This is a genomic window from Stenotrophomonas sp. 1337 (assembly GCF_031455455.1).
GTDB classification, from domain to species: domain Bacteria; phylum Pseudomonadota; class Gammaproteobacteria; order Xanthomonadales; family Xanthomonadaceae; genus Stenotrophomonas; species Stenotrophomonas indicatrix.
In genome coordinates this window covers 112,797-315,816 of sequence record NZ_JAVDSR010000003.1, presented here as the reverse complement: position 1 = coordinate 315,816, position 203,020 = coordinate 112,797, and the positions used below count along the sequence as shown (strand labels likewise).

Sequence of the window (203,020 nt, the reverse complement as noted above, 5' to 3'; positions counted from 1 at the left end):
TCGAAGGTGGGGCGGTGTCGGATTGCGGGGTGTCAGCCGCATGGATGCGGCTGCCAAGCCTACAAGGACGTACTTGCGGCGTCCCCGCAATCCGACACCGCCCCGCCATCCCACGGAATGCCGCTTTGGCTGTTGCTTCGGCCGTTGCCGTTGTTCGGCAGGTGCAGGGCGCCGCCCTGCCGATAAACCCCTTACTTCAGCCGGCGACCGGAACGATCGATGCGGAACCACTCGCCGCCTTCCATCGGCGTATGCCCGTCGCCATCGGGCATGCCGCGGCGGCAGCCGTTGCAGACCTCGGCCACGCCATCCTGGAACGGCCAGGCAAAATCGAACGTGGCCGCAATCACCTGCTCGAAGGCAGCGTTGAAATAACCCACGCGATCGCCGATGCGGCCGCGGAACAGGCCTTCCTGCAGGGGGTCTGCGCCGTTGTCCCAGGCGATCACCGCCTGGCTGCGGCCGCGACGGTCGACGTAGTGGAAACCATCGGCGGTCTGTACCAGCGCCAGGCCATCGCCGTCGTAGGGGAGATCCTGCAGGGTCTCCGCGCTGATCTGCGGCTTGTCATCGACGACCTCGCAGCCGGGCAGCATCCACAACCCGTGCTCTTCGGTCATGACCTTGCAGGCCGGGCCCTGCGCCGACGCCCAGGGGCTGGCCAGCACGCCCAGCAGGGCCAGCCAGCGCGCACGGCGGAGGCTGCCCAGCGCAGAGCCTGCTGGCCGCGCCATCACTTGGCCTCGGCCTTGCGTTCGAAGGTGGCCGGTGCCGGCAGTTCCACCGGTACGCCCTTGTCGTCGCAGGTGCCGGCCTGACACAGGCGATCGCGCAGGGCCGGGGTGGCCTGCACGATCATGTGGTAGATCGCATTCTGCTCCAGGGTGCCGCGGATCGCCTTGCTGCCCGGGCCGCGTGCCCAGATGCCGACGTCCTCGCCACCATGCGATTCGGACTTCATCGGTACCAGCGCTTCCTGCATGTAGTCGGGATGCTCGGTATCGACGTCGTGCAGGTTCGGGCGGCCGTTGGCCGGCTCGAAGCTGCTGGGGTTGTGCGGGTAACGCTTCGGACCGGCCGGTTGCTGGTTGCTGGTGCCGGTATGGCCGGGGCCGTTGGCGTAGCTCAGGGTGGTGTACGGCTGGCCGTTGCCATCCAGCGCGTAGTCGAGCTTGCCGGCACCATCTTCGCCACCCTTGTCCTTCACCTTGCCCAGGATCGGATTGCCGCGGGCCGGGTAGCCGACGAAATTCAGGGTGTGCGAATGATCGGCAGTGACGATGATCAGGGTGTCATCGGCCGAGGTCAGCTCGTTGGCCACGCGCACGGCATCGGACAGGGCCACGGTTTCGGTCAGCGCACGGTAGGCGTTGCCGCTGTGGTTGGCGTGGTCGATGCGCGCGCCTTCGATCATCAGCACGTAGCCTTCCTGATGGCGCGACAGGTTCTTGATCGCCGCAGCGGTCAGCTCGGCCAGGCTCGGCTCACCGGCCGGGTCCTGCGGACGTTCGTACTCGTAGCGCATGTGGTCAGGCTCGAACAGGCCGAGGATCGCCGGAGCGTTGGCGGCGGCCTGCAGCTGCTTGCTGTTCCAGACGTAGGCGCCCTGCGGGTGCGCCTGCTGCCATTCCTGCACCAGGCTGCGGCCGTCCAGGCGCTGGCCGACCTTGTCGTCGTACTCGGGGTCGCGCTCTTCCACGGTGGTGAACTCACCGCGACCACCGCCCAGGGCGACCAGCGGGCCGCGGCCGTAACGCGAGGTCGACAGCAGCTGCTGGGCGATGTCCTTGCAGCCGGCGGCCTTGGCCGCCTCGGTCAGGTCGGTGTCGTTTTCCCAGTTGCGCTCAGGCGAGTGCGCATAGGTCGCGGCCGGCGTGGCGTGGGTCAGGCGCGCGGTGGAGACAACGCCAGTGGCCAGGCCGGCGCTGTCGGCCAGCTGCAGCCAGGTCAGCAGGCCCTTGGACAGGCTGTCGGCGCAGTCGGTGCGGCTGCCGGCACTGACGCCGATCGCACCCATGTGGGTCTTCACGCCGGTGGTGATGGCGGTCATGGTGCCGGCCGAATCCGGGGTCTGCGAGTCGGTGTTATAGGTCTTGCTGAACGCGGTGGCGGGGAAGCGTTCCCACGACAGCAGGTTCTCTTCGCCCGAGCCGCCCTTCTGCTGGCCTTCGTAGATGCGCGAGGCGGCGACGGTGGTCAGGCTCATGCCGTCACCGAGGAACAGGATGACGTTTTTGGCCTTGCCAGCCATCGCGCCGTTCGCCGCTGCCTGCGCAGCGCCGCTGCGGTACCACCACTGCGGGGTTTCACCGGCCGGGTGGGCGACGGGGGCAACGGTGACCTTCAGGCCGGCCGGGGCGGACGCGGGAGCGGTGCTGGCGCAGGCGCCGAGCAGCAGGGTCGTGGCGCAGGCGGCCAACAGGGAGACGGAACGGCGCATGGACGCTGGGATCTCACAAAGTGTAACGGGACGTTCATTATGCCCGGCCTCGCAAGGCACGCCGATGACACACTGATTTGCCACGCGGGCGGTCGTTCTGCGGGCCGCCTTGGGCTATCGTGCCAGCATCCCTTCCTACCCCCTTGGATTGCCTATGAAGCTGGTCTCTGCCTGGCTGCGGATTCCATTCTGGCAGCGCGTGGTCGGTGGCTTCGTGCTCGGTGCGCTGGCCGGCTGGGCGCTTGGCCCAGCTGCTGAAACCTGGTTCGGCCCGCTCGGCGAGCTGTACGTCACGCTGATCAAGATGATCGCGGTGCCGCTGGTGTTCTTCGCGGTCATCAACGCGATCTCTTCGCTGCACGGCCAGAAATCGGTCGCCGCGCTCAGCGGGCGCACGTTCCTGTGGTTCGTGATCACTGCCGCGCTGGCGGTATGCGTGGGTCTGGGCGTGGGTACGGTGCTGCAGCCCGGCGCCGGTGGCCTGCAGCTGTCGATGGCCAGCAACTATGTGCCGCGCGAAGTACCCAGCGTGGTGCAGGTGCTGCTGGATGTGGTGCCATCCAACGTGTTCTACGCGCTGTCGGGTATCGGCACCAAGGTCAACGCCGCCGGCGAGACCGTGCTGGCCGCGGGCCGTGGTTCGATCCTGCCGGTGATCTTCTTCGCTGGCCTGGTCGGCTTTGCCATCGTCAAGCTTGGCGAGAAGGTGACCGAGGCGCGCAAGCTGGTCGGGCAGATGAGCGACATCATGATCCAGGTGACCCGCTTCGTGCTGGAAGTCACCCCGATCGGCACCTTCGGCCTGATTGCCGGCCTGGTCGGCAGCTACGGCTTCGAGAAGCTGCTGCCGCTGGGCCACTTCGTGCTGGCGCTGTACGTGGCCTGCGCGCTGCACATCGTGGTGGTGTACAGCGCGCTGCTGCTGGCGCATGGCCTGAATCCGCTGAAGTTCTTCCGTGGCGCGGCGCCGGGCATGCAGGTGGCCTTCGTCAGTTCCTCCAGCTTCGCGGCGATGCCGGTCGCGCTGCGCTCGATCACCCACAACCTGGGCGTGAACAAGGACTACGGTTCGTTCGCGGTGCCGCTGGGCGCGAGCATCAAGATGGACGGCTGCGGTGCGATCTATCCGGCGCTGTGCGCGGTATTCATCGCCCAGTACAGCGGTGTGCCGCTGACGCCGGAGCAGTACGTGGTGGTGCTGATCGCTTCGGTGCTGGGCAGCTTCGGTACCGCCGGCGTGCCGGGTACGGCGGTGATCATGGCAACGGTGGTGCTGAGTGCGGCCAACCTGCCGCTGGAAACCATCGGTTACCTGTATGCGATCGACCGCATCCTGGACATGATGCGCACGATGACCAACGTGACCGGACAGATGCTGGTGCCGGTGCTGGTGGCCAAGGAAACCGGCCTGCTCGACCAGACGGTGTACGACAACCCGTCCACCAACGTCGGCATCGATGATCCCGACCCGAGTCCGCCGCGCGCCTGAAGCGGCACTGCAACGGGCTGTATCAGTACCTGTAACACTACTGATACAGCCCCGATGGCGCCTTGCGCAGTGGTGTTTCCTGCGCGTTAAGGCGAACGGAATCCGAACGAAGTTGTAACACTGTGGCGTCATGCCGCCGCGGTGTTACCCGTCAAACCCCCGCTGCGACGGACTTCCGGTGTTGGCACGAAAGCTGCTCTCTCCCTGCGCATATGCAACGGGAGAGCGGCATGGACGGCAGCACCACCCTTTTCACTGTTTCTGGCCGGCGGCTTGCGCTGCTGCTGGTGCTGGCCGTTCCGCTGGCGGCTGCGGCTTCGGGTGCCCGTCAAGGGGTGAAGGCGCAGCCGGGTGAGATCGTCCTGCTGCGCGACGTGTCTACGCGCCCGGCCTACCGCATGGCGCCGCCCGGCGTGGCGTTGATCGCCGATCCGAAACCGCAGCATGAGATCGCCGCCGCACTCGGCAGCAGCGGCGCTGCCAGCGGCATGGATGAACTCAGCGATGACGACTACGCCGGCCTCGGCGCTGGCCAGACCGGCAGCGTGCACGCGCACGGCGTCACCACTGTCGAGCGGGTGACGCAGCAGGCCCTGGGCGGAACCCTTGGACGCTCGGGCGAGGGGATGATGAGCGGCAGCAGCCTCAGCGGTGCGATGAGCGGCCCGCTGGGAGCGGTCGGCAATACCACGCGCGGCATCGGCGATACCGTGCGTGGCGCACTGTCGCAGTTCCCGCTGGGCGCTCCGGCGCAGGCGGGTGGCAAGTGAAGCGCGCAGTGCTGCTGGCGGCCTGGCTGGCATTGCCCGCCACAGCGCTGGCCGACGACTACAGCGGGATGCTGGCCTACCTCGACGTAACCCGCATCGACGGTCGCGCGCTGGCCGGTGCCAGTGGTGCCATCACCATCAACCAGGCGGCGGGCGATCTCAACATCCAGGCCAATCTGCATGGCATGGCCAGCGGCGACCGCGCCGACGTGGCCATCGCTGCGCGCCAGCAGCACAGCAACGACGTCGTGCTTTCGGCACCGCTGGAAGCCAGCGCGCACATCGCCGGACAGGCCTTGGCAGGCGCCAGCGGCATTGCATCGATCAACCAGGCCAGCGGCATCGCCAACACGACGCTCAACGTCGTCAGCGCGACGCTGGCCCGGCAAGGAATACGCGAGTCCGATGACACGGCGTTGGCCGCCTCGGACATCGCGTCAGCAGGGGGGCAGGGCGATACCGGTGACGGTGTTGCGGCGGGTATCCGCAGTGTCGGCGTTTCGTCGACGGCACTGCGGGGCTTCGACGGTGTCCTGCAACTCAATCAGATCGCGGGAGCGCGAAACGATACGGCCAATGTTCTGGGCCTGGTCGTGCAGGGCAACCCGTGAGTACCACCCACCCGAACCAATCACCTGATGAGAGAGAGGGCACCATGAAAGCGACTGTCAAAAAGACCGTACTCGCCATGGCAATTGCCACTGCCTCGACCGCTGCTGCGGCCAATGGCTGGGACAACCAGAATGCCAATGCGAACATCAACCACAACCATGTCGTGACCGAAACCCGCAACGACACGCACAACCATACCGACAACGAAGTCCGCAACTGGACCCGCACCAACACCACGGTACGCAACAACACCGACACCTCGAACGTGAGCCGTACCCGTACGGTGAACGTCAACGAGCAGGTGCAGAAGAACAGCAACATCCAGGCCGACGAGCGCAAGGAAAAGAACAACCACGGCGTCGACGTGAACCTGGAGAAGGATCTGCGGCTGAGCTCGGACATCAACTTCTCCGGCGATCCGACCATCACCGGTGACATCGACCTGGATTCGGCAGCCATCGCCGTGATCGACAACCGCCAGTCGATCAGCAACAACCTCACCGGTAACAGCCTGGTCACCAACAGTGCATCGATCGCCGATGATGTCGGTGCGGGTGCCTCCGGCAACCTCGGCTTCAACGTGGTGGCCGGCGACAACAACGCGCAGGACAATGCTGCGTCGCTGTCCGCTGCGGATGCTTCCTTCAGCTTCGGCATGGCCGACGCCGAGGTGTTCGTCAACCAGGCCGGCTTCGGCAACACCACCATGAACTCCGGCGTCACCAACGCCGCCGGCCTCGGTGGCAATGCCTTCGGCGGTGCCTCGGGCAACATCGGCGTGAACATCGCCTCGGGCAACAACAACGAGCAGAAGAACGCGCTCGCAGCCTCGGTGGCAACCAGTGCGATGGCACAGTCGAGCATCAGCTCCAACCAGGTGTCCACCGGCAACACCGTGTCCAACGCCGGCTTCGTGCAGTCCTACACCGATACGGTGCAGGTCGGCCTGAGCGGTCGCGTCGCAGGCGGTACCCTGGCCGTGGGTGCCGGTACCTATCGCGGCACCGGCAATGCCTACCAGATGGCCAACTACTACCTCGATTCGTGGAGTGGCGATCTGCCGCATCCGGGTGGCAATGCGACCGGGCACATCGATCTGGACAACGAGATCCAGAATGCAACGATGAACCCGAACCGGCCGGGAGTGGGTGGCCTGGGCTTCGATACGCGTGAAAGCGGCACCAGCCAGTTCGTCGAGCTGGGCGTGGCCGACCTGTATGCCAGCCTCAGTGGCACGGTCAGCACCACCCGCTGGGTGAACGTCAATGCGACCAACACCTCGGCACTGTCCGGCAGCGCGTTCTCCGGCGCATCCGGCAACATCGGCGTGAACGTGGCATCGGGTACCGGCAACCTGCAGGCCAACAGCCTGGCATTGGCCGTGGCGCAGCCGAGCACCGGCGGTGGGACCGGCGGCGGCGAGTGATCCACGGTGTGACCGCTTTCGCAGCGAACCTGCGTTGAGCGCAACAAGCCCGGCCATCCGCCAATGGCCGGGTTCCCCCGGGGGCCCCTGTCCCTCCTCCCCCTTGGGGCAGGGGCTCCTTCCTTCTCGTGGAGAACGGCATGGCCGGTCATCGCTGGTGGTTGCGTCTGCTGCCCTGCCTGCTGCTGCTGACCAGCGCATGTGGCTGGGCAGGCGAGGTGGTGTTCAGCGGGGTGCTGCCCAATGGCGCGCTGCTGCAGCAGAAGGTGGAAAGCATGCAGGAGCGGCGTTATCGCAACCTGGTGCGGCAGCACACCGACTACAGCTGCGGGGCGGCCGCTCTGGCCACCATCCTGCGTTATGCCTACCACTTGGACACCACCGAGGCGACGGTGATCGAGGGAATGATGGGGGTATCGGATCCACAGCTGGTCAAGGAACGCGGTTTTTCACTGCTGGACATCAAACGCTATGTCGAATCGCTGGGCATGCGTGGACGCGGTTATCGCATCGATGAATCGCGCCTGCGCACGTTGCGGGTTCCTGGACTGGTGCTGATGGATGTACGCGGCTTCCGGCATTTCGTCGTGCTCAAGCAGGTGCGCGACGGGGTGGTGGAAGTGGCCGATCCGATCCTGGGCAACCGCAGCCTGTCACTGGCCGAGTTCAGTGCCGCCTGGCCGTCACGCGCCGTTTTCGTCGTGATCGGCAGCGACTTCGATCGCAATACGGTGCTGCTGCAACCCAGCGAACGGCCCAGTGCCCGCGCGTTGTATGCGCGGCAGGGACCGATCACCGATGCCGAACTGGTCGACTTCGGCTTCAGCCACGCCGACCTGTTCTGAAGGAGGCACGATCATGCAATGCCAACGTGTAGTACTCGCTCTGCTGCTGATGTTGCCGGTGTCGCCGTTGATGGCGGCAGACGGTGCACCGGGGCGAGGCCTGAAGGAAATACCCGATCCCGAACTGAACCTGATGCGCGGCCGCTACACCGTTGGCGGCAACAACGTGGCCTGGTTCGGGGTGACGATGATTTCGCAGTGGCAGGGACCCAACGGTGCAGTGGTGCAGGGCGCGCTGACCCTGGGCATGGATTTCCGCAATGGCGGCACACCCAAGCTGAGCTTCCAGCCAAGCGTGCAGGTTACCGCCGCTGACGCACCGTTGCCGGCAACGGCAGGGCGCAGCATCGACAGTACCGGCCTGGCCAATGCCAGCGGACTGGTGCAGAGCGTGCAGGTGGCCGGCGATGGCAACACCGCACGCAACGTGACCACCCTGACCGTGCGTGACGGCTTGGTGCCGACCGCACTGGGCGATGACGGCAGCCGCATGGCACAGGCACAGCAGGGCGGGGCTACTGCCACCGCCATGCTCGATGGCAACCAGGCGCGCCTGCTGCTGCAGGTTGATGGGCAGAGCCTGGTACAGCAGTGGATCCGCAATGGCAGCGTGGGGCAGGGCATTGCCCTGGCCGGCGATGGACAGACCGCCAGCAACCGGCTGCAGCTGGAGCTGGTACGCAATACCGCGGCCAACAACCTGCCCTTGAGCCAGAACGTGGCCCAGGCGATCGGGATGAACCGCGGCATGGGCCCAGGCCAGTAACACGGCCTGGTCGGGGGGAACCGACGTACAACGCAGGTCACCGACATGCACACTCTCTACCGGCTTACTCCGCTGGCGCTGGCGGCGCTGGCGGCCACTGCCTTCGCCCAGCAGCCTGCGCCCAGTGATGGCGCCGACATGCAGGCATTGATCGCGCAACTGGAACAGCTCAAGGCCAATTACGCACAGGAGGTACGACGCCTGCGCGAACTGGACATGCAGGTGCAGGCGATGCAGGCGCGGCTGAGTGGTCGCGCAGGCCCCGGTGCGACGCCCGCTGCGCCGTTGGCGCCGGCTGCGGCATCCGCGGTACCGCCCAGCAGCGAAGGCTATGCCAGCAGCGCGGCCGAGGCACAGCAGGCCAAGCAGGAGGCCCGGCGCAGCGTGGATGACGTCAAGCAGCAGCAGGCGGCATTGTTCTCGCGCCGGTTCACCATCGAAAACGGCCTCACCTATGCACGCTACGACCGCAAGCAACTCACGCTCAACGGGTTCCTCGCCCTGGATGCGATCTTCCTTGGCAACATCGCGATCGAGAACGTCGAATCCGATTCGTTGACCTACAACCTGGCTGCGCGCTGGGGCGTCAGCCCCAATCTCACCTTGAACATGGACGTGCCGTACCTGGCACGGCGCACGGTCTACCAGAAGGGCGGTGCCGGCGGTGCCGCGGCGGCGATCGCGCAGGAAGAAACCAACGGCAGCGGCATCGGCGATGTCAGCCTGAGTGCCAACTACCGGCTGTTCTCCGAACGCGGCTGGCGCCCGGAGACGGTGCTGACCGGTGGCGTTACCGCACCAACGGGCCGCGCACCCTATGGGCTGGACTGGAAAGTAATCGAGCGCGATGACGATGACTACATCCGCTTCGCGGTGCCGCAGGAACAGCCGACCGGCAACGGCGTGTGGCAGGCCAACCTGGGCGTATCGATGGTGAAGACCGCCGATCCGGCGATCCTGTTCGCCAACGCCGGCTACATCCATTCGTTCCCGCGCGGTTTCAGCGATATCGACAGCAACCCGGATACGGTCAACCCCGGCGATGTGAAACTGGGCGGTTCGGTGTACTTCGGTGCCGGCGTGGCATTCGCGTTCAACGAGCGCACCAGCCTGAGCATTTCCTTCAGCGACAAGATCAGCACGCGCGCCTCGACCCGGTTCAAGGGCGGTGAATGGGTGAAGGTGATCGGCAGCGATGCCAATGCGGCCTCGCTCAATCTCGGCGTGACCTACGCGTTGAACCAGCACACCACGCTGGTGACGCTGCTGGGCATCGGCCTGACCCCGGATGCGCCGGACTTCACCCTGGCATTCAAGGTGCCGTACATGTTGTAAGCGCGGCAGCCCGGCATGGCGCGGCGCTGCACGGCCGCGCTTTGCCGGTGTCGGGTCAGGCCCGGCCGCGCAGGGGCCTGCGTTGTCAGCGCTGCGCCGGCAGCTCCAGATGATGCTTGCGGCACAACCGGTATATCGTGACCCGCGAGATCTGCATGTGCCGCGCACACGCCGACACGTTGTAGCCATGCTGGCGCAGGGCCTGCAGCAGTACATCGCGCTCCACCTGGCCACGCGCATCCTGCAGCAGCGCGCGCCGCGCAGGGGCGTCCGGCTCTGCCAGGTCCAGGTCAGCGGCGTTGATCAGCTCGCCTTCGGCCACGATCGCTGCCCGCTGCACGCGGTTCAACAACTCACGTACGTTGCCGGGCCAGTCGAACCCGCGCATCGCCTGGAGCGCACCAGGGTCGAAACCACGTGCGCGGCCGGCATGACGTTGGCGGAATGCGCGCAGGAAGTGTTCGGCCAGCAGCAGGACATCGGCGCCGCGTTCGCGCAGCGATGGCATCGGCAGGCGCAGCACATTGAGGCGGTAGTACAGATCGCGACGGAAACGCCCGTGGGCGACCGCCTGTTCCAGTTCGACATGGGTGGCCGCCAGCACGCGCACATCCACCCGCAGTGGCTGGTTGCTGCCAACCCGTTCCAGCGTGCCCTCCTGCAGCACCCGCAGCAGACTGGTCTGTGCATCCGCAGGCAGGTCGCCGACCTCATCGAGGAATACTGTGCCGCCATGGGCTGTTTCGAACAGGCCGATGCGACGTTGGGAAGCGCCGGTGAAAGCGCCACGCTCGTGACCGAACAGTTCGGACTGCACCAGGTTGGCGGGAATGGCGCCGCAGTTCACCGCCAGGAAGGGCTTTCCTGCGCGCCCGGACAGCGCATGCAGCGCCTGCGCGGCCAGCTCCTTGCCGGTGCCGGTTTCGCCCGTTACCAGCACCGGCAGCTCGACCGGGGCGAATTTGTGCAGGGCAGTGCGGACGGCCAGCAGGGGGGCGCTGTTGCCGATCAGTGCAGGAAGACCGCCACCGTTGTGGGGCGCGGCAAGTGGCAGGTCATCGCCGTCACACTGGCGCTGCATCGCCGACAGCAGGTCGGGAAGCTCCAGCGGCAGCGAGAACTGATCCTGGCAGGCCCGCAGCAGCGCGCCCCAGGCAGGAGGAGGGCTGCCCAGCCCCGCGGGAAGCACGGCCAACCAGGGCAGGTGATGGTGCTGCTCGACCCACGGCAGCAACAGCTGCGCCGCCTCTGCATCCAGATGGCGAAGATCGACGACGGCGACCAGATGATCACGACCGCGCAGGCCAATGGCCATGGCGGGCGTAGGGCTGACACAGCGCAGTTGCCATCCTGCGGCTGCCAGCGCGCCGCGCTCGGTGGCCGGTGGCTGGCCGAACCAGATCACGCAGCGCGATGGAATCTCCAGGCTTGCCGCCATGCCTTCCCCCAGCATCCGGGCAACGCGGGCGGCTGACAGGTCATCATCGGTGTGCCGCCCCACGCCGGGATGCTGCGGCCACGCGTGGGTGGCCGGTTGCGGCCCAATCAGGCCGTGACATCAATGACCAACGCAGCATGCGTCGGCCAGCGGCCATTGCCGGCCCAATGAGCCAACAAAAAAGGCCTGTGTTAAGTCCCTCCAGCGACTTGGCGGGGCTTGGAACCTCTTTTCTGACAAACAGTTAGCGCCGATAGCGCTCTCTTTCGCATTGGCGCTAGATTCTCCTAGGAGCCACATGGGAGCCACGGCGAGGCAGCTGCTTCGCGCTAGGGCGCGCCATATCTGTGTGGTCCTCCAAGGCTCGCCACCAACGCACTCCATTGCCCAATGGTTCAATACTAATTTATTGGATTTCGTATGGGTTGGACGCCAGCGAGGAGGCGTTGCGGGCCGCCGTCGATGACGTGACCATATTGTCGAGTACATCCAGCGGACGCTAAGGAACGTGAAACCATGGAAGGACAGCCACTGAACTCTCCAATAAGGGGGGGGGGGCGCCGCCGAGTTCGGCTACTACCCAAAGCCCTGCGACATAGACACAAACCGCTTTTCGGTCCGAACGCTCACGGCGGTGATGGGAGATCCCCGCACCGTGAATGGCTGGATCTACCCTGGCCCACAAAGTCATCGAAACGTATCCGGCGGCACGATCCGTACGATGCCGTATCCGTCACGGGTCTTTGGTTTGCCCAAGACCCATGTCCTGACCCTTCATCAAAGCACCAACCCACTCGACCTTGAGTTCGTCGTGTGGTGCCTTGCCTTCTTCCTAGGCATGCCATTGACGACGACCGAGGCCGGCTTCCTCGACGCGGCGCCGACCAAGCCCGGCAAGCTCGTGGACTTCGGTTTGACTCGCCCGGGCGATGAAGGCGATGCCATCGGATTGGCGTTGGGCTTTCTCAATGCCGAACCCGGCGATTCACGGGCCCCCAAGCGCGTCGCGGCCGTCATCCATGCGTTGTTCCTGTCGCAATATCCTCAGAGCCTTCCCTTTGAGGGGTTCCAGTACTTCTACATGGCACTGGATGGGTGCTTCCAGCTCATTTCAGCCAAGGGAGGGATAGAGCGCCCTCGAAGCCACGGTGAGCGCATTCAGTGGATGTGTGCGATGTTCGACATGCCAGTCCCCGATTGGGCCAGGCATGCTACGTCCGTCGCTCTCGGTTGTTCGGAACAACGCCTTCCACGAGGGGCTCTTCTTTGGCGAGCCGCTTGGATTCTCGATCTATGGTGGCAATCAGCCGGCAGCAGATCCTGGCAACACGCCGCTCCAGATGCAGGCGTTAGTCAGCCGGCTCTTGGTCGCAATCCTTGGTAAACCAGAAGCAAGCTACGCCAAGTTCCACGTCAATACGCGTCGGCGTCACGGACTCAACCTCCGTGAGTGAAATGTCGAATTGGAAAGATCGATGACCAGCCGGATCAGGAAGAAATCCATGCCGTCGAAAGCAGAAGAACGAGCTCAAACCACACCGTCCGAAGTAAACAAGAATTCTGGGGATGAGATGACGGATCGCAACGTTCACGTCAAAGACTACTTGCGTTATTACCTTTCGCTGTCCACGTCGCCGGGATTCGCCGTTCTTCTGGATGGCCCCTGGGGGATCGGCAAGACCTTCGTCATCAAGAAATTCCTGGACACGCTGGACAAGGAAACGACGCCGTACATCTATGTCAGCCTCTATGGCATCCGATCGGTCGACGACATCGACGACGCCATCCTTCAAGGCATGTATCCCGTGCTGGCGAACAAGAGCGTTGAACTGGGAGGCCGGGCGCTCAAGTCGATCGGAAAGTATTTCAACGTGGAACTGGATCTGAAAGCGAAGGACTTCCTCAACAAGTCCAAGGCCAACGTCTATGTGTTTGATGATCTGGAGCGATGTGAGATGCCCATCAACGCCGTGATGGGTTACATCAACGTGTTCGTGGAGCACGAGGGCCGCAAGGTCATACTCATTGCGAACGAGAAGGAGATCGACGATCAGTCGAAGTACAAGCGTGTTCGCGAGAAGCTCGTAGGCAAGGTGTTCGAAGTTCAGTCGTCACTCGAGGAGGCACTGCAAGGATTCTTCGTCGCGGTCAAGGACGAGGCCGCGAGACATTTCATCTCCTCCAGTGTTTCCATCATCTCGGAGGTCTACCACCAGTCTGAGATGAACAACCTCAGAGTTCTTCAGCAAACCATCCTGGATTTCGAACGACTCCACATCGTCTTAGAAGAGAGGCATCGGAAGAACGATGAGGCAATGAAGGCCCTGCTGGCTCTCCTGTTCGCGCTCTCATTCGAGGTCAAGGCAGGAAGGCTTGCTCCAGACGACATGAAGAATCGCCGGACCCATCTCTTGTCTTCGTACATGCGGAATAAGCAAGAAGACTACGTTCCCCCCAAGATTATCGCCGTCAACGATCGATATCCTCTTGCGCGGGTCGATGCAGACCTTCTCTCGGACGATACCTTGATCGACCTGATCGTGAGAGGCATCGTTGACCGGCAGAAAATTCGCGATGAGCTGGATGGAAGTTCTTTCTTCTTTACGGCTGAGCGAGAGCCCGCTTGGCGGACCGTATGGAACTCTCATGAACGCACGGAAGAAGAGTTCAATGTGGCGCTCGCCGAGATGACGCGGGCATTCGCCGCGCATGAATACACGGTCCTCGGAGAGGTACGGCATGTTTTCGGCATTCAGCTCCGGCTATCGAGGATCGGTGTGACGGCGGGCAGTCACGCACAGGTCGTTGCCGAGGCGAAGAGCTATGTGGACTACCTGTACGAGCATGGATTGCTCGAGCCCATTGAACCGCACCGGAACCGTTTCGGTGTCGATTTCGATAGCCATGCTGGATTGGGCTACATGGAGGCCTCTTCGGCAGAGTTCAAGGAACTCTCCGACTATCTGAACCAGAAACGCCATGCGGCTGCGGTCGATCTTCGACCCGCCATTGCCAATGATCTCCTCAAGGCGATGTTGGACGACCCCAGCCAGTTCCTCCGCCGGATCTGCTTGACCAATCACGAGGACAATGAGTTCTACAACATCCCGGTCCTGGCCTCTCTGCACGCGCGTGAATTCGTAGACGCATTCCTCGGCCTTCATCCGGAAAAGCAGCGGACGGTGATGTTGGCGCTCAAGATGCGCTATCAAAATGGCATGATCGACCATGATCTGGTGGACGAACGTCTTTGGGCAACCGAGGTCAGAGACCAAATACTGACAGCGAGTGCTGCAATGTCTCCCATTTCAAAAGATCGATTGCAGCGACTTGTTACCTACGGTCTTGATGAAGCACTCGTTTCCACTGAACAATCATAGGCTCCTAGGGCGAGGCATGTTCGCTTCGCCGGAACCCCGATCTCCTTCCATGAAGGCGTCGAGCATGAGCGGAATGAGTGCCGCCGCGCCGACGGATTCGCCGTAGGCCTGCGCGTGCATCGCTGCATAGCGATCCAGCTGCGCCTTCAGGGCCGCCGGACAGACGTTGGAATCAGCCTATTAAATCAATCGTGGCTTCAGGCCGAAGCACCCAGATGCCACAAATAAGCCTTGCGAAAGATAGCTCATTGGTGCGGATTCATGCCGCAGCTCATTCGGGTCTTCCCGCGGTACTCCAGCCACCACGCAGCCATACTGCGGCGAATAGTCAGCCCAGCACCATCCTCAGCCATTGGCGGATCGGTGCATGTCCTACGCCGAAGAGGCCGGAAATGACGAACAACGCGGCGATCAGGACGAAGCGAATGTCGCGCGAGATCAGCGCACGCAGCCGTGCCTTGTCGTTCTTGAAGGCGCAGTAGGGCGCATCCCCTGATCGCGGGGGGCGCGCGAGATCCTTGTGGAGATGGGGAGGTTCATTGGCCGTCGACATGTCCGGTCCCAGCCTCTGGCTTGTCGCTTGCCTTCTTGATCTTGGCGCGCGCTTCCTTCTTGCCCTTGGGACTGCCTTCGTTGGACACCTCGACCTCTGCTTCGTCGGCGGCGGCCAGTTCGTCCAGCAACTGCTGATACTCGTGAAGGTCACGCTTGGCGCCGATCTCGTTGAGCCGGTCTTCAAACCGGTCCGCGAGGGTCGACTGCAGCATCTTCTTTTCATCGAGCTGGGCGAGGACCACGTTGGGGTTGAGGAGCAGGACATAGTGGAACTCCCCACTCGTGCCCTTCTTGCTGCGGATGAAGCCCAGTTCCCGTAGTCGCTTCATGCGGCGGCGCCAGGTGTCGCTGGCCCGCTCGCCGGAGAAGCCTGCTTCTGCCGCAAACATGGTGGGCGACTCGATGACGATGAGAGGGTGGTCGGGGGCGCGCGCCCACAGGCAGAGGAGGGTGTGCCCGGCAGGATTGCCCTTGGACAGCGCGTCGATGGCTTGCATGGCGATGGGAAGCGTTCGCGGAATGGTGGAGTAGCCGTCGTTGGTCTTCCGGTTCCACAGAGGTTCGCGGACGTAGTCCGGGAAGTGCTTCATCATCTGCTCTGCCGCGCGCTCGGCCATCCTGGGGCGCGGGAGCTGGGCTTTCTTCGTCGTCGTCATAGACTGCGTCCTAAGAGGGGCGTGGGCACCATTACACTCCGCCGACGGCCAGATTACTAACCGTGAATGGACGCAATTGGGCCTCAATTGAGGCGAATATATACGCCTGGATTGTGCCGATTGCAATTGGATATCGAGCTCTTAATCTATTCGAGTTCGCTCGATCCCACAGATTGTGTAGAAAAAAATATATATATATCAATATGTTATGGAGATAGTGCGGTGCTCTGCGTACTCGGGTGCTCGGGGTGCTCCATGTGCTCGCGGGCTCCCAGTCGGGGGAAGGTTGCCAGGAAGGGGAAGGGAGGGGCTACGGGCGGCCCACGAACAAGGGCCCCGAAGGGCCCTTGCCGAGATACCGATCACCTCCTTCAGGTGCTCATCGCTAGGACGGGGTATCCGCGGACGAGAGCGCGCTCGCCGCGGTGCGATTGGGGCTGGCGCACCCGCGCCGATCCACCTCAATCGGAGCCGAGCTTTCTTCGCAGAACGGGCGTCAGATCGACGATGCCGGGGGCTGGGAGCGAATCAGCCACCCCCGAAGAGTCGCTGTGCGTGAGCAACGTAGGCCAAGGGACGATTTCGCACGGACAAGGGCCCCTGCATGCTGGTGAGCGCCGTGTATACGGCTCCCGCCAGCGTCAAGCTGGTAGCGGCATAGGACGCGACGGCAGTGGGTGGTGCTATGTAGGCCCCGAGTCCGGCACCGAGGACCGGCACCAGCCCTCCGAGTACCACCTTGCCGAATGAAGGCCGCATGGCTTCCTTGATCTCGGCAATGTCCTGTTCGCATTTTTGGAGAAACGCCGCATTGGCGTCTGCACGATCCTCTGCGGGGAGACGGGCAACCCTCGTGCACTCGACCTCGACCAGTGCTCGAAAGCGCTGAAGCAGATCGCCGTGCTGTTGCTTGAACTTCACCAGTTTGGCAATGCCCACTGGGCCGGACGGTACGGGCAGCAGGCTATGGAGTACGTGATTTCGGACGGACTGCCCATCGGCGGTATTGAAGCGGGTGGGGCCAAGGTCTGGTTGGAAGCAGCGCGCGAAGGCCATCTTGTTTGTTACGGGAGCGGCATCGACCTCGGGAATAGCCCCCAGGCAGGCTGCCAAGTAGGCCATGAAAAGATTGGCCGTGGCGCTTTCGACGCGGAACCAATTCCAACTGGCCGCTTCGGCCAGCCCCTCCTGAACCAGAAACCTCGGAATATCGCCCAACTTCTCCGCATGAATCAGGCTCACCTTGTCGGCATTCATCCAACGCCGGTGCCGGACTTTTGACCTGAGCCAGGACGAACGCCGAAGGCGTTCCTCGACCATTGCGATGAAGCTCTCATCGAATCTGGGCACATGATGCATGTATCGACCGGGTGCGATCGGAACGACCAAGCCATCCGTCAACAGGTCACGCATGAACGGAGTCATCTGCTCAGGGCGACGAAGCTGCTCTCTCGGCACGATGGCGGACATTCGGTCCCAATAGAGAAGCGACTTTGCCGTCCACGCATCATTCGGAAGAGAGATATGCGGAAAGAAGAGCGCATTGGCGCGCATGATCCTGGCCCCTGGTCCTTGTCTTCGACCTCATAAGCCTAGTACGGGTTTCCGCATTTTCAACGGGTGACGATTCCTGAATGGACGTCCAGAAAAAAGGGGCCGACGCGCCCTCGAGATCAGATCAGGCCGCGTTCGGCAAAGGACACCGCTCCGTTGCCTCCGACCACCAGGTGATCCACGATGCGCACGTCGATCAGCTTCAGCGCGTCCTTCACCTGCTGGGTGATCTTCCGATCCTCCGAACTCGGCTTCGGATCGCCGCTGGGGTGGTTGTGGCCAAGCACCACGGCCGCAGCGTTGACCCGCAGTGCGGCCTTGACCACCTCTCGCGTATACACCCGTGCCGAGTCGATTGTGCCGTGAAAAAGTTCTGCGTACTCGATCAGGCGCAGCTTCGTGTCGAGCAACAGCACGGCGAAGACTTCCCGCTCCAAGTCCCCCAACTTGGCGCAGAGGTAGGACTTGGCGCCCGCCTGCGTACCGAACGTTGCGCTGTGGTGCATCGTCTGCTCGACGGCGCAACGCGCGGCCTCCAGGATCTGCTCGGTCGTCGCCCGCTGATAGTGGCCCGCCTCACGTCCACTAGCTTCTTGCGGCCGAGCAGTGGGACGATGTTGCGGTCGATCACATCCTGATAGCCGTGCTGCGTGCTGGGCTTGTTGCGCTTCCTGGAATAGTCCTCCATGAATTTCTTGCACAGCGCCTCTACGGTCGGCGCCTTGCGTGCCTGGGCCTTGTCGCCGCCTGGATCGGCGGCCCGGCGGCCCGGCGGACCTCGGCCGGCCAGTCCTGCGCCATCACGCGGGCTTGCTCGACGGTCAGTTCGCTGAACTGGCCCAAGGCGGGCTTGCGGCGCTCGCCGGCATTCGTTCGGTGCTGGAGCATGAACACGCGGCGCCCGACTGGGGTAATCTTGCGCAGAAAGCCGGGTATGAGCGTATCGTGCAGTTCGATCGGCTGTGCCAGTGGGCGGCTTCCCCACCGCGCTCTTGGTGAGCTTTATCTTGGCCATGCTGACTCCTCGGAACGCTCAGGAATCCAGATGCCAGATGGGAGCCGCCGCGATGGAATTCAGAGCAGGTTTAGGGAAGCACCGGCACCGGATGGACGTGCGCAACTCTTTGATAAACCTGCTGTGTCGAGCTGCGACGCGAACCAGCGAAGCACCGGGCTACAGTCAGCGTGAAACAAAAAAGCCGCTGCAGGGCAGCGGCTTGCCAGGTCACGCGCGGACGGCCTCGACTCAGAGGTCGACCCGGCGGGCCTGCATGAACTTGTTGCCCCAGTAGCCGGTGAGCAGGGTGTCGACGCGGACGTCCTTGCCGGTGCTCGGAGCGTGCAGGAAGCGGCCATCGCCCACATAGATGCCGACGTGGTCGACCCGGCCCTTGCGGCCGAAGAACACCAGATCGCCTGCAGCCAGGGCGGCGCGGTCGTTGATCAGTTCGGCATTGGCGTCATGCGCCATTTCGCGCGAGACGCGCGGCAGCTCGATGCCCAGGGCCGAGCGGAACACGTAACCGACCAGGCCACTGCAGTCGAAGCCGCTGTCCGGATTGCTGCCGCCCCAACGGTACGGGGTGCCGAGCAGGGTCATGGCCCGGCGCAGCAACGACTGTACCTTGCCGTTGTCGGCAGCGTTGCCGACCACGACGCTGCCATTGGCGGCGCTGCTGGTGTCGTAATTGGCGAGGAGGCGGCTGAGGTCACCGGCCACCATGGCCGAGCGGTCCATCAGGGGAATGGTGTCATTGGCGGCCAGGTGCGGCAGCAGGGCGGCCAGGGTGGCGCTGGCGGCGGCATCGGCGCGGCTGCGCTGCGGAGCGGTGGCGTCGGCCTTGGCGGCTGCGCGGGGGGCGGTCTCGGCGGTGGCAGCCGGGGTCGCATCGGTACGGGTGGGAGCGGACTGCGACCAGGCGGGAAGGCTGGTCAGACACAATGCCAGGCCCAGCAGAAGCGGGCGGACACTACGCGAAGAAGCGGCGGTCTGGCCTTGGCACGTCGGGTCGTTTGTCGTCACGCGTCGGTCACAAGGAAAAAAACGATGGGGCATCATGCCCTGTAAAAGCAGTAATAAGTTAAAAATTCCGTTAATAAATCGTTAGTTGTGCCGTGATGATTGTCACAGTTTTAAACATATCGCCTGTTCATTTTAGCGAAGGACGCGTTTCGCCCCTGTGTAGTGGTCCTTCCAATAGGGGCCACTGAGGGAATCCAGGCGGACCGTTCCGCCGGTGCTCGGGGCGTGCACGAATCGACCTTCGCCCACGTAGATACCGACGTGGCTGACACTGCCGCGACTGCCAAAAAAGACCAGATCGCCGGTTGCCAGGCGCTTCGGGTCGATCTTCGGCCCCTGTACCGCCGCCAGGTCGCGTGAGGTCCGCGGCAGCTTCAGGTCCAGCATTTCACGGTAGACGTAAGCGACCAGGCCGCTGCAGTCGAAGCCGGATTCGGGCGTGTTGCCGCCGTAGCGATAGGGCGTGCCGACCAGGCTGATGGCGCGCATCAGCACTGAATTGGCGGCCTCGGGGTTGTCCGGCGTGGTGCTGGGCCAGCTTGCCGCAGGCGGCGGCGGTGCGGAACGGACGGCCTTGCCGCCGCCGCAGGCGGTCAGCAGCAGGGGCAGGGCCAGCAGCAGGGCGGGCGCGAGGAGCCGGCGCGTGCCGGACGAAACTGGCGTGATGTGCATGTTCTCCGGATAATGCGCGACCTTGGATTGGCCGTCATGATGGCGGCGTCCCCGCCGGGCGACAACCCGCCCCAACCCGCCTGCCTCCGGCAGATCCAGACAGAGTTGCGCATGAAGATCGAAAAAGACCGCGTTGTCCGCTTCCACTACACCGTCTCCGAGGCCGGCCAGGAGCCGATCGAATCGTCCAAGGACCGCGGCGAGCCGCTGGCGATCCTGATCGGCCACGGCAACATCATCCCGGGCCTGGAAAACGCCATGATGGACAAGGAAGCCGGCGCGACCTTCGACGTCGACGTCAAGGCGGCCGATGCCTACGGCGAGCGCCGTGATGGCCTGTCCCAGCGCGTGCCGAAGAAGCACTTCGGTACCGCCAAGCTGGTCCCGGGCCAGCAGGTCGTGCTGCAGACCAACTTCGGCCCGCGTGCCGTGACCGTGCAGAAGGTCGGCATGAGCGTGGTCGACGTCGACCTGAACCATCCGATGGCCGGCAAGGACCTGCATTTCGACGTCGAGATCGTCGACGTGCGCGAAGCCGGCAAGGAAGAGCTCGAACACGGCCACGTCCACGGTGACGGTGGTCACCAGCACTGATCGCACCGCGATCGTGATGGCAGCAACGGCCCGCTTCGGCGGGCCGTTGCGTATCTGGAACAGGGCGGGGCCATCCATGGCCCGCAGGCCGGCGGCATAATGACGGACCTGCACGCCGGATGCCCCGTGAACACCGCTTCCCCTTCCCTGCAACCGGTGGCTTCCGGCGAACGCATCGCCGTGCTGGACATACTGCGTGGCTTCGCCCTGCTGGGCATCCTGCTGATGAACATCGAGGCCCTCAGCGGGCCGCTGGACCTGGCCTTTACGGGCATCGACGCGCATTGGCAGGGCATCGACTACTGGGCCGATGCCTTCGTCTATGTGTTCGTGCAGGGAAAATTCTTCACCCTGTTCTCGCTGCTGTTCGGGGCGGGCTTTGCGGTGATGGCCCAGCGCGCCGAGGCGGTGGGTCGCCAGTTCACTCCGTTCTACCTGCGTCGCAGCGCCGGGCTGCTGCTGATCGGCCTGTGCCATGCACTGCTGGTCTGGTCGGGCGACATCCTGGTGCTGTATGCGCTGGCCTCGCTGCCATTGCTGGCCTGCCGTGAGGCACCGCGCAGCTGGCTGCCCTGGATGGGGTTGCTGGTGTATGCGCTGGGTGTTGCGCTGATGCTGCTGGTCGGCGCGATGGTGTCGATGGCCACCCCGCAGGACCTGCAGAAGATGCTGGTCGACGCGCAGCAGGGCATCGACCAGCAACGTCTGGTGTACGGCCAGGGTGACTGGATGCAGGCCAACGTGCAGCGCCTGCATGAGTTCGGCGCGTCGCTGGGTGGCATGTTCATTTCCGGGCCCGAAGTGCTGGGCATGTTCCTGCTGGGGGCCTGGTTCGCCGGCAGCGGCGCATTGACCGCGCCGGAGCGTTTGCCGCGGTTGTATGCCGGCCTGCGCTGGATCGCATTGCCGCTGGGCCTGCTGGCCACCCTGGCAGGTGTGTTGTGGAAGCCGTATCTGGCGCCGGGTGTCTATGACCTGCCGACCACTGCGGCAATGGCACTGGTGGCCGTGGGCGGTGTGCCGATGTGCCTGGGCTACCTGGCCTGGATCGTGCACTGGCGCGCGCGCATGGGCTGGCTGGCGCCGGTCGGTCGGATGGCGTTGACCCACTACCTTGCCCAATCGGTGGTCTGCACGCTGCTGTTCTATCACTACGGGCTGGGATGGTTCGACGTGCTGCCGCGTGCCTGGCAGCTGCTGTTGGCACTGATGCTGTTTGCAGCGCAGGTGATCTTCAGCCATCTGTGGCTGCGCCGTTTCCGCTTTGGTCCAATGGAATGGCTGTGGCGTGCGATGACGTACCGGCAGTGGCCAGCACTGCGCCGTGGGGCCGGGCAGGCGTGATCGATGCCGGCCGCGCGCGTTTCGACCTGCGTGGCTGCATGCCCTCACGTCTGGCCTGCAGCGGGCCATGGCATGCTCGCAGCAGCATGGGTGACGGCGCCAACCCGCTGCCTGCCGATCTTCGTTGCGGGCGCTCGCCCGCCATCTTCCCTGTCGACTCGAGCGATTGCGATGAATACTCCCTCTTATGATTACGATCTGATCGTCCTTGGCGGCGGTTCCGCTGGCCTGGCCGGTGCCATCCGCGCTGCGCAGCATGGCAAGCGGGTTGCCCTGCTGGAGCCGGGTGAACTGGGGGGCACCTGCGTGAATGTCGGGTGCGTGCCGAAGAAGGCGATGTGGCTGGCCGCCGATCTGGCCGAGCGCATCGGCCTGGCCAGCGCGATGGGCTTCGACGTGGCGCCGCGTCCGGCGCTGTCGTGGAAGGAACTGGTGATCCATCGCCAGGCCTACATCAGCAACATCCACACCAGCTATCACAAGCGCCTGGATGAAACCGGCGTGGTGCGCATCCCGGCCCGCGGCCATCTGCTGGATGCGCACACCGTGGCGTGCAGTGATGGCGTGCGTTACAGCGCTGCGCAGATCCTCATCGCCACCGGCGCCCATCCGCAGCGGCCGGACATTCCCGGCGCCGAACTGGGCCTGGTATCCGACGATTTCTTCGACCTGCGTGCGGCACCGGCCGAGGTTGCCATCATCGGCGGCGGCTACATCGCGGTGGAACTTGCCGGGCTGTTGCAGGCACTGGGCAGCAAGGTGAGCCTGCTGGTACGTGGCAGCCGCCTGCTGGAGCGCTTCGACTACGAGCTGACCGCGCAGTTGGCCGAGAACCTTCGCCAGCAGGGCGTGCGCATCCACTTCGATTACCGTCTGCGTGAGTTGAAGCGCGACGGCGAACGCGTGCGCGCGTTCGGCCATGACGGCCCGATCGACAGTGTGTTCGACGCCGTGTTCTTCGCTACCGGCCGGCGCGGCAACAGCAAGGATCTCGGCCTGGAAGCACTGGGCATCGGCATCGGCGAACACCAGCAGGTGGAGGTGGACGCGTGGCAGACCACGGCGGTGCCAAGCGTGCATGCGGTCGGTGACATCGCAGGCAAGGTCGGCCTGACGCCGGTCGCCGTGGCTGCAGCGCGACGCCTGATGGATCGTCTGTTTGGTGGTCGCCCGGATGCGAAGATGGATTACGACAACGTGGCCAGCGTGGTGTTCTCACACCCGCCGCTGGGCGCGGTAGGCATGAGCGAGGAAGATGCACGTGCGCGCTTCGAGCAGGTGACCGTGTACCACAGCCGGTTCCGGCCGATGCTGCAGGCGCTGGCCAACGGCACCCAGCGCAGCCTGTTCAAGATGGTCTGCGCGGGCCCAGAGGAGCGCGTGGTGGGTGTGCACCTGCTCGGCGAAGCGGCCGACGAGATCCTGCAGGGTTTCGCGGTGGCGGTGAAGATGGGTGCGACCAAGGCCCAGTTCGACGACACGGTGGCGATTCACCCGACGTCTGCTGAAGAAGTGGTGTTGATGCGCTGAGCAGACACTCACGGTAGTGCCGGCCGCTGGCCGGCAACCTCGACAGCAACGGCAACGGCAACGGCAACGGCAACAGCAACAGCAACAGCAACAGCAAAAAGCTGGGTTCTTGTGGGATGGCGGGGTGGGTGTCGACCTTGGTCGACACGTAGATCCACGCCATGCGTGGATCAGGAGTTGCAATGAGCATGAACGGACATCGGATCGTTCGCCCGGAAGTGCCATGAGACAATTGAAAGCAATCCGGCTGCTTCCAGCCGCCCATGCGCCCCGTTTTTTTCCTGATGTCCACTTCTTCCCCCCGTATCGCCACCACGTCCCCGCGCATCGCTCTGGGCGGCATCGGCCTGGCTGCGATCGGCGCCATTGCCGCCTCGGGCAAGGCGATCATCGTCAAGCTGGGGCTGCGCCATGGCGTGGACGCGACCACGCTGCTGGCGCTGCGCATGCTGATGGCGCTGCCGCTGTTCGCGCTGATGGCGGTGTGGGCCTCGCGCCGCGCGGCGCCGTTGTCGTGGGCCGACCGCGCACGCGTGCTGTGGCTTGGCTTCACCGGTTACTACCTGTCCAGCCTGCTGGATTTCCAGGGCCTGCAGTACATCAGCGTGACCCTGGAACGGTTGATCCTGTACTTGAACCCGACCCTGGTGCTGCTGATCAACGTGCTGCTGGCGCGGCAGCGGCCGGGTCGGTGGCAGGTCGGCGCGCTGGTGCTCAGCTATCTCGGCGTGCTGATCGCGTTCGGCCATGACCTGCAGCGGGAGGGTGGGCAGATCATCCTCGGCAGCCTGCTGGTGCTGGGCAGTGCGCTCAGCTATGCGCTGTATCTGTTCGGCAGCGGCCAGGTGGTCGCCCGTATCGGCGCGGTGCGTCTGACCGCCTACGCCAGCTGCGTGGCCAGCGTACTGGTGCTGCTGCATTTCACCATTACCCATCCGCTGCCGTTGCTGTGGCAGGCCCCCGCTGCCGTGCAGTGGCTGTCGCTGATCAACGCGACGGTCTGCACCGTGCTGCCGGTGCTGGCGATCATGCTGGCGGTGCAGCGCGTCGGCTCGTCGCTGGCTGCGCAGGTGGGTATGCTGGGCCCGGTTTCCACCATCGTGATGAGCCTATGGCTGCTCGACGAACCGATGGGGCCGGCGCAGATCGCCGGCACCGTGCTGGTCCTGATCGGCGTGCTGCTGGTGACGCGGCTGCGCCGCTGACGCCGGAGCAGGCGCGTGCCCGCATCCTGGCGGTGATCCATGCGATCCCGCCAGGGCAGGTGATGGGCTACGGGCAGGTCGCGATGCGCGCCGGCCTGCCCGGACGCGCCCGGCTGACCGCACGCATCCTCGGCCAGAATGACGATCCCTCGCTACCCTGGCACCGGGTGCTGCGCTCGGATGGGCGCATCGCCATGGCTGAAGGTTCGGCCGGCTGGCGCGAACAATCGCAGCGGCTGCGCGCCGAGGGTGTCATCGTCGAAAACGGCCGGGTGCGGATGCCCGCGACCGACCCGGCGGCGGCGCTGGATGCGGCCGTATGGGGGCCGGGCTGATCGCTGCCTGCGACTGAACGGGCGACCGTCCGCGCTGGTCAAAAAGGGCCGGTGCTGCGGCTATGATGGAGGCCGTTCCATGCCGGTGTCCCCATGTTCCCGCGACTGCCAACCGTCACCAAGGCCCTGTTGATCGCCAACGCGATCCTGTTCCTGCTGCAGCAGCCGTTCCTGCTCGGCATGCAGACCTTCGAGCCGTTCATGCTGCAGCCGCTGCAACAGGGCTTCGATGCGTTCTCGCCGGGCGGCAATTTCCAGCCTTGGCAGCTGCTGACCTACGGCTTCCTGCATGGCAGTTTCTTCCATCTGTTCTTCAACATGCTGGCCGTCTTCATGTTCGGCGCGCCGCTGGAACAGACCTGGGGTGAGAAGCGCTTCCTGACCTACTACCTGGTGTGCGTGGTCGGCGCCGGCCTGTGCCAGTTGCTGGTCGGTACGATGCTCGACAATCCGGCCACGGTGCTGGGTGCGTCCGGTGGTGTGTTCGGCCTGCTGCTGGCCTACGGCATGCTGTTCCCCAACCAGCGGGTGATGCTGCTGTTCCCGCCGATTCCGATGAAGGCGCGTACGTTCGTGATCCTGTTCGGCGTGGGCGAGCTGGTGCTGGGCATGACCGGCTGGCAGCCGGGCGTGGCCCATTTCGCGCACCTGGGCGGCATGCTGTTCGGCTGGCTGCTGATCCGTTACTGGCGTGGCCAACCGCCGTTCAACAAGCGTCGTCCCCCGGGCCCGCCGAAGCGCCCGAACCACCTGCGCAGCGTGAAGTGAGGCGCAGGTGGGTGCCGACCGTTGGTCGGCACACCTTGTCCCACGCAGGTAGATGCCAATCTTGATTGGCACGCCTTGACGCCGGTAGGTGCCAATCTTGATTGGCACGCATTTCATGCATCGGCCAGCACCACCTGCGCCGCGTTGTGCCCGGGCGCGCCGGTGACCCCGCCGCCCGGATGCGTACCCGCACCGCACAGGTACAGGCCGGGCAGGGCGCCGCGATAGCCGGCCTGGCCGACCATCGGCCGCGCCGAGAACAGCTGGTTGGCGCTGAGCGCACCGTGGAAGATGTCGCCACCGATCAGCCCGAACGTCCGTTCCAGATCCAAGGGTGACAGTGCCTGTCGACCAAGCACGCTGTCGGCGAAGCCGGGGGCGAAGTGATCGACGGTGGCGATCATCAGGTCGGCGACGGTATCGCGGTGATCATCCCAGTGTCGGCCATCGGGCAATTCCGGCGCCACGTGCTGGCAGAACAGGCTGGCCACATGCTGCCCGGGTGGCGCCAGCGAATCATCCAGCGTGCTCGGAATCAGCATCTCCACGATCGGCTCGCGCGACCAGCCCTCGCGACGTGCGTCCAGCCAGGCGCGGTCCATGTAATCCAGGCTGGGCGCCATGATGATGCCGGCACTGAGGTGATCGCCGGGGCCGGGCAGGGCACGGAAATCCGGCAGACGCGACAGCGCCACGTTCATCCGGAACGTGCCCGAGCCGCAGCGCCAGTTCGCCATGCGTTCACGGGTGGTGAAGGGAACCTGGGCGGGCTGCAGCAGTTGTTCGTACAGCAGCTTCGGGTTGACGTTGGCCACCACGGCACGTGCGCGCAGGCTTTCGCCGCCGGACAGCGCGACGCCGACCACGCGCCCGTCTTCCACCAGCAGGTGCTGCACGCCGGCATCAACGCGCAGCTCGGCGCCGGCCGCACGCGCGGAGGCGGCGATGGCCTGGCTGATCGCGCCCATGCCACCGATGGCGTGGCCCCAGGCACCTTTGACCCCGTTGCACTGGCCGAACACGTGATGCAGCAGTACGTAGGCGCTGCCTGGCGTGTATGGGCTGGCGTAGTTGCCAACAATGCCATCGAAACCAAACAGGGCTTTGATCGGCTCGCTTTCGAACCAGCGATCCAGGTACTCGGCGGCCGACAGCGTGAACAGGTCCAGCAGTTCCTGGCGCAGTGCAGGGTCGAGTGCGGCCAACTCCCGTCCCAACCGGCCCATCTGCCACAACGCCGGCAACGCACGCCAGCCAGCCATCACCCCGAGGTCGGGCGGCGGACGCAGCGCCCAGTCGCGCAGCACATCGGCAAATACCTCCAGGCGCGCTTCATAGGCGGGCAGCGCCTGCGCATCGCGTTCGGAGAACTTCGCCACCTCGGCGTGGGTGCGGCCAGGTGCGGACAACAGGTAGCGGCCATCAGGCAATGGCAGGAAGTTGTTGGCTGGCCGCGCGACGATGCGCAGCCCGTGCGCATGCAACTGCAGCTCCTCGATCACCTTCGGCTGCAGCAGCGACACCGTGTACGAGGCCACCGAGTTGCGGAAGCCCGGGTGGAACTCCTCGGTGACAGCCGCACCGCCAAGGATGCCGCGACGCTCCAGCACCAGCACCCGTTGCCCTGCGCGCGCCAGATACGCCGCGCACACCAGCCCGTTGTGGCCGCCACCAACGATGATCGTGTCCAACGTCGTCATGCGTTGCGGATCGCCGCTTCGATGGTGGCGATGTCGATCTTCTTCATCGGCATCATCGCGTTGAAGGCGCGCTTGGCCAGGGCCTTGTCCTTGCTGGTCACCGCTTCGATCAGCATGCGCGGGCTGATCTGCCAGGACACGCCCCATCGGTCCTTGCACCAGCCGCATTGGCTTTCCTGGCCACCGTTGCCGACGATGGCATTCCACAGGCGATCGGTCTCGGCCTGGTCCTCGGTGGAAATCTGGAACGAGAACGCTTCGCTGTGCTTGAAGCTCGGGCCACCATTGAGGCCGACGCAGGGAATGCCGCAGACCGTGAATTCGACGGTGAGCACGTCCCCCTGTTTGCCGTCGGGGAAGTCGCCGGGCGCGTGATGCACAGCGGTTACTTCGCTGTCGGGAAAGGTCTTCGCATAGAACGTGGCGGCCTCGAGCGCGCCGTTGTCATACCAGACGCAGATCGTGTTCTTGTGAGCCATGGCGGGGCTCCGCAGTGGACGAAGGCGCAGCGATAGCATGGGCGGTGTTAATGCCGGATCGTGCTGCACTGCGGGAGCTGCCGGCGCCGCGCTACCATGGCCGGACGACACGACAGGGATGATGCGTGAAGATCCTGATTCTGGGTGGATATGGGGTGTTCGGGGGGCGTCTGGTCCGCTTGCTGGCCGACCTGCCGATGCTGGAACTGCTGATCGGTGGCCGCAACCTGGCGGCGGCACAGGCCTTCTGCGCAGGCTATGTGGGGCAATCGACGCTGCGTCCACTGCAGGTCGACCGGCAACGGCTGGCCACGGCCCTGCAGGCCGAGCGACCGGACCTGGTGGTGGATGCCTCCGGTCCTTTCCAGGACTATGGCGAACACCGCTATGGCGCGATCGAAGCCTGCATCGCCGCCGGCATTGATTATCTGGACTTCGCCGACGCGGCAGACTTCGTATTCGGGGTTTCGCAGTACGACGCGCAGGCCAGGGCGGCTGGCATCTACGCACTGTCAGGCGTCAGCAGTTTCCCGGTATTGACCGCGGCAGTGCTGCGCGAGATGGCCACGCACATGGACATCGTCAGCGTGGAAGGCGGCATCGCGCCATCGCCCTATGCCGGCATCGGCCTGAACGTGATGCGTGCGGTGGTCGGCTATGCCGGTGCGCCGGTGAAGCTGCGCCGCAACGGTCGCGATGGGCACGGCATCGGCCTGGCCGAGAGTCGCCGCTTCACCGTCGCGGTGCCGGGGCGGCTGCCGCTGCGCAACCTGCATTTCTCGCTGGTGGATGTGCCCGATCTGCAGGTGCTGCCACCCGAACATCCGACGATGACCGACATCTGGATGGGGGCTGGCCCGGTGCCGGAGATCCTGCATCGCGTGCTCAATCTGCTGGCCAAGGCGCGCCTGCACCTGAAACTGCCATCGCTGGAGCCATGCTCGCGGTTGTTCTATACCGTGTTGAACCTGATGAAGTTCGGCGAGCATCGCGGCGGCATGATCGTGCGCGCCGTGGGCACCCGCGATGGTGCGCGTGTGGAACAGAGCTGGCACCTGTTGGCCGAGGCCGATGACGGCCCGTACATTCCGTCGATGGCGATCGAAGCGGTGATCCGCAAGCAGCTGGCCGGTGATCGGCCGTCACCGGGTGCACGCCCGGCCACGCATGCGCTGGAACTGTCCGACTACGACCGGCTGTTCGACGGACGCACGATCCATACCGGTTTCCGCCGCGACATGCCCGGTGCCAGCCTGTACCAGCGCCTGCTGGGCAGCGCGTACGCGCAGCTGCCGGCCAGCGTGCAGGCGTTGCATGCACCGTCTGCCGCCAAGCGCTGGAGCGGGACGGCATCGGTCGAACGCGGTGGTGGGGTGTTGTCGCGGTTGCTGGGGAACGTGTTCGGTTTTCCGGCAGCGGGCGAGGCGGTGCCGGTCAGCGTGGAGTTCACCGCAGAGGCGGGTGGTGAGCGCTGGACACGGACCTTTGCCGGCCGTCGTTTCTCTTCGTTGCAGACGCAGGGGCAGGGGCGCAACGAAGCGCTGCTGGTCGAACGGTTCGGTGCGGTATCGGTAGCGTTGGCACTTCTGGTCGACAACGGGCGGCTGCAACTGGTGCCGCGACGATGGTCGATCCTGGGCCTGCCGTTGCCGCAGTGGCTGTTGCCCGGGGAGAACAGTTTCGAGGGTGATGAGGATGGGCGCTTCGTCTTCGACGTGGAGATCGGCGCGCCGGTGGTGGGGCGCATCGTGCATTACCGGGGAACGTTGAAGCCCGCGTGATGTCCACCGACGAAAAAGGGCGCCACGAAGGCGCCCTTTCCGTTACCGCTGTTGCATGAACCTCAGCGCCAGACCTTGATCTGCTCGCCGTCGGTGCGCTGCATCGGCTGGCCCGGCTTGCAGCTGAAGCTGGCGCCGAACGCCGGCAGGTTCGACAGCGGGCCGTTGGTGCGCCAGCGGCCCGGTGCACGGATGTCGGCGGTCAGGCGGCGTGCGGCCTCGTTCGGCGACAGCTGCTGCGGCCACAGCGCAGCCCAGGCGCGGAAGAAGCCCTGCTGCTGTGCCGGCTTGGCCTTCGGCTCCTGCGCGGTGTACGCGGCCCAGGCCAGCTCCAGACCGGCGATGTCGGCCAGGTTCTCTTCCTGGGTCAGCGTGCCGTTGACCTTGGCCCCCTTCACGCCGGGGAACTCGTAGGCGCCGTACTGGCTGGCGACACGGGTGCCGAGCAGGGTCCAGGCGGTCTTGTCGGCCGGGGTCCACCAGCTGCGCAGTTCGCCCTTGGCATCGACCAGCGCACCCTTGGCATCGATCGCACGGGTCAGCTCGTGGCCGACCAGGCCGCCGAAGCTGCCGAACTTGTCGGCGGCATCGGCCTTGGCGTTGAACACCGGGCCCTGCAGGATCGCCGCAGTGACGATCAGCCGGTTCTGCGCCAGGTCATAGGCCAGCGACGGCTGCTGCGGCAGCACGTCCCAGCGGCGGTCGGCGTTGCCCTTGCCGATGCGCTTCATTTCCTCGCGGTGGCGCCAGGTGGACGCGATCAGCATGTTGCCGCCGAACGAACCACGGCCCATCGGCTGCACGCTGTAGTCCAGGTCACGCAGCGGGGTGCCGATCTCGATCTTCAGCGCGGCCAGCTTGGCCTGCGCTTCGGTCTTGGCCTCGGCGCTCATCCAGCTGTTGTTCTTGACCGCTTCGATCTGCACTTCACGCACCTTGTCGACGATCCAGGCCGCCTGGCGGCGGTCTTCGGCGGACAGGTAACGGGCTGCGTATTCGCGGCCGACCATCGGGCCAGCGGCCACGTTGATCGCGTCCAGCACGCTTTCCCAGCGCTGCGGCGGCAGGGTTTCACCACGCAGCACGCGGCCACGGAACTCGAACTCCGCATCGCGGTACGCCTTGGACAGGTACGGCGCCATCGAGTCGCCCACGCGCCAGCGCAGGTAGGCCTTCCACTGGTCCGGCTTGAGCTTGGTGACCATGCCGTCGAGCTGCTTGAACAGCGCCGGATCGGCCAGCGACACCAGGTCATCGTTGACGCCCTGCGCCTTCAGGAACGCGTCCAGCTGCAGGTTGCGGTAGCGGCTGTTGAGGTCCTTGGTGGAGATCGGCGCGTAGTTGTTGAACGGGTTGTTGATGCCCGCCAGCGACTGCGCGTTGCGGGCCAGTTCGGTTTCCAGCGCGATCACCGCCTGTGACTCGGCGTCCAGCTTGGCCGCCGGGGTGCCGGTCAGTGCGAGGATCTGCTTGACGTAGTTGCGATAGCGGCCCATCAACGCGACGGTGTCGGCGTCGGTGCGGGTATAGAAGGCCGGATCAGGCAGGCCCATGCCGCCCTGCATGAAGTAACCGATGTGGCGGTCCAGCGCCTTCAGGTCCACGTCCGGACCGAAGTTGAAGGCCACCGGGATGCCGACCTGGTGCAGCGCGGCGATCGAGGCCGGGACATCCTTGGCCTTCTTGATCGCGTTGATGCGGGTCAGCAGCGGTGCGATCGGGTTGGAGCCGTCGGCTTCCACGGCCGCTTCGTCCAGGCCGCTGGCCCAGAAGTCGCCCAGCAGCTTCTGCACGTTGCCCTGCGGCGCCTTCATCGAGGCGTCCAGCAGTTCATGCTGTTGCTGCCGGCTGCGGTCGACCAGCTGGCCCAGTGCGGTGGCGGCGCCGGTCTGCGGCACCGGGTTGGCCTTCAGCCAGCCTGCGTTGGTGGCGTCGTAGAAATCGCTGCACTGCGCACTGACGGCCGGGGCGCGTGCGGCCTTCTTCTTGGCGGCGAACGCATCGTGGGTCGGAACCAGGGTCGCCAGGCTGATGCCCAGGGCGATGGCAAGCGGACGGAAGTTGGGCATGTAGAACGAATCCGTGATGGATTGAGGGCGGGCGAACTATAGCAAGCCGCGCATGGGCACGGGATGCACGCCTCATGGTGCATCCGCCGGGCATGGCCCGGCGCTACCGGGCGGGTGGCATGGGCAGGGGATGCACACCTCATGGTGGCTCCTTTGTGCCATGCGCCGACCAAGGTCGGCCTCTACCAGCGGCGTGGGCGAGCGCCGGCGCCAGTAGAGCCACGCCATGCGTGGCTGCGACCACCGCGCGGAAAAACAAAGGCCCGGGAAATCCCGGGCCTCTGCAGGCAAGCCGTGGCCTCAGCCGTGGCTTACCAGATCACCACCTGCGAGTCGCCGGTGCGCGACATCGGCGTGCCCGGCTTGCACTGGAAGGCCGCGGTGAAGGTCGGCAGGTTCGACGGCGCACCGACGGCACGGAACTGCGCCGGCGCGTGCGGGTCGGTTGCCAGGCGGACCTTGGCGTTCTCCGGGGTGTACTTGGTGCGCCACACGGTGGCCCAGTTGAAGAAGAAGCGCTGATCGCGGGTGAAGCCATCGATCTTCGCGTCTTCCTTGCCGGCCGACGCCTTCTGCAATGCGTCGTAGGCGGTGGCCAGGCCACCCAGGTCGGCGATGTTCTCGCCCAGGGTCAGATGGCCGTTCACGGCCTGGCCGTCGACCTTGTACTGGTCGAACTGCTTGACCAGCTTGCCGGTCAGGCCAGCGAAATTCTTCGAGTCGGCTTCGGTCCACCAGTTCTCGAAGTTGCCGGTCGGCCCGAAGCGGCTGCCCTGGTCGTCGTAACCGTGGGTCATTTCGTGGCCGATGACCGCACCGATACCGCCGTAGTTCAGCGCGTCGTCCGCCTTGGCATCGAAGAACGGCGGCTGCAGGATGGCGGCCGGGAACACGATCTCGTTCTGCAGCGGGTTGTAGTAGGCGTTGACCGTCTGCGGGGTCATGCCCCACTCGGTCTTGTCCACCGGCTTGCCGATCTTGGCCAGGTTGTACTGGTAGTTGAACGCGGTGGCCGCGCGCACGTTGCCCAGGTAGCTGTCACGGTTGGTCTGCAGGCCCGACCAGTCACGCCACTTGTCCGGGTAACCGATCTTCGGAGTGAAGGTTTCCCACTTGGCGATGGCCTTGGCCTTGGTCTCTTCGCTCATCCAGGACAGGCCCTGGATACGTTCCTTCAGCGAAGCGGCCAGGTTCTTCACCAGCTCTTCCATCTTCGCCTTGGCTTCCGGCGAGAAGGCGACCTTCACGTACAGCTGGCCGAAGGCTTCGCCGGCATCGCTCTCGATGGTGCCCAGCACACGCTTCCAGCGCGGCTTCTGTTCCTTCTGGCCATTGAGGGTCTTGCCGTAGAACTCGTAGTTTTCCTGCACGAACGCATCAGCCAGGTACGGCGAGGCGCCGTCCACGGTGTGGAAGCGCAGGTAGGCACGCCACACCGACGGATCGGTATCGCCCAGCGCCTTGCTCACTTCCTGGTGGAAGGCCGGGATGGCCAGCGAGAACTTCTCCGGCGCGGCCACGTTCTGCGACTTGAAGAACTCGGTCCAGCTGAAGTTCGGGGTCAGCGCATCGGCCTCGGCCAGGCTGACCGGGTGGTAGTACAGCGAGACATCGCGCGACAGCTCAACGCTGGACTTGGACGCCTTGGCCAGGCGGGTCTCGAACTTGACGACTTCTTCAGCCTGCTTTGCGGCATCGGCAGCGGCCACGCCGGACAGCTCCAGCACCTTGGCCACGTGGGCCTGGTAAGCCTTCAGCTTGTCGGCCTTGGACGCATCGGTATAGAAGGTCTTGTCCGGCAGGCCCAGGCCGCCCTGGCTGGCGTAGGCCATGTTCACGGCCGAGTTCTTGAAGTCGGCTTCGGCGCCGAAGCCGAACAGCACGTTCTCGCCCTTGGCAGCGCTGGTGCGCAGGTAGTTGGCGATGGCGGCCTTGTCCTGCAGGCCGTCGATCGCGGCCAGGTCGGCCTTCAGCGGCTCGATGCCCTGGGCGTTGACCTTGGCTTCGTCCATGCCGGTGGCCCACAGGTCGCCGACGATCTTCTCGATGCCGGCCGGGTTCTTGACCTGCGCGACCTGCTCGGCCAGCTGGTGCTGCACGGCCACCGAACGCTCGTCGAGGATGGTGAAGGCGCCCCAGCTGGTGCGGTCGCCCGGAATCTCGTTGGCGGCCAGCCACTTGCCGTTGACGTAGTCGCCGAAGGCGGTGCAGGCGTCAAGGTTGCTGTCCAGATCGCTGGCCTGGAAGGCGTTGTAGGCCGGCAGCTTGCTCTCGTCGAGCTTGTAGGTGGTGGCGGCGTCGGTCGCGGCCGGCGTGGAGGCGGTGGCATCCTTTGCCGGGGTTTCGTTCTTGCCGCAGCCGACCAGCGCGGCCGAAACGGCCAGGGTCAGCAGCACGATCTTGGGAGTACGGGTCACTTGAATGGCCTCCAGGCCGAGTGAGTCAGGGAAGGGCCGGGGGAACGGCCGTGGGCCGAACGATACGCCGCCGGCCCACACTGCAAGGGTGTCGAAGGTCATGGCCAGGCGCAAGGGGGCCTTGCCGGCACCGGAAAAGACAGACCCGGCAAAAGCCGGGTCTGTCGGGGTACTGCATGTGTTGCTGGATCAGAACTTGTAGGTAGCGCCCATGTACATGTAACGGCCGATGTTGTCGTACATCGCCGAACCGACGTCGGAGCCGAAGTAGTTCACCGGCGGATCCTTGTCGAAGGCGTTGTCCACGCCCAGGTAGACGTCGATCTTGTCGCCCGGGAAGCGGTAGCCGAACTGGAAGTTGTGGTAGACGTACGAACCGTTGCGGATCGGGCTGCTCTGGCCCGGGTTGGCCTGGTAGCTCTTGGGCTGCACGCGCAGGTTGCTGCTCACGTAGTTCAGGTCCCACGACGCGCGCCACTGACCCAGCGAGTACTTGGTCTGCAGCGAACCGCGCCAGCGCGGGTCGGTCACCCAGGTGACGTTCTCGTCGTACTCGTTCGGGAAGTCCTGGAAGGCCCATTCACGCGACTGCAGCAGGCGGGTACCGACCAGGCGGATCACCGTGTCGCCCTCGGCGAGCTTGAAGCGGTAGTCCATTTCCAGATCGACGCCGACGCGACGCGAGCGCGCCAGGTTTTCGTTCAGTGCAACCCAACGGCTGATCGAGTGTTCCGGGAAGGTGCGGCCACCCGCATCGGTCTTGCCACCGACCGGTGCGCGCTCGATGAAGCCGCAGAAGCTGTTGTTGATGCCTCCCGGAGAATCCACGCAGCGGGTGGCATTGGTCTGTGCGGTCACTGCACCGATGGCATCCTTCAGGCTGATCCACCAGTAGTCCACCGACATGCCGAAGCCCTGCAGGAAATCAGGCTGCCAGACCAGGCCATAGGTGAAGCTGCGCGCGCGCTCCGGCTTCAGGTTCGGGTTGCCGCCGCTGACACCCGGGCGGGTTGCGGTGTAGGTATCGACCCAACCCACCGGCACGCCCAGCGCCGAGCAGTTGGCCTGGCGCAGGGCCGGATCAGCTGCCGTATTGGGGCGATTGGAATTGGTGGCCAGGTAGTTGCAGGGATCGTTGACGGTGGCGAAGTTCTCGCTCTGCGGGTTGTACAGTTCGCCGATGCTCGGCGCACGCACCGCCTGCGACAGGGTGCCGCGGGCACGCAGGGACGGAATGATGGTCCAGTCCAGGCCGACCTTCCAGGTGGTGGTCTTGCCGATGCTGCTGTAGTCGGACCAGCGACCGGCAGCGTCCATGGTCAGGTTGTAGATGCCCGGGATGTCGGCCAGCAACGGCACGGTGGCTTCGACGAACGCTTCGCGCACGTCGTACTTGCCCATCCGGTTGGGGATCGCGTTGAGGAAGGTCAGGCCCTGCGCTGCCAGCGGATCGGTGATTTCGCGGCTCTTCTCGCGGCGGTATTCCACGCCACCGGCCACGCCGACGTCACCTGCCGGCAGGCTGAACAGCGAGGCGTTGGCCAGCGAGGCGCTGAACACCGACTGCTGCAGGCGCGAATAGTTGAACGAATCGACGTTCATCCAGTCGCGTGCCGCCTGGGTCACCGCGCCATTGCCGAACACCGAGAACGGCACGCAGCCTTCGCGGGCGAACTGCGAGTACACGCGGTTGCCGTTGTTGGGGTTGGTGGCGTTCGGGTTCAGCGTGGTGCGGCAGACGATCTGGCCGGTGGACGGATCGACCACGGTGTCCAGGCCTGCCTGCCAACGCTCGTTGATGCGGTTGTTGAGGTTCCAGCGCTTGACTTCGCTCTGGCCCCAGTTGCCGTACACGTCGTAGGTCCAGTTCTCGGTCAGGTTGCCTTCCACGCCGAGCACGAAGCGCTGGGTGTTGCGCTCCACGTGCTCGCCACGCTGGCCGGCATCGACGTTGAAGCGGCTCAGGGTCAACTGGCTGGCGCCGTTGGCGGCCATCAGCGCGCGCAGCTGCGGCGAAACGTAGGCATTGTCGCGCTGGATGCGCAGGGTCTGGTCGAACGACGGCTGGGCCAGGAAGTCCGAGACGGTCTCGGTGTACTTGCCTTCGAAGTACAGGCGGTGGTTGTCGGTCAGGTCGAAGTTGACGACCGCATTGACGCTCTTGCGGTCGAAGCCGGGCTGCAGATCGGCGACCGAATTGAGGTCGGCGAAGTCGCAGTTGACGCAGCTGGTGGTGCTCGGCATCACCCCGTCATAGCGCTGCGGGCGGTAGGTGCCATCCGGATTGAACTGGTAGCGGTTGCCCCAGGTCGCCTTGTTGGTGGGCGAGAACGCACCCAGCGTGAAGGTGCCGCCGAAGGAGATCGAGTGATTGCCACCCGGGCCGCTGAGCACGGTCTGCGGATTGCTTTCGCTGGAGGGCTTGGTCGGGTCGTAGTTGGGGTTCGGCACCGACACCAGGAATTCATTGCCGATCGCGCGGTCGCTGCGGACGAAGCGGTCCTGCTTGCTGTATTCCAGTGCGATCGCGGCGTTGCCGCGGCCGTTGGCGAAATCGGTGCCGGCCGAGGCACTGATGAAGGAGCGGTTGAAGCCGCCTTCACTGGCCATGCCGGTCTGGCCACGCACTTCGGCGCCATCGAACGACTTCTTCATGATGAAGTTGACGACACCGGCCACGGCATCGGCACCGTACACAGCCGAGGCGCCACCGGTGATGACTTCAACGCGCTCGATCCACTCGACCGGAATCGTGTTGACGTCGACTGCCGAGGAGCCGGAGGTCGCGCCGACATGGCGGCGACCATTGACCAGCACCAGCGTACGCGAGGTGCCCATGCCGCGCAGGTCCATCAGGCCCACACCGGCGGTGCCGATGAAGCGCGTGGAATTGCCCAGCGTATAGGTCGGGCTCAGCGCCGGCATGCGCGCCATCAGGTCGCCGATGTTGTTGGCGCCGGTGGCACGGATTTCTTCGGCCGTGATGGCGGTGACCGGCGAGGGGGTCACGAAGCCGGTACGCGCGATGCGCGAGCCGGTCACGCTGACGCGGTCCAGGTCGATCGGGTTGTTGCCGGAGCTGGCTTCCTGGGCCAGGGCCGGGGCTGCGGCAGCCATCATCAGGCCGGCGAGCAGGGCGTTGGTCAGCGGGTGGCGACCAGGCGTGCGGTGGTGCGTCATGTGGTGAATCCCCCTAGTGGATGAAGATCGTCCGCATCCCTGCGGTTGTTACGGTCATGTTCATGGTTTGTCCTGACCTTTATCGAACCTAACACGCGCTTAACGGGAAATGCATGGTTTCGTCACACTTTGTCACTCGGAATGTCAACGGCGTACATGAAATTGCAACAAATACAGATGCTTAGTCTCATTTGTGATGTGCCGAATCTGGCGGCACGGGCCGTATATGAATGGCCTGTTAAGTCGTACTTTGCGCAAAAAGGTGTCTCGCCAGGACATCGCTTGCCTCCTGCGTGGCGACGGGGGAGTGGTGGGCGGTGAGCGCATTCAGGAGCCATTTGTGTGCCGCGGGGCGTGCTGTCAGCGCTGGCGGTGATCGGCGGTCACGGTGCGCCGCCCGCTTGCCGCAGGCAAAAGAAAAGGGCGGCCGGAGCCGCCCTTTTCATGTGCTGCAATGCTGCGATCAGAACTTGTAGGACACGCGCGCGAAGAACGTGCGGCCGTACCAGTCGTACTGGGATGCGTACAACGGCGTGTTGCCATAACGGGTGCCGGCGGTGTTGGAGATCAGGTCCGGCTCCTTGTCGAACAGGTTGCGCACGCCGACCATGATGTTCCAGTCATCCATGTCGTAGCCGACAGAGACGCTGTGGCGGAACTGCCAGCCGGCCTTGATGTCGCGGGTCGCGTTCTGGTAGCCGGAATAGGTGAAGTTCCGGTCCAGGTCCTTGTTCTGGGTGCTGCTGACGTACGTGCCCTGCCAGTTGAACGTCCAGTCACCCCGTTCCAGGCTGACGCTGGCCAGGCCGACGGTCTTCGGCCGGCCGATGTAGCCGACCTGGTCGGAGGTGGTGATACCACTGTCAGAAGCCGAGTCGAACAGCTGGTACGTATCTTCGATGGTGTAGGTGACCTGCGCTTCAGCGGAAATCTTGCCGAAGGAGAAGTCGTTGTCGTAGTTGACCTGGAGGTCGTAGCCGCGGGTGCGCTCGCGGTTGATATTCACGTATTTGTTGTAGATCGTGGTGATGTTGTTCGGCGCCGACGCGTTGGTCGGGCTGTTGCGCACAATCTGGTCACAGAATGCGTTGGGGAACACCGCCGAGCCGTAGCAGCCGAACACGATGTCGTACTCGTCGAGCTGAGTGATTTCACCGCGCACGTCATAGTCGAAGTAATCCAGCGCCACGTTGAGGTTGGCGAAGGTCGGGCTCCAGACCAGGCCGAGGGTCTTGGCCTTGGACGTTTCCGGCTGCAGGTTGTTCTTGCCGCCGCCACCGGAATAGATGGTGGCGCTACTGCCGCCGCCGCCGGTATAGGTGTCCGGAATGCCGGCCGCTCCGCAGTTTGCACGGATGAAGGTGTTGTTGCTGTCGCCCCACTGGATGCAGGGGTCGATCTGGGTCTGCGGCAGGAAGCCGGTCTGATCGCCCAGGTACAGCTCGTACAGGCCCGGCGCACGGAACGAGGTACCCATGGTGCCGCGCACGCGCAGTGACGGGATGATCTGCCAGTTCACGCCGGTCTTCCAGACGTGATCCGAGCCCGGCACCGAGTCGTATTCGAACACGCGGCCGGACAGGTTGACCGACAACGATTCAATGCCCGGGATGCCCTTCAGCAGCGGTACGTCGACTTCGGCGAACGCTTCCTTGACCTTGTCGGTGCCACGGGTCGGGCCGGCAGAGGTGGAATTCCAGGAGCGGTCCGCGAGTGCGAAATCCGACGGCGTGTCATCGATCTTGTACCTGCGGAACTCGACACCGAATGCCGAGGCGACATCGCCGGCGGGCAGGGTGAACAGGTTGCCGCTGAAGATCGCGTTGGCACTGGTCTGATCGTAAGTGGTCTTGCCGGTGTGGTACTGGCCCACGGCGGCAATCAGCTCATTCATGCGGGTGCCGTTGAGGAAGCCCGGATCGAAGTAGTTCACCGGCATGTCGTCGTCGGTATAGACGAGGTCGCCGGCGCGGTCGACATCGATCGACAGCGCGCCGTACTTGCCGGTGGAGCGGCTGAAGCCAGCGTTGACTTCCCAGGTCCAGCTGTCGGTCGACTTGAACTGGCCATCGAACTTGGTGGTGCCGTAGAAGTAGTCGACCGTGATCTTCTGGTCACTCGGGAACGGCATGATGACCTGGAAGTAGTCATCGGCCGCCTCGCTGTAGACCGTTGGGTAGAACTGGCGCCAACTGTGCGCCTTGGTCTCACGGCGGTTGTACAGGAACTGCGTCTTCCAGTTGAAACTGTCGAAGCTGAAGTCAGTGGCGGCGTACAGCGAGGCACGCTCACGCTGATTGATCACTTCCTGGTCGTGGTAGAACGGGAAGTTCAGGACATCCTGGTAGTACGCGGTGCCGCCGTTGGCGTAGGTCGGAGTCGGGCGCGGGCGCGGACGATAGCCCGGGAACGGGCCCACCGTGCTGCCATCGGGCGAGGGCACGTAGCGGATTGCCGGGTTGTTGTAGTTGATGATGGTATTGGCGTACAGGTTGCCGGTGCTGCAGCCTGCCAGGTTGCTGCCGGCCAGGATCGAGCGATCCTCACGGTCGATCCGCTTGCCGTCAGTGCCCCAGACCATGTCTTCGGCGCAGCGGAAGTAATCGCGATCACCCACGGTCAGTGCGTTCAGACGGTCCCACTGCGCAGCCGCCACGACACTGCCCTTGTCGAAGTTCCAGCCGTTGGCGATCGAGGCAGAGAACTGCTCGCCGCCACCATGCTGCGGCACGCTCATGGAGTAGGTCATCTCCGGACGGTCGATGCTCTTCTTGGTGATCAGGTTGACCACGCCGGCAAGCGCATCGGAGCCGTAGATGGAGGAGGAGCCGTCCTTGACGATTTCCAGCCGCTGCAGGATGGCCTGCGGAATGACGTTCAGATCGAACGCGGCGACCTGGCCACGGGTACCGGCCGGGCCGGGACGCTGGCCGTCGAGCAGGATCAGCGTGCGGTTCGCGCCCAGACCACGCAGCGAGACCGTCTGCACACCGGTGCCGCCTTCGACGACGAAGCCGCCGAACTGGTTGTTCATCTGCGTGGAGCCTGCCGCGATCGAAGACGTCTGCAGGAAGTCGGCGGTATCGAACTGACCGGCAGAGATCGCCTTGTCGATCGAGATGACCTGCACCGGCGACGTGGTCTCGTACTCCGGACGCTTGATCAGCGAACCGGTGACGACGACGGTGTCAAGTTCGGTGGCGCGCTTGGATGCGGGGGTGGTACTTGACGAAGCAGCTTCCTGCTGTGGTGTTTCCTGGGCAAAGGCAGGAGCGACATGTAGACAGGCCAGAACCGCCAAGGTCAGCGGGACGCGGCTCGGCTTGGAGAGGCGAATGACGTTGCGCATTTCGGTAATTTCCCTATTTGTTACGCTTCGGTTAACGGAGTGTATGTTTGCCGTAAAGTAAATGCAAGATGAACGAAGCGCGCCTGTAATGCTTTGATGTTTAAGGGAAATTCACCTTGTGGATGCGAAACGCCCCCGCTGGCGGATGCCAGGCGGGGGCGCTCAGCGACACGATCTAGGGGTCAGAGGCCGCCCGGGCCGCAATCCTTCTTCAGGAAGCCTTCGATGAGGCCCAGCGTTTCCCGCTGCTGGCGTGGGTACCACGGCATGCTGTGCTGCTGGTCGGCAATCAGGTGGTACTGCGCAGGCACCTTGTCCTTCACCGCTTCGTAGAAGCCCTGGGCGTGGAAGGAGGGTGTACGCACATCGCGGTCACCCACGAACAGCATCACCGGAATGTTGGCGCTGGCGGTGTTGCGCATCGGATCCATGCCCTTGACCGTCTGCCCTTGCAGGATGCGCTGCAGGCGGTTGTCGCTCCAGCTGGTGCCCAAGCGTGCGAGATCGGTGACCGGAGCGCCGGCAATCGCGCACTGATACGGGCTGCCTGGGCGAACGGTGGCTGCGGCAGCAGCGAAGCCGCCGTAGGAGTAGCCGAAGATCGCGATGCGGTCCTTCGCAGCGAAACCCTGCGACACCAGCCACGCCGCACCGTCATCATTGTCGTCGGACATCTTCTGGCCCCATTCGCGGTCGCCGGCAATCCACAGGTCCCGGCCCAGGCCAGAGGAGCCACGGTACTGCGGGCGAAGCACGGCATATCCGCGAGACGTCAGCAGCGCGACCCAGCCGGAGGCATCCCATTGCACGTAGTCACGCGCCCAAGGGCCGCCGTGTGGATGGACAATGGCCGGCGCCGCGGCATCGCCTTCCTTCCAGCCCGCAGGGAGATCCAGGATGGCAGGAATGACCCGTCCGTCGCGTGCCTTGTAGTTCACCCAGCGTTGTTCGCCCACCGTGCCCTTGCTGATCCACGGACGCTCGCTGCCCAGGCTCACCACCTTTTTCCGATCCAGCAGCAGGAAATGGGAGGGCGGTGCATCCGGACCGGTAGCGCGGAACAGGATCCTCGAGAAATCATCGTTGTAGCGGCTGATCTCGATCTGCCTTCCCGGCGCAGCTTGCTTCAGCGTGTCCTGGATCGATTTCAGCGTCGGGTCGACGTAGACCGTCTGTTGCGAAGGGCCATCGATGGTGAATCCGACCACTTGATTGAAGGTGCTCGGCTGGGTGCTGAAGACAAGGCTTGCGATGGAGAAGTTTGGATTGGCCAGCACCGGTTCGGGATCGAACTTCTGCGCCTTGGCGTCGTACAGATGTGCCTGCACCTTGTCCGAGAAGAGGTCGGTCAGGACGTAGTACTTGCCGGTGGCATCGTCCACACCAGCCAACTCGACCGTATGCCGGTTGGACAGGCGTGTCAGCAGCGGCTTCTGCAGTACGAACTGCCCGGAGCTCGGATCAAGGATCTGAATCTGCTGGTCGTAATCGCCGCTGACCGGTTCGATCTGGCTCTTGGCGAGCACCTTGCCGCTGCGCGGGTCGAACAACGCAGGCTGGGCGCGGGTGCCGCCGCGGAACAGCAGTTCGGTTTCCTTGGTCTTGAGGTTGTACAGGTAGTAATTGGCGGTCAGCGTTATCTCGCTGAGCTGGCGGATGATGACCCGGTCCGGATCCAGCGGCAGCATGTTGACCAGCGATGCGCTGCCACCCAGTTCCAGGCAGCGCTGGGTCTGTTCGCTCACGCCCAGCTTGCGCGTGTTGTCGGCGAATGCTTCGTTGAAAGTCTTCTGGCTCTGGTCGGTCAGGTAGGTCTTGACCACGAATGTCTTGGTCGCACCCGATACGCTGCCCTCGCCGCACCCGCCAAGCTGCCCGGTCCACTCCTGGCGGCCGACCGCCAGGATCTGGTCGGACTTGAGAGCGCCCACGGCAATGAACTTCATCCGGTCGCCCGAGGGCGTAACCACCTTCGGGGCGCCTCCCATTGCGTCGGTATCCCAGCTGGCCAGCGCAGTTTCTTCCGGGTTGCCCGGAGAGGGGATCAACGCGACCAGATGCTTGCCGTCCGGACTCATCGAGACCGACTGCAACGCTGGCATGCGTGCCAGGTCTTCGATCGGGATGGGAGCGGCGTGTGCCGTGGCGCCGGCCAGGGCCATGGAGAGGGCACCGCATAGGGTGCGAGCGGAAATCACGTGCATGTCTTGTCCTTTTGCTGCGCGTTGATCGGCTGAAGCTGACTGGATTGTGAACAAGGTCGAAAGGTAGCAGATCGATGACCTTCCTTGGCAGTGCCAGCGCCGCTCCCCCTCCCTTGCCGAACCGGTGCCACCCAAAGCAGAAGACCCCGCCGGAGCGGGGTCTTCTGCTGTACGGGAACGCGCTGACGGATCAGTTGTTGCCGAACTCGTACTTGGCCTGCACGTAGATGGCACGGCCATAAGCGTTGTACAGGTAGTTGTTGTACGGCTGGCCGCTGGTGCCGGCGAAGCTGTACCGCTGGTTGTCAGGCATCTTGTTGAACACGTTGTTGACCATCAGCGACAGGGTCAGGTTGTCCATCGCCCGATAGTTCACGCTCAGGTTGTAGGTGGTGTACGAACCCCACTTGCCGGCCTTGTAGCCGGAGCTGTGGACGTAGTCGTAGCCATTGCCCAGGTAGGCCATGTAGTTCGGCGTCTTGCCGATGTAGTTGGCATACAGGGTGGTGGTCCACTTGTCCTTGGCCCAGCCGATCGAACCGTCGGCGCGCACCTTGGCGTACGAGTCGTACACCCACATCGCATACGGGTCGCGCAGCAGGTCCAGGTACTCATCGCCCGGCTGCGGTTGCAGTTCGCGCTTGAGCATGTCGGTGTAGTTGCCGGAGAACTGCAGCGAACCGAAGCGGCCGATGTCCTGTACGTACTTGAAGCTGGCCGTCAGCGCCTGCAGGTTCTGGCTGGCTACGTTCATCTTCGGCGTATAGATCTCATCGAGTACGCCGGAGGCGTCGCGGGTGATCCAGTCGCTGACGTTCTGGCAGCTGGCCGAGGTGTTGTTGGTCTGGCCGTTGCGGCAGTAATACTCGGCCAGCAGCAACTGGTCGGAACTGAGGGTGTTGACCTCGTTCTTGATCTTCCAGTTGTAGTAGTCCACCGACACCGACAGGTTGTTGATGGGCGCCCACACGATGCCGGCGTTCCAGACATCGGCGGTGATCGGCTCCAGGTCCGGGTTGCCGGATTGGGTGCCGAACACCGACACGCTGTCATACGGGCAGCCGGTGGTGTTGGCCGGGTCGTAGCCCAGCTGGCCGCAACGGTAGTAGTCGGTGGAGCCGTTGGCGTAGTAGCCGCTGACACCCTGGAAGGCATCGGACAGGGTGGGCGCGCGGAACGCGGTGCCGTACTTGCCACGGAACAGCAGGCTGTCGATCGGCCGGAATTCCAGGCCGACGCTGTAGGTCGCCTTGTCGATGGTGTTGCCACCGATCTTGAAGGCGTCGTAGCGGCCGGAGCCGGTCACCGTCAGTGATTCCAGCAACGGCATGCGCAGTTCGCTGGTCACCGCGTAGCTGCTGCGATGGCCGGCGCCGGAAACCGCGGTGGTACCCCACACGCTGCCATCCACCAGGCGGGTATCGGGCGTGTAATCCCAGCCTTCGCTGCCGCCTTCAACCACCACTGCGAAGCCGGCGTCGCCGCCGGGCAGCTTGAACAGCGAACCATTGGTGACCTGCGCACGCAGCAGGTTCTGCCAGGTGCGGCTCTGGCTGTAGGTGTAGCCGGTGAAGCTCTGGAAATCACCGCTCGGCAGTGGCGAGTAGAACGCTTCCCAGTCCGGGCTGTAGATGTTGTACCCGGTGCTGGTGGTGCCCAGCACCGGCCCCAGCACACGCTGCTCGAAGTAGTCGTTGATCGGATCGTTCCAGCGCACGAAGTTGCGCTCGGTCAACTTGTATTCGCCGCGGGTGAAGCTGGCACTGTAGTCCCAGCTGCCGGCCGTGCCGCGGCCGCCGAGCGTGACCTGGTAAGCCTTGTTGCGATCGGTGTTCATGATGTCGCGATAGCCGCCGGCGCCGATGTCCTCCGGCGCGAACACGCGCTGCAGGTTCATGTACTGGCCGCTGTCCTGATCGTAGAAGCGGCCCCAGCCGGAGGAGGTGCCCCACCAGGTGTAGTTCGAGCCTGTGGCGTACTTCACTTCTTCCAGGCTGTAGAGCGCGTCGCCGAACAACTGGAAGTTGTCGTTCACATCGAAGGTCATCGAGCTGTAGATCTGCCCGCTTTCCTTGCCGTTCTTGATGGTCTTGTAGCCGGTGCCATAGACCGAACCGCAGGCCTGGCCGGTCGGCCGGGTGCCGAGCACGGTGGTGCCGTCGAACTGGCCCGCCACGTTGGCGCACAGGTTCGGGTCCATCATGGCGTAGCGGTTGCTGTTGGCCGGCAGCAGTACCAGGAAGTCGTTGGAGACGTACTGGGGGCTGTAGCCGTCGGGATTGTTGACCTTGGTCAGGTCACGCTGGTAGCCCCAGATCGGGCTGGTTTTTTCGTACTGCACGTTGGCCAGCGCATGGAATCGATCGTCGACACCGTTGAAGCCGCGCGCCGCACTGACGCGTACGCTGTTGCCGCCGCCTTCGGAGTAGGCACCGCCACGGACATTGAGCACACCGCCATCCATGCGCTCCTTGAGGATGATGTTGACCACGCCGGCGATCGCATCCGAACCGTACAGCGAAGACTGGCCGCCGGGCAGGATCTCGATGCGCTCGACGATGTCAATCGGAATGCCGCTGATGTTGTTGAAACTGTCGCTGCCGTTGTACAGCGCCGGATACGAGAGCATCGGGCGGCCGTTGATCAGGTACTTGGTGTAGCCGGGGCTGAGCCCGAACATGCCAGCGGCCTCGGCACCCTGCGTGAACGAAGCGGAGGTCTGCCCGCCCTGCAGGCCGCCGGTCGACAGCGAGGACTGCTGCAGGACGTCGGCGACGCTGGTGAAGCCGCGGGTCTGGATGTCCTCGGCGGTGACGGTCAGGACCGGCGTGTGGTTCTCGATCTGCGTCTGCGGGATCAGTGAACCGGTGACGGTGACGCGGTCAAGCTGGGTCGGGCCGGTGTCCTGCGCGTGGGCTGCGCCGGAGGCGAGCAGGGTGCCGATCAGGGCAAGGGTCAGGGGGTGACGCGAAGGCGTGGAGCGATGGCGAGACATGATGGATCCCCGTAATGAGCGATGTCGTCTGGCTGATGTCCTCCCTGACATCTTCATGATGTGTTCAGTTGCAATCCATTCAGCAGGACCGTAACACGACGTTCACGTTGTCAGAACGGTCCCGTCACACGGATGTGCTGCTCATCGGAAGAAAAGTCCTTTGAAATCAGTGCGTAAACGCGATTGTCTGGGAATGTTTCAAAATGTTGCGTTGCGGAACAAAATCGATCGAAGTCGATGTTTCGTATGTAGATCAAGGGCTTGCCGCCTTCGCGGATGCTTTTCTCATTATTTAATTTATGAGACTGATTTTGATCTTCCGTCTCAATTGACGGGCATGAAAAAGGCCCCGCCGAAGCGGGGCCTCCCGGGCAGTGCGGGCGCGGCGCTTACTTTCCGCCGAACTCGTACTTGGCCTGCACGTACACGGCACGGCCGTAAGGGTTGTAGATGCTGCTGTTGTACGGCGCGCCGATGTTGCCGGCGTAGCTGTGGGCCTGGCCGTCGGGCATCTTGTTGAACACGTTGTTGACCATCATCGACAGCGTCAGGTTGTCCATCGCCTGGTAATTCACGCTCAGGTTGTAGGTGGTGTACGAGCCCCACTTGCCGGCCTCGTAGCCGGACGGGTGCACGTAGTCGTAGCCCTTGCCCAGGTATGCCATGCGGTTGGGCGTCTTGCCGATGTAGTTGAAGTACACGGTGGTGGTCCACTTGTCCTTCGCCCAGCCCACCGCACCGTCGGCACGCACCTTGGCGTACTGGTCGTAGTTCCACATCGCGTACGGGTCGCGCAGCAGGTCCAGGTACTCGTCGCCCGGCTGCGGCTGCAGTTCGCGCTTGATCATGTTGGTGTAGTTGCTGGAGAACTGCAGCGCACCGAAGCGGCCGATGTCCTGCATGTACTTGAAGCTGGCCGTGACCGCCTGCAGGTTCTGGCTGGCGATGTTCATCTTCGGCGTGTAGATCTGCTCCAGCTTGCCGGTGCCATCGCGGGTGATCCAGTCGCTCACGTTCTGGCAGCTGGCCGAGGTGTTGTTGGTCTGGCCGTTGCGGCAGTAGTACTCGGCCAGCAGCAACTGGTCGGAACTGAGGGTGTTGACCTCGTTCTTGATCTTCCAGTTGTAGTAGTCCACCGACAGCGAGAGGTTGTTGATGGGCGCCCACACGATGCCGGCGTTCCAGACGTCGGCGGTGATCGCTTCCAGCTCGGGGTTGCCGGACTGCTCACCGAACACTGATTCGTTGGCATACGGGCAGCCAACCGTGTCGCTCGGGTTGAAGCCGAGCTGGCCACAGCGGTAGTAGTCGACCGAGCCGTTGGCGTAGTACCCGCTGCGGCCCTGGAAGGCATCGGACAGGCTGGGCGCGCGGAAGGCGGTGCCGTACTTGCCGCGGAACAGCAGGCTTTCAATGGGACGGAATTCCACACCGATGCTGTAGGTCGATTTGTCGACGGTCTTGTCGGCGATCTTGAATGCGTCGTAGCGACCCGAGGCGGTCACGGTCAACGACTCCAGCAACGGCATGCGCAGTTCGCTGGTCAGCGCGTAGTTGCTGCGATGGCCGGCGCCGGCCACCGACGTGGTGCCCCAGACGCTGCCATCAAGCAGGCGCTGGTCGGGGGTATAGGACCAGCCTTCGCTGCCCGCTTCGGCCACCACTGCAAGGCCCGCATTGCCACCGGGCAGCTTGAACAGCGAACCATTGGTGATCTGCGCGCGTCCCAGGTTCTGCCAGGTGCGGCTCTTGTTGTAGGTGAAGCCGGTGAAGGTCTGGAAATCGCCGGCCGGCAGCGGCGAATAGAACGCGCCCCAGTTCGGGTTGTAGATGTTGTAGCCGTCGTCGGTGACGCCCAGCACCGGACCCAGCACGCGGTCTTCGAAGTAGCTGTCGATCTCATTGGCCCAGCGCGCGAAGCTGCGCTCGGTCAGCTTGTACTCGCCACGGCTGAAGCTGGCGCTGTAATCCCAGTTGCCGACGTTGCCGCGCCCGCCCAGAGTGATCTGGTAGGCCTTGTTGCGATCGGTGCTCATGGTGTCGCGGTAGCCGGCCGGGCTGATGTCCTCCGGCGCGAACGCGCGCTGCAGGTTCATGTATTCGCCACTGGCCTGGTCGACGAACGCACCGAAGCCGACATCGCTGCCCCAGAAGGCGTAGCCCGAACCCGAGTTGTACTGCACTTCTTCCAGGCTGTAGAGCGCGTCTGCGAACAGCTGGAAGTTGTCGTTGACGTCAAAGGACATCGACGAATAGATCTGGCTGCTCTCCTTGCCGTTCTTCAGCGTCTTGTAGCCGGCACTGAAGGGTGAACCGCAGGATTCGCCGGTGGCACGGGTGCCCAGCACGGTGGTGCCGCCGAACTGGCCGGCCACGTTGGCGCAGCGGCTCGGGTCCATCATCACGTAGGCGTTCTGCTGGTCCGGCAGGTAGACCAGGAAGTCGTTGGTCGGAACCTGCGGCGTATAGCCCCGGGTGTTGTTCTGCTTGGTCAGGTCGCGCTGGTAACCCCAGATCGGGCTGCTCTTCTCGTACTGCACGTTGACCAGTGCGTGGAAGCGATCATCAAAAGCGTTGAAGCCATGCGCGCCGCTGACGCGGAAATCGTTGCCGCCACCCTCGGTGTAGGCGCCGCCGCGCACGTTCAGCACGCCGCCGTCCATGCGGTCCTTGAGGATGATGTTGACCACGCCGGCGATCGCGTCCGAGCCGTACAGCGATGACTGGCCGCCGGGCAGGATCTCGATGCGCTCGACGATGTCGATCGGGATGCCGCTGAGGTTGTTGAAGGTGTCGCTGCCGTTGTAGAGGGCGGGGTAGGACAGCATCGGCCGTCCATTGATCAGGTACTTGGTGTAGCTCGGGCTGAGGCCGAACATGCCCGAGGCTTCGGCGCCCTGGGTGAACGACGCGGAGGTCTGGCCGCCCTGCAGGCCGCCGGTGGTCAACGAGTTCTGCTGCAGCACCTCGGCAACGCTGGTGAAGCCACGGGTCTGGATGTCCTCAGCGGTGACGGTCAGGACCGGCGTGTGGTTCTCGATCTGCGTCTGCGGGATCAGTGAGCCGGTGACGGTCACGCGTCCAAGATCGGTGGGAGTGTTGTCCTGGGCGAGCGCGATCGCGCTGCTGCTGGCCAGGATCAGGCCGCTGAGGACGGCGCGGGTGAGCGGGTGACGCGGGAAGCCATTGCGAGACATGCGGTACTCCGTGTGGTCGTGAGAAACGCGTTTTCCCTTTCCTGGGAACTCATGGATGGTTCAGCAGCCGGTGGACGCAGAAAGGCGGCGTTTTTCGAACGTAACACACGCTTAACTTGTTTTTCGCGGGCTTGTCGCGCTCTCGCAATGGCTCGTTCGGAGTTAATAAAAATTTCTTTAAAAACAATTGATTGCAATATTGGTACGAATTTGCCGAGTTTGGCTTAATGAATATCCAGTAAATGTCCGGATATTTAACAATCGAGATGTTCCCGCGGCGATCGCCGCACATGCCTCGCCAAAAAAAAGGCCCCGCCGAAGCGGGGCCTGGTCCGGAATAAAACCCGGAAATCGACGGGATTACTTGCCGAAGTCGTACTTGGCCTGCACGTACACGGTGCGGCCGTAGACGTTGTACAGGTAGTTGTTGAACGGCGTGCCGGAGGTGCCCTGGTAGCTGTGAGCCTGCTGCTCGGGCATCTTGTTGAACACGTTGTTGACCATCAGCGACAGGGTCAGGTCATCCTGCACGCGGTAGTTCACGCTCAGGTTGTAAGTGGTGTACGAAGCCCACTTGCCTGCCTTGTAACCCGACGCACCATGGGTGTACTCGTAGCCGTTCAGGCCCGCCAGGTAGTTCGGGGTGTGGCCGATGTAGTTCGCGTACAGCGTGGTGGTCCACTTGTCCAGCGACCAGGCCACCGACGCGTCGGAACGGACCTTGGCGTAGCTGTCGTAGTTCCACATCGACTTCGGGTTGCCCAGCAGGTCCTGGAAGTCCTCGCCCGGCTGCGCCTGCACTTCACGCTTCAGCATGTTGGTGTAGTTGCCCGAGAACTGCAGCGAACCGAAGCGGCCGATGTCCTGCAGGTACTTGAAGCCGACGGTCACGGCCTGCAGGTTCTGGCGGGCCACGTTCATCTTCGGGGTGTACAGCGAGCTCAGGTTGCCGGCCGAATCGCGCACGACCCAGTCAGCCACGTTCTGGCAGGTGGCCGAGGAGCCGTTCGGCAGGCCGTTGCGGCAGTAGTACTCGGCCAGCAGCAGCTGGTCGGTGCTGGCCGTATCGACTTCGTTCTCGATCTTCCAGTTGTAGTAGTCGGCCGAGATCGACAGGTTCGCCATCGGCGCCCAGACGATGCCCGCGTTCCAGACGTCGGCAGTGATCGGCTCCAGGTCCGGGTTGCCGGCACGCTCGGAGTAGACCGAAACGCTGTCCGCGTAGCGGCAGGCGTCGGTGTTGCCCGGCACGTAGCCCAGCTCACCGCAACGGTAGTAGTCGGTGGAGTTGGCAGCGTAATAGCCGCTGCGGCCCTGGAACGCGTCGGGCAGGGTCGGCGCGCGGAAGGCGGTGCCGTACTTGCCGCGGAACAGCAGGCTTTCGATCGGACGGAACTCGACACCCACGCTGTAGGTGGCCTTGTCGACGGTGTTGTCGGCGATCTTGAAGGCGTCATAGCGACCGGAAGCGGTCACCGTCAGCGACTCCAGCAGCGGCATGCGCAGCTCGCTGGTCACCGCGTAGTTGCTGCGATGACCGTTGCCGGCAACAGCCGACGAGCCCCACACGTCGCCGTCCAGCAGGCGCTGGTCGGGGCTGTAGTCCCAACCTTCGCTGCCGCCTTCGACGACCACGGCCAGGCCGGCATCACCGCCCGGCAGCGAGAACAGCGAGCCGTTGGTGACCTGCGCGCGTGCCAGGTTCTGCCAGGTGCGGCTGTGGTTGGTGGTGTAACCGGTGAAGCCAGCGAAATCTTCCGGCGAGATCGGCGAGTAGAACGCGCCCCAGTTGGTGTTGTAGATGCCGAAGCCATCCTGGGTGCCCAGCTGCGGGCCCAGCACCTTGTCGGCGAAGTAGCTGTTGATGGCATTGCCGAAGCGCTGGAACTTGCTCTCATCCAGGCGGTATTCGCCACGGGTGAAGCTCAGGCTGTAGTCCCAGTTGCCGACCGCACCCTTGCCGCCCAGGGTGACCTGGTAGGCACGGCTCTTGTCGTTGTTCAGGATGCCCTTGTAGCCTTCGCCACCGATGTCTTCCGGAGCGAACGCGCGCTGCAGGTTGACCAGCTTGCCGGAGGCCTGGTCATAGAAGCCACCCATGGTGCTCTTGGTGCCCCACCAGAGGTAGTTCGAGCCCGAGGTGTATTCGGTCTTTTCCTTGCTGTACAGCACGTCGGCGAACAGCTGGAAGTTGTCGTTCACGTCGAAGGTCATCGACGAGTAGAACTGGCCGCTGTCCTTGCCGTTCTTCAGGGTCTTGTAGCCGGCGCCGAAGACCGAGCCGCAGGACTGGCCCGTCGGGCGGTTCGCCAGCACGGTGGTGCCGTCGAACTGGCCGGCAACGTTGGCGCAGTTGCTCGGGTCCATCATGTACAGCGCATTGGTCTTGGCGTCGATGACGGCGAAGTCGTTCGACGGCAGCTGCGCGGTGTAGCCGTTCGCGTTGTTCTGCTTGGTCAGGTCACGCTGGTAGCCCCAGATCGGGTTGCTGCTTTCGATCTGCACGTTGACCAGTGCATTGAAGCGGTCGTCCAGCGCCGAGAAGCCGTGTGCACCGCTGACGCGGAAGCTGTTGCCACCGCCTTCGGTGGAGGTGCCGCCACGCACGGACAGGCTGCCGCCTTCCATGTGGTCCTTCAGGATGATGTTGACCACGCCGGCGATCGCATCCGAACCGTACAGGGAGGACTGGCCACCCGGCAGGACTTCGATGCGCTCGACGATGTCGATCGGAATGCCGCTGATGTTGTTGAACGCGTCGCCGCCGTTGTACAGCGCCGGGTAGGACATCATCGGGCGGCCGTTGATCAGGTACTTGGTGTAACCCGGATTCAGGCCGAACATGCCAGCGGCTTCAGCGCCCTGGGTGAACGAAGCGGAGGTCTGGCCACCCTGGATGCCGCCGGTGGTCAGCGAGGACTGCTGCAGCACCTCGGCGACGCTGTTGAAGCCGCGCGACTGGATGGCTTCAGCGCTGATGGTCATGACCGGGGTCTGGGTCTCGACCTGGGTCTGCGGGATCAGCGAGCCGGTGACGGTGATCTTGTCCAGATTGGTGGCCTTGTCCTGGGCCATTGCCGGCGAGGCGGCAACCAGGGCGGAGATCAAGGCGACAGCGAGGGTGTTGCGACGTGCAGAATTGCGAAGGTCTTTCATGTAGTTCCGTTCAGAGAGCAAATACGAGTACGGCACTGCGCATGCGCCATCGTGCGTGCCGTAGATCCAGCAACGCAGCCCAAAACCAGTGCTTAGCGAACGTAACATGAACTTAACAATCTGTGCACGAATCTGTAGCAATCCTGAATTTCAGTCAGCGTACGTCCAGCTAGTATGATGTTGGGTTCTTCTTGTCGATTCACCCGGAGCCCGCAGTGAACAGTTCTTCCCGTCGTCCGCATGCCAGCCAGGTGCAGAAGGGACTGGCGCCGCATGCGCGCATCCGCAACGTGATCGCGGTGGGCTCGGGAAAGGGTGGCGTGGGCAAGTCGACCACGGCGGTCAACCTGGCCGTCGCACTGCAGCAGCTGGGGGCGCGCGTAGGCGTGCTTGATGCCGATATCTACGGCCCCAGCGTGCCGGCGATGCTCGGCCTGTCCGGTCGCCCGGAAAGCCCGGACAACAAGAGCATCGAGCCGATGCGGGCCTTCGGCGTGGACACCATGTCGATCGGTTATCTGGTCGAGGATGAAACGCCGCTGATCATGCGCGCACCGCGCGCGACGGCTGCGTTGACCCAGCTGTTCGAAGACACGCTGTGGGACGACCTGGACTACCTGCTGATCGATCTGCCGCCGGGCACCGGCGACATCCAGCTGACCCTGGTGCAGAAGATCCCGCTGGCCGGCGCGGTGATCGTCACCACGCCGCAGGACATCGCTACGTTGGATGCGAAGAAGGCGCTGAAGATGTTCGAGAAGGTCGAGGTGCCGGTGCTGGGCGTGGTCGAAAACATGGCCGTGCATACCTGCAGCAACTGCGGGCATGTGGAGCACCTGTTCGGCGAGGGTGGTGGCGAGCGCATGGCGGCGCAGTACGGCGTGCCGCTGCTGGGGTCGCTGCCGCTGCAGATCGGCATCCGCGAGCAGGGCGATGCCGGTACCCCGATCACCGCCGCGCAGCCGGAATCGGCGGCGGCCCAGGCCTACCACCGTGCCGCCCAGCGTCTGGTCGAGGAAGTGGGCAAGCGCCCGCGCGCTTCGATCCCGATCCTGTCCTCGCTGCTGTAAGGGCCGCTGGGGGCTGCGGCGGCGACGCCCGGCCCCCTGCTAGAATCCTCGCGCCCCCTCGCACCCAGGACAGAGCATGAGCATCAAGAGTGACCGTTGGATCCGCCGGATGTCCGAACAGCACGGCATGATCGAGCCGTATGAGGCCGGGCAGGTCAAGCAGGCCAACGGCGAGCGCATCGTCAGCTACGGCACTTCCAGCTACGGCTACGACGTGCGCTGCTCGCGCGAGTTCAAGGTGTTCACCAACATCAACTCGACGATCGTGGACCCCAAGCATTTCGATCCGGGCAGCTTCGTCGATATCGTCGGTGACGAGTGCATCATTCCGCCGAACAGCTTCGCGCTGGCGCGCACGGTCGAGTATTTCCGCATTCCGCGCGACACCCTGGTGGTGTGCCTGGGCAAGAGCACCTATGCGCGCTGCGGCATCATCGTCAACGTGACCCCGCTGGAGCCGGAGTGGGAAGGCCACGTGACCCTGGAATTCAGCAACACCACGCCGCTGCCGGCGCGCATCTACGCCAATGAAGGCGTGGCGCAGATGCTGTTCTTCCAGTCCGATGAAGTGTGCGAGACCTCGTACAAGGATCGCGGCGGCAAGTACCAGGGCCAGACCGGCGTGACCCTGCCGCGCACCTGACAGCTTGCGTCAGCGCGTATCGGTAGCGCCGGGCCATGCCCGGCGTTGCCGTTTTTGTGGGTCCGCGCACTGCGTTCGCCGGGCATTGCCCGGCGCTACCTTATTTGCCGCGACCGAACAGGATCGCGATGCCTACGGCCACCAGGCCGAGCGGCCACCAGGTCAACAGCAGGCGCGACAGGTTCAGGTTGGTCCAGCCCAGGTTGCTGGCCAGCATGAACAGGCCGATCAGGATCAGCAGGATGGCGGCGACGATATTGAATCGCATCGGGTCGGCACTGGCTCAGGAATGGGCTGGATATCCTAGCCGTTCCTTCCAGTAGGCGACATGCTGGTCCAGCGCGGCCGGCTCATAGCGGTGCGCCGGGCCACTGCCCCAGACCGGTCCCGGCCACGCCGGATCGCCGTCGTGGCGGCCGATCACGTGGAAATGCAGCTGGCGCACGATGTTGCCCAGCGCGCCGATGTTGATCTTCTCCACCCCGTCCGAACCGTGCAGGGCCTTGCAGGCGCGGTTGAGCTCGGTGCGCAGCTTGTCCTGCTGCTCGCCGTCCAGCTCGATCCACTCGGTCACCCCGGCCAGACGCGGCACCAGGACCAGCCAGGGGAATCGTTCGTCGTTCATCAGTCGCACTTGCGACAACGGGCCTTCGGCCACCAGCACGCTATCGGTGGCCAGGCGTGAATCGAGTTCGAAATCGCTCATCCAAGATGCTCCGAGAAGAAGTCCAGGGTGCGTTGCAGCGCCAGGGCGGCGCTGTCTGGATCATACGCATGTCCGACCTCGCGGTTGAAGGCATGATCGGCCGGATACACGTAGGTCGCCATCTGCGGCAGCTTCTCACGGTGCGCCTGGATCGCCTCCGGCGGGATGCTCTTGTCCTGCGCGCCGAAGTGGAACATCACCGGGGCCTTCGGCGTCTCGTCCAGGAACTGCACGTTGCGCGCGCCGTAGTAGCTCACCGAGGGCAGGCCCAGGCGCAGCGCGGACAGCAGGGCGACGCTGCCACCCCAGCAGTAGCCGACCGTGCCGACCTTGCCGTGCGGGGCCAGCCGGGTTGCCGCGGCGCGGACCACTTCCAGTGCCTTTTCCATGCCCAGCGCGGTGACCCGTTCCAGCCCATCCTTCACGCCCTCGGGGCTGTAGGGCAGGGCATCCGGGTCGGCCTCGGGGCCGTCGACCAGGTCGAAGAACGACGGCGCCAACACGGCGTAGCCCTGGGCCGCGAACCGTTCGGCGACGCCGCGGATATGCGGGTTGGCGCCGAAGATCTCCTGCACCACCACCAGCGCGCCGCGGGGTTTGCCCTCGGGCAGTGCCTGCCAGGCGCGGACCGGGCCGTAATGCGTATCCAGGGTGATCCATTCGGACATCGGGGGTACCTCGTTGCAGGGGCCAGGCCTGCATTGTCGGTGCTGGACGGGTTAGCGCGATGTCAGCGGCTGTGCAGGATCGGGCGGCTGGGTGTTCAGGGGCGGGCGCATGGTCGCCATGTCAGTTGAGTGGGCTCCGGATTTTCTGACTGCAGAATCGGCTGCCTCTGATGATGATTTCATTAAAGCATCCGGTGGAATGGAAAAGGTCAACGAATATGATTTTGGCTGGCTTTTATGGGGCGGTGGCGCCGCCGGGAGGCGCAGGGGCTGTTTCAGGTCGGTGTTCCATATTTTCTTCGGATCATGGATGGGAACGATTTTGATGAATACCAAACGGATTATTGGGGGAGTTTGGATGGCTGCTCTCGCACTGGCGTCTGCTTCAGCGCACGCGAGTGACAGGTCCTATACGGATCATGAGCTGGCGTCACGTGATGGAAAGAAGTGGATAACAAGGACTGCTGCTCTGACCGACTTCGATGGAGGTCAGGTTGTTGTCGAGTTGCGGTTGTTCGAAGATGGCAAGGGCGGGCTTGTCTATCGCTATGACGATCAAACCGAGGCTACCAAGCTCTATCATCAGGCTTCGTGTGAGGAAACCGGTGCTGAAGTCAGGCGCGGTGATACGATTCTTGGAGGTGAGTCTGTGGCCGCGTGGTCATGCACGGGGGTTGCTGACAAGCAGGCGGAGTCAGAGAAATCGACGGAGAGAACGGATGCCCCGCGAGCGGCCTATTACGTGCATGCTTTGGCGCCCAGCGGCAGCGCGCCTTTGGGGGTCAACTTCCACTCGGTAGGAATTGCCCGTTATCAAAGTTCCATTGCAGGGGGGGGCAATGGCAATGTCTCGATTGACAATGGTCGTTGTACTGCATCTGCTGTCGATCATCATACCGGCCCATTTGTTGGCAACTACGAGCTCAAGGTGGTTTGTATTGGCACTCAGCGAGGACGGCTCAATACCTCCATGTCAGCATGTATTCCGAGGGTATGTTCGACAGATGTCGGGGCCGTGGACGTGATTTAAGGTGTCCTGCGGGAGTTGACGGAGGCATTTCAAGGGTTGGGAGGGCCGGGGGGAAGGGGCGATTCAGTTCCGCCCACCAAGACCATCCGCCAACCCCGGTATACTGGCGCCCTTTCAGGCCCCGGCCCCCAGGTCCCCCTGCCATGCCGGCAGGGGCCCAGGCCCCCAGAGTCCCGCGATTCCATGTCCCAGCTGAACCCCAAAGTCGGCTTCGTCAGCCTTGGCTGCCCGAAGGCCCTCGTCGATTCCGAGCGCATCCTCACCCAGCTGCGGTCGGAAGGCTACGACATCGTCCCGTCCTACGATTCGGCCGATGTGGTGGTGGTCAACACCTGTGGCTTCATCGATTCGGCGGTGACCGAATCGCTGGATGCCATCGGCGAGGCGATGAACCAGAACGGCAAGGTCATCGTCACCGGCTGCCTGGGCAAGCGCCCGGAGCAGATCCGCGAGGCGTACCCGAACGTGCTGGCGGTGTCCGGGCCGCAGGATTACCAGAGCGTGATGGAAGCGGTGCATGCGGCGCTGCCGCCCAAGCACGACCCGTTCGTGGATCTGGTGCCGGACTACGGCATCAAGCTGACCCCGCGCCACTACGCATACCTGAAGATTTCCGAAGGCTGCAACCACCACTGCAGCTTCTGCATCATTCCGTCGATGCGCGGCAAGCTGGTCTCGCGTCCCGTGGACGAGGTGCTGCGCGAAGCCGAGCGCCTGGTGCGCGGCGGTGTGCGCGAACTGCTGGTGGTTTCGCAGGACACCTCTGCCTACGGCGTGGATGTGAAGTACGCCGAGAAGATGTGGCGCGACAAGGCCTACCAGACCCGCCTGAAGGCACTGTGCGAAGGCCTGTCCGAACTGGATGCGTGGGTGCGCATGCACTACGTCTATCCGTATCCGCACGTCGATGACGTGGTGCCGCTGATGGCCGAGAACCGGATCCTGCCGTACCTGGACATCCCGTTCCAGCACGCCAGCCCGCGCATCCTGCGCCTGATGAAGCGCCCCGGCGCGGTCGAGAAGACCCTGGAGCGGGTGCAGAACTGGCGCCGCATCGCACCAGACATCACCGTGCGTTCGACCTTCATCGTCGGTTTCCCGGGCGAGACCGAGGCCGAGTTCGAAGAGCTGCTGTCCTTCCTGGACGAAGCGCAGCTGGACCGCGTCGGTGCGTTCGCCTACTCGCCGGTGGAGGGCGCTACGGCCAACAACCTGCCGGACCCGGTGCCGGAAGAAGTGAAGCAGGAACGACTGGCGCGCTTCATGGAGAAGCAGGCGCAGATTTCGGCTTCGCGTCTGGAAGCCAAGATCGGCACGGTGCAGCAATGCCTGGTCGATGCCATCGAAGGCGATATCGCGGTGGCCCGTTCCAAGGCCGATGCGCCGGAGATCGACGGCCTGGTGCATATCCAGAACGCAGACCAGGTGGCGTTGCGCGTGGGTGAGTTCGTCGACGTGGAAATCACCGAGAGCGACGAGCACGATCTCTACGGCGACGCACTGCCGCCGACCACGCGCCCGGCATTCGACCTCAAGGTGCTGTGACCGGGGCGGAGGCTGCTGATGGCGGCCCCCGCCGCTTCGTGCCGCCGCTGCGTGCGGCGGTGGACAGGGCTGCGTTCGATCATCCGCTGTTTGCCGGTATCGCCGGGTTCGGTGATCTGCTGACGGCAGCGGACTGGCCACGCGTGGTCGATCTGGACGCGCGCCTGGCGCTGCCGGGCAAGCGCGTTGTTGAACAGGATGCGGCGTTGCTGGCCGACGGCCTGCACTACGAAACGCGCATTGCCGAAGGGCGCATCGCAACCCGCGCGGGCAACTGGCACGACCTGTTCAACGCCCTGGTCTGGGCACGCTACCTGCCGATCAAGTGCGCACTCAACGCGCAGCAATGCCGGCACATCGAGGGCATGGCCGCAGGACAGCGCAACCGCGCGCAGGCCGCGCTGACCCAGTTCGATGAAACCGGCGTGGTGGTGCGCGTGTGCGATCCGGCGTTGCTTGCAGCCTGGGATGCTCACCAGTGGCGCGTGCTGTTCGAGCCGATCCATTGGCAGTCAGGACGGATCGCCATCGCCGCGGTATTCGGTCATGCCTTGATGGAACAGGCGCTGCTGCCGGGCCGGCTGCTGGTCGGCAAATGCGTGGTGCTGCAGGGCGATGACGATGCGGGCTGCATCGACACGGTCGCGCGCGCCATCGAGGAGGGCAGGGTGCTGCTCGATCCCTTGGAACTGCGTCCGCTGCCATTGGCGGGTATTCCCGGCTGGCACACCGACCAGGCGCCAGCCTTTTACGCGAACGACGATTACTTCCGTCCGCTGCGCGAAGGGCGCCGCTATCCGCCGCCGCTTCTGTAGAACCGGGCCCATGCCCGGCTGAGCGCCGCTGCCCGCCACAGGCTCAGCCGTTGGCCGCGGTCTCGTACTCCACACCGATCACCGCAAAGGTGTGGTTGCCACTGGGTAGTTCCACTGAAAACTCATCATCCAGGCGCTTCTTCAACAAGGCCCGCGCCAAGGGCGAATCGATGCTGATCCAGCCCAGCCCCGCATCGGTCTCATCCGGCCCGACGATGCGGTAGCGGCTGGTCTGACCGCTGTCCACGTTCTCCAGCTCAACCCACGCACCGAAGAACACCGCTTGCGGATCAGTCGGCGTGGTGTCGACCACGCGCAGCGATTCCAGGCGCTTGGTCAGGTAGCGCACGCGCCGATCGATCTCGCCCAGCTGCTTCTTGCGGTAGGTGTATTCGGCATTCTCCGAGCGATCGCCTTCGGCCGCGGCCGCCGCCAGTGCCTTGACCACCTCGGGTCGACGCACCCGCCACAACTCATCCAGCTCGGCCTTCAAACGTGCATGGCCGGCGGCGGTGATCAGCGCGGTGCTCTTTTCTGCGGGGGGACGCCAACGCGACATGTAATGCGGATTCTCGTGCGGAATGAAACAACTACGGCGCGCCGTCGCCGGCGCGCCGCAAAGGAACTGCCGGGGCTCTCAGCGCTTGCCGCCGAAGATGCCACCGAGGATGCCGCGCACGATCTGGTTGCCCAGCTTGGTGCCTACCGTACGCGTGGTCTGCTTGGCCATCGTCTCGATCATGCCCTGGCGGCGCTTGGTACCGAAAATGGCGTCCTTGATCGACTGCCCGAAACCGCCTTCCTGCGCCTCGTCCTGCTCACGGCTGCGTGCGGCCGGCGCATCGGTTTTCTCGACGGCCTTCTGCGCGCGCTGCGCCAGCAGTTCGGCTGCCGATTCGCGGTTGACGGCAGTGTCGTAGCGCGTGCCGACCGGGCTGCCGGCACGCACCTGCGTACGTTCGGTGTCGGTGACCGGTCCCATGCGGCAGCGGGGTGGCGCGATCATCGTCTGCTGCACCGGCATCGGCACGCCCTTGTCCTGTAGCGTGGAGACCAGCGCTTCGCCGGTACCGAGCTGGCTGAGCACCTTCACCACATCCAGCTTCGGGTTCGGCACGAAGGTCTCGGCGGCGGTCTTCACCGCCTTCTGGTCGCGCGGGGTGAATGCGCGCAGCGCGTGCTGTACACGGTTGCCGAGCTGGCCGAGGATGTTGGCCGGCACGTCGTCCGGGAACTGCGAGCAGAAGTACACGCCCACGCCCTTGGAACGGATCAGCCGCACCACCTGTTCGATGCGCTGTACCAGAGCGGGCGGTGCATCGTCGAACAGCAGGTGCGCTTCGTCGAAAATGAAGACCAGCTTCGGCTTGTCGAGGTCGCCCACTTCGGGCAGCTGCTCGAACAGCTCCGACAACAGCCACAGCAGGAACGTGGAGTACAGCTTGGGCTTGAGCACCAGCTGGTCGGCGGCAAGGATGCCGATGACACCGCGGCCGTCATGGTTGACCCGCATGATGTCGGCCAGTTCCAGCGCCGGTTCGCCGAAGAAATGCTCACCGCCGTCCTGCGCCAGCCGCAGCAGGGCGCGCTGGATGGCGGCCACCGACTGCGCACTGACCAGGCCGTACTCGGTGGAGATGTCCTTGCGCTCCTCTGCCACCAGGCCGAGCAGGGCGCGCAGGTCGTCCATGTCCAGCAGCAGCAGGCCGCGGTCGTCGGCCAGCTTGAACACGATGTCGAGCACGCCGGCCTGGGTGTCGTTCAATTCCAGGATGCGGGCCAGCAGGGTCGGGCCCATCTCGCTCACGGTGGTGCGAACCGGGTGGCCGAGCTTGCCGTACAGGTCCCAGAACACGGTGGGGCTGGCGGCCGGGGCATAGTCGCTCACGCCGATCTCGGCCGCGCGCTTGAGCAGGTTCTCGGCGCCGGTGCCCGGCACGGCCAGGCCGGAGACATCGCCCTTCACATCGGCCAGGAACACCGGTACCCCGATCCGCGAGAAGCCCTCGGCCAGGGTCATCAGGGTCACGGTCTTGCCGGTGCCGGTGGCGCCGGCGACCAGCCCATGGCGGTTGCCGAGTTTCGGCAGCAGGGTGACAGCCACATCGTCGGTGATGCCTTTGCCGAGCAGAATCGGATCCATGGTCCAGCCCTTGTGATGAATGTGCCAATGTTAACCGCCGACGGTGACGGGCCGAAGGTCGGCTTGCCCCGACCTTGGCAGCGCCGCTACTCTGCCTGCCTGTTTCATACACAGTGCCACCAATGCCCGTTCCTGTCCTGATTTCCCGCACCTGGCCGCTGCTGGCCCTGGCTGGCCTGGTTTCCCTGGCACCGGAGGCCCACGCACAGCGGGTTTCGGCCCGGGACAAGGTGAAGGTGGATGCCCTGCAGCAGCGCATGACCGCAGCCGAGAAGCGCTACAGCGATGCCGTTCTGCTGGTGGCCAACGCCGATCCGAAGGGGCGCAACGAGGCCGATGCCGCGCTGGAGGACATGGAAGATGTCATCAGCGAATGCGTGAAGCAGAAGGGCTGCCAGATGAGCAACATGCTGGCGACCTACAAGCGCCTGCTCAAGCACGATGCCGATGCCGCCGCCGATGATGACGTGGCCGATGAAGCCGGCGACCGCCTGGAAGCCGACCCGGACCATGTCGGCCCGCTGGCTGCCGACGTGCCCGAGGCGGCCCGCGCAGCGGCGCTGCTGAACGACAAGCGCCATGCCTTCGACAACATGGTCGAGTACAACCCCGCCGTGCAGGCCGGCATCCGCCGCTGGCTGACCGACATGCGCCCGGCGCTGATGACCACCTACGAGAACTACCAGAACCTGCGTGCGGTGATGTGGCCGGAATGGGAGAAGCGCGGCCTGCCCGAGGCGCTGCTGTTCGGCATCATGGCCAAGGAATCCAACGGCCGTGTACATGCGTCCTCGCGTGCGGGCGCCGCGGGCCTGATGCAGTTCATGCCGGCCACCGGCCGCCGCTTCGGCCTCGGCCCGGACGGTACCGGTTTCGATACCCGCTTCGATGCGCGCAGCGCCGCTGAAGCCAGCGCGACGTACCTCAACGAGCGGATGCGTGAGCTCAACAACAACGTCGAACTGTCGCTGGCCGGCTACAACGGCGGTGAGGGCCGCGCAGCGCGCGTCTACAAGCAGTACCCGGGCCAGAGCTTCTGGGTGGACAGCGTCTACAACCAGTTCCCGGGCGAAACCAAGGACTACGTGCCGATGGTGATCGCCGCGTCCTGGATCTTCCTGCACCCCCAGCAGTACGGCGTGGAGTTCCCGAAGATCAACGCGCAGCCGGCCACCATCCGCCTGGCCCGCTCGACCACGATCTACGAACTGACCATCTGCCTGGGCAGCCATGGCACCCGCGATGGCTACATGCGCGCATTGCGCAACCTCAACCCGCGCTATGAGGCCGATGGCTGGATTCCGGCAGGAACCCTCATCAACGCCACCAACCGCATTGCTGGCCTGTACGCGCGCAACTGCGTCAGCGGCCCGCGTGCCGATCTGGCCCGCACCCTGATCACCGCCGACCTCAATGCCGCGATCGTGCGCCCGAGCGCTGCCAGCTACACCGGCAGCGTGGCCGTGGGCGGGGTGGTGCCGGTGGTCGATCCCAATGCCGCCAGCAGCGTGCCGACCACGCCCGCCGCGCCGGTGGCTGCGCCGCGCCCGGCGCCGGCCCCGCGCGCCAAACCGGCCCGCAGCTACAAGGTCGGCAAGGGTGAGACCCTGGGCCGGATCGCCGCGAAGTTCCAGTGCGATGTGCCGGTGCTGGCCCGCGCCAATGGCCTCAAGGCCCCCGGCTACAGCCTGCGCCACGGCCAGGTGCTGAAGCTGCAGGGCTGCGACAAATAATCTCTCCGCACTCTGGATATCGCATGGACCTCGAAGACACCCGCAACCTGTTCACCAACCTCCGTGAGAACACCGATTGGGACCTGGATGCTCCGCTGCTGTGGGGGTACTTCTTCGTGCACTCCACCGCCGAGCCGCTGCACGCACTGGCCACCCACCTGCAGGCACAGGGTTATGTGCTGGTGGAAGTGTTCGAGCAGGAGCCGGAAGACGATGAGGCTGCATTCCACGTGCTGCATGTGGAGCGCGTGGAAGTGCACGACGAAACCTCGCTGGACAAGCGCAACCAGGAACTGAGCGCGCTGGCCACGCAGATGGGCGTGGAAGACTACGACGGCATGGACGTCGGCCCGGCGCCGACCCTGCAGTAACGCCCGCATCCGGTAGTGCCGGCCGCTGGCCGGCAACGCTCGATGCGTTGGATCAACGGAGATGCCGGCCAGCGGCCGGCACTACCGCAGGATCAGCGCAGCTTGGCCAGTGCCTGGCCCAGCTGTACCGGATGCTCGGCATCCAGGTGCGGGGCGAATTCGGCCACGCCCGGCGGCAGCAGCACGATCACGGTCGAGCCGTAATTGAAGCGCGCCATCTCTTCAAAGCGCTGCAGCGTGATGCCGCGGCCCCGGTAATCCTTGCGGGTGATGCGGTCGCCGTAGTGCGGAATCTCTTCGCCGCTCCACACCGTTTCCACGCCCGACACCAGCAGCGCACCGACCATCACGCTGACCATCGGGCCGAAGCTGGTATCGAAATGGCAGACCAGGCGTTCGTTGCGTGCGAACAGGCCAGGCACGTTGTTCACCGCGGCCGGGCCGACGCTGAACAGGCGACCGGGCACGTGCACGGTTTCGCGCAGGGTGCCGGTCCACGGCATGTGCACACGGTGGTAGTCGCGCGGCGACAGGTAAACCGTGGCATACAGGCCCTCGTTGAACGGCTTGGCGTCCTCGGCGCTGCCCAACAGCTCGGCGGCGGTGAACGACTGCCCCTTGGCCTGGAAGATGCGCCCGGCGTCGATCTTTCCGAGCTGGCTGATGCGGCCGTCCGCCGGCATCACCAGGCTGCGCGGATCGGCATCGGCCACGCGCGCGCCGGGTTTCAGCGCGCGGGTGAAGAACTGGTTGAAGGTCGGGTAGCTGCGCGGGTCCGGATTGGCCGCTTCATCCAGGTTGACGTTGAATTTGCGGGTGACCGTGTCGATCAGCCAGCGCGATACGCGCGGGTTGTCCGAGTACGCCAGCGAACGCGCCATCGAGGACAGCAGGCGGTGGGGCAGGACGTACGTCAGGGCGGTGGTCAGACTCATGGGGCGGATTTCTCGGTCAGCTTCTGCAGGTCGCGGGCGATCGCCGGCGCGTTGAACGGGGGCCGCACCAGGCCGGCGAGCCGGCCCTGCGGATCGAGCACGGCCAGGCTGGCGGAGTGCTCGAGGGTGTAATCCTCGGGATTCTCGTCGAAGTGCTTGCCCGGCACCTTCTGGAAGACGAAGCCCAGCGAGGTGGCAAAGCGCTCCAGCGAGGGGATGTCGGCAGTCGCCGCCAGGGTGTCCTTGTGGAAGCCATGGGCGTACTCGCCCAGGCGCGTGGCGGTGTCGCGCTCCGGGTCGACCGAGACGAACAGCACGCGCGGGCGCAGGCCGTCGGGCAGGGCTTCCCACTGATTCTGCGCCCCGGCCAGCTCGGCCAGGGTGGTCGGGCAGACGTCGGGACAGAACGTGAAGCCGAGGAACACCAGGGTCCAGTGGCCCTTCAGTTCGCCGGGAATCAGGCGCGTGCCGTCGGACTGGGCCAGGTTGTAGTCGGGCAGGGTGCGCGGCTGCGGGTACAGGGTGATCGCTTCGGTGGCCGGCTGCCCGGCCGGCGGCTTCGGCGCGAACACCTGCTGGGCGGCGAGCAGGCCAAGGCCCGCCGCCAGGGCGATCAGCAGGATGATGCCGACGTTGCGATTGAACATGGGATTCCGCCGCAGGAAGTGGCCACCATCATACCGGCTGCGGCTGGATCGTTTCTGCCGCAACGGATGCCGGCGCAGGCGGCAACCCCTATAATCGGGGGCCACTTTGCCCGCAGTACCGCCATGACCGCTGAAACGGCCGCCGAACTCCATACGATCATCGATCTGATCCGCTACGGCACCAGCCGTTTCAATGCTGCGGGCCTGACCTTCGGGCACAGCTACGACAATGCCCTGGACGAGGCCACCCAGCTGGTGCTGCACGGCCTGCACCTGCCGCACGACCTCGGCCCGGCCTACGGCCAGGCGCGCCTGCTGCGCGAAGAGAAGCTGGCGGTGCTGGAGCTGTTCCAGCGCCGCATCGACGAGCGCATCCCGGCCGCCTACCTGACCGGTGAAGCCTGGTTTGCCGGCCTCAGCTTCAAGAGCGACACGCGCGCGCTGGTGCCGCGTTCGCCGATCGCCGAACTGATCGAGTGCGGCTTCGAGCCGTGGCTGGCCGGCCGCGATGTCAACCGCGCGCTGGACCTGTGCACCGGTTCGGGCTGCATCGCCATCGCCATGGGCCACTACTATCCGAACTGGGAAGTGGACGGCGTGGACCTCAGCGATGAGGCGCTGTCACTGGCCGAAGAGAACAAGGAACGCCTGCAGGTGCACAACGTGACCCTGCTGAAGTCGGACCTGTTCAACGGCCTGACCGGTCGCCACTACGACCTGATCGTCACCAACCCGCCGTACGTCACCAACGACGAGACCGACGCCCTGCCGCAGGAATACTCCTACGAGCCGGAGATGGGCCTGCGTGCCGGCGACGACGGCCTGGACCTGGTGCTGAAGATCCTGCGCGACGCGCCGCTGCACCTGAGCGAGGACGGCCTGCTGATCTGTGAAGTGGGCGAATCCGAACAGCACCTGATCAAGCTGCTGCCGGAAGTGGATTTCGCCTGGGTCGAGTTCAAGGTCGGCCAGATGGGCATCTTCGCGGTCGAGTGCCGCGAGCTGATCGCCCACAGCGCGCGCATCACCGAACTGGCGGCGCAGCGCCCGTGAGCTCCAATTCGTTCGGCAAGCTGTTCACCGTCACCACGTTCGGCGAATCGCACGGGCCGGCCATCGGCTGCGTGATCGATGGCTGCCCGCCGGGGCTGGCGCTGGACGCGGCCGAATTCAACCATGACCTGCAGCGTCGCGCCACCGGCAAGAGCCGGCATACGTCGGCGCGGCGCGAGGCCGACGAGGTCGAGATCCTGTCCGGGGTGTACGAGGGCCTGACCACCGGCACTCCGATCGCGCTGCTGATCCGCAACACCGACCAGCGCAGCAAGGACTACAGCAACATCGGCCAGCAGTTCCGTCCGGGGCATGCCGACTACAGCTACTGGCACAAGTACGGTATCCGCGACCCGCGCGGCGGTGGCCGCTCCTCGGCGCGCGAGACCACCATGCGCGTGGCTGCTGGCGTGGTCGCCAAGAAATGGCTGGCCGAGCGTTTCGGCATCACCGTGCGCGGCTACCTGTCGCAGCTGGGCGGGATCACTCCGGCCGGTTTCGACTGGTCGGTAGTCGAGGAGAATCCGTTCTTCTGGCCGCACGCCGCACAGGTGCCCGAGCTGGAGGCGTACATGGATGCGCTGCGCAAGTCCGGCGATTCGGTCGGTGCCTGCGTGGACGTGGTCGCCGACAATGTACCGCCGGGCTGGGGCGAGCCGATCTACGGCAAGCTTGATGGCGAGCTCGCGGCCGCACTGATGAGCATCAACGCGGTGAAGGGCGTGGAGATCGGCGACGGTTTCGCCAGCGCCATGCAGAAGGGCACCGAACACCGTGACCTGCTGACCCCGCAGGGTTTTGCCAGCAACCACGCCGGCGGCATTCTCGGTGGTATCTCCACCGGCCAGCCAGTGGTCGCTTCGATGGTGCTCAAGCCGACCTCCAGCCTGCGCCTGCCCGGTGAATCGCTGGATACGGCCGGCAATGTGGTGGAGGTGGTCACCACCGGCCGCCATGATCCCTGCGTCGGCATCCGCGCCACGCCCATCGCCGAGGCGATGATGGCCCTGGTGCTGATGGACCAGGCGCTGCGCCACCGCGCGCAGTGCGGCGATGTCGGCACCATCACTCCGCGCATTCCCGGCCAGCTTGATGGCTGATACGCGGCCGACGGTATGGGTGAGCCAGCCGCTGATCGACGCGGCCATCGCGCCGCTGCGCGATCGCGTGCAGCTGCGCACCACCGATACCGTCACCGCCTGGTCGCCACAGCAGATCGCCGCGCAGCTGGCCGACGTTGACGGGGCGATCATCACCCTCAACGAGCGCATCGGTGCGACCCAGGTCGCCGATGCCGCGCAGTTGAAGGTGATCGCCAATGTCGGCGTCGGCTACAACAATCTGGATGTCGACGCGCTCAGCGCCGCCGGCATTCTCGCCAGCAACACCCCGGACGTTCTCACCGAGACCACCGCCGATCTCGGCTTTGCGCTGTTGATGGCCACCGCGCGCCGGATCACCGAATCCGAGCGCTGGCTGCGCGAGGGCCAGTGGGGGCAGTGGTCGTTCCAGACCATGCTGGGGGCCGACATCCATGGCAGCACGCTGGGCATCCTCGGCATGGGCCGCATCGGCCAGGGCATCGCCCGTCGCGGCGCGCACGGCTTTGGCATGAAGGTGCTCTACCACAACCGTTCGCGGCTGCCGGCCGATACCGAAGCCGCGCTCGGCGCGACCTACGTGGATCTGGACACGCTGCTGGCGCAGTCCGACCATCTGTTGACCGTGTTGCCATACACCGCCGCCTCGCACCACATCATCGACGCTGCCGCGCTGGTCAAGATGAAGCCGTCTGCCACCCTGGTGAACATCGCCCGCGGCGGCATCGTCGACGAACTGGCGCTGGCCGATGCACTGGCCAACGGTCGCCTGGCGGCGGCCGGCCTGGATGTCTACGAAGACGAACCGAACGTGCGGCCGGAACTGCTGGCCCTGCGCAACATCGTGCTGACCCCGCATATCGGCAGCGCATCGCTGGCCACGCGTACGGCCATGGTGCAGATGGCCGTGGACAATCTGCTGGCCGGGCTGGGCCTGGATGGCAGCCCGTCGCGCATGCCGAGCGCGATCAACGCCGACGCGGCCCTTGCCGCGCGCGCGACCTCGGACAAAAAAAGCGGGAAACGATAGGGAACCTCCGCGCATCCATCCGAGGAGGCTCCCCGAACCCAGCTGTCGTGCGTGAGTTTTCCCCCTTCCCGTTTTCGTGAGAGTTCCCCCATGAGCAATGCACAACGCAGCTTCCACGTCGCCATCGTCGGCGCCACCGGCGCGGTCGGCGAGACCATGCTGGCCATCCTGGCCGAGCGCGATTTCCCGGTCGGCACCCTGAGCCTGCTCGCTTCCGAGCGCTCGGCCGGCGGCGAAGTCGAATACAACGGCAACAAGGTCAGGATCCAGGACCTGGCCACTTTCGACCCGAGTGGCGTGGATATCGCCCTGTTCTCGGCCGGTGGCAGCGTGTCCAAGGAATACGCCCCGAAGTTCGCTGCCGCTGGCGCGGTGGTGATCGACAACTCCTCGGCCTTCCGTTACGACGATGACGTGCCGCTGGTGGTGTCGGAGGTCAATCCGGACCAGGTCGCCAACCGTCCGCGCGGCATCATCGCCAACCCGAACTGCTCGACCATGCAGATGCTGGTCGCGCTGGCACCGCTGCACCGCAAGTACGGCATCGAGCGCATCAACGTGTCCACCTACCAGTCGGTATCCGGCGGTGGCCGTTCGGCACTGGAAGAACTGGGCAAGCAGACCGGCCAGCTGCTGAGCTTCCAGGAAATCGATCCGCAGCGTTTCCCGGTGCAGATCGCCTTCAACCTGATCCCGCACATCGACGACTTCCTGGACAACGGCTTCACCAAGGAAGAGATGAAGCTGGTCTGGGAGACCCGCAAGATCCTGGGCGACGACAGCATCCTCGTGAACCCGACCGCGGTGCGCGTGCCGGTGTTCTATGGCCACTCCGAATCGGTGGCGATCGAAACCCGTGACAAGGTGACCGTCGCCGAAGCGCGCGCGCTGCTGGAACAGTCGCCGGGCATCGAGGTGGTGGATCGTCACGAGGCCGGTGGCTACCCGACGCCGGTCACCCATGCCTCGGGCACCGACGCGGTGTACGTCGGCCGCATCCGCGAGGACCTGTCGCATCCGCGCGGCCTGAACCTGTGGATCGTGTCGGACAACGTGCGCAAGGGCGCAGCCCTCAACGCGGTGCAGCTGGCCGAGCTGGTCGCCGCCGAGAAGCGCTGATCCCCGCTGTTGCCTGACCGGTAGTGCCGGCCGCTGGCCGGCACTAGCGCAGTCCGCCTCCCCGGTGGGTGCGGACCGTGGTCCGCACGCTTTATAGTGTCGCCCATGAATAAACGAGCCAAGGGCGCACGGCGTCCGCTCACCTGTCTTTCCGCCGCGCTGCTGGCCCTGGTCAGCAGTTCGGCCATGGCCCTGGGCCTGGGCGACATCCGGGTCCTGTCCAAGCCGGGACAGCCGTTGCTGGCCGAGATCCCGGTGATCTCGGCCGATCCGTCCGAACTTGAGAACCTGCGCGTCGCGCTCGCTTCGCCGGTCACCTTCGAGCGCGTTGGCCTGCAGCGCCCGGCGGGTCTGGTCAGCGAACTGCAGTTCGAGCTGACCCGCAATGCGCAGGGCAGGGCGGTGGTGCGGGTGACCTCGCAGACGCCAGTGGAAACACCCTCGTTGAGCTTCCTGGTCGAGGCCGACTGGGGCCAGGGCCGGCTGGTGCGTGAGTACTCGGCGCTGGTCGATGCACCGGCCAGTGCACTGGCCGTGGCCGAACCGGAAATCGTCGCGCCGGCCGGCGTGCTGTCGGACACCATCGTCCGTGATGCGCCTGCCGCCGCTGCAACCGCACCCGAGCCGGCACCGGTCACGGCGGCCGCCGCACCTGCTGCACCGCGTCCACGGGCTGCGTCACCTGCGCCAGCACCTGCACCTGCACCAGCGCTCGCTGCAGACGGCAGTGTGACCGTGCAGCGCGGACAGACGCTTTCGCAGATCGCCGGCTCGCTGGCCCGTGGCAATCAGATCAGTCGCGACCGGGCGATGATCGCGCTGTTGCGTGCCAACCCCGAAGCCTTCATCCGTGGCAACGTCAACCTGCTCAAGCAGGGCGCGGTGCTGCGCATGCCGGGCGATACCGCACTGGCCGCGGTGGATGCGGCCGAGGCGGCCGCGCTGGTCCGCGAGCATGCCGCACAGTGGCGGCAGGCACGCACCGTGCCACAGCCGGCTGGCGCCGCGATGCCGGTGGCCAAGGCCGATGGCGCCGCTTCTTCCCCGGCTGCGGCCACCGGGGCACGACTTGAAATCGCTCCGGCGCTGGCATCCGACGCCGCGCACGCGGGCACAACCACCGGCACCAGTGCCGGCAGCGAGGGTGACATGCTGGGCAACGAACAACTGCGCCAGGCCAAGGAGGACATCGCCACCCGCGATGCCGAAATCGGCGATCTGAAGCAGCGCGTGGCGGAGCTGGAGAAGCTCAAGGAGCAGCAGCAGTCACTGATCGCGATGAAGGACAACGACCTGGCCGCCGCGCAGCAGCGTTTGGCCCAGGCGCCCGGTGCGCCCGGCGCTGGCACGCCGTGGTACTGGCTGGGCCTGCCGCTGCTCGTGCTGGTTGCCCTGGGCGCCTGGCTGCTGCGTCGTCGCAAGCCCTCGCCGCTGCCGCCGCTGCGCGAGGAACACGATGCCGCCGGCCTGGCAGCAGCGCTGCCGGCAGGTGCCGCGCTGGATACCCTGACCGAACAGGACGCCGGGGTGAACTTCGCCGCCGATGGCGGACGCCAGGAACCGGCGATGCCGGCCTGGGCTGCCACCGACCATGACGTGCCGGCTGCGGACATCCATGAGGATGCCTCGCCGGCCGAGTGGCGGGCGGGTGAGCTTGATGAAGACGAACGGGTTGAACTGCCTGCTGCGGTGAACGATCTGCCGCGTTGGGACGATCCTGCCGGCGCTGCTGCGGTGGCGCCCATCGAGCCAGCCGAGGTAGCCGTGCCCGAATACGCGCTGCAGGCCGAACAGGAGCCGCAGTTCCGCGGTGTGTTCGATCTGCCGGCCGAACCGCATGAGCATGAGACGGCTGCACCGTTCGACCTGCACGACGACCGTGCTGCCGCCGGGGACGCCGTCGGGTCTGCTGCAGACAATGGCCATGACTGGGCACCGCGTATCGGCCAGGAGCGGCTGGAACTGGCCATCGCCTATCTGGACCTGGGCGACGCGCAGACCGCGCGCACCCTGCTGCAGGAGGTTGCCGAAGGGGGTGACCTGCATTGCCAGGCTCAGGCCCGCGAACTGCTGGCCCGTCTGCCCTGACACCCTTTCGACAAGGACCTGCGATGACCCGCGAACGCCGTCTCGACTACGTTGAATTCGCCTCGAGCGACCCGGCTGCGAGCCGCGCGTTCTTCGAGGTCGTGTTCGGCTGGTCGTTTGTCGATTACGGCAGCGACTACACCGCTTTCGATGATGGCCGCCTGCAGGGAGGCTTCTTCCGTGGCCAACCACAACGTGCCAGCGAAGGCGCGCCACTGCTGGTGCTGTATGCCGACCAGCTGGCGCCGATGGAGGCGGAGGTGCGTGCGGCCGGTGGTCAGATCGTGCGGACCGTGTTCTCTTTCCCTGGCGGCAGCCGTTTCCAGTTCGTCGAGCCCGGTGGCAACGAACTGGCGGTCTGGTCCGAGCGCGACCCGGCCTGAGCGCCGCCCCACCCGCAATATCGAGGTAGCACATGCGTTACGCGCTCGGCGTCGAGTACGACGGCAGCGATTTCAGGGGATGGCAGAACCTGGGCGAGGGCGGACCCAGCGTCCAGGCCAGCCTGGAACAGGCCCTGTCATCGGTGGCCGATACCCCGCTGCAGGTGGTCTGCGCCGGCCGCACCGATGCCGGCGTGCACGGCCAGTGCCAGGTCGTGCACTTCGACACCGACGTGGTGCGTGATCCGCGCGCGTGGATGCTCGGCACCACTACCCGCCTGCCGCGTTCGATCGCCGTGCGCTGGTGCGTGCCGGTGGCCGACGATTTCCATGCCCGTTTCTCCGCCCGCGCACGACGTTATCGCTACCGCCTGCTCAATCGCGAAGTGCGCCCGGCGCTGGGCCGGCAGACCCTGAGCTGGGAGCGGCGCCCGCTCGATGCCGAGCGCATGCACCTGGCCGGGCAGGCCCTGCTGGGCGAGAACGATTTCAGCGCCTTCCGCTCGGTCCAGTGCCAGGCCCTGCATGCCCGGCGAGAGCTGCAGTCGCTGCAGGTCAGCCGCCACGACGACGTCATCGAGGTGGCGGTGCGCGGCAATGCATTCCTTCATCACATGGTCCGCAATATCGTCGGTTCGTTGATACTGGTCGGCAGTGGCGAGCAGCCGGTGGAGTGGATCGCCGAACTGCTGGCCGGGCGCGACCGCACCGTGGCCGGTCCCACCGCTCCTCCGCAGGGACTGGTGTTCCTGGGGCCGCTGTACCCCGACAACTGGCATCTGCCCGCCGAGGTAACGCTATGAGCCGCTCCTACTACCGTACCCGCATCAAGTTCTGTGGCATGACCCGTGCCGGCGACGTGCGCCTGGCCGGCGAGCTGGGCGTGGATGCGGTGGGCTTCATCTTCGCCCGCGAGAGCAGCCGCCGGGTCGCGCCGGCCGAAGCGCGCGCGATGCGCCAGGCGATCGCACCGATGGTCGACGTGGTGGCGCTGTTCCGCAACAACAGCAGGGAAGAAGTGCGCGAGGTGCTGCGTACCGTGCGGCCGACCCTGCTGCAGTTCCATGGCGAGGAAGACGAGAGCTTCTGCCGCAGCTTCAACATGCCTTACCTGAAGGCGATCGCCATGGGCGGGCGCGAGGAGATCAATGCGCGCACCCTGCAGCTGCGCTACCCCAGCGCCGCCGGCTTCCTGTTCGACAGCCATGCGCCGGGCGGCGGCGGCGGTACCGGCGTGGCCTTCGACTGGTCGCGTATCCCCACCGGCCTGCACCGGCCGTTCCTGCTGGCCGGAGGCCTGACGCCGGAGAACGTGCATGACGCCGTGCTGGCGACCCTGCCGTGGGGCGTGGATGTCTCCAGTGGCATCGAACTGGAGCCGGGCATCAAGGACGGCTACAAGATGCGCACGTTCGTGGAAGAGGTCCGGCGCTCCGATTGCGCCGTGCTGGATTGAGACACGGTCACTTCCGAGGTGTCCGGTCTTCACATTTGAGCCTGCACACCCTCTTCACATAGGATGATCCCCAAGCGTGCTGGCCATGAGGGCCGGCACGAGGATCGACGGAGCCGCTGGTGGCGTGCTCCGAACGGGCGCCTGGCGCCCCCGCCCAGGAAGGCAAGCGATGCAGGAATTCCTAACCGTCGTACTCGGTTATCCGACCCTCCCGTACAGCGTAGCGCTGGCGGTGGCGGTTCTGTATTGGGGGATTGCCGCCTTTGGCCTGGTCGATGACGGTTTCGGCGAGGCCGGTGCCGATGGCGCCCTTGAAGGCGATGCCCATCTCAGTGGCCTGTCAGCGCTGCTGGCGCGCTGGGGCCTGGGCGGCGTGCCGCTCATGGTGGTGGTGACGCTGCTGAGCCTGTTCGCCTGGACCCTCACCTACTTCATCCATCTGTACCTGCTGCTGCCGTTGCCCGACCTGCTGCGCTGGTCATTGGGCACCGTCGTGGCGGTGCTCGCACCCCTGCCGGCCGTGCCGGTCACCGCGCTGCTGCTGCGTCCCATCCGCCGCTTCCTGCTGCGCCTGCGCCCGGTGCCGCAGGCCTCGCTGCTGGGCCGGGTCGGCGTGGTCGCTTCGCCGAAGGTCGACGCACGCAGTGGCCATGCCACCGTCGATGACGGCGGTGCCGGCCTGGTCCTGCAGATCCGCAGCGACATCGAACTGCAGCGCGGCGAGCGCATCGTGCTGGTCGAGCACGTGGCTGCACAACACCATTACCGGGTGGTCCGCGCCGACGCGGTCGCCCTCGACTTCCAGGACAACCTGCTTCCGGGCAACAAGGAGAAACATCAATGACGTTGGCATCCGCACTACCTTTCCTGGCCATCGTGGGCACCATCGTGGCCATCCTGCTCGGCGTGGCGGGCCTGTTCAAGGCGTTCTACCGCAAGGTCGACCAGGGCGTGGCCCTGATCGTCAACGACATGAGTTCCACCCCGAAAGTGCATTTCACCGGTGCGCTGATCATTCCCGTGCTGTACCGCGCCGAGCTGATGCGGATCAGCCTGATCACCCTGCAGATCGACCGCCGCGGCAAGGAAGGCCTGATCTGCCGCGACAACATGCGCGCCGACATCGCCGTGGCGTTCTACCTGCGCGTCAACGAGACCCAGGCCGACGTACTGCGCGTGGCCAAGGCGATCGGCGCCGACCGCGCGTCGGACAAGCATGCCGTCGATGAGCTGTTCAACGCCAAGTTCTCCGAAGCACTGAAGACGGTCGGCAAGAAGTTCGATTTCACCGAGCTGTTCGAGAAGCGCCAGGAATTCCGCGACGAGATCATCGCGGTGATCGGCAACGACCTCAATGGGTATGTGCTGGAAGACGTGGCCATCGACTACCTGGAGCAGACCCCGAAGTCGCTGCTGGACCAGTTCAACATCCTCGACGCGCAGGGCATCCGCAAGATCACCGAGCTGACCGCTGCGCAGAACGTGGTGACCAACGAGCTGGAGCAGAACGAGAAGCTGGCCATCACCAAGAAGAACGTCGAAGCCCGCGAAGCGTTGCTGGCCCTTGAACGGCAGCAGGCCGAAGCCGAGGCACGGCAGAAGCGCGAGATCGAGACCATCCGTGCGCGCGAGGAAGCCGAGACCGCCAAGGTGCAGGAAGAGCAGCGCCAGCTGTCCGAGAACGCCCGCATCGAAGCGCAGCAGGTGATCGACATCCGCGAGCAGAACCGCATGCGCGAAGTTGAAGTGGCCGAGCAGAACCGCCAGCGCGCCGTGGCCATCGAAGCCGAGCGCGTCGAGCGCGCACGCCAGCTGGAGCAGGTCACCACCGACCGCGAAGTGCAGCTGCAAGGCGTGGAGCGCGACAAGGTGGTCGAGCAGGGCAAGATGGACGTGGCCAACATCACCCGCGAACGCATCTCCATCGACAAGACCGTGGCGCAGGAAGAAGAGCGCATCAAGGAAGTGCGCGAAGTCTCCGAGGCCGACCGCCAGAAGCAGGTGTTGATCCTGGAAGCCGAGGCGAAGGCGCAGGAATCGCTGGTGCGCGAAGTGAAGGAAGCCCAGGCCCGCGAGACCGCCTCCAAGCATCGCGCGGTGGAGCTGACCACGCTGGCGCAGGCCGAGCACGAAGCCGCCGGCAAGCAGGCCGAGGCCAAGCGCCTGCTGGCCGATGCCTTCCGCGCCGAGCAGGCCGCACCCGGCCTGGCCGAAGCGCAGGTACGCGAAGCGTCGGCGCTGGCCATCGAGAAGGTCGGCATCGCCGAGGCGCGCGTGATCGAAGCCAAGGCCGAAGCGAACCTGAAGCAGGGCAGCAACGAGGCGCGCGTGCTGGCCGAGACGCTGCAGGCACAGGCACAGGGCGAGGAGAAGATGGGCCTGGCCCGCGCCACCGCCACTGAATCGCTGGGCAACGCCGAAGCCGGCGTGGTGCAGAAGAAGCTGCTGGCCGAGGCCGAGGGCCTGGTCCGCAAGTTCGAGGCCATCGCCTCGCTGAGCGACCAGGCGCGCGGCCATGAAGAATTCCGCATGATGCTGGACAACAGCCTGAAGCAGGCGCTGGCCTCGATCGAAGCCGGCAAGGAAGTCTCGCGCGAGAACGCCGGCGTCATCGCCAGCGCGCTGCGCAACGCCGACATCGACCTGGTTGGCGGCGACGGCGGCATGTTCGAGAACCTGATCAAGGCGGTTTCGCTGGGCAAGTCGATCGAAGGCTTCGCCGGCAAGAGTCCGATCGTGCAGGACCTGATGCAGCGCTACCTGGGCGTCAACGTGGCCGACAATGCACCGCGGCAGATCGCCGAGGACGCAGAGACCGTGCCCGTCGCGGCGACCGTCGTGGTCGACAGCGCGCGCTGATCCACCCGGCGATGGCCATCGCCATCGCCCACCCGTGCCGGCCGCATCGACGGCCGGCCGTCCGTGAGCCGGAAACCTGCTGATGTCCGAAACCAAACCGTCCACCGAGTCCGCCGCACCAGAGGCTGCCGGCGATACCGTCGACCAGGCCGTAGCCCGGGGCGGCGCCTATGAAGTCCTGCGGCGCCGTCTCGGCGAGCAGGGCCAGCGCCTGCAGGCCGTTGCCGAGCAGCTGAACCGCCAGCGCCTGGCCGAGTTCGGCGACAGCCGCCTGGAGGTGGTCGGCCGTTTCCGTATCCGCAGCGAGAACAACTGTGTCGGCCGCGACATCGTCCAGGTCGGCCCGGATCGCCTGCTGTTCGGCTACAACGTGTTCATCGGGCTCAAGACCCAGACCCGCATCGAAGATGTGTTCGGTCTGTACCGGCTGGTACAGGGCGCCGATGGCTACGACGTCGCTGCCCTTGAACTGAGGGGCAGTTTCCTCGACCAGCCCGGCTTCGTGCATGACTTCAACGAGCTGTACGCCTACTACAAGCATGCGCGCCTGCTGCAGCTGATCGTGGTGGGCGACAAGCTGCTGGCCTCGTTCCAGATCGGTGAGCGCAGCAGCGACGTGCGCGTGTTCCGCTGGGCGTTGTCACGCGAAGGTGAACTGACCTATCTCGATGCGCGCGGCGAGCGTGACATCGCCTTGCCGCCACCCTTCGATTTCGAATGGACCCGCGCCACGCGCGACCTTGCCGTCAACGGCCGCCATTCGCATCTGAACATCCTCGATACCCTGTTCGTGGAAACCACCGGTGGCGATCTCACCATCAAGGTGGAGAACAACACCGAAACCGGGCAGGGCATCTACAGCGAACCGGTGGAGGACAGCACGCAGTCGCTGGACGATGCCCAGTTCGAGTTCGCCCGGGTCGGCTCGCTGGTGCTGCTGAAAGTGCTGCCCTACCGCGAAACCGAATGGCGCGGACTGATCTACAACACGCTTACCGGCGACATCGTGCGCAACGATGCCATCGTCCAGGCCTGCGTGCAGCTGCCCGAAGACCACGGCATCATCTTCCCCGGCGGCTATTACCTGCAGGGTGGCGAGCACAAGGCGTTCGACGCCTCGATGGATGGCATGCAGTTCAAGCGCAGCATCCGTTCGCCCAACGGCGAGGACGTGCTGTACATCTTCTACGAGCGCGAAGGCGGGCGTTCGGCGCTGTTCGTCTACAACACCATCCAGCGCGTGCTGCAGAACCCCGTGTTCGGCCACGGCTATGCCTTCATGCAGGACGGGCGCATGGTGCTGTTCCATGCCGAAGGCACCGAGCCGACCCGCATCCATCCGATGCAGGTCTGGCAGACGCCCTTCAGCAGCGATGAGTTCGCCGCCAGCCGTCCGCCCGGCAATACCTTCATGGGGCGCATCGGCAACGCCGAGCTGGTTCGCGGCATCTCCAACCTGTTCAACCTGGCGCGCGAGATCGACGGCCAGGATGTATCGGTGCAGCGCTACCAGCGCCTGGTCGCCGACACCCGGCGGCTTTTCGATGCGCATCATTGGCTGGGTGACGAGGCCTGCGATGGCGCCGAGGCCCTGCTGCGGCAGATCAGCGCCACCGGCGAATCGGTGCTGGACGAATACGAAAAGGTGCAGTCGATCCGCCAGCAGTCGGCCCAGGCAATGGCCGAGGCCGAGGCCACGCACAAGGCGCTGCTGGGCCGGCTGCAGCCGGAAAACTGGAACGAGGTGCAGGCCTTCGTCGAAGCGCTCAACGCGATCACCGCACTGCGCGGTCGACTGCTGACCATCCGCGAACTGCGCTACATCGATACCGCGCGCATCGAGGCGATGGCCGCCGAACTTGTGCAGGCGCACGACCGTGTCGGCGCCGCCACCGGTACCTTCCTTGCCGGCGATGCAGCACTGGCCCCCTTGACCGTCCGCATGCAGGCGCTGGACGAAGCCGCACAGCAGGCCGCCAGTGCACGCCAGCTGGATGAGCAGCTGGACGGCCTGCGCGGCATGGCCGGCGATCTGGACATGCTGTCCGAGCTGATGGCCGGACTGAAGGTCGACGATGCGACCGCGCGCACCCGCGTCGTCGAATCCATCTCGCTGCTGTACGGGCGCCTGAACCAGGCGCGCGCACGCGCCGAACAGCGCCGCAAGTCGCTGGGTTCGGCCGAAGCCGTGGCCCAGTTCGCCGCCCAGTTCGCCCTGTTCTCGCAGTCGATCACCAGCGCGCTGGCGATGGCCAGCGACCCTGAGCGGGCCGACGAACAGTTGTCGCGCCTGCTGGTGCAGCTGGAAGAACTGGAAAGCCAGTTCGGCGAGCACGAGCAGTTCCTCGGCGACATCCTGAGCAAGCGCGAAGAGCTGGTCGAAGCCTTCGATACGCACAAGCAGGCCCTGCTGGATGATCGCCAGCGCAAGGCGCGCTCGGTGCTCGATGCCGCCAACCGCATCCTTGATGGCCTCGGAAAGCGTACCGAGCGGTTCGGCACGGCCGACGAGCTCAACGCTTTCTTCGCCGGCGATCCGCTGATCCTCAAGCTGCGTGAACTGGCCGAGCGCCTGCGTGCGCTGCGCGACAACGTCAAGGCAGACGATGTCGAGGCGCGCCTGAAGGGCGTGCGCGACCAGGCCGTGCGCCAGCTGCGCGACCGCAGCGACCTGTACGAGGCCGGCGGCAACGTGGTCCGCCTTGGTCCGCGTCATCGATTCAGCGTGAACACCCAGGCGCTGGACCTGACCCTGCTGCCACGGGGTGAAACCCTTGCCATCCACCTCACCGGCACCGATTTCCTGGAGACCCTGCACGATCCCGAGCTTGATGCGCTCAAGTCGTTCTGGCCGGTGACCCTGGATTCGGAATCGGCAGCGATCTACCGCGGCGAATACCTGGCCGGGTGCCTGTTGCTGGCTGCGGAGGAGGGCCGCGATGGCCTGGACCTGGCCCAGCTGCAGCAGGATGCAGCCGAACCGGAAGCGCTGGGCCAGCGGGTCCGCGCCTTTGCCGCGCCCCGTTACCGCGAGGGCTACGAGCGCGGTATCCATGACCATGACGCCGCCCTGATCCTGCGCGCGCTGTTGCCGCTGCAGCAGGCCGCCGGACCGCTGCGGCATTCGCCCCATGTGCGTGCGTTGGCACTGCTGTTCTGGGCCGCGCGGCAACGCGATGAAGCCGTGGCGCAGTGGCCCGGCCGGCAGGCCGGTGCGGAGGCCATCGCGCGCCTGTTCGGTTCCGATGAGGGGCGCCAGGCCCTGCGTGCGGAAATGGCCAAGGCGCTGCATGACCATGCACTCGCGCATGCACTGCCGTTCGACGCCGCCGCCGCCGATGCAGCAGCGGCATACCTGGGCGAAGAACTGGTGGCCGGCGAGCCGGTGTTCAGCACCAGCCGGCACGCGCAGGCATTGCTGGACGCGCTGTCGCAGCAACTGGAGCAGGCGGGCCAGCGTGATGCGCTTGAACGTGCGCTGCAGCGCTCGCAGGATCCGCTGGCCATGCGTTGGGCATTGGCCGGGCAATGGCTGCGGGCGCTCGCCGGGCTGCCGGCACAGTCGGCGCATGCCGGCTATGTCGAAGAAGCAGCGGCATTGCTGCTGGTGCAGCGACAGCTGCGCACCCGTGCCAGCGATGCACCGCTGCAGGCGGAGGTCAGCGGCCTGCTGGGTGAACACGCCCGCATCCACAACGGCAGCCTGACCGTGTCGCTGGACGATTTCCTGGCACGCCTGCAGCATCACCTGCAGGCGTTCGTACCGGCCTTCCATGCCTATCAGGCGGTGCGCCAGGGCATCATCGGTCGCGAACGCGAAACCCTGCGGCTGTCGGAGTTCAAGGCCCGGCCGTTGTCGTCCTTCGTGCGCAACAAGCTGATCAACGACGTATATCTCGGCGTGATCGGCGACAACCTGGCCAAGCAGATGGGTACCGTTGGCGAGAACAAGCGCAGCGACCTGATGGGCCTGCTGATGATGATCTCGCCGCCCGGTTACGGCAAAACCACGTTGATGGAGTACGTGGCACATCGCCTCGGCCTGGTCTTCATGAAGATCAACGGCCCGGCGCTGGGCCACGAAGTGCGGTCGCTGGATCCGCAGCAGGCACCGGACGCCACCTCGCGGCAGGAGCTGGAAAAGCTCAACCTGGCGCTGGAGATGGGCAACAACACCATGCTGTATGTCGATGACATCCAGCACACGCACCCCGAGTTCCTGCAGAAGTTCATCTCGCTGTGCGATGGCACGCGCCGCATCGAAGGCGTATGGCGCGGCCGTACGCGCACCTACGACATGCGTGGCAAGAAGTTCTGCGTGGTCATGGCCGGCAACCCGTACACCGAATCCGGCGAAGTGTTCAAGATTCCGGACATGCTGGCCAACCGTGCCGACATCTACAACCTGGGCGATGTGCTCGGTGGCATGGAATCTGCCTTCACGCTCAGCTACATCGAGAACAGCCTGACTTCCAACCCGGTATTGGCGCCGCTGGCCACGCGCGAGATGGCCGACCTGTACCTGCTGGTCGACCGTGCGATGGGCAAGGATGTGTCCACCAACGGGCTGAGCCACGCCTACAGCGGCGCCGAGATCAACGAGATCACCGCCACCCTGCAGCGCATGCTGCAGGTCCGCGATGTGGTCTACAAGGTCAACCAGCAGTACATCGCCAGCGCTGCCCAGGATGACCGCTATCGCACCGAGCCGCCCTTCCGCCTGCAGGGCAGCTACCGCAACATGAACAAGCTGGCGGAGAAGATTTCGCCGGTAATGAATGACGACGAGCTGCAGCAGCTGATCTCCGACCACTACCTGGGCGAAGCGCAGCTGCTGACCACCGGTGCCGAAGAGAATCTGCTGAAGCTGGCCGAGCTGCGTGGCGTGCTCGATGAAGAACGCGCGCAACGCTGGGCGCAGATCAAGCGTGATTTCCTGCGCAACAAGGCAATGGGTGCCGGTGACAGTGATGTCGGTGGCCGCGTGGTCGCGCAGCTGGCCGACATCGCCAGTGCGTTGCAGCTGCCACCGCCACCGCCGGCAGAGGTGGCCGTCGCACCGGAGCCTGCGCCATGGCCCGCCCTGCTTGCAGCGCTGCAGCGCCTGGCCGATGCACGTCCGGCCAGCGCGCCGGCTGCCGCCGTACCGCAGGCCGCAGCCACGCCATTGGCCGAAGACCTGCAGGCTGGTCTGGCACCGCTGCTGCAGCTGCTGGTCGCCTCGCAGGAACAGCAGGTGCAGTTGTCGCAGACGTTGGCGGCGTTTGCCGGGTGGGCCCGGCAGCAGGTGACTGCCGATGTGGCCACGACCGACACGCGTCGTCGCCCGCGGGTGCGTCGTGCAGCGACTCCGGAAGAACGTGCGCTGGACGAAGCGCTGATGCGCCACTTCTACGGTGAATCATTGCCGCCGGAAACGGTGGCTGATAACGGCCCACGGCCGCCGCCACTGCCGTGACCTGCGTGCGCTCCCTGCCCGAACCCACGCTTCCGGCGCGCGCCGATGTGGCCACGCTGGCAGCGTACGGCAGCCACTTGCTGCAGGTATTGGCCGAGCCTGCACCGTTGCGGGCCGGCGCGGAAGGCGAGGGACTGGTGGCTGCGCTGGCGCGGATCGCATTGGCGTTGCAGGCCAGCGATCCGGCGCGCCTGCGCCGGCAGGAGAGCTGGTGGGGGCGCCTGCTCGGCCGTGACGTTGAACGCCAGGCACAGGCGCAGGGGCTGCAGGCGCAGCTGGGCGTGCTGGCGCTGCAGGCGCGCGAGCAGGCGCAGGGTCTCGCGCAGCGTGTGCAGCAGCGTGCCCGGGCCATCATCGACAACGATGCGGCTGCCGCCGCGTTGGAGGCCTGGGCCACGTTCGGCGCCGCGCAGCTGGCGACACTGCAGGGAGCTGCGCAGGTCGCGCTGGCCCCACGCGTGGACCATCTGCAGCGGCTTGCCACGCTGCGACGCATCGAAAGCGGGCAGTGGCGGCTGCTGCAGGAGCAGGACGAAGCCCTGCTGCAGCGCTTCGTCCGCATCCACGATGTCCTGCTGCCGGCCTGGCGCCAGGCCGCATTGGCGCGCCAGGCACTGGCGCAGGCTGCACAGGCTGAGCAGGCAGCCACGCTGCAGGCCCAGATCGACGACGAAGTAGCCGCTGCTCAGGCTAGACTGCCCTGAGCCGGCCGCCGCTGCCGCTTATCCACCGCAAGGACACTGCCCGATGACCCAGGACAGCCAGAACTCCGGCACGCTCGTGCCCGCCACCACGCCCGCCCCTGAACTTGATGACAGCACGTTGAAGGCCCTCGGCCTGGTCCGCGACGACCTGCCGCGCATCGCCGAAATCGGCCGCGAGCTGGAAGACCTGCGTCCGGGCAACCTGCAGGTGTTCGGCCGTGAGGCCGCCGCTCGGACAACGGCCTTCTCCAGCCAGCTGCTGGACCAGGTGCGCAACCGTGACCTCGACGCCAATGGCGAGAAGCTCGGCGAAGTGGTGCGCATCGCGCGCGAGCTCAAGCTGGATGGTTTTTCCCAGCGCTCGAAGGTGCCGTTGATCGGTGGCCTCATCGATCGCCTGCGTTCTTCCAAGGGCGAGCTGGTGCAGAAGTTCAGCGATACCAATTCGCAGATCGAACAGCTGCTCGGCGACGTGGGTGCGCAACAGGCGCTGATGGGCAAGCGGGTAAGCGATTTCGACCGCATGCATGACATCGTCCGCGAGGAGCGTCATGCGCTGGGCCTGTATGCCGCCGCCGGCAAGCAGCGCCTGGCCCAGCTGCAGTCCGAGCAGTTGCTGGGTCAGGGCAGCGATGACCCGCAGCAGCGCATCCGCCAGAGCGAGATCGACAATGCGATCCGCCTGATCGAGAAGCGTGTCTCCGACCTGCAGCTGATGCAGCACGCGGCTGACCAGTCGCTGCCGATGATCCGCCTGATCCAGGCCAATGCGCTGCAGCTGATCGAGAAGTTCAACACCGTCCGCGACATCACCATCCCCTCGTGGAAGCGTCAGTTCGCGATCCAGTTGTCGCTGGGCGAACAGAAGAACGCCGCCGAACTGGCCAATGCCATCGACGATGCGACCAATGAGCTGATGCGACGCAATGCCGACCTGATGCGCCAGGCGTCGGTGGACACCGCACGCAGCAACCAGCGCGGGGTGATCGACGTGGCCACGCTGCGCCACGTTCACGATCAGCTGATCGCTACCGTCGAGGAAGTGCGCAGCATCCATCGCGAGGGCATGCAGCAGCGGCAGCAGGCCGAAGTCGAGCTGTCGCGCCTGCGCGAGGACCTGCAGCAGCGCCTGGCGGCGCCGACGGCGTCGTAGCGGTCACCCTACATCCACCAGGCATCTGGCCTGACACCATGCACCCAACCTGCCACGGCTGGGTGCCAGCCGTGCGCGTTCCACCACCGCGCGACGTCTGCGGTGCGACATGCCGTCAATGAGGTTGCAAATGGATATGCCCCTTCTCCGTTCGCGCATGGCCCGCATCGCCGCTGTTCCAGGTTTGCTGCTCGCTCTGGCTGCGTGCGCCGCCGGAGAATCGTCGAGCCCGGCCACTTCGTCGCCAACCATTGCAACGGCGCCCGCCACTGCTTCGACGGCCGCACCCGTGTCTGCATCAGCATCGGCCGACAGCGGGTTGGCCGCGTTGATCCAGGCCAGCGGGGTGAAATGCAGCGACGCCAGCAAGGGCGCTGGCTGCACGGCGGGTGACGTCGACAGCGGTGATTTCTACGACGTCGAGCTTTCCCCGGCCTGTGGCGAACAGGGCTTCTTCGCCGGCGTTGCCGAGGATAAGGGCGTGGACACCCTGGACGCAGTGCCGAGCACCGGCAGCAGGGTTTCGACGACCGCAAGGCTGTCGAAAGGGCAGCTGGTCTGCGTACAGGCCATCGGTCGTGCCGGACAGAATCCGCTCTTCTATTACGTGGTCGCCATTCCCGCCGCAACGGTCGGCAAGTGCAAAGGCAGCGCGTTGTGTGAGACCTATGGTGACAGGCCCATCAGCGGCATGAAGGAAATGGGAAGCGAAGCCTGCCACGTGGCAGGGCCGGGACACTACGCTGGCAACTGCGCGCAGGGCTGGGTCAGTGCTGACGTGCTCGACCTGTTTTCTGACGGGATGTAATCGACGTCAAGCGAGGTTGCCCGCCGTTGCGGCACTTCGTGGCGGCGATCTTCACTTCAGCTGGGCTACCGCCCAATCGGCCAACGCGTCCACGCGCGCATCGACAGGGCCGTCCGGCCGCGCCAGCACCCAGAACCCGCCGGTCGCGGCAAATCCCCACGGTGCCACCAGCCGCCCGGCTGCCAGATCCTCGGCCACCAGTGGCTCAGGCGCGATCGCCGGGCCCAGCCCCGCTACCGCTGCTTCCAGCAGGTAGTACAGGTGTTCGAAGCCGGTGCCGAGCTGCAGCTGGGCCGGGTCCAGCCCGTGCGACTGCGCCCATGCAGGCCACGCCTGCGGGCGCGAACTGGTGTGCAGCAGCGTTTCCCGCAGCAAGGCCGACGGGGGGACATGGCGCAACCGCTGCGCCGCCGGGTGCGAGGGCGCCACCACCACACCCACCCGTTCCGGTGCCAGCTCGCGCACCTGCCAGCCGCGCGGCCATGGTCCCTGTGCCAGCAGCAGCACCGCATCCAGCGTGGCCTGCGCCTCGGTGAAACTGCCATCCAGGGCCGACCACTGCAGGCGCACGCCGGGCAGGGCAGCCTGCAGTGCCGGCAGCCGCGGAATCATCCAGCGCGCCAGCACGCTGCCGCTGCAGCCCAGCACCAGGGCCGGCTCTGCGCTTGGCCGCCGCAGTTCGCGCACGCAGTCTTCAATGCCGCCGAACGCCTCGCTGCAGGCCTGTTGAAGGCGGATGCCGGCGGCGGTCAGGCGCAGTCCGCGGCCGGCGCGCTGGAACAGGGCCAGGCCCAGATGGTCTTCCAGCAGCTTCAGTTGCCGGCTGATCGCGCCATGGGTCACATGCAGCGCCTGGGCCGCGCGGCCAACGCCGCCCAGACGTGCGGTGGCCTCGAACGCCCGCAGGGCATTCAAGGGCGGCAGCAGTGACGTGCTCATGTGAGATTTCCTGACGGGATAGGCCAGATAATATCCATTTTCCGGACACAATCCGTGCGCTAGAGTATCCACCTGTCTGAACGACCGGTCGTCTCCATGCCTGACTCTCCCATCGCCGATTTCCATGCCTTCCCTGACGCCCAGGGCCACTTCGGCCGTTACGGTGGCAGCTTCGTCGCCGAAACCCTGGTAGGCCCGCTGCAGGAACTGGCCCAGGCCTATGACCAGGCCCGCCAGGATCCGGCGTTCCAGCTGGCCTATGACCGCGACCTGGCCCATTACGTGGGCCGGCCGAGCCCGATCTACCATGCTGAACGATTGAGTGACCACGTCGGTGGCGCCCAGATCCTGCTCAAGCGCGAGGACCTGAACCACACCGGCGCGCACAAGATCAACAACACCATCGGCCAGGCGCTGCTGGCGGCGCGGATGGGCAAGAAGCGCATCATCGCCGAGACCGGCGCCGGCCAGCATGGCGTGGCCAGTGCCACCGTCGCGGCGCGGCTGGGCCTGGAGTGCGTGGTGTACATGGGCGCCACCGACATCGAGCGGCAGAAGATCAACGTCTACCGCATGAAACTGCTCGGGGCGACGGTGGTGCCGGTGACCTCCGGCTCGGCCACCCTGAAGGACGCCCTCAACGAAGCGATGCGCGACTGGGTCACCAACGTGCAGGACACCTTCTACATCATCGGCACGGTAGCGGGTCCAGACCCGTACCCGCGCATGGTGCGCGACTTCAACGCCATCGTCGGCCGCGAGGCACGCGAGCAGATGCTGGCCGAGTACGGTCGCCTGCCTGATGCGATCACCGCCTGCGTCGGCGGCGGCAGCAATGCGATCGGCCTGTTCCATGCCTTCCTCAACGACCGCCAGGTCGAGATCGTCGGCGCTGAAGCGGCCGGTGATGGCATCCACACCGGCCGCCACGCAGCTTCCATCGCCGCCGGCCGCCCGGGCGTGCTGCACGGCAACCGCACCTATGTGCTGTGCGACGACGATGGCCAGATCATCGAGACCCATTCGGTGTCGGCCGGCCTGGATTACCCGGGTGTAGGCCCCGAGCATGCGTTCCTGGCCGACAGCGGCCGTGCGCGCTACGTCGGCATCACCGACGAAGAGGCGCTGCAAGCCTTCCATCTGCTGGCCCACACCGAAGGCATCCTGCCGGCGCTGGAGTCCAGCCACGCGCTTGCGCAGGCGATGAAGCTCGCGCGCGGGCGTCCGCGCGACCAGATCGTGCTGTGCAACCTGTCAGGACGTGGCGACAAGGACGTGCATACCATCGCGGCGCGCGAAGGGCTGGTGCTGTGAGCGCACTGATGCGCAGTACGGGCGTGCTGCTGGTGCTGGGCCTGGCCGCGTGCCAACCGCCGGAGCCGCCGGTGCTGGCGCCGGCGGCCAAGGCTGCTGCGCAACCGGCGCAGCCGATGGCGGCCAACGATGACGTCGACCCGATTGCGAGCACGCCCATCGATGATCCACCGGCCTTGGCTGTGGTCTCCAGCGATGACGCGCCCGCCGTGGCGTCGGTGGCGCTGGATCATGCCGGCGAGGTGCTGATCGGCCAGCACATGAGCGACCTGAAGGCCTTCGGGCCGTGGAAGGCAATGGGCGCGGTCGAAGCCATCGGCGGCAGCTGCGAGTACTACGACGGGAAGGGGCTGCCGCCCGGCGTGTCGATGATGACCGACGAAGACCGCGTGGTCCGTTTCGATCTTGGTCCGGGCGAGGACGCCAAGGCGCCGGTCGACCAGCCGGGTCCGTTCGGACTGCGCATCGGCATGACGCGGGCGCAGGCGGTGGCGCAGTTCCCCGGCGCGCCGGTCTCCAGCCCGCATGCCTACGACGGCGATCAGGGCGAGTACCTGACCTGGCAGGATCCGGGTTCCGACCTGGGCATCCGCCTGGAGGTGTTTGAAGGGAAGGTCATCCTGATGTACTGGGGGACCAGCGAAGCGATTGAACTGATTGAAGGATGTGCCTGAGATGCCTGTTTCCCGACTCGATGACTGTTTCCAGCGCCTGCACCAGCAGCAGCGCAAGGCCCTGATCCCCTTCATCACCGCCGGTGATCCCTCGCTGGAAGCCACGGTGCCGGTGATGCACGCGCTGGTCCAGGCCGGTGCCGATGTGATCGAACTGGGCGTGCCGTTCTCCGATCCGATGGCCGACGGCCCGACCATCCAGCGCAGCTCCGAGCGAGCGCTGGCGCGCGGTGCCGGCAACCGCTACGTGCTGCAGGCGGTGGCGCAGTTCCGGCAACAGGACACGCAGACGCCGGTGGTGCTGATGGGCTATCTCAACCCGGTGGAGATCCACGGTTACGTGGCGTTCGCCGAAGCGGCGGTGGCTGCTGGCGTGGACGGCGTGCTGCTGGTCGACCTGCCGCCGGAAGAGGCCGGCGAAGCCCAACAGGCCTTCGACGCTGCAGGCCTTGCGCTGGTTCTGCTGGCATCGCCGACCACCAGCGAGGCACGCGCCGACAAGCTGCTGGCGCTGGCCCGTGGCTATCTGTACTACGTCAGCTTTGCCGGGGTCACCGGCGCCTCGGAACGACTGGACAGCGACGCGGCCAGCGCACGCCTGCAGGCGCTGCGGGCCAGGGCCAGCGTGCCGGTGGTGGCCGGCTTCGGCATCAAGGACGCAGCCAGTGCGGCGGCCATGGCGCGCCAGGCCGACGGCGTGGTGGTCGGCAGCGCACTGGTGGCGGTGCTGGCCGAAGCGACCTCCGCCGAGGATGCGGCGCAGCGCGCCGCAGCGTTCCTGGCTCCGCTGCGGCAGGCATTGGATCAGTAATGGTAGCGCCGGGCCATGCCCGGCGTTGGGGCGCGCAAGAATATCCGCCGGGCATGGCCCGGCGCTACCCGGCACCTAAACGTACGTCCCAGCATGGTTTTTTCCAGCGGGCCCAAGGCTGGGCAGGGGGTGCACGGGCAGGGAAAGCGGAGCTAGACTGTCCGCCTTTGCGGCCCCCGGGCCGCCCTGAACGGAAGTGTCCTCCCGCATGAGTTGGCTCAGCAAGTTGATGCCGTCTGGCATCCGCACCGACAACACCCCCAGCAAGAAGCGCAGCGTCCCCGAGGGCCTGTGGGAAAAGTGCAGCAACTGCGGCAGTGCGTTGTACCGTCCGGAGCTGGAAGAGAATCTGGAGGTCTGCCCGAAGTGCGGCCACCATATGGCCATCCGCGCGCGCGCCCGTCTGGCTGCGCTGTTCGACGCCGACAGCACCACCGAGATCGCTGCCCGCCTGGGGCCGACCGACCTGCTGAAGTTCAAGGACCAGAAGAAGTACAGCGAGCGCATCAAGATCGCGCAGAAGAACACCGGTGAGTACGACGCGCTGATCGCCATGCGCGGCCTGCTCAAGGGCCGTCCCCTGGTGGCCTCGTCCTTCGATTTCGCCTTCATGGGGGGCTCGATGGGCTCGGTGGTCGGCGAGCGCTTCGCCCTTGCCGCCGAGACCGCCGCCGAGATCGGCGCACCCTACGTGTGCTTCTCCGCCAGTGGTGGCGCGCGCATGCAGGAAGGCCTGTTCTCGCTGATGCAGATGGCCAAGACCTCGGCCGCGCTGGGCAAACTGCGTGAAGCCGGACAGCCCTACATTTCGGTGCTGACCCACCCGACCACCGGCGGTGTGTCGGCATCGTTCGCGATGCTGGGCGACATCAACATCGCCGAACCGCGTGCACTGATCGGCTTTGCCGGCCCGCGCGTGATCGAGCAGACCGTGCGCGAGAAGCTGCCGGAAGGGTTTCAGCGTTCGGAGTTCCTGCTCGAGCACGGCGCCATCGACCAGATCTGTGACCGCCGTGAACTGCGCGACCGCCTGGCCGACCTGCTGGCGATGCTGCGGCGTGAGCCGGCACCGGAGGAGGTTTGATGGGGGGCCGCAAGTACTTCGGTACCGACGGCATCCGCGGTCGAGTCGGCCAAGGGGCGATCTCGGCTGATTTCGTGCTGCGCCTGGGCAACGCCCTTGGCCGCGTGCTGGTCGCCCAGCGCGGCCAGGAGGGGCGCCGTCCGATCGTAGTGATCGGCAAGGACACGCGGATCTCCGGCTACATGTTCGAAGCCGCGCTGGAAGCCGGGCTGGTCGCCGCGGGCGCTGACGTGCAGCTGCTCGGCCCGATGCCGACGCCGGCCGTTGCCTTCCTGACCCGTACCCTGGGCGTGGACGCGGGCATCGTCATCAGTGCTTCGCACAATCCGCATTACGACAACGGCATCAAGTTCTTCTCCGCCCAGGGCGAGAAGCTCGACGATGCCACCGAGCTGGCGCTGGAAGCCGCATTGGACGTGCCGTTCACCACGGCCGTTTCGGAAAAGCTCGGCAAGGCCTCGCGTGCACGCGAGGCCGTCGGCCGTTACATCGAGTTCTGCAAGTCCAGCGTGCCGCGCGCGTTCGATCTGCGCGGTGTGCGCCTGGTGCTCGACTGCGCGCATGGCGCCACCTACCAGATCGCGCCGCTGCTGTTCCGCGAACTGGGCGCGGAGGTCATCGGCATCGGTGCCGAACCCAATGGCGTCAACATCAACGACGGCGTCGGGTCGACCCACATCGACAACCTCGCTGCCAAGGTGCGTGAGACCCGCGCCGACCTGGGCATCGCCTTCGACGGTGATGGTGACCGGGTATTGATGGCCGATGACCGCGGCAACCCGGTCGACGGCGATGACCTGGTGTACATCCTGGCGCGCGCATGGCAGGCCGAAGGGCGCCTGCGCGGTCCGGTGGTCGGTACCCTGATGAGCAACTTCGGTCTGGAAAAGGCCCTGGCCGAACTGCAGATTCCGTTCCAGCGCAGCAACGTCGGCGACCGCTACGTGCATCAGGCACTGGTGGAGGGAGGCGGCGTGCTCGGCGGCGAAGCGTCCGGCCATCTGCTGTGCCTGGACCGGGCCACCACCGGCGACGGCATCGTCAGTGCCCTGCAGGTACTGGTGGCGCTGAAGCAGCAGGGAAAGAACCTGCGCGAAGCGCTGCAGCCGTTGTCCAAGGTGCCGCAGAAGACGGTCAACGTGCGCCTTGGCGATGTCTCGGCCAAGGCCACCGTGCAGGCCGAGAGCGTGCAGGCTGCGCTGCTCGAAGCGCAGCAGGCGGTATCCGGTCGCGGGCGCGCCTTCCTGCGTCCCTCCGGCACCGAACCGGTGGTGCGGGTCACGGTCGAGGCCGATGACGCGACGCTGATGCAGGACACCCTGGACCGGCTTTCGGCGGCGGTCAGGACAGCGGCTGCGGCCTGAACCCTGTCGCTGGATCGAACCGACAACATGGCCGCTTGTGCGGCCATGTTGCTGTCTGCCGCAAGCAAGGCATCAGGCGCTGCGCGTCATCTCCGTCTGCCATTTCCAGGTGTCGCGGCACATGTCCGCCAGGCCATGGCGCGCGGTCCAGCCCAGCTCGCGCAGGGCCAGGGACGGGTCGGCAAAACTCACCGCGATGTCGCCAGTACGGCGACCGGTGATCCGGAACGGAATCGGCCGGCCGACGGTCTGCTCGAAGGCCTTGATCAGTTCCAGCACGCTGTGGCCCTGGCCGGTGCCCAGGTTCAGGGTGATGCTGCGGCGCTTGTCGCGCAGGTACTGCAGCGCCAGCACATGGGCCCGCGCCACGTCCTGCACATGGATGTAGTCGCGTACGCCGGTGCCGTCACAGGTCGGATAGTCATCGCCGAATACCTGCACTTCGGGCAGCAGGCCGGCGGCCACCTGGGCGATGTAGGGCATCAGGTTGCTGGGCGTTCCGTGCGGCAGCTCGCCGATCAGCGCGCTTGAATGCGCCCCCACCGGGTTGAAGTAGCGCAGCGTTGCCACATGCAGCGACGTATCGGCGCCGACCAGGTCGGACAGCAGCTGCTCCACCACCAGCTTCGAACGGCCATAGGGCGTCATCGCGCAGGTCGAGGCCGTTTCGGCCACCGGGCAATGGTCCTGGTCGCCGTACACGGTTGCCGACGAGCTGAACACGAACGTGCCCACGCCGGCGTCGCGCATGGCGCCGAGCAGGGCGAGGGTGCCGCTGATGTTGTTGTCGAAGTAGTCCAACGGCATCTGCCGCGATTCGCCCACCGATTTCAGCGCGGCAAAATGCAGTACCGCATCGATCGAATGCTCGCGCAGCACCGCGGTGATCCGCGCACGGTCACGCACGTCGGCCTGTACGAACAGCGGCGCGATGCCGGTGATGTCGCCGATCCGGCCGATCACCCCGGCGTCGCTGTTGCACAGTGAATCGACGACGACCACCGCATGGCCCTGCTGCTGCAGTTCCACGCACGTGTGGGAGCCGATGAATCCAGCGCCGCCGGTAACCAGAACGTTCATTTCCTGTAGTCCTTCCACTCTGTTGGAGCTTCCTTGCCGAAGCTGTGCCAGCCCAGTGCTGGCAGCGCCATCACGGCCCCGGCACCATCTTCTTCTGCCGCGCCTTGAAGCCGTTGAACAGGGGGGCGATCAGCGGGTTGTAGCTCCACGCGATGCGCTTGCGCAGCCAGCTTGCCGGCCGGTTGCGGATGGCGAAGCGGTAGATGCGCTCGGGATCGCCGCCGACCACGTTGCGGCCGAACGGATGGGTGGTATGCAGGTAGCGGAAACCCTGCTCACGCGCCACTTCGATATAGTCCTGGTCGAAATCGCCGTACGGCCAGCACAGGGTGTCCGACACTTCGCCCAGCTTCTCCAGCAGCACTTCCTTTGCCATCGACAGGTCGCCACTGATGCCGGCGCGGCGCTGGGCGCGATCCAGGTCCTGGCGGCGCAGCCAGCGGGTGTGGGTGTGGGTATGGCAATGGATCTCGAACGTGCCCGCCTCGATGGCCGCACGTGCTTCGCTCCAGCGCATCATCACCTCGTCACTGCGGCCCTGCTTGTAGATCAGGTCTTCGCAGGCGCGATGTTCGGGCGTTTCCGGCAGCGTGGCGCCGGCGATGCCGGCATGCGGGCGCATCGGCCCCTCGTGCATCCAGCCGGTCACCACGAACACCACCGCGTGCATGCCGTACTTCTGCAGGATCGGATGGGCGTAGACCCAGTTGTCCAGGTAGCCATCATCGAAGGTGATCACGATCGATTTGCGCGGCACCGGCTTGCCGGCCAGGAAGCCGGCGTACTGGTCCAGCGTCAACGAGGTCCAGCCGGTGCGCGCCAGCCAGGCGATCTGGCTTTCGAAATTCTCCGGCGACACCGTGATCATGCCGGGCGAGTTGCTGACGTGGTGATGCATCAGCACCGGTACGGTTCTGGCATTAGCCATGACCCAGCTCCTTCATCCATTGGTGGTAATAGTGTTCGGTGGCTTCAGCGTGGCCCTCGGGGCTGAAACGCTTGGCGCTGCGGATCCAGTCCCAGCCGGAACGTCCCATCTGCCGGCGACGCTCGGGATCGTCCACCAGCAGCCGCAACGCGCCGGTGAGGGCGCCGCTGTCACCCAGTCGAGTGAGGATGGCATTGCTGCCTTCCACCAGCATTTCAGGCACGCCGCCGACCCGATGCGACACGATCGGCAGGCCGGCCTGGGCCGCTTCCAGGAACACCGTGCCCGATGCTTCCTTGTGTGTGGCCAGGGCGAAGATGTCAAAGCCGGGCATCAGCTGGCTGGCATCGCTGCGGAAGCCCAGCAGATGGACCTGGTGCTGCAGGTCGTGCTCGGCGCACGTGGCCTGCAGGCGCTGCATCACTGCCTGGCCATCGCCGACCACCACCAGATGCAGGCGGGGATTGGCCTTGCACAGCGGCACCATGGCCTGCAGCAGTTCGGCGTGGCCCTTGGGTTCGCGCAGCACGGCCACGCAGCCCACTACGATGTCCTGTTCGTCGAATCCGAGCTCGGCGCGCACGCGTGCGCGCGCCTCCTGCAACGCCTGCCAGGAGGGCTCATGCGTGGCGTCGGTTGGCGCAACCGCCATCGGCGGCACGATGCCGATGTGATCGGCGGGAATGCCACGGTCGGCCAGCAGTTGCTTGACGAAATTGCTCACCGTGATGACCCGGTGCGGCAGGCCGGTGTAGGTCAGCAGCGAATTCACCGGGCTCATCAGGTGGCGCGAGCGCACTACCAGCGGTGTGCCGCCCAGGCGTGCGCCCGCGGCGGCAATCAATGCATCGCGACGGCTGGTGGTGTTGACCACGTCGTAGCGCTCGCGGCGGACCAGCCGTGACACCGACCAGATGCCGCGCAGCAGCCGGGCCAGGCCGCCCATGCGCAGCGTATGCACGGTGAAGCCATCATCGCGCGCGCGCTTTGCCAGGCGCGCGTCCGGCTGGCACAGCAGGGCGACGTCATGGCCGCGCGCGCGCATCACCTGCATGTGGCGGAAAATGTAGATCTCCTGCCCACCCATGCCTTTGGCGGCTTCGGTATGCAGGATGCGCAGCGGACGGTTCATGGTGGATCGGTCCTTGGATTCAGCGGTTGCGGAAGCGCGTCAGCGCTTCCCATGCCGCGCGGATGCTGGCGGCGTCGGGGGTCTGTTGCGGCAGGGGGCGGTAGCGCGCATCGAGCGCGGTGGCGTTGCCGAATTTGTCGAACACGTAGATCGCCTCGCCATTGCGCACCGCACGCTGCGACCAGCTTTCCACCACCAGCGCACGCTTGCCGGTCGGTGCAGCCAGCAGGTCGTGGCCGGTGCTGTAGTCGGTCAATGCGTTCTCGCAGCCCAGGCCGTGGCGCATCAGCGTCGGCACCCAGTCTTCATGCGAACTGACCCGCGCGTCGCGGCCGCCACCCTGGCCGGGCCAATGCAGCACGAAGGGCACCTGCAGCTGGTGGTTGGAGAAGTTGCCGTTGTGGCCCCAGTAGTTGAGTTTGAGGTCGTTGAATTCCTCGGCGTGGTCACCGGTCACCAGCACGATCGTGTCCTGGTCCAGTCCCTGCGCACGCAGGTCATCCAGCAGCGATCCAATCAGGCTGTCGGCGTAATGCACCGCGGTGTGATAACGGTTCAATTCCGGCGTTGGATCGTGCTCGGGGCCGAACTTGAGAAAATCGATGGCATCGGCCATCGGCGTAGCGAGCGGCGGATAGCCGGCCGGCATGTGGTAGGGCGCGTGGGTGGAATCGAGGAACACGAAACCAAACCACGGGCGCTGCGCAGCCTGGCTGGCGCGGATGTCCTTCTGCAGTCCAGCGACGATGGCGGCATCACGGCCGTCGGAGGTCAGTTCGGACGGCCCCTGGTGCAACTGGTCGCGGACATCGGCGAACGCTGTGCGATCGAACTCCGGGCTGTACAGCGGCGCGCTGCCATACAGATGCAGGTCATAGCCCTGCTGTCCCAGCACCTTGAACAACTGCGAGCCGCGCTGCTCGTCGAGCATGCTGGGCCAGTAGCCACCCGGCAGGCCGTACAGCAGCCCGAACAGACCATAGCGGGTGGCGTTGCCGGTGCTGAAATGATGCTCGTACACCCGCGAGGACCGGGCCAGCGCCGAGGCGTTGGGCATGAACTGCGGGGTGAGCACGTCATGGCGCAACGACTCCAGTACCACCATCAGCACGTTCGGCCGCTGGTGGCTCTGGCAGCGAAGGGGCTGCAACGGATAGTTGAGCTGGGCATGGCGCGGATCGGGCAGGCCGACCTGATGCTGGCTGACCACACCGAAGCGGCGCATCGCGCTCTTGGCGGTGATCGGCTGCGCCCATGGCAGGTAGTTCCATTGGCTGATCACCGCGCGTTCGCCGAGCGCGTCGTAGTAGGCAGTGGCGACCTGGCCGCCGCCCATCAGCAGGGCAACCACCGCCCAGGCCTGCAGTACCCGCCGCCGCCGTGGCGCTGCGGGCAGCAGCTTCCAGCACGCCCAGGCCAGCAGGCCCTGCGCGGCGAAAATCGCCGATACCAGAGCCGCCGCCTGCAGCCAGGTCTTCCAGGACAGGCTGACCTGATCCTGCAGGGCGCCGCCGAACACCATGTTGGCAACCATCGCGTTGAGGTGGAAGCGATACAGCGCGAAGACCTTGGCATCCACCAGCAGCAGGCACAGCCACAGGCCCTGGCAGATCACCGCCGAGACGCTCAATGCGCGCGCGCTGCGCGGCCACAGGCCGATGGCCAGCGGCAGCAGGCCAGCCAAGGCACCGAACGCGAGCAGGTGGCCAGGCAGGGCGAACGCCAGATAAGCCAGGCCGAGCGTGCCGCCGGGGTTATCGCGTAGCGGCACGTTGCCCAGCGCGATGAGCGCGGCCAGTACGGCGTTGGCGGCCACGAACAAGGACCACCAGGCCAGCCGGCGCCAGCGTCGGGCAGGGCCGGAAATAACAGCGGCGGTGGCGTCGGGCAGGGCGGCATCCATGGCGGGGCGGGTTCAGGTGGGCAACGGGGCGATTCCCGGCGTGACGAAGTCGTTAAGCCGCGCGCGGGTGGCGCATTGTATCGGTTTGTTTCAGCGTGTCGGTGGCGTGTTCCGATCTATCTGTCACAATGTTCAGATCGGTCGCCATTGCATGGCGGGCCCGTACCGACTCAACGACAAGCTAGGAACCGCTGTGAGCCAGATCCCCACCCTCGACATCACCCGTTTCGACAGTGACCGCGACGCCTTCGTGGCCGAGCTGGGGGCGGCATATCGCCAATGGGGGTTTGCCGGCATCCGCAACCACGGCATTCCGCAGGCCGACATCGATGCGGCCTACGACGTCTTCAAGGCCTTCTTCGCACTGCCGGATGAGACGAAGCGGAAGTACCACGTGGCTGGCAGCGGCGGCGCCCGCGGCTATACCCCGTTCGGTGTGGAGACCGCCAAGGGCTCCAAGCACTTCGACCTGAAGGAGTTCTGGCACATCGGCCGCGAGATCGCCGACGACTCCAAGTACCGGGACGTGATGGCGCCGAACCTGTGGCCGTCCGAGGTCGAGGGCTTCCGCGAGCGTGGTTACGGCCTCTACCAGGCGTTGGACAACCTGGGTTCGCGCGTGCTTTCGGCCCTGGCCCTGCACATCGGCCTGCCGGAGCACTTCTTCGCCGACAAGACCAATTTCGGCAATTCGATCCTGCGCCCGATCCACTACCCGCCGATCACCACCGACGACATTCCCAACGTGCGCGCTGGTGCGCATGGCGACATCAACTTCATCACGCTGCTGGTCGGTGCCAGCGCGGCAGGCCTGGAAGTGCAGTCGCATGACGGGGACTGGGTGCCGTTCACCTCGGACGCGGACACCATCGTGGTCAACATCGGCGACATGCTGCAGCGCCTGACCAACCACGTGTATCCGTCGACCATCCACCGGGTGGTCAATCCCCCGGGTGAGCTGGCCCGTCAGCCGCGCTATTCGGTGCCGTTCTTCCTGCACCCGAACCCGGATTTCCTGATCGACGTGCTGCCTTCGTGCATCACTGAGGAGAACCCGAGCCGGTACCCGGAACCGATCACCGCGCACGGCTTCCTCGAAGAGCGCCTGCGCGAGATCAAGCTGAAGTAACAAAAAGGCCGCCGAAAGGCGGCCTTCTTGTTACGGCTAGCGCCGGGCCATGCCCGGCGAGCGCGGCGGAGGGGTTTCGGCAGGGTTGCACCCTGCACCCGCAGAGGCCAAAGCCAAGGCCAAAGCCAAAGCCAAAGCCAAAGCCAAAGCCAAAGCGGCTCTGGGTTTCTGTGGGTTGGGCGGGGCGGTGTGGGCTGGCAGGACACGCCGTAAACCCATCCCTGGGGGCTCGATGGCGCCTTGCTCGTGTGCGCTGTCCTGCGCACACGGCAAGACCGGGGTTGGGCGTCCTGCCCAACCCGCCCGAGGCATGCCTCGGGCCCATGGCGCCAACGGTCCTGCCAACCCACACCGCCCCGCCCCCGACAATTTCCCGCGGCTGTTGGTAGGTGTCGACCTTGGTCGACACGATCTATCCATTTATCCACGCCATGCGTGGATGAGATCTGTCAGGTCTCGAAGCAGGAAGGGGTTGAAGCTCTGCTTTCGCTTTTGGGGGTCAGATCCCGGCGGCCGCCCGGGATGCTGCCTTTGCCTTTGCTCTTCTTTTTTCTTTCCGTGGCGGGCGGAACCGCCGGAATGTGTCAGGGGGCCGGGTGGGTGGGGCTGCGCAGGGGCGTGAGCCGCATGGATGCGGCGACCGAGCTTACAGGGACGTACTTGCAGCGACCCCTGCGCAGTCCCACCCGCCCGGCCAACCCCGCAAATCCACCCGGGGCTCTCCGCGACCAACCTAAACCCGCCACGAGGGGCTGCGCCGTTGGCTGAAAATCCATGTAACCGCTTACACGGAAACGGTTTTTTGCCGCAGCAGGTATCATGGGCGGCTGAGTTCACACAGGAGCCACCCGCTCATGCGCCGCAAGATCGTCGCTGGAAACTGGAAGCTGCACGGCAGCCGTCAATTCGCCACCGAACTGCTGGGGCAGGTCGCTGCCGGGCTGCCCAAGAGCGGGGTGGAGGTGGTCATCCTGCCGCCGATGCCCTATCTGGGTGAGCTGGTCGAAGACTTCGGCGAGACCGGCCTGGCCTTTGGTGCACAGGACGTCAGCAGCAACGAGAAGGGCGCTTACACCGGTGAGGTCTGTGCGGCCATGCTGCATGAGGTGGGTGCCCGCTATGGTCTGGTCGGCCACTCCGAGCGCCGCCAGTACCACAACGAGAGCAGCGAACTGGTCGCGCGCAAGTTCGCTGCCGCCCTGCATGCCGGCCTGGTGCCGGTACTCTGCGTCGGTGAAACCCTTGAGCAGCGCGAGGCCGGGCGGACCGAGGCGGTCATCGCCAGCCAGCTGGCCCCGGTGCTCGAGCTTGTCGGGGCCGCAGGCTTCGCCAATGCTGTGGTCGCCTACGAGCCGGTCTGGGCGATCGGAACCGGCCGTACCGCAACCAAGGAGCAGGCGCAGCAGGTGCACGCGTTCATTCGTGGCGAAGTCGCGCGCATCGATGCTAGAATTGCTGATTCACTGCCCATTGTTTACGGCGGTAGCGTGAAGCCCGACAATGCCGGGGAACTGTTCGCGCAGCCGGATGTCGATGGTGGGCTGGTTGGTGGTGCCTCCCTGGTGGCCGCCGACTTCCTGGCCATCGCAGAGGCGGCGGCAAACAATTAGTTACGGTTGCCGGCTAGCCGCCGGCACTCTAGTCCGAGGGCGGATTTCCAATGCTGATGTTGATCCTCAATGTCGTCTACGTGCTGGTTGCCGTAGCCATGGTCGCGCTGATCCTGATGCAGCGTGGCTCGGGTGCGGCGGCAGGTTCGGGCTTTGGCGCTGGCGCCTCGGGGACCGTGTTCGGTGCGCGTGGCGCGTCCAACTTCCTGTCCAAGTCGACCAAGTGGCTGGCCGTGGTGTTCTTCGGCATCAGCCTCTTCATGGCCTGGTACGCCGGCCATGGCAACCGCCCGGCCGCCGATCAGGATCTGGGTCTGATGTCCGCCCCGGCGGCCAGCGCTCCGGCCGCTCCGGCGGGCGAATTGCCGGCCGTTCCGAAGGCCGATGCGGTCCCGGCCGCCCCGGTTCCGGCCGCAACTGTGCCGGCTCAGGCGGAATCTTCGGTTTCTGGTGAAGAAAAGCCTTCGGAAGGCTCCCAGAAAGACTGAAGCCGGTTACAATACGCGGCGCATCGGGAAGATAGTCTGATGTGATCGTTTGCCCAGGTGGCGGAATTGGTAGACGCACTACCTTGAGGTGGTAGCGACTTAGGTCGTAGGGGTTCGAGTCCCCTCTTGGGCACCATTTAGTAAGTAAAGCGGGTTGGTCTGGCGCGCAAGGCGCCAGGCAGCTTCCCGTCCACTCCCCCATGCCAAAGCGCCTGCAGGCGCAGCGGCAGAGGCAAGAGAGAATCGCTGTGCTGGCCGAATATTTGCCGTCTCTGCTGTTTCTGATCGTTGCCACCGGTATCGGCATTACGCTGATGCTGGTTGGTCGATTCCTCGGTCCCCGCCGCCCCGATCTGGAAAAGCTGTCGCCGTACGAGTGCGGCTTCGAAGCCTTCGAAGACGCGCGTATGAAGTTCGACGTGCGCTACTACCTGATCGCGATCCAGTTCATCGTCTTCGACCTGGAAATCATCTTCATCGTGCCGTGGACGCAGGTCTTCATGGAGCTTGGCGCGCGTTCGCTCGTCACCATGGGTCTGTTCGTCGGCATGCTGTTCCTCGGTTTCATCTATGTCTGGAAGAAGGGAGCGCTGGAATGGGAGTGATTCAGACTCTCGATGGCCTGATGACCAATCCTGTCCCGGAAGGGCGGGTTGACGACATCCTGCGGCCGGAAGGCGACAACCCGCTGCTGGAAAAGGGCTTTGTCACCACCAGCGTCGATGCGCTGCTGAACTGGGCACGCACCGGCTCGATGTGGCCCATGACCTTCGGTCTGGCCTGCTGTGCGGTCGAAATGATGCACGCAGGTGCAGCGCGCCTGGACCTTGACCGCTACGGTGTGGTGTTCCGCCCGTCGCCGCGCCAGTCCGACGTGATGATCGTCGCCGGCACCCTGGTCAACAAGATGGCCCCGGCGCTGCGCAAGGTCTATGACCAGATGCCCGACCCCAAGTGGGTGATCTCCATGGGCAGCTGCGCCAATGGCGGTGGTTACTACCACTATTCCTATTCTGTGGTGCGCGGCTGTGATCGCGTGGTGCCGGTGGACGTCTACGTCCCGGGCTGCCCGCCGACCGCCGAGGCGCTGGTGTACGGGATCCTGCAGCTGCAGAAGAAGATCTGGCGTACACAGACCATCGCCCGCTGACCCCTTCACCTGACAAGAGCGCGCCAAGCCCCCATGGCAGAGCAAGCATCCTTCATCGACCGACTCTCCGCACGTTTCGCTGGTGCGAAGGTCATCGTGGTCGAACCCCGCGGCGAAGTGACGCTGGAAGTGCCTGCCGCTGAGTGGCACGCCACCGCCCTCGCGCTGCGTGACGAGTTTGGTTTCGAGCAGGCCGTGGACCTCTGCGGCGTCGATTACCTCGGTTATGGCTCCGATGAGTGGGACACCGCCGACGTGTCCTCGCAGGGCTTCAGCCGCGGTGTCGAGGGCAAGGCCCAGGGCCGCTTCGCCTGGGGCGAATTCCCCAGCGAAGAGAGCGCCGACGGTGCCCGTCCGCAGCACATGCCGACCCAGCGCTTCGCCGTGGTCGCACAGCTGCGTTCGTACCAGCACAACCTGATGATGCACCTGCGCTGCTTCGCGCCTGACGAAGCGCTGCCGGTGGTGTCCTCGCTGACCAGCATCTGGCCGGGCCTGAACTGGTTCGAGCGCGAGGCGTTCGATCTGTATGGCGTGATCTTCGAAGGTCACCCGGACCTGCGCCGGATCCTGACCGACTACGGTTTCGTCGGCCATCCGTTCCGCAAGGACTTCCCGCTGATCGGCAACGTCGAAGTCCGCTACGACGAAGAAAAGAAGCGTGTCATCTACGAACCGGTCACCTCGGTGGAGCCGCGCGTCGGCGTGCCGCGCGTGATCCGCGACGACGCCCGCCTGCAGACCGCTGCCGGCGAGCGCTCGCAGGAGGCAGTGAAGTGAGTCACGTACACCAGGCCGGCGAAGCATTCGCCAGCAATGCTGCCGAAAGCCGGCAGGAAATCCGCAACTACACCATGAACTTCGGCCCGCAGCATCCGGCCGCGCATGGTGTGCTGCGCCTGATCCTGGAGATGGACGGCGAGACCATCATGCGTGCCGACCCGCACGTGGGGCTGCTGCACCGGGGCACCGAGAAGCTGGCCGAATCCAAGCCCTTCAACCAGTCGATCGGCTACATGGATCGCCTGGATTACGTGTCGATGATGTGCAACGAGCACGCCTACGTGCGCTCGATCGAGACCCTGATGGGCATCGAGGCGCCGGAGCGCGCGCAGTACATCCGCACGATGTTCGACGAGATCACCCGCATCCTGAACCACTTGATGTGGCTGGGTTCCAACGCGCTCGACCTGGGTGCGATGGCGGTGATGCTGTACGCCTTCCGCGAGCGCGAAGAGCTGATGGACTGCTACGAAGCGGTCTCCGGCGCGCGCATGCACGCGGCGTACTACCGTCCGGGCGGTGTCTACCGCGACCTGCCGGACCACATGCCGAAGTACAAGGAATCGCGCTGGCACAAGGGCAAGGCCCTGAAGAACCTCAATGCCTCGCGCGAAGGTTCGCTGCTGGACTTCCTGGAGAACTTCACCAATGAGTTCCCGGGTCGTGTCGACGAATACGAGACCCTGCTGACCGACAACCGTATCTGGAAGCAGCGTACCGTCGGCATCGGCGTGGTCACCCCGGAGCTGGCCCACCAGTGGGGCATGACCGGCGTGATGCTGCGTGGCTCGGGCGTCGCCTGGGATCTGCGCAAGAAGCGCCCCTATGCGAAGTACGATGCCGTCGATTTCGACATCCCGCTGGGCAAGGAAGGCGATTGCTACGATCGCTACCTGTGCCGCGTTGCCGAAATGCGCGAGTCCAACCGCATCATCAAGCAGTGCGTGGCATGGCTGAAGGCCAACCCCGGCCCGGTCATGGTCAAGAACTTCAAGGTCGCTCCGCCCAAGCGCGAGGACATGAAGGACGACATGGAAGCGCTGATCCATCACTTCAAGCTGTTCAGTGAAGGCTATTGCGTGCCGGCCGGCGAGACCTACGCCGCGGTTGAAGCGCCCAAGGGCGAATTCGGCTGCTACCTGGTTTCCGACGGCGCCAACAAGCCGTTCCGCGTACACCTTCGTGCGCCGGGCTTTGCCCACCTGTCCTCGATCGATTCGATCGTGCGCGGCCACATGCTGGCCGACGTGGTGGCGATGATCGGTACCTACGATCTGGTGTTCGGCGAGGTTGACCGGTAATGCCGTCCGCCACGCCAACGCCCGCTGCAGGCAGCCGGCGCAAGCCGGCGCCGCAGTTTCTGCAATTTCACGTTATGCATTTCGCTGAGGTCGGCCGATGAAGGCGACAGGTAATTTCGAGGCGGCGCGCGACGTCGACCCGATGGTGGTGTTGAGCGACAAAACCCGCGCTCACATCGATCACTGGCTGTCCAAGTTCCCGCCGGACCGCAAGCGCTCTGCCGTGCTGCAGGGTCTGCATGCTGCCCAGGAGCAGAACCAGGGCTGGCTGACCGACGAGCTGATCGCCGGCGTGGCCAGGTACCTGGACCTGCCGCCGGTGTGGGCCTACGAGGTTGCCAGCTTCTACTCGATGTTCGAGACCGAGAAGGTGGGCCGCAACAACGTGGCCATCTGCACGAACATCAGCTGCTGGCTCAATGGCGCCGAAGACATCGTGCGCCATTGCGAGAAGAAGCTGGGCATCAAGAACGGTCAGTCGACCGCTGACGGCCGCGTCTACCTCAAGCGCGAGGAAGAGTGCCTGGCCGGCTGCGCGGGTGCACCGATGATGGTCATCAATGGTCACTACCATGAGCGTCTGACCCTGGAAAAGGTCGACGAGCTTCTGGACGGGCTGGAGTAAGGGCATGGCACATCACCACGAATCCAAGGGTCCGGTCGGCCCCGCGCCGCTGCCGCACCAGGTGGTCTACACCACCCTGCATTACGACACCCCGTGGTCGTACGAAAGCTATCTGAAGACCGGTGGCTACGCTGCCCTGCGCAAGATCCTCGAAGAGAAGATCCCGCCGGAGCAGGTCATCGAGATGGTCAAGGCCTCGGGCCTGCGCGGCCGCGGCGGCGCCGGTTTCCCGACCGGCCTGAAGTGGTCCTTCATGCCCAAGGGCAACGTGCAGAAGTACATCCTCTGCAACTCGGATGAATCCGAGCCGGGCACCTGCAAGGATCGCGACATCCTGCGCTACAACCCGCATTCGGTGGTCGAAGGCATGGCGATTGCCTGCTACGCCACCGGTTCGACCGTGGGCTACAACTACCTGCGCGGTGAATTCCACCACGAGCCGTTCGAGCACTTCGAGCAGGCCCTGGCCGATGCCTATGCAAACGGCTGGCTGGGCAAGAACGTGCTGGGCTCGGGCGTGGATATCGACATCTACGGCGCCCTGGGTGCCGGCGCTTACATCTGCGGCGAAGAAACCGCGCTGATGGAATCGCTGGAAGGCAAGAAGGGCCAGCCGCGCTACAAGCCGCCGTTCCCGGCCAATTTCGGCCTGTATGGCAAGCCGTCGACGATCAACAACACCGAAACCTACGGTTCGGTGCCGGCGATCATCCGCAATGGTCCGGAGTGGTTCAAGGGCCTGAGCCTGACCGCCAATGGCGGCCCGAAGTGCTTCTCGGTGTCCGGCTGCGTGCAGAAGGGCGGCAATTTCGAAGTGCCGCTGGGCACCACCTTCGACGACCTGCTGGAAATGGCCGGCGGCCTCAAGCCGGGTCGCAAGCTCAAGGGCGCGATCCCGGGCGGCGTGTCCATGCCGGTGCTGACCGCGGCCGAGCTGAAGGGCCTGCCGATGGACTACGACACCATCCGTGCGCTGGGCTCCGGCCTGGGCTCCGGTGCGGTCGTGGTGCTGGATGACAGCGTCTGCTGCGTCAAGTTCGCCTGCCGCATCAGCCAGTTCTTCCACAAGGAATCCTGTGGCCAGTGCACCCCGTGCCGCGAAGGTACCGGCTGGATGCACCGCGTGCTGGAGCGCATCGTCGCCGGCAAGGCCACGATGGAAGACCTGCACCAGTTGAAGACCGTGGCCGGCCAGATCGAAGGCCATACCATCTGTGCGTTCGGCGAAGCGGCGGCATGGCCCATCCAGGGCTTCCTGCGCCAGTTCTGGGACGAATTCGAGTACTACATCGTCAACGGTCATTCGATGGTTGACGGCAAGAAGGTGGAGGCAGCCGCTGCATGAGCGCGCAACCCATAAATCCCAGCGTGCCACCGGACCACGTCACCATCGAGATCGATGGCAAGTCGCTGGTCGTGCCCAAGGGTTCGATGATCATCCAGGCCGCCGACAAGGCGGGCATTTCGATTCCGCGCTTCTGCTACCACGAGAAGCTGCCGATCGCTGCCAACTGCCGCATGTGCCTGGTGGATGTGGAAAAGTCGCCGAAGCCGGCACCGGCCTGCGCCACGCCGGTGATGGAAGGCATGAAGGTCGCCACCCGCAGTGAAAAGGCGCTGAAGTTCCAGCGCTCGGTGATGGAGTTCCTGCTGATCAACCACCCGCTGGATTGCCCGATCTGCGATCAGGGCGGCGAGTGCGAGCTGCAGGACGTGTCGCTGGGCTACGGCCGTTCGGTCAGCCGCTTCAACGAGCGCAAGCGCGTGGTGGCCGACGAGGACATGGGCCCGCTGGTCGCCACCGAGATGACCCGCTGCATCCAGTGCACCCGCTGCGTGCGCTTCACCGCCGACGTTGCCGGTACCTATGAACTGGGTGGCATGTACCGCGGTGAAAACCTGCAGATCGGCACCTACGACGGCAAGCCGCTGACCACCGAGCTTTCGGGCAACGTCGTCGACGTGTGCCCGGTCGGCGCGCTGACCAACAAGGTGTTCCAGTTCCGCGCCCGTCCGTGGGAACTGACCGCGCGCGAATCGCTGGGCTACCACGACGCGATGGGCTCGAACCTGTTCCTGCACGTGCGTCGCGGCGAAGTGCTGCGTACCGTGCCGCGCGACAACGAGGCGGTCAACGAGTGCTGGCTGTCCGATCGTGACCGTTATTCGCACCAGGGCCTGTACAGCGAAGACCGTGCGGTCAAGCCGCTGCGCAAGGTCAACGGCGAGTGGAAGGAAGTGAGCTGGGCTGAAGGCCTGGCCGCGGCCGCAGAGATCCTCAAGGCCAACCAGGGCGACAACCTGGGCGTGCTGGTGCACCCGTCGACGTCGAACGAAGAGGGCGCACTGCTGGCCCGCCTGGCCACCGGCCTGGGTTCGGCCAACATCGACCACCGCATCAACAACCGCGACTTCTCCGACGCCGCCACTGCCGAAGTGTTCGGCCTGCCGCTGGCCGAGATCGAAGGCGCGGACCGCATCGTCGTGCTCGGCAGCAACATCCGCCACGAGCTGCCGTTGCTGCACGCCCGCCTGCGCAAGGCGCAGACCCAGAACGGCGCGAAGATCCACGTGGTCAACCCGGTCGACTTCGACTTCGCGTTCAGCGTTGCCGGCAAGCAGATCGTGGCTCCGTCGAAGTTCGCCGATGCGCTGGCCAACGCCGAGCTGCGTTCGGCGGTGCAGGGCGGTACCAATACGGTGCTGATCGTCGGTGGCATCGCCGAGAACCATCCGCAGGCTGCCGCGATCCGCGCCGCTGCGCGTGATTTCGCCGCCGCCACCGGTGCCAAGCTGTGCCGCATCCCGCAGGGCGCCAATGCGATCGGCCTGACCCGCGCCGGCGTACTGCCGGCCGGCAAGGACGTCGCTGCGATGCTGGCCGATCCGCGCAAGGCCTACGTGGTCTACGGCCTGGAACCGGGCCTGGACTTCGCCGATGCTCCGGCCGCGCGCAAGGCGCTGGTCGGCGCACAGGTGGTGGCCTTCAGCCAGTTCGCCTGCGCCTCGACCCGCGACGTTGCCGACGTGATCCTGCCGATCGGTGCGCTGCCGGAAATCGATGCCACCCTGACCAACCTCGATGGTCGCGAGCAGTCGGCGCGTGCCGGCGGCAAGCTGCCGGGCGAGGCCCGCGAGGGCTGGCGCGTGCTGCGTGCACTCGGCGGTGAGCTGGCCGTGGCCGGTTTCGAGTTCATCGACCTGGCCGGCCTGCGCGCCAGCCTGGCACCGGTGAACGTGCAGGTGTCCGCTTCGGCACAGCCGGTGCTGGCGGGCGAGGGCATGGAAGTGGCCTCGACCGCTGCGATCTACCGCACCGATGCGGTGGTCCGTCGCGCCCCGGCGCTGCAGTCGCATCCGCTCAACAACGCCCCGCGCATCGTGCTCAACGCTGACGATGCCGCCCGCCTGCAGCTGCAGGAAGGGCAGATGGCCAAGGTCGGCACCGATGCCGGCAAGGCCACCCTGCCGGTGGTGGTCGACGCCCGCGTCGCTGCGGGTTCGGTCTGGATTGAATCGGGCCACGGCGCAACCGCGCCGCTGGGTGCCGCTCGTGTTTCGGTGGTGGCTGCATGAACGAATTGCTGATTAACGCTGTCGATCCGCTGCACCAATGGCTGCTTGGCCTGGGTGACATCGGCGCGCTGATCTGGATCATCCTGAAGATCCTGGTGATCACCGTTCCGGTGATCGTCTCGGTGGCCTTCTACGTGGTCTGGGAACGCAAGCTGATCGGCTGGATGCACGTCCGCCACGGCCCGATGTACGTGGGCATGGGCATCTTCCAGGCCTTCGCCGACGTCTTCAAGCTGCTGTTCAAGGAAGTCCTGCAGCCCAGCAGCGCCAACAAGGCGATCTTCCTGCTGGCGCCGCTGATCACCCTGGCCCCGGCCTTCGCCGCGTGGTCGGTGGTGCCGTTCGACCATCAGCTGGTGCTGTCCAACGCCAATGCCGGCCTGCTTTACCTGCTGGCGATGACCTCGCTGGGCATCTACGGCATCATCCTCGCCGGTTGGGCCTCCAACTCGAAGTACGCGTTCCTGGGTGCCATGCGCGCCTCGGCGCAGATGATCAGCTACGAAATCGCGATGGGCTTTGCCCTGGTCGGCGTGATGATCGCTTCGGGCAGCCTCAATCTCAGCAACATCGTGATGGCCCAGGCCGGCAGCTCCGGCTTCTTCGACTGGTTCCTGATCCCGCTGTTCCCGCTGTTCGTCGTGTACTGGGTGTCCGGCGTCGCCGAAACCAACCGCGCGCCGTTCGACGTGGTGGAAGGCGAGTCGGAAATCGTCGCCGGCCACATGGTCGAGTACTCCGGCGGTGCGTTCGCCCTGTTCTTCCTGGCCGAATACGCGAACATGATCCTGATCAGCTTCCTGATCTCGATCTTCTTCCTCGGCGGCTGGCTGAGCCCGATCCAGGGCTGGGTCAACCCGGGCGAGATCTCGCCGTTCATCGACTGGATCTGGAAGGGCGGCTGGCCGTGGCTGTTCGTCAAGGTCTTCTTCTTCGCCAGTGCCTACATCTGGTTCCGAGCAAGCTTCCCGCGCTTCCGCTATGACCAGATCATGCGCCTGGGCTGGAAGGTCTTCATCCCGCTGACCATTTTCTGGATCGCGGTTACCGCCGTCATGGTGTTCTTCGGCGTGATTCAAAAGGGCGTCTAAGTGATGAACAGGATTACCCATTACTTCAAGAGCCTGCTGCTGCTCGAACTGCTGGCCGGTCTCTGGCTGACGCTGAAGTACAGCTTCAAGCCGAAGTACACGATGATGTACCCGATGGAGAAGTTCCCGCAGTCGCCGCGCTTCCGTGGCCTGCATGCCCTGCGCCGTTATCCCAACGGTGAAGAGCGCTGCATCGCCTGCAAGCTGTGCGAAGCGGTGTGCCCGGCATTGGCCATCACCATCGATTCGGCCAAGCGCGAGGACGGCACCCGCCGTACCACGCGCTACGACATCGATCTGTTCAAGTGCATCTTCTGCGGCTTCTGTGAGGAAAGCTGCCCGGTGGACTCGATCGTCGAGACCCACATCCTCGAGTACCACTTCGAGAATCGTGGCGAAAACATCGTTACCAAGCCGCAGCTGCTGGCCCTGGGCGACCGTCTCGAATCCGAGATCGCCGAGCGTCGTGCCGCCGATGCCGCTTACCGCTGAGGTCGAGAGATGGATTGGGTAAATATCGCTTTCTGGGTCTTCGCCATCGCGGCAACGGTTTCGGCCGGTGCGGTGATCAGCGTGCGCAACCCCGTGCACGCTGTCCTGTGCCTGGTGCTGACCTTCTTCTCCATCGCCTGCGTGTGGCTGCTGGTCGGCGCCGAGTTCCTCGGCGTGGCACTGGTGCTGGTCTACGTGGGTGCGGTGATGGTGTTGTTCCTGTTCGTGGTGATGATGCTCGACATCGATCCGGACAAGCTGCGTGAAGGCTGGGTGCGCTACCTGCCGGTCGGCCTGATCGTGGCCGTGGCGATGCTGGTGCAGATGCTGATCCTGATCGGCGTGAAGGGCAGGACGGTCAACCCGTTCCCGGCCGACAACGCCGCCGCGCTCGCCGCCGACAGTTCCAACGTCACCTGGCTGGCACGCAGCCTGTTCACCGAGTACCTGCTGCCGTTCGAGTTCGCCGCCGTCATCCTGACCGTGGCCGTGGTCGCCGCGGTGATGCTGACCCTGCGCCGTCGTGAAGGCCTGAAGACGCAGAACCCGTCGCAGCAGACCATGGTCAAGGCACACGACCGCCTGCGCATGGTCAAGATGGACGCCGAACAGCCGCAGATCCACAGCAACAGCACGCCGGCCGCGGGCGACGAGGAGACCAAGGCATGATCTCGATCACTCTGGGCCACATCCTGGCGCTGGGCGCGGTGCTGTTCTGCATCAGCCTCGCCGGCATCTTCCTCAACCGAAAGAACATCATCGTCCTGCTGATGTCCATCGAGTTGATGCTGCTGTCGGTCAACATCAATTTCGTCGGGTTCTCCCGGGAACTGGGGGACACGGCCGGCCAGCTGTTCGTGTTCTTCATCCTGACCGTGGCTGCTGCCGAGGCCGCCATCGGCCTGGCGATCCTGGTGACCCTGTTCCGTACACGCCGCACGATCAATGTCGGCGAAGTCGATTCGTTGAAGGGCTGATCCACAGATGGAAATCACTCTCTCCAAGAGTCTGTTGATCGCAGTGGTGCTTGCACCGCTGTTCGGCAGCATCATCGCCGGCCTGTTCGGTCGCCAGGTCAAGCGCTTCGGTGCGCAGACCATCACGATCCTCGGTGTCGCGGTTGCCTGCGGCCTGTCGATGCACACGCTCTACCAGCTGCTGTGGGGCGGGGCGCAGCCGTTCAACCAGAACCTGTACACGTTCTTCGAAGTCGGCCAGTACTCGGCCCATGTCGGCTTCATGGTCGACAAGCTGACCGCGATGATGATGGTGGTGGTGACCTTCGTGTCGCTGCTGGTCCACATCTACACGATCGGCTACATGCAGGATGATCCGGGTTACCAGCGGTTCTTCAGCTACATCTCGCTGTTCACCTTCTCGATGCTCACCCTGGTGATGAGCAACAACTTCCTGCAGCTGTTCTTCGGCTGGGAAGCAGTGGGCCTGGTGTCGTACCTGCTGATCGGTTTCTGGTTCAAGCGCCCGACCGCGATCTTCGCCAACATGAAGGCGTTCCTGGTCAACCGCGTCGGCGACTTCGGCTTCCTGCTGGGCATCGCCGGCGTGTTGTGGGTGTTCGGTACCCTGGACTACTCGCAGGTGTTCTCGCAGGCCGGCATGCTCGCCGACCCGCGCGCCCAGCTGCAGATCTGGGACGGCACCATGTTCGGCATGCAGCTGCTGAACGAGCCGGTGATCTGGTCGATCGCCACCGTCATCTGCATCGGCCTGTTCATCGGTGCCATGGGCAAGTCGGCCCAGGTTCCGCTGCACGTCTGGCTGCCTGATTCGATGGAAGGCCCGACCCCGATCTCGGCACTGATCCACGCCGCGACGATGGTGACCGCCGGTATCTTCATGGTCACCCGCATGTCGCCGCTGTTCGAGCTGTCGCAGACCGCGTTGAACTTCATCCTGTTCATCGGTGCCACCACCGCGTTCTTCACCGGCCTGATCGGCATCGTGCAGAACGACATCAAGCGCGTCGTCGCGTACTCCACGCTGTCCCAGCTAGGTTACATGACCGTGGCGCTGGGCGTGTCGGCGTACTCCGCTGCCGTGTTCCACCTGATGACCCACGCCTTCTTCAAGGCGCTGCTGTTCCTGGGTGCCGGCTCGGTCATCATCGCGATGCACCACGAGCAGGACATGCGCAAGATGGGCGGCCTGCGCAAGTACATGCCGATCACCTTCATCACCATGTGGATCGGTACCCTGGCCCTGGTCGGTACGCCGTTCTTCTCCGGCTTCTACTCGAAGGACACCATCATCGAGGCCGCCGAGATCCACGCCCACATGCAGGACAGCTGGGTGGCCACCTATGGCTACTGGGCGGTGCTGGGTGGCGTGCTGGTGACCAGCTTCTACAGTTTCCGCCTGCTGTTCCTGACCTTCCACGGCAAGGAACGCTTCCGCGACGCGCACGATGGTCATGGTCATGGTCATGACGACCACCATGCTGCCGATGCACATCATGCCGACGCGCATGACGACCACGGCCATGGCCACGGTCCGCATGAGCCGCATGAAACGCCGTGGGTGGTGACGCTGCCGCTGATCCTGCTGGCCATCCCGTCGATCGCCATCGGTTTCTTCAGCATCGGTCCGATGCTGCACGGCACCGACTGGGCCGGTCACCACGCCCACGCGGCGATCAAGGGCCAGGTCAACACGTTCTTCACCGGCATCGTCGATTTCTACGATCCGGCCAAGAACACCGTGGCCTTCCTGGGCGAGGAGTTCCATGGTCCGGTGGCGTTCGCGCTGCACGGCATGATGCTGCCGCCGTTCTGGCTGACCCTGGCAGGCTTCCTGCTGGCTGCGTTGTTCTACCTGTGGAAGCCGGACCTGTCGGGCAAGGCACGCAAGACCTTCGCCCCGGTGGTGTCCGTGCTGGAAAACAAGTACGGCTTCGACAAGCTGTGGATCGATGGCTTTGCCGGTGGCAGCGTCAAGCTGGGCAAGGTCTCGCGCTGGATCGACAGCAACATCGTCGACGGCGTGGTCAATCTCTCGGCACGTGTTGTGGACGTCGCAGCCAGCGTGCTGCGCCGTACCCAATCCGGTTTCCTCTATCACTACGCCTTCGCGATGATCATCGGCCTGATTGCCCTCCTGGGCGTGCTGATGCATTACCTGCGTTGATGACCTGTACGGAATAAGAAGACGTGTCGAACTGGCCTCTACTCAGTGTCCTCATCTGGCTGCCGATCCTCGGCGGTGCCCTGATCCTTGCGATCCGTGATGCGCAGACCGCCCGCTGGGCGTCGCTGGGCGTCGCGGTGCTGACCTTCGTGGCGAGTCTGTCGCTGCTGGGCGGCTACAACCCGGGCATCGACGCGCTGCAGTTCGTCGAGACCCACGCCTGGATCCCGACCTACAACATCGGCTACAACCTGGGCGTGGACGGCATCGCCGTAGCGCTGATCCTGCTCACCACGCTGGTCAGCGTGCTCGCCCTGATCGGCGCCTGGAGCGCGATCGACAAGCGCGTGAACCAGTACGTCGCCGCCTTCCTGATCCTGGAAGGTGTCACCGTCGGCATCTTCGCCGCCACGGACGCGATGCTGTTCTACGTGTTCTTCGAGGCGATGCTGATCCCGATGTTCCTGATCATCGGTGTCTGGGGTGGCCCGCGTCGCATCTACGCCGCACTGAAGTTCTTCCTCTACACCTTCCTCGGCTCGGTGCTGATGCTGGTGGCGCTGATCTACCTGTACATGAAGGGCGGCAGCTTCCAGCTGGCCGACCTCTACGCACTGCAGCTGTCGGGCAAGGAACAGACCTGGATCTTCTTCGCCTTCCTGATCGCGTTCGCGGTCAAGGTGCCGATGTTCCCGGTGCATACCTGGCTGCCGGACGCGCACGTGGAAGCGCCGACTGCCGGTTCGGTGATCCTGGCCGCCATCGCGCTGAAGATCGGTGGCTACGGCTTCCTGCGCTTCAACCTGCCGATCGTTCCCGATGCCTCGCAGGAATGGGCATGGCTGGTCATCGCGCTGTCGCTGATCGCAGTGATCTACGTCGGCCTGGTCGCCCTGGTGCAGGACGACATGAAGAAGCTGATCGCCTATTCGTCGATCGCGCACATGGGTTTTGTCACCCTGGGTACCTTCATCGCCCTGTGGCTGGTGCGTGAAGCCGGCAACGTCGATGCGGCCCGCCTGGGCCTGCAGGGCGCCATGGTGCAGATGATCTCGCACGGCTTCGTGTCCGGCGCGATGTTCTCCTGCGTCGGCGTGCTGTACGACCGGATGCACAGCCGCCGCATCGCCGATTACGGCGGCGTGGTCAACGTGATGCCGTGGTTCGCCACGTTCGCCATGCTGTTCTTCATGGCCAACGCCGGCCTGCCGGGCACCAGCGGTTTCGTCGGTGAATTCATGGTCATCCTGTCGGCGTTCCAGCGGAACCCGTGGATCGCCCTGGGCGCAGCCACCACCCTGATCATCGGTGCGGCCTACACCCTGTGGCTGTACAAGCGCATCTTCTTCGGTGAGGTGGCCAACAGCCACGTCGCCGAACTGAAGGACATCAACGGCCGCGAATGGCTGGTGCTGGGCGTGTTCGCCATTGGCGTACTGGCCCTGGGCATCTACCCCAAGCCGCTGACCGACCTGATGGAGCCCTCGATCGCAAAGCTGGCGATGCAGATCGCATCCAGCAAGTTGCTGTAATTCCAGGATTTGATGATGACCACCTCGCCGCTGCTGCCACTGACCGCTGCTGACCTGCCACCGCTCGCTCCCGAGCTGGTGCTGATCGGCAGTGCCTTCGCCCTGATGATCCTCGACCTGTTCGTCAGCGAACGGAACAAGATCGTCACCCACCTGTTCTCGGTCGCCGCACTGGCCGTGGTGCTGTTCATGCTGGCCACCGGCGTGGGCGGGCAGGGGGAGGTCTTCCATGGCATGTTCGTGCGCGATACCGCCGCGGACGTGATGAAGACCGGGATCGTGCTGCTCAGCGGCCTGACCCTGATCTACGGCTGGGGCTACCTGCGCGAGCGCAAGCTGTTCCAGGGCGAGATTCCGGTGCTGATCCTGTTCGGCACCGCCGGCATGATGATCCTGGTGTCCGCCGGCAGCCTGCTGATGGTGTACCTGGGCCTGGAACTGCTGGCCCTGTGCTCCTACGCACTGGTTGCCAGCAACCGTGACAACGGCCTGGCCTCGGAAGCGGCGATGAAGTACATCGTGCTCGGTTCGCTGGCCTCGGGCCTGCTGCTGTACGGCATGTCGCTGATCTACGGCGCCACCGGCAGCCTGCACCTGGACGCCATCCAGGCCGCCATCCCGCACTCGGAAGAGCGCGTGCTGCTGGTCACCGGCGCGGTGTTCATGATTGCCGGCGTTGCCTTCAAGCTGGGTGCCGCACCGTTCCACATGTGGCTGCCCGACGTGTACCAGGGTGCCCCGGCGCCGGTCGCGCTGTTCATCAGCTCGGCGCCGAAGCTGGCCGCTTTCGGCATGGCTTACCGCCTGCTGGAAATGGGCGTGGGCCCGCTGTCCACCGAACTGCAGCTGCTGATCGCTGGCCTGGCCGCGGTCTCGCTGGTGATCGGCAACCTGATGGCCATTGCGCAGAGCAATCTCAAGCGCATGCTGGCGTTCTCCACGGTCTCGCATATCGGCTTCCTGCTGATGGGCATCGCCGGCGGCGGTTCGCAGGGCTATGCGGCCGCGCTGTTCTACGCCCTGGCCTACGCGATCATGTCGACTGCTGCTTTCGGCGCGATCATCGCGCTGTCGCGCGCCGGTTTCGAGGCCGAGAACATCGAGGACTTCAAGGGCCTGAACGCCCGCAACCCGTGGATGGCCGGCCTGGTGCTGTGCATCATGGCGTCGCTGGCAGGCATTCCGCCGTTCCTCGGTTTCTGGACCAAGCTGGCCGTGCTCGGCGCTGCCATCAATGGCGGCCTGCTGTGGCTGGCGATCCTGGGCGTGCTGTGTGCCGTGGTCGGCTGCTTCTACTACCTGCGTGTCATCAAGGTCATGTACTTCGATGAGCCGGTGGGCGAGGCCATGCCGCGCAGCAAGGATCGCGTGCTGGGTGTCGTGCTGGGCGTGAACGCACTGGCATTGCTGGCGCTCGGCCTGGCCTGGAACCCGATCATGGTCTGGTGCCAGCAGGCATTTGCGCATCTTGCATAAAAGTTGACACAAAGCTGCGCGATTCGTGTAATATACGCAGCTTGAGTTGTCACTGCAGCGGTTCAGCCAGAACATCGTTGCGGAGCGCCTCCCTCGCCAGAGTGGGGCAGCGGTTCAAACACTTCCGGTGCGGGGTGGAGCAGTCTGGCAGCTCGTCGGGCTCATAACCCGAAGGTCGCAGGTTCAAATCCTGCCCCCGCTACCAACACATCGAATCGGCGCCAACCAATTCGATGAATGAGGAAAAGCTTGCAGGTTTTGAAGTTATCCCTCATAATTCCGCTTCTGATGCGGGGTGGAGCAGTCTGGCAGCTCGTCGGGCTCATAACCCGAAGGTCGCAGGTTCAAATCCTGCCCCCGCTACCAAGTAAAGAATGCGCCTTCGAAGCTCTGCTTCGAGGGCGTTTTTCTTTGCGGCTTCCGCCGATCCGCCGGGCATGGCCCGGCGCTACCATCGCGCGGTCACCCGGTAGCGCCGGGCCATGCCCGGCGAGTGCAGCGGAGGGTTTCAGGACGGCCGCAGCCTTGCACCAGAGCGGTGCAGGGGCTATCATCAGCGGCCTAGAAGTACCCCTGACGGCGGCGCTCCCCATCGGAGATCCACCCGGAAGGAGGGCCGCAGCACGCTTGTTCAGCGCGTTGCAACCGGAATCCAGTCACCGGAGTCTTTCCGGAAAAGGGGCCCAGCGGGCCCTTCGTCGTTTTCGGGGCGTCATGTTTCCATGCTGGCCAAGGCCGGCACCCAACCAAGAGATCAAGGCAGGCTGTGAGCGACAAGGCAACCGACATCGCGAATCTGCTCGCCCCGACCGTTGTGTCGCTGGGCCTGGAGCTGCTGGGCGTTGAGTATCTGCCGGCCCCCGGCGGTGCGACCCTTCGCCTTTACATCGACGTGCCGCTGGCGGAACAGCCGGAGCGCATCATCAATGTGGACGACTGTGAGCGGGTAAGCCGCGAAGTGTCCGCACAGATGGACGTCGAAGACCCGATCAGCGGCAATTACACGCTGGAAGTGTCTTCGCCGGGCGTGGATCGCCCGCTGTTCAACCTGGAGCAGTTCGGTCGTCACCTCGGCGAATCGGCCAAGGTCACCCTGAAGCTGCCGCAGGAAAACCGTCGTCGCCTGCAGGGTCGCATCGAAGCGATCGACGAGGCGCAGGGCAGCATCACCTTCATCGTCGACAACGCCGCACTGGTGGTGTCGGCCGACAACATCGACAAGGCGCGGATCATGCCTGACTGGGTGGCGCTGGGGCTGGCCCCGAGCAAGCCGACCGGTCCGGCACCGAAGCGTCCGAAGCCGAACAAGAATTCTTCTTCCAACGAGCCGGCGGCAAAGAAGCCGCGCGCGGAGTGAGCCAATGAGCAAGGAACTGTTGCTGGTAGTGGACGCGGTCGCCAATGAGAAGGGCGTGCCGCGTGAGGTGATCTTCGATGCCATCGAGGCCGCCCTGGCCTCGGCAGCGAAGAAGCGCTATCCCGACGAGGAAGTGCTGACCCGCGTGGTCATCGATCACAAGGATGGCAACTACGAAACCTTCCGCCGCTGGGAAGTGGTGGCCGACGACGTAGTGATGGAATCGCCGGATCGCCAGATCCGCCTGATGGACGCCATCGACGAAGCCGAAGGCGTGGATGTCGGCGATTACATCGAAGAGCAGATCGAGAACCCCGACTTCGGTCGCATCGCCGCCCAGGCCGCCAAGCAGGTGATCGTGCAGCGTGTGCGCGAAGCCGAGCGCCAGCAGGTGGTCGATGCCTGGGCCGATCGCGTCGGTGAGCTGATCACCGGTGTGGTCAAGCGCGCCGAGCGCGGCAACATCTATGTCGACCTGGGCGGCAACGCCGAAGGCTTCATTCCGAAGGACAAGGGCATTCCGCGTGATGTCCTGCGTGCCGGCGACCGCGTCCGCGGCTACCTGGCCGAAGTGCGTTCGGAGCCGCGTGGCCCGCAGCTGTTCATCAGCCGCGCCGCACCGGAATTCATGATCGAGCTGTTCAAGCTGGAAGTGCCGGAAGTCGGCCAGGGCCTGGTGGAAATCAAGGCCTGCGCCCGCGATCCGGGCGACCGCGCCAAGATCGCCGTGCTCGCCCACGATGCCCGCACCGATCCGATCGGCGCCTGCATCGGCATGCGTGGTTCGCGCGTGCAGGCCGTGTCCAACGAGCTCAATGGCGAGCGCGTGGACATCGTCCTGTGGAACGAGAACCCGGCCAACTTCGTCATCAACGCGATGGCGCCGGCCGAAGTGCAGTCGATCATCGTCGATGAAGACAAGCATTCGATGGACCTGGCCGTTGCTGAAGACCGCCTGGCCCAGGCGATCGGCAAGGGCGGCCAGAACGTGCGCCTGGCCAGCCGCCTGACCGGTTGGCAGCTGAACGTGATGACCCAGGACCAGGTGACCGCCAAGTCGGAAGCCGAGCAGGCTTCGGCTCGCCAGCTGTTCATGGACAAGCTGGAAGTGGACGAGGAAATCGCTGGCATCCTGGTCAGCGAAGGCTTCGGCACGGTCGAGGAAATCGCATATGTACCGGTCGGCGAACTGCTGGCCGTGGAAGGTTTCGACGAAGACATCGTCGAAGAGCTGCGCGCACGTGCCCGCGATGCGCTGCTCAATGAGGCCCTGGCAGTCGAGGAAGGCCTGGAGGACGGCCAGCCGGCGCAGGACCTGCTGTCCCTGAAGGGCATGGACGAAGCCACCGCATATGCGTTGGCCGGCCACGGCGTGCGTACCAGCGAGGACTTGTCCGACCTGGCCGCCGACGAGGTCATGGACTTCGGCATCGAAGGGCTGGACCAGGAGCGCGCCGCGGCGCTGATCCTGGCCGCGCGTGCCGAGGAAATCGCCCGACTGGAACGCGGCGAATGAGCCGGCAATGAACAGGGCCCTGAGCCGATCAGGGCGTAGAATCCGCGCCACCTCCAGATGCGGGGGGGCGCCCACAAGATCATAGGATCCGAATGTCGCAGCAAACCACCATCCGCAAGCTTGCTGAACTGGTCAATACACCGGTCGAAAAACTGCTGGAACAGCTGGCTGGTGCCGGCATGAAGTTCAGCGGTCCCGACCAGGTCGTGACCAGCTCCGAGAAAGTGAAGCTCCTGGGCTTCCTTCGTCGCTCGCATGGCAAGCCCGAGCAGGCCCCGGAAGAGACTGATCAGTCTGCCAAGAAGATCACCCTCAACCGTCGCAAGCAGCAGGAAGTGACGGTCAATTCCGGTCGCAGCAAGACAACCGTGAACGTGGAAGTGCGCCAGAAGCGCACCTACGTCAAGGCCGATGGTGGTCGCGCGATGACCCCGGACGAAGAGCGTGCCGACATCCTGCGCAAGCTGGAAGAGTCGCGCGCACGCAACCTCGCCGAGCAGCAGGCACTGGCCGAGAAGGACCGCCTGCGAGACGAGGAAATCGTCCGCAAGCGCGAGGAAGAGGTCGCTGCCAAGGAGCGTGCCGAGGCCGAGAAGAAGGCGGCCGAGGAAGCTGCGGTCGCCGCCAAGGCTGCCGAAGCCTTGGCTGCCAGCCAGCCCAAGGTGCGCGCGCCGATCGACGAAACCGCGCCGCGCCCGCCGCGTGCTCCGGCTGCAGCCCCGGCTGCTCCGCGTAGTGCGCCGCCGCGCAGCGACGACCGCAACAATCGCAACGCGCCGCGCAACGAGCGTGGCCCGGGTGATCGCTTTGCCGGTCAGATGCACTTGTCCGCCGCCGATCGTGCGCGCCGTGGCAGCAGCAACAACAGCAACAACCGTGGTCGCCCGGGCAGCCGTCCGACGTCCGGCCGTCGCGACATGTCGCGCGGCGGTGGCAATTCCGGCCCGCACGCCTTCGAACGTCCGACCGCACCGGTCGTGCGTGAAGTGGCGATCGGCGACACCATCACCGTAGCCGACCTGGCGCAGAAGCTCGCGCTGAAGGGCGGCGAGGTGGTGAAGGCGCTGTTCAAGATGGGCGTGATGGCCACCATCACCCAGTCCATCGACCACGACACTGCGGCACTGGTCACCGAAGAACTGGGTCACAAGGCGATCCGCGCCAGCGACAACGACGCTGAAGACGCGCTGTTGGCATCGGCTGGCGAGAACCAGGGCGAGGCCGTGCAGCGTCCGCCGGTGGTCACCATCATGGGCCACGTCGATCACGGCAAGACCTCGCTGCTGGATTACATCCGTCGCACCAAGGTCGCCACCGGCGAAGCCGGCGGCATCACCCAGCACATCGGTGCGTACCACGTTGAAACGCCGAAGGGCGTCATCAGCTTCCTGGATACCCCGGGCCACGCCGCGTTCACCTCGATGCGTGCCCGCGGTGCCAAGCTGACCGATATCGTGGTGCTGGTCGTGGCTGCCGATGACGGCGTCATGCCGCAGACCAAGGAAGCGATCCAGCACGCCCGTTCGGCGGGTGTGCCGCTGATCGTGGCGATCAACAAGATCGACAAGTCCGGTGCCGACCCGATGCGGGTCAAGAACGAGCTGCTCTCCGAGCAGGTCGTGGCCGAAGACTTCGGTGGCGACACCCAGATGGTGGAGATCTCGGCCAAGACCGGCCTGGGCATCGACGATCTGCTGGAAGCTGTTTCGGTCCAGGCTGAACTGCTGGAACTGAAGGCGGTCGACGACGGTCGTGCCAACGGCGTGGTCATCGAATCGTCGCTGGACAAGGGCCGTGGCCCGATCGCGACGGTGCTGGTGCAGCAGGGCCGCCTGAAGAAGGGCGATTACCTGGTGTGCGGCATCCAGTACGGCCGCGTGCGTGCGCTGTTCGACGAAACCGGCAAGCAGCCGGAGTTCGCTGGTCCGTCCATCCCGGTGCAGGTCCTGGGCCTGTCCGGCGTGCCGGAAGCCGGTGACGACTTCGTCGTCGTTGACGACGAGCGTCTGGCCAAGGACGTTGCCCAGCAGCGTGAGACCAAGCGCCGCGAATCGCGCCTGGTCGCCACCGCGGGCAGCCGCATGGAAGACATCATGGCGACCCTGGGCAAGGGCGAGGGCCAGCAGGTCCTCAACCTGGTCATCAAGGCCGACGTGCAGGGTTCGGTGCAGGCGTTGAGCCAGGCTCTGGTGGCGCTGTCCAACGACGACATCCGCATCAACGTGATCCACTCCGGCGTGGGCGGTATCACCGAGTCGGATGCCAATTCGGCTGCCGCTTCGAAGGCCACCGTCATCGGCTTCAACGTGCGTGCGGATGCTTCGGCCCGTCGCATCATCGAATCCAACGGCGTGGACCTGCGTTACTTCTCGATCATCTATGACGTGATCGATCAGGTGAAGCAGGTGGCCTCCGGTCTGCTGGGCGTGGAGATCCGCGAAGAGATCATCGGTATCGCCGAGGTCCGCGACGTCTTCCGCAGCTCCAAGCTGGGTGCCGTCGCCGGCAGCATGGTCATCGAGGGCGTGGTCAAGCGCAACAAGCCGATCCGCGTCCTGCGCGACAGCGTGGTGATCTTCGAAGGCGAGCTGGAATCGCTGCGCCGCTTCAAGGAAAACGTCGAGGAAGTCCGCAACGGTACCGAATGCGGTATCGCGGTGAAGGCCTACAACGACGTCAAGCCGGGTGACCAGATCGAGTGCTTCGAGCGTATCGAAGTGCCGCGCACCCTGTAATGCTGTGCGGTGGCCCGACCAACGGTCGGGCCCTACCATGTACATGTAGCGCCCGACCGTTGGTCGGGCGACAACTCAATCAAGAGTCCCTCGTGCCCAAGACTTTCCATCGAACCGACCGTGTCTCCGCCCAGCTGCGCCGTGAACTCGGCACCCTGGTGCACAACGCCGTGCGTGAGCACGGGTTGCCCTCGGTGAGCGTGTCCGACGTGGAAATCACCCGCGACATGGCCCACGCCAAGGTGTTCGTCACCGCGCTGATGCCGGAACGTTCGGTTGAAGCCGTGAAGGGCCTGAAGGAACTGGCCTGGGGCCTGCGCATGGAACTGGCGCGCGCGATGAAGCTGCGGCATGTGCCGGAGCTGCATTTCCACTACGACGACTCGGTCGATCGTGGCGAGCGCATCGACAACCTGTTGCGCGACCTGCCCGATACCGTGGCCGCCGAAAAGCGTCGCGAAGGCGACGAAGAATAACCGCGCGACGCCGGGCATGCCCGGCGTTGTTGCATTCCGGCTGCGCGATGTCTGATGCAGACCGCGCTGCGCGCTCGCTGGGCATGGCCCGGCGCTACCCGTACCTGTCATGACCCGAATTCAGTTCCGCCGCCTGGATGGCATCCTGCTGCTCGACAAGCCGACCGGCATGAGCTCCAACGCCGCGCTGCAGGTCGCCCGTCGCCTGTTCCGTGCAGAGAAGGGCGGCCACACCGGCAGCCTCGACCCGCTGGCCACCGGCCTGTTGCCGCTGTGCTTTGGCGAGGCGACCAAGATTGCCGGCCTGCTGCTGGGCTCGGCCAAGGCCTACGACGCCGAGATCGTGCTGGGCCAGACCACCGATACCGACGACGCCGAGGGCCAGGTGCTGCTCGAACGGCCGGTGCCCGTGATCAGCGCCGAGGCCCTGCAGGCGGCGATCGCGCCGCTGCTTGGCGACATCCTGCAGCGTGCGCCGATCTATTCCGCGCTCAAGCAGGGCGGGGAGCCGCTGTATGTGAAGGCCCGCCGTGGCGACGCCATCGAGGCCCCCGAGCGCCAGGTCAAGGTCCACGCCATCGAGATTCTGGAGCAGCAGCCCGAGCGGCTGCGGCTGCGGGTCACCTGCGGCTCGGGCACCTATATCCGCAGTCTGGCCCGTGACCTGGGTGAAACGCTGGGCTGTGGCGCGCACATCAGCGCCCTGCGGCGCCTGTGGGTGGAACCGTTCCACGAACCGGCGATGGTCACCCTGGAGCAGCTGAGGGCTCTGGTGGAAGCGCAGGATGAGGCCGCCATGGACGCGCTGCTGCTGCCGCTGGCGGCGGGCCTGTCCGAATACCCCCGGGTTGACCTGGACGCCGAGCAGACCCAGCGCTTCTGCGTGGGCCAGCGCCAGCGCGACCTCTCCTGGCCGCGCGGCCTGGTGGCGGTGTTTGGCCCTGGATCGGTGGTGCAGGGCCTGGGCCAGGTCGACGACAGCGGTCTGCTGGCCCCGCAGCGCCGCTTCAACCTCTGAACGAGGAGGCCCGGTTCAGCCCCGGACCTTGTTCCAAAGCCCCCTGGCCGTTACAATTCCGCGGCCGTTTTACGGCAGCCTGCCGAAGGCGGGTTTCATCCATTGTTGGTTCACGGCGAGCCAGGCGGTGCGCGAAAGCGCGTTCCTGCCGGCCACGCATCACAGAGAAAAAAAGACATGTCGATCGACACCCAGAAGGTCATTGAAGACAACAAGCGCAGCTCGGCTGATACCGGCTCCCCGGAAGTCCAGGTCGCACTGCTGACCGCCCGCATCGAACTGCTGACTGGCCACTTCAAGACCCACAAGAAGGATCACCACAGCCGCCGTGGTCTGCTGCAGATGGTCAACCGCCGCCGCAGCCTGCTCGACTACCTGAAGAAGAAGGACGTCGAGCGTTACAAGGCCCTGATCGAGAAGCTTGGCCTGCGTCGCTAAGCAACGAATCCCCCGCGGCGCAGCGATGCGCCGCGGTTTTGTTTTGTAGCACCGCAATACCTTTTTCAGATCGGAACGACCGGTCATCCGTTGGCGGCAAGGGTCGCCCACGGTCCATTCGCAGACAGCATCCCCAAGGACACCCTCCGTGGCAAAAATCACCAAAACCTTCCAGTACGGCAAGCACACCGTCACGCTTGAGACCGGCGAAATCGCCCGCCAGGCCGGTGGCGCCGTCATCGTCAAGTTCGACGACACCGTGCTGCTGGTCTCCGCCGTTGCCGCCAAGAGCGCGCGTGAGGGCCAGGACTTCTTCCCCCTGACCTGTGACTACCAGGAGAAGTTCTACGCCGGTGGCCGTATCCCGGGTGGCTTCTTCAAGCGCGAAGGCCGCGCGACCGAGAAGGAAACCCTGATCTCGCGTCTGATCGATCGTCCGATCCGTCCGCTGTTCCCGGAAGATTACAAGAACGAAGTCCAGATCATCGCCACCGTGATGTCGCTGAACCCGGACATCGACGGTGACATCCCGGCCCTGATCGGTGCCTCGGCTGCGCTGTCGCTGGCCGGCACCCCGTTCAAGGGTCCGATCGCCGCCGCCAAGGTGGGTTACAAGAACGGTGAGTACATCCTCAACCCGACCGTGACCGAACTGAAGGATTCGGAGCTGGAGCTGGTCGTTGCCGGTACCGCCAACGCTGTGCTGATGGTGGAATCCGAAGCCGCGCTGCTGTCCGAAGACGTGATGCTGGGCGCCGTGACCTTCGGTCACCGCGAAATGCAGAAGGTCATCAACGCGATCAACGAACTGACCGTGGAAGCCGGCACCAAGCCGTCGACCTGGGTCGCCCCGGCCAAGAACGACGTGCTGATCAGCGCCCTGCAGGAAGCCATCGGCCCGCGTCTGGGCGAGGCCTTCCAGGTGCGCGACAAGCTGCAGCGCCGCGACGCCATCTCGGCGATCAAGAAGGACGTGGTCGAGTCGCTGGCCGGCCGCGTTGCCGCTGAAGGCTGGAACCCGGCCGAGCTGTCGAAGGAATTCGGCGAGCTGGAATACAGCACCATGCGCAACTCGGTGCTGGACACCAAGGTCCGCATTGACGGCCGTGCGCTGGACACCGTCCGCCCGATCGCAGTGAAGACCGGCATCCTGCCGCGTACCCACGGTTCCTCGCTGTTCACCCGCGGTGAAACGCAGGCCATCGTGACCATCACCCTGGGCACCGCCCGTGATGGCCAGGTCATCGATGCCGTCTCCGGTGAGTACAAAGAGAACTTCCTGTTCCATTACAACTTCCCCCCCTACTCGGTGGGTGAAACCGGCCGCATGATGGGCCCGAAGCGTCGCGAGATCGGCCACGGCCGTCTGGCCAAGCGCGGCGTGCTGGCAGTGATGCCGTCGCTGGAATCCTTCCCGTACACCATCCGCGTCGTCTCGGAAATCACCGAGTCGAACGGTTCCTCGTCGATGGCGTCGGTCTGCGGCTCGTCGCTGGCCCTGATGGACGCCGGCGTGCCGGTGAAGGCTCCGGTGGCGGGTATCGCCATGGGCCTGGTCAAGGAAGGCGATCGCTTCGTCGTCCTGTCCGACATCCTGGGTGACGAAGATCACCTGGGCGACATGGACTTCAAGGTTGCCGGTACCGCTGAGGGCATCTCCGCCCTGCAGATGGACATCAAGATCGAAGGCATCACCGAAGAGATCATGAAGCAGGCTCTGCAGCAGGCTAAGGCTGGCCGTCTGCACATCCTGGGCGAAATGGCCCACGGCCTGACCGCCCCGCGTGAGGAGCTGTCGGACTACGCGCCGCGCCTGCTGACCATCAAGATCCACCCGGACAAGATCCGCGAAGTGATCGGCAAGGGTGGTTCGACCATCCAGGCCATCACCAAGGAAACCGGCACCCAGATCGACATCCAGGATGACGGCACCATCGTCATCGCTTCGGTCAATGCCATCGCTGCCCAGGCCGCCAAGGCCCGCATCGAGCAGATCACCTCGGACGTCGAGCCGGGCCGCATCTACGAAGGCAAGGTCGCCAAGATCATGGACTTCGGTGCGTTCGTCACCATCCTGCCGGGCAAGGACGGCCTGGTCCACGTGTCGCAGATCTCCAGCGACCGCGTCGAGAAGGTCGGCGACGTGCTGAAGGAAGGCGATGTGGTCAAGGTCAAGGTGCTGGAAGTCGACAAGCAGGGCCGTATCCGCCTGTCGATGAAGGCCGTCGAGGAAGGCGAAGGCGCCACCGCCGAGTAATCGACCGCAGGTCGATGACGGTAGGTGTCACCCTTGGTTGACACGCCAGAATGAAAAAGCGGGCTTCGGCCCGCTTTTTCTTTGCCTGTCGTCCGGCGCTGCCGGCGTCGTACCGCGGCGCTATGCTTCACCCATGGACACCCTGCGCCTGCTTGACCTGCAGATCGACCGCCCCGCGCAGCGGGTCAGCCGCGCCGGCGACGTGCTGCCGATCCAGGGGCTGAGCTGGCGCCTGTTCGACGTGCTGCTGGCACACGGCAACGACGTTGTCGACTTCGACACGCTGGCTGCACAGGTGTGGGCACCTGCAGTGGTTGGGGAGGATGCGATCAGCCAGCGGGTCAAGCTGTTGCGGCAGGCGCTGGGTGATGACAGCCGACGCCCGCGCTACATCCGTTCGGTACGCGGGCGCGGCTATCAGTTGTGTGCAGTGCCGACCATCGCACCGCCGGCAGCGGCGGTGCCCATTACCGCGCACCGGAAGAAATGGCCATGGCTTGCAGGTGCCGGTGTCGTCGTTCTTGCCGCTGCCGCCTCGTTCTGGCCGCGCACGCCGGCGGCCGGTGGCCCGCTGCCGTTGCTGCAGCGCGCCGACTATTACGCCAGCATCGGCCAGGCCAGCAACAACGAGCGCGCCATCGCCCTGTACCGGCAGGCATTGCAGGTGGACCCTGATTCCAGTCCGGCGCGCCGCGGCCTGTCACGAGCGTTGTCCGCGCAGGGCTGTCTGTTCAATGGATCGCCCGAGCAGGTCCGGGAAGGGCTGGCGCTGGCCAACATCGAACGTGAACTCGCGCCGCAGGAGGGTGCTGTGTACGCGCTTCGAGGTTATGCCTACGACTGCCTCGGGCAGATGCCGCAGGCCATTTCCCAATACGAGCGGGCGATCGCGCTGGATCCGGACGACGAGCGCACCCGTGCCTCGCTCGCCTACCTGCACCAGGAGCGCGGCCACCTTGCCCTGGCCCTGCGTGCCAATCTTGCATTGACGGCGCCCGAGCGCCTGCGCTTCCGTGATGTGCAGGTGGCGCGCGAACTGGAGCTGCTCGGTTTCACTCACGCGGCCGCGCAGCGCCACGCGCGTAATTTCCAGCTGTATCCGGACAACGTCTTCGCCAACATCGCCTGGCCGCGCAGTCTGTTCGCGGCAGGTGACCCGGGCCGGGCGAGGCAGGCGTTGACCGAGGCGCTGGCACGCGGCACGCCACATCCGCAGTTGCTGCGGCTGCAGGGCGAACTGGCGCTGCTGGCGGGCGATCACGCCGGTGCTGCCGATGCCTTCGAGCGCGGGCGGCAGCTGCGTCCACAGCAATCGCTCGGTCAATCGCTGGCGGCCTTGTACGCGCAGCCCGCGGCATCGCCGGAGTGGGTGGCGTCGCGTCTTGCAATGTTGCAGGCGCAGCGCGGCGACGGGTGGTCCGATGCCGCGCTTGAGCGGGCCCTGCTGCTGCAGGCGCAAGGCGACCCGGAGGCTGCCGTCACCGCGCTGCAACAGGCGGTCGATGATGGCTTCCGCGATGCGGCGTGGTTGCGCTCCACGCCGCTGTTTGCGTCTCTGCACGAAGCGCCCGGCTGGGCGCCGCTGCTGGCGCGCATCGATGCCGATATCGGCCGCCAGCGTGCGCAGGTGCTGGCGGCCGACTGGCGTCCCGCCGGGCTGGCCGACCTCAGCGCAGCGCCGGCAGCAGGAATTCGGTGAGAATGCGGCGCGACTGCGGGTGAGCGATGCTGCGGTTGTAGGCCTGGCTGGTCACCACCGCGACAGCGCGCTGTTGCGGCAGCAGGAACACGTAGTTGCCGCCGTTGCCGGACATCGCCCATACGGTCTGTGGCTGGCCACCGACAGTCAGTTTCAGGCCCCACCATTGATAGCCGTAATCGCTGCCGTCGCCGGCCGTTGCCTGCGGTGACAGCATCGCGGCGACGTAGTCGCGTGGAACCAGCTGGCGCCCCTGCCAACGACCGCCATCAAGCACGAGCTGGCCAAGGCGGGCCAGGTCCCGGCTGCGGTAGCGTGTGCCGCCTCCGCCCATGCCGATGCCCTCCGGGGAACGGTTCCACTGGCTGTGGGTGATGCCCAGTGGTCGTTCCAGTGCATGGGCTGCGTAATTGGCCAGCGGTTGTCCGGTCGCACGTTCCAGTACCGCGCCGAGCACGAAGGAGTTGGCGGTGCAGTAGGCAAACGCGCGACCGTGAGGACTGTCCTCCGGGCGCGCCATCCAGGGCGCGAAGCCCTTCACCGGCAGCGCCAGGGCAAAATCGAGCCAGCGCTCGCCGACGTACATGCGCTCCTCGTGGCCGGCCGAGAACGGGTTCTCGTCGTCGCACTCCCACAGCGTGCTCATCGCCAACAGGTCCTCCACCGTGGTGCCACGCAGGCGGGGGGCCACGTCGTGGTGGGCGACGAAGGCCGGGAAGTAGTCGTACACCTTCGCGCGAACGCCCGGCAGCCGGCCGTCGCCGATCGCTGCGCCGACCAGCAGGGCGGTCACGCTTTTGCTGGCCGAGCGCACGTCGTGCAGGGTCTGCGCATCGGCACCGTTGAAATAGCCCTCGTACACGACCTGTCCATCAACCTGCAGCAGCACGCTGCGGATCTGTTTCAGCTCATCGCTGGCAATGGCCTGCTCCAGCGCGCGCATGCGGCCGGGATCAGGGTGGGCAGGGCCTGCGATGCAGGGGAGGGCGTACAGGCACAGCAGCAGGGTGGACACAGGCAGGGGCGAACGCATGATCGGACTCCATCGAAAGGAGTGCCGATTCGGCCAGAGGGTTGGCTGAAGTGCTGGAAGGACGCCTGAAGAATTCTGAAAGCCTTGTGCCGCAAGGCCTGCAGCGCCCTGCCGTCATTCGTCCGCTTGTTCGTGACCCAGCCACCACACCTGGCCCGGCTGCGGACCCTGCTGCGGGTGCTCACGGTGTTCGATCGCATCGAGCGTGCGCCCGGTGCCTGCCGCAGCCCAGGCTGACATCAGTTTTTCGACCGCAGCGCGGCCCTGTGCGGCAATACCGAGATTGCGCTCGCGCACCCAGCCGTCGTCATCCTCGCGGCTGTCGTCATCGTGCTGGTGCGGTGCCCCATAGCTGCAGCGCAGGCACAGGTGACGTACCGAATGGGTCCAGTCTTCGACCAGGCCGATGCCGGGCAACGTCATTGCGCGCAGCGCGGCGATGTCGTCCGGCGAACCGCATTGCACGAACACGGCGTAGGTCGCCATGTCCGACTGCTGCAGGCGCTGCATGGCATTGAACACCGGTACTTCGCGCTCGCCGTAGGTCCGGCGCCCGGTGGAGGCGCCGTCGTGCAGCACGATGTCGCCGAAGCGGAACCCGCTCTCCGCAAGCGGCACGTTTTCCAGCCGCGCGCGTACCGGATCGAGCCGGCGCATGTACACGGTCTCGCCGCCGGACCACGGATTCAGGCGAACACAGGCAACACCGAAATTGCCGTTGATCGGGCCTTCGCCCTCGGGGAGGGTGATGCCGCAGCGGGTCCATTGCCGGCGCGCCTCGGCCCAGTCGCCGGCGCCGGTGGCGGCAATTCCCGCATTCCACGCGGTCGCCTCATCGACTTCATCGCGCAGCTGCTCGGAGCGGAGATTGTCCTGCAGCGACAACGCCCACTCGCGCAGGTACTTGTGTGCCAGCCCGCGCATGTAGTGCAGGTGGGGGATGTCGGGTGTCCATTCGACGAGCTGGCCGAACAGCATTGCTGCGTCAGCCAGGTCGCCCGCATCAAAGGCCGCATAGGCGCGGGCCTCCAGCGCCTGCAGCTTTTCGAGGGTTTCGTCGTCCAGCAGTTCGCCGTCTGCGTCGTGGTCTGCGGTCATGTCCGTGTGCCAGTGAAGATCCAGCGCCACCTTAGCTCAGGCAGGTCGTGTGTTGTCCTGCAGCGAAGTGCTTTCGACGTTGTGCAGCCACGACCGTGTCAGCTTCCAGCGGCACGCCACTGTCCAGCGGACGACATGCACGGACATCCGCACCACGGGCCGATCTGTTTGCTAACGTGGCGGCGCCTTCGACCCGGGAGTTTCCATGTTCCGCCAGACCTTGGCCGTACTTGCAGTGCTGATCGCCGGCGCCCTGCCCATTGCCGCGCAGGCGCAACCGGCGCAACCGCCGATCTTCGGTGCGTACTATCCCGGCGGCTCCGCCGAGCGCTATCCGGTATCGAGCATCCCGGCCGAACGACTCACCCATCTGTTCTATGCGTTTTCCACCATCGAGGACGGACGCTGTGCGATCGGTGCCGAGGCGCCAGCCAACTTCGCCGCATTGGCCGAGCTCAAGCGCAGGCATCCGCATCTGCGCACGTTGATTTCGATCGGGGGCTGGGGCGCGGGCGGATTCTCCGATGCGGCGCTGACCGAGACCAGCCGCAGGCGCCTGGTCGATTCGTGCATGGCGTTGTTCTTCGAGCGCCATGCCGGCAGCTTCGATGGCGTGGACATCGACTGGGAGTTCCCCGTCAGCGGTGGCCCGAAGGAACTGGCGCACCGCCCGCAGGACCGTGCCAACCTGACCAAGCTTGCGCAGGCCTTCCGGCTGGCGCTGGATGCCCGCGGCAGAAAGGCGGGGCAGCCGATGCTGCTGACCGCCGCGCTGGCCGCTGGCCGTCTGCAGACCGATGGACCATACGACCCCGCCGCCAGCTACGATCTGCCCGCGTTGGCCAAGGTGTTCGATTTCATCAACCTGATGAGCTACGACATGGGCACCGGCTTCTCGTCGGTATCGACGTTCAATGCACCGCTGCATGAAGTGCCTGCCGACCCGCTGGCGCCGGAACTGCGGCGCTGGAACAACGTGGCCGGTGCCGTGCAGTACTACCGCGAGCATGGCGTGCCGGCGGGCAAGCTGGTGCTGGGCGTGCCCTTCTACGGGCGCGGCTTCAAGGTCACCGGCGAGTCGGCGGACGGCCTGTACCAGGCCTACAGCGCGCCGGCCGACGCCGGTGACTGGCGGGTGATCAAGGCGCGCTATCTCGACCAGCCGGGTTGGACGAAGCATTGGCAGCCGCAGGCGCAGAGCCCGTGGCTGTACAACCCGGCGCAGAAGATCTTCATCAGTTACGAGGATCCGCGCTCCATCGGCCTGCGTGCGCAGTTCGCGCGCGAGCAGGGCCTGGCCGGTGTCTTCATGTGGGAGCTGACCGGTGACGATGAGCAGGCCAGCCTGCTCAACGCCATGCTCGCTCCGTGGCAGAAGGCCCGCGTCGGCGACTGACCGGTTCGACATCTCCGGACCGGGGCTGGTACGGCGGTGACGGGCAAACGCTGTGGCCTGAAACCGCACATCGGCGCCATGTACGCAGCGCTAAGCTGCGTGCATGATCATCATCGACCGCCTGGACCATCTGGTGCTTACCGTTGCCGACATCGAGCGCAGCTGCGACTTCTACCAGCGCGTGCTGGGCATGCAGGTCGTGCGCTTCGGCGCCGGCCGCGTCGCCCTGCAGTTCGGCCAGCAGAAGATCAACCTGCACCCGGCCAGCGCGCCGTTGCAGCCCCACGCGCTGCTGCCGACCCGTGGCAGCGCCGATCTGTGCCTGATCACCCCGCTGGGCGTACAGGCGGTGCTGGCCCACCTGCAGGCCCAGCAGGTGACGATTGAAGAAGGACCGGTGCCGCGTACCGGAGCGCTTGGGCCGATCGAGTCGGTGTACTTCCGTGATCCGGATGGGAACCTGATCGAAGTGGCCCGCTACGTGGAAGCCATGTAAACCCGCGTGCTGCGAGCGGGCTTGGTCAGTTCGCCCACACGCTGTTGGGGTCACCGTTGCGGGCCCGCCGCTGGCTCGCATACGCCAAGCGCGCAAAGCCAAACGCCATCGCCAGTGCCATCGCATCGATCCAGAACAACGGCCAGTGGCCGCGTGCGGCGGCCAACCACAGCCAGTCACCGTTGAGGGCGCCGTGCGCCAGCGGCACCAGCGCGGTGCTGATCGCCGCAGCCCACAGCAGTTCGCGCGCCGCCTGTGCCGGGCGGCGCAGGGCTGCCCACAGCGCACAAGCCGCCCAGGTCACGAAGCAGGCCCAGCGGATGCCGTGATCGACCTGGGCAGGCGCTGCCCGCTCCAGCACCAGCGCGGCCACGAAGGTCACCGAGATCGCCACGCACAGGCCGATGCAGACGCCCACCGTGGCCCGCGCCATGTTGACGGCCGCGCGCGACTGCTGCGGCTGACGGCGCTTGCGACGCGACTCGATCCACAGCAGGTTGCCCGAATAGAACAGGAAGGCGCCGCCGAGGCCCAGCAGGAAGTACAGCCAGACCACCACGCCGTTGCCGAACTCGCCGAAATGCAGGGCGTAGGCGGCACTGAGCGTGGCGTGATTGGCATCGCGCTGGCCAGGCAGCTGGCTGGCCAGCACGCGGCCGCTTTCGACATCCAGCGCGACAGCGCCGAGCGGGCCAAGCGTACCGCTGGCCTCGCCGGTGATTTCGATGGTCGCGTTGGCATCACCGCCATTGGCCAGTTTCAGGTAGGCCGGTTCGAAGTTGGCCACGCCCTGCGCGCGGGCCACTTCCAGCGCCCGCGCGTGCAGTTCGCGCAGGCTGCCCGGTGCGGCAGGGATGCCACTGGCTTCGCGCAGCGGCGCGGTATCCATCGCCGTCGGTACCGCCTGCAGCGCCTTGCCGTCGTAGATCAGGGGATCGAGTACCGCCATCTGCATGAACACCAGGCAGAGCAGGGCGCCGGTCACCGCGAACATCAGGTGGAACGGCAGGCTGAGCACGCCGATCACGTTGTGCGCGTCCTGCCACTGCTGCTTGAGATTGCGGCCCGGGCGCAGCGCGAACAGATCGCCCAGCAGCTTGGGCAGGTGGATCACCAGCCCGCTGAGCAGGGCCATGCCGTACAGCAGGCTGACGATGCCCATCACGTAGATCCCGGCCACCGGCAGGCCCAGGCTGTAATGCAGTTCGTTGACCAGCTCGGCCAGCCCGGTCTGCGGTGGCGTCGGACTGCCGCCGGTCTGTCCTGGCCATGCATAGCGCCAGCTGCCGTCTTCGGCCTGCCAGTAGGCCAGCGGCTGCGGATGATCGGCGCCCGGGAAGGTCATGCCGACGTGGCGACGCGCTTCCGCATGCGTGGCCAGCACGTCGTCGAGCAGGTACTGGGCGTCATCCAGGCCGGCCGGCAATGCGGTTGCCGCGCCAGGCGTCTGCCACAGCGGGAGGTCATGGTGGAACAGGGTCAGTGCGCCGGCATAGAACGCCACGAACAGCCCGAAGCCGGCGACCAGGCCGACCCAGGTGTGCAGGGTGGTGAACGTGCGCAGGGTCTGTGAACTGAATTTCATGCGGTCGATCTCATTGCACTGCGCCGGCCAGGCGCAGCAGGCCGAGTACGGCGAAGCCCAGGGCCGCGCAACCGGCCAGGGTCAGCCAGGCGCGCAACGGGCTGCGGAAACTGAAGGCCCACAGCGCGGCCAGCATCCACAACGGGACGAACGCGATCAGGCTCGGCACCAGGGCCTTCTGCCAGGGGCCCGGCGGCAGCCATGCGACCAGGCCGGTCGCCGCAGCGGCAAGGAAGAAGCCGGCGAAGATGCCGGCCAGTGCGCGCGACCACATCAGCGCGGCTCCACATCGGGGCGGTGCCACGCGGCCAGTGCCGGCAGCAGCATGGCGGCCAGCATCCAGGTGCACAGCATCGCCACCAGGCCGGCGGCAAAGCCCAGTTCGGCCATCCACAGCCACAGCGCAGCGACTGCAGCGACCAGGCCGATCTGCCGGCCCAGGCGCCCGGCACGGCGCAGGCGTGGCCAGCGGCAGTGCGGGGAGGCGGCATAGAAGGCCAGCGCGGAGAACATCGCCGACAGCATGCCGAGGCTGCAGAAGCCCAGGGTCGACAGGCCAACGGTGATCATCGGGGGCTCCGGGCCCGGCATATGGCCGGTGAACGCGGGGCACGGGCGGGACCGGCAGGCGCCGGTCGGGGCGGGTGGCGCATTGCAGGATCCTGGGGGGAAGCGGGCAGGCCGGCACGGGGCGGGCTGCGCGGACATGGTAATCATTGCGTTTTCACGCCGCCAGCCAGCGCCATTCAGGCACCGCTTGGGCTTTGTCCGCCGCTGGTTTAAGATCACGGGCAACCACATCCTGGAACCAAGGTGGCCCGCGCACTGCGCCGGCCGAGCGTGCGACATGAGCACTACCACCGCCCACTGTTGACCTGCCCCGAAGGCCCTGCATTCCAGGCGCCCTCGCGGCGCTTTTTTATTGCCCGGACGACAGCCCGGGAGCGCTTTCCAGCCCGCTACGGCGGGCCCCGCATGAAGCCATTGCAATGATCACGATTACCCTTCCCGACGGCAGCCGCCGCGAATTCGAAAACCCCGTCAGCGTCATGGACGTCGCCCAGTCGATCGGCGCCGGCCTGGCCAAGGCCACCATCGCCGGTTCGGTGGATGGCGTGCTGGTCGATGCCAGTGACGTCATCGACCACGATGCGTCCCTGCGCATCATCACCGCCAAGGACGAGGAGGGCGTGGAGATCATCCGCCACTCCAGCGCCCACCTGGTCGGCCACGCGGTCAAGCAGCTCTATCCGGACGTGAAGATGGTGATCGGCCCGGTGATCGCCGAGGGCTTCTACTACGACATCTACTCCGAGCGCCCGTTCACCCCCGAAGACATGGCGGCGATCGAAAAGCGCATGGGCGAGCTGATCGCGCAGGACTACGACGTCATCAAGAAAGTGACGCCGCGCGCGGAAGTCATCGAGATCTTCAAGGCCCGTGGCGAGGACTACAAGCTGCGCCTGATCGAGGACATGTCGCCTGACATCCAGGCGATGGGCATGTACTACCACCAGGAATACGTGGACATGTGCCGTGGTCCGCACGTGCCGAACACGCGCTTCCTGAAGGCCTTCAAGCTGACCCGCATTTCCGGCGCCTATTGGCGCGGCGACGCGCAGAACGAGCAGCTGCAGCGCGTCTACGGCACCGCCTGGGCCGACAAGAAGCAGCTCGATGCGTACATCAAGCGCATCGAAGAAGCGGAGATGCGCGACCACCGTCGCATCGGCAAGCAGCAGGACCTGTTCCACCTGCAGGAAGAGGCCCCGGGCCTGGTGTTCTGGCACCCGAAGGGCTGGGCGCTGTGGCAGGTGGTCGAGCAGTACATGCGCAAGGTGTACCGCAGCACCGGCTACGGCGAAGTGCGCTGCCCGCAGATCCTGGACGTGTCGCTGTGGCAGAAATCGGGCCACTGGGACAACTACCAGGACGCGATGTTCTTCACCGAGTCGGAGAAGCGTACCTACGCGCTCAAGCCGATGAACTGCCCCGGCCACGTGCAGGTGTTCAACCAGGGGCTGCACAGCTACCGCGATCTGCCGATCCGCTACGGTGAGTTTGGCGCCTGCCACCGCAACGAGCCCTCCGGCGCGCTGCACGGCATCCTGCGCGTGCGTGGCTTCACCCAGGACGACGGTCACGTGTTCTGCACCGAAGACCAGGTCGAGGCGGAAGTGACCGCGTTCCACCAGCAGGCGCTGGCGGTGTACCAGCACTTCGGCTTCGAGGAGATCCAGGTCAAGATCGCGCTGCGCCCCGAATCGCGCCTGGGCGATGACGCCACCTGGGACAAGGCAGAGGGCGCGCTGCGCTCGGCGCTGTCCAGCTGCGGGGTGGAATGGCAGGAGCTGCCGGGCGAGGGCGCCTTCTACGGCCCGAAGATCGAGTACCACCTGAAGGACGCCATCGGCCGCACCTGGCAGCTGGGCACCATGCAGGTCGATTTCATGATGCCCGGCCGTCTGGGCGCTGAATACGTGGACGAAAACAGCCAGAAGAAGCATCCGGTGATGCTGCACCGGGCCATCGTCGGCTCGATGGAGCGTTTCCTGGGCATCCTGATCGAGCACCATGCCGGCCAGTTCCCGGCCTGGCTGGCGCCGACCCAGGTGGTAGTGGCCAATATCACCGATGCGCAGGCTGAATACGTCTCTGCGGTGACCAAAAGCCTTGCGGATCAAGGCTTCCGCGTCAGCGCCGATTTGCGTAACGAGAAGATCGGCTATAAGATTCGCGAGCACACGCTGCAGCGCGTGCCGTACCTGCTGGTCATTGGTGACCGCGAGAAGGAAAACGGCGCTGTGGCGGTGCGTACGCGTTCTGGCGAAGATCTCGGCAGCATGAGCCTCCAGGCTTTCACCGAGCGGCTCCAGGCCGAGGGCGCGTAAACAAAGGTCCGGCCCGTGCGCATTGGCGCCCGGGCCGGGTTCGACACCCTTGGGAGATCGCAATATCAGTACCCCTGACAACAAACAGAACCGCAAGAATCAGGAAATCCGTGTGCCGCGCGTCCGCGTGATCGGCAGTGACGGAGAAATGATCGGCGTGTTGACGCGAGACGAAGCGTTGTCCATGGCCGAAGATGAAGGCCTGGACCTGGTCGAGATCCAGCCGCAGGCCGACCCGCCGGTGTGCAAGATCATGGACTTCGGCAAGTTCAAGTTCGAAGCCCAGAAGAAGGCCAGCGAGGCCAAGAAGAAGACCAAGCAGGTCGAGATCAAGGAAGTGAAGTTCCGTCCGGTCACGGACGAGGGCGACTACCAGATCAAGCTGCGCAAGATGCGCGGTTTCCTTGAAGAAGGCGACAAGATCAAGGTCAACATCCGTTTCCGTGGCCGTGAAATGAGCCACCAGGAACTGGGCCGCGAGATGGCTGGCCGGATCGAAGCCGATCTGGGCGAAGACATCGTCATCGAATCCCGTCCGCGCCTGGAAGGGCGTCAGATGGTGATGATGATCGCGCCGAAGAAGAAGACCTGACGCCTGACGGGCTGCCTCGCGGGGCGCCTGGCGGCTGAATGGATGAAGGTGAAGGGACGCCGCTGGCGTCCTTTTGCTTTTCCGGGGCGGGCAGGGCCGGTCTCGGTGTGAAAACGGTGTGGGGGCTGGTTACAGGGCGGATTTGCCTGTATCATGCCCGGCTCGACCCACCCAGGACGGGTCGTACGCCGATCATGGCAGGACGGAAAGAGCGGCCCAGGCCGCCGCCAGATCAGTCAGAAACCAGGGTCATATCCCATCAAGGACATTGCAATGCCCAAGATCAAGACCAACCGGGCAGCGGCCAAGCGTTTCCGCAAGACCGCCTCGGGCAAGTACAAGTGCGGCCACGCCAACCGTAGCCACATCCTCACGAAGAAAGCGACCAAGCGTAAGCGTAACCTGCGTCAGACGAATCACGTCCGCGCAGAAGACGCAGGCCGTCTGGACCGCATGCTTCCCTACCTCTGAGGACTGATACATGGCACGAGTAAAGCGTGGCGTACAGGCGCGTCGCCGCCACAAGAAAATCCTTGATCTGGCGAAGGGCTACTACAACGCCCGTCGCAAGGTCTTCCGCGTCGCCAAGCAGGCGGTCATCAAGGCACAGCAGTACGCCTACATCGGCCGTAAGCAGAAGAAGCGCAACTTCCGTTCGCTGTGGATCACCCGCATCAACGCGGCTGCCCGCATCAACGGCCTGAGCTACAGCCGTTTCATGAACGGCCTGCTGAAGGCTGGCATCACCCTGGACCGCAAGGTTCTGGCTGACATCGCCGTGCACGACGCAGCTGGCTTTGCTGCACTGGCCGAAAAGGCCAAGGGCGCACTGGCGGCATAAGTCCTTCCCGATGCCGTTGCCGTTCACGGAGAACGGTGTCAGGTAGAGGCAATGCATGGGGAAGGGCGCAAGTCCTTCCCCATTCTTTTTTGTGCCGGGCGCAGCCGTGTAGATGGCGGGCGACCGGCAAGCGGTTGCGACGGCGCGGCCCTTCGCGCATCGCGATGGCAGACCGACTGGAGTTCCGGCTACCCATGAGCGACATCCAATCCCTCACTTCCCAGGCGCTGGCCGATGTGGCCGCCGCGCAGAGCCCGGACGCGCTGGAGCAGCTGCGCGTGGCCCTGCTTGGCAAGAGCGGCAGCATCACCTCGCAGCTCAAGCAGCTCGGTGCGCTGCCGGCCGACGAGCGCAAGGCGGCCGGTGAGGCCATCAACCAGGCCCGCGACGCGCTGAGCAGCGCGCTGGGCGAGCGCAAGGCGGTGCTGGAAGATGCTGCGCTCGATGCGCGGCTGGCTGCCGAGGCGATCGACATCACGCTGCCGGGCCGCAGTGGCGAACGCGCCGGCCTGCACCCGATCACACGCACCCTCGAGCGCATCACCGGCATCTTCGGCCGGCTGGGCTACGAGTTGTCCGAAGGGCCGGAGATCGAGGACGACTGGCACAACTTCGAGGCGCTGAACTTCCCGCCGCACCATCCGGCGCGCGCCATGCATGACACCTTCTACTTCGGTGACGGCCGGCTGCTGCGCACGCATACCTCCGGTGTGCAGGTGCGCTACATGGGCGAACACCAGCCGCCGCTGCGCATGATCGCCGCCGGCAAGGTCTACCGCAGCGACAGCGACCAGACCCATTCGCCGATGTTCCACCAGGTCGAAGGCCTGCTGGTCGACGAGCATTCGACCTTCGCCGACCTGAAGGGCACGTTGTCCGAGTTCGTGCGCGCGTTCTTCGAGCGTGATTTCGAGATGCGCTTCCGCCCCAGCTACTTCCCGTTTGTTGAACCCGGCGCGGAAGTGGACATCGCCTGGCAGCAGCCCGATGGCAGCACCCGCTGGCTGGAAGTGCTCGGCTGCGGCATGGTGCATCCGAACGTGCTGCGCAACGTCGGCATCGATCCGGAACGCTACACCGGCTTTGCCTTCGGCATGGGCGTGGAGCGTTTCGCGATGCTGCGCTACGGCGTCAACGACCTGCGCGCGTTCTTCGAAAATGACGTGCGCTTCCTCAAGCAGTTCGCGTAACGCATAAGGTAGCGCCGGGCCATGCCCGGCGGACTCAACAACGCAGGCCCAGGCGCATGCGCCGGGCCCACCAGGGTGAACCCATGAAATTCTCCGAAAACTGGCTGCGCAGCCACGTCCCGACCACTGCCTCGCGCGATGAGCTCAGCGCGGTGCTGACCGCCATCGGCCTGGAAGTGGAAGACGTGACCGCGCTTGGCGATGGCCTGCAGCACGTGGTCGTCGCGCGTATCGTCGAAGCCGAGCGCCATCCCGAAGCCGACCGCCTGCAGGTGTGCAAGGTTGATGCGGGGCAGGCTGAGCTGCTGCAGATCGTCTGTGGTGCGCCGAATGCACGACCGGGCCTGGTCGCGCCGCTGGCGATGGTCGGTGCGCAGATCGGTGAGTTGAAGATCAAGCCGGCCAAGCTCCGCGGCGTCGAATCCAACGGCATGCTGTGTTCGGCCAAGGAGCTGGGCCTGGACAACGATGCCTCCGGTTTGCTGGAACTGCCGGACGACGCGCCGGTCGGCCAGTCCCTGGTGGAGTACCTCGGCCTGCCGGATGCCAGCATCGAGATCAAGCTGACCCCCAACCGCGCCGACTGCTTCAGCATCCGCGGCATCGCCTATGACGTCGCCGCAGCGACGCGCAGCGAGGTACTGGATTTCATCGCAGCGCCGATCGCTGCCCAGAGCAGCCGCGAGCTGGCAATCCAGCTCGATGCCGGTGCCGAAGCGCCGCGGTATCTGGGTCGTGTCATCGAAGGAGTCAACGCTGCGGCGAAGACCCCGTTGTGGATGGCCGAGCGCCTGCGCCGCAGCGGCGTGCGCCCGGTATCGCTGCTGGTCGACATCACCCAGTACGTCATGCTCGAGCTGGGCCAGCCGATGCACGCCTACGATCTCGGCACCCTGCAGGGCACGATCAGTGTGCGTCGTTCGCGCGCAGGCGAAAGCCTTAAGCTGCTGGATGGCCGTGATGCTGCGCTGGACGACAGCTTCCTGGTGGTCACCGACGCCGATCGTGCGGTCGGCCTGGCCGGCCTGATGGGCGGCTTCGATACGCGCGTCACCGATGCCACCACCGCCGTGTTCCTGGAAGCGGCGCACTTCGCGCCGGCCGCGATCATGGGCCGCGGCCGCAAGCTGGGCCTGCACACCGATGCCGGCCACCGCTTCGAGCGTGGCGTCGACCCGGCGCTGCCGCGTACTGCCATCGAATACGCCACCCGCCTGGTGCTGGATCTGGCCGGCGGTACCCCCGCACCGGTTACCGAAGCGGTACGGGAGGCCGACCTGCCGCAGCCGGCGACGATCCTGCTGCGCCGCGCGCGCATCACCCGCGTGCTGGGCATCACCATCGAAGACGCCGAAGTCGAGCGCATCCTGCGCGCGCTGGGCATGGACGTGGTCGCCGCTGGCGAAGGCTGGCAGGTCACCGCGCCGAGCCGCCGCTTCGACGTCGCCATCGAAGAAGACCTGATCGAGGAGCTGGCCCGGATCCACGGTTATGAGCAGATCCCGACCACGCTGCCGGGTGGCGCATCGCGTGTCGCGATGCCGTCCGAGACCCAGCTGGATGCGCTGAGCGTGCGCCGCCAGCTGATCGCACGCGACCTGCAGGAAACCGTCAATTTCGCCTTCGTCGACGATGGCCTGCTGGGCCAGTGGCAGCTGCGCGAGGATCTGGTGCCGCTGGCCAACCCGCTGTCGGCCGAACTGGCGGTGATGCGCCCGTCGCTGCTGCCGGGCCTGGTCGCCACGCTGGGCCGCAACGCCGCCCGCCAGCTCGGCCGGGTGCGCCTGTTCGAACTCGGCCGGGTGTTCGCGCAGCAGGCAGGAGATGGCCAGCCGGCGCCGCTGGAAACCCCGCGCGTGGCCGCTGCGGTCTGCGGTGAAGCGCAGGCTGTGCAGTGGGGCCTGCCGACCCGCAAGGTTGATTTCCATGACCTGAAGGGCGACCTGGAATCGCTGGCCGCGGCCAGTGGCGCGGTCCTGGAGTTCCGCCCATCCTCGCGTGCCTACGGCCATCCGGTGCGTTCGGCCGAGGTGTTCCGCGACGGCCTGGCCATCGGCTGGATCGGCCAGATCCATCCGCGCCTGGCCAAGGCGATGGACATCGACGTGGACGTGTACGCCTTCGAGCTGGATCTGGAAGCGCTGTCGGCCCGTGCGCTGCCGCGCGCCGGTGAACTGTCGCGCTACCCGGCAGTGCGCCGCGACCTGGCCTTCCTGGTGCCTGAACAGGTGGCCTGGAGTGACCTGGCTGCGACCATCCGCCAGGCTGCCGGTCCGCTGCTGCGCGAGCTGAACCTGTTCGATCGCTATGTCGGCCAGGGTGTCGAGCCGGGATTCAAGAGTCTCGCTATGGGCTTGATTTTGCAGGACAAGTCGCGCACTCTGACGGACCGCGACGTGGAAGCGGTAGTGGCCGAGGCGGTCACTGCCATCGAGCGTGAACACCACGCCCGGATCCGCGGCTGAGCGGGCAGCACTCGGGGGTAGCAGGCAATGGCATTGACCAAGGCGGAGATGGCGGAAAAGCTGTTCGACGAAGTCGGTCTGAACAAGCGGGAAGCCAAGGAATTCGTCGACGCGTTCTTCGATGTGCTGCGTGAAGCATTGGAACAGGGACGTCAGGTGAAGCTGTCGGGCTTTGGCAATTTCGACCTGCGGCGCAAGAACCAGCGCCCGGGTCGCAACCCCAAGACCGGCGAGGAAATTCCGATTTCCGCCCGTACGGTGGTTACCTTCCGTCCGGGCCAGAAGCTCAAGGAGAGGGTGGAAGCTTATGCTGGATCCGGGCAGTAACCGCGAACTTCCGCCGATTCCGGCCAAGCGCTACTTCACCATTGGTGAAGTCAGTGAACTGTGCGACGTCAAGCCGCACGTGCTGCGCTACTGGGAAACCGAGTTTCCCAGTCTCGAGCCGGCCAAGCGCCGTGGCAACCGTCGTTACTACCAGCGCCACGACGTGCTGATGGTGCGGCAGATCCGCAGCCTGCTGTACGAACAGGGCTACACCATCGGTGGCGCGCGCCTGCGCCTGGATGGTCCGGATGCGCGCGAGGAATCGGCCTTGAGCAACCAGATCATCAAGCAGGTGCGGATGGAACTGGAAGAAGTGCTGCAACTGCTGCGTCGCTGACCCATTTCCGCCGTAATCCGCTATACTTCACGGCCCGCCGCACTGGCGGGCACATCGCAGCATCAGTCGGGGCGTAGCGCAGCCTGGTAGCGCATCTGCCTGGGGGGCAGAGGGTCGTCGGTTCGAATCCGGCCGTCCCGACCACTGTGATGTAACAGACAAGCCTGCGCAGCGATGCGTGGGCTTTTTTGTTGCGGCGTTGTATCCTGCGCGCACTCGTACTACCGCGGCTGCTGAACCCGGTACTCACGAGAACACGATCATGGAAACGCAAAGGAACCGCGCCTGGAGGCGCTCGCAGTCGCGCCACCACGCTGGCGACCACACGGCAGCACCGTCGATCTTCAAGCCGGAAAAGAACTGGAAGCTGATGTATACGCGCGGCGACAAGCTGCTGCGGGCGCGCCAGCTGGGTTTCACCTATCCAGTCCTCAGCTCGCGGCAACTGCTGGACCAGGAATGTTGAACCTGTTGTTTGTCTGCAGTCGCAACCAGCTGCGCAGCCCCACCGCTGAAGCGATGTGGCAGCGCCGGCCAGGTATCAGTGTGCGCTCGGCAGGCACCAGCCCGCATGCGCGCCGGCCCATCAGCCCAGCGGACATCCGCTGGGCTGATGTCATCTTCGTGATGGAGCCCAAGCACCAGCATCGGCTGCAGGCGAATTTTGCCCGCCTGCTTGAACACACGCCGCTGCACTGCCTGGATATCCCCGACGACTATCGCTGCATGGATCCGGCGCTGATGGCGCTGCTGGAAGCGAAGGTCGCGCCTTACCTCACATCGTCAGTAGCGAAGCGGTAGATCAACTCCGGATCGCCTTCGTCGAGGCCGTGCACGATGCCGCACTGCTGGAAACCAGCGGCTGCCAGCAGCCGCTGCATGTTGGCGTTGGATTGGTTGGTGGAGGTGAAAAGCCTGGCACCTGCGCTGCACGACGTGGCATGCAGAAGCAGCGCGCTGCCGACGCCGTGTCCGCGCAGTGGCGCGGCGACCATCAGCATCTCGATGAAGGCTTCACCGAAGAAGTGCCGGTGCTGGACCCGGTAGCCGGCCAGCGTGCCGTCGAGTTCGGCGACGTGCATGTGGCCGTCCGCCAGCCATTGGCCGATCTGCACGGCACGCCGTGGGTCATCGGCCGCAACGCTGTCCAGGGCGATCAGTGCCGGAAGATCCGTGCACACGGCCGCGCGTATCCGAACTGCTGGAGCCCCCACGTTCATCGCCGACGGCTGCGCAGCAGCAAACCGCTGCCGCTGAGCAGGCAGGCCAGAAGCGTGAGCAGCGACAGCGGCAGGTGGAACTCACCACGACCGGCCGCAGCAAAGCCTGCATGGATGAGGGCTGTGCCGATACCCAGCGCGCCGCACAGCAGTGCGTAGCGGCGCGCAGAGCCCAGGCCGAGCACGACCTGACGGTAACCGTGCAGCAGTACGCCGATGGCAAGCAGATTGAAAAGCAGGAATCCCTGGATGCCGCCGGGCACCTGGAACATCCGCCACTCCTGCCAGAACGCGGCATCGATCTGATGCAGCAGCAAGGACATCATCGTTGCCAGGTACCAGCGTTCCATGCGGTGTTTCCTGCTGCGGGAGCTTCATTCTAGCGATGATGGGCCCGCAGCCATCGCACTCAGTAGACGCGGAATTCGGCGCGGCAGCCGTCGCTGACCCATACACCGCGTCGGTCCCAGCCCCAGTTGCGGTCCTCGGTGCAGGTGGTGACCGATTTCTGCTTGACCAGCCGCACGTCATGACGGACGCGGATGCGGCACTGTTTCTCCTTGTTTTCGTAGGATTCGCAGACCAGGCGCTCGCCATCGCGATCACGGTCACGCCCACGCCCGGGCCAGCGGCCACGCCCGCGCTCTTCGGCGACGAATTCGGCGCGGCAGCCGTCGGTAACCCACAGCATGCCGCGGCGCTGTCCCCAGTTGTCATCTTCAACGCATCGCGTCACCGACAGCTGCCGCGCCAGTCGCGCGCGTCCTTCGAACGGGCACTGCTGGGTCTTGTTGAAGTGCGATTCGCAGGTCGTGCGCGGTGACGATTCGCTGTCGTAATCCTGTGCCGAGACGGTCGTTGCGGCCAGCAGCAGGGCAAGTGCAGAGCCGCCCAAGGGCAGTAGCAGGCGAAGGCTCATTGAAACCTCGGTTTGGGGATGGGACGCAAGAATGGCGCACGTATGGCGCTCTGCGACGACTGCGGGCTGCGCTGGCTCAGGACGGATTTATAAGTGTGCGACGGCGCATGCAGGGCGTTACATCCCGTATCATCCCGGGCACATCCGATTGCATCGGTTTACAGTTTTTTACACGTTCCAGCGCTTTCGGACGCGGCCTTCGGGCATCGCCCGTGGCCGCTGGCGCGGGTGCGGACAAGGATGTGCGGACCACGACGACCACAGGGGGTTGCGTTGATCAGCAGTATCGTCATTCATCGGTCGGCCGGCACAGGCGCGGCCGACGTGCAGGTCCTGGACACGACGTTCAAGGGCAAGCGTGTTTTTGTTGCGTGGGGCCTGCGTGGCCTGGAACTGACCCGCGAAGCCGAGCCGGAAGATACGGTTGCGGCCCGCGATGCCTTGCGGCGGGTTTCCCGCCAGGCCGACGGGCCGCGCAGCAGCGAGATTTTCATTGCCAGCCAATCGGGCGTGGCCATCAGTGTCTACCGGATGCTGACCGAAGCCCGCAGCGGCGACGCCGTGTTCTTCCTGTGCGATTCGCCACCGGTGGTGGAATGGCTGGTTACTTCGCTGGAAGTGCAACCCGAATCGCCTGCGTGACCGGACGCCTGACCGTGCAGTCGAGCCTGCTCGACTGCACCCCGCCGTGGGTTACGCCAACGCTGCGTCCACTGCCGCGCGCGCATGCAGGGTCGTGGTGTCGAACAGCGGCACCGGGCTGTCTTCGGCGCGTACCAGCAGCATGATCTCGGTACAGCCGAGGATGATCGCCTGGGCACCGCGGGCAACGAGGCGTTCAATCACTTCGACGTACACCTGCCGTGATCGCTCGTTGACCACCCCGGCGATCAACTCCTCGTAGATGATCGCGTGCACCTCGCGGCGGTCATCGGCCTCCGGAACCAGTACGTCCAGGCCGAAGCGCTCGCTCAGGCGGCCACGGTAGAAGTCTTCCTCCATGGTGAAGGCGGTGCCGAGCAGGCCGACGCGCTGCAGACCGGCCTGCACGATCGCCGTGGCAGTCGGGTCGGCGATATGCAGCAAGGGCAGCGGGCAGGCCGCCTCGATCTCAGCAACGAGCTTGTGCATGGTGTTGGTGCAGATCAGCAGCAGGTCGGCGCCACCGGCCTGCAGCCGCTGTGCGGCATCGACCATCTCGTTGCCCAGGGCATTCCAGTCGCCGTCGTGCTGCAGCTGCTTGATGCGGGCGAAATCCAGCGACCACATCAGCAGCTGCGCCGAATGCGCGCCGCCCAGCCGCGCGCGTACCTCTTCGTTGATGAGGCGGTAGTACTGCGCCGAACTCTCCCAGCTCATGCCACCGATCAGGCCAAGCGTCTTCATGCGTGTCTCCGTGCCGGGGAAGCGCCATTGCAGCACAACAGGGGCCAGGACGTGCAATTGTGGGTGGACCCGCCGCAGCAGCTGCCGACGGGCCTGATCGGCGTGATAATGGGGTACGACAGGCAGAGGGCAGGGCGATGGGCGAATGCTGTGGCTGCGGCAAGACGCTGGATGTGGCAGCCATGCAGGCGCGCCACCGGCGCGTGCTGTGGATCGTCCTGCTGATCAACCTGGCGACCTTCCTGATGATGGTCGGCGCGTCCTGGTACAGCCATTCGTCCTCGTTGCTCTCCGGTGCGCTGGACAACCTGGGCGATGCGGCCACATACCTGCTGAGCCTGCTGGTGGTGGGGGCCGGCGTGGCGGCCAAGGCGCGGGTTGCGTTGTTCAAGGGCGTGCTGATCCTGGCTGCGGCCGTGGCAGTGGCGGCACAGATCGGATGGCGGCTGGCGCATCCGCAGGTCCCCCTGTTCGAAAGCATGGGCCTGGCCGCGCTGTTGAACCTGGCTGCCAACGGTTTCTGCCTGTGGCTGCTGACGCCGTATCGCAATGATGACGTGAACCTGGCATCGGCCTGGGAATGCGCACGCAACGATATCTTCGAGGGCGTTTCGGTGGTGCTGGCGGCGGGGCTGGTGGCGCTGTTCGGTGCCGGTTGGCCGGACCTGCTGGTCGCCATCGCGCTGCTGGTCGTGTTCCTGCGCTCGGCGCTGCGGGTGCTGCGCATCGCGATGACCGAGCTGCGCGCATCGCGCATTGCCAGCAGCTGAGCCGCAGCAGCTGTAACCGTCGAATCGACCCCGGACTGTACATGGTGGTGGCAGCCGCTGCGCACTATCCTTGCAGGGATTACTACGGTGGATGAAGTGATGGCCCTGCATACCTGGTGGTGGTTCCTGGCGACAGTCTTCGTGCTGTGTGGCACGCCGGGCCCGAACATGCTGCACATCCTGGGGCGCAGCGTCGGCCTCGGCTTCCGTCGCAGCGTGCCGGCCATGGCCGGTTGCCTGCTGGCGATGCTGCTGGTGCTTGCGGCGTCCGCGGCCGGCTTGAGCGCGGTGCTGCGATCATCGCCGATGCTGTTCGATGTGCTGCGCTACCTGGGTGTGGCCTACCTGGCCTGGCTGGGCATCAAGGCGTGGCGGGACAGCTACCGGCAGGCGCCGGTGGTGACAGACGTCGATGCAGCAGCGCTGCCGCCGGTGCACGGTGCCTGGGCAGTGTTCCGTGGTGGCCTGCTGGTGGGGTTGAGCAATCCCAAGCTGCTGCTGTTCGCCGCCGCGTTCCTGCCGCAGTTCGTCGACCCCGCGCGTGGCCAGGCCGTGCAGTACACGGTGCTGGTGGCGACCTTCGCCACCTGCGAACTGTTCTGGTACGTGATGTATGCCGCAGGCGGACATGGGCTGCGCCGTTGGCTGGCAAAGCCATTTGCGCAACGCTGGTTCGAACGCCTGGTCGGCAGCGTGTTCCTCGCTTTCGCAGTGGCGCTGCTGCGCTTCCGGCCGCGCTGAGCGGGTTCGTTTCACGCCGCGCCTGCGACCTGTTCACGCGTGTGGCATCGCGGCGTACCTAACCTGATCCCACCTTCAGTATTCCCGCCAGGGAGAGGATCAACATGATCAAGTGGGCCATCATTTTCGCCATCATCGGCCTGATCGCAGGTGCGCTGGGTTTCGGCGGCATCGCCGGCGCTGCCGTGGGTATCGCCAAGTTCCTGTTCTGGGCCGGCATCATCATTGCCGTTGTGCTGTTCGTGCTTGGCATGACCGTCGCCAAGAAGGTCGCCTAGCCCGGGTGTTCGTGCAGCAGCGCGTTCAATGCGCGCTGCTGTGCGAGAACAGGTTGATGACCAGCACGCCGGCACAGATCAGGCCGATGCCGATCAGCGCCGGAGCGTCCAGGCGCTGCTTGAACACCAGCAGTCCGATCAGCGAAATCAGCACGATGCCGACGCCGGACCAGATCGCATAGGCAATGCCGGTGGGGATCGACTTCATCGTCAGCGACAGCAGGTAGAAGCACACGCCGTAACCGGCAAGCGCGCCCAGCGTGGGACCGAGCCGGGTCATGCCTTCGGATGCCTTGAGCAGGGACGTGGCGATCACCTCCAGCACGATCGCACCGGCCAGGTAGAGATATGGGTTCATCGAATCCTCCTGCTCATGCCGGTTCGCACAGCTTCAGTGCCTCCAGGGCCATGGCCTGGGCATTCTGGCGCTCGTTTTCGTCCAGCGGCCGCCCATAGGCGGTGGCCCAGTAACCATCGGCAACGCAACGCGCGGCGTACAGGCGCGGATCGCTGGCTTCATCCGGGAACTCGGCGAGCATGCCGCGGAGCCACGTGCGCCAGTAGACCAGAAGCGCCGGCTCCAGCATGTTGCCCATGGTGAGCCCGATGTCGTTGATCTGCTCCTGCTGCAGCAGATGCTCGAAATTCACCTGCACATAGGCACGGCTGAAGCCGCCATGGCGGCGCGGGGACTGTCGCAGCACCGCACGCACTCTGTCCTCGAAGTCGGCGATGAGCGAGGTCAGCGTCGCCTCGATCAGGTCCTGCTTGCTGCTGAAGTGATGGAACAGCGCGCCCTTGCTGACACCGGCGGCGTCGGCGACGTCCTGCACGGTGAGGGCCGCCAGCCCATTCTGGCCGAGGGTATGGGCGGTCGCGTGCAGCAGTGCCTGGCGCACGCTGTCGGGCGCCTTGCGGCGGGAGCGGGGAGGGGATTCTGTCATGGGGGGAACGAAACCGACTGGACGGTATGATTGTAGCGCGGGGGCGATGCGCCCGGCGCGCACGATCAGGTCTTGAGCTCACTGCATATAGAACGCGATGCCGGTGCCGAGCTGCAGGTCAGGGCTGTTGCGATTGAGGCCCAGGTCGAACGAGGCGTCCAGCTGCACGTTCGGCCGCAGCATCCAGGTCAGCCCTGCGCCGGCGATGGCCTGGTCGGGTTGCTGGTTGGCGTGGGTGAAACCGGCTTCGAGATAGGTGCCCAGCCGCTCGGTCACGCTCAACGAGAGGCTGGGCGACCAGGTGGTGCTGCGCTGGCCGGCGCCACGCTGATGACTGCCATACAGCGCGCCGCTCCAGCGGTCGTTGAAGCTGTGCTCGACGCTGGCGGCCAGCGCGTACTGGCGGCCGTCGCTGAAGGCTGCATCGCCACGCGCGATCACCCCGCTGGCCAGCAGCGCCCACGCCGTGCGCTCGGTACTGCCGGGACCTGCCCATTTCACTCCGACGGTGCTGTCGCCGGTGCCGCGCTGCTGCGTGCGCGGCATGTCGGGGCCACGTTCTCGCTGACGCTGCCATGGCGTGGACGCCAACTGCAGTTCCCAGCCCGGAGCCAGCCCGGTGCGCAGCAGCAGGTCGCTGGACAGCGTCGTCGTGCGCAGGCCGTCGCGATCACGCTCACGTTGATAGCTGGGCAGGCCCAGTTCGACGGCAAGGCCGCCACGCGGCACCGTGTCGGTGCCGAAGCCGATGCCGGGACGATCGAAGCTGGGAGGTTCCGCGCCCAGCACCGGGGTGCTGGCCAGCGACAGGGCGATCAACAGGGTGTGGCGCATGCGGGTTCCGTCTCGCAGGGGGTCTTCAGCATGCCCGGCGGTACCGTGCGCGCGGCGTGAGCCGCACCGCTCAGTCGCTGATGCGGGCGAAACGCGCCTGCGGGCCGTGCTCGCCGGGCACCTGCTCAATGAACATCGCATAGGGCCGCACCCACAGGCCGCCCTCGCCATACAGAGCGCGGTAGAGAACCATCGGCTGCAGCGTCTCACTGCTGCGGACGATGTCGATCACTTCGTACTCGCCACCCTTGAAGTGGCGGTAGCGGCCAGGTGCCAGCGCGGGCAGCGGGGTCAGGTCGGTCATTGGTGGGCCCGTTACCTGCGTGCCGGCGACGCCGGGGTGGCGCAGTAGGCATCGATGGCTTCGGCGGTGTTGGCCAGGCCCTGCGCCTGTGCCAGTTCCCACGGGCGCTCGCAGCGCTGGCTGCGTTCGCACCACTGATAGCCGGCCGAACCGATGCAACCGTGCGCATCGCGATCGCCACCAACCACGGGTGTGGCGGCGTCATGGGTGACTGGTTTTTCCGGGCTGGCACACGCGGCCAGAGCCAGCAGCGGGATCAGCATCAGGACTTTCATGGGCGCGGCTCCGTGCCGTAAACCGACAGTCTGTTCGGTCCCGGCAGCAGCGGCAAGCATCGCTGGCCGATCCTCAACTCAGCGATGCGCGGACCAGTTCCTCGATCAATACCACGTAGCTGGCGGCGAAATAGAACTTCAGCAGCGTCGAACGCTGCAGTGGAAGCGAGGTGCGCATGTGGAAGGGGCCCCTGTTGATGACGATAGTGTGAAGCGCGGCTGACTTCGTGACAAGGGTCACGGAATGGGTTTCCTAAATGGCCTCAGGGATGTGATGGGGGGCGCTTTCTGAGGCGATGGTGGGGAGTTTTCGGATAAATCCGATAGGTCTTCTCCGGGGCGCTGGCTAGGCTGGTCGGGCATCGGAGATCGGCCTTGCGCCGGTCCCCCGATTTCCCAGAACCGCAGGAGCCCACCATGGTCATCACTGTCCAATGCACCGCCCAGCGCTGGTCCGTCCTGGATCCGCAGACACGCGCGACCGAAGTGTTCAGCACCGGTGCGGCCGCCTTCGATGCCGCTGCCTCTCGGGCCAGCGAGCATCACTGCCGTACCGGCCAGCACAGCACCGTGCGCGTGGAAGCGCTGGGCACCGCGGTCGACGCGCTGCACTTCGGCCGCTGAGCCACCGCAGCCGCAGTCAGTTGCGGTTGGGTTGGTTGAATGGGGGAAAAACCGCCATCGCGGCTCCCTCTGTGCGCAACGCCGGGAATCCCTGATGCTTGCCTCCACCGTATTCACCTGGAGACAAGGGATGGGCAAGGGACTCACTTGGCGCACCGTAGCGTGCGCCGTGTTGCCGATGATGGCTGCCGCTGGCGGCGTGCAGGCGCAGAACTATGGCTACGACGATCGCTACGATGATCGTGGTGGCAATGGCATCGTGCGCTGCGAATCGATCAAGAACCGCAGCAACGAGTGCCGGCTGGAAGGGCGTGCGCGCATGATCCGCCAGTTGTCCGGCTCCCCCTGTGTGGAAGGTGAGACCTGGGGCCAGTCCCGTTACGGTGTCTGGGTTACCCAGGGCTGCCGTGCCGAATTCGTCGGTGAATACCGGCGGCCGGGCGGTGGCGGCGGTGGTTGGGGTGGCGGTGGTGGCAACGGCTGGGGCGGGAGCCAGTGGGGGGGTGGTGGCCAGGTGATTGCCTGCCATTCCAATGACCGGCGCCAGCAGTACTGCGATGCGCAGGTTCGTCGCGGCGTGCGTCTGGTACGACAGGAATCGCGCAGTGCCTGCATCGAAGGCCAGACCTGGGGCTGGGACCGCCGTGGCATCTGGGTCAGCAATGGCTGCAGGGCCCAGTTCCAGGTGAACTGAGCGGCTGTCGCAATCGGCTCAAGATCAGAAAAATCTGATAGCGATCACACTTCTTTCCTCGTATTGTCGACTCCCGGGACGCCTTGCGCGTCCCGGTTCGCACTGGCCATTCCTGTCGCGCCTGGTGCGGTCATTCTCTCGTCGTCGATACGCTGTTCAAGGAGTGAGCAACGCATGTTGATCCGACTGCAATGTGAGCAGCGCCAATGGCGCGTGCTGCACCCGGACAAGCCGGAGCCGATCGAGTTCCGCGATGGCGTCCGTGCCTTCGATTTCGCCGAAACCCTGGCCCGCCTGCATTTCACCGATACCGGCCAGCGCGCCTCGGTGCGGGTGGAGTCCAGCGGTGCGTTTGTCGAGGCGATCAGCTACGGCTGAGCACGCCGCGTGTCGGCACGGTCCGCGCCATCCACGCTTGGCGTGGATCTGCTTTTGCGCCACCAGCAATCTGGTAGATCCACGCCATGCGTGGATGAGGAACCTGGGGAGCCACGCATGGCCTGGCCCCACCAGACCCCTGCAACGCTCTCAGCCCGCCGCGCTCAACGGCGGGTTGCCGGCGGCCAGCTGCGGCCAGCGCTTGAGCAGGGCCGCACGGATGCCGGCCGCATCGATGCCGGCCTCGGCCAGCAGGTCCTCGCGGCTGGCGTGATGCTGGAAGGCATCGGGCAGGCCCAGGTGCAGGATCGGACGCAGCACGTCCTCGGCATTGAGCAGTTCGGCCACGGCCGAACCTGCGCCGCCCGCCACCACGTTGTCTTCGATCGTTACCAGGGCGTCGTGCTGGTTGGCCATGGCCAGCACCAGCTCGCGATCGAGTGGCTTGATGAAACGCATGTTGACCACGCTCAAACCCAGTTCGCGACCCACCTGTTCGGCGGCGGCGACGGTGCTGCCGAACGCGAGCAGGGCGACGCGGTTGCCTTGCAGGCGCAGCTCGCCCTTGCCGATCGGCAGGGTCGACAGATCGCTGCCGGCATCCACGCCGGTACCGCTGCCGCGCGGGTAGCGCACCGCAGCCGGGCCGGGGTGCTGCAGGCCGGTGCTGAGCATCTGCCGGCACTCGGCTTCGTTGGAGGGTGCCATCACCACCATGTTCGGCACGCAGCGCAGGAAGCTGAGGTCGAGGTTGCCGGCGTGGGTTGCACCATCCGGGCCGACGACGCCGGCGCGATCGATCGCGAACAGCACGTCCAGGTCCTGGATGGCCACGTCATGCACCAACTGGTCGTACGCGCGCTGCAGGAAGGTGGAATAGATCGCCACCACCGGCTTGCCGCCCTGGGTGGCCATGCCTGCGGCCAGGGTCACCGCGTGCTGCTCTGCGATGGCCACATCGAAGTAGCGCTGCGGATATTCCCTGCTGAAGCGCACCAGGCCCGAGCCTTCGCGCATTGCCGGAGTGATGCCGTACAGACGCGGCTCGGCTGCGGCGGCGTCACACAACCAGTCGCCAAACACATCGGTATAGGTGGGCTTCTTCGCGCCGGTCTTGGCCACCAGGCCCTTGTCCGGATCGAACGGGCCCACCGCGTGGTAACCGATCTGGTCGCCTTCGGCCGGCTCGTAACCCTTGCCCTTGGTGGTCATCACATGCAGCAGCTTCGGGCCCTTGGAGGCACGCAGCGTCTTCAGCGCGGACAGCAGCGCCGGCAGGTCATGGCCATCGATCGGGCCGGTGTAATGGAAGCCCATTTCCTCGAACATCGTGGACGGCACGAACATGCCCTTCCAGTGTTCTTCCCAGCGCTTCACGAAACGCGCGGGATTGTTCTTCTTGTCGCCGAGGATCTTCTTGCCGCCTTCGCGCAGCGCATTGAGCGTGCGGCTGCCGGTGGCGCGGCCGAGCATCTTGGTCAGCCCGCCCACTGCCTCGGAAATCGACATGTTGTTGTCGTTGAGGATCACCAGCAGGTTCGGTTCCGGTTCCATGCCGCCGGCGTGCATCAGCGCTTCGAACGCCATGCCGGCGGTCATCGCACCGTCGCCGATCACGGCCACGACCTTGCGATCATCACCTTCGGTCTGGCGCGCGATGGCCATGCCCAGTGCCGCCGAGATCGAGGTCGAGGAGTGGCCGACACCGAAGGTGTCGTACTCGCTTTCCTCGCGCTTGGGGAACGGCGCGACGCCATCCTTCTGCTTGACGGTATGGATCTCGTCGCGGCGACCGGTGAGGATCTTGTGCGGATAGGTCTGGTGGCCGACGTCCCAGACCAGCTGGTCAACCGGGGTCTGGTACAGGTAGTGCAGGGCCACGGTGAGCTCGATCACGCCCAGGCCGGCGGCGAAATGGCCACCGCTTTTGCCGACCGATTCGATCAGGTAGGCACGCAGTTCATCGGCGACCGCCGTCAGTTCGGATTCGTCGAACGTGCGCAGGTCATCCGGTGTCTGGATGCGCGCGAGGCGGGGATAGCGGGCAGAGTCGATCATCATGTTCGCACTTGTTCTGAACGCCCATTTTCGCCCTCAAACGGGGGTGGGGCAAGCAAACGCCGCCGCCCGTGACAGGACGGTGAGGGTTGCATTCCCGGATGTTCAGGTGCAGAGCTTGGAACGCTTGGGCAGCTGGGCCCTCAGGAACGCCATCTGGTCGGCCAGGATGTTGCGGTTGGACAGGATCAGGTGCTCGATCCAGCTCGGCCGGTACGGCACCGCCAGCAGCGGCATGCCGGCCTGTTGCGGGGTGCGGTCGCTCTTGCGCGAATTGCAGTGGAAGCAGGCGGTGACTACGTTTTCCCAGGTATCCAGGCCGCCTTTGGACAAGGGCATGACGTGGTCGCGGGTCAGGGTCGGGCGTCCGAACTGCTGTCCACAGTAAAGACAGAGATGGGCATCGCGGGCGAACAGGGCCGGGTTGGTCAGGTTCGGTGTCGGGTCCAGTGCACGGGAGCGGGCATGGCCGCGCGCGGCGATGATCGGGTGCAGGTCCATTCCGCTCTGCATGCCACTGCGACGATTGGTCCCACCGTGGATGTGCAGGCAGGGATCGCCGAGGGTCCAGGCGACGGCATCGCGGGCGTAGAGACAGGCGGCGTCCTGCCAGGTGATCCAGTCCAGGACCCGGCCATGACCATCCAGTGAGAGCAACCGGACCGTGCCGGGTCGATGCAGCGTCGTGGCGTTGGGCGATGCTTCGGCGCCCGGAGCAGAAAACGGAGCTCCGGCTTCGATCAGACCCAAGCGTGTAGTGTCTGTCTCCATCGGGAAAACAGCTTATACCTGAATGTTGACGATTTGTGTATCGCCCGCTGGGCGATACACAAATCGTCAACATTCAGGTCCGCGCATTCTTCCTATCCCCCGCGCCGTCGGCGCGCCCCCCTTAGCAAAGGGGGGCTTTTCTCCAGAGGGATTTCGGTGGTTTCCATCCACGCTTGGCGTGGATCTACCGGGAAATTGTCGAAGGCGGGGTGGGGCCGGTTGCGGGGGCGTGAGCCGCATGGATGCGGCGACCGAGCTTACATGGACGTACTTGCAGCGTCCCCCGCAATTGGACCCACCCCGCCATCCCGCAGGAAACCAGCTGTTGCTGTTGCTCCAGCTGTTGCGGTTGCCGGCCAGCGGCCGGCACTCCCGTGGATGCCGGCTGCGGCCCGGCTCAGGCGCCGAAGCGTTCGTCGTCCATTGCCATCAGCGGTGCGGCGCCCGCCTGGATGGCGGCGGCGTGGCTGAGGGTGCGCGGCAGCACGCGGGCGAAGTAGAAGCGCGCGGTCTCGCGCTTGCCTCGGGCAAATGCCGCACCGTGTGCGCTGGCATCGGCGGCGGCAACGCTGCGGGCCCACCAGTAGGCCAGCACCACATAACCCGAATAGAACAGGTAGTCGTAGCTCGCTGCGCCCAGTTCGTCCGGATTGGCGGCCGAACGCTGCAGCACGTCCATCGTCAGCTTGCCCCACTCGGCGGCCTTGGCGCGCAGCGGGCCGATGAACTCGGCCAGGCTCTCGTTGCCTTCATTCGCCTTGGCGAACGCCTCGATCTCGGCCAGCATCAGTTTCAGGCCAGCGCCCTGGCTGGACGCGGTCTTGCGGCCGATCAGGTCCAGCGCCTGGATGCCGGTGGTGCCTTCATACAAGGTGGTGATGCGGGCATCGCGGGCCAGCTGTTCCATTCCGTGTTCGCGGATGTAGCCGTGGCCGCCGAAGCACTGCAGGGCGTTGTAGGTGTTCTCGATGCCCCATTCGGTCTGGCAGGCCTTCGAGATCGGTGTCAGGAAGCTCACCAGGGTGTCGGCGCGCTCGCGTTCACCGGCATCGTCTGCATGGTGGGCGACGTCGATCAGGGTGGCCGCATGCAGGGCCAGCAGGCGGCTGCCTTCCACCAGCGACTTGATGGTCAGCAGCATGCGACGCACGTCCGGATGCACCAGGATCGGGTCGGCTGGCTTGTCCGGGAACTTGGCGCCGCTGAGCGAACGCGACTGCAGGCGCTCGCGGCTGTACTTCAGCGCGTTCTGGTAGGCGCGCTCGGACAGGCCGATGCCCTGCAGGCCGACACCCAGGCGAGCAGTGTTCATCATGGTGAACATCGCCTGCAGGCCCTTGTGCGGCTGGCCGACCAGGTAGCCCTGGGCGCCATCGAAATTCATCACGCAGGTGACCGAGCCCTTGATGCCCATCTTGTGCTCGATCGAGCCGCAGCGCAGCGCGTTGCGCTCACCGACGTTGCCGTCGCGGTCGACCTTGAACTTCGGGGTGACGAACAGCGAGATGCCCTTGGCGCCCGGGGGAGCATCGGGCAGCTTGGCCAGCACCAGGTGCACGATGTTGCCGGTCAGGTCGTGCTCGCCGGCGGTGATGAAGATCTTGGTGCCGGTGATCGAATAGCTGCCATCGGCGTTCGGCTCGGCCTTGGTCTTGAGCAGGCCCAGGTCGGTGCCGCAATGCGGCTCGGTCAGGCACATGGTGCCGGTCCAGCGGCCTTCGATCAGCGGCTTCAGGAAGGCCTCGTGCTGCCAGGCTTCGCCGTGCTGCTTCAGCGCTTCGATGGCGCCGTGCGACAGCAGCGGGAAGTTGCCCCACGCCAGGTTGGCGGCGTTGATCATTTCATTGAGCGGCACGCCCAGCGTGTGCGGCAGGCCCTGGCCGCCCAGTTCCGGCGCCGCGGTCAGGCCGGTCCAGCCGCCGTCGACGAACTGGTCGTAGGCCTGCTTGAAGCCGGGCGGCGTGGTCACTTCGCCGCTGGCCTGGTCGAGCACGCAGCCGATCTCGTCGCCCACGCTGTTGAGCGGGGCCAGCACGCTGGCGCTGAAGCGGCCGGCTTCTTCCAGCACGGCATCGACGACATCGGCGGTGGCGTCGGTGAAGCCAAGACGGGCGAACAGCGGCTCGACCTTCAGCACATCGTGCAGGCCGAAACGAAGGTCGGAAAGCGGGGCGGTGTAGCTGCTCATCGGTGCGTCTCGATTTGATCAGTAACAGGGGGGGCGGCGCGATGCGTCGCGGCGGAAAGCGGAGATCAGCGCAGCACGCCGGGCAGGCCCGGGGCCTGGTTGAGCGTGCTGCGGCTGTTGATATCGAAGGTGCGCTGCTTCTTTTCCTGCGGCGTGGCCGACACCGTGCCCTTCAGGCTGTAGGCAAGGGTGCGATTGCTGGCCAGTGCGTCGGCGATCACCAGGCGTGCGGCCGGGCTGGGCTTGAAGTTGACGTTGATGACATCGGCAGAGACGCCGCCGATGGAGATGCCCGGCTTGGCCGACAGCGGGCCGGCCTCGGTGTCGCCGATGGTCAGGGCCAGTGCGACGTCGTCGAAACTCATCGGCATCGAACTGTAGTTCTGCAGGCGCAGGGCGACAGTCCAGTCGCCATTGGCCTGCACGGTCAGCTGCTGCAGGCTCGCGGCCGGTTCCGAAACACGCTTGACGATGCCATCGCCGCAAGCGACCAGGGCCAGGGTGCACAGGACGATCAAGACGGTACGGAAGCGGTGGAACATGGGCGCAGGTCCTCTGAAGGCGGTGCGTGGGGTAAGCATACTACGGCGTATGGTGGAAAGGGTCGCCCGCGGCGACCGGCCACAGAGGGTAGCGCGTGAAGATGCACGCGAGGCGTGCGCGATGCCGGATTGCGGACGTTGCGTGCGCCGGTTGGGCAGCGCCTCAGTCGGCGGGCGCGTCGCGCACGGGCGCGTCGTGCACGGGCGCCATCAAACGCAGCGGCGCCAGGTCGTAACCCATCGCTTGCGCCTTCGCCTTGAGCTGGTCGAACAGGGCGCGGTCCATCTCCGGCAGGCGCGCGAGGATCCACAGATACCTGCGGCCGGGTTCACCGACCATCGCCCACTGGTAGTCCGGGTCCAGCGCGATCACCCAGTAGTCGGCCCAGACCAGGGGCACCCAGCTCAGCCAGTCGGGAACGAAGCGTACCTGCAGTTGGCCGGGCTGCCCGGCAACGGGCCGCGCCACACCCTCGGCGACAATCCGCTCGCCATCGGCCTTGCGGCAGGCGTTGGTGACGCTGATCCGGCCATCGCGGCGCAGCCCGTAGTTGGCAGTGATCTCGCCCACGCATTGCTTCTGGAACGACACCGGTAGATGGGCGATCTCGTGCCACTGGCCGGCATAGCGATCGATGTCCAGTTCGCTGACCGCGCGCACGGGCTCGGCAGCGAGTGCCGGTGCGGCGAAAAGCAGCAGGCAGGCGAGCAGGGCAGGGTGCAAGCGCATTGGTCGGCTCCGGGCAGGAGTCTGGAGCGTAGGTTGCGAAGCACGCGGAGGTGTGAATGTTTCGTCAACCCACGTGCCGCATCCGCGCAGGATCGATGCGGCGCGATCCATGTCGTGCGTGGACGGAACGTCACGGACAAAAAAAAGACCTGCATTTCTGCAGGTCTTTGAACATGGTGGCCGAGGACGGAATCGAACCGCCGACACGGGGATTTTCAATCCCCTGCTCTACCAACTGAGCTACTCGGCCATGTAGAAAAAAAAGACCCGCATTTCTGCAGGTCTTCGAAAGTGGTGGCCGAGGACGGAATCGAACCGCCGACACGGGGATTTTCAATCCCCTGCTCTACCAACTGAGCTACTCGGCCACTTGTTTCGTTGCAGCGATGTCGCTGCCGAGGACGCGCATATTACGGACGTAGGACAGGTTCGGCAAGCGTTTTGGAAAAAAACCTTCACATTGGTGTCTGCGGCCAGCGGAAGTACCTGCAAGTGGTTGATCCTGCGTAGAGCCGGCCTGACCGGGAATGCCGGACGCGGAAAACAGCGGCCCGTCGCTGGCGCCAAAGGTGACGGGGCAAGCGATGCAGCGGCGGAGTGGGGAAGGCACCGATGGAACGCTGTTTTCATGGCACCCACGAGGGCAGGGCGCGGCGTACTGTCGCGGTTCCTCTCCCGACGCTGCCCGCAGCAGAGCCATTGGACATGTCCGATTCAACTACCCGCATTGTGCTTGCCTCGCGCCCGCAAGGTGCGCCGGTCGCCGCCAATTTCCGCCTCGAACAGGTGCCGCTGCCGGCATTGGGCCCGGGCCAGGTGCTGCTGCGCAACCGCTACCTGTCGTTGGATCCGTACATGCGCGGACGCATGGACGATGGCCCGTCGTACGCACCGCCGGTGGCAGTGGATGCGGTGATGGAGGGCCAGACCGTGGCCGAGGTGCTGCAGTCGCAGGTGCCTGGCCTGGCGGTGGGCGAGCTGGTGCTGGCCCCCGGCGGCTGGCAGACGCATGCCGTGGTGGCGGGTGATGCGATCAGCCGGCACCTGGATCCGGCCGGGCTGCCGCTGAGCACAGCGTTGGGCGTGTACGGCATGCCGGGGTTCACCGCGTACTCCAGCCTGATCGAAATCGGCAAGCTGCAACCCGGCGAGACCCTGGTGGTGGCCGCTGCCAGTGGACCGGTCGGCGCCACCGTGGCCCAGTTGGCAAAGCTGCAGGGCGCGCGCGTAGTTGCCATCGCCGGCGGTGAGGCCAAGCGTGCCTATCTGGAAACACTGGGCGTGGACGTGGCGCTGGACCATCGCGCCTCTGGTTTTGCCGAACAGCTGCGCGCTGCCGTGCCGGATGGCATCGACGTGTACTTCGAGAACGTGGGTGGCCATGTGCTCGATGCCGTGCTGCCGCTGCTCAATGATTTCGCGCGCATTCCGGTGTGCGGCACCATCGCCACCTACAACGCCCGCGGCGTCGCGCAGCCCGGACCGGATCGGCTGCCTGCGCTGTTCAGCCAGATCCTGCGCCAGCGCCTGACCGTGCGTGGCTTCATCGTGCATGACTTCAAGCATCTGTGGCCGGATTTCGAGCGCGACATGCCGCAGTGGCTGCGCGATGGACGCATCCAGTATCGCGAGGACGTCGTGCAGGGCCTGGAAAATGCACCCGAAGCCTTCTTCGGCCTGCTGCAGGGGCGCAACTTCGGCAAGCTGGTGGTGAAGCTGGATTGAGCGACCGCGTCAGCGACGGGTCATCTTTTCCCGCCGCAGCAGTTCGCGCTTGCGTTCCACGCCCCAGGCATAGCCGGACAGATCTCCGTCGCGCCGCACCACGCGGTGGCAGGGGACCGCCACTGCGAGAGGATTGCTGGCACAGGCGCGGGCTACCGCACGACTGGCACGCGGCGCGCCGATCCGCGCTGCGATGTCGGCGTAGGACGCAGTCTGTCCGTGCGGAATGCGCTGCAGTGCCTGCCATACCCGCTGCTGGAAGGCGGTGCCACGGATATCCAGCGGCAGCGCGGTGCCGCGCGCGGGCTCTTCGACCAGGCCGATGACCTGGGCGATGAGGTGTTCGTAGCCCCGATCGGCACCCACCAGTTCAGCTTGCCGAAAGCGCTGCTGCAGGGAGTACAGCAACGCTTCTGGATCATCGCCCAGCAGGATCGCGACCACGCCGGTGCTGCTGCTTGCCACCAGTACGCTGCCCAGCGTGCTCTGTGCAATCGCGAATCGGATGACCTCGCCGCCGCCACCCGCGCGCCAGCGCTTGGGTGTCATCCCCAACAGGCGGGGTGCATTTTCGTAGAAGCGTCCGCTGGAACCGAATCCCGCCTCGTGGAAGGCATCGGTGATCCGGTCCTGGCGTTGCAGCCCTTCGCGCAGGCGGTCGGCGCGCAGGGCAGTGGCGTACTGCTTCGGGGTCACGCCGGTGGCTTGCTTGAACAGGCGATGCAGGCGGGACGGGCTGCAGCCGGCGATGTCGGCCAGTTCCTGCAGCGACGGTTCGTCAACGCTGGTCTGCAGATGACGGCAGACCCGTTCAATACGGGCATCCAGATCGATATCGGCGGTGCTGTCCATGTCGTGATTCTGGCATGCACCAGGGCAGTGGAAACTCCGTTTCCTGCACCCGCCGGCCGGGTCTGGAAACGGAGTGTCGGCGTGGCCGTGCAGGCGCATGGTTGCGGGCATATCCCAACCCGGAGCACATCCATGCGGCTGCACGAAAAGATCATCCTCATCACCGGCGCCAGCGCCGGCATTGGCCGCGCCAGCGCGCTGCGTTTCGCTGCTGAGGGCGCGCGACTGGTCCTCAATGCGCGGCGCCCACAGCCGCTTCATGAACTGGCTGCGCAGATCCGCGCAAGCGGCGGCGAAGTGGCCGTGCATGCGGGTGACGTGGCCGATGCTGCCACCGCGCAGGTGCTGGTCGATCTGGCCCAACAGTCATTTGGCGGATTGGATGCCGCCATCAACAACGCCGGCATGCTCGGCCCCAGCCTGCCCACCGCAGAGCTCCCTGCCGATGCCTGGCGCGAGGTGGTGGCCACCAACCTGGATGCCGCTTTCCATGCGGCGCGCGCGCAGTTGCCGGCATTGCTGGCACGCGGCGGTGGCTCGCTGGTGTTCGTCGGCACGTTCGTCGGCCACACCGTGGGATTCCCGGGCATGGCGGCCTATGCAGCGAGCAAGGCCGGGCTGATCGGCCTGAGCCAGGTGATCGCCGCCGAGTACGGTGCGCGCGGCGTACGCAGCAACGTGCTGCTGCCCGGTGGCACCGACACCGAAATGGGCCGGCAGGCCGCGCCCACGGGCGATGCGCGTGATTTCGTGCGCTCGCTGCACGCCCTCAAGCGCATGGCTGAGCCGGAAGAGATCGCCAACGCGGCGTTGTTCCTGGCCAGCGATGAAAGCAGTTTCGTCACTGGCAGCGCGATGCGTGTCGAGGGAGGAGTGTCGATTACCCGCACCTGAGCATGCTCACCGGAGTGGCCGGTAGCGGATGCCGCTGCTGGCCATGAACCCCTTCGGATCGAAACCGGCCCAGGCGTCGCCCCAGTCGAAGCGGGCGTGCCCACCTGCCAGCGTCCGCCCCAGTGCCGCGCCGAGCGTGCGCTTCATGAAGGCGACCTCGGCGTCGATGGTCGCCTGGGTCGGCCAGCCCTCCTGCAGCTCTGCACCAGGCAGTTCGACGCCCATCGTCACCATGTCCAGTTGCTGGCCGCGGAAGCACAGGCTGATGCCTGCGCGGGCGCCGCCCAGGCTCAGCCCCTGTAGGCTCAGCCACAGATAGCCTGTGCCGACGTTGCGTTCGCCTTGGATCCACGCGGCAAACGCGATGCGCGCCTGGTCCAGTGACAGCGCGGGGCCGATCCGGGTCGGCAGGTTGCCGATCTGGATGCGTCCATCGGCGGCGTCGATGGTCATTGGCGCTGCTGGCGAAGCGGACTGCGCACGAGAGGGCATGGCATATTCCGATAAACATGATGCTTTCTGATTCTGGGGGTGAGCCGAGTGCGGTCGCAAGGCCGAGGCTGCACACGGTGTTGGCGCCGGACTGACCTGCGGCTCACGCCCCACGCTCTAGCGTAGCCGGGAGCATCGGTCCCCCGCCGATGACGGAGCTTTCGATGAGCGAGCGCGACAAGGACCAGGCTGACCCCAAGCAGGGCGTGCAGGAAAGCCGGCAGGACAAGCAGCAGGATGAAGTGGCCAAGCAGCGTCCCGGCCAGCAGGACCAGAAGGTGCGCGATGCACATTCGCGTGCACCCGCGCGCAAGGACGGCGGGCAGGACCCGGCCTGAGCGGCTGGCCAGAACAGAAAGCCCCGGCAGTGCCGGGGCTTTCTGTTTTTCATATGGTGGAGCCAAGGAGGATCGAACTCCTGACCTCGTCATTGCGAACGACGCGCTCTCCCAGCTGAGCTATGGCCCCATGGGGGTGTTGCATCCCGTGGGCAGCGGAGCTGGCGCCACGTGACGGCCCTAGCATAGCGCTGGCCGGTGCCGGCTGCAAAGGGGCGGGCCGGACACAGCGGCGCAGGTGCTCTGCGCCGCTGCAGGCCTGGCGCAGGGCAGCAGGGCCGCCGCGCGTTGGATCGCGATGTCGGTCGCCGCCGACACACCATGCAGGTGGATGCAGGCGTGGATCATCCCCGGCAGGCGCTCCTGCGTGCAGTCCACACCCGCTTCCCGCAGGTTGGCGGCGTACTGTTCAGCTTCGTCGCGCAGCGGATCGAACTCACAGCTCAGCACCGTGGCCGCCGGCAGGCCACGCAGATCGCGGGCGTGCAGGGGCGAAGCCAGCGCCTGTCGGCGGTCACTGTCGCCGAGGTAGGCCTGCCAGCAGCGCTGCATCAGTTCAGCGCTGAGGTAGTGGCCGTCGGCGAACTCGCGGTAGGAGCCGCTGGCCATGGTGGCATCCAGTGCCGGGTACAGCAGCAGTTGATGCGATGGCAACGGCAGTCCCTGATCGCGCAGCAGCAGGCAGCACGCGGCGGCGAGATTGCCGCCGGCGCTGTCGCCGCCGATGACCAGCCGTGCCGGATCAAGACCCAGCGCGGCGGCATGGGCCTGCAGCCACAGCCACGCATCGGCGACGTCGTGCAGCGGCGTCGGGAACGGATGCTCCGGCGCCAGGCGATAGCCGACGGCAGCGACGACATGGCCGCTGGCATTGGCCAGGGCCCGGCAGGGGCCGTCATAGACCGCCAGCGAGCACTGGAACCAACCACCGCCGTGGGCGAACAACATGGCAGGGCGCAGCTCGGTGCCGTTGGCTGCGGGCGTATACAGGCGCACGACGAGCGCATGGCCGTCGCGCGCGCTGATGACGTGCTCCACGACATGCGATACCACCTCGGTGGCACCCTGCAGCGTGGGCAGCGCCTGCTCGCTCAGTGCGCGCAGTTCGAGCAGATCGTCTGGCAGTGGTTGCGCCGCCACCGCATCCACGAACGATTGCAACGCAGGTTCAAGCGGCATGGTCAGCCTCCTGCAGGAACGGCAGCAGCTGGGCGAGGAAGGCGTCCGGTGCTTCTTCCATGATGAAGTGGCCACAGCCCGGCACGACGCTGCCGCGCAGGTCATCGGCGTGCGGCTGCAGGGTCAGCATCGGCGCGTTGCCGGTGGCGTGCTCGGCGCCGATGGCCAGCACCGGCATCGTCAGCCGGCGTTGTGCGCGGAGCTGGTTCTGGCGGATGGTTTCCGGAATCGCGCGGTACCAGGCAAACCCTGCACGCAACGCGCCGGGGCGGCTGTAGGCGGCGATGTAGGTTTCGCTGGCCACCGCGTCGCGCCGGTACGACCAGCGGTCGAACATGAAGTCCAGGTAGGCACGTTCGCGACCGGTGATGAGGGCCTCGGGCAGATCGGCCACCTGGTTGAACATGAAGTGCCACAGGAAGATGTTGTCGGCCGGCGCGGCGAAGATGCCCGGCTCGGGTGCCAACCCGGGAATCACCGCCTCGGTCACGGCCAGGCGCTGCACCGCCTGCGGCTGGTCGCTGGCCAATGCATAGGCGATCCACATGCCGATGTCATGGCCGACCACCTGATAGCGCTCGTGGCCCAGCGCCTGCATGGTCTGGTGCAGTACTGCGGCGGCGCTGCCGGTGTCGTAGCCGTGCGCAGGGCGATCGGATTCGCCGATGCCGGGCGGGTCGACCGCGATCGCTTCGAAGCCGGCCTCGGCCAGCGCATGCAGCACGTGGCGCCAGGCGTACCAGGTCTGCGGCCAGCCGGGAATCAACAGCACCGGTTGACCGCTGCCGGCGGAGACGCAATGCACGCGCTGGCCGTCGATGCGCAGGTAGTGGTGGCGCAGGGTGTCGTCGCCGGGGGTACCAGCGGTGGAAAAATTCGTCATGGGGATGTTCCTGTGGGGGCTCAGGCGATGCCGAGCATGTGCTGCATCTGGGCGCTGCTGATCGGCGCGCCGGCGAAGTCGTCGAAGATCTTGTCGGTGACCGGGATGATGTGGTCGCGGATGAAGGCGGCACCTTCGCGCGCGCCGGCTTCCTGGTCCTTCAGGCAGCACTCCCATTCCAGCGTTGCCCAGCCGGCGTAGTCGTGCTGCGCCAACTTGGAGAAGATCGACTTGAAATCGACCTGGCCATCGCCCAGCGAGCGGAAGCGGCCCGCGCGTTCGGTCCAGTCGGCGTAGCCACCGTAGATGCCCTGGCGACCATTGGGACGGAACTCCGCATCCTTGACGTGGAACATGCGGATCAGTGGATGGTAGATGTCCAGGAACTGCAGGTAATCCAGCTGCTGCAGCACGAAGTGGCTGGGATCGAACAGGATGCGGCAGCGCTCGTGCTGGCCCACACGCTCGAAGAAGCGTTCGAAGCTGGTGCCATCGTGCAGGTCTTCGCTGGGATGGATTTCGTAGCAGAGGTTGATGCCGTTGTCCCCGCAGGTATCGAGGATCGGCCGCCAGCGGCGTGCCAGCTCATCGAATGCGGCATCGATCAGGCCCGGCGGACGCTGCGGGAAGGGGAACAGGTAGGGCCAGGCGAATGAGCCGGAGAAGGTGCCCATGTCCTGCAGCCCGAGCCGGCGCGAGGCGCGGGCGGCCAGATGCAGCTGCTGCTGTGCCCATTCGCTGCGTGCCTGCGGGTTGCCGCGCAGTGCTTCCGGTGCGAAACCATCGCACAGCTCATCGTAGGCCGGATGCACCGCCACCAGCTGACCCAGGATGTGGGTGGTCAGCTCGCTGACCTGCAGGCCGTGCTCGGCCAGGGTGCCACGCAGGTCATCGCAGTAGTCCTGGCTGTCGGCGGCGGTGGCCAGGTCGAACAGGCGCGCGTCCCATGCCGGAATCTGCAGGGCCTTGAAACCATGACCGGCCGCCCAGGCGGCGATGCCGGACAGGCTGTCGAACGGCGCCTGGTCGCCAGCGAACTGCGCCAGATGCAGGCTGGGGCCTTTGAGGGTTTGCATGTGTTGCTCCAATTGTTTGTCGGTCGACAAAGAATAGGCGCGTGCATCTGGATGGTCAACACCCGCGTTACACTGCGCGCCTCAGAACGGCAGGCAGGCAGATGGCAGGGCGACCGCGCGAATTCGACAGGGACCAGGCATTGCGCAAGGCGATGCTGCTGTTCTGGCAGCACGGCTATGAGGGCACCTCGATGTCGGCCCTGGTCGAAGCGCTTGGCATTGCCTCGGCGCGCATCTACGCCGCGTTCGGCAGCAAGGAGCAGCTGTTCCGCGAAGCGGTGGCGCTGTACGAGGAAGGCGAGGGCGGCTTCGCGCCGCGCGCGCTGGAGCAGGCGTCACTGCGCGATGCGATCGGCAGCATGCTGCGGGATGCCGTGTTGACCTACACCCGTCGCGGTCGTCCGCATGGCTGCCTGGTAGTGTCCTCGGCCAGCAGCGTGTCACCGGATGGCGAGGGCGTGCGCGACTGGCTGGCCAGCCACCGCCGCCAGCGCACGGCGGCGATCATCGCGCGGCTGCAGCAGGCGCAGGCGGCTGGCGAGCTGGCGGCCGATCTATCCGTGCAGGCGCTGGGCGATCATTTCGCCACGGTGCTGCATGGCATCTCGGTGCAGGCGCGAGACGGCATCAGCCGCGAACGCCTGCTGGCGATGGTCGAGGTCGCGCTGGCGCCGTTACCGCAGCACGGCTGAGGCGGGGACTGTGCCGAAAACGGCCTGATCCCCCTGCTGTCTGCCGGCGCAACGAAATTGTAACAATTTGGAGGATAATGGCCGCTTGCGCAGTTTTCCTCCTATTTGCCGCCCGGTCAGCGCAGGCCGCACGGACGCCTCCTCAGAGCTTTCGATGCCTTCCCATTCCGATTCCCGCCGTTCGTCGGGCATGTCGTCCTCCTTCGTTTCCTTCCGTCGCCATCCGCTGGCCCTGGCCTGTGCAGGCCTGGCGCTGGCTGCCAGCTTCGGTGCTGCCGCGCAGGACAGTGCACCGACCCCGACCGGGCTGGACACCATCACCGTGACCGCCGAGCACCGCGAGCAGAACCTGCAGGAAGTGCCGGTGTCGGTAGGCGTGGTGCAGGGCGAGCGCATGCGCGACTTCACCGCCGGCGGCGACGACACCCTGCTGGCGCTGTCCGGCCGCGTGCCGAGCCTGTATGCGGAAACCACCACCGGCCGCATCTTCCCGCGCTTCTACATCCGCGGCCTGGGCAACATCGATTTCTACCTCGGTGCCTCGCAGCCGGTGTCGATCATCCAGGACGACGTCGTGCTGGAGCACGTGGTGCTGAAGTCCAACCCGGTCTATGACGTGGACCAGGTGGAAGTGCTGCGCGGTCCGCAGGGCTCGCTGTTCGGTCGCAACACCACCGCCGGCATCGTCAAGTTCGACACCCTCAAGCCGACCCAGGACTACAGCGGCCGCGTCAGCGCCAGCTATGCCTCCTACAACAGCGTGTCGATCGACGGTGGCTTCGGTGGCCCGATCAACGACATCGCATCGTTCCGCGTGTCGGCGCTGTACCAGCACCGCGACGACTACGTCGACAACACCTACACCGGCCCCAGCGCCGACGGCACGGTCAGCCCGAAGAAGAACGCCATGGGCGGCTTCGACGACCGCAACGTGCGCGCGCAGCTGCTGCTGACCCCGAGCGACCAGTTCTCGATCCTTGCTTCGGCCCACGCCCGCGACTACGAAGGCACCTCGACCCTGTTCCTGCGCAACGCACTGACCAAGGGCTCGAACAAGACCGACGTGCCGCGTGACCAGGTCGCCTACGACGAGGCCGACAACAACCCGCAGGCGTACAAGACCTACGGCGGTTCGGTGAAGGCGCGTTATGACTTCGGCGCGATCGACTTCACCTCGATCACCGCTTACGAGACCACTTCCGGCTACAGCCGCGGTGACACCGACGGCGGCGCTGCGGTCAACTTCCCGGTCAATGGCGTGCCGAACGGCTACGGCCAGTCGATGGGCCAGATCCGTGACCTGGACCAGTGGACCCAGGAGTTCCGCCTGGCCAGCCATGACGACAGCGCCCTGCAGTGGCAGGCCGGTGCGTTCTACTTCAACGGCAGCGACACCACCGACTTCTACCAGCGCGGCTGGTTCCTGAAGGGCGCTGCGCGCAACCCGAACAACTGGGTACGCCTGCGCAACAAGAACACCTCCTGGGCCGGTTTCGGCCAGCTGAGCTACGCCTTCACCGACAAGTTCACCGTCACCGCCGGCCTGCGCCAGACCCGCGATGAGAAGCACACCCGCCTGCTGAAGACGGCCGATACCGCTGCCGGCCTGGTCACCTACAAGGGCCGCACCGACGTCAAGATGACCGACACCACCCCGAGCTGGGATCTGAGCGCGATGTATCAGATCACCCCGGACGTGAGCGTCTATGCGAAGGTCGCCCGCGGCTTCCGTGGTCCGACCATCCAGGGCCGTTCGGCGGTGTTCAATGCCGACTTCACCACCGCCGATTCGGAAACGATCCTGTCGTGGGAAGCGGGCGTGAAGAGCAGCCTGTGGGACAACCGCCTGCGCCTGAACGCCACCGCGTTCACCTACACCGTCAACGACATCCAGCTCAACGGCAACGATTCGGACGGCAACGGCGTGCTGTTCAACGCAGACAAGGCCAAGGCCTACGGCTTCGAAGCGGACATGGAGCTGCGCCCGATCCAGAACCTGACCCTGAGCGCCGGCTTGAGCCTGCTGCACAGCGAGATCAAGGACAAGCGCGTCTACGCGCAGGTCTGCGGCCTGAACGGCCAGGTGGTGTGCACGGTGAACGATCCGACCATCAAGGTCGGTGCCAACACCTTCGCGCAGATCGATGGCAACCCGCTGCCGAACGCACCGAAGTACAACATCAACCTGGCAGCGCGCTACGACTTCCCGGTCAGCGACGCGGCCACGATGTTCGTGTCCACCGACTGGAACAAGCAGGGCTACACCAGCTTCGTGCTGTACGACAGCAAGGAGTTCAACTCCAAGGGTGATTTCGAGGGTGGCCTGAAGATCGGCTATTCGGGCAACTACGGTGCCTACGAAGTGGCGCTGTTCGCGCGCAACATCACCAACGAGAAGAACCTCAAGGGTGTGATCGAGAACTACATGGCCGCGGTCTACAACGAACCGCGCACCGTGGGTGTTTCGTTGAACATGAACTGGTAAGCACTACCGGTTGGAGTATCGAAAACGGCGCTCATCGAGCGCCGTTTTTCGTTGTCCGCCCGGTTCCTCAGACTGCGGGCAACAACGCCTGCAACCGCGGCTCCAGTTCCTGCTGGCGCCAGCCGGCCAGTGCAGCCGGCCACTGCTGATGCTCCAGATAGCTTTCCAGATGCTTGCGTGAGGCCAGCACGCCGTCGGCAAGGCCGAGCTCGCGGCTGCGTTCGGCCACCGCATCCTGCAGCTTCTTCAGCAGCTGCTTGCTGGCATCGCTGGCCTGCATCGCCAACGGCGCATCGGCTTCGTCGGCCAGCGGCGTGTCCAGCGCCTGCCATACCGCAGCGGCCAGCTTGCGCGGCGCCTTCGGGAACTGTTCGAACAGCTTGCTCACTGCAGCGGCATCGGCTGGCGGGGTGCGTGCCAGGGTGGCGGCCAGTTCGTTGTCCAGGATCCAGCTGCGCGGGCGGTCGCTGGCGCGCGCCTGCACGTCGCGCCAACGCAGCAGGCGCAGCAGGCGGCGCTGCGCGGGCGCGTCCAGGAACTGCGCCGAGCGCATGCCCAGGTGGGGCCAGCGGTCTTCGTCATTTGCCACGCTGGCCAGCAGGCGCTCGCCATCGTCGTGCAGCCACTGCTGGCGCCCCAGCGTTTCCAGCTTGGCGGAGATGGCGTCGTGCATCGCGAACAGATGCTCGACGTCGTCGGCGGCGTACTTCAGCTGGGAGTCCGACAACGGCCTGCGCATCCAGTCAGAGCGGGTTTCGCCCTTTTCCAGTGCCACGCCGATGATCTCCTGCACCAGCTTCTGGTAGCCCATGCCAGCACCGATGCCAGCCAGCGCGGCGCCGATCTGGGTGTCGAACAACGGACGCGGCAGCACGCCACAGGTCCACTTGAACGCCACCAGGTCTTCGCTGGCACTGTGCATGACCTTGGTGATGGATTCATCGGCCAGCCACGGCGCCAACGCCTCGGGCATGCCGGGAATCAGCGGGTCGATCAGCAGGATGTCCTCGCCGACGGCCATCTGCACCAGCGCCAGCTGTGGCCAGAAGGTGCGTTCACGGATGAATTCGGTATCCAGGCCGATGCGGGTCGGCCGCTGCTGGCGGTATGTGTCCAGCTCGGCGGGGGTGGTGATCCAGGTTGCCACGTGTCAGGGCCTACTACTCGGGTTTGCTCAGGCAGGGGAGAATAGCCTAACGTCGGTCCGCATCCGTGCCGAAGGAGGCCCTGCTTGCGTTTTCTGCTGTCGCCCGCGCTGTTTACCGCCTTGGCCGTGAGCCTGGCCGGTTGCACGCCGTCGCCCCCTGCGCAGACCGCCGGTGCCACCGCAGCCCAGCCGGCCGATCCCGCACCAGAGGCCGGTCCGGCGCGTGGTACCGGGCGGGGCACGGTGACCATTGCCGGTGACGACGCGGCCGAGGACATCCAGCAGTGGACGCCGCCGCGGGTCGATCGCCAGGGACGTACGCTGACACAGCTGCGCCGGGCTGCCGACCAGGCATTCGCGCGGGGGCATCTGTATGAAGATGGCGATGCGGCCGTGCCCCTGTGGCTGGCAGTGCAGGAGGAGGAACCCGACGATCGGCAGGCGCGCCTGGGCCTGCAACGCGCGAAACAGAAGCTGCAGCAGCAGGCCGATGCGTTGCTGCAGCGGCCATTGCAGCAGCGTGAGGCGCTGGCCGAAGCCGGGCGCCAGGCGCTGGTGCTGCTGACCCTGGCGCCGAAGGACGAGAAGGTGCGCGCGCTGCAGGGGCGGGTCGAGACCGCGCAGCGTGTGGTCGCCTACAACCGCGCGGGCGAAGACGATCTGCGTGCCGACCGTATCGGCGAAGCGGGGGATGGTGCGATTGGCAACTTCCGTGAGGCACTTGCGCTGGACCCGGCGAATCGTCGCGCGCGGCAGGGCCTGGCAGCTGCTGAAAGTGGGCTGATCCGGCGTGCCGAGGATGCCGCGCGTATCCGCGATTTCGCCAGTGCCGGCGCGTGGTTGGCAGAAGCCAGCAAGGTGCGGGACTCGTCACCGACCATCGCCGATGCGTTCGAGCGCATCGAGCAGATCCGTGCAGCGGCACTGGTCCAGCTGCGCGATGGCGGCCTGCATGATCTGACCACCCCGCAGGGGCTGAAGCCTGCGCGCGAGAAGTTGGCCGAAGCGCTGCGCATTGCGTTGCCGGGCGACGCGGTGGTGGCGCAGTTGCGCGAACGCATCGAACTGGCCACCCATTACGGCAGCTTCCGGCCGGGGCAGGTGTTCAGCGATGCGCTGCGTGATGGCGGCCGTGGACCGCAGATGATCGTGGTACCGCATGGTGGATTCCAGATGGGCGCCAGTGATACCGAACCGGGCGCAACCGACGCAGAGCGGCCATCGCACTATGTGCGTTTCGAGCGTGGGTACGCGATGGCGATCACCGAGATCACCGTGGGTGACTTCGAGCGCTATGTGAAGGCGACCAATGCCCGCCCACGTGCGACCCGGCGTGGACATTCGGTGGTCTATGACGAGCGCAGCGGCAATTTCATCCGTCGCAGCGGCGTGGACTGGCGGTCCGACTATGACGGCGGGCGGGCACTGGGCAATTCGCCGGTGATGCACGTGAGCGTTCGTGATGCCGAGAACTACGCGAACTGGCTGTCCGAACAGACCGGTCGCAGCTACCGCCTGCCCAGCGAGGCCGAGTTCGAGTACGCGATGCGTGCCGGCAGCAGTGGCCGCTACCCGTGGGGCGATGCCGGGCTGCCACCGGAAGGCAGTGGCAATTACACCGGCAGCAAGGATGTTTCGCCTTCGGGCAGGCATTGGCACAACGCCTTCGTCGGCTATGGCGATGGTTGGTGGGGACCGGCCCCGGTCGCCAGTTTCCAGGCCAACGCCTTCGGGCTGCATGACATGGGCGGCAATCTGAGCGAGTGGGTGGCCGATTGCTGGCATGCCAGCTATCGGCGCGCGCCGGCTGATGGTGTGGCGTGGTTCAACCCGGGCTGCCGTTCACGGGTGATCCGGGGTGGCAACTGGGCCAACGCGCCGGAGCAGACCCGGGCGGCGTGGCGGCAATCGCAGGATTCGGATACCACCAATGCGCGCATCGGCTTCCGACTGGTGCGAGGGATCTGACGGGCACGACTGGATCGGCGCCGGTTTCACCCGCCGCAGGCAGCGCCGCACTAAGATTGCGCCGTACCCGCCGGCCGGCGGGGTCAGCCGGAAGACCAGCCGATGCGCAACGATCCTTTTTCCCGCTCGCCGCAGCAGCGGCGTGGCCTGTTCGGCAACATCCGCTGGTGGGTGCTGCTGCTGGCCGCCGGCTACGCGGCGTTCTACTGGTTCTCCAACCGTGCGGTCGACCCCTATACCGGCGAGAAGGTGCTGATCGACAGCAGCCTGGACGCCAGCCAGGAGAAGGCGCTGGGCCTGCAGGCCTACCAGCAGATCCTGTCGCAGGAGCGCCCTTTGGGCCCGAATGAACAGGTCTCGCGGGATGTCCGGGCGATTGCCGAGCGACTGATCGCCAAGGTGGACGTGGTCGAAACCGCGCTGGCGCAGGAACACGGGCTGCAGCCGGCACACTTCGCACGCGACTTCGAGTGGGAAGTGAACGTGATTCCGTCCGAACAGGCCAATGCGTTCTGCCTGCCCGGTGGCAAGATGGCGGTCTACACGGGGCTGATTCCGGTGGCGCGTACCCGCGATGCGATGGCGGTGGTGATGGGCCATGAGATCGCCCACGCATTGCTGCGCCATGGTGCACAGCGCATGGCCCAGCAGAAGCTGACCCAGATCGGCCAGGTAGCCGGCGCCGCCAGTGGCATGGATGCGCAGCAGCAGCAGATGATGATGTCGGCGATGGGCTATGGGTATCTGTTGCCGTACGCGCGCAGCCACGAGACGCAGGCCGATGAAGTGGGCCTGATGCTGGCGGCCGCGGCGTGCTTCGACCCGCGCGAGGCGGTGCCGCTGTGGCAGCGCATGGGCCAGGCCGGTGGTGGCCAGTCACCGCCGGAGTTCGCCTCGACCCACCCCAATCCGGGTACCCGTATCCAGAACCTGCAGGCGTTGATGCCGAAGGCACTGGAGTATCGGCAGAAGTTCTGCGAGCAGGCCAGGTAAAGGGTGGTTTGGCAGGGCTGCGCCCTGCACCTGCCGAAGCGGTAGTGCCGGCCGCTGGCCGGCAACCTCAACAGCAAAAGCTGGCTTCCTGTGGGATGGCGGGGTGGGTCCGGTTGCGGGGGACGCCGTGAACCCGTCCATGGGGGCTTGGCAGCCGCATCCATGCGGCTGACACCCCCGCAACCGGACCCACCCCGCCTTCGACAGATTTCGCGATCTGTCGGAACGGCATGGCCTGCCCTTGGTGGGTGTCGACCTTGGTCGACACGGTAGATCTACGCCATGCGTGGATGCATTTCGATCAATTGTCGAAATATTCGATCTCGATGGAGATTCATTCACGCATGGCATGGATGTACCAACCGCCACCGGGAAACTCTCGAAGGCGGGGTGGGTCCGGTTGCGGGGGCGTGAGCGCCATGGGCTCGAGGCATGCCTCGGGCGGGTTGGGCAGGACGCCCAACCCCGGTCTTGCCGTGTGCGCAGGACAGCGCACACGAGCAAGGCGCGACCGAGCTTACATGGACGTACTTGCAGCGTCCCCCGCAACCGGGCCCACCCCGCCATCCCTCAGGAAACCCGCTTCTGCCGTTGCTTCGGCTGTTGCCGTTGCTTCTGCGGGTGCAGGGCGCAGCCCTGCCGAACACCCCTTACTTGACCGCAGTCACTTGTATGTCGATCACGCCGTCGCCGACCCGGGCCTGCAGTGCGTCACCCGGTTGTACCTGCTCGATCCGGCGCACGAGTGCGCCATCCTCTGCACGGGTCACGATGCTGTAGCCACGCGCGACGGTCGCCAGCGGACTGACCGCTTCCAGCGAACGTGCAAGGCCACGCAGGCGCAGCGCATCACGCTGCAGCAGGCGCTGCAGCGCCGCTTGTGGGCGCCCGCCCAACGCGGCAAGGCGGCGTCGCAACGCCTCCATCTGCCGCTGCGGATGATGGCCTCGCAACACTGCAGCAGCGTGGCGCAAACGGGCTGCGCGACGCTCCTGCTGCTGGTTGTGCGCCGCATGCAAGCGACGTCCGAGGTCCAGCTGACGACGGCGCAGCAGATCCAGTCGTGCCTGCGGACTCTGTGCGTTCAAGCGCAGCAGGGCGCGATCAGCGCGCTGCATGGCCTGCTGCATGGCGTGGCGTTGCAGCTGCACCATGCGAGCCGCGTTGCGGCGCAGGCGCAGGGCCAGGTCGCGCTGATCGGGTACCAGCAGTTCCGCGGCCACCGATGGCGTAGGCGCGCGCAGGTCAGCAGCGAAATCGCTGAGACTGAAGTCGGTTTCGTGACCCACCGCCGAGACCACCGGCGTGCCGCTGGCGGCGATTGCGCGGGCCAGCGCTTCATCGTTGAAGGCCCACAGGTCTTCCAGCGAGCCACCACCACGGGTCAGCAGGATCACGTCGTAGCGACCGCTGGCATCGGCGGCCTGCAGCAGGCGGGTGATCTGTGCGGCAGCGGTTGCGCCCTGTACCAGGGTCGGCAGCAGATCCACTTCCAGCAACGGGAAGCGGCGGCCGAGCACGCTCAGCACATCGCGCACGGCGGCACCGGTGGGCGAGGTGATCACCGCCAGGCGCTGCACGTGGGCCGGCATCTGCCGCTTGCGGGCCGGGTCGAACAGTCCCTCGGCTTCCAGCCGCGCCTTCAGTTCCTCGAACGCGCGACGCAGTGCGCCTTCGCCGGCTTCCTCCATGTGGTCCAGCACCATCTGGTACTCGCCACGGGCGTCGTACAGGGTCACCTTGCCGCGCACCAGCACGCGGATGCCCTCGCGCGGAACGAACTTCAGGTACTGCGCCTTCATCCTGAACATCGCAGCGCGCAACTGTGCACGCGCGTCCTTCAGGGTGAAATACAGATGGCCGGACGCCGGCCGCGCCACGCTGCCCAGTTCGGCTTCCACCCAGATTGCCGGGAAGCTGCCTTCCAGCAGGTCGCGCGCCAGGGTGTTGAGCTGGCTGGGGGTGAAGACGTCGTTGTTGCGTGGCTGCATGGTGACGGCGTGGGGCAGATGGAGCAGGGGGCTCAGGATCGCACGTCAGCGCTGGCCGTGCTGGGCCAGTGCCCATTGCACGTGTTCGCGGACTACGGGTGAAGCAGCCTCGGCGCGCGTCTGCAGCGCCGACAGCGTCTCTGCCGTGGTTGGCGCATTGCCCAGCGCCACGGCGATGTTGCGCAGCCAGCGCTCATGGCCACTGCGGCGGATCGGGCTGCCTTCGGTACGGCGCAGGAATTCAGCTTCGTCCCAGGCGAACAACTGGTCCAGGCGTGCGGTGTCCAGGTTGTTGCGGGCGCGGAAGTCAGCTTCGTCGGTGCGCTTGGCGAACTTGTTCCAGGGGCAGACCAGCTGGCAGTCGTCGCAGCCATAGATGCGGTTGCCGATCAGCGGTCGCATCTCCACTGGAATCGCACCGTCATGCTCGATGGTCAGGTAGGAGATGCAGCGGCGCGCATCCAGCCGCTGCGGGGCGGTGATGGCCTGGGTCGGGCAGACGTCGATGCAGCGCGTACAGGTGCCGCAGTGCGCGCTGGCCGGCGTGTCGATCGGCAGCGGCAGGTCGATGTAGATCTCGCCAATGAAGAACCACGAGCCGCCGTGGCGGTCGATCAGGCAGGTGTGCTTGCCGATCCAGCCCAGCCCCGCGTTGCGTGCCAGCGCGCGTTCCAGCACTGGCGCCGAATCGACGAAGACGCGGTAGCCCAGCGGCGCCACTTCATCGTTGATCTGCGTGGCCAGCTTCTGCAGGCGGTTGCGCATCAGCTTGTGGTAATCGCGGCCGAGCGCGTAGCGGGCGACGTAGGCGCGCCCCGGATCGGCCAGGGTCGCCCACGCTTCGGTGTCGTCCCTGTGGCTGTAGTCCATGCCCACCGAGATCACCCGCACGGTGCCGGGAAGCAGCTCTGCCGGGCGCGCGCGCAGGGTGCCGTGGCGTGCCATCCAGTCCATGGTGCCGTACAGGCCCTGGCCCAGCCAGTCGGCCAGGTGCGCCTCGTCCTCGCCCAGTTCGATGCCGGCGATACCACAGCGCTGGAAGCCATGCGCGCGCGCCAGATCGCGGATGCGCTGTACGGCCAGGGCCGGATCGAGGGGGGCAGGGACGGGGGACATGTGCACCAGTATAAAATCCCCGCATGGCCAACCTCGCCGATCTGTTCGATTCCCGTGCCGCACGCACACTCGATGCCCAGGCCTCCGCGCTGGCGGGCGATGGTGGCTGGGGCCTGATGGCCCAGGCGGGCCAGGCGGCCTGGCAGAGCCTGCTGCAGCACTGGCCGCAGGCGCGGCGGATCGGCGTGGTGGTTGGCAGCGGCAACAATGGCGGCGATGGCTATGTGCTGGCCTGTCATGCGCTGCAGGCCGGGCGGCAGGTGCAGCTGATCGCGCTGCCGGGCAGCCCACCTTCCACGGCGTTGGCGCAGCGCGCCGCAGCGGATTTCAGGTCCGCCGGCGGCACCGTCACTGATTTCAACGGCGAACTGGCCCAGGCCGATCTATGGGTCGATGCCCTGTTCGGCCTTGGCTTCTCCCGGGCACCAGAGGGCGCGGCACTGGCCTTGATCGAGGCGCTGAACGCGCAGCAGGCGCCGGTGTTGGCGTTGGACGTACCCAGCGGTGTCGACGCCGACCATGGCTGCGTGCCGGGCGCAGCCGTACGCGCGGCCCTGACAGTGCAGTTCATCGTCGCCCACCGCGGCCTGTACACCGGCGATGCACTGGAATACACCGGGCGCAGGCACCTGGCACCACTGGCGCTGGCCGATGCGGCCTGGCAGGGTGTCGTCGCTGCTGCAGAGTGCTGGACGCAGTCGCGCCTGCCGGATCTGCTGCCGCCGCGCCGTGCCAACAGCCACAAGGGTGAATCCGGCCACGTGCTGTGCGTGGGCGGCAACCATGGCAGCGGCGGTGCCATCGCGATGGCCGCCGAAGCTGCGCTGCGTGCTGGCGCGGGCCTGCTGAGCATCGGCACCCGCCGCGACCATGTCGGCCCGCTGCTGGCGAGGTTGCCTGAAGCGATGACGCACGCGCTGGAAGATGGCTCAGCGCTGCCGGCGTTGCTGGCAAAAGCCAGGGTGGTGGCGATCGGCCCGGGCCTGGGCCAGGACGAATGGGCGCGCGCGCTGTATGCGCGTGTGCTGCAGTCAGGCCTGCCGCTGGTGATCGACGCCGATGCGCTGAACCTGCTGGCGCAGGATGCACATGCGCTGCCCGATGCGATCCTGACCCCGCACCCCGGCGAAGCCGCGCGCCTGCTGGAAACCACCACGGCGACAGTCCAGGCCGATCGCTATGCCAGCGCGCAGGCGCTGGCCGAGCGCTATCACGCAGTGGTGGTGCTGAAGGGGGCGGGCAGCATCGTCGCCGCGCCCGGCCACGCACCGCGACTGATTGCGGCCGGCAACCCGGGAATGGCGGTGGGTGGCATGGGCGACCTGTTGACCGGCATCATCGCCAGCCTGCGCGCGCAGGGCCTGCCTGCGTTCGATGCGGCGGCAGGCGGTGCGCTGCTGCATGCCCTGGCCGGCGATGTCGCCGCCGCCGACGGTGCCCGCGGCCTGCTTCCCACTGATCTGCTGGCGCCCCTGCGGCGGCTGGCCAACCCGGAATGTTCCCGATGACTGAATTCTTCCTTGCCGACAGCAACGCCACCGAACTGCTGGGGCAATGGCTGGCAGCTACCCGCCCGCCGCAGGCGCTGGTCGAGTTGCGCGGCGATCTTGGCGCCGGCAAATCGACCACGGCGCGCGCGCTGTTGCGGGCGCTGGGCGTGCAGGGGGCGATCCGCAGCCCCACCTATACCCTGGTCGAGCGCTATCCGTTGTCCAGTGGCGGCGAGGCCTGGCACATGGACCTGTATCGCATCGGCCAGGCCGGCGAGCTGGATTTCCTCGGGCTGGACGAGGGCAGTGCCGTGCTGTGGCTGGTCGAATGGCCAGAGCGCGGTGCCGGTGCGCTGCCGCCAACCGATCTGGTGGTCGCACTGGAGATTGAAGGTCAGGGGCGTCGCGTGCGTCTCACTGGCATCAGCGACACGGGACGTGAATGGCTGCAGCGGCTCCCCGAAGGTGGCGACTTGCAGGCCCTTTCTGTCGGCTGACGAGAACAAACACCGGCAGGTTACGGATTATTAAGGAAAAAGGTGTTGCATTCCGTTCAGTGCGGTGATTGAATCCTGAGTCATGCGCCCGGGGAATCGACTCATTGCCATCTGTGCCGCCGTCGGACTTGGTCTGGCGAGCGTCAGTGCGTGGGCCGGTGAGGTCCGCCAGGTACTGCTCAATACCGGTGCGACCGGAACCCGCGCGGAAATCGCCCTGGTCGGCAGTGGTGGCTACAAGACCCTGTCGCTGGCCGGCCCGAACCGGCTGGTGGTCGATTTCCCTGATTCCAGCGCGGTGCGCAACCTGAAGATGCCGTCGCCGCAGGGCGTGGTGACTGCGGTGCGCACCGGGCAGCCGGTGCCGGGCACTTTCCGTGTCGTATTCGACCTGGCCGAGACGGTCGCCCCCTTCCGCCCGCAGATGCAGCGCGAAGGCAATGAATCCAAGCTGGTGATCGAGTGGCCGGGCGATGGCCCGGCCGTGGCCGCCGGTCGCCCCGCGCCGACGCCCGCGCCGACGCAACCGCCAGCGGCATCTTCGGCGAGTCCGGCTGCGGTCCCGGGCCCGACCCCGGCACAAACCGCACAGTCCCGTGGTGATGCCGCGCGAGCCACTGCGCTGTTGACCGCGCAGGTCCAGCAGCAGGCCAGTGCCAGCGCAGCGGCACCCGCCGCGCCGACGCCGGCGCCGAGCACCACCCCGGTGCAGATGGCGGCAGCAGGTACCACCGCCAGCAGCACCCCGACGTCGTCGCCGGCAGCCATCCTGGCTGGCCAGGCCACCACTGCAGTTGTGGCCACCCAGCCGAAGCCGGTGCCGACACCTGTTACGCCGACCGAGTCGCCGCGTCCGACCATGCCCAGCGATGCCTCGCGCATCCGCATGCAGCCGGGCATGCGTCACCTGGTGGTGGCGATCGATCCGGGCCATGGCGGCCAGGATCCGGGCGCCATCGGCCCGACCGGCAAGCGCGAGAAGGATGTCACCCTGGCGGTGGCGCGTGAACTGGCTCGCCAGGTCAACGCTACGCCTGGCCTGAAAGCCTTCCTCACCCGCGACAGCGATGTGTTCATCCCGCTGCCGATGCGTGCGCAGAAGGCGCGTGCGAACAAGGCCGACATCTTCATTTCGATCCATGCCGACGCCGCCGAAAACCGCTCGGCCACCGGTTCGTCGGTGTATGTGCTGTCGACCAAGGGCGCGTCTTCGCAGCGTGCACGCTGGCTGGCGGACAAGGAAAACGCCGCCGATCTGGTCGGTGGCGTGCGCCTGCAGCAGACCGAAGGCACGCTGGCCAACGTTCTGCTGGACCTGGCCCAGAGCGGCTACATGAAATCCTCCGAGGACGCAGCCGGGCACGTGCTGGGCGGCCTGAAGCGTATCGGCAACAACCACAAGCCGAACATCGAGCGCGCCAACTTCGCCGTGCTGCGCACTTCGGACATGCCGGCGATGCTGGTGGAAACCGCGTTCATCTCCAACCCGGATGAAGAGCGCCGCCTGATCGACCCGGCCTACCAGCGCAAGGTCGCCGGTGCGGTGCTGGATGGCGTGCACACCTTCTTCAGCCGCCAACCGCCGCCGGGCACGTTGTACGCCGCGCGCGCGCAGGCCGAGATCGACGCTGCAAGCACCGTGGCGGGCGGCAGCAAGTAACCCGCTGGATCGCCCGCGTCCGCTGGAGCCAGGCCACGCCTGGCTGGCTGGCGCCGCGTACGCTGCATCTGACTCTACCTGGCGCCGCTCCGCTATCATCGTGGCATGACGTCTGCCTGCCTTGCCTGCCCATGAACGCGCCCGATCCGCGTCCGATCCGGCCGCTGCCGGAAATCCTGATCAACCAGATTGCCGCCGGTGAAGTGGTCGAACGACCCGCATCGGTGGTCAAGGAACTGGTTGAGAACGCGATCGATGCCGGCGCCAGCCGCGTCGATATCGAGCTGGAAGAAGGCGGTGTGCGCCTGATCCGCATCCGCGACAACGGCAGCGGCATTGCCGCAGAACAGTTGCCGCTGGCGGTTTCGCGGCACGCCACCAGCAAGATCGCCAACCTGGATGAGCTGGAAGCAGTGGCCACGCTGGGTTTCCGTGGCGAAGCGCTGCCGTCGATCGCCTCGGTCAGTCGTTTCACCCTGGCCTCGCGCCGTGCCCATGATGAGCACGGTTCGGCACTGCAGATCGAAGGCGGCAAGATCGGCGAGGTGACCCCGCGCGCGCATGCGCCCGGCACCACGGTGGAAGTGCGCGAGCTGTTCTACAACGTGCCGGCGCGGCGCAAGTTCCTGCGCGCCGAGCGCACCGAACTGGGGCATATCGAAGAGTGGCTGCGTTCGTTGGCGCTGGCCCGTCCCGATGTCGAGCTGCGCGTCTCGCACAACGGCAAGGCCTCGCGTCGCTACAAGCCGGGCGACCTGTATTCGGACGTGCGCCTGGCCGAGACCCTGGGCGAGGACTTCGCCAACCAGGCTGTGCGCGTGGACCACAGCAGTGCCGGCCTGCGCCTGCATGGCTGGATCGCGCAGCCGCATTATTCGCGCGCCAGCACCGACCAGCAGTACCTGTACGTCAACGGACGTTCGGTACGTGACCGCAGTGTCGCCCATGCAGTGAAGATGGCCTACGGCGACGTGCTGTACCACGGCCGCCAGCCAGCGTATGTGCTGTTCCTGGAGCTGGACCCGACGCGCGTTGATGTGAACGTGCATCCGGCCAAGCATGAGGTGCGCTTCCGCGATTCGCGGCTGGTGCATGACTTCGTCTACCGCACCCTGAAGGACGCACTGGCCGACACCCGTGCCGGCATGACCGCGCAGGAGATCGGTGCAGGCGCGGTGCATCCGGCCGAGGGCGCCAGCGCGTCTGCGATGCCGGGGGCCACGGCCTCCAGCTTCGGCTACGTGCGCGGTCCGGCACCGGGTGCGGGACAGGGCGGTGGTGGCTTTTCCGGTTGGCGCCCGCAGCAGCCGCTGGGCCTGCAGGTGGCCGATGCACCCGCCGCCTATGCTGCGTTGTATGCGTCGCCAGCGGGTGCCGAGCGTGGTGCGGCACTGCCGCCGATGCCGATGGAGAACGGATTGCCGGTCACCAGTGCCGACGCCGGCGTACCTCCGCTGGGTTACGCCGTTGCCCAGCTGCATGGCATCTACATCCTGGCCGAGAACGCCGAAGGCCTGATCGTGGTCGACATGCATGCGGCGCACGAACGCATCGGCTACGAGCGGTTGAAGAATGCGCACGATGGCATCGGCCTGCAGTCGCAGCCGTTGCTGGTGCCGATCACCCTGGCGGTGGGCGAGCGCGAGGCCGATACCGCCGAGGCGGAGGCTGATACGCTGGCTGCGCTCGGGTTCGAGATCACCCGTGCCGGACCGGGCGCGCTGCACGTGCGCAGCATCCCGGCGCTGCTGGCCCATGCCGAACCCGAAGGCCTGCTGCGCGATGTGCTGACCGACCTGCGCGAGCACGGCCAGAGCCGTCGCATCGCCACTGCGCGCGATGAGCTGCTGTCGACCATGGCCTGCCATGGCGCGGTGCGTGCGAACCGGCGCCTGACCGTGCCGGAAATGAACGCGCTGCTGCGCGACATGGAAATCACCGAGCGGTCCGGCCAGTGCAACCACGGCCGACCGACCTGGGCCCGTTTTTCGCTGGCGGAGATCGACCGCTGGTTCCTGCGCGGACGTTGAGGGGAGCACCGATGCGATTTTGCCGAATGGGCAGCCTGCTGGCGGCCCTGTTGTTGGTGGCCTGCAGCCCGGCACCCACGCCGGCACCGGCTGCCGTTGAGGATCCGGCCTTCGCCGCACAGCAACAGCAATGGCGGGTGCTGCGCTACCAGGACCTGACCCGGCCCGATGGCTGGACCGCGCTGGTCGGCCTGCACTGGTTGCAGAACCGATCGCACTTCGTCGGCAGCGGCGACACCAGCGGCATCCGCCTGGCGGTGGGGCCGGCCAAGCTGGGCCTGCTGCGCCGTGAAGGCGACCAGTGGTGGTTCACGCCGGAGTCCGGCACGGATGTCACCCTTGATGGACAGCCCGTGCGCGGGCGTGTGCGCATGGATACCGACAAGGATCCGCAGCCGACCCTGCTGGCCTTCGATGGTGGCAAGGGCCAGCTCAGCCTGATCCGTCGCGGCCCGCGCGATGCACTGCGGGTCAAGCATGCCGATGCACCGGCGCGCCGCGATTTCGCCGGCCTGCAGTACTGGCCCGGTGGCCCGCAATGGCAGGTGCAGGCGCGCTTCATCGCGCATCCGCCAGGCAAGACCCTGCCGATCGTGGACATCACTGGCCTGACCACCGAGATGCCCAACGCCGGTGCCGTGGAATTCGATCGCGACGGCCGCAGCTGGCGGCTGGAAGCGATCGGCGAACCGGGGCAGCCGCTGTTCCTGATCTTTGCCGACCGTACCAGTGGCCACGGCAGCTACCCTGCCGGCCGCTATCTGGATACCGATGCGCCCACGGCCGACGGCCACGTGACGATCGACTTCAACCACGCCCACAACCCACCGTGCGCGTTCACCGCCTATGCGACCTGTCCGTTGGCGCCGCCGGAAAACCGCCCGGACCTGCGCGTGGAAGCGGGTGAAAAGACGTATCACCTGCCTGAAGGAGAGGGTTGAACATGTTGATGAAACTGTTGCTGCGCAGTGCCGTTTTTCTCGCTGCCTGCGCCGTCGGTCCGTTGGCCGTCGCGCGCGATGCGCCAGCCGAAGCCACGGCCGGCAAGCCGCCGGTGCCGCTGCTGTGGAAGGTCACCGGGCAGGGAGATGCACGCCTGTACCTGCTGGGTTCCTTCCATCTGTTGAAGCCGCAGGACTATCCACTGTCGACCGAGGTCGAGCAGGCATTCGAAGCCTCGCAGCGTGTGCTGTTCGAAGTGACCCCTGAGGAACTGCAGTCGCCGCAGATGGCCAGCCAGATGGTGCAGGTGGCTACCCGCAAGGACGGCAGCGAACTCAAGCGTGACCTGGATGCGCCGACCTGGCAGAAGCTGCAGGCCTATGCGACGCAGAACAAATTGCCATTGGCGCAGTTGCAGGGCATGAAAGCGTGGTTCGTCGGCCTGACCATCACCGTCGGGCAGATGCAGAAACTGGGCCTGGACCCCGAGCTGGGGCTGGACCGGCACTTCATGCAGCGGGCGCAGAAGGCCGGCAAGAAGACCGCAGGCCTGGAAGACATGTCCAGCCAGATCAACCTGCTTGATGGCATGAGCGTGCAGGAGCAGCGGCAGATGCTGTCCGAGGCGCTGGATGAAGCAGGCAAGGGTGACGCCCAGGCGCAGATGCTGCATGAGGCCTGGCGCCGCGGTGACGATCGCCTGCTGTGGAGCCGGATGGGCGTGGAGATGCGCCAGAAGTATCCGCAGCTGTACCAGCGCATCAATACCGACCGCAACGATGCGTGGGTGCCCAAGCTGCTGCCGTACCTGCAGGCCGGGCAGGGCGGCACGCTGGTGGTGGTGGGCGGCCTGCACCTGCTGGGCAACGACGGCGTGGTCGAGAAGCTGCGGGCGAAGGGGTACAAGGTCGAGCGGGTCTGCAAGGGCTGCAGGAAGTAGAACCACGCCCCGCGTAGAGGCGTTCAAAACAGAACGGCGCGCTCATGGCGCGCCGTTTTCGTATCCGCCGGGGCGGGGGGGCTCAGCGGCGGGTCTTGCCGCCGGTGCCGGTGCCGCCGGTCGGATCGTTCGGCTTGCCGGCCGTACCGGCGCCGGTGCCCGTTCCGGTGCCACCCGGACGCGGGCCACCGAAACCGCTGCCCATGTTGCGCTGGAATTCCTGCCACAGTTCCAGGTTGCGCTCGGTCAGCTGGTTCATCATCGCCCACGGCGTCTGCCCCAGCAGGTTGCCCATCTGCTGGCGGAACTGCTGCTGCTGGTCGAGGAAGACCTGCATGCTGCGCTCCAGGTAGTTGCCCATGAAGCCCTGCAGGGAATCGCCGTAGAAGCGGATCAGCTGGCTCAGCAGCTGGGTGGAGAGCATCGGTTCACCGTCCTGCTCCTGGTCGGCGATGATCTGCAGCAGGACCGATCGGGTCAGGTCGTCGCCGCTCTTGGCGTCGCGGACTTCGAAGTCTTCGCCGTCGAGGATCAGCTGGCGCACGTCCTCGATGGTGATGTAGCTGGAGATCTCGGTGTCGTACAGACGGCGGTTCGGATACTTCTTGATGATGCGGGTCGCAGCCATGAAGCGGTACTCGTCACAGTAGACGCGCAGCATGGCGCAGTGCAGCAGCGGTTGCAACCGCCCCAGCCCCCGCCAGGCTTGGCTTTCCGTCGCCGGAATGTTGCGCAGCAAGGCTTTGCGTGCTGCGCAGCATGACCAACGGCAGGGTGCAGCACGGGCTTTCAGGCCCTGGCGCCGTTTACCAGCCCATGTGATGGCCGCCGTTGATGTCCAGGTTGCTGCCGGTGATCCACGATGCCTCTTCGGCCACCAGGAAGGACACGCCGTAGGCGATTTCTTCCGGCTTGCCCAGGCGCCCGGTGGGGATGTCGGCAATGATCTTGGCGCGCACTTCCTCGGGCACCGCCATCACCATGTCGGTGGCCACGTAACCGGGCGAGATCGTGTTCACGGTGATGCCGAAGCCTGCATTCTCGCGCGCCAGCGAGATGGTGAAGCCATGCATGCCGGCCTTGGCGGCGGCGTAGTTGGCCTGCCCGTACTGGCCCTTCAGGCCGTTGATCGAGCTGATCTGGATGACCCGGCCCCAGCCGCGTCGACGCATGCCCTCGATGACCGGGCGGGTGACGTTGAACACCGAGTTGAGGTTGGTGTTGATCACATCGTGCCACTGCTCCGCGCGCATGCGGTGGAAGGTGGTGTCGCGGGTGATGCCGGCGTTGTTGACCAGGATCTCGACCGGGCCCAGTTCGGCCTCGACCGCGCGGATCAGGCCTTCGGCGCTGGCAGAGTCGGAGACATCGCCCGGGAAGATCGCCACGTGGTAGCCGCGTTCGGTCATCGCCTGCTGCCAGGCGCGGGCCTTGGTCTCATCGCGGTAGTTGGTGGCGACCCGGTGGCCCTGGTCGGCCAGGCGTTGGCAGATGGCGGTACCGATGCCGCCGGTTCCGCCGGTGACCAGTGCGACGCGAGATGTCATGGAAAGCTGTCCGGATGTCAGGTGGAGGAAGGGGGATTCTGCAACATCGGCGCGGAAAGTGCGCCGGCCGGCAGCAGAATGTCCGCGCGCGGCAGCAGGCCGGGGTTGAAGCTGCGCTGCGCGGCGGCCAACAGCGCGTCGCGGTCGTCGATGCCGTCCAGTGCGGTGCCCGGCTGGCCCAGCAGTTCCCACAACCGGCGCAGCACCGGTACCGGCGCGCCGGCATCCACCGGCAGCGCGGCCAGTGACTTGGACAGTTTGTGGCCCGGTGCATCCAGCAGCAGCGGCAGGTGCCAGTAGCGCGGCGTCGGCAGGTCCAGCGCCTGCTGCAGCAGGATCTGCCGGGCGGTGGAATCGAGCAGGTCGGCGCCGCGCACGACTTCGTTCACGCCCTGCGCGGCATCGTCGACGACCACCGCCAACTGGTAGGCCCAGCAGCCGTCGGCGCGGCGCAGTACGAAATCACCGACCTCGGCATGGACATCCTGTTGCTGCGGGCCGCGCAGGCCATCCTCGAACCGCACGATGCTGCCGGGCGGCACGCGGAAGCGGACGGCCGGGTCCGGTCGTGCCTGCCGCGCGACGCAGCGATGGTGGATGCCGCCATTGGCGGCCAGATCGCTCCGACTGCAGTGGCAGACAAATGCGTCGCCATCGGCCAGCAGGCGGTCCAGCGCCGTCTGGTAGGCGTCGCTACGCGCGCTCTGCCAGATCACCGGCCCGTCATGAAGCAGGCCGAAGGCGGCCAGCGCCTGCAGTTGCGCCTGTGCGGCGCCGGCCACCGTGCGGGGTGGATCGACGTCTTCGATGCGCAACCGCCACAGGCCGCCATGGTGGCGCGCAAGCAGCCAGCTGCCGAAGGCGGCAAGCAGCGAGCCGGGATGCAGCAGGCCGGTGGGCGAGGGCGCGAAGCGGCCGCAGGAGAGGGAGGAGGTCATGCAGCTGAATCGTCGGTCAGGTTGGCGCTTGAATTCAAGCTGACTGCACCGCAGATTGACGGATATCGACCCCTTCCGAGCCGGAATTTCCCATGTTCACCCGTATTGCCCTCTTTCTAGCGACCAACCTCGCGGTGCTGATCCTCGCGAGCATCGTGATGTCAATCCTGGGCGTGGACTCCCGTTCGATGAGCGGCCTGCTGGTCATGGCGGCCATCTTCGGTTTTGGTGGTTCGCTCATCTCGCTGCTGCTGTCCAAGTGGATGGCCAAGCGCTCCACCGGTGCGGTGGTGATCACCGAGCCGCGCAACCAGACCGAGCGCTGGCTGCTGGCCACCGTCGAGCGCCAGGCCAAGGCAGCCGGTATCGGCATGCCGGAAGTGGCGGTGTATGACGGCCCGGAGATCAACGCGTTCGCCACCGGTGCCAACCGCAACAACGCGCTGGTGGCGGTGTCCACCGGCCTGCTGCACAACATGAGCGAGGATGAAGCCGAAGCCGTGCTCGGCCACGAGATCGCCCACGTCGCCAATGGAGACATGATCACCATGGCGCTGCTGCAGGGTGTGCTGAACACCTTCGTGATCGTGCTGGCCCGCGTAGTCGGCGGCATCATCGACAGTGCTTTGTCGGGCAACCGCGAAGGCGGCGGCCGTGGCTTTGCGTACTACATCATCGTGTTCGTGCTGGAGATGGTGTTCGGCCTGTTCGCCACGATGATCTCGATGTGGTTCTCGCGCCACCGCGAATTCCGTGCCGATGCCGGCGGTGCATCGCTGGCCGGTCGCCAGAAGATGATCTCGGCGCTGGAGCGGCTGCAGCTCAACCACGGCCAGAGCACCCTGCCGACGCAGATCGCCGCGTTCGGTATTGCCGGGTCGACGGCGAAGAAGCTGTTCATGAGCCACCCGCCGCTGGAAGAGCGCATCGCCGCGCTGCGGGCGTCGACGGTGGCATAAGCCTCCGCTTGTAGAGCAGTGCAGGAACGCCTGGCCTCGCGCCGGGCGTTTTTGTTTGCGCGCCCACGCGTCGGTAGCGCCGGGCCATGCCCGGCGGATCGTTTCCGCGACCGCGGAGGGGCGTCACTTTTCTTTTCGCGCGAAAAGAAAAGTAACCAAAAGAAACGCGCCGCCGGTCGCGAGCCGTCGCTACGCGCCGGTACCCTGCGCTTCTCGGTCCGCCGAGGGACGGCGCGGGAACTCGCTACGCTCAGACACCCGCGCCTCTTCGCCCTCGCCGGACCTGCGGTGCTCGGCTCGCTGTAAGGCGGGCCGGAAGATCAAGATCAACGGCAAGAGCATCCACGCATGGCGTGGATCTACTGGGTGCAGCTGTGGCGTTTGATCTTGGGTCCGCCTTGCAGCGAGCCGAGCATCGCAGGGGAATCAGGGGCGCAGAGGCGCCGATGTCTGAGCGCAGCGAGTTCGGCGCCGTCCCCTGGTTCGCCGAGAAGCGCAGGGGACCGGTGCGTAGCACCGGCTTGCGTACTGGCGGCGTGTTTCTTTGGTTACTTTCTTGATGGCGCACATCCCTGTGCGCCACCCTACGGGCCGGCTCCGCCGTTCCGCGCTGCTCCTGCAGCACGGTGCACGAGCAAAGAAAGTGACAAGCACGATCACTGCGGATACGAAAACGGCACCTTCGCAGGTGCCGTCTCCATGAACCGCTTTACGCGCGAACTCAGAACTTCGCGTCGAACTCGGCAGCGTAACCCGTGTTGACCAGCACCTTCTGCAGCGACTCGGCCACCTTCAGGTTGCCGGCCACGATCTGCTGGGTGTCCGGGCCACGGTTGTCCATGCGGGCCGGGGTCGCGCCCTTGAAGTCGCAGACCTTGCCACCGGCTTCGCGCACCAGCAGCACGCCGGCAGCGATGTCCCAGGCCTTCACGCCGGCCTCGAAGTAGGCGTCGGCGCGGCCACAGGCCACGTAGGCCAGGTCCAGCGCGGCCGAACCCGAGCGGCGGATGTCCTCGGCGTGCACCAGCAGGGCGTCCAGCGACTTCAGCTGCGCACTGGCGCGGGCACGCTCGCGCGGGGCGAAACCGGTGTGGATCATGGTGCCTTCCAGATCCTTGCGGTCGGCCACGCGGATGCGGCGGTCGTTGAGCACGGCGCCGGCACCACGGCTGGCGGTGAACAGTTCATTGCGCAGCGGGTCGAAGATCACCGCGTCGGTCGGCTCGCCGTTCTCGACCAGGGCGATCGACACGCAGTAGTGCGGCACGCCGCGCAGGTAGTTGCTGGTGCCGTCCAGCGGGTCGATGACCCACATGTGGCGACGCTCGCTCTGCACGCCACCTTCTTCACCGAAGATGCCGTACTCGGGGTAAGCGCGCTTGAGTTCCTTGACGATCACCTTTTCCGCGTCCGCATCGACTTCGCTGGCGTAGTCCATGCGGCCCTTCTGGACTACATTCAGTGCCTCGAGCTTGTTGATGTTGCGCAAGAGGACGTTGCCGGCGAGGCGGGCGGCCTTGACCATGACGGTGACGGCGGGTTTCTGCATGGCATGGGCTCCCGGAAGGGCAGAAGAGAAGGGCTGGCGGGGGAAAAGAGCGGGTCCGGCGCAGTGGCCGGCCGCACAGTTTACCATTGGTCTTCGTCCAGCTCGACATTTTCCCTGTTCATGTCCCAGTTTCCTGTCGCCACCCGCCTCCGATTCGTCCTTGTCGGGACCCAACACCCCGGCAACATGGGGGCCGCCGCCCGTGCCCTGAAGACCATGGGCCTGGCCCGCCTGGTCCTGGTGGCGCCGGAGAAGCCGCTTGATGAAGAGGCCTTCCGGCGCTCGGCCGGTGCCGAGGACGTGCTCGGCGACGCGCCGGTGGTGGCCACGCTGGCCGAAGCCGTGGCCGACTGCCGCTTCGTGCTGGGGTGCACCGCACGTGCGCGCCGGGTCCAGCTGGAGGAGTTCCTGCCGGCAGATGCCGCCGCCCGCGCAGTGGCCAAGGCCAGCGAGGGTGCCGAGGTGGCGCTGGTGTTCGGTCGCGAGCGTACCGGCCTGACCAACGAGGAGCTGCAGCTGTGCCATGCCGCCGTGCACATTCCGTCCGACCCGCAGTTCAGCTCGCTCAACCTGGCCGCCGCAGTGCAGGTGCTGGCCTATGAAGTGCGCATGCAGCTGCTGGGCGCACAGCCGGTGGCCGCGACCGAGCCGGACAACCGCGAGCAGGCTGCCAGCCACGATCAGATGGAGAGCTTCTTCGCCCAACTTGGCGAGACTCTGGACGAGATCGATTTCCACAAGGGTCGCGCGCCCGAGTCGGCGATGCGCAAGCTGCGCCGCCTGTTCCTGCGCAGCGAGCCCAGCGAGCAGGAAGTGCGCCTGCTGCGCGGCATCCTGGCCGATACCCAGCGCATGGCGCGGCTGGCGCAGAAGAACGGCAAGGACAGCTGACGACGGTCTCATTTTTTCGGGTAGTCTGTCCGGATACCCCGGGGGGATGATGCTTGTGTCGGGTCTGCGTAGGGCAATGCAGGGGGAACTGCTGCGCCTGACCTTGGCCCTGCTGGCCGGGACGGCGCATGCTGCGCCCGGTTCACAGAAGGGGGCGTTGGGCAGCGATGAGGGGCAACTCGCGATGACGCAGGATCATGCGCTTGGCAGTGTGGACCGGCAGGCTGCCGGACCGGCGCCGGGGGTATCAGGCCGGGCGTCCGCCGGGTTGTCGCGTGTCGTCTGTCTTCGGCGGGTGCAGCGTGCGTTGCAGGGGTTGTTGGGGGCTGCCGGTTTCCGCCGCGTCGATGCGCATGCGCAGCCGTGGCCGGATGATTTGAAACAAGGGTCGACGCGCGTGCGGATGGAAGTGGAATGAAGTTGCTCGGCTCGGGGATGCAGGCCCGGTTCCTGCTTGCGATGGGCGGGGCGATGCTGGTGGTGGTGGCGATCCTGGCCGTGCTGCTGGGGCGGCAGGCTGCGATGCAGGGCGAGGTGAGGTCGCTCAGCAACGGCGTCATCCACGAACTGTTCGACCGCAGCGTGCGCAGCCGTGGCGAGGCCATGGTGCGCGAGCTGTCCGATGCGCTTGCCGGTCCGCTCCACAACAACGACCTGGACCAGGTCGGGGCGCTTGTGCGCAGCATTTCGCGGCAGCCGGTGGTGCGCTACGTACTGGTGTTCGACGACCGCGGGCGGCTGGTCCACGACGGCTCGGCCGGAGTGCCCGGATCCGGGCGGCCGATGACCGATCCGTTGGCGGCCGGGGCGGTTGCCGCGCAGTCGCTGGTGGTGCAGCAGTCGCCCACGGTGCTCGACAACGCGATGCCGATCAGGGTGGGCAAACAACGCATCGGTGGTGTCCGCGTCGGCATGGCGCTGGATGAAGTGCTGCAGCGTGAGCAGGCGGCCAACGCGACCCTCGGTGAGCGGCTGCAGCAGATGGGAAGCCGGCATCTGGGCTGGCTGCTGTTGATGCTTGGCCTGCTGGTGGTGATCGGCGTGGTGGTGATCCTGTACGTACAGCGCACGCTGGTGGCGCCGATCCGCGAGCTGGCCGCGGCCGCCCGGCGCATCGAAGCGGGCGACTACCAGGCGCCGCTGCGGGAAAACACCCGCGACGACGAGGTCGGGGAACTGGTGCGCGGTTTTGCCCGCATGCGTGATGCGATCGCCCGCCACGACCGCGAAGTGCGGCGCATGGCCTACACCGACGCCTTGACCGGGCTCACCAACCGCCTGGCCTTCCGCGAGGCGCTGGACCATCGATTGATGGCCGCACGTGCATCCAATCACCGGTTGGGTCTGCTGTTTGCCGATATCGATGATTTCAAGCGGGTCAATGACACGCTGGGCCATGAGGCCGGCGACGAGGCGTTGCTTCAGTTCGCCCAGCGCATCGGCCGCGCAGTGACCGAGGCCGGCGGCGACGATGCCGTGCTGGCGCGGTTCGGCGGCGACGAATTCGTGATCCTCGTTGGTGATGGCGATGTTGCGGCCAATGCGCGGTTGCTGGCCGAAGTGCTGGTGCGCGAGCTGGGCAAGCCGCTGGTGGTGCAGGGCAGGGAACTGTTCCTGGGCACCTCGATCGGCGTGACCCTGTTCCCCGACGATGCCGCGGATGCGACGACGCTGCTGAAGAACGGCGACATCGCGATGTACCAGGCAAAGATGGCCGGCAAGAACTGCTATCGCTATTACAGCCGGGCCATGGATCACGCGGTCGAGCGGCGCGTGCACATGGAACAGGAACTGCGCGGTGCCTGGGAGCGCGGTGAGCTGCGGCTGGCCTACCAGCCGATCTTCCGCATGCGTGACCGCCGCATGGTCGGTGTCGAAGTGCTGCTGCGCTGGCAGCACCCGACGCTGGGTACGATTCCGCCATCGGTGTTCATCGAGGTGGCCGAGCAGAGTGGCCTGATCGAGATCATCGGTCCGAAGGTGCTGCGTGCTGCCTGCATGGAAGCGGTGCAGTGGCCGCGCGGCGTGGCCGGTGACGAGTTGTTCGTCTCGGTCAATGTGTCGCCACGGCAGCTGCGCGGCGGGGAGCTGCCGGCGTTGGTTGCACAGTGCCTGCAGGAGTCGGGCCTGCCGGCCTCGCGCCTGCACCTGGAGCTGACCGAGACGGCGGTGATCGGCGATGAGATGCTGGCCGCGCAGCTGCTGGACCGCCTGCACCGGGCCGGGGTGAAGGTGTGGCTGGACGACTTCGGTACCGGTTTCTCCGGTCTCAGCCACCTGCGGCAGGTGCCGGTGGACGGGGTCAAGATCGACAAGAGTTTCGTCGCCGACATGCAGCGCGACCCGGACGACCTGGCCCTGACCACGGCGATCATCGCCATGGCCCACGCGCTGGGCATCACGGTGGTGGCTGAGGGCATCGAGCAGGAGGCCCAGTTCGAGCTGCTGGCCCAGCGTGGCTGCGACCTGGGTCAAGGCTACCGGCTGAGCCACCCGGTCACCGCCACCGAAGTGGTGCGGATGATCGAATCGGGCGCGTGAGGCGCTACAGCGGGCGCTTGCTCGGGTCGCCGGGCAGTTCGCGGACCAGCTTGGGGACCAGGTAGCCGGACAGCCGGGCAGTGAGGCCTGCAATCAGGGCCTTGGCCTGGATGTCGTCCACTTCGAAGTGGGCCACGCCCTCGACGCGATCCAACTGGTGCAGGTAATACGGCAGCACGCCGGCGGCGAAGCTGCGTTCGCTCAGGTCCTGCAGCGCCTGCACGCTGTCGTTGACTCCGCGCAGCAGCACCGCCTGGTTCAGCAGCTGGGCGCCGATGCCACGCAGGCGGGCCATCGCCATGTCGACGCTGGCGTCGAATTCATTGGCGTGGTTGGCGTGGACCACGATCGCCAGTGGCCACGGCAGGCTGCCCAGCCAGGCCAGCAGTTCCTCGTCCACGCGCTCGGGCAGCACGATCGGCAGGCGCGTGTGGATGCGCAACCGGCGGATGTGCGGGATCTGGCGCAGCGCATCGGTCAGCTCGGCCAGCTTGTGCGTGGCCAGCGACAGCGGGTCGCCGCCGGACAGGATCACCTCATCGATGTCCGGGTCTGCGGCGATGGCCTCCACGGCCTCCTGCCAGCCCCCCTTGGCTGCGTTCTCGGCGCCATAGTCGAAATGCCGGCGGAAGCAGTAGCGGCAGTTGATGGCACAGCTGCCGGTGGCCACCAGCAGGGCGCGGCCACGGTATTTCTGGATGACCCCGGTGGCCTTCTTGGCCGCGCCGTCGCCCACCGCGTCAAAGCTGAACCCGGGCGCCGGGCGCATCTCCGCGTCGATCGGCAATACCTGCCGCAGCAGCGGATCGTGGGCGTCGCCACGGCGCATGCGGGCGACGAAACCCTCCGGCACGCGCAGCGCAAACTGGGCGATGGCCGCCTCCGATACGCCCAGCGCCGCGGCATCCAGATCCAGCCGGGCCAGCAGCGTCTGCGGGTCGCGCAGGGCCTGCCGCCACAGCTGCTGCCAGCGCGCGGGCGCGCTTGGCGACTGGGTCCGGGGGAAGGCGGAAAGCTGCATGGAGAGGGGGCCTGCGGTTATCATGGACACATAAACAGTTGCCCGCCGGGGTTCCGGTGGGCTTTCCATTCTATCCGGCTCGCCGCACGCGCGGCGGTTTCGCCATTTGAGGAGCTTGAGCATGGCCACTGCGGGCATGAACGATGTCAAGAACGGGATGAAGATCCTGGTCAACAATGAACCGGCCGTCATCTCCGAGACCGAGTTCATCAAGCCGGGCAAGGGCCAGGCCTTCACCCGCGTGCGCTATCGCTTCATCAAGTCGGGCCGCACGGTCGAAATGACCATGAAGGCGACCGACGACGTGGAAGTGGCCGATGTGGTCGATACCAACATGGACTACATGTACAGCGACGGCGAGTACTGGCATTTCATGGACCCGGAGACCTTCGAGCAGGTGCAGGCCGACAAGGCCGGCATGGGCGGCGCCGAGAAGTGGCTGAAGGGCGAGGAGTCCTGCATCGTGACCCTGTTCAACGGTTCGCCGATCTTCGTGCAGCCGCCGAATTTCGTTGAACTGAAGATCACCGAGACCGATCCGGGCGTCCGCGGTGACACCTCGGGCGGCGGCGGCAAGCCGGCCACCCTGGAAACCGGCGCCGTGGTGCGCGTGCCGCTGTTCGTCAACCAGGATGAAATCATCAAGGTCGACACCCGTTCGGGCGAGTACTCCTCGCGCGTCAAGTAATCCGGCGCAGCCGGATTACGGTAGTGCCGGCCGCTGGCCGGGTACGCGCCATCGCATTCGCGCTGGCGCTCCCATGATCTGCTTCGGCAGATCATGGGCCCCGCTTCACGAGTCTCCAGACCCCGCCGCTTCGCGGCAGCCCCTGACTCAGGGGCGTGTCCCCCAGCAGTATCTCGCCGCCCCCCAGCCAGTGAGCCCGCATGAGCGATAGCCCGCACCTCCCCGAAGCCTGCGACCTGCTCATCGAAGCCGGTTATGTCGTTCCGATCGAGCCGCATGCGGTGGTGCTGGAAGACCATGCAGTGGCCATCCGTGGCAGCGAGATCGTGGCCATCCTGCCGCGCGCCGAAGCGCGTGCGCGGTTCCGTGCCACCCAGGTTGTCAGCCGCCCAGAGGCGGCGCTGATGCCGGGCCTGGTCAACGCACATACGCACAACCCGATGACCCTGCTGCGCGGCGTCGCTGACGACCTGCCGCTGATGACCTGGCTGCAGCAGCACATCTGGCCGGTGGAAGCGGCGGTGATCGGTCCCGAATTCGTGGCCGACGGCACCACCCTTGCCATCGCCGAGATGCTGCGTGGCGGCACCACCTGCGCCAACGAGAACTATTTCTTTGGTGACGTGCAGGCTGCCGTCTACAAGAAGCACGGTTTCCGCGCGCTGGTCGGCGCGGTCATCATCGATTTCCCCACCGCCTGGGCCAAGACCGACGACGAGTACTTCGCCAAGGCCGGTGAACTGCATGACCAGTGGCGCACCGACCCGCTGATCGGCACCGCATTCGCGCCGCATGCGCCGTACACGGTCAACGATGCCAATTTCGAGCGGGTGCGGATGCTGTCCGACCAGCTGGACATGCAGGTGCATCTGCATACCCATGAAACCGCGCAGGAAATCACCGATTCGATCAAGCTGCACGGCCAGCGTCCGCTGGCGCGGCTGGATCGCCTCGGCCTGGTCAACGACCGCCTGATCGCGGTGCACATGACCCAGCTGACCGAGGCCGAGATCCACCTGTGCGCCGAGCGCGGCGTCAGCGTGGTGCACTGCCCGGAGTCGAACCTGAAGCTGGCCTCTGGTTTCTGCCCGGCCTGCGCCCTGCAGCGCGCCGGCGTGAACCTGGCCATCGGCACTGACGGCTGCGCCAGCAACAACGACCTGGACATGTTCAGCGAGAACCGCACGGCGGCGATCCTGGCCAAGGCCGTGGCCGACGATGCCACCGCGCTGGACGCGGCGACCACGTTGCGCGCCTCCACCCTGGGCGGCGCCCGCGCTTTGGGCTTCGGCGAGCGCATCGGCTCGATCGAGGTCGGCAAGCAGGCCGACCTGGTCTGTGTTGATCTGTCCGCGCTGGAGACCCAGCCGCTGCACAACGTGCTGTCGCAGCTGGTGTACGCCACCGGCCGCCAGCAGGTCAGCGACGTCTGGATCGCCGGCAAGCCCAAGCTGGTGCAGCGCGAGCTGGTCGGCATGGACCTGCCGGGCATCATCGCCAACGCGCGCCAGTGGCGCGAGCGCATCCGTCATATCCGCGCCTGAGTGCAGGCGCCGCAAGGACAACCGTCATGACTGCCCCCCACGCTTCTTCCAATTTCGATCAGGCCGAGCTGGACAAGTTCGCCGCGCTGGCCAACCGCTGGTGGGACGCCGACGGCCCGCAGAAGCCGCTGCACGCACTGAATCCGGTGCGTCTGCAGTACGTTGCCGACCGCGCGTCGCTGCGTGGCGCACGCGTGCTCGACATCGGCTGCGGTGGCGGGCTGCTGAGTGAAGCGCTGGCCCAGGCCGGTGCCGAAGTGACCGCCATCGACCTGGCGCCGGAGCTGGTCAAGGTTGCGCGTCTGCATGCCCTGGAAAGCGGCGTCAGCGTCGACTACCGGGTGCAGGCCGCCGAGGACCTGGCCGCCGAACAACCGGGCAGCTTCGATGTGGTGACCTGCATGGAAATGCTCGAGCACGTGCCCGATCCGGGCGCGATCATCGAGGCCTGCAAGCGTCTGCTGAAGCCGGGTGGCCATCTGTTCCTGTCCACCATCAACCGCACCGTAGCCGCATTCGCCGTGGCCATCGTCGGTGCCGAGTACGTGGCACGGCTGCTGCCCAAGGGCACCCACCACTACCAGGAATTCATCAAGCCGGCCGAGCTGGCGCGTTGGCTGCGCGAGGCCGACCTGCAGCTGGCCGATGTCAGCGGCATGGCCTATGAGCCGTGGCGCAACCGCGCCCGCCTGAGCAGCCGCACCGACATCAACTACCTGGCCCATGCGGTCAAGGCACCGTGACCGCTGCCGTGTTCCCGCGTGCGGTGCTGTTCGACCTGGACGGTACGCTGCTGGACAGCGCCCCGGATTTCGTCGCCACCCTTGATGCGATGCTGGCCGAGCGCGGTCGCGCACCGATCGATCCGGCGCAGTTGCGGCCAGTGGTGTCCAAGGGTTCACGGGCGATGGTGTCGGCCGCGTTTCCAGAGCTGGAAGCGGCCGAGCGCGATGCACTGATTCCCGAGTTCCTGCAGCGCTACGAAGCCTCGATCGGCCAGCATGCCGTGCTGTTCGACGGCGTCGCCGGCATGCTCGGTGCGCTGGACGAAGCCGGCACCGTGTGGGGCATCGTCACCAACAAGCCCGAATACCTGGCGCGGCTGATCGTGCCGCAGTACGGCTGGCAGCAGCGCTGCGCAGTGCTGGTCGGGGGTGACACCCTGGCCGAACGCAAGCCGCATCCGTTGCCGCTGCTGCACGCCGCGCAGCTGATCGGCATCGCAGCGGAAGACTGCGTGTACGTCGGCGACGATGAGCGTGACATCACCGCCGCGCGTGCTGCCGGCATGCCGTCGGTGGCGGCGCTGTGGGGCTACCGCCTGCACAGCGATGATCCGTTGGCCTGGCAGGCCGATGTGCTGGTCGAGAACGCCGGACTTCTGCAACTGGCCAGTCTCTGGCCGAACCGGCCGGCGACCCCGGCCCAGCCGTAAGGAACAACGTAGTGAGCAGTACCGCGCTGGATAGTTTCCTCGACAAGTGGCGCAGCCGCTGGCCGGAATGGTCGGTGGCCGAGCCGTTCGTGGCCGAACCGCAGCGCCATGTGGCGCTGGCGTGGTTCGCGCTGCTGCAGGAATTCGACGACATGCTCAACACCGCTGGCGACCCGCTGCCGGCGGACGCCAAGCTGGCGTGGTGGGGCGAGGAACTGCGCAGCTGGGCCGCGCAGCGTTCGCGGCATCCGCTGGGACGCGTGCTGGAGCCGGTGCGGGCACCGTGGGTGCAGCTGGCCGAGGCGCTGCCGGATCTGGTCGAGGCGCGCACCGTAGCGCTGGACGCTGCCGGTGCCGAACGCGCACTGGGCAACTATGCCGACGCGGTGGCTGCGGTCGAGGCCGTGGTGTTTGCCGACAAGCCGCGCAAGGGTGCTGGCCATGCCGTGCTGCTGCAGACCCTGGCCCAGCGCCTGCAGGACGCTGGCGTGGCCGGGGTTCCGCGCAGCCTGCTGGACGAAGATGCCGGCAACGCTGCACAGCGTTGGGCGCAGCAGTTGCTGAAAGGGTGGGGCACCCGCGTGCCCGGTCCACGTGCACGCCGGGTGTGGTCGAGCCTGGCGCGTGCACGTCTGGCGGCGCAGGCCGCCGGCAAACCGATTGAAGCCACGCCCGTGCGCACGTTGCTGCGCGTGTGGTGGGCCGCGCGCGGCTGAGCCATCACATGGTAGTGCCGGCCGCTGGCCGGCAATCCGCATAGGTCGCTGAACACCATGAGGTTGCCGGCCAGCGGCCGGCACTACCGTTACTTGCGCTCCAGCACCAGCAGCGGATCGATGCGGGTGTCGAACCAGTTCATGCCCCAGTGCAGGTGCGGCCCGGTGGCACGGCCGGTGGCGCCGACGGCGGCGATCACCTGGCCCTGTTCGACGCGATCACCGACCTTCACGTCGATGCGCGACAGGTGCAGGAAATTCGAACTGACGCCGAAGCCGTGGTCGAGCAGCAGCGTGCCACCGGTCAGGTACAGGTCCGGCCCAGCGAACGTCACCACACCGGCCGCCGGTGCCTTCACCGGGGTGCCGGTCGGCACTGCGATGTCCATGCCGGAGTGGCCGGCACCGGGCTGGCCGTTGTACACGCGGGCGTTGCCGAAGCGGCCGCTGATGCGGCCCTGCACCGGCCAGATGAAGGTCTGGGTGAAATCGGTGCGGTTGTCGTCGCGCGCACGCGCAGCGGTGACCTGCGCCTGTTCGCGCTTGATCCGCTCGGCGATGGCCGGCGGCGGATTGACCGTCTTCGGCGGCACGCCGTTCACCCGCTCGGTCGGCCAGTCGCGCGGGGTCACGGCGATGGCGGCCGTCTCGCTGCTGCCATCCGGTCGGCGGATCTGCACCTGCAGCGGGCCCTTCTCATCGCGACCGATGCCGAACACCACGCTGCCGTAGCTGCTCACGCGCAGGTCGCGGCCTGCATAGCGCACGCTGCTGCCGGCGGGAACCTTGCCGATCACCAGCGCGCCCTGCGACGCGCTGGCCGGGAACACCACGCGGCTGTCGATCAGGTCGCCGATGCCGTCCTGTGCCTGGGCTGCGGGTGCGGAGAGCAGGGGCGCTGCCAGCAGCAGCGCCGCGAACATGAGTGCCGGACGCATCAGCGGTCGTAGGTCATGCGCTGGCCGGCGGGCTCGCCCACCAGCGTGTTGCCGTCCCACACCAGCTGGCCGTTGACCCAGGTGGAGGCCACGCGCGAACGGAACGTGGTGCCCTCGAACGGCGACCAGCCGCACTTGGACAGCACGTCCTCGCGCTTGACCGTGAACGGCACATCTTCCACCAGCACCAGGTCGGCGAAGTAACCTTCGCGCAGGAAGCCTCGCTCTTCCACATCGAACAACTGGGCCGGGGCATGGGCGAATTTCTGCACGACCTGCTCGCGGGTCAGCTTGCCTTCGTGCACGCGTTCCAGTGCGGCGACCAGCGCGTACTGCACCAGCGGCAGGCCGGACGGCGCCTGCGCATAGGGCTTCTGCTTCTCTTCCCAGGTATGCGGGGCGTGGTCGGTGGCCAGCACGTCCAGCACGTCGTCAGCCAACGCGGCGGTGATCGCCTCGCGATCGGCCACGTCCTTGATCGCCGGATTGCACTTGATCAGGTTGCCCTTGGTCGCGTAATCCGGGCGGGCGAAGTGCAGGAAGTGCACGCAGGTCTCGGCGGTGATCTGCTTGCGGCTGCCGTCGGCGCGGATCAGCGGGCCCTTCTCGAACAGGGCCAGTTCGTCGGCGGTGGAGATGTGCAGCACGTGCAGGCGGGTGCCGTGCTTGCGCGCCAGCGACATGGCCAGCCGCGTCGACTTGATGCAGGCTTCGCGCGAACGGATGTCCGGGTGCATCTCCGGGGTCAGTGCGTCGCCGTACTTCTCCTGGAACGCTTTCAGGTTGGCATCGATCATCGGCGTGTCTTCGCAGTGCGTGATGATCGGGGTGGGGCACTCGCGGAAGATCGCGTCCAGGGTTTCGGGGTTGTCGACCAGCATGTTGCCGGTGGACGCGCCCATGAACACCTTCACGCCCGGCGCCTTCTTCGGATCGAGCGCACGGATGGCGTCGAGGTTGTCGTTGCTGGCACCGTGGTAGAAACCGTAGTTGGCCCAGGCACGGCCGCGCGCCAGCTCGTACTTGGCTTCCAGGATGGTCGAGTCCAGGGTCGGCGGGTTGGTGTTGGGCATGTCCATGAAGCTGGTCAGGCCACCGGCCACGGCCGCGGCCGATTCGCTGGCGATGTCACCCTTGTGGGTCAGGCCGGGTTCGCGGAAATGCACCTGGTCGTCGATCATCCCGGGCAGCAGCCAGCGCCCGGCCGCATCCACCACCTGTTCGCCATCACGCGGAGTCAAACCCTTGCCGATCTGCGCGATGCGATCGTTCTCGATACGCAGGTCGCCTTCGAAGGTGCGGCCTTCGTTGACCAGGCGGGCATTGGTGATGAGCGTGGAGGACATGTCAGTGTTTTCCTGTGCAACGGCAAGAGGGGGCGTTGGGAGAGTCGGGCACTGGATCGAAGCCGCCGGGATGGAACGGATGGCAGCGGCCCAGCCGTCGCGCCGCCAGCCAGCTGCCGCGCAGCGGGCCGTGCCGGGAGATGGCATCCATGGCGTATTCAGAGCAGCTCGGCACGAAACGGCAGCGAGGCCCCAGCAAGGGGCTGATGAAGCGCTTGTAGAAGCGCAGCAGGGCGATGAGCAGGCGCGAGATCACGCAGTCATCTTAAGCCAGTTGGCATGAAGGCCGCATTTGTGCAGGATGGGCCGTTGGTCGCATGTCGTAGTTGGCCTGCGACCGCTAGCGGCACCCCTCCAGGTGCCGGACAGGTTCCGTACCGCGCAAGGCGGTCCGTGTTCGTCGGACCGCACCTTGGACCCGTTGACTCCTGGACTGAATGGAGCGGGCCCCCAAGGTTGCTGCTGCGGGTCGGGTAGGCTATAAAGGCCCGCTTTCCCGGGCCCCGGGGAATCCAAGGAAGAGCGTTTCGTGGCTGCTAAAAAAACTGCAAAGAAGGCCGTCAAGGCCGCCAAGAAAACCGCCAAGCCTGTTGTGAAGAAGTTGGCGGCCAAGCCCGTTGCCAAGAAGCCGGCCAGCAAGCCGGCGACCAAGGCGGCATCCTCACAGCCGGCGGCCAGGAAGGCCACCGCAAAGAAAGCGCCGGTGAAATCCGGCAAGCCGGCAGTGGCGAAGAAGCCCGCTGCGCCGGTCAAGGCCAAACCTGCCGCTGCCAGCAAGAAGGCGCCGGTGGTGAAGAAGGTTGCCAGCAAGGCTGCGCCGGTGAAGAAGGCCGCTGCCAAGCCGGCACCGAAGAAGGCAGCAGCCAAGCCAACGCCGAAGGCGGTGGTGAAGAAGGTTGCCGCCGCGCCTGCTGCCAAGCCGGCAGCAAAGAAGGTGGCGCCTGCCAAGCCGGCACCGGCCAAGAAGGTTGCCAAGAATGTCGCCCCGCCGGCCGCCAAGCCGACGCCGGCCCCTGTAGTGAAGTCCGCACCGAAGCCAGCTGCGAAGCCGGCCCCGGCCAAGTCTGTCCCGGCCAAGACCGCGGCAGTGGCGGCAGCCAAACCGGCCCCCAAGCCGGCCCCGGCCGCCGCTTCTGCAGCATCGACCGCCCCGCAATCCAAGAATCCCGTGCCCGTTTCGAAATCGCCTGCCAAAACCGCCGTGAAATCCGATTCCGCTCCGAAGACCGTGACCCGCCCCGTGGGCAAGGTCGCCGTGGCCGTTGCCGCCCGTTCGACGGCACCTGCGCCGCGCAGCAAGTACAAGGTCGTCGAATACAAGACCGACGAGGCCACTGGCCGCCCGATCCTGCCGGCAGGCTACAAGCCGGCCTCGGACGAGGAGTACATGAGCCCGCTGCAGCAGGAGTACTTCCGTCAGCGCCTGCAGAACTGGCGCGCCGACCTGGTGGAAGAGTCCAAGCAGACCATCGAGAACCTGCGTGAGGAAGTGCGTGACATCGGCGATGAAGCCGAGCGCGCGACCCGCGAAACCGAGAACTCGCTGGAGCTGCGCACCCGTGACCGTTACCGCAAGCTGATCGGCAAGATCGACAGCACCCTCAAGCGCCTGGAAGCAGGTGATTACGGGTACTGCGTGGACACCGGTGAAGAGATCGGCCTGGAGCGCCTTGAAGCGCGCTTGACCGCCGAGCGCACCATCGACGCCCAGGAGCGTTGGGAGCACCTGCAGAAGCAGCAGGGCGACTGATTCCGGTTCGTTGTGATGTCATGCAGAAAGCCCGGCTTCGGCCGGGTTTTTTGTTGGGTGATGGTTGGCTGCGTAGAGCGGCGCCTTGGTTGTTCCGTGAGCGAGCGGGCGGGTCACCCGGGCCAGGACACGCCGTAAACCCATCCCTGGGGGCTCGGCCGCGCCATCCATGGCGCGAACGGTCCTGGCCCGGGTGACCCGCCCGCTCCAGACAGTTCCCGAGTGCGGCCGCTGTAGAGCCGAGCCCACGCTCGGCTCAGGCCGAAGCCGGCGGGTAGGGAAGAGCAAGAGCAAGAGCAGCTAAGCATGGCTTGGCTCTACCAGGAGCGGCCATGAGTATGCTCGCGGCTGTTGGGTCCGCCTTGTAGCGAGCCGAGCACCGCAGGGGAATCAGGGGCGAAGAGGCGCCGCTGTTTGAGCGCAGCGAGTTCGGTGCCGTCCCCTGATTCACCGAGGAGCGCAGGGCACCGGTGCGCAGCACCGGCTCGCGGATGGCGGCGCGTTTCTTTGGTTACTTTCTTTGCGCGCGCAAAGAAAGTGACACCCCGCCGCGGTCGCGGAAAGCGCCCGCCGGGCATGGCCCGGCGCTACCGGCGCGTGTGCGCACGGAAATCCGCTCTATTGCAGATCGCGCAGATTCAATTTCCGCAGCGTCGGGTTCTTCCATGCGGTGACACCGGCCACGCTCAGTACCGCGAATCCGCCCAGTACCACCGCCGGTACCAGCCCCAGCACCTTGGCCATGGTGCCGGCATAGAACGCGCCCAGTTCGTTGGACGAACTGATGAAGATGCCGTTGATCGACGATACCCGGCCGCGCATCTCTTCCGGCGTGGCCAGCTGCAGGATGGTGGAGCGGATCACCACCGACACGCCGTCGAAGGCGCCGTAGAACAGCAGGATCAACGCCGACAGCCAGAAGTGCTGGGACAGGCCGAAGCCGATCACGCACAGGCCGAAGCCGGCGACCGCGAACAGCAGCACCCGACCGGCATTACGGTGCAGGGGGTGGCGCGCCAGCCACAGGCCCACGCACACCGAACCCAGTGCCGGCGCCGCGCGCAGGATGCCCAGGCCCTCCGGGCCGTGATGCAGGATCTCGTGCAGGAACGCCGGCAGCATCGCCACCACACCGCCCAGCAGTACCGAGAACATGTCCAGCGCCATGGCGCCGACCATGATCCGGTTGCCGACCACGAAGCGCGCGCCTTCGGCAATGCTCTTGAAGATCGGGGCGGCTGGGCCGGCATGCACCGGCTCTTCCACCTTCAGCGTGGCCAGGCAGCCCATCGCCAGCAGCGCGAAGGCCGTGGCCACCGCATAGGACAGGCCCTTGCCACCGAAGCCGACCAGTACGCCACCCAGTGCCGGGCCGGCGATCATGCCGGCCTGGAACACCACGGCGCCAAGGCCGGCGCCACGGGCGAAGTGCTCGCGTGCCAACACCCGGGCGAACAGTGCGTTGTAGATCGGCGACAGGAAGGCGCGGACCATGCCGGTCAGTGCGATCGCCGCATAGATCGGCCACACGCCCTCAACCGGCAGCCAGCCCTTGGCCACGCTGGTCAGCACCAGCGCGGTGGCGACCAAGCCGGAACAGGCGACCATGCCCAGCTTGCGGCGCGGCAGATGATCCACCAGATAACCGGCGAACGGGGCCACGCAGAAGAACGGCAGCACCTCGGCCAGGCCGATCAGGCCCAGCGAGAACGGATTGCGGGTGACTTCGTAGATGTGCCAACCGACGGTGACCGCGACCACCTGGTAGGACAGCATCGCGAAGATGCGATACGCCAGCAGCCTGGCGAAACCGGGCCGGGACAGCAGGCCCAGCGCGGTGTCTTCGGCCGTGGCGGGCTCGCTCACGACGGATCGCGCTGCAGCTGGGCCTGCGCGGTCTCGCGGATGAACGCCAGCATCGCCGCCACGCCGTTGCTGCGGGTCGGCGACAGGTGGCGGGCCAGGCCGATATCCTGGATATAGCTGGGTTCGGTGGCCAGGATCTCCTGCGCGGTGCGCCCGGAGTACACGCGCAGCGCCAGGAAGATCAGGCCGGAGACGATGGCCGAATCGCTGATGGCGTGGAAGCGCAGCGACTGCGCGTTGCCTTCCGGCACGATCCAGACCATCGACTGGCAACCGAGCAGGCGGTGCTCTTCGGTCTTCCACGCGTCCGGGAAGGCGGGCAGCTTGCGGCCGAGGTCGATCAGGTACTGGTAGCGCTCGGACCAGTCGCCGAAGAAACCGAATTCCTCGGCGATGGCCGTCTGTGCCTCGGCGGCGGTGGGTTCAAGCGGGAACGGGGAGTCGATCACAACAGTCTCTACAGTAGGGAGCGGGGCCGGCGGACCGGCCACGGGGCAGGGCAGGTCAGCCGCGCTTGCGCGACCAGCGCACGCCCTGCGGGGTGTCTTCCAGCACGATGCCTTCGGCGGCCAGCTGGTCGCGGATGGCGTCGGAACGAGCGAAGTCACGTGCCTGCTTGGCTGCCGCGCGTTCGTCGATCAAGCCCTGGATACGCGCATCGTCGTCGCTGTCGCCAGCGGCGTTGCCGAACCATTGCGCCGGATCGGCCTGCAGCAGGCCCAGGGCGAGGCCGGCGCCAAGCAGTTCACTCTTCAGGCGGGCGCGTTCGGCAGGATCGGTGGCGCGGCGCGCTTCACCGGCGATACGGGCCACTTCGGCCAGCGCCTGCGGCGTATTGAGATCGTCATCCAATGCCGCTTCGATCTCTGCCGGGATCACCGCGGTGGCGGCAACGTCGGCCAGCTCGCGCAGGGTGCCGTACAGGCGGTCGAGGGTGCGGCCGGACTGTTCGATCAGCGCATCGGACCAGTCCAGCGGCTGCCGGTAGTGGGCCGACAGCAACGCCAGGCGCAGCGCCTCGGGGGCATGCCTGCGCACCAGGTCGTGGACGCGCTCGATGTTGCCGATCGACTTGCTCATCTTCGCGCCGCCGAAGTTGAGCATGCCGTTATGCAGCCAGAAGCGCGCGAACACCTTGCCGCCGTGCGCGCACTCGCTCTGTGCGATCTCGTTTTCGTGGTGCGGGAACTGCAGGTCGACGCCGCCGGCATGGATGTCGATGGTCTCGCCCAGGTGCGCGGCGGCCATCGCCGAGCATTCGATGTGCCAGCCCGGACGGCCGCGGCCCCAGGGCGATTCCCAGCCCGGCAGGTCGTCGCTGGACGGCTTCCACAGCACGAAGTCGCCGGGGGCGCGCTTGTAGGGAGCGACCTCGACCCGGGCGCCGGCCAGCATCTCGTCCGGATCGCGGCGCGACAGCTTGCCGTAGCCCTCGAAACTGCCGACGGCGAACAGCACGTGGCCCTCGGCGGCGTAGGCATGCCCGCTGCTGACCAGCTGCTCGATCATGGTGATGATCTGCGCCATGTGCGCGGTCACTTCCGGCTCGATGTCCGGCGGCACCACGCCCAGCGCGGCCATGTCTTCACGGTAGGCAGCAGCGAAACGGTCGGTGATGGTGCTGATCGGCACGCCCTGCTCGCGCGCGGCGGTGTTGATCTTGTCGTCCACGTCGGTGATGTTGCGGGCGTAGCGCAGGGCACCGAAGCGCCGCCGCAGCAGGTCGGCCAGCACCCCGAACACCACCGGCCCACGGGCGTTGCCGATGTGCACGTAGTTGTAGACCGTCGGGCCGCACACATACAGGGTCGGACAGGCCGGATCGAGCGGAGTGAACGGTTCGAGCTGGCGAGTCAGGTTGTTGTGCAGGCGCAGGGTCATAGGTCTGTGACTGGGGGACAAGCCTGTGATTTTAGAACGTGTCGGGGCCCTTTGGGGGGACCGTTGCCACCGGTGGACGTCACCGGCGGCCGGGGTGGGGTGGGCAGGAACGGCGCGGACGGGTAATGTTCAGCCCCTTGCGGTCACCACTGCCTACACTATTGCCGTGTCCCTGCTCCCTTCGCCAATGAAAACCACCGCGTTGCTGACCCTGGCCTGCCTGTCGGCGCTGCCCGCCGTGGTCCTGGCCCAGGAGGCCGAGCCCCGCAACCGGGTGGTGATCGTGGAGAACGTGAAGTTCGACTACGCCCAGGTGCTCAACGTGGAGCCGGTGTTCCAGACCCTGCGTGCCACCCGCACCGAGGAGCACTGCGAGCCGGTCTCGACCCGTACCCTGGCCCCGGTCAATGTCACCGGCGAGGAGCCGGTGGAGGACAAGGGCCGCATCGGCCGCCTCTGGGATTCGGTTCGCTCGATGTTCAAGCGCAGCGACGAGGAGGTGCTGGAGGAACTGCCGGCCGAAGCCCCCGCCCCGGCGCCGGCCAACACGGGCCCGATGCTGACCCGGGACTGTCGTATCGTGCCCGTCGGACGCGAGTTCCGCCGCCCCATCGCCTATGACGTGGACTATGTCTACAAGGGCACCAAGTACCGTTCACGGCTGCCGGAAGACCCGGGCAACCGGCTGAAGATCCGGGTTTCGATCACCCCCTGGGTGGGCCCGGAGCAGGCTGCCGCCGGCACCCCCTGATTCTGCGACGCCGGCCTCTTGCGCCGGCCCCGGCCGCATGTAAAGATTGCCGACCAATGAAGCTCACCGACTTCCAGCACGACAGCAGCGCCGCCCGCCAGGCCACTGGCATGACGTCGCGTGCCCGTCGACCGGAACCCCACATTCTCGCTGGGTAATCCGGAGCTTTCTGCTGTTCGTCCGAAAAAAACCCAGCCCGCCGGCTGGGTTTTTTCGTTTCCGCGTTCTGAAAGCTTCATCTGCAACCTTTTCGTACCACCCTGGTTCCCGGTTTTCCCTTCCACCTTCCACCGCGTCGACCCTCGGCGCCGCTCATGCAAGGAATGATGATGTCCCCCAAGCACTTCCTGAACACCCAGGACTGGAGCCGCAGCGAACTTGACGCGCTGCTGACCCAGGCTGCGCTGTTCAAGCGCAACAAGCTCGGCGACCAGCTCAAGGGCAAGTCGATCGCGCTGG

Annotated in this window: 179 protein-coding genes, 7 tRNA genes and 3 pseudogenes (1 of these 189 running past the window's edge); 115 read left to right on the top strand and 74 right to left on the bottom strand. The window is 65.8% G+C overall.

Annotated elements, in window-relative coordinates:
• Positions 1–191 precede the first annotated feature (191 nt).
• Both J2X70_RS07465 and J2X70_RS07460 read right to left on the bottom strand, forming a co-directional pair.
• Positions 192–734 carry a WG repeat-containing protein gene (locus tag J2X70_RS07465; protein ID WP_309909666.1) on the bottom strand — a complete coding sequence of 181 codons (543 nt, stop codon included), beginning with the start codon at positions 732–734 and terminating at the stop codon, positions 192–194.
• Complete coding sequence (locus J2X70_RS07460; protein WP_093820692.1) at positions 734–2,440, bottom strand: alkaline phosphatase; 1,707 nt, start codon at positions 2,438–2,440, stop codon at positions 734–736. The genes J2X70_RS07465 and J2X70_RS07460 overlap by 1 nt, the downstream gene beginning before the upstream one ends.
• Before the next feature lie 154 nt (positions 2,441–2,594).
• Here J2X70_RS07460 and J2X70_RS07455 point away from each other — a divergent pair, with 154 nt between their 5' ends.
• The 7 genes from J2X70_RS07455 to J2X70_RS07425 all read left to right on the top strand — a co-directional run bounded on the left by J2X70_RS07455 (position 2,595) and on the right by J2X70_RS07425 (position 9,683).
• Positions 2,595–3,929, top strand: coding sequence for a dicarboxylate/amino acid:cation symporter (locus tag J2X70_RS07455; protein ID WP_025876066.1), 1,335 nt, complete (start codon positions 2,595–2,597; stop codon positions 3,927–3,929).
• A gap of 230 nt (positions 3,930–4,159) precedes the next feature.
• Positions 4,160–4,699, top strand: a complete 540-nt coding sequence (locus tag J2X70_RS07450) for a hypothetical protein (protein ID WP_025876068.1) — start codon at positions 4,160–4,162, stop codon at positions 4,697–4,699.
• A complete protein-coding gene (locus J2X70_RS07445; protein ID WP_309909664.1) occupies positions 4,696–5,310 on the top strand; it encodes a hypothetical protein in 615 nt (204 codons plus the stop codon). The genes J2X70_RS07450 and J2X70_RS07445 overlap by 4 nt, the downstream gene beginning before the upstream one ends.
• Positions 5,311–5,354: 44 nt before the next feature.
• Entirely contained in the window at positions 5,355–6,737 is a 1,383-nt protein-coding gene (locus J2X70_RS07440) for a hypothetical protein (protein WP_025876071.1), read from the top strand.
• Between the two features lie 140 nt (positions 6,738–6,877).
• Entirely contained in the window at positions 6,878–7,582 is a 705-nt protein-coding gene (locus J2X70_RS07435; protein WP_025876073.1) for a C39 family peptidase, read from the top strand.
• Positions 7,583–7,595: 13 nt separating this feature from the next.
• The gene (locus J2X70_RS07430; RefSeq protein WP_140226367.1) at positions 7,596–8,348 is read left to right on the top strand and encodes a hypothetical protein; all 753 of its coding nucleotides are present in this window, start codon (positions 7,596–7,598) and stop codon (positions 8,346–8,348) included.
• Positions 8,349–8,393: 45 nt separating this feature from the next.
• Positions 8,394–9,683 (top strand): transporter, encoded by a 1,290-nt coding sequence (locus J2X70_RS07425; RefSeq protein WP_033831684.1) that lies wholly within the window; start codon positions 8,394–8,396, stop codon positions 9,681–9,683.
• 85 nt (positions 9,684–9,768) lie between these two features.
• On the opposite strand, the gene J2X70_RS07420 is transcribed toward J2X70_RS07425, so the two are convergent.
• Positions 9,769–11,121 (bottom strand): sigma-54 dependent transcriptional regulator, encoded by a 1,353-nt coding sequence (locus J2X70_RS07420; protein WP_309909660.1) that lies wholly within the window; start codon positions 11,119–11,121, stop codon positions 9,769–9,771.
• A gap of 721 nt (positions 11,122–11,842) precedes the next feature.
• On the opposite strand from J2X70_RS07420, the gene J2X70_RS07415 reads away from it, so the two are divergent.
• Together J2X70_RS07415 and J2X70_RS07410 are read left to right on the top strand one after the other, a co-directional pair.
• The gene (locus tag J2X70_RS07415; RefSeq protein ID WP_309909658.1) at positions 11,843–12,505 is read left to right on the top strand and encodes a hypothetical protein; all 663 of its coding nucleotides are present in this window, start codon (positions 11,843–11,845) and stop codon (positions 12,503–12,505) included.
• Between the two features lie 91 nt (positions 12,506–12,596).
• Positions 12,597–14,501, top strand: a complete 1,905-nt coding sequence (locus tag J2X70_RS07410; protein WP_309909656.1) for a P-loop NTPase fold protein — start codon at positions 12,597–12,599, stop codon at positions 14,499–14,501.
• On the opposite strand, the pseudogene J2X70_RS07405 reads toward J2X70_RS07410, so the two are convergent.
• From J2X70_RS07405 to J2X70_RS07370, 8 genes and pseudogenes are all read right to left on the bottom strand, one after another.
• A pseudogene (locus tag J2X70_RS07405) lies at positions 14,496–14,663 on the bottom strand (DUF2274 domain-containing protein); the annotation flags it as partial. The gene J2X70_RS07410 and the pseudogene J2X70_RS07405 overlap by 6 nt on opposite strands.
• 166 nt (positions 14,664–14,829) lie before the next feature.
• Positions 14,830–15,054, bottom strand: coding sequence for a hypothetical protein (locus J2X70_RS07400; RefSeq protein WP_309909654.1), 225 nt, complete (start codon positions 15,052–15,054; stop codon positions 14,830–14,832).
• Positions 15,038–15,712 (bottom strand): hypothetical protein, encoded by a 675-nt coding sequence (locus J2X70_RS07395; RefSeq protein ID WP_309909652.1) that lies wholly within the window; start codon positions 15,710–15,712, stop codon positions 15,038–15,040. The genes J2X70_RS07400 and J2X70_RS07395 overlap by 17 nt, the downstream gene beginning before the upstream one ends.
• A 528-nt stretch (positions 15,713–16,240) precedes the next feature.
• Complete coding sequence (locus J2X70_RS07390; RefSeq protein ID WP_309909650.1) at positions 16,241–17,266, bottom strand: DUF6236 family protein; 1,026 nt, start codon at positions 17,264–17,266, stop codon at positions 16,241–16,243.
• Positions 17,267–17,385: 119 nt separating this feature from the next.
• Positions 17,386–17,832: pseudogene (locus tag J2X70_RS07385) on the bottom strand (JAB domain-containing protein); the annotation flags it as partial.
• Positions 17,823–18,281 (bottom strand): annotated as a pseudogene (locus J2X70_RS07380) (integrase arm-type DNA-binding domain-containing protein); the annotation flags it as partial. The pseudogenes J2X70_RS07380 and J2X70_RS07385, both read right to left, overlap by 10 nt.
• A gap of 231 nt (positions 18,282–18,512) precedes the next feature.
• On the bottom strand, positions 18,513–19,289 hold the full coding sequence (locus J2X70_RS07375; RefSeq protein ID WP_033831682.1) for a C40 family peptidase: 777 nt from the start codon (positions 19,287–19,289) through the stop codon (positions 18,513–18,515).
• 132 nt (positions 19,290–19,421) lie between these two features.
• A complete protein-coding gene (locus J2X70_RS07370) occupies positions 19,422–19,961 on the bottom strand; it encodes a C40 family peptidase (RefSeq protein ID WP_025876082.1) in 540 nt (179 codons plus the stop codon).
• Between the two features lie 111 nt (positions 19,962–20,072).
• Here J2X70_RS07370 and J2X70_RS07365 point away from each other — a divergent pair, with 111 nt between their 5' ends.
• The 6 genes from J2X70_RS07365 to J2X70_RS07340 all read left to right on the top strand — a co-directional run bounded on the left by J2X70_RS07365 (position 20,073) and on the right by J2X70_RS07340 (position 25,737).
• On the top strand, positions 20,073–20,555 hold the full coding sequence (locus J2X70_RS07365; protein ID WP_025876084.1) for a peptidylprolyl isomerase: 483 nt from the start codon (positions 20,073–20,075) through the stop codon (positions 20,553–20,555).
• A gap of 99 nt (positions 20,556–20,654) precedes the next feature.
• A complete protein-coding gene (locus J2X70_RS07360; protein WP_309909647.1) occupies positions 20,655–21,899 on the top strand; it encodes a DUF418 domain-containing protein in 1,245 nt (414 codons plus the stop codon).
• 171 nt (positions 21,900–22,070) lie between these two features.
• Positions 22,071–23,429: a glutathione-disulfide reductase gene (gene gorA, locus J2X70_RS07355; protein WP_025876087.1), complete on the top strand. Its 1,359-nt coding sequence runs from the start codon at positions 22,071–22,073 to the stop codon at positions 23,427–23,429.
• Between the two features lie 284 nt (positions 23,430–23,713).
• Positions 23,714–24,634: a DMT family transporter gene (locus J2X70_RS07350; protein ID WP_099786106.1), complete on the top strand. Its 921-nt coding sequence runs from the start codon at positions 23,714–23,716 to the stop codon at positions 24,632–24,634.
• Positions 24,631–24,969, top strand: coding sequence for an MGMT family protein (locus J2X70_RS07345; RefSeq protein WP_223486363.1), 339 nt, complete (start codon positions 24,631–24,633; stop codon positions 24,967–24,969). Before J2X70_RS07350 ends, J2X70_RS07345 begins: the two co-directional genes overlap by 4 nt.
• Before the next feature lie 93 nt (positions 24,970–25,062).
• Complete coding sequence (locus J2X70_RS07340) at positions 25,063–25,737, top strand: rhomboid family intramembrane serine protease (RefSeq protein ID WP_025876091.1); 675 nt, start codon at positions 25,063–25,065, stop codon at positions 25,735–25,737.
• Positions 25,738–25,850: 113 nt separating this feature from the next.
• Here J2X70_RS07340 and J2X70_RS07335 read toward each other — a convergent pair whose 3' ends face one another.
• Both J2X70_RS07335 and J2X70_RS07330 read right to left on the bottom strand, forming a co-directional pair.
• Positions 25,851–27,437 carry an NAD(P)/FAD-dependent oxidoreductase gene (locus tag J2X70_RS07335; protein WP_279208844.1) on the bottom strand — a complete coding sequence of 529 codons (1,587 nt, stop codon included), beginning with the start codon at positions 27,435–27,437 and terminating at the stop codon, positions 25,851–25,853.
• Positions 27,434–27,916, bottom strand: coding sequence for a VOC family protein (locus J2X70_RS07330; RefSeq protein WP_059064748.1), 483 nt, complete (start codon positions 27,914–27,916; stop codon positions 27,434–27,436). Before J2X70_RS07330 ends, J2X70_RS07335 begins: the two co-directional genes overlap by 4 nt.
• A 125-nt stretch (positions 27,917–28,041) precedes the next feature.
• On the opposite strand from J2X70_RS07330, the gene J2X70_RS07325 reads away from it, so the two are divergent.
• Positions 28,042–29,697 (top strand): DUF4166 domain-containing protein, encoded by a 1,656-nt coding sequence (locus tag J2X70_RS07325; RefSeq protein WP_309909641.1) that lies wholly within the window; start codon positions 28,042–28,044, stop codon positions 29,695–29,697.
• 62 nt (positions 29,698–29,759) lie between these two features.
• Here J2X70_RS07325 and J2X70_RS07320 read toward each other — a convergent pair whose 3' ends face one another.
• The 8 genes from J2X70_RS07320 to J2X70_RS07285 form a co-directional block, all read right to left on the bottom strand.
• Entirely contained in the window at positions 29,760–31,766 is a 2,007-nt protein-coding gene (locus J2X70_RS07320) for a M13 family metallopeptidase (protein ID WP_309909639.1), read from the bottom strand.
• A 311-nt stretch (positions 31,767–32,077) separates the two neighbouring features.
• On the bottom strand, positions 32,078–34,183 hold the full coding sequence (locus tag J2X70_RS07315) for a M13-type metalloendopeptidase (RefSeq protein ID WP_059064746.1): 2,106 nt from the start codon (positions 34,181–34,183) through the stop codon (positions 32,078–32,080).
• A 189-nt stretch (positions 34,184–34,372) separates the two neighbouring features.
• Positions 34,373–37,363 carry a TonB-dependent receptor gene (locus J2X70_RS07310; protein WP_099784952.1) on the bottom strand — a complete coding sequence of 997 codons (2,991 nt, stop codon included), beginning with the start codon at positions 37,361–37,363 and terminating at the stop codon, positions 34,373–34,375.
• A gap of 463 nt (positions 37,364–37,826) precedes the next feature.
• Positions 37,827–40,712: a TonB-dependent receptor gene (locus tag J2X70_RS07305; protein ID WP_025876105.1), complete on the bottom strand. Its 2,886-nt coding sequence runs from the start codon at positions 40,710–40,712 to the stop codon at positions 37,827–37,829.
• A 182-nt stretch (positions 40,713–40,894) separates the two neighbouring features.
• Positions 40,895–42,874, bottom strand: a complete 1,980-nt coding sequence (locus J2X70_RS07300) for a prolyl oligopeptidase family serine peptidase (protein ID WP_080278322.1) — start codon at positions 42,872–42,874, stop codon at positions 40,895–40,897.
• A gap of 232 nt (positions 42,875–43,106) precedes the next feature.
• Positions 43,107–45,911 (bottom strand): TonB-dependent receptor, encoded by a 2,805-nt coding sequence (locus tag J2X70_RS07295; RefSeq protein ID WP_309909633.1) that lies wholly within the window; start codon positions 45,909–45,911, stop codon positions 43,107–43,109.
• A gap of 389 nt (positions 45,912–46,300) precedes the next feature.
• The gene (locus J2X70_RS07290) at positions 46,301–49,108 is read right to left on the bottom strand and encodes a TonB-dependent receptor (RefSeq protein ID WP_309909631.1); all 2,808 of its coding nucleotides are present in this window, start codon (positions 49,106–49,108) and stop codon (positions 46,301–46,303) included.
• A 360-nt stretch (positions 49,109–49,468) separates the two neighbouring features.
• The gene (locus J2X70_RS07285) at positions 49,469–52,264 is read right to left on the bottom strand and encodes a TonB-dependent receptor (RefSeq protein ID WP_099784946.1); all 2,796 of its coding nucleotides are present in this window, start codon (positions 52,262–52,264) and stop codon (positions 49,469–49,471) included.
• A gap of 215 nt (positions 52,265–52,479) precedes the next feature.
• On the opposite strand from J2X70_RS07285, the gene apbC reads away from it, so the two are divergent.
• Together apbC and dcd are read left to right on the top strand one after the other, a co-directional pair.
• Positions 52,480–53,334, top strand: a complete 855-nt coding sequence (apbC, locus tag J2X70_RS07280) for an iron-sulfur cluster carrier protein ApbC (protein ID WP_025876115.1) — start codon at positions 52,480–52,482, stop codon at positions 53,332–53,334.
• Between the two features lie 76 nt (positions 53,335–53,410).
• The gene (gene dcd / locus J2X70_RS07275; RefSeq protein WP_025876117.1) at positions 53,411–53,977 is read left to right on the top strand and encodes a dCTP deaminase; all 567 of its coding nucleotides are present in this window, start codon (positions 53,411–53,413) and stop codon (positions 53,975–53,977) included.
• 100 nt (positions 53,978–54,077) lie between these two features.
• On the opposite strand, the gene J2X70_RS07270 is transcribed toward dcd, so the two are convergent.
• The 3 genes from J2X70_RS07270 to J2X70_RS07260 are packed head-to-tail and all read right to left on the bottom strand — an operon-like array spanning position 54,078 to position 55,351.
• Positions 54,078–54,245 carry a DUF5668 domain-containing protein gene (locus tag J2X70_RS07270; RefSeq protein WP_025876120.1) on the bottom strand — a complete coding sequence of 56 codons (168 nt, stop codon included), beginning with the start codon at positions 54,243–54,245 and terminating at the stop codon, positions 54,078–54,080.
• A 15-nt stretch (positions 54,246–54,260) separates the two neighbouring features.
• Positions 54,261–54,683 carry an HIT family protein gene (locus J2X70_RS07265; protein WP_032975033.1) on the bottom strand — a complete coding sequence of 141 codons (423 nt, stop codon included), beginning with the start codon at positions 54,681–54,683 and terminating at the stop codon, positions 54,261–54,263.
• A complete protein-coding gene (locus J2X70_RS07260; RefSeq protein WP_309909627.1) occupies positions 54,680–55,351 on the bottom strand; it encodes a dienelactone hydrolase family protein in 672 nt (223 codons plus the stop codon). Before J2X70_RS07260 ends, J2X70_RS07265 begins: the two co-directional genes overlap by 4 nt.
• A gap of 109 nt (positions 55,352–55,460) precedes the next feature.
• Here J2X70_RS07260 and J2X70_RS07255 point away from each other — a divergent pair, with 109 nt between their 5' ends.
• The 3 genes from J2X70_RS07255 to J2X70_RS07245 all read left to right on the top strand — a co-directional run bounded on the left by J2X70_RS07255 (position 55,461) and on the right by J2X70_RS07245 (position 58,741).
• The gene (locus J2X70_RS07255; protein WP_309909625.1) at positions 55,461–56,381 is read left to right on the top strand and encodes a hypothetical protein; all 921 of its coding nucleotides are present in this window, start codon (positions 55,461–55,463) and stop codon (positions 56,379–56,381) included.
• A gap of 183 nt (positions 56,382–56,564) precedes the next feature.
• Positions 56,565–57,926: a 30S ribosomal protein S12 methylthiotransferase RimO gene (rimO, locus tag J2X70_RS07250; RefSeq protein ID WP_025876127.1), complete on the top strand. Its 1,362-nt coding sequence runs from the start codon at positions 56,565–56,567 to the stop codon at positions 57,924–57,926.
• A complete protein-coding gene (locus tag J2X70_RS07245; RefSeq protein ID WP_263929164.1) occupies positions 57,923–58,741 on the top strand; it encodes a DUF3025 domain-containing protein in 819 nt (272 codons plus the stop codon). The genes rimO and J2X70_RS07245 overlap by 4 nt, the downstream gene beginning before the upstream one ends.
• Positions 58,742–58,784: 43 nt before the next feature.
• On the opposite strand, the gene greB is transcribed toward J2X70_RS07245, so the two are convergent.
• Positions 58,785–59,300: a transcription elongation factor GreB gene (gene greB / locus J2X70_RS07240; RefSeq protein ID WP_025876131.1), complete on the bottom strand. Its 516-nt coding sequence runs from the start codon at positions 59,298–59,300 to the stop codon at positions 58,785–58,787.
• A gap of 78 nt (positions 59,301–59,378) precedes the next feature.
• Positions 59,379–60,884: a helicase HerA-like domain-containing protein gene (locus tag J2X70_RS07235; RefSeq protein WP_025876133.1), complete on the bottom strand. Its 1,506-nt coding sequence runs from the start codon at positions 60,882–60,884 to the stop codon at positions 59,379–59,381.
• Between the two features lie 122 nt (positions 60,885–61,006).
• On the opposite strand from J2X70_RS07235, the gene J2X70_RS07230 reads away from it, so the two are divergent.
• Both J2X70_RS07230 and J2X70_RS07225 read left to right on the top strand, forming a co-directional pair.
• Positions 61,007–62,617 (top strand): transglycosylase SLT domain-containing protein, encoded by a 1,611-nt coding sequence (locus J2X70_RS07230; protein ID WP_025876135.1) that lies wholly within the window; start codon positions 61,007–61,009, stop codon positions 62,615–62,617.
• A gap of 23 nt (positions 62,618–62,640) precedes the next feature.
• Positions 62,641–62,988: a ribonuclease E inhibitor RraB gene (locus J2X70_RS07225; RefSeq protein ID WP_309909621.1), complete on the top strand. Its 348-nt coding sequence runs from the start codon at positions 62,641–62,643 to the stop codon at positions 62,986–62,988.
• A 92-nt stretch (positions 62,989–63,080) separates the two neighbouring features.
• Here the strand turns inward: J2X70_RS07225 and asd are convergent, their stop codons facing one another.
• A complete protein-coding gene (gene asd, locus J2X70_RS07220) occupies positions 63,081–63,923 on the bottom strand; it encodes an archaetidylserine decarboxylase (RefSeq protein WP_025876139.1) in 843 nt (280 codons plus the stop codon).
• A complete protein-coding gene (locus tag J2X70_RS07215) occupies positions 63,920–64,570 on the bottom strand; it encodes an SCO family protein (protein WP_032975016.1) in 651 nt (216 codons plus the stop codon). Before J2X70_RS07215 ends, asd begins: the two co-directional genes overlap by 4 nt.
• A gap of 123 nt (positions 64,571–64,693) precedes the next feature.
• Here J2X70_RS07215 and prmB point away from each other — a divergent pair, with 123 nt between their 5' ends.
• The 14 genes from prmB to J2X70_RS07145 all read left to right on the top strand — a co-directional run bounded on the left by prmB (position 64,694) and on the right by J2X70_RS07145 (position 83,781).
• A complete protein-coding gene (gene prmB / locus J2X70_RS07210) occupies positions 64,694–65,623 on the top strand; it encodes a 50S ribosomal protein L3 N(5)-glutamine methyltransferase (protein WP_309909618.1) in 930 nt (309 codons plus the stop codon).
• On the top strand, positions 65,620–66,723 hold the full coding sequence (gene aroC, locus J2X70_RS07205) for a chorismate synthase (RefSeq protein WP_080148350.1): 1,104 nt from the start codon (positions 65,620–65,622) through the stop codon (positions 66,721–66,723). The genes prmB and aroC overlap by 4 nt, the downstream gene beginning before the upstream one ends.
• Entirely contained in the window at positions 66,716–67,753 is a 1,038-nt protein-coding gene (locus J2X70_RS07200; protein WP_309909615.1) for a D-glycerate dehydrogenase, read from the top strand. Before aroC ends, J2X70_RS07200 begins: the two co-directional genes overlap by 8 nt.
• Before the next feature lie 90 nt (positions 67,754–67,843).
• Complete coding sequence (locus J2X70_RS07195; protein WP_025876149.1) at positions 67,844–68,872, top strand: aspartate-semialdehyde dehydrogenase; 1,029 nt, start codon at positions 67,844–67,846, stop codon at positions 68,870–68,872.
• A gap of 105 nt (positions 68,873–68,977) precedes the next feature.
• The gene (locus J2X70_RS07190; RefSeq protein ID WP_309909612.1) at positions 68,978–70,960 is read left to right on the top strand and encodes a FimV/HubP family polar landmark protein; all 1,983 of its coding nucleotides are present in this window, start codon (positions 68,978–68,980) and stop codon (positions 70,958–70,960) included.
• A gap of 23 nt (positions 70,961–70,983) precedes the next feature.
• Entirely contained in the window at positions 70,984–71,343 is a 360-nt protein-coding gene (locus J2X70_RS07185; protein WP_059064716.1) for a VOC family protein, read from the top strand.
• A gap of 32 nt (positions 71,344–71,375) precedes the next feature.
• On the top strand, positions 71,376–72,146 hold the full coding sequence (gene truA, locus J2X70_RS07180; protein WP_025876154.1) for a tRNA pseudouridine(38-40) synthase TruA: 771 nt from the start codon (positions 71,376–71,378) through the stop codon (positions 72,144–72,146).
• Entirely contained in the window at positions 72,143–72,799 is a 657-nt protein-coding gene (locus J2X70_RS07175) for a phosphoribosylanthranilate isomerase (protein WP_025876155.1), read from the top strand. The genes truA and J2X70_RS07175 overlap by 4 nt, the downstream gene beginning before the upstream one ends.
• A gap of 169 nt (positions 72,800–72,968) precedes the next feature.
• Positions 72,969–73,643, top strand: coding sequence for a DUF1449 family protein (locus J2X70_RS07170; protein ID WP_032975011.1), 675 nt, complete (start codon positions 72,969–72,971; stop codon positions 73,641–73,643).
• The gene (locus J2X70_RS07165) at positions 73,640–75,658 is read left to right on the top strand and encodes a hypothetical protein (RefSeq protein ID WP_059064715.1); all 2,019 of its coding nucleotides are present in this window, start codon (positions 73,640–73,642) and stop codon (positions 75,656–75,658) included. The genes J2X70_RS07170 and J2X70_RS07165 overlap by 4 nt, the downstream gene beginning before the upstream one ends.
• A gap of 82 nt (positions 75,659–75,740) precedes the next feature.
• Entirely contained in the window at positions 75,741–81,116 is a 5,376-nt protein-coding gene (locus tag J2X70_RS07160) for a DNA repair ATPase (protein WP_309909608.1), read from the top strand.
• Positions 81,117–81,121: 5 nt separating this feature from the next.
• A complete protein-coding gene (locus J2X70_RS07155) occupies positions 81,122–81,820 on the top strand; it encodes a hypothetical protein (protein WP_309909606.1) in 699 nt (232 codons plus the stop codon).
• A gap of 43 nt (positions 81,821–81,863) precedes the next feature.
• Positions 81,864–82,973 (top strand): toxic anion resistance protein, encoded by a 1,110-nt coding sequence (locus tag J2X70_RS07150; protein WP_032975007.1) that lies wholly within the window; start codon positions 81,864–81,866, stop codon positions 82,971–82,973.
• A gap of 157 nt (positions 82,974–83,130) precedes the next feature.
• Positions 83,131–83,781, top strand: coding sequence for a hypothetical protein (locus tag J2X70_RS07145; protein ID WP_244439058.1), 651 nt, complete (start codon positions 83,131–83,133; stop codon positions 83,779–83,781).
• A 51-nt stretch (positions 83,782–83,832) separates the two neighbouring features.
• Here J2X70_RS07145 and J2X70_RS07140 read toward each other — a convergent pair whose 3' ends face one another.
• The gene (locus J2X70_RS07140) at positions 83,833–84,720 is read right to left on the bottom strand and encodes a LysR family transcriptional regulator (RefSeq protein WP_059064711.1); all 888 of its coding nucleotides are present in this window, start codon (positions 84,718–84,720) and stop codon (positions 83,833–83,835) included.
• Positions 84,721–84,816: 96 nt separating this feature from the next.
• Between J2X70_RS07140 and trpB the strand changes: the two genes are divergently transcribed.
• From trpB to glmM, 5 genes are all read left to right on the top strand, one after another.
• Positions 84,817–86,034 carry a tryptophan synthase subunit beta gene (gene trpB, locus J2X70_RS07135; protein ID WP_032975005.1) on the top strand — a complete coding sequence of 406 codons (1,218 nt, stop codon included), beginning with the start codon at positions 84,817–84,819 and terminating at the stop codon, positions 86,032–86,034.
• Positions 86,031–86,708: a hypothetical protein gene (locus tag J2X70_RS07130; protein WP_059064710.1), complete on the top strand. Its 678-nt coding sequence runs from the start codon at positions 86,031–86,033 to the stop codon at positions 86,706–86,708. The genes trpB and J2X70_RS07130 overlap by 4 nt, the downstream gene beginning before the upstream one ends.
• 1 nt (position 86,709) lies before the next feature.
• The gene (gene trpA / locus J2X70_RS07125) at positions 86,710–87,519 is read left to right on the top strand and encodes a tryptophan synthase subunit alpha (protein WP_309909601.1); all 810 of its coding nucleotides are present in this window, start codon (positions 86,710–86,712) and stop codon (positions 87,517–87,519) included.
• A gap of 208 nt (positions 87,520–87,727) precedes the next feature.
• On the top strand, positions 87,728–88,603 hold the full coding sequence (gene accD, locus J2X70_RS07120; RefSeq protein WP_025876176.1) for an acetyl-CoA carboxylase, carboxyltransferase subunit beta: 876 nt from the start codon (positions 87,728–87,730) through the stop codon (positions 88,601–88,603).
• Positions 88,603–89,967 carry a phosphoglucosamine mutase gene (glmM, locus tag J2X70_RS07115; RefSeq protein WP_025876178.1) on the top strand — a complete coding sequence of 455 codons (1,365 nt, stop codon included), beginning with the start codon at positions 88,603–88,605 and terminating at the stop codon, positions 89,965–89,967. The genes accD and glmM overlap by 1 nt, the downstream gene beginning before the upstream one ends.
• 72 nt (positions 89,968–90,039) lie before the next feature.
• Here glmM and galE read toward each other — a convergent pair whose 3' ends face one another.
• From galE to J2X70_RS07095, 4 genes are all read right to left on the bottom strand, one after another.
• Positions 90,040–91,047: a UDP-glucose 4-epimerase GalE gene (galE, locus tag J2X70_RS07110; RefSeq protein WP_025876180.1), complete on the bottom strand. Its 1,008-nt coding sequence runs from the start codon at positions 91,045–91,047 to the stop codon at positions 90,040–90,042.
• Between the two features lie 70 nt (positions 91,048–91,117).
• Positions 91,118–91,975, bottom strand: coding sequence for a polysaccharide deacetylase family protein (locus J2X70_RS07105; protein WP_025876181.1), 858 nt, complete (start codon positions 91,973–91,975; stop codon positions 91,118–91,120).
• Positions 91,968–93,107, bottom strand: a complete 1,140-nt coding sequence (locus J2X70_RS07100) for a glycosyltransferase family 4 protein (RefSeq protein WP_180830897.1) — start codon at positions 93,105–93,107, stop codon at positions 91,968–91,970. The genes J2X70_RS07105 and J2X70_RS07100 overlap by 8 nt, the downstream gene beginning before the upstream one ends.
• 19 nt (positions 93,108–93,126) lie before the next feature.
• Positions 93,127–95,010, bottom strand: a complete 1,884-nt coding sequence (locus J2X70_RS07095; RefSeq protein WP_223482828.1) for a sulfatase-like hydrolase/transferase — start codon at positions 95,008–95,010, stop codon at positions 93,127–93,129.
• Between the two features lie 151 nt (positions 95,011–95,161).
• Between J2X70_RS07095 and J2X70_RS07090 the strand changes: the two genes are divergently transcribed.
• The 28 genes from J2X70_RS07090 to J2X70_RS06955 all read left to right on the top strand — a co-directional run bounded on the left by J2X70_RS07090 (position 95,162) and on the right by J2X70_RS06955 (position 124,903).
• Positions 95,162–96,139, top strand: coding sequence for a 2-oxoglutarate and iron-dependent oxygenase domain-containing protein (locus J2X70_RS07090; protein ID WP_309909595.1), 978 nt, complete (start codon positions 95,162–95,164; stop codon positions 96,137–96,139).
• An 854-nt stretch (positions 96,140–96,993) separates the two neighbouring features.
• Positions 96,994–97,749, top strand: coding sequence for a triose-phosphate isomerase (gene tpiA, locus J2X70_RS07085; RefSeq protein ID WP_309909593.1), 756 nt, complete (start codon positions 96,994–96,996; stop codon positions 97,747–97,749).
• 50 nt (positions 97,750–97,799) lie between these two features.
• Positions 97,800–98,237 (top strand): preprotein translocase subunit SecG, encoded by a 438-nt coding sequence (gene secG, locus J2X70_RS07080; RefSeq protein ID WP_025876192.1) that lies wholly within the window; start codon positions 97,800–97,802, stop codon positions 98,235–98,237.
• A 51-nt stretch (positions 98,238–98,288) separates the two neighbouring features.
• A tRNA-Leu gene (locus J2X70_RS07075) sits at positions 98,289–98,373 on the top strand.
• Positions 98,374–98,485: 112 nt separating this feature from the next.
• Complete coding sequence (locus J2X70_RS07070; protein WP_005414075.1) at positions 98,486–98,842, top strand: NADH-quinone oxidoreductase subunit A; 357 nt, start codon at positions 98,486–98,488, stop codon at positions 98,840–98,842.
• Positions 98,833–99,387, top strand: a complete 555-nt coding sequence (locus tag J2X70_RS07065) for an NADH-quinone oxidoreductase subunit B (RefSeq protein WP_025876198.1) — start codon at positions 98,833–98,835, stop codon at positions 99,385–99,387. The genes J2X70_RS07070 and J2X70_RS07065 overlap by 10 nt, the downstream gene beginning before the upstream one ends.
• A 33-nt stretch (positions 99,388–99,420) precedes the next feature.
• Positions 99,421–100,167: an NADH-quinone oxidoreductase subunit C gene (locus tag J2X70_RS07060; RefSeq protein WP_025876200.1), complete on the top strand. Its 747-nt coding sequence runs from the start codon at positions 99,421–99,423 to the stop codon at positions 100,165–100,167.
• Positions 100,164–101,471, top strand: coding sequence for an NADH-quinone oxidoreductase subunit D (locus J2X70_RS07055; RefSeq protein WP_025876202.1), 1,308 nt, complete (start codon positions 100,164–100,166; stop codon positions 101,469–101,471). The genes J2X70_RS07060 and J2X70_RS07055 overlap by 4 nt, the downstream gene beginning before the upstream one ends.
• 97 nt (positions 101,472–101,568) lie before the next feature.
• Positions 101,569–102,096, top strand: coding sequence for an NADH-quinone oxidoreductase subunit NuoE (gene nuoE / locus J2X70_RS07050; RefSeq protein WP_309909588.1), 528 nt, complete (start codon positions 101,569–101,571; stop codon positions 102,094–102,096).
• 4 nt (positions 102,097–102,100) lie between these two features.
• Positions 102,101–103,441 (top strand): NADH-quinone oxidoreductase subunit NuoF, encoded by a 1,341-nt coding sequence (gene nuoF / locus J2X70_RS07045; protein ID WP_025876206.1) that lies wholly within the window; start codon positions 102,101–102,103, stop codon positions 103,439–103,441.
• Positions 103,438–105,672 (top strand): NADH-quinone oxidoreductase subunit NuoG, encoded by a 2,235-nt coding sequence (gene nuoG, locus J2X70_RS07040; RefSeq protein WP_025876207.1) that lies wholly within the window; start codon positions 103,438–103,440, stop codon positions 105,670–105,672. The genes nuoF and nuoG overlap by 4 nt, the downstream gene beginning before the upstream one ends.
• The gene (nuoH, locus tag J2X70_RS07035; protein WP_025876209.1) at positions 105,669–106,763 is read left to right on the top strand and encodes an NADH-quinone oxidoreductase subunit NuoH; all 1,095 of its coding nucleotides are present in this window, start codon (positions 105,669–105,671) and stop codon (positions 106,761–106,763) included. The genes nuoG and nuoH overlap by 4 nt, the downstream gene beginning before the upstream one ends.
• A 3-nt stretch (positions 106,764–106,766) precedes the next feature.
• Positions 106,767–107,255 carry an NADH-quinone oxidoreductase subunit NuoI gene (gene nuoI, locus J2X70_RS07030; protein WP_005417924.1) on the top strand — a complete coding sequence of 163 codons (489 nt, stop codon included), beginning with the start codon at positions 106,767–106,769 and terminating at the stop codon, positions 107,253–107,255.
• Between the two features lie 9 nt (positions 107,256–107,264).
• On the top strand, positions 107,265–107,924 hold the full coding sequence (locus J2X70_RS07025) for an NADH-quinone oxidoreductase subunit J (RefSeq protein ID WP_025876216.1): 660 nt from the start codon (positions 107,265–107,267) through the stop codon (positions 107,922–107,924).
• Entirely contained in the window at positions 107,921–108,232 is a 312-nt protein-coding gene (gene nuoK, locus J2X70_RS07020) for an NADH-quinone oxidoreductase subunit NuoK (protein ID WP_032951897.1), read from the top strand. The genes J2X70_RS07025 and nuoK overlap by 4 nt, the downstream gene beginning before the upstream one ends.
• Positions 108,233–108,239: 7 nt before the next feature.
• Positions 108,240–110,399: an NADH-quinone oxidoreductase subunit L gene (nuoL, locus tag J2X70_RS07015; protein WP_025876220.1), complete on the top strand. Its 2,160-nt coding sequence runs from the start codon at positions 108,240–108,242 to the stop codon at positions 110,397–110,399.
• Between the two features lie 23 nt (positions 110,400–110,422).
• Positions 110,423–111,931, top strand: a complete 1,509-nt coding sequence (locus J2X70_RS07010; RefSeq protein WP_025876221.1) for an NADH-quinone oxidoreductase subunit M — start codon at positions 110,423–110,425, stop codon at positions 111,929–111,931.
• Between the two features lie 15 nt (positions 111,932–111,946).
• Positions 111,947–113,407, top strand: coding sequence for an NADH-quinone oxidoreductase subunit NuoN (gene nuoN, locus J2X70_RS07005; RefSeq protein WP_025876222.1), 1,461 nt, complete (start codon positions 111,947–111,949; stop codon positions 113,405–113,407).
• A gap of 128 nt (positions 113,408–113,535) precedes the next feature.
• Positions 113,536–113,612: transfer RNA gene (locus J2X70_RS07000), tRNA-Met, on the top strand.
• Between the two features lie 84 nt (positions 113,613–113,696).
• Positions 113,697–113,773, top strand: a tRNA-Met gene (locus tag J2X70_RS06995).
• Positions 113,774–114,173: 400 nt separating this feature from the next.
• Positions 114,174–114,764 (top strand): ribosome maturation factor RimP, encoded by a 591-nt coding sequence (rimP, locus tag J2X70_RS06990; protein ID WP_025876223.1) that lies wholly within the window; start codon positions 114,174–114,176, stop codon positions 114,762–114,764.
• Positions 114,765–114,768: 4 nt separating this feature from the next.
• Positions 114,769–116,280, top strand: coding sequence for a transcription termination factor NusA (gene nusA, locus J2X70_RS06985; RefSeq protein ID WP_025876225.1), 1,512 nt, complete (start codon positions 114,769–114,771; stop codon positions 116,278–116,280).
• A 92-nt stretch (positions 116,281–116,372) separates the two neighbouring features.
• Positions 116,373–119,015: a translation initiation factor IF-2 gene (gene infB, locus J2X70_RS06980; protein WP_309909583.1), complete on the top strand. Its 2,643-nt coding sequence runs from the start codon at positions 116,373–116,375 to the stop codon at positions 119,013–119,015.
• Positions 119,016–119,107: 92 nt separating this feature from the next.
• Positions 119,108–119,491, top strand: coding sequence for a 30S ribosome-binding factor RbfA (gene rbfA, locus J2X70_RS06975; RefSeq protein WP_025876229.1), 384 nt, complete (start codon positions 119,108–119,110; stop codon positions 119,489–119,491).
• A gap of 109 nt (positions 119,492–119,600) precedes the next feature.
• Positions 119,601–120,509: a tRNA pseudouridine(55) synthase TruB gene (gene truB, locus J2X70_RS06970; RefSeq protein ID WP_248149282.1), complete on the top strand. Its 909-nt coding sequence runs from the start codon at positions 119,601–119,603 to the stop codon at positions 120,507–120,509.
• 177 nt (positions 120,510–120,686) lie between these two features.
• Positions 120,687–120,947: a 30S ribosomal protein S15 gene (gene rpsO / locus J2X70_RS06965; RefSeq protein ID WP_005410445.1), complete on the top strand. Its 261-nt coding sequence runs from the start codon at positions 120,687–120,689 to the stop codon at positions 120,945–120,947.
• A 148-nt stretch (positions 120,948–121,095) separates the two neighbouring features.
• Complete coding sequence (gene pnp / locus J2X70_RS06960; protein WP_025876239.1) at positions 121,096–123,204, top strand: polyribonucleotide nucleotidyltransferase; 2,109 nt, start codon at positions 121,096–121,098, stop codon at positions 123,202–123,204.
• 133 nt (positions 123,205–123,337) lie between these two features.
• Positions 123,338–124,903: a tetratricopeptide repeat protein gene (locus tag J2X70_RS06955; RefSeq protein WP_309909580.1), complete on the top strand. Its 1,566-nt coding sequence runs from the start codon at positions 123,338–123,340 to the stop codon at positions 124,901–124,903.
• Here J2X70_RS06955 and J2X70_RS06950 read toward each other — a convergent pair.
• Positions 124,872–125,936 (bottom strand): serine hydrolase, encoded by a 1,065-nt coding sequence (locus tag J2X70_RS06950; RefSeq protein WP_309909578.1) that lies wholly within the window; start codon positions 125,934–125,936, stop codon positions 124,872–124,874. The two genes, J2X70_RS06955 and J2X70_RS06950, sit on opposite strands and share 32 nt — an antisense overlap.
• Positions 125,937–126,050: 114 nt before the next feature.
• A complete protein-coding gene (locus tag J2X70_RS06945; RefSeq protein WP_309909577.1) occupies positions 126,051–127,034 on the bottom strand; it encodes a hypothetical protein in 984 nt (327 codons plus the stop codon).
• 205 nt (positions 127,035–127,239) lie between these two features.
• On the opposite strand from J2X70_RS06945, the gene J2X70_RS06940 reads away from it, so the two are divergent.
• Positions 127,240–128,430 carry a glycoside hydrolase family 18 protein gene (locus J2X70_RS06940; RefSeq protein ID WP_309909575.1) on the top strand — a complete coding sequence of 397 codons (1,191 nt, stop codon included), beginning with the start codon at positions 127,240–127,242 and terminating at the stop codon, positions 128,428–128,430.
• Positions 128,431–128,536: 106 nt separating this feature from the next.
• Positions 128,537–128,926: a VOC family protein gene (locus tag J2X70_RS06935; protein ID WP_343122494.1), complete on the top strand. Its 390-nt coding sequence runs from the start codon at positions 128,537–128,539 to the stop codon at positions 128,924–128,926.
• A gap of 25 nt (positions 128,927–128,951) precedes the next feature.
• On the opposite strand, the gene J2X70_RS06930 is transcribed toward J2X70_RS06935, so the two are convergent.
• Genes J2X70_RS06930 through J2X70_RS06920 form a run of 3 tightly spaced genes read right to left on the bottom strand, consistent with a single transcriptional unit; the run spans position 128,952 to position 131,081 of the window.
• The gene (locus tag J2X70_RS06930; RefSeq protein ID WP_105164419.1) at positions 128,952–130,511 is read right to left on the bottom strand and encodes a PepSY-associated TM helix domain-containing protein; all 1,560 of its coding nucleotides are present in this window, start codon (positions 130,509–130,511) and stop codon (positions 128,952–128,954) included.
• A 10-nt stretch (positions 130,512–130,521) separates the two neighbouring features.
• Positions 130,522–130,785 (bottom strand): hypothetical protein, encoded by a 264-nt coding sequence (locus tag J2X70_RS06925; protein WP_025876252.1) that lies wholly within the window; start codon positions 130,783–130,785, stop codon positions 130,522–130,524.
• The gene (locus J2X70_RS06920) at positions 130,785–131,081 is read right to left on the bottom strand and encodes a hypothetical protein (RefSeq protein WP_025876254.1); all 297 of its coding nucleotides are present in this window, start codon (positions 131,079–131,081) and stop codon (positions 130,785–130,787) included. The genes J2X70_RS06925 and J2X70_RS06920 overlap by 1 nt, the downstream gene beginning before the upstream one ends.
• A 419-nt stretch (positions 131,082–131,500) precedes the next feature.
• On the opposite strand from J2X70_RS06920, the gene thrS reads away from it, so the two are divergent.
• The 11 genes from thrS (at position 131,501) to J2X70_RS06865 (ending at position 139,955) form a co-directional block, all read left to right on the top strand.
• Positions 131,501–133,402: a threonine--tRNA ligase gene (gene thrS / locus J2X70_RS06915; RefSeq protein WP_025876257.1), complete on the top strand. Its 1,902-nt coding sequence runs from the start codon at positions 131,501–131,503 to the stop codon at positions 133,400–133,402.
• 49 nt (positions 133,403–133,451) lie between these two features.
• Complete coding sequence (gene infC, locus J2X70_RS06910) at positions 133,452–133,994, top strand: translation initiation factor IF-3 (RefSeq protein WP_025876259.1); 543 nt, start codon at positions 133,452–133,454, stop codon at positions 133,992–133,994.
• A 273-nt stretch (positions 133,995–134,267) separates the two neighbouring features.
• A complete protein-coding gene (rpmI, locus tag J2X70_RS06905; protein WP_002811096.1) occupies positions 134,268–134,465 on the top strand; it encodes a 50S ribosomal protein L35 in 198 nt (65 codons plus the stop codon).
• A 10-nt stretch (positions 134,466–134,475) separates the two neighbouring features.
• Positions 134,476–134,835 (top strand): 50S ribosomal protein L20, encoded by a 360-nt coding sequence (gene rplT / locus J2X70_RS06900; protein ID WP_005410435.1) that lies wholly within the window; start codon positions 134,476–134,478, stop codon positions 134,833–134,835.
• A gap of 194 nt (positions 134,836–135,029) precedes the next feature.
• Positions 135,030–136,025 (top strand): phenylalanine--tRNA ligase subunit alpha, encoded by a 996-nt coding sequence (gene pheS, locus J2X70_RS06895; protein ID WP_032978609.1) that lies wholly within the window; start codon positions 135,030–135,032, stop codon positions 136,023–136,025.
• A gap of 83 nt (positions 136,026–136,108) precedes the next feature.
• Positions 136,109–138,490 carry a phenylalanine--tRNA ligase subunit beta gene (gene pheT / locus J2X70_RS06890; protein ID WP_309909570.1) on the top strand — a complete coding sequence of 794 codons (2,382 nt, stop codon included), beginning with the start codon at positions 136,109–136,111 and terminating at the stop codon, positions 138,488–138,490.
• Positions 138,491–138,517: 27 nt separating this feature from the next.
• Complete coding sequence (locus tag J2X70_RS06885) at positions 138,518–138,817, top strand: integration host factor subunit alpha (RefSeq protein ID WP_005410432.1); 300 nt, start codon at positions 138,518–138,520, stop codon at positions 138,815–138,817.
• Positions 138,798–139,154 carry a MerR family transcriptional regulator gene (locus J2X70_RS06880; RefSeq protein ID WP_005410431.1) on the top strand — a complete coding sequence of 119 codons (357 nt, stop codon included), beginning with the start codon at positions 138,798–138,800 and terminating at the stop codon, positions 139,152–139,154. Before J2X70_RS06885 ends, J2X70_RS06880 begins: the two co-directional genes overlap by 20 nt.
• Before the next feature lie 67 nt (positions 139,155–139,221).
• Positions 139,222–139,298, top strand: a tRNA-Pro gene (locus J2X70_RS06875).
• Positions 139,299–139,416: 118 nt separating this feature from the next.
• The gene (locus tag J2X70_RS06870; protein WP_059064700.1) at positions 139,417–139,620 is read left to right on the top strand and encodes a hypothetical protein; all 204 of its coding nucleotides are present in this window, start codon (positions 139,417–139,419) and stop codon (positions 139,618–139,620) included.
• Positions 139,614–139,955 carry a phosphotyrosine protein phosphatase gene (locus J2X70_RS06865; protein WP_059064699.1) on the top strand — a complete coding sequence of 114 codons (342 nt, stop codon included), beginning with the start codon at positions 139,614–139,616 and terminating at the stop codon, positions 139,953–139,955. The genes J2X70_RS06870 and J2X70_RS06865 overlap by 7 nt, the downstream gene beginning before the upstream one ends.
• Here J2X70_RS06865 and J2X70_RS06860 read toward each other — a convergent pair.
• The 3 genes from J2X70_RS06860 to J2X70_RS06850 all read right to left on the bottom strand — a co-directional run bounded on the left by J2X70_RS06860 (position 139,925) and on the right by J2X70_RS06850 (position 141,293).
• Positions 139,925–140,269 carry a GNAT family N-acetyltransferase gene (locus J2X70_RS06860; protein ID WP_309598819.1) on the bottom strand — a complete coding sequence of 115 codons (345 nt, stop codon included), beginning with the start codon at positions 140,267–140,269 and terminating at the stop codon, positions 139,925–139,927. The genes J2X70_RS06865 and J2X70_RS06860 overlap by 31 nt on opposite strands.
• Before the next feature lie 101 nt (positions 140,270–140,370).
• Entirely contained in the window at positions 140,371–140,724 is a 354-nt protein-coding gene (locus tag J2X70_RS06855; RefSeq protein ID WP_059064697.1) for a DUF6713 family protein, read from the bottom strand.
• Between the two features lie 59 nt (positions 140,725–140,783).
• A complete protein-coding gene (locus J2X70_RS06850; RefSeq protein ID WP_059064696.1) occupies positions 140,784–141,293 on the bottom strand; it encodes a DUF3011 domain-containing protein in 510 nt (169 codons plus the stop codon).
• 273 nt (positions 141,294–141,566) lie between these two features.
• Between J2X70_RS06850 and J2X70_RS06845 the strand changes: the two genes are divergently transcribed.
• A complete protein-coding gene (locus J2X70_RS06845; RefSeq protein WP_025876311.1) occupies positions 141,567–141,935 on the top strand; it encodes a hypothetical protein in 369 nt (122 codons plus the stop codon).
• Between the two features lie 51 nt (positions 141,936–141,986).
• On the opposite strand, the gene J2X70_RS06840 is transcribed toward J2X70_RS06845, so the two are convergent.
• The gene (locus J2X70_RS06840; protein WP_099784890.1) at positions 141,987–142,679 is read right to left on the bottom strand and encodes an aspartate/glutamate racemase family protein; all 693 of its coding nucleotides are present in this window, start codon (positions 142,677–142,679) and stop codon (positions 141,987–141,989) included.
• Positions 142,680–142,816: 137 nt separating this feature from the next.
• Between J2X70_RS06840 and J2X70_RS06835 the strand changes: the two genes are divergently transcribed.
• The 3 genes from J2X70_RS06835 (at position 142,817) to J2X70_RS06825 (ending at position 144,468) form a co-directional block, all read left to right on the top strand.
• Complete coding sequence (locus J2X70_RS06835; protein ID WP_134832867.1) at positions 142,817–143,449, top strand: cation transporter; 633 nt, start codon at positions 142,817–142,819, stop codon at positions 143,447–143,449.
• A 99-nt stretch (positions 143,450–143,548) separates the two neighbouring features.
• Positions 143,549–144,190 (top strand): LysE family translocator, encoded by a 642-nt coding sequence (locus J2X70_RS06830; protein ID WP_309909563.1) that lies wholly within the window; start codon positions 143,549–143,551, stop codon positions 144,188–144,190.
• A gap of 104 nt (positions 144,191–144,294) precedes the next feature.
• Entirely contained in the window at positions 144,295–144,468 is a 174-nt protein-coding gene (locus J2X70_RS06825; protein WP_025876319.1) for a DUF1328 domain-containing protein, read from the top strand.
• Between the two features lie 25 nt (positions 144,469–144,493).
• On the opposite strand, the gene J2X70_RS06820 is transcribed toward J2X70_RS06825, so the two are convergent.
• From J2X70_RS06820 to J2X70_RS06800, 5 genes are all read right to left on the bottom strand, one after another.
• A complete protein-coding gene (locus J2X70_RS06820) occupies positions 144,494–144,826 on the bottom strand; it encodes an SMR family transporter (RefSeq protein ID WP_032978627.1) in 333 nt (110 codons plus the stop codon).
• A gap of 13 nt (positions 144,827–144,839) precedes the next feature.
• Entirely contained in the window at positions 144,840–145,412 is a 573-nt protein-coding gene (locus J2X70_RS06815; RefSeq protein WP_134832865.1) for a TetR/AcrR family transcriptional regulator, read from the bottom strand.
• Positions 145,413–145,490: 78 nt separating this feature from the next.
• Positions 145,491–146,246 carry a transporter gene (locus J2X70_RS06810; RefSeq protein WP_309909558.1) on the bottom strand — a complete coding sequence of 252 codons (756 nt, stop codon included), beginning with the start codon at positions 146,244–146,246 and terminating at the stop codon, positions 145,491–145,493.
• A gap of 70 nt (positions 146,247–146,316) precedes the next feature.
• Positions 146,317–146,550 carry a DUF1653 domain-containing protein gene (locus J2X70_RS06805; RefSeq protein WP_025876328.1) on the bottom strand — a complete coding sequence of 78 codons (234 nt, stop codon included), beginning with the start codon at positions 146,548–146,550 and terminating at the stop codon, positions 146,317–146,319.
• Positions 146,551–146,561: 11 nt separating this feature from the next.
• Positions 146,562–146,825 (bottom strand): hypothetical protein, encoded by a 264-nt coding sequence (locus J2X70_RS06800; protein WP_033831612.1) that lies wholly within the window; start codon positions 146,823–146,825, stop codon positions 146,562–146,564.
• Positions 146,826–147,242: 417 nt separating this feature from the next.
• Here J2X70_RS06800 and J2X70_RS06795 point away from each other — a divergent pair, with 417 nt between their 5' ends.
• The 3 genes from J2X70_RS06795 to J2X70_RS06785 all read left to right on the top strand — a co-directional run bounded on the left by J2X70_RS06795 (position 147,243) and on the right by J2X70_RS06785 (position 148,521).
• Positions 147,243–147,449: a hypothetical protein gene (locus J2X70_RS06795; protein ID WP_025876332.1), complete on the top strand. Its 207-nt coding sequence runs from the start codon at positions 147,243–147,245 to the stop codon at positions 147,447–147,449.
• A 130-nt stretch (positions 147,450–147,579) separates the two neighbouring features.
• On the top strand, positions 147,580–148,143 hold the full coding sequence (locus J2X70_RS06790) for a DUF3011 domain-containing protein (protein WP_025876334.1): 564 nt from the start codon (positions 147,580–147,582) through the stop codon (positions 148,141–148,143).
• A gap of 174 nt (positions 148,144–148,317) precedes the next feature.
• Positions 148,318–148,521 carry a hypothetical protein gene (locus tag J2X70_RS06785; RefSeq protein ID WP_032978640.1) on the top strand — a complete coding sequence of 68 codons (204 nt, stop codon included), beginning with the start codon at positions 148,318–148,320 and terminating at the stop codon, positions 148,519–148,521.
• 150 nt (positions 148,522–148,671) lie between these two features.
• Here the strand turns inward: J2X70_RS06785 and dxs are convergent, their stop codons facing one another.
• From dxs to J2X70_RS06750, 7 genes are all read right to left on the bottom strand, one after another.
• A complete protein-coding gene (gene dxs / locus J2X70_RS06780) occupies positions 148,672–150,579 on the bottom strand; it encodes a 1-deoxy-D-xylulose-5-phosphate synthase (protein WP_032951912.1) in 1,908 nt (635 codons plus the stop codon).
• A 105-nt stretch (positions 150,580–150,684) separates the two neighbouring features.
• The gene (locus tag J2X70_RS06775) at positions 150,685–151,350 is read right to left on the bottom strand and encodes an HNH endonuclease (RefSeq protein ID WP_025876340.1); all 666 of its coding nucleotides are present in this window, start codon (positions 151,348–151,350) and stop codon (positions 150,685–150,687) included.
• A gap of 397 nt (positions 151,351–151,747) precedes the next feature.
• The gene (locus J2X70_RS06770; RefSeq protein WP_309909555.1) at positions 151,748–153,538 is read right to left on the bottom strand and encodes an acyl-CoA dehydrogenase C-terminal domain-containing protein; all 1,791 of its coding nucleotides are present in this window, start codon (positions 153,536–153,538) and stop codon (positions 151,748–151,750) included.
• Positions 153,539–153,603: 65 nt separating this feature from the next.
• Complete coding sequence (locus tag J2X70_RS06765) at positions 153,604–154,080, bottom strand: LEA type 2 family protein (RefSeq protein ID WP_025876342.1); 477 nt, start codon at positions 154,078–154,080, stop codon at positions 153,604–153,606.
• Between the two features lie 163 nt (positions 154,081–154,243).
• On the bottom strand, positions 154,244–154,810 hold the full coding sequence (locus tag J2X70_RS06760) for a lipocalin family protein (protein WP_025876343.1): 567 nt from the start codon (positions 154,808–154,810) through the stop codon (positions 154,244–154,246).
• 174 nt (positions 154,811–154,984) lie between these two features.
• Positions 154,985–155,060, bottom strand: a tRNA-Phe gene (locus tag J2X70_RS06755).
• A 42-nt stretch (positions 155,061–155,102) separates the two neighbouring features.
• Positions 155,103–155,178, bottom strand: a tRNA-Phe gene (locus J2X70_RS06750).
• 337 nt (positions 155,179–155,515) lie between these two features.
• Between J2X70_RS06750 and J2X70_RS06745 the strand changes: the two genes are divergently transcribed.
• Positions 155,516–156,535 (top strand): NADP-dependent oxidoreductase, encoded by a 1,020-nt coding sequence (locus J2X70_RS06745; protein ID WP_279209042.1) that lies wholly within the window; start codon positions 155,516–155,518, stop codon positions 156,533–156,535.
• Positions 156,536–156,544: 9 nt separating this feature from the next.
• Here the strand turns inward: J2X70_RS06745 and J2X70_RS06740 are convergent, their stop codons facing one another.
• Complete coding sequence (locus tag J2X70_RS06740) at positions 156,545–157,387, bottom strand: methylated-DNA--[protein]-cysteine S-methyltransferase (protein WP_059064687.1); 843 nt, start codon at positions 157,385–157,387, stop codon at positions 156,545–156,547.
• A gap of 132 nt (positions 157,388–157,519) precedes the next feature.
• On the opposite strand from J2X70_RS06740, the gene J2X70_RS06735 reads away from it, so the two are divergent.
• Positions 157,520–158,281 (top strand): SDR family oxidoreductase, encoded by a 762-nt coding sequence (locus J2X70_RS06735; RefSeq protein ID WP_309909550.1) that lies wholly within the window; start codon positions 157,520–157,522, stop codon positions 158,279–158,281.
• A gap of 6 nt (positions 158,282–158,287) precedes the next feature.
• Here J2X70_RS06735 and J2X70_RS06730 read toward each other — a convergent pair whose 3' ends face one another.
• Positions 158,288–158,773 carry a hypothetical protein gene (locus J2X70_RS06730; RefSeq protein WP_279209041.1) on the bottom strand — a complete coding sequence of 162 codons (486 nt, stop codon included), beginning with the start codon at positions 158,771–158,773 and terminating at the stop codon, positions 158,288–158,290.
• Between the two features lie 164 nt (positions 158,774–158,937).
• On the opposite strand from J2X70_RS06730, the gene J2X70_RS06725 reads away from it, so the two are divergent.
• Positions 158,938–159,111 carry a hypothetical protein gene (locus tag J2X70_RS06725; protein ID WP_162887676.1) on the top strand — a complete coding sequence of 58 codons (174 nt, stop codon included), beginning with the start codon at positions 158,938–158,940 and terminating at the stop codon, positions 159,109–159,111.
• Between the two features lie 54 nt (positions 159,112–159,165).
• Here J2X70_RS06725 and J2X70_RS06720 read toward each other — a convergent pair.
• The 4 genes from J2X70_RS06720 to J2X70_RS06705 all read right to left on the bottom strand — a co-directional run bounded on the left by J2X70_RS06720 (position 159,166) and on the right by J2X70_RS06705 (position 162,249).
• A tRNA-Ala gene (locus tag J2X70_RS06720) sits at positions 159,166–159,241 on the bottom strand.
• 50 nt (positions 159,242–159,291) lie between these two features.
• Positions 159,292–160,290, bottom strand: coding sequence for an alpha/beta hydrolase (locus tag J2X70_RS06715; protein ID WP_309909548.1), 999 nt, complete (start codon positions 160,288–160,290; stop codon positions 159,292–159,294).
• Positions 160,280–161,173, bottom strand: a complete 894-nt coding sequence (locus J2X70_RS06710) for an alpha/beta hydrolase (protein WP_301864054.1) — start codon at positions 161,171–161,173, stop codon at positions 160,280–160,282. The genes J2X70_RS06715 and J2X70_RS06710 overlap by 11 nt, the downstream gene beginning before the upstream one ends.
• A gap of 20 nt (positions 161,174–161,193) precedes the next feature.
• Positions 161,194–162,249, bottom strand: a complete 1,056-nt coding sequence (locus J2X70_RS06705; protein WP_279209039.1) for a sugar phosphate isomerase/epimerase — start codon at positions 162,247–162,249, stop codon at positions 161,194–161,196.
• Positions 162,250–162,350: 101 nt separating this feature from the next.
• On the opposite strand from J2X70_RS06705, the gene J2X70_RS06700 reads away from it, so the two are divergent.
• Positions 162,351–162,941: a TetR/AcrR family transcriptional regulator gene (locus J2X70_RS06700; protein WP_025876357.1), complete on the top strand. Its 591-nt coding sequence runs from the start codon at positions 162,351–162,353 to the stop codon at positions 162,939–162,941.
• Positions 162,942–163,095: 154 nt separating this feature from the next.
• Positions 163,096–165,426, top strand: coding sequence for a TonB-dependent receptor (locus J2X70_RS06695; protein ID WP_033831598.1), 2,331 nt, complete (start codon positions 163,096–163,098; stop codon positions 165,424–165,426).
• 67 nt (positions 165,427–165,493) lie between these two features.
• Here the strand turns inward: J2X70_RS06695 and rnd are convergent, their stop codons facing one another.
• Positions 165,494–166,573, bottom strand: coding sequence for a ribonuclease D (gene rnd / locus J2X70_RS06690; RefSeq protein WP_263929118.1), 1,080 nt, complete (start codon positions 166,571–166,573; stop codon positions 165,494–165,496).
• Positions 166,574–166,657: 84 nt separating this feature from the next.
• Here rnd and J2X70_RS06685 point away from each other — a divergent pair, with 84 nt between their 5' ends.
• Both J2X70_RS06685 and J2X70_RS06680 read left to right on the top strand, forming a co-directional pair.
• Positions 166,658–168,541, top strand: a complete 1,884-nt coding sequence (locus tag J2X70_RS06685) for a formylglycine-generating enzyme family protein (RefSeq protein WP_059064681.1) — start codon at positions 166,658–166,660, stop codon at positions 168,539–168,541.
• A gap of 102 nt (positions 168,542–168,643) precedes the next feature.
• Positions 168,644–169,534: a M48 family metallopeptidase gene (locus J2X70_RS06680; protein WP_025876363.1), complete on the top strand. Its 891-nt coding sequence runs from the start codon at positions 168,644–168,646 to the stop codon at positions 169,532–169,534.
• Between the two features lie 650 nt (positions 169,535–170,184).
• Here J2X70_RS06680 and xseA read toward each other — a convergent pair.
• Positions 170,185–171,525 (bottom strand): exodeoxyribonuclease VII large subunit, encoded by a 1,341-nt coding sequence (gene xseA, locus J2X70_RS06675; RefSeq protein ID WP_309909540.1) that lies wholly within the window; start codon positions 171,523–171,525, stop codon positions 170,185–170,187.
• Positions 171,526–171,570: 45 nt separating this feature from the next.
• Positions 171,571–172,641 carry a tRNA epoxyqueuosine(34) reductase QueG gene (gene queG, locus J2X70_RS06670; RefSeq protein WP_059064679.1) on the bottom strand — a complete coding sequence of 357 codons (1,071 nt, stop codon included), beginning with the start codon at positions 172,639–172,641 and terminating at the stop codon, positions 171,571–171,573.
• A 23-nt stretch (positions 172,642–172,664) separates the two neighbouring features.
• Between queG and J2X70_RS06665 the strand changes: the two genes are divergently transcribed.
• The 6 genes from J2X70_RS06665 (at position 172,665) to J2X70_RS06640 (ending at position 180,200) form a co-directional block, all read left to right on the top strand.
• Positions 172,665–174,149, top strand: coding sequence for an NAD(P)H-hydrate dehydratase (locus tag J2X70_RS06665; protein WP_309909538.1), 1,485 nt, complete (start codon positions 172,665–172,667; stop codon positions 174,147–174,149).
• Complete coding sequence (gene tsaE / locus J2X70_RS06660; protein WP_025876369.1) at positions 174,146–174,628, top strand: tRNA (adenosine(37)-N6)-threonylcarbamoyltransferase complex ATPase subunit type 1 TsaE; 483 nt, start codon at positions 174,146–174,148, stop codon at positions 174,626–174,628. Before J2X70_RS06665 ends, tsaE begins: the two co-directional genes overlap by 4 nt.
• Positions 174,629–174,710: 82 nt before the next feature.
• Complete coding sequence (locus J2X70_RS06655) at positions 174,711–176,288, top strand: N-acetylmuramoyl-L-alanine amidase (protein ID WP_263929115.1); 1,578 nt, start codon at positions 174,711–174,713, stop codon at positions 176,286–176,288.
• A gap of 131 nt (positions 176,289–176,419) precedes the next feature.
• On the top strand, positions 176,420–178,318 hold the full coding sequence (gene mutL, locus J2X70_RS06650) for a DNA mismatch repair endonuclease MutL (RefSeq protein WP_033831589.1): 1,899 nt from the start codon (positions 176,420–176,422) through the stop codon (positions 178,316–178,318).
• A gap of 11 nt (positions 178,319–178,329) precedes the next feature.
• Entirely contained in the window at positions 178,330–179,259 is a 930-nt protein-coding gene (locus J2X70_RS06645) for a DUF1684 domain-containing protein (protein ID WP_309909535.1), read from the top strand.
• A 2-nt stretch (positions 179,260–179,261) separates the two neighbouring features.
• A complete protein-coding gene (locus tag J2X70_RS06640) occupies positions 179,262–180,200 on the top strand; it encodes a TraB/GumN family protein (protein WP_025876377.1) in 939 nt (312 codons plus the stop codon).
• 82 nt (positions 180,201–180,282) lie between these two features.
• Here the strand turns inward: J2X70_RS06640 and phaR are convergent, their stop codons facing one another.
• From phaR to gluQRS, 3 genes are all read right to left on the bottom strand, one after another.
• Complete coding sequence (gene phaR / locus J2X70_RS06635; RefSeq protein ID WP_025876379.1) at positions 180,283–180,828, bottom strand: polyhydroxyalkanoate synthesis repressor PhaR; 546 nt, start codon at positions 180,826–180,828, stop codon at positions 180,283–180,285.
• Between the two features lie 178 nt (positions 180,829–181,006).
• Positions 181,007–181,747 carry an acetoacetyl-CoA reductase gene (phbB, locus tag J2X70_RS06630; protein ID WP_025876381.1) on the bottom strand — a complete coding sequence of 247 codons (741 nt, stop codon included), beginning with the start codon at positions 181,745–181,747 and terminating at the stop codon, positions 181,007–181,009.
• A gap of 17 nt (positions 181,748–181,764) precedes the next feature.
• Entirely contained in the window at positions 181,765–182,685 is a 921-nt protein-coding gene (gene gluQRS / locus J2X70_RS06625; protein ID WP_309909532.1) for a tRNA glutamyl-Q(34) synthetase GluQRS, read from the bottom strand.
• Between the two features lie 92 nt (positions 182,686–182,777).
• Here gluQRS and htpX point away from each other — a divergent pair, with 92 nt between their 5' ends.
• Positions 182,778–183,644, top strand: coding sequence for a protease HtpX (htpX, locus tag J2X70_RS06620; RefSeq protein WP_134832844.1), 867 nt, complete (start codon positions 182,778–182,780; stop codon positions 183,642–183,644).
• 721 nt (positions 183,645–184,365) lie between these two features.
• Here htpX and J2X70_RS06615 read toward each other — a convergent pair.
• Positions 184,366–185,193 carry an inositol monophosphatase family protein gene (locus J2X70_RS06615; RefSeq protein WP_025876387.1) on the bottom strand — a complete coding sequence of 276 codons (828 nt, stop codon included), beginning with the start codon at positions 185,191–185,193 and terminating at the stop codon, positions 184,366–184,368.
• Between the two features lie 120 nt (positions 185,194–185,313).
• Between J2X70_RS06615 and J2X70_RS06610 the strand changes: the two genes are divergently transcribed.
• The 3 genes from J2X70_RS06610 to J2X70_RS06600 are packed head-to-tail and all read left to right on the top strand — an operon-like array spanning position 185,314 to position 188,625.
• On the top strand, positions 185,314–186,084 hold the full coding sequence (locus J2X70_RS06610; RefSeq protein ID WP_059064673.1) for an RNA methyltransferase: 771 nt from the start codon (positions 185,314–185,316) through the stop codon (positions 186,082–186,084).
• A 46-nt stretch (positions 186,085–186,130) separates the two neighbouring features.
• Positions 186,131–186,502 (top strand): hypothetical protein, encoded by a 372-nt coding sequence (locus J2X70_RS06605; protein ID WP_309909529.1) that lies wholly within the window; start codon positions 186,131–186,133, stop codon positions 186,500–186,502.
• Positions 186,499–188,625: an EAL domain-containing protein gene (locus J2X70_RS06600; protein WP_025876393.1), complete on the top strand. Its 2,127-nt coding sequence runs from the start codon at positions 186,499–186,501 to the stop codon at positions 188,623–188,625. The genes J2X70_RS06605 and J2X70_RS06600 overlap by 4 nt, the downstream gene beginning before the upstream one ends.
• Positions 188,626–188,629: 4 nt before the next feature.
• Here J2X70_RS06600 and epmB read toward each other — a convergent pair whose 3' ends face one another.
• Positions 188,630–189,670, bottom strand: a complete 1,041-nt coding sequence (gene epmB, locus J2X70_RS06595) for an EF-P beta-lysylation protein EpmB (protein WP_033831580.1) — start codon at positions 189,668–189,670, stop codon at positions 188,630–188,632.
• A 97-nt stretch (positions 189,671–189,767) separates the two neighbouring features.
• On the opposite strand from epmB, the gene efp reads away from it, so the two are divergent.
• From efp to J2X70_RS06570, 5 genes are all read left to right on the top strand, one after another.
• On the top strand, positions 189,768–190,334 hold the full coding sequence (gene efp, locus J2X70_RS06590; RefSeq protein ID WP_006379771.1) for an elongation factor P: 567 nt from the start codon (positions 189,768–189,770) through the stop codon (positions 190,332–190,334).
• 200 nt (positions 190,335–190,534) lie between these two features.
• Positions 190,535–191,878, top strand: coding sequence for a TRZ/ATZ family hydrolase (locus tag J2X70_RS06585; RefSeq protein WP_025876398.1), 1,344 nt, complete (start codon positions 190,535–190,537; stop codon positions 191,876–191,878).
• 26 nt (positions 191,879–191,904) lie between these two features.
• Entirely contained in the window at positions 191,905–192,621 is a 717-nt protein-coding gene (gene ubiG, locus J2X70_RS06580) for a bifunctional 2-polyprenyl-6-hydroxyphenol methylase/3-demethylubiquinol 3-O-methyltransferase UbiG (RefSeq protein WP_309909526.1), read from the top strand.
• A complete protein-coding gene (locus tag J2X70_RS06575; RefSeq protein WP_309909524.1) occupies positions 192,618–193,313 on the top strand; it encodes a phosphoglycolate phosphatase in 696 nt (231 codons plus the stop codon). The genes ubiG and J2X70_RS06575 overlap by 4 nt, the downstream gene beginning before the upstream one ends.
• Before the next feature lie 11 nt (positions 193,314–193,324).
• Complete coding sequence (locus tag J2X70_RS06570) at positions 193,325–194,029, top strand: squalene/phytoene synthase family protein (RefSeq protein ID WP_033831576.1); 705 nt, start codon at positions 193,325–193,327, stop codon at positions 194,027–194,029.
• An 89-nt stretch (positions 194,030–194,118) separates the two neighbouring features.
• On the opposite strand, the gene J2X70_RS06565 is transcribed toward J2X70_RS06570, so the two are convergent.
• Genes J2X70_RS06565 through yidD form a run of 3 tightly spaced genes read right to left on the bottom strand, consistent with a single transcriptional unit; the run spans position 194,119 to position 196,569 of the window.
• Positions 194,119–194,967: a M23 family metallopeptidase gene (locus tag J2X70_RS06565; protein WP_025876406.1), complete on the bottom strand. Its 849-nt coding sequence runs from the start codon at positions 194,965–194,967 to the stop codon at positions 194,119–194,121.
• Positions 194,967–196,313 (bottom strand): dihydroorotase, encoded by a 1,347-nt coding sequence (locus J2X70_RS06560; protein WP_025876408.1) that lies wholly within the window; start codon positions 196,311–196,313, stop codon positions 194,967–194,969. The genes J2X70_RS06565 and J2X70_RS06560 overlap by 1 nt, the downstream gene beginning before the upstream one ends.
• A gap of 1 nt (position 196,314) precedes the next feature.
• Positions 196,315–196,569: a membrane protein insertion efficiency factor YidD gene (gene yidD / locus J2X70_RS06555; protein ID WP_080148401.1), complete on the bottom strand. Its 255-nt coding sequence runs from the start codon at positions 196,567–196,569 to the stop codon at positions 196,315–196,317.
• A gap of 273 nt (positions 196,570–196,842) precedes the next feature.
• Here yidD and dksA point away from each other — a divergent pair, with 273 nt between their 5' ends.
• On the top strand, positions 196,843–198,063 hold the full coding sequence (gene dksA / locus J2X70_RS06550) for an RNA polymerase-binding protein DksA (protein WP_059064669.1): 1,221 nt from the start codon (positions 196,843–196,845) through the stop codon (positions 198,061–198,063).
• Between the two features lie 618 nt (positions 198,064–198,681).
• Here the strand turns inward: dksA and J2X70_RS06545 are convergent.
• Genes J2X70_RS06545 through cysS form a run of 3 tightly spaced genes read right to left on the bottom strand, consistent with a single transcriptional unit; the run spans position 198,682 to position 201,810 of the window.
• A complete protein-coding gene (locus tag J2X70_RS06545) occupies positions 198,682–199,929 on the bottom strand; it encodes an MFS transporter (protein WP_025876414.1) in 1,248 nt (415 codons plus the stop codon).
• On the bottom strand, positions 199,926–200,378 hold the full coding sequence (locus tag J2X70_RS06540) for a SufE family protein (RefSeq protein ID WP_025876416.1): 453 nt from the start codon (positions 200,376–200,378) through the stop codon (positions 199,926–199,928). The genes J2X70_RS06545 and J2X70_RS06540 overlap by 4 nt, the downstream gene beginning before the upstream one ends.
• A gap of 55 nt (positions 200,379–200,433) precedes the next feature.
• The gene (gene cysS, locus J2X70_RS06535) at positions 200,434–201,810 is read right to left on the bottom strand and encodes a cysteine--tRNA ligase (RefSeq protein ID WP_309909519.1); all 1,377 of its coding nucleotides are present in this window, start codon (positions 201,808–201,810) and stop codon (positions 200,434–200,436) included.
• A 187-nt stretch (positions 201,811–201,997) separates the two neighbouring features.
• On the opposite strand from cysS, the gene J2X70_RS06530 reads away from it, so the two are divergent.
• Positions 201,998–202,561: a hypothetical protein gene (locus tag J2X70_RS06530; protein WP_025876420.1), complete on the top strand. Its 564-nt coding sequence runs from the start codon at positions 201,998–202,000 to the stop codon at positions 202,559–202,561.
• Between the two features lie 329 nt (positions 202,562–202,890).
• On the top strand, positions 202,891–203,020 hold the start of the coding sequence (locus J2X70_RS06525) for an N-acetylornithine carbamoyltransferase (RefSeq protein WP_025876421.1). The gene runs 881 nt beyond the window's last position; the window shows 130 of its 1,011 coding nt (coding positions 1–130); it begins with the start codon at positions 202,891–202,893; its stop codon lies off the right edge, out of view.

Excerpts from the sequence above, each read along its gene's own strand:
- J2X70_RS06825 (WP_025876319.1), top strand. The coding sequence starts at position 144,295 with ATGATCAAGTGGGCCATCATTTTCGCCATCATCGGCCTGATCGCAGGT.
- J2X70_RS07290 (WP_309909631.1), bottom strand. The coding sequence starts at position 49,108 with ATGTCTCGCAATGGCTTCCCGCGTCACCCGCTCACCCGCGCCGTCCTC.
- J2X70_RS06665 (WP_309909538.1), top strand. The coding sequence starts at position 172,665 with ATGGCCAACCTCGCCGATCTGTTCGATTCCCGTGCCGCACGCACACTC.
- prmB (WP_309909618.1), top strand. The coding sequence starts at position 64,694 with ATGACCGCTGAAACGGCCGCCGAACTCCATACGATCATCGATCTGATC.
- J2X70_RS06730 (WP_279209041.1), bottom strand. The coding sequence starts at position 158,773 with ATGCCCTCTCGTGCGCAGTCCGCTTCGCCAGCAGCGCCAATGACCATC.
- J2X70_RS07410 (WP_309909656.1), top strand. The coding sequence starts at position 12,597 with ATGACCAGCCGGATCAGGAAGAAATCCATGCCGTCGAAAGCAGAAGAA.
- J2X70_RS07285 (WP_099784946.1), bottom strand. The coding sequence starts at position 52,264 with ATGAAAGACCTTCGCAATTCTGCACGTCGCAACACCCTCGCTGTCGCC.
- dcd (WP_025876117.1), top strand. The coding sequence starts at position 53,411 with ATGAGCATCAAGAGTGACCGTTGGATCCGCCGGATGTCCGAACAGCAC.
- J2X70_RS07200 (WP_309909615.1), top strand. The coding sequence starts at position 66,716 with ATGGCTGATACGCGGCCGACGGTATGGGTGAGCCAGCCGCTGATCGAC.
- J2X70_RS06605 (WP_309909529.1), top strand. The coding sequence starts at position 186,131 with ATGATGCTTGTGTCGGGTCTGCGTAGGGCAATGCAGGGGGAACTGCTG.
- J2X70_RS07105 (WP_025876181.1), bottom strand. The coding sequence starts at position 91,975 with ATGGCTAATGCCAGAACCGTACCGGTGCTGATGCATCACCACGTCAGC.
- greB (WP_025876131.1), bottom strand. The coding sequence starts at position 59,300 with ATGTCGCGTTGGCGTCCCCCCGCAGAAAAGAGCACCGCGCTGATCACC.
- pheT (WP_309909570.1), top strand. The coding sequence starts at position 136,109 with ATGAAATTCTCCGAAAACTGGCTGCGCAGCCACGTCCCGACCACTGCC.
- phaR (WP_025876379.1), bottom strand. The coding sequence starts at position 180,828 with ATGGCTGCGACCCGCATCATCAAGAAGTATCCGAACCGCCGTCTGTAC.
- nuoH (WP_025876209.1), top strand. The coding sequence starts at position 105,669 with ATGAACGAATTGCTGATTAACGCTGTCGATCCGCTGCACCAATGGCTG.
- nusA (WP_025876225.1), top strand. The coding sequence starts at position 114,769 with ATGAGCAAGGAACTGTTGCTGGTAGTGGACGCGGTCGCCAATGAGAAG.
- nuoN (WP_025876222.1), top strand. The coding sequence starts at position 111,947 with ATGACCACCTCGCCGCTGCTGCCACTGACCGCTGCTGACCTGCCACCG.
- J2X70_RS06760 (WP_025876343.1), bottom strand. The coding sequence starts at position 154,810 with ATGCGCTTGCACCCTGCCCTGCTCGCCTGCCTGCTGCTTTTCGCCGCA.
- J2X70_RS07060 (WP_025876200.1), top strand. The coding sequence starts at position 99,421 with ATGGCAGAGCAAGCATCCTTCATCGACCGACTCTCCGCACGTTTCGCT.
- J2X70_RS07255 (WP_309909625.1), top strand. The coding sequence starts at position 55,461 with ATGGTCGCCATGTCAGTTGAGTGGGCTCCGGATTTTCTGACTGCAGAA.
- J2X70_RS07230 (WP_025876135.1), top strand. The coding sequence starts at position 61,007 with ATGCCCGTTCCTGTCCTGATTTCCCGCACCTGGCCGCTGCTGGCCCTG.
- epmB (WP_033831580.1), bottom strand. The coding sequence starts at position 189,670 with ATGATAACCGCAGGCCCCCTCTCCATGCAGCTTTCCGCCTTCCCCCGG.
- J2X70_RS06805 (WP_025876328.1), bottom strand. The coding sequence starts at position 146,550 with ATGACCGACCTGACCCCGCTGCCCGCGCTGGCACCTGGCCGCTACCGC.
- J2X70_RS06840 (WP_099784890.1), bottom strand. The coding sequence starts at position 142,679 with ATGAAGACGCTTGGCCTGATCGGTGGCATGAGCTGGGAGAGTTCGGCG.
- J2X70_RS06940 (WP_309909575.1), top strand. The coding sequence starts at position 127,240 with ATGTTCCGCCAGACCTTGGCCGTACTTGCAGTGCTGATCGCCGGCGCC.
- J2X70_RS07165 (WP_059064715.1), top strand. The coding sequence starts at position 73,640 with ATGACGTTGGCATCCGCACTACCTTTCCTGGCCATCGTGGGCACCATC.
- J2X70_RS07320 (WP_309909639.1), bottom strand. The coding sequence starts at position 31,766 with ATGCCCAACTTCCGTCCGCTTGCCATCGCCCTGGGCATCAGCCTGGCG.
- J2X70_RS06710 (WP_301864054.1), bottom strand. The coding sequence starts at position 161,173 with ATGACGAATTTTTCCACCGCTGGTACCCCCGGCGACGACACCCTGCGC.
- J2X70_RS06835 (WP_134832867.1), top strand. The coding sequence starts at position 142,817 with ATGGGCGAATGCTGTGGCTGCGGCAAGACGCTGGATGTGGCAGCCATG.
- J2X70_RS06745 (WP_279209042.1), top strand. The coding sequence starts at position 155,516 with ATGTCCGATTCAACTACCCGCATTGTGCTTGCCTCGCGCCCGCAAGGT.
- J2X70_RS06565 (WP_025876406.1), bottom strand. The coding sequence starts at position 194,967 with ATGCGTCCGGCACTCATGTTCGCGGCGCTGCTGCTGGCAGCGCCCCTG.
- J2X70_RS06715 (WP_309909548.1), bottom strand. The coding sequence starts at position 160,290 with ATGCCGCTTGAACCTGCGTTGCAATCGTTCGTGGATGCGGTGGCGGCG.
- tpiA (WP_309909593.1), top strand. The coding sequence starts at position 96,994 with ATGCGCCGCAAGATCGTCGCTGGAAACTGGAAGCTGCACGGCAGCCGT.
- J2X70_RS06930 (WP_105164419.1), bottom strand. The coding sequence starts at position 130,511 with ATGAAATTCAGTTCACAGACCCTGCGCACGTTCACCACCCTGCACACC.
- J2X70_RS07425 (WP_033831684.1), top strand. The coding sequence starts at position 8,394 with ATGCACACTCTCTACCGGCTTACTCCGCTGGCGCTGGCGGCGCTGGCG.
- J2X70_RS07095 (WP_223482828.1), bottom strand. The coding sequence starts at position 95,010 with ATGGATGCCGCCCTGCCCGACGCCACCGCCGCTGTTATTTCCGGCCCT.
- J2X70_RS07420 (WP_309909660.1), bottom strand. The coding sequence starts at position 11,121 with ATGGCGGCAAGCCTGGAGATTCCATCGCGCTGCGTGATCTGGTTCGGC.
- J2X70_RS06725 (WP_162887676.1), top strand. The coding sequence starts at position 158,938 with ATGAGCGAGCGCGACAAGGACCAGGCTGACCCCAAGCAGGGCGTGCAG.
- J2X70_RS07365 (WP_025876084.1), top strand. The coding sequence starts at position 20,073 with ATGAAGATCGAAAAAGACCGCGTTGTCCGCTTCCACTACACCGTCTCC.
- rpsO (WP_005410445.1), top strand. The coding sequence starts at position 120,687 with ATGTCGATCGACACCCAGAAGGTCATTGAAGACAACAAGCGCAGCTCG.
- truB (WP_248149282.1), top strand. The coding sequence starts at position 119,601 with ATGACCCGAATTCAGTTCCGCCGCCTGGATGGCATCCTGCTGCTCGAC.
- J2X70_RS07335 (WP_279208844.1), bottom strand. The coding sequence starts at position 27,437 with ATGACGACGTTGGACACGATCATCGTTGGTGGCGGCCACAACGGGCTG.
- J2X70_RS06770 (WP_309909555.1), bottom strand. The coding sequence starts at position 153,538 with ATGAGCAGCTACACCGCCCCGCTTTCCGACCTTCGTTTCGGCCTGCAC.
- rplT (WP_005410435.1), top strand. The coding sequence starts at position 134,476 with ATGGCACGAGTAAAGCGTGGCGTACAGGCGCGTCGCCGCCACAAGAAA.
- infB (WP_309909583.1), top strand. The coding sequence starts at position 116,373 with ATGTCGCAGCAAACCACCATCCGCAAGCTTGCTGAACTGGTCAATACA.
- J2X70_RS07430 (WP_140226367.1), top strand. The coding sequence starts at position 7,596 with ATGCAATGCCAACGTGTAGTACTCGCTCTGCTGCTGATGTTGCCGGTG.
- J2X70_RS06585 (WP_025876398.1), top strand. The coding sequence starts at position 190,535 with ATGAGCGATAGCCCGCACCTCCCCGAAGCCTGCGACCTGCTCATCGAA.
- J2X70_RS06610 (WP_059064673.1), top strand. The coding sequence starts at position 185,314 with ATGTCCCAGTTTCCTGTCGCCACCCGCCTCCGATTCGTCCTTGTCGGG.
- nuoF (WP_025876206.1), top strand. The coding sequence starts at position 102,101 with ATGGCACATCACCACGAATCCAAGGGTCCGGTCGGCCCCGCGCCGCTG.
- tsaE (WP_025876369.1), top strand. The coding sequence starts at position 174,146 with ATGACTGAATTCTTCCTTGCCGACAGCAACGCCACCGAACTGCTGGGG.
- J2X70_RS07435 (WP_025876073.1), top strand. The coding sequence starts at position 6,878 with ATGGCCGGTCATCGCTGGTGGTTGCGTCTGCTGCCCTGCCTGCTGCTG.
- J2X70_RS07215 (WP_032975016.1), bottom strand. The coding sequence starts at position 64,570 with ATGTTCAATCGCAACGTCGGCATCATCCTGCTGATCGCCCTGGCGGCG.
- glmM (WP_025876178.1), top strand. The coding sequence starts at position 88,603 with ATGGGGGGCCGCAAGTACTTCGGTACCGACGGCATCCGCGGTCGAGTC.
- cysS (WP_309909519.1), bottom strand. The coding sequence starts at position 201,810 with ATGACCCTGCGCCTGCACAACAACCTGACTCGCCAGCTCGAACCGTTC.
- J2X70_RS06795 (WP_025876332.1), top strand. The coding sequence starts at position 147,243 with ATGGTCATCACTGTCCAATGCACCGCCCAGCGCTGGTCCGTCCTGGAT.
- J2X70_RS07360 (WP_309909647.1), top strand. The coding sequence starts at position 20,655 with ATGACGGACCTGCACGCCGGATGCCCCGTGAACACCGCTTCCCCTTCC.
- gluQRS (WP_309909532.1), bottom strand. The coding sequence starts at position 182,685 with ATGACCTCCTCCCTCTCCTGCGGCCGCTTCGCGCCCTCGCCCACCGGC.
- phbB (WP_025876381.1), bottom strand. The coding sequence starts at position 181,747 with ATGACATCTCGCGTCGCACTGGTCACCGGCGGAACCGGCGGCATCGGT.
- J2X70_RS06820 (WP_032978627.1), bottom strand. The coding sequence starts at position 144,826 with ATGAACCCATATCTCTACCTGGCCGGTGCGATCGTGCTGGAGGTGATC.
- J2X70_RS06880 (WP_005410431.1), top strand. The coding sequence starts at position 138,798 with ATGCTGGATCCGGGCAGTAACCGCGAACTTCCGCCGATTCCGGCCAAG.
- pheS (WP_032978609.1), top strand. The coding sequence starts at position 135,030 with ATGAGCGACATCCAATCCCTCACTTCCCAGGCGCTGGCCGATGTGGCC.
- J2X70_RS07100 (WP_180830897.1), bottom strand. The coding sequence starts at position 93,107 with ATGAACCGTCCGCTGCGCATCCTGCATACCGAAGCCGCCAAAGGCATG.
- nuoE (WP_309909588.1), top strand. The coding sequence starts at position 101,569 with ATGAAGGCGACAGGTAATTTCGAGGCGGCGCGCGACGTCGACCCGATG.
- J2X70_RS07305 (WP_025876105.1), bottom strand. The coding sequence starts at position 40,712 with ATGCGCAACGTCATTCGCCTCTCCAAGCCGAGCCGCGTCCCGCTGACC.
- J2X70_RS07400 (WP_309909654.1), bottom strand. The coding sequence starts at position 15,054 with ATGTCGACGGCCAATGAACCTCCCCATCTCCACAAGGATCTCGCGCGC.
- asd (WP_025876139.1), bottom strand. The coding sequence starts at position 63,923 with ATGAGTCTGACCACCGCCCTGACGTACGTCCTGCCCCACCGCCTGCTG.
- J2X70_RS06700 (WP_025876357.1), top strand. The coding sequence starts at position 162,351 with ATGGCAGGGCGACCGCGCGAATTCGACAGGGACCAGGCATTGCGCAAG.
- J2X70_RS06950 (WP_309909578.1), bottom strand. The coding sequence starts at position 125,936 with ATGCGTTCGCCCCTGCCTGTGTCCACCCTGCTGCTGTGCCTGTACGCC.
- J2X70_RS06815 (WP_134832865.1), bottom strand. The coding sequence starts at position 145,412 with ATGACAGAATCCCCTCCCCGCTCCCGCCGCAAGGCGCCCGACAGCGTG.
- J2X70_RS07455 (WP_025876066.1), top strand. The coding sequence starts at position 2,595 with ATGAAGCTGGTCTCTGCCTGGCTGCGGATTCCATTCTGGCAGCGCGTG.
- J2X70_RS06740 (WP_059064687.1), bottom strand. The coding sequence starts at position 157,387 with ATGGACAGCACCGCCGATATCGATCTGGATGCCCGTATTGAACGGGTC.
- J2X70_RS06775 (WP_025876340.1), bottom strand. The coding sequence starts at position 151,350 with ATGGAGACAGACACTACACGCTTGGGTCTGATCGAAGCCGGAGCTCCG.
- J2X70_RS07370 (WP_025876082.1), bottom strand. The coding sequence starts at position 19,961 with ATGCACATCACGCCAGTTTCGTCCGGCACGCGCCGGCTCCTCGCGCCC.
- J2X70_RS07350 (WP_099786106.1), top strand. The coding sequence starts at position 23,714 with ATGTCCACTTCTTCCCCCCGTATCGCCACCACGTCCCCGCGCATCGCT.
- J2X70_RS07195 (WP_025876149.1), top strand. The coding sequence starts at position 67,844 with ATGAGCAATGCACAACGCAGCTTCCACGTCGCCATCGTCGGCGCCACC.
- J2X70_RS07460 (WP_093820692.1), bottom strand. The coding sequence starts at position 2,440 with ATGCGCCGTTCCGTCTCCCTGTTGGCCGCCTGCGCCACGACCCTGCTG.
- J2X70_RS07235 (WP_025876133.1), bottom strand. The coding sequence starts at position 60,884 with ATGGATCCGATTCTGCTCGGCAAAGGCATCACCGACGATGTGGCTGTC.
- J2X70_RS07065 (WP_025876198.1), top strand. The coding sequence starts at position 98,833 with ATGGGAGTGATTCAGACTCTCGATGGCCTGATGACCAATCCTGTCCCG.
- J2X70_RS06560 (WP_025876408.1), bottom strand. The coding sequence starts at position 196,313 with ATGTCCTCCACGCTCATCACCAATGCCCGCCTGGTCAACGAAGGCCGC.
- accD (WP_025876176.1), top strand. The coding sequence starts at position 87,728 with ATGAGTTGGCTCAGCAAGTTGATGCCGTCTGGCATCCGCACCGACAAC.
- J2X70_RS06680 (WP_025876363.1), top strand. The coding sequence starts at position 168,644 with ATGCGCAACGATCCTTTTTCCCGCTCGCCGCAGCAGCGGCGTGGCCTG.
- J2X70_RS07190 (WP_309909612.1), top strand. The coding sequence starts at position 68,978 with ATGAATAAACGAGCCAAGGGCGCACGGCGTCCGCTCACCTGTCTTTCC.
- J2X70_RS06870 (WP_059064700.1), top strand. The coding sequence starts at position 139,417 with ATGGAAACGCAAAGGAACCGCGCCTGGAGGCGCTCGCAGTCGCGCCAC.
- J2X70_RS07310 (WP_099784952.1), bottom strand. The coding sequence starts at position 37,363 with ATGACGCACCACCGCACGCCTGGTCGCCACCCGCTGACCAACGCCCTG.
- nuoL (WP_025876220.1), top strand. The coding sequence starts at position 108,240 with ATGGAAATCACTCTCTCCAAGAGTCTGTTGATCGCAGTGGTGCTTGCA.
- J2X70_RS06615 (WP_025876387.1), bottom strand. The coding sequence starts at position 185,193 with ATGCAGAAACCCGCCGTCACCGTCATGGTCAAGGCCGCCCGCCTCGCC.
- gorA (WP_025876087.1), top strand. The coding sequence starts at position 22,071 with ATGAATACTCCCTCTTATGATTACGATCTGATCGTCCTTGGCGGCGGT.
- J2X70_RS06765 (WP_025876342.1), bottom strand. The coding sequence starts at position 154,080 with ATGTTCCACCGCTTCCGTACCGTCTTGATCGTCCTGTGCACCCTGGCC.
- J2X70_RS07295 (WP_309909633.1), bottom strand. The coding sequence starts at position 45,911 with ATGTCTCGCCATCGCTCCACGCCTTCGCGTCACCCCCTGACCCTTGCC.
- J2X70_RS07170 (WP_032975011.1), top strand. The coding sequence starts at position 72,969 with ATGCAGGAATTCCTAACCGTCGTACTCGGTTATCCGACCCTCCCGTAC.
- htpX (WP_134832844.1), top strand. The coding sequence starts at position 182,778 with ATGTTCACCCGTATTGCCCTCTTTCTAGCGACCAACCTCGCGGTGCTG.
- J2X70_RS07415 (WP_309909658.1), top strand. The coding sequence starts at position 11,843 with ATGCCGTATCCGTCACGGGTCTTTGGTTTGCCCAAGACCCATGTCCTG.
- mutL (WP_033831589.1), top strand. The coding sequence starts at position 176,420 with ATGAACGCGCCCGATCCGCGTCCGATCCGGCCGCTGCCGGAAATCCTG.
- nuoK (WP_032951897.1), top strand. The coding sequence starts at position 107,921 with ATGATCTCGATCACTCTGGGCCACATCCTGGCGCTGGGCGCGGTGCTG.
- J2X70_RS07225 (WP_309909621.1), top strand. The coding sequence starts at position 62,641 with ATGGACCTCGAAGACACCCGCAACCTGTTCACCAACCTCCGTGAGAAC.
- J2X70_RS06645 (WP_309909535.1), top strand. The coding sequence starts at position 178,330 with ATGCGATTTTGCCGAATGGGCAGCCTGCTGGCGGCCCTGTTGTTGGTG.
- ubiG (WP_309909526.1), top strand. The coding sequence starts at position 191,905 with ATGACTGCCCCCCACGCTTCTTCCAATTTCGATCAGGCCGAGCTGGAC.
- J2X70_RS07340 (WP_025876091.1), top strand. The coding sequence starts at position 25,063 with ATGTTCCCGCGACTGCCAACCGTCACCAAGGCCCTGTTGATCGCCAAC.
- J2X70_RS06785 (WP_032978640.1), top strand. The coding sequence starts at position 148,318 with ATGTTGATCCGACTGCAATGTGAGCAGCGCCAATGGCGCGTGCTGCAC.
- J2X70_RS06735 (WP_309909550.1), top strand. The coding sequence starts at position 157,520 with ATGCGGCTGCACGAAAAGATCATCCTCATCACCGGCGCCAGCGCCGGC.
- J2X70_RS06865 (WP_059064699.1), top strand. The coding sequence starts at position 139,614 with ATGTTGAACCTGTTGTTTGTCTGCAGTCGCAACCAGCTGCGCAGCCCC.
- J2X70_RS06920 (WP_025876254.1), bottom strand. The coding sequence starts at position 131,081 with ATGATCACCGTTGGCCTGTCGACCCTGGGCTTCTGCAGCCTCGGCATG.
- J2X70_RS06810 (WP_309909558.1), bottom strand. The coding sequence starts at position 146,246 with ATGCGCCACACCCTGTTGATCGCCCTGTCGCTGGCCAGCACCCCGGTG.
- trpB (WP_032975005.1), top strand. The coding sequence starts at position 84,817 with ATGCCTGACTCTCCCATCGCCGATTTCCATGCCTTCCCTGACGCCCAG.
- J2X70_RS07145 (WP_244439058.1), top strand. The coding sequence starts at position 83,131 with ATGGCCCGCATCGCCGCTGTTCCAGGTTTGCTGCTCGCTCTGGCTGCG.
- galE (WP_025876180.1), bottom strand. The coding sequence starts at position 91,047 with ATGAACGTTCTGGTTACCGGCGGCGCTGGATTCATCGGCTCCCACACG.
- J2X70_RS07450 (WP_025876068.1), top strand. The coding sequence starts at position 4,160 with ATGGACGGCAGCACCACCCTTTTCACTGTTTCTGGCCGGCGGCTTGCG.
- J2X70_RS07160 (WP_309909608.1), top strand. The coding sequence starts at position 75,741 with ATGTCCGAAACCAAACCGTCCACCGAGTCCGCCGCACCAGAGGCTGCC.
- J2X70_RS07090 (WP_309909595.1), top strand. The coding sequence starts at position 95,162 with ATGGCGGGCCCGTACCGACTCAACGACAAGCTAGGAACCGCTGTGAGC.
- rpmI (WP_002811096.1), top strand. The coding sequence starts at position 134,268 with ATGCCCAAGATCAAGACCAACCGGGCAGCGGCCAAGCGTTTCCGCAAG.
- xseA (WP_309909540.1), bottom strand. The coding sequence starts at position 171,525 with ATGCAGCCACGCAACAACGACGTCTTCACCCCCAGCCAGCTCAACACC.
- J2X70_RS07300 (WP_080278322.1), bottom strand. The coding sequence starts at position 42,874 with ATGGCCCTGGCCGGCGCCACGGCACACGCCGCTCCCATCCCGATCGAA.
- J2X70_RS07390 (WP_309909650.1), bottom strand. The coding sequence starts at position 17,266 with ATGCGCGCCAATGCGCTCTTCTTTCCGCATATCTCTCTTCCGAATGAT.
- J2X70_RS07330 (WP_059064748.1), bottom strand. The coding sequence starts at position 27,916 with ATGGCTCACAAGAACACGATCTGCGTCTGGTATGACAACGGCGCGCTC.
- J2X70_RS07185 (WP_059064716.1), top strand. The coding sequence starts at position 70,984 with ATGACCCGCGAACGCCGTCTCGACTACGTTGAATTCGCCTCGAGCGAC.
- J2X70_RS07465 (WP_309909666.1), bottom strand. The coding sequence starts at position 734 with ATGGCGCGGCCAGCAGGCTCTGCGCTGGGCAGCCTCCGCCGTGCGCGC.
- J2X70_RS06800 (WP_033831612.1), bottom strand. The coding sequence starts at position 146,825 with ATGAAAGTCCTGATGCTGATCCCGCTGCTGGCTCTGGCCGCGTGTGCC.
- J2X70_RS07270 (WP_025876120.1), bottom strand. The coding sequence starts at position 54,245 with ATGCGATTCAATATCGTCGCCGCCATCCTGCTGATCCTGATCGGCCTG.
- J2X70_RS06955 (WP_309909580.1), top strand. The coding sequence starts at position 123,338 with ATGGACACCCTGCGCCTGCTTGACCTGCAGATCGACCGCCCCGCGCAG.
- J2X70_RS06640 (WP_025876377.1), top strand. The coding sequence starts at position 179,262 with ATGTTGATGAAACTGTTGCTGCGCAGTGCCGTTTTTCTCGCTGCCTGC.
- queG (WP_059064679.1), bottom strand. The coding sequence starts at position 172,641 with ATGTCCCCCGTCCCTGCCCCCCTCGATCCGGCCCTGGCCGTACAGCGC.
- J2X70_RS07025 (WP_025876216.1), top strand. The coding sequence starts at position 107,265 with ATGGATTGGGTAAATATCGCTTTCTGGGTCTTCGCCATCGCGGCAACG.
- J2X70_RS06695 (WP_033831598.1), top strand. The coding sequence starts at position 163,096 with ATGCCTTCCCATTCCGATTCCCGCCGTTCGTCGGGCATGTCGTCCTCC.
- J2X70_RS06600 (WP_025876393.1), top strand. The coding sequence starts at position 186,499 with ATGAAGTTGCTCGGCTCGGGGATGCAGGCCCGGTTCCTGCTTGCGATG.
- J2X70_RS07260 (WP_309909627.1), bottom strand. The coding sequence starts at position 55,351 with ATGTCCGAATGGATCACCCTGGATACGCATTACGGCCCGGTCCGCGCC.
- J2X70_RS06945 (WP_309909577.1), bottom strand. The coding sequence starts at position 127,034 with ATGACCGCAGACCACGACGCAGACGGCGAACTGCTGGACGACGAAACC.
- J2X70_RS07395 (WP_309909652.1), bottom strand. The coding sequence starts at position 15,712 with ATGACGACGACGAAGAAAGCCCAGCTCCCGCGCCCCAGGATGGCCGAG.
- dxs (WP_032951912.1), bottom strand. The coding sequence starts at position 150,579 with ATGATCGACTCTGCCCGCTATCCCCGCCTCGCGCGCATCCAGACACCG.
- J2X70_RS07140 (WP_059064711.1), bottom strand. The coding sequence starts at position 84,720 with ATGAGCACGTCACTGCTGCCGCCCTTGAATGCCCTGCGGGCGTTCGAG.
- rimO (WP_025876127.1), top strand. The coding sequence starts at position 56,565 with ATGTCCCAGCTGAACCCCAAAGTCGGCTTCGTCAGCCTTGGCTGCCCG.
- J2X70_RS06705 (WP_279209039.1), bottom strand. The coding sequence starts at position 162,249 with ATGCAAACCCTCAAAGGCCCCAGCCTGCATCTGGCGCAGTTCGCTGGC.
- trpA (WP_309909601.1), top strand. The coding sequence starts at position 86,710 with ATGCCTGTTTCCCGACTCGATGACTGTTTCCAGCGCCTGCACCAGCAG.
- J2X70_RS07440 (WP_025876071.1), top strand. The coding sequence starts at position 5,355 with ATGAAAGCGACTGTCAAAAAGACCGTACTCGCCATGGCAATTGCCACT.
- J2X70_RS06855 (WP_059064697.1), bottom strand. The coding sequence starts at position 140,724 with ATGGAACGCTGGTACCTGGCAACGATGATGTCCTTGCTGCTGCATCAG.
- J2X70_RS07265 (WP_032975033.1), bottom strand. The coding sequence starts at position 54,683 with ATGAGCGATTTCGAACTCGATTCACGCCTGGCCACCGATAGCGTGCTG.
- J2X70_RS06925 (WP_025876252.1), bottom strand. The coding sequence starts at position 130,785 with ATGTGGTCGCGCGCACTGGCCGGCATCTTCGCCGGCTTCTTCCTTGCC.
- thrS (WP_025876257.1), top strand. The coding sequence starts at position 131,501 with ATGATCACGATTACCCTTCCCGACGGCAGCCGCCGCGAATTCGAAAAC.
- J2X70_RS06655 (WP_263929115.1), top strand. The coding sequence starts at position 174,711 with ATGCGCCCGGGGAATCGACTCATTGCCATCTGTGCCGCCGTCGGACTT.
- nuoG (WP_025876207.1), top strand. The coding sequence starts at position 103,438 with ATGAGCGCGCAACCCATAAATCCCAGCGTGCCACCGGACCACGTCACC.
- J2X70_RS06850 (WP_059064696.1), bottom strand. The coding sequence starts at position 141,293 with ATGAGCCTTCGCCTGCTACTGCCCTTGGGCGGCTCTGCACTTGCCCTG.
- J2X70_RS06790 (WP_025876334.1), top strand. The coding sequence starts at position 147,580 with ATGGGCAAGGGACTCACTTGGCGCACCGTAGCGTGCGCCGTGTTGCCG.
- J2X70_RS06530 (WP_025876420.1), top strand. The coding sequence starts at position 201,998 with ATGAAAACCACCGCGTTGCTGACCCTGGCCTGCCTGTCGGCGCTGCCC.
- efp (WP_006379771.1), top strand. The coding sequence starts at position 189,768 with ATGGCCACTGCGGGCATGAACGATGTCAAGAACGGGATGAAGATCCTG.
- J2X70_RS06830 (WP_309909563.1), top strand. The coding sequence starts at position 143,549 with ATGGCCCTGCATACCTGGTGGTGGTTCCTGGCGACAGTCTTCGTGCTG.
- truA (WP_025876154.1), top strand. The coding sequence starts at position 71,376 with ATGCGTTACGCGCTCGGCGTCGAGTACGACGGCAGCGATTTCAGGGGA.
- secG (WP_025876192.1), top strand. The coding sequence starts at position 97,800 with ATGCTGATGTTGATCCTCAATGTCGTCTACGTGCTGGTTGCCGTAGCC.
- nuoI (WP_005417924.1), top strand. The coding sequence starts at position 106,767 with ATGAACAGGATTACCCATTACTTCAAGAGCCTGCTGCTGCTCGAACTG.
- J2X70_RS07175 (WP_025876155.1), top strand. The coding sequence starts at position 72,143 with ATGAGCCGCTCCTACTACCGTACCCGCATCAAGTTCTGTGGCATGACC.
- J2X70_RS06885 (WP_005410432.1), top strand. The coding sequence starts at position 138,518 with ATGGCATTGACCAAGGCGGAGATGGCGGAAAAGCTGTTCGACGAAGTC.
- J2X70_RS07150 (WP_032975007.1), top strand. The coding sequence starts at position 81,864 with ATGACCCAGGACAGCCAGAACTCCGGCACGCTCGTGCCCGCCACCACG.